The following is a 230686-nucleotide window of genomic DNA, read 5'->3' as shown; positions in this document are numbered from 1 at the left end:
CGCTGGTGTTCGCGGCGAAAAGCGACGGGCACATTGATGACCAGGAACGATCGGCGATTGAGCAGCAACTGCGCGAAGCCGGTGTCGAAGAAAAGGGCAGAGCGCTGGTGGCGCAGGCCATCGAACAGCCACTCGAACCGCAGCGTCTGGCGCAAAGCGTGAAAAATGAGGAAGAGGCGCTTGAGCTCTATTTTCTGAGCTGTGCCGCCATCGATATCGATCACTTTATGGAGCGCAGCTATCTCAATGCGCTGGGTGATGCCCTGAAGATCCCACAAGATGTCCGGGACGGGATCGAGAAGGATATTCAGGAGCAAAAACGGGCGTTACAGGGCTAACTGCCACCGTCGCAGCCATGTTTCGCTTGCATCATGCGTGGGTTTTGCCAACCTTATAGGGTGTAAAACTCAAAAGAATGATGACATGCCACCGAAAGCCCGACGTACTCCTTATGCGATCACCACGCATGGCGATACGCGTATAGACAATTATTACTGGCTGCGGGACGACTCCCGTTCCCGGCCAGAAGTGCTCGACTACCTGCACGAGGAAAACGACTATGGCCGCAAGGTCATGTCCAGCCAGCAGGCGTTGCAGGACCAGCTGTTAAATGAAATGGTGCAGCGTATCCCCCAGCGCGATATTTCCGCGCCCTGGACCAAAAATGGCTATCGATATCGCCATATCTACGAACCTGGCAACGAGTATCCCATCTACCAGCGACAGTCGGTGTTATGCGCCGAATGGGATGAGTGGGACATCCTGCTGGATGCCAACCAGCGCGCCGCCCACAGCGAGTTTTATACCCTCGGCGGCATGTCCATCTCCCCCGATAACACCATTATGGCGCTGGCGGAGGATTACCTCTCCCGTCGTCAGTACGGTTTGCGTTTTCGCAACCTGGAAACCGGTAACTGGTATCCGGAAATGCTGGATAACGTTTCGCCGGACTTTGTCTGGGCGAATGATTCCGAAACGGTCTACTACGTCAAAAAGCATGCCTCCACGTTGCTGCCTTACCAGGTGTGGCGCCATACCGTTGGGACGGATTCTGCTGACGACGAACTGGTTTACGAAGAGAAAGACGAAACGTTTTATGTCAGCCTGCACAAAACCTCGTCCCGCCACTATGTGATTATCTTCCTGGCCAGCGCCACAACCTCTGAAGTTCTGCTTCTGGACGCCGAACTACCCGATGCGCAGCCGCTATGCTTCCTGCCGCGGCGCAAAGATCATGAATACAGCCTCGATCACTTCCAGCACAGCTTTTACCTGCGCTCTAATCGGGAGGGTAAAAACTTTGGCCTCTACAAAACCAAAGTACGCGATGAACGTAAGTGGGAAGTGTTAATCCCCGCCCGGGAGCAGGTGATGCTCGAAGGGTTTACGCTGTTCACCGACTGGCTGGTGGTTGAGGAGCGCCAGCGGGGGCTGACCAGCCTGCGGCAAATTAACCGCAAAACGCGGGAAGTGATCGGGATTGCGTTTGACGACCCGGCCTATGTTACGTGGATAGGGTTTAATCCTGAGCCGGAATCGTCGCGTCTGCGCTACGGCTACTCGTCTATGACCACGCCCGATACGCTCTTTGAGCTGGATATGGACACCGGGCAACGTCAGGTGCTTAAACAGTCCGAAGTTAAAGGGTTCGATTCCGACAACTACCGAAGCGAACACCTGTGGGTTACCGCCCGCGATGGCGTCGAGGTGCCGGTCTCGCTTGTTTATCATCGGGCGCATTTCCAGAAAGGTAAGAATCCGATTCTGGTTTACGGCTACGGCTCCTACGGCTCAAGCATGGACGCTGATTTCAGCAGCAGCCGGTTAAGTCTGCTGGATCGCGGTTTTGTGTTCGCCATTGCGCATGTTCGCGGCGGCGGGGAGTTGGGACAGCACTGGTATGAAGACGGGAAATTCCTGAAAAAGAAAAATACTTTCAATGATTATCTCGACGTCTGCGATGCGTTGATTGAGCAGGGCTATGGCGATCCTGGGCTTTGCTTTGGTATGGGCGGCAGCGCGGGAGGATTATTGATGGGGGCCGTCATCAATCAGCGTCCCGAACGCTTTAAAGGGATTATTGCGCAGGTGCCGTTTGTCGATGTGGTAACGACCATGCTGGATGAATCCATCCCGCTGACGACCGGAGAGTTTGAAGAGTGGGGCAACCCGCAGGATGAGATCTACTATCGCTACATGAAAGAGTACAGCCCATACGACAATGTGGAAGCGAAAGCGTATCCGCACATGCTGGTGACCACCGGATTGCACGATTCACAGGTGCAATACTGGGAGCCTGCAAAATGGGTGGCGAAACTGCGGGAACTGAAAACCGACGACAACCTGCTGCTGCTGTGCACGGATATGGACTCCGGTCACGGCGGGAAATCGGGACGATTTAAATCTTACGAAGGCGTGGCACTGGAGTATGCGTTTTTGATTGGCCTGGCGCAGGAGACGCTGCCAGGCCGTGCGGAGCGTTAAGCTTCGCCAAGATAGTGCTTAAGCGTTAAACGCAGTTCCGGGCTCATCTTATCGAGGTTGTTATAGAGCCAGCGCAGATAGCCCGGATCTTTATCCGCAATATCGGAAACCGCCCGACCGCGGTATTTGCCAAAGGTGAAGGTAGTCAGCAACGCCGGACGCCCGGTAATGGTCGCCATATCATCAGGGGTCCAGCCGGAGTTATTCATAATATCAATGAGTAACGCGGCGGTGATGTAGCAGTCATACAGGGCGCGGTGATGGTGCAGACCCTCCGGCGTTCTGACGCTCAGCTTACGGGATTTGTACAACGCCATATTGCTGTACTTAATCCCAGGCCAGAGACGACGCGCCAATTTCATCGTGCAAATCCATTCTCCGGGCATGTCGGGGAGCACCCGGCGGTCAAAACTGGCGTTGTGCGCGACGTACCACGGGCTACCGTAATAGTGGGGTATCACCTCTTCTATCCACGGTTTGTCCGCCACCATCGATTCTGTAATGCGATGAATAGCCATTGCCTGCGGGCTGATCGGGCGATCGGGACGTACCAGATGGCTCATTGGGTTGACTATTTTTCCATCAATCACGTCGACAGAAGCCACTTCCACTATTCCGCCCTGAAGATCGCAGGTTTCGGTATCGATGACGCGCAGCATTGAACTCTCCTGAGCCTAAAACGCCTAGCCTAAAGGAATGATATCGCCTTGCCAACCCTGTCTGCCAAGAGATCCGGTCAATAGCAGTTCACCTTTGTCCGCGCGGACGATCAGCTGACCTTTTTCATCCCATAACGCGCTGCCGCCGCGTGCGTTCGCCATTAACACCGCAATGGCATATTTGTGTGCGAATCGCTGCAGGGTACTGATGGACTGCCGCCAGCGGCTATCTCCCACTGACTGGCAGCTGGTAAACAGCGTCGCCTGCGGGTCGAGATTTGGCGAATCAGCATGTGCATCGATGATCGTCAGCTGTTTATCACCCGGGATCAGGCTTGCACCGCGACCCTGAGGGTAGCGCAGGATGTTATGGCGAGAAGGGGTAAACAGGGCAAGGCCTTTCTGACGATGGCCATTCACGTCGAGCGGAAGCCCGGCAATAATAGTAATCCGGTATAATTTCGCGGCGTTTAGCAATGGGGCCAGCTGTTTATCATCGGGAGGGGCGGGGAGCGTCGTTGTCCCTGGGCCAGTTAATGAGAGCTCCGGGAATACCAGCAAATCGCACTGCTGGCGTGCCGCTTCGGCAATGAAACGGAGATGGTGCGCGACATGTTCATCTACACTGTGGTGCAGCCCGGCATACTGGGCCGCAGCAATATTCCATTGTGACATCGTGACTTCCTTTACACAGAGTCGCAGTGATTTAAGAATACACCTAATTTAATCAGGGTTTTCTTATCCTGCCATATTCCGCGTAAGGAAGTGTAACGACTCGTTAAGCTTATTTAACTTTAGGTTCGTACGGTAAACGAGAAAGGTTAACTGAGGCGAGACGATGCGCAATTAAGCGTTCGCGAAACCAGTCGCGCAGATGAGCAGGTTGCTCACGTTCAACCACTTCAGCCACGATGGGCATGTTGTAACGCTCTTTAAATGCGACGCCAGCGGCAGCGAGATCGACATTCACTTTATCCATCTCGTCCTGAGGAAGGGCGGCCAGATTGATCTTCATTACCTTCTCCTTTTTAGACGGCGGCAACGTTACCGCGATTGCTCGACGATGACAAGCAGAGGTGGGATGATCCTCGACTCGCTTATTATACAGAGTTATTCTTTGCCATACAGGCATAACAAAAAGGAATGATTGCGATGGGTTTATCCTCTTCCCGCGCGGCAGGCGCACTGGTCTTTTTGGCCTCTTGCGTGATGTCACCCTCCGTGCTGGCGCACGCTCACCTTAAACAACAGACTCCGGCAGCAGATAGCCTCGTGACGGCACCGCGCACGCTGACGCTGACGTTTTCAGAAGGTATTGAGCCCGGTTTTAGCGGTGTGGTGGTGACGGATGCACAAAAGCAGACCATCAGCACCGGTGCCGTTAAACGCGACGAGAAAGACAAGACGCAGCTGAATGTGCCGCTGGATCGCGAGTTGAAGCCCGGAACCTACCAGGTTGACTGGCATGTGGTGTCGGTAGACGGCCACAAGACAAAAGGCAGTTATCACTTTAGCGTGAAATAGCATGCTGGCGATGTGCTACGTAGGGCTGCGCTTTCTCCATTTCGGCGCGTTAATGCTTATTTTTGGCAATGCGCTGTATAGCGTCTGGTTTGCTCCTTCCTCTCTGCAACGGCTCATGTCCCGGCGTTTTCAGTCGCAGCAGAGAATGGCGGCGTTAATCAGCCTGGTGACAGCGCTCCTGATGTTTACGCTTCAGGGCGGGTTAATGGGGAATGGCTGGGGCGATGTCGTCAACCCCGACATCTGGCGTAGCGTGCTGGGCACGCAGTTTGGAAGCGTCTGGCTGTGGCAAATTATTCTCGCGGCCCTTACTGCCGGTACAGCATGGCTGGCTCCGCATAAAGGCTCACGGCTGTTACTGCTCGCCATGGGACAGTTCGTCCTGCTGGCGGGAGTAGGGCATGCGACAATGAACGAAGGCGCGGTGGGCGCATTGCAGCGTCTTAATCACGCTCTTCATGTGTTATGTGCCGCAACCTGGCTTGGCGGATTACTGCCGCTGCTGTTTTGCATGCGTCTGGCGAAAGGGCAGTGGCAGCCTGCCGCAATCTACACCATGATGCGCTTCTCACGCGTGGGGCATTACGCCGTAGCAGGCGTGGTGCTTACCGGCGTTTTCAATGCGCTGTTTATTCTGGGTATCGATATTCCCTGGCAGGCCCGTTACGTGCAATTTTTGTTGTTCAAATGTGCGCTGGTGGCTTTGATGGTGGTAATTGCGCTGGCAAATCGGTATTTTCTGGTGCCACGGTTTCGTGCGCAAAGCGGGCGAGAACAACAAATATTTATCAGAATGACACAAGCAGAAGTGGTGCTGGGTGCGCTGGTGCTGGCTACAGTCAGTCTGTTCGCGACCTGGGAACCCTTCTGACAAGGTTAACTATCCTATGAAAAAGACACTACTTTCTCTCATCTTGCTGGCCTGCACGGGGAGTGCCCTGGCCGCACCACAGGTCATTACCGTCAGCCGTTTTGAAGTGGGTAAGGACAAATGGGCGTTTAATCGTGAAGAGGTGATGCTGACCTGCCGTCCGGGGCACGCCTTGTATGCGATTAACCCAAGCACGCTGGTGCAATACCCTTTAAATGATGTCGCAGAGCAGCAGGTCGCCAGCGGCAAAAGCAGTGGACAGCCAATCAGCGTTATTCAGATTGATGATCCCGCGCATCCAGGGCAGAAGATGAGCCTGGCACCGTTTATCGAGCGTGCAGACACGCTTTGTTAATCTTCGGGTTTCCAATAAAAAACCGCAGATGCTTGCGAAAGCACTGCGGTTTTTCACTTTTAATGATGCTCATACGCTTTTTTTCCGGCCGCTTTAACTGAGGACTGGAAAACCTGGCGTCGTCATCTATTCTTAAAAGGCAAGGCGACTTAGCCTGCATTAATGCCAACTTTTAGCGCACGGCTCTCTCCCAAGAGCCATTTCCCTGGACCGAATACAGGAATCGTATTCGGTCTCTTTTTATCTATTATAAATTTCAGTCACTTACAGCGATCTGCCACCAAAGTACCCTAAAATTGTCCGAACTTGAATATTCGGTATTTCCCGTTATACCACACCGTTTTTAACATTCACAATTCATTTACACGCAAATTTAGGGATCATCACGCACTCTTTTATCCTGCATCCCATTGTGTCCATGCGACGACAATCAGTGCTGTTTGCCGCTTGAGTGTATGTCGGGACAGTGGCAATCATGGAAGAACGCTTGCAAATTTGCTTACAGGAACTGGGGTAACGGAGAGGTGTAGCACACATATGCGCGGCCATTAACCGTCAACTGTTGCGGTGCTATATTTTTTATCCGGGAAAGACTACGTTAAGGACAACCGGGAAAGGAGAGGGGGCATGGCATCAATGTTGATATAACCACAACACCCCGTTATGTTTGCTGGAAAGATATGACGTGATTAAAGGATAAAGTCTTTAAACTTATCTTTATTGTCAACGAGATAGGCTGGGAATACGGGTTTTTCTAGCGCCTGCCTAATTAGCTTCCTGTCTCTTCCCCAAATATCTTCTGCATTTTTGAGTACTTTCATAATGTGTTCTGGATTATTGAAATCAGGAGTGTTGTATTCCTGATGAGAAATAGTCGCCATCTTCTCAGAAATGCGTTCAGGGGACATTACCCACGAGAAATGCCAGCCACCATTATCGATAGTTTTATTCTTTAATTTAAAAAAGTTCCATTTAAACCACGACCAATTTTTATTTTTACGGGCATGCTTTATATTCCTGAAAGATTCAGGTTCACCATCAAAATAATTTAATAAATTTTTATATGTTGTTGCTCTCGGTAACGTGCATTTTCGGGGAGTACCATTAGTATTAAATACTTGCATATTGAACTGATAATTATAAAAATTTTGATGGATAGTCGTGCACAGATGGCGTGGGTTAATCCTGTCGATCACTGCGGGATCAAAAATTTCGTCTACATCAGAAACAAGAATGATATCGTCAGGCTGTGCGTTTACAAGCCCTTGCATAATGCTATTGCGGTGGTGCGATTCTACAGCCCAGGGATCAACTTCCTTATCAGTGGTATATTTTGCACCCGGGATTTTTGTTGGGTCCGTATCGTTTACAACATAAATGATTTTATCGGCGAAACACGTGAACTTCTCGATGTCGAAATTGAGTTTCTTTGGTTTCCCGGTAAAAGTATATGTTGATTCAACAATAACGAATTTGTCAACGACATCCGAGAGTGTGTGTAGACGGATGTCTAACAACATATCTTCATCATAATATAAAAAACAATCATAAATCATCATCAAGTCCTTAATCTTTTGCACCGATATCGCGCATTTTTCCTGTCACTTTATTTAATTCGTTTTCATTTAAAACTAAATGAGCGGCCAAAAAACATCATGTGCATCCCCATTACGCGAGGTAACTCACCACCGGTGTATTTTCGCCAGTGATTGCTTCCTGCAAGCCCGGCAAACTTTGCCATTTGGGTACCCGTAAGACCGAGCGATGACTTGAGTAGAGCAAGGTCTTCCGGCGTAGGTGAGGCATAGTTTTCAATCAGAGGCATAACACACCTGTAAAAGCCGAACGGACATAGTTGGTATCTAAATATAAGAAAATTAGGGTGGAGACAGCAATTGCATTCGTAAATCAGTATGCAATTATAATCGTATCCTAACGAAATATCAGCAAAGTTTAGACACCTCAGTAATGAATAGCAACAGCATCTCTGTGACGATGATTGTACTACCTTTCGGGAGGTGAGACCCCGTGGCAAGAGGGCACGCTTTTCATACAACGGTAGTCCCTTCAGGGTTTTTCATCAACGAACCAAAACAGAAACGGGCTTAATGTTCAGTCCGCTATTGCAAAATATCTTTGCAACAGCGGCAGAGTGGAGAGTAAATCACATTGAAAAGCGGGGCAAATGAACTGGGAGGAAGGTCAATTTTATCCCACAGATCGTCTTTTCTGGCCGGACGTAACCTCAAGGATCACTTTTTACCTATAAAAAAATACCCTTCGACCGAATAGACATCAATCGCCCGGCAAAACGGCATGCCTTTTTGCCGGTTTTGTTAAATTTTTATGCAGAGTTGAAGAAAGCTCTCAGCGCGCTTAAAAGCGTGATTTCACCTCAGCCTCAATGCAGTCAAGCAGTTCAAAGCGACGGCGATATTCCGCCCGTTTTTTACTGGCGATATCTTCCAGGGATTTACGCTCCATCTGTAACGGCAGTTGCCAGCAGAAGGGGGAGATTTTCTTACCGTCCAGACTTGCCCAGAATTCGTCATAGCTGGCGTGGAAATGACGGCCTTTGCTCAGGCGGTAACGCAGTGCGCGGAAAACGTGTCCCTCATCACCAACAGCAAAAATTGCCCGGACGGATGAATGTGCGGCCAACTGGAAAACCACTTCCATCAGCACGCGTTTTGGAAACAGGCCATGGCAGGCGCGGGTCGCCAGTTTAATGGCGTCATGCGAGACGTTGCGACGTGGCCCCTGAAGCCCACCAATCACCAGCACTCGCTGCCCGTTGCTGCGGGCGACGCTAAACGTCAGGCTTGCTAGCACGGTATTCTCGCTGTCGCGCAGCCACAGCGTGCTTTCACCTTCCCGCTCGGCTTTGCCGGCAGAGGAGGCACTCACGGTATACGTCGCGTCGTTTTTTGCCTGAAATTGCACTATCGTCTGCTCTTGCGGGCTGGTCAGCGCGTTGGCGAGGGTGATATTTTTCAGGCTATCGACCCAGTGATAATGGCTGATGATAGCGTCAGCCCGATCGCCGGCCGTCAGGCCACGCATCAGATACTGCCGATGGGTTTTACTCGGTAAGGTAATTTGAGAGGCCAGCAGACGGTCAAAATCATCACGTCCTGAGAGCGTTTCCAGCACGCGATGGGTGGAAGACCAGAACAGGAGCGAGCGCAGCAGGAACTTCAGACGATACTCGCGCTTCTGCCAGATTGGACCCGGAACGCGTTTTCCTTTCACCAGCTCGGAAATGATATTTGTGCGATGCGGATAGAACACATCGTTGTGCAGGTGCATATTAGACACGTTAAGACCTCTCGTTTAATTCATGCCTTATTCTAAAGAGTCAGCAAAAAGGGATTAATAGCGCGCGGATCTTTATTTCCATTTGGTTTACCGTTCGTTTGGCTTTGTGAATGCTGCACGTGTCAGCTGCAATTTCTGCTGCGTCTATACTTAAGCAAGGAGGTTTTATGTATCAGCGAATCGATGGTGGGAAGTGGCGGCACGTCTGGGTTGTCAGCGACATACATGGTTGTTATCAGTGGCTCATGGATGAACTGAAACGCCGGCATTTTAATCCTTATGAGGATTTGCTTATTTCCGTAGGGGATGTAATTGACCGTGGCCCTGACAGTATTAAATGTTTACAGCTCATCAATGAAAAATGGTTTCGTGCAGTACGGGGCAACCATGAACAAATGGCTATCGACAGCCTTGATAATAATGATTTTGCACTCTGGACAATGAATGGTGGAATTTGGTTTACCCGCCTTGAGCACACACAGCAGCAGCTGGCGCTGACGTTACTTAATGCGTGTCGGGAACTGCCGCACATTATTGAGATAACCTGTGCAAACGGTTTGAATGTGATTGCTCACGCTGACTATCCCGCAGCGGAATACCGCTGGCAAAAACCCGTAAGCGCCCAGCACGTACTATGGGATCGCGACCGGCTGATGGGGTTTATGGTCGGGAAAGGGCAGGGGATCGGCGGTGCGGACCATTTCTGGTTCGGACATACGCCACTTGACCGGCGGTATGATTTTAATAACCTGCACTACATTGATACCGGCGCCGTTTTCGATGGTTACTTTACGCTGGCGCAGCTTCAGTAATAAATAACCCGCCTTCGGGCGGGTTCTCTTTAGGTCAGGCAAGACGCATGACCCAGGCATCGGATTGACTATCGTAATGCTCACGGTAAAGGACTGAGTGTTCTCCATCAAGTATTGCCGGTACGCTGGTATCGGCGTCCCAGGCATCCAGTTGCATGCACAAATCCGGATCGGATTTGCAGGGAATACTTAACGTTCGTTCGCCCTGTGCTTCGCCGCGCAATTCTGCGTCGTCGATTTCGAAAGCGCCAATACGCACGCTGGTTTTCGTCATATTGCTCTCCGGGTGTGTTATCAAAATCTGGTATGACCAGTATGGGCATCCATTTTTGATCGTAGACAAGGAGAGCAAAATCGCCAGTAAAAAAATGCGCTTTTTTCAGCCGGTGCGATCGTTACCGGTAAACAATCGCCCATCACGAACCAGCTCTCGCGGATAGCTGTTTTTCAGTCGTGAGCCTACCTTTTTCGCCAGCCCTAACGGATAACCCTGATAGGTCACTACCACTTCATCATGCGATGGCGTGTTGTCCGGATATACATCACGGCCCCGGTACCACTCTTCGGCTTCCTGGTGCGTCAGGGCGAACGTATTCTCGCTGCCGGCGAGGGCGATAACAGCCTCATGCTGCCAGCGATAGCCTTTATTGTGCACTTCCGCGAGGCGGATCCCGATGCGGGAAAAACGTACCTTGCCGATAAGCGGCTCAATATTTGCCGGGAAAAGCCAAATCTCTTTATCGCGAATCCAAAGATGGCATGTGTCATCCCAGGCAAGCCCGACCTTAGCGGCGGCGGTAGTGACTTGCTCCGCCTCACGCCTTTTCATGGGGGCGAAGGGGAAATTGCCGACCTTAAACGTCGGGGCTGGCAGTGGCTCAACCGCCTGCGTTTTACGCAACCGTGCGACAAAAAAACCTTCGCAGTCATAAATCTGGGGGAAAACGTGCAGAAATCCTTCAGGCGTGACGGCTTCATTGGCTGAAGCGAACAAGCCGTTTAACGGTAGGAACTCGACGGCATCAGGGTATTGCGCCTTGAGCCACAGACAGACGTCCTCGTTCTCGTCACGGTTTAAGGTGCAGGTCGAATAAACCAATGTGCCACCGGGACGCAGGGCATGGAAGGCGCTGTCGATCAGCTCGCGCTGGGTGGCGGCAATCTCAAGGTTACTCTCCACAGACCAGTTTTTTAACGCATCAGGATCTTTACGCACCACCCCTTCGCCGGAGCAGGGCGCGTCCAGCAGGATGGCATCAAACGCTTCTGGCAGGGCTGCGCCAAATACGCGGCCATCGAAGTGCGTCAGGGCAACGTTATGGATCCCGCAGCGGCTGATGTTAGCGTGCAGAACTTTAACGCGACTGGCTGAAAACTCGTTGGCGAGAATGGCCCCGCGATTCCCCATCCTGGCGGCAATCTGCGTGGTTTTGGAGCCCGGCGCGGCAGCGACATCCATGACGCGTTCTGGCGCATTTTCATCCGTAAACAGGGCGGCAACCGGCAGCATCGAGCTGGCTTCCTGGATATAAAACAGACCACTCAGATGTTCTGCGGTACTGCCCAATGGCAACGACGCTTCGTCATCCCGTTCAATCCAAAAACCCTCTGCACACCACGGTACTGGCGTCAGTTGCCAGTTATACGGCGAGACCAGCGCCAGAAAATCGGCGACGCTTATTTTCAGCGTGTTGACGCGAATACTCCGGCGCAACGGCCGCTGACATGCGGCTATAAAATCGTCTAACGAGAGGTGAGAAGGAAGCGCCTCGCGCATCTGCGCCAGGAATTGTTCAGGAAGACATACGGAGTTTTGAGCCACGTGCACACCACAGGGAAAAGTTCAGGGGCGCAGTGTAACATAAAGGCTCCGGTGCGTTGACACCGGAGCCCTGAGATTAACGCGGCAGGGCAGTGCCCCATTCACGCCACTCTTTCGGCTCGCTTTCGAGCAGCAGGAAGTGTTTGCCCGGTTGCGCTTTCGGCGCCAGCGGCGTCCCCGGTGGTGTAGCGAAAGCAATACCGCCACGAATGAACTGGTTGAAGGTGCCGGTTTTCACCACCCCGCCCGTCAGACCGAAGTCCAGTGAATAGCCGGAGGCCAGCCAGAACACCGAGTTATTACGCACCAGGTGCTGGTAACGATCGCTGATGCGTAATGCCACCATCACGCGGTCAGAGAGCGTACCGAGCGTCAGGCCCGTCACTGTACCCACCTCAATCCCACGGAACAGCACCGGTGTGCCGATGTTCAGCGAGCCTGCTTCCGGCACTTCCACCACAATGCTCAGGCCATCCAGATAGCGAGAGTCAGTGATCGTGGCTTCCTGCAGTTCAAAGTCACGGCGAGCATTCCCTTTACCGGGTTCGACGTTGATATAAGGCTGCAGGATAGTGTCGAGGTGCTCAACGCCAGCGGCCGAAATCTGTGGCGTCACCACCGAGAAGCGGGAGCCTGAGCGGGCGAAGGTTTGAACATATTCCGGGTAGAGCACGGCGGTGGCCTGCACCTCGTTACGCGCGGTGATAAGCGTCAGCTTCTGGATCTGTCCGATATCAATACCCAGATAACGGATGGGCATCCCTTCCGCCAGCTTCCCTGCATCAAAAGCATGCAGGGTAATCTGTCCGCCAACGGCACGGGCAGCGGTTTCAGACGGGAAGAGAATACGCTTATCGCCTTTACGCAGGTTTGCACCCGCACCGCTGAGGTTATCGAAGCTGATCGCTCCGCGCAGCGCACGTGAAAGCGGGGAGGCCTGCACGGTCAGCCCGTTCCCGTTAAGCTGCACTTTCGCACCACCTTCGGCCCAGAACACGCTATTCGGGGTCAGCAACTTGCGATACTCCGGTTTGATATGCAGTTCGATATCAAACGCGTCCGCATGAGGGCGTACGGCAATCACTTCCCCGACCTCAAACTTACGGTACAGCACGACGGAGCCAGCCTGGACATCAGGAAGCGTCTCGGCGCTTAGCGTCAGTGTCGTGGTTGGGAGATCGCTCATGCTGTTTTCAATCGCTTTGTCCAGGTTGGCATACAGCGGATAACTGTCGCGCACCGGGCCTTTATTGCCCGGTAAAATGCGGATCCCACCGTTAACCCATTCGCTGGCGCTGGCACCGAGGAACTCAACGCCGTCGAGGCCTACCTTCACGTCGACGCGGCTGTTCACCACGAATTTACTGTCGCCATGCACGAGGTCGCTGTATTGCGGATCGATAGCCACCGAGAAGCTCACGCCGTTTTCAGAGAGCGTACGCTCCAGCACCTGGCCCACCTGGACGCCATGCAGAATCAGCGGCTGGCCGGCTTCGATACCGTAACTTTCAGGCGCGGTCAGTTTTACCGTTACGACGCCCGGTTTTTGCAGCAGCGCTTTATCTGCCGGCGCAACAACGAAACTGTTGCTGGGTTGACCTTCACCGGGGATCAGTTCAAACGTATTGCCGGTCAGAAGATTGCTCAGGCTGGTATCGTTCAGAGACAGTTTTGGGCTGCGCATCTCGATACGCGTTTTTTCACGCAGGAGATCAACCACGCTCGGGTCGACGGTCATCTCACCGGTCACGGAACCGCCTGGATTGAGCGTCATTTTGGTGAGCTGCCCAACCTGCAATCCCTGATACATAAGCGGTGTGGAACCCGCTTTCAGCCCTTTAGCATCGGGCAGGGCGAGTTTGACGATCACGCCGCGCTGGCTGTGCGCCAGGTCAGCATACAATCCGAAGGTGTCATCTGCCGTGGCCGGGCTGGAGTTTTCCGGAGAGTCGAAGGCAACGGCACCGTTGACCAGTGCGGCCAGGCTCTCGAGCTTCACTTTGGCACCGCTCAGGCTGAGATCGGCATCCACGCCGGAGACGTTCCAGAAACGGCTGCCTTTTTTCACCAGGTTAGTGAAGCGGCGATCGATTAACACATCAATCGTCACGCCCTGTTTATTCGGGTTGATGGCGTAATCATAAACGCGACCTACCGGAATTTTACGGTAATAAACCAGTGAGCCACTGTTGAGGGAACCCAAATCCGGTGCCTGCAGATGGATCATCAGATCGCCGTTATTCAGTCGGTATTTTGGTTGGGTATCCAGCGCAACAAAGTGATCCTGCGGTTCACCTTTACCCGGCATCATGCCGATGTAGTTACCGCCAACCAGTGCATCCAGCCCTGAAACACCCGCCAGAGAGGCCTTAGGCGTTACCAGCCAGAACTGCGTTTCGCTGCGCAGCGCATCCTGCATATCGGACTTAATGCTGGCGCGAACCTGAATTTTATTCAGCCCTTTTCCAAGGCTGATGTCCTGAACGGTACCCACCTCAACCCCCTGGAAGCGGACAGGGGTTCGCCCGGCCACAATGCCGTCGGCAGACTGGAAGTCAATGGTGATGGTGCTTCCGCGATCTTCATAGCTCGTCCAGATAAGCCAGCCTGCAATCATCAGGGCGATGACAGGCAGCAACCAGAATGGAGAAATGCGGCGTTTTGTTTTAATTCTCGCTTCAGTCGGCGAAGCGGGCGTTTCCTGACTCATGTGCATCCCAAAGTAAGCGGCTATCCAGCCATTCCACAGCAAGAATAGTCAATATCACCGCGGAGCCGAAATAAAAAGCTGCGGGTCCCATTGTAAAAGCTAATAACTGGTCGCGATTGATCAGCGACATCATCAACGAAATCACGAACAGATCCAACATCGACCAGCGGCCAATCCAGGTGACGTATCGCAAAAGCAGAATTCGGGTACGTAAACCTTGCTCACATTTGAAGTGAATACTCAGGAGCAGGGTAAACATCACCACCACTTTGGTAAACGGCACCAGAATACTGGCGATAAACACAATTGCCGCCACCCCCACGTTGCTGTGGGCGAGGGAGATGATCCCGGAGAGGATGGTATCCTCCTGGCGCCCACCATTCACGTAAATGATGGAAATCGGCAGCATATTGGCCGGGATCAAAAAGACCAGTGAGGCAATCAGCGCGGCCCAGCATTTTTGCAGACTGTTGTTGCGCCGCAGTCTCAGGGGAATATGACACCGCGGGCAACGGCCACGTGGGTCGGGCAAGCCAGTATAGTGACACCCCAGACAGACCCGGAGACTTTCATCCGGTCGCGTGGCCGGGCGCTGAGGGTAAAAGCGCTCCCAGAGCTGTTCGACGTTCAGATGAATGAGTGTGAGGATGCTGAGCAAGACGAGGCAAATAAATGCAAAGAGTCCGACCCCGGGCTGCAAGAATGCATAGTCCTGCACTTTTATGGACGCCACGCCGACGCCCACCAGGTAGATATCCAGCATGACCCACTCTTTCAGTTTGTCCAGCATCAGCAACACGGGGCGGAGATTCATCCCCAGAATGTTACCAAACCAAAGATAGGCAATGGCAGCGACCAGCACCAGCGGCGCGCCGACCGTACAGAACAGCACCATGGCGGCGGTGAGCGGGTCACCCTGGCGCGTCATCTGCCAGATCCCCTGCAGTACGTTGGCATCAATACGCACACCAAGCAGGTACAGCTTCAGCAGCGGTTCGCCCCAGGCAAACGGCATAAGAAACAGCATGGTGATGGCCATCGCGGCGAGGCGGGTCAGCGACCAGTCGCGGCCGTCGCGAATTTTAGCGTCGCAGCGGGGGCAAAAAGCACTTTCATGCGATTTCATCTTCGGCAACATAAAAAGCGTATCGCACTGCGGGCAACGCTGATAATGTGCACGAGGCAAAGCTTCGCTTACCGTATGGACAGTTATCTTTTTTGTCGGCGTAATTTTGGTTGTTTTTAAGGCCATCAGCTGCGCACAAATAAGTATTGTTGAACGTTATATTAACTCATGAACGGATTCATCTTGAGCATGAGCGCATTTAATGCTTATTTTAATAGGCTATGCGGTAATTTTGTAAGACAACTAAGTGATTGAATAATGAACAAAACAGAATTCTACGCGGATCTTAACCGCGATTTTAAGGCATTGATGGCGGGTGAGACCAGCTTCTTAGCCACTCTGGCAAATACTAGCGCATTGCTGTTTGAACGGCTATCAGACGTTAACTGGGCCGGTTTTTACCTTCTGGAAGGTGAAACGCTGGTGCTTGGCCCGTTCCAGGGGAAAATTGCCTGCGTGCGTATTCCCGTAGGACGCGGCGTTTGTGGTACAGCGGTCGCGACTAATCAGGTACAGCGCGTCGAAGACGTCCATGCGTTTGACGGACACATTGCCTGTGACGCAGCCAGCAATTCTGAAATCGTTCTGCCTCTGGTGGTAAAAAATCAGATTATTGGCGTTCTGGATATCGACAGCACGGTCTTCAGTCGCTTCACAACCGAGGACGAACAAGGGCTGCGCGAGCTGGTGGCGAACCTCGAAAACGTTCTCGCCGCAACCGATTATCAAAAATTCTTTGCGAGCGTAGCAGGATAATCAACGGATAACGTAGCATTTACTGATAGCGTCATTATAATGACGCCTGTTCATGCCTGCGCTTGTTGGCAACGTCCGTTGTAATCAGGAAATTTCATGGAAAATCAACCTAAGTTGAATAGCAGTAAAGAAGTTATCGCATTTCTGGCCGAGCGTTTCCCACAGTGCTTCAGTGCTGAAGGTGAAGCTCGTCCCCTGAAAGTCGGTATTTTTCAGGATCTGGTGGCACGCGTTGAGGGGGAAATGAACCTCAGCAAAACTCAGCTTCGTTCCGCCTTACGTCTTTATACTTCGAGCTGGCGTTACTTGTACGGTATCAAAGCGGGCGCGACGCGTGTTGATCTTGACGGCAACCCTTGTGGTGAGCTGGACGAGCAGCACGTTGAGCACGCACGTAAACAGCTGGAAGAAGCCAAAGCACGCGTTCAGGCACAACGTGCAGAACAGCAAGCGAAAAAACGCGAAGCCGCAGCGGCAAACGGCCAGGAAGAAGCGCCTCGTCGTGAGCGTAAACCACGCCCAGCGCCGCGTCGTAACGATAATAACGATCGCAAACCGCGTGCTGACAAACCAGCAGCTAAAGCCACGCGCGCCCCTCGTGAAGAGCCGCGCCATACGCCGGTTTCTGACATTAACGCCCTGAGCGTGGGTCAGGCACTGAAGGTGAAAGCGGGTAACAACGCAATGGACGCCACCGTACTGGAAATCACCAAAGATGGCGTTCGTGTACAGCTGACTTCTGGTATGTCAATGATTGTACGCGCAGAACACTTGTTGTTCTGAAACGGAGGCCAAGCCTGGCATGAACACTTTTTTTAAGCTCACCGCGTTGGCGGGCCTGTTTGCTATAACAGGCCATGCTTTCGCAGTGGACGATATCACGCGTGTTGATCAAATTCCGGTCCTCAAGGAAGAGACGCAGCACGCGACGGTGAGCGAGCGTGTGACCTCACGCTTCACTCGTTCGCACTATCGTCAGTTCGATCTCGATCAGGCCTTTTCGGCCAAAATCTTTGACCGCTATCTGAACTTGCTGGATTACAGCCATAACGTACTGCTCGCCAGCGATGTCGAGCAGTTCGCTAAGCGTAAATCCGGGGTGGGTGACGAGTTGCGTTCAGGCAAGCTGGATCTGTTCTACGATCTCTATAACCTGTCGCAAAAGCGCCGCTTTGAACGCTATCAGTATGCGCTGAAAGTGCTGGAACGTCCGATGGACTTCACCGGCAACGACACCTTTAATCTGGACCGCAGCAAAGCGCCCTGGCCGAAAGACGAAGCCGAGCTGAATGCGCTGTGGGATGGAAAAGTAAAATACGACGAGCTGAGCCTTAAGCTGACCGGCAAAGATGAAAAAGAGATCCGTGACACGCTGACGCGTCGTTACAAATTCGCTATTCGTCGTCTGGCTCAGACCAACAGTGAAGATGTTTTCTCACTGGCAATGACCGCTTTCGCTCACGAAATCGATCCGCATACCAATTATCTCTCGCCTCGCAATACCGAACAGTTTAATACCGAAATGAGCCTGTCTCTGGAAGGTATCGGTGCGGTGCTGCAGATGGACGATGATTACACCGTGATCAACTCAATGGTGGCCGGTGGCCCGGCGTCGAAAAGCAAAGCGATAAGCGTAGGCGATCGCATTGTTGGTGTGGGTCAAACCGGACAGAACATGGTCGATGTGATCGGCTGGCGTCTGGATGATGTGGTTGCGCTGATCAAAGGCCCGAAAGGCAGCAAAGTTCGCCTTGAAATTCTGCCAGCCGGTAAAGGCACCAAAACCCGTATCGTTACCCTGACGCGTGAGCGTATCCGCCTGGAAGACCGCGCGGTGAAAATGTCGGTGAAGACCGTGGGTAAAGAGAAGGTGGGTGTTCTGGATATCCCGGGCTTCTACGTCGGGCTGACTGATGATGTAAAAGTCCAGCTGCAGAAGCTTGAAAAGCAGAACGTGAGCAGCGTCATCATCGACTTGCGCAGCAACGGTGGTGGGGCGCTGACCGAAGCGGTTTCACTGTCCGGGCTGTTTATCCCGTCTGGTCCGGTGGTTCAGGTGCGCGATAACAACGGTAAAGTACGTGAAGATGCCGACAACGATGGTGTGGTCTATTACAAAGGCCCGCTGGTGGTCTTAGTCGATCGCTTCAGTGCTTCCGCGTCTGAAATCTTTGCCGCCGCTATGCAGGACTATGGCCGTGCGCTGATTGTCGGTGAGCCGACATTTGGTAAAGGTACCGTACAGCAGTATCGTTCTCTGAATCGTATCTACGATCAGATGCTGCGTCCGGAATGGCCTGCACTGGGTTCGGTTCAGTACACCATTCAGAAATTCTATCGTGTGAACGGTGGCAGTACGCAGCGTAAAGGCGTGACGCCGGATATCATGATGCCGACAGGCACGGAAGAGACTGAAACCGGCGAGAAGTTTGAAGATAACGCATTGCCGTGGGATAGCATTAACGCCGCGACCTACGTGAAAGCGGGTGATATGACGCAGTTTGGTCCTGAACTGCTGAAAGCGCACAACGATCGCATCGCCAAAGATCCGGAATTCCAGTACATCATGAAGGACATTGCTCGTTTCAATGCCCTGAAAGATAAGCGGAATATTGTTTCTCTCAACTACGCTCAGCGTGAGAAAGAGAACAACGAAGATGATGCAACGCGTCTGGCGCGTATCAACGATCGCTTCAAGCGAGAAGGTAAGCCTCTGCTTAAGAAACTGGACGATCTGCCAAAAGATTACCAGGAGCCGGATCCTTACCTCGACGAGACGGTGCATATCGCTCTTGACCTGGCGAATCAGGAAAAGGCGAAGCCCGCCGTGCAACCTGCACCGGCAAAATAATCCCCCAACAGGCACAAGAAATTGTGCCTGTTTCTTTTTGTTCCGCATTCTCCCGTCAGGCAAATTTCCAATTGTGTAAAGTTGTGTCTTTCTGGTGACTTACGCCCGATGGATGCTTGAAAATAGCCGTAATACCCATACGATGTGGGTAATCGCATAGTGCGCTTTGTTAAACTGAGGTTAAAAGAAAATTATGATGCGAATCGCGCTCTTCCTGCTCACCAACCTTGCGGTGATGGTGGTTTTCGGGCTCGTGCTAAGCCTGACAGGAATTCAGTCGAGCAGCGTTCAGGGTCTGTTGATTATGGCGCTGCTGTTTGGTTTTGGTGGCTCATTCGTTTCACTCCTGATGTCGAAATGGATGGCACTGAAATCGGTAGGTGGTGAAGTCATTGAGCAACCGCGTAACGATATGGAACAGTGGCTGATGAATACCGTGGCTCAGCAATCGCAGCAGGCGGGTATCGCCATGCCGCAGGTGGCCATTTACCACGCGCCAGATATTAACGCCTTTGCCACAGGTGCCCGTCGTGATGCGTCGCTGGTTGCCGTCAGCACCGGGTTGTTGCAGAACATGAGCCGTGACGAAGCCGAAGCGGTTATCGCTCACGAAATCAGCCATATCGCGAACGGCGACATGGTCACCATGACCCTGATCCAGGGCGTAGTGAACACCTTTGTTATCTTCATCTCCCGTATTCTGGCGCAGATCGCGGCAGGCTTTATGGGCGGGAACCGCGATGAAGGGGAAGAGAGCAACGGCAACCCGCTGATCTATTTCGCGGTTGCGACGGTACTGGAGCTGGTATTCGGTATTCTCGCCAGCATCATCACCATGTGGTTCTCCCGTCATCGTGAGTTCCACGCGGATGCTGGCTCGGCGAAACTGGTTGGCCGTGAGAAGATGATTGCCGCGCTACAGCGTCTGAAAACCAGCTATGAACCGCAGGAAGCGACCAGCATTATGGCATTCTGCATTAACGGTAAATCAAAATCGCTGAGCGAACTGTTTATGAGTCACCCGCCGCTGGATAAACGTATTGAAGCGCTGCGCAGTGGTGAATACCTGAAGTAACGCTAAGAAGAGCAATGAGCCGGGCTGGAGATATCCGCCCGGCTTTTTTTATGCCTGTACTCTGGGCTGGGTAATGCGCAGCCCGCTGATGATGGCGGCGAGGGTGGCAAGGGCGCCTGCGGTGAAAAGTGCAACGTGGTTGCCATTTTGCCCGGCAAGATTAAACATCAGCGCGACCAGGGCCGCGCCGGTGCTTTGTCCCAGCAAACGTGCGGTGCCCAACATACCGCTGGCACCACCGCTGCGATGGCGCGGCGCTGAGGTGATGATGGTGTGGTTGTTAGGCGACTGGAACAGACCGAATCCTGCACCGCACAGGATCATGCGCCAGATGATATCCAGATCGGTGGGTGATGAGGGGAGTAGTGCGAGTGCGAAGAGCCCCGTGGCCATGACGGCGAGCCCCAGCGCGCCAAGCAATCCGGCGTGGACGCGCTCAATCAAATACCCTGCCAGCGGCGCCATTACCATCGTCGCCAGTGGCCATGGCGTTAACAGCAGTCCGGTCTCGACTTCAGTACGTCCCACCACACTTTGCAGGAAGAAGGGCAGAGAGACCAGGGCCAGCATCTGAGCGCAGAATGAGCAAACAGAAGTACAAATCGAGAGAGAAAAAAGAGGAGTACGCAGCAGGTCGACAGGCAGTAAAGGGACAGGGAGCGCGAGCTGACGGCGTACAAAGAAGAAGCCAATCACCAGCAGCGCAATGAGCTCCGCGGCGGTAAGTATAAGGGACTGACCTTGTGCAAAGCCGCTCAGGGCAGTAATCAGCAGGCCAAAGGTCAGGGCATTCATCACTGCGCTGATAAGGTCAAAGCGTGGCATCGTGCTTTTGGGACCGTTCGCGGGAAGATAGCGCAGAGCAAAGAAGAGGGCCACAATACCCAGCGGTACGTTAATGGCGAATAACCACTGCCAGGACGCGACAGAGAGTATGGCCGCCGCAAGGGTTGGCCCGGCCGCAGACGAGACGGCGACAATAAACGAGTTTATCCCCATACCGCGTCCCAGATGACGCTGCGGATAGATTAAGCGGATCAACGCCGTGTTGACGCTCATCAGTGCCGCCCCCCCAAAACCCTGCGCTACGCGCGCAAGCGTCAGAGTATGCAGCGAATCAGAAAGGGCACAGAAAAGTGAAGTAAAGGTGAATACCAGCAGGCCGCATTGATACACCCGTCGGTAACCGAACATATCGCCCAGGAAAGAGAACGAGAGCAGTGAAACCACGATCGCTATCTGGTAGGCATTGACTATCCATATAGAACTGGCAGGGGAGGCATGCAGGTCGCTGGCAATGGTTGGCAGGGCAACGTTAGCGATTGCACCGTCTAGGACGGCCATTGAAATACCGATAACAATCGTGGCGATAGCGCCATACCGCTGGGGCAAAGGCAGGCCATCGGACAAGTTTTTTTCCATTAGGGATGAAAAGCTCAGTGTGAAATTATTCTCAGGGTAACTATTTTAGCATCGTTATTTCAGTTTTATGTCGCAGATTTGTAACGAAGTAAACGAGGATCGATTGCAGGTAACATGACGGGAATTTATAATAAAAACCGGTTCTGATTTTTATAAAACACTCTCTATGAGGTGGTAAATGGCAATTGCAGATTTGGATAAACAGCCAGATTCTGTTTCTTCCGTGCTGAAGGTGTTTGGCATCTTACAGGCGCTCGGAGAAGAGCGTGAAATTGGTATTACAGAGTTGTCGCAGCGTGTGATGATGTCGAAAAGCACCGTTTATCGCTTTTTGCAAACCATGAAGTCACTGGGTTACGTCGCACAGGAAGGCGAGTCTGAAAAGTATTCTCTGACGCTGAAACTGTTCGAGCTCGGGGCCCGTGCGCTGCAAAACGTGGATTTGATCCGCAGCGCAGATATCCAGATGCGTGAGATCTCTCGCCTGACCAAAGAGACTATCCACCTGGGGGCACTGGATGAAGACAGCATTGTCTACATCCATAAAATCGACTCCATGTACAACCTGCGCATGTATTCACGCATCGGTCGTCGTAATCCGCTTTACAGTACCGCGATTGGCAAAGTGTTGCTGGCGTGGCGCGATCGCGAAGAAGTGAAGCAGATCCTCGAAGGCGTGGAATATAAGCGCAGTACTGAACGCACTATTACTAGCACTGACGAGTTATTGGCCGTGCTCGACAAAGTACGTGAGCAGGGGTATGGCGAAGATAACGAAGAGCAGGAGGAAGGGCTGCGCTGTATCGGTGTGCCGGTATTTGACCGCTTTGGCGTTGTCATTGCCGGGCTGAGTATCTCTTTCCCGACCCTGCGCTTTTCTGAAGAACGTCTGCATGAGTATGTGGCGATTCTCCATACAGCCGCACGCAAGATTTCAGAACAAATGGGCTATAACGACTACCCGTTCTGATCCTTACGGGCACAAAAAACGCCGCACACAGTGCGGCGTTTTTTATCAGTATCAATCGGGGTGATTAGCCGTTATCAATGACGACGGATGTTTTACGCAGAACCGGGCAGTTGGTTAAACCAATGATCCCGCTGTCTGAATGAATATATTGTGCCGTGCTCATGCCCTGCGCGGTCATGTATTTGCATTGAATACCTAATCCAGCGGCGTTTTCGGTGCTTCCCACAAGCACGCCATAGCCGGTTAACAGAAGGCCAACCCATACTACGGCCAGTGCAATAATTGTACGAATAATTAAATGCATCATTGCCTCTTTATCTTTGTTGTCATGCAGTAAGCCTAAACGGTTTACTCTATGAAACAAGTGCATGATTCTGAAAACGACCAGATGGCGGTACAGTTAGTCCTTGTTTAAGATAGCCGTGATAATCTGGTTATATCGGGCCTTTAGACGGAGTGTGGAGTGAAAAAAATACGCTGGGTGATTCTGATTATTGTGCTGGTAGCCTGTGTGGTGTTGTGGACGCAGACTATCAATGTGATGTGCGATCAGGATGTACAGTTTTTTAGCGGCGTCTGCGCAATCAATAAGTTTATTCCGTGGTAACACGCATTTTTTCTCAAGGTGATTTCCTTCCTTCGCACCAGTGGTAAGATAGACGTTTTTATTGAGGTGGTGAAATGGGTGAGTTACTGAATTCAGGGCTGCTAAATATGGCATCCCTGATGATCTCGTTGGTTGTTCTGCTGGTGGGGCTTGTCATTTGGTTTTTCGTAAACCGTGCCAGTTCCCGTACAAACGAGCAGATCGAACTGCTGGAAGCGCTGCTTGACCAACAAAAACGTCAGAATGCGCTGTTACGTCGTCTGTGTGAGGCTAACGAACCAGAAGAGAAAGCGTCGGCGAAAGACGCGGTTGCTGAAGACAACACTGAGCAGGATGACTTTATCCGCCTGGTGGCTGAGCGTTAATTTGTCTTATCCGGGAGGTGGCTGTGGTCTGGAAAAATCCCTGGTATGACCCCTCCCTGAAACATCACACACCGAACGGTTTTCGTAATACTGACCCCGTCGGGCATCAGCCCGGTGACCTTGATCGCTGGCGAAAAGCGCGCAAAGAAGCTGGCTTACCCCGCCCCCCGGCAAACGGATATGAGGACTTTATCCGCCAGTGGTGGCAGCCGGCAACGCTTAAGCAGCCGCAGGGAAATGGGGTATGGTGGCTCGGACACGCAAGCCTGTTGTTGCACATTGATGGTAACACCCTGCTGACCGACCCCGTTTTTTCTCGCCGCGCCTCTCCCTTACCTTTCCTCGGATCACAACGTAAAACGCCTCCCGCTCTGTCTGTCGAACAGCTCCAGCAACTCGATGCAGTGGTTATCTCCCATAATCATTACGATCATCTGGATGACGCGACCATTCGCCGGATCCTTAAACGCTTCCCCGACGTCACTCTGTTTGTTCCCTTAGGTCTGGCAGACTGGTTTCGCCGCCGGGGGGCAAGACGCATTGTTGAGCTCGACTGGTGGCAGAGTTTCACCTGGCAGGGGATAACGCTGTCCGCCGTACCGGCGCAGCACTGGAGTATGCGCACGCTCTGGAACCGCAATCGCTCCCTGTGGTGTGGCTGGGTGTTTGAAGGGCGGCATCATCGTTTCTGGTTTAGCGGCGACACGGGCTATTCACCTGAACTGCTCCGAATACCGGAAAGGCTGGGTAAAATTGACGCCGCGGCGTTGCCCGTTGGCGCTTATGCACCACGGTGGTTCATGGCCGTACATCATATGGATCCGCAATCTGCCGCTGCGTTGTGGCAACAGTTGGGATGCCCACTGGCGTTTCCCATTCACTGGGGCGTGTTTGAACTGGCTGATGAATCGCTTGATGACCCCGTGCGAGAGTTAACTGCAGTCCTCGATAATTTAGCACTGGTTAATAATTCCTTCAGGATACTGAAAATTGGTGAATATTTATCCTTATAAACGAAGCGCTGGATTGTTGCATATATTCTGTATGTCTAAGGTCTAAAGAATGTTTTATTTTTATCGAAACGTTTTGCTTGCCTTGTTTTGATGCAGAGTCATAAAAATTTCATTATTTTGGTGCATAACATTCTTTATTAGCTGGTGCTTTTTAATACAGTTTAGCGTGAAGGATTAACATTGTATTTCCACTGTAACAATACAGGGGCGTTACAATGATTTAAGCATAAGTTTTCACAAATTGTTCTAACTCAATCAATGTAGGGGTTTTTTCTTAGCGGGTTGCTGGACGCACTGGAATGATTGAGCTATGTTAAAAAAGTCTTAGATAACAGCGGTTGTGAAAGCAACGGCGAGTCTGTGTAAGTGAGCAGGGCTGTCCATATGTCATGCGCATAATTGTGCAAAAGCATACCGGCACAGTTCGAATTTGTGCGGCGGATCGAGACATGTTTAAAAATGGCTTGCCATATTAAACATAGTGTGTGATAACACGTTTTGGGTCAAACGAGGTACAGTTCTGTTTATGTGTGGCATTTTCAGTAAAGAAGTCCTGAGTAAACACGTTGTCGTTGAATACCGCTTCTCTGCCGAACCTTATATTAGTGCCTCATGCAGTAATGTCTCAGTTTTATCTCAGTAATGCCTGCGGGCTAAGAAAACACTCTAAGGAATTTTGCAAATGGCAAAGATTAAAGGTCAAGTTAAGTGGTTCAACGAGTCTAAAGGTTTTGGTTTCATTACTCCTGCTGACGGCAGCAAAGACGTGTTCGTACACTTCTCTGCAATCCAGGGTAACGGCTTCAAAACTCTGGCTGAAGGCCAGAACGTTGAGTTCGAAATTCAGGACGGCCAGAAAGGCCCAGCTGCAGTTAACGTAACTGCTATCTGATCGAACCACTGCTGACTGAAGCACGTTGTACTTCACTCTCAGACATAAAGCCTCGCATATAGCGGGGCTTTTTTATGTGCCTTATCTTTCAAAATATTACCATCCCCGCTCTTGTTAGTAACTTGTTGCAAAGCTACGAGGTTAGTAGCACTGTTTTCCCTCCCTCTGGCCGTCTTTTCCCGTTAAATCAGGGCGTTGTTTAACAGTCCTGGGGTTCAGGTGAAGAAGAAAATGATAACGACCGCCGGCAATTTCACGCCGGCGCGTTTTGCGCTGCTCTGTTTAGCCATTTTTTGCAGTCTGGCGTTTTTGCTGGGCCGCGTTGCCTGGCTGCAAATTATTAAACCTGACAACCTGGTCAAGCAGGAGGATATGCGATCGCTGCGCGAACTGCCGATTGATGCTCCCCGCGGAATGATCATGGATCGTGAGGGCCGGCCGCTGGCGGTCAGTGTCCCGGTCAGGGCCGTGTGGGCCGACCCAAAAACGGTGCTGGCAAAAGGGGGCGTGGGCTTTGACGATCGCTGGCAGGCGCTAGCGAATGCGTTACATCTCTCCCTGAACACCCTGTCATCACGGATTAACGCGAATCCACTGGGGAGGTTCATCTACCTTGCCCGGCAGGTGGATCCTGCTCAGGCAAAATGGATCGATAAGCTGAATTTGCCGGGTATCAATTTACGCGATGAATCACGCCGTTTTTATCCTGCCGGGCATGTGGCGGCAAACCTGATTGGTTTCACCAATATTGACGGTCAGGGTATTGAGGGGGTGGAGAAAAGTTTCAACACCCAGTTAACAGGCAAGCCGGGCGTCCGGCAGGTCAGGGAAGACCGTTACGGTCGTGTGGTGGAAAATCTGACGGAAGTCGCGCCGGTGCCTGCGCACAATATTCAGCTCAGTATTGATGAGCGCCTGCAAACCATCACCGAAGATGCGCTTGATAACGCAGTGGCCTGGAACAAGGCGGAGTCGGGGGCATCAGTGCTCATTAATATCCCCACCGGTGAAATCCTCGCGATGGCGAGCTATCCGGATTTCAACCCCAATAACCGCCAGGGCGCGACAATAGACGATTTTCGTAACCGTGCCATCAGCGATACGTTCGAGCCAGGTTCAACCGTGAAGCCGCTTGTGCTGATGACGGCATTGCAACAGGGGCTGGTGCAGCCTGACAGCGTCATTGACACCCATCCGTATATGCTTGACGGACACCGTATTCGGGACGTGGGTTACTACCCTGAACTCTCGATGACCGGGATCCTGCAAAAATCGAGCGACACTGGCGTATCTCGCCTCTCGCTGGCGATGCCTGTTCAGCATCTGATTGATACCTACCGGAACTTTGGTTTTGGTACAAACACCGGGCTTGGCTTAACCGGCGAGAGCGCCGGTCTGTTACCCCAGCGTAAATACTGGAGCCAGCTCGACAGGGCGACCTTCGCCTTTGGCTATGGTCTGATGGTCACCCCCCTCCAGCTGGCGCACGTCTATGCCACCATCGGCGGCTTCGGGCTGGAACGGCCCCTCTCAATTACCCGTATCGATCCACCCGTTATCGGGCACAGAGTCATGCCGGAAGAGATTGCTCATCAGGTCGAGCATATGATGGAGAGCGTTGCGCTGCCGGGCGGGGGCGGCGTTAAGGCTGCGGTACGTGATTACCGTGTGGCGGTGAAAACCGGTACGGCGAAGAAAATCGATGATAGCGGCAAATATGTCGATAAATACGTTGCCTATACCGCGGGCGTCGCGCCTGCCAGCGATCCGCGTTTTGCGCTGGTGGTCGTGATTAACGATCCTCAAAACGGGGCGTACTATGGCGGCGCCGTCTCCGCACCGGTATTCAGCGAGATTATGGGTAACGTATTGCGTCTTGAGAACGTCAAACCCGATGGTCTGGCGCCTGATTCCTCGCACCTTATCGTCATGCGTTAACCCAGGCGTTTTATACCGGGGCGAATAGCGGTACACTTCGCCCTTTGATTTACGCCCCGGAGCTGCCATGTCCTTCAGTTGTCCCCTTTGCCACGCGCGTCTGACGCGATCAGAAAAAAGTTATGCCTGTCCGCAGGGACATCAGTTTGATATGGCGAAAGAAGGCTACGTGAATCTTCTGCCGGTGCAGCATAAGCGCTCGCGCGATCCGGGTGACAGTGCTGAGATGATGCAGGCACGTCGGGCATTTCTCGACGCCGGGCACTATCAGCCACTCAGAGAGGCCGTCGCGCAATTGCTGGAAGATAATCTGACTGACAGTGCAGCAGGCGTGCTGGATATTGGCTGCGGGGAAGGGTATTACACCGCGCGGTTTGCTGAGGTTGCACAAGAGAAGGGCGCGCAGACATTTGGTCTGGATGTTTCCAAAGTGGCTATCCGCGCGGCGGCAAAACGCTACTCCGGCGTGACGTTCTGCGTGGCATCGAGCCACCGACTGCCGTTTGACGATGCCAGCATGGATGCGGTTATCCGCATCTATGCGCCCTGTAAGGCGCAGGAGTTGGCACGCGTTATCAAACCGGGCGGATGGGTCATTACCGTCACGCCAGGTCCCCGACATCTGATGGAGCTTAAAGGGCTTATCTATGATGATGTTCGGCTGCATGCGCCACATTCTGAGCAACTGGCGGGCTTTACGCTGAAGCAGGAGCAGACGCTGGCCTACGAGATGAACCTGGCAGGGGAAGAAGCCGTAGCGTTGTTGCAGATGACGCCATTTGCATGGCGGGCGAAACCGAACGTGTGGGAAACCTTAGCGGAGCAAACAACGTTTCGCTGCCAGACGGATTTCAGTATCCACTGCTGGCAGTGCGAAGATTAACCGGCGAAGTGTGCCCAGAGGATCTGGGCACCAATGCCAATCAGCACGATACCGCCCAGGATCTCGGCGCGTTTGCCCAGCAGAGGGCCAATAAACCGGCCAACCATCATTCCCAGCGTCGACATAATCAGCGTGGCACAACCAATGGCCAGCGCGGTCGCAATAATATTGACCTGCAGGAATGCCAGGCCCACACCGACGGCCATGGCGTCGAGACTGGTGGCGATGGCGGTGGTCACCAGCAGCCAGAAACCGTGGCGGTGCTGCGGCTCGTCTTCCTCATCGCCATTGCCGCGAAAACCTTCAATCACCATTCGCCCCCCCAGAAATACGAGCAGCACGAAAGCGATCCAGTGGTTCCACTCCAGTATGAACTGGCTTGCCAGCATACCAAGACCCCAGCCGATGAGCGGTGTCAGCGTTTCGATAGCACCAAAGATAAGGCCTGTGCGTAGCGCTTCAGAGAATTTGGGTTTGTGCAGCGAGGCACCTTTACCGATGGAAGCGGCAAAAGCGTCCATGGACATACCGAAAGCAAGAAGAAGGGTTGCGGAGATATTCATTAAAGCGTCCAGACCGGGAGATATCCATATGACACATCACTGCCCCCAGTAAACAGCAGTTGATGTATCTATGGTCTCGCCTGACCGCCTTGCACAAATCTGTGCGGCAAACGGTCCGTACGTGCCACGTTTTTCAACGAGTATGTTGACACGTACATTTCCTGCGAACAGGAAATCAGCTACTCCCCAACGACGGGCGCAACCTTAACATATTTTGAGAATATAAAACAACAATGAAGCGGCATTATTTCGTCAAGGTGTTGATAACGATTTTCATTTAGATTTATGCGTGAAAATAACGTTAATAAATATAAGAGAAATGACAGAATGGAATATAGCTTTGGCTATATCAGGTGCGCAAAATAAACGCAGAATATAGCCAAAGCTATGTGGTTAACTTACTGAGTTTTAAGCATAAGTTTGTATATTCTTTCCAGGTCGTCAATATTCTTGACCCGAATAAGCAGCCGGCGTTGCTCTAATTGCATCACCAGTACACCATCTTCCGATAAATTCATCTCTTTAATACGGTTATATTCTATCCATACATTGGCGAAGAAAAACCCGCGGCTTTTAAAAATGATTTTCGGAACACGGATCCAGAACAGATAAATCGCCATTAATGCCAGCGCACATAATAACCATGTGGTTAATATTGCACCATGACCGGTCACGTTGTTGTAAATTAGAATGACGATGAGACCGGCGAAGATAAACGCATCCACGCGGCCGCGTCGCAGAAGGGGCAGGGAGAGCAGCGTTTCGCCGTGGCGGCGGGGCATGATGAACTCGTCATAGATCGCATATGCCAGAAGGGCCACAATAAACAAAACCAGTACGATGTCCGTGACAGTCATTCATCCTCCAGATAAAAAAACCGGGGGCAAGCCCCCGGCGTATTACGTGATGTCTTACAGGCCCAGCAGACCGACAGCGTAGCCCGCGATACCGATGACGAAGAAGCCAACAATGATCCACAGCGGGTTAACTTTCTTACGCAGCAGCCACATACAGGCGAAGGTCAGCAGCAGCGGTACCAGACCCGGCATCAGCTGGTCCAGAATCGTCTGCACGGTGGTAACACGGGTCTGACCATCCTGACCGGTGATGGTGGACACCACCAGCGGGATGTTCACGTGCGTCCACTTGTTAACCAGTGCCCCCATGACAAACAGGCCGAGGATTGACGCCCCCTCAGTCAGTTTCTGCAGGAAGCCGCCGCCCATATCCTTAACGATGTCCACCCCTTTACGGTAACCGTAAGCCACACCGTAGTAACGGGTCAGCAGACGCACCGCATTGAACAGGATGAAGAACAGCAGTGGCCCAAGCAGGCTTCCGCTCATGGCGATACCGGCACCCAGCGCCGCGAAGACCGGACGCACGGTACCCCAGAAGATTGGGTCACCGACGCCTGCCAGCGGACCCATCAGACCGACTTTGATACCGTTGATGGCACCATCGTCAATCTCTGCGCCGTTTGCACGCTGCTCTTCCATCGCCAACGTCACGCCCAGAACCGGAGCCGCCACATAAGGATGGGTGTTAAAGAATTCCAGGTGACGCTTAATCGCCTGACGGCGCGCTTCGTTGTTTTCCGGATACAGGCGTTTGATAGCCGGTACCATGGAGAAACAGAAGCCCAGCGCCTGCATACGTTCGAAGTTCCATGAACCCTGAAACAGGTTAGAACGGATGAACACGCCACGAATATCACCCGGAGTGAGTTTTTTCTCGGTGGTAGTTTTTGTCATATCAACCATTTCGCTCACCTGCTAGTCCAGTTCGTTATCGAGATCGTTATTACCAGCAGCCTGCGCTGGGGCACCCGCAACGCGGTTATATTTCGGGCTGAGCTGGATGTAGAGAATCGCCATCACTGCACCAATCACACCCAGCGCAACCAGGTTGAAGTTGGTGAACGCAGCAGTAACGAAGCCGAGGTAGAAGAACGGCATCAGGTAGCCTGCGCGCATCATATTGATAACCATCGCATAACCAACCACCACAATCATACCGCCTGCGATGTTCAGACCGCCGGTGACCACTTCTGGAATGGCGTTCAGCATGCTCTGTACTTCGCTGGTACCGACGGAGATCGCAACGATAACGGCCGGGATCGCGATACGCATCGCCTGCAGGAACAGGGACGAGACGTGGATCCAGGAGAGCGCCGTCAGGTTGCCATTTTCGGCCGCCTTATCCGCCGCGTGCTGGAAGGCCACGGTGATAGTACGCACGATGATGGTCAGTACCTGACCTGCTGCTGCCAGCGGGATTGCCAGGGCAATACCTGCACCGATACTCTGGTGACCGGCAATAACCAGAACCGTAGAAATGATGGATGCCAGCGCGGCATCAGGCGCAACTGCCGCACCGATGTTCATCCAGCCCAGGGCAATCATTTCCAGGGTACCACCGATGATGATCCCGGTTTTCATATCACCCAAAACGGCACCAATCAACGTACAGGCCACCAGAGGGCGGTGGAACTGAAATTCATCAAGTACGGATTCCATACCCGCAATACACGCGACGATGAACACCAGCACAATCTGAAGAGTGGTAATCTCCATTGTACTTCTCCTATTACATAAGCTTTATGTGAAAAACCGGCGCGGGCTTATTTCCCAACTTTACCGATCAGATCCATCATTTTCAGTTTCTGATCCGTGGAAACCTTACGGGCTTCCAGTTCGATACCGCGTGCATTCAGCTTGTTGAATGCCTCGATATCTTTCGCATCGACTGAAATGGCGTTGTTGACCTGCGTTTTGCCCTGACGGAATGCCATACCACCAATGTTTACGGAGGTAATTTTCACGCCGCCTTCAACCAGGCGTTCAACGTCTGTCGGGTTTGTGAACAGCAGCATCACGCGCTCGCCCGCATATTTCGGGTTGTTATAAACGCGGATCATTTTGGCGACATCCACCACGTGCGCGGTAACGCCAGGAGGAGCAACCTGTGTCAGAAGGGTTTTACGTACGGTATCAGCAGCAACTTCATCGCTGACGACAATAATGCGTCGAACGTTGGTCTCTTTGGTCCAGCGCGTTGCCACCTGGCCGTGGATTAAACGGTCATCAATACGGGCAAGGCCGATCACCATGTAATCATTCGGGCCCATGGGCTTCGCCGGGGCTTCGGCTTTTGGCACCGCGGCCACTGGAGCAGGCTTCTCAACCGGTTGTGCTTTCAGCGCTTTCACGCCTTCGCGACCGGTTTCAACAGCCAGAGCGACCAGTTCATCGAAACTCGGATTGTCGTCGCGTGCCATGAAGGTTTCCACCAACATGGGGATATTCACCCCGGCGACAACTTCATAATGCTCTTTATCGACGACAATGCGGCTGGCAGCATTGAACGGACTGCCTCCCCATGTATCAACGAGAAACAGCACGCCTTTGCTGGTATCCAGTTTCTGCAGTTGAGCAGTGTACTTCTCAATCAGCGTTTCAGCGTTTTCACCGGGAACGAAATCGATCCAGCCGACGTTTTCCTGCTCACCCAACAGCATCTCTGCTGTTTTGAGTAACTGCTCTGCAGCCCAACCATGTGTGCCTATGACAATAGCAATGGTCACTTGCTACCTCCTTTTATTATCATTAATACGCCTGCCAGGCAGTCGCACTGTGAATCGTATCTGGCCAACCGAATCGATTCAGAAAAGGGTTAGAGTTAAAAAACTAAGACTTCCGCGAATTATTTTAGATAGTGAAAAAATAATTTATGTGATGAAGATCCGTAATTTAGCTATGGGTTACAGAATTATCTGTAAGGTAAAGCAGCTGTGTTACAGATCTTTGCAAAGGAACGTAAATCTTTGCTAAAAACGCATTGTCTCTGATATGTTTAGCCTCCGTTTAATTGTTCAGGAGTATAGGGCTACAGCCCACTATATGGACCGTCACCGACGTCAGTCATCCTCCAGGCCATTCCGCGCCTGTTTCACCGGCGATCCTCGCCACGTATCGACTCTGTCTGCCTCTGTTTTGCCCACGTTGAGTGGGGCACCGTTTGGTCATTCCGTTAGCAGGAGCGTTTCATGGAATTCTTAATGGACCCGTCAATCTGGGTGGGATTGCTCACGCTGGTCGTGCTTGAGATTGTTCTCGGCATTGATAACCTGGTGTTTATTGCCATCCTTGCGGACAAACTGCCGCCAAAACAACGTGATAAAGCGCGTCTGATCGGCCTCTCTCTGGCATTGGTCATGCGTCTGGCACTGCTGTCCGTGATCTCGTGGATGGTTACGCTGACGAAGCCGCTTTTTTCCGTCATGGATTTCACTTTCTCCGGCCGTGATTTGATCATGCTGCTCGGGGGGATATTCCTGCTTTTCAAAGCGACGACAGAGCTTCACGAGCGGCTGGAAAATCGCCAGCACGATGATGGACACGGTAAAGGCTATGCCAGCTTTTGGGTCGTGGTACTGCAGATCGTGGTGCTTGATGCGGTCTTCTCGCTGGATGCGGTGATCACGGCTGTCGGCATGGTGAACCACCTCCCGGTGATGATGGCTGCGGTGGTTATCGCGATGGCGGTGATGCTGCTGGCGTCTAAGCCACTGACGCGCTTTGTGAATCAGCATCCGACGGTCGTGGTGCTCTGCCTTAGCTTCCTGCTGATGATTGGTCTGAGCCTGGTGGCGGAAGGTTTTGGCTTCCATATACCAAAAGGCTACCTGTACGCAGCCATTGGCTTCTCGATCCTCATCGAGTTGTTTAACCAGATTGCACGACATAACTTTATCAAGCAGCAGTCTACCCAGCCGCTGCGTGCGCGTACGGCTGATGCGATTCTGCGTCTGATGGGCGGTCGCCGTCAGGTCAACGTGCAGAACGACAATGAAAGCCGTAACCCGGTTCCCGTCCCGGAAGGGGCATTTGTGGAAGAAGAGCGCTATATGATTAACGGCGTGCTCTCCCTGGCCTCCCGCTCGCTGCGCGGCATCATGACCCCGCGCGGTGAAATCAGCTGGGTCGATTCCCGCCTGAGCGTTGATGAGATTCGCCAGCAGTTGCTCTCTTCACCGCATAGCCTGTTCCCGGTATGCCGGGGTGAACTGGACGAGATCATCGGCGTGGTGCGTGCGAAAGAGATGCTGGTGGCGCTGGAAGAAGGGATTAACGTCGAAGCCGTCGCCGCCGCATCACCGGCGATTGTGGTGCCGGAAACGCTGGATCCTATCAACCTGCTTGGCGTCCTGCGCCGCGCACGCGGTAGCTTTGTTATCGTCACCAATGAATTTGGTGTGGTGCAGGGTCTGGTGACGCCGCTCGACGTGCTTGAAGCCATTGCCGGTGAATTCCCGGATGCGGATGAAACCCCGGAAATTGTCTCCGACGGTGACGGCTGGCTGGTGAAAGGCACCACCGATCTGCACGCGCTGCAGCACACGCTGGGTCTGGAAAACATCATCAACGATGAAGAGGACATTGCGACCGTGGCTGGGCTGGTTATTGCCGTTAACGGACAAATCCCGCGGACCGGCGATATCATTGAACTGCCTCCGCTGCAGATCACGATAATCGAAGCGAATGACTATCGCGTCGATATGGTGCGCATTGTTAAAGAGCAGTCGGCCCACGACGAAGAAGAGTAACTGAGCCTAGCGTAACGGCATCAGCGGAACGATATGCCCGTTACGCGGTGCTGGCGGAGACGAACTCTCCGCCAGCCATTGCGGAAATTCCCTCAGCGGCATAGGCTGCGCAAACAAAAATCCCTGCAGTACCTCTACCCCGTGATGACGCAAATACCGCGCCTGCTCGGGCGTTTCTACCCCTTCAGCCACCAGCTCAATGCTAAGCCGTTGTCCGAGCGCAATGATGATGTCCGTCACCGTGGAGTTCACAGCATCAGTGCCGATAGCGCTGGTAAAGGACTTATCAATTTTCAGCACGTCCGGATGCAGCTTTTCCAGCCACGAGAGAGAGCTATTGCCGGTGCCAAAATCATCAATGGCCAGCTTCACGCCCTGACGGTGTAACTCTCTTACAATGCGATAATCCACGTCCTGCAGCGCGTCACGCTCCGTCAGCTCCACAATTAGCTGCTGGGTGGGATGCGCGCTGAACCAGTAGCGGTTCAGGTCCTGAATGAGCGTTCCGTGTCGGAAATGGCTGGCGGCGGCGTTGATGCCAATGTGGAAGCCGGGCGTTGACGGAAAATAGCCAATCTGACTCACCGTTTCGTTAATGACGTAACGTGTGAGGGGGATAATCAGGTTGTGCTCTTCGGCGAGCGGAATAAAAACGTCCGGGGAGATCCATCCCTGACGGGGGTTGTTCCAGCGCAGCAGGATCTCCACCCCCACGCATTTCTGCGTGCGGGCATTCAGCAGCGGCTGGCAAAACAGCTCGAATTCACGTGCGGCCAGGCCAAGGTTAATTTCCCAGGTAAAGCTCATGCGGTTCGCGGTCGCAAGCCAGGCGACGTAACCCATCAGGAGACTGAGCATCAGCGCCAGCGGCAGCTGAGAGGGCAAATATATCAACGCCAGCTCGCTGGCTCCCGGGCCACTGACGGTAATGGTGAACGGGAAATGGCTGGATTGCTGGCGCAGAACCCTCTCATCATCGTTTATTGTCAGCGAGTCGGAGACATTTTCACCGTAGCGCAGGTATTTATCCCCCACGGTCAGGGCCACGTCGGTGATAAGCGGGCGCTGTGGCTCCAGCATCAGGCGAGTGATGAGATCGATATTCACAATCTGCATCACACCATCTTCTCCGCTATCAGAAACCGGATACCACTGGATCAGGATCGGGCTTCCCTTAAGCAAGGATTTGTCGGTGGAGAGCACCAGCTTTGTTTCGGCGGACGGCAGGGCAGGCTGAATCTCTCGCAACGGGACGTCGCGATTGCCGAAAATACTTGAACAGTAAAGGATACCGTCTTTGACCAGTGCAATTGAGCGCACCGTTTGCAGTGAGGCTGCCTGTTTTCGTAACACTAAATGCGCCTGAGAGCAGGGCGCTCCGACCAGTGCCAGCAGCGGACTGCGCCCTTTTTCCAGCGGCAATAAGACGTCATCCAGCACGTTGACGGAGTGCGCCGCAAAGTTCAGGGTGTTTTGCTGATTTACGTTACGCTGTGAAATAAAGCGTATACCCAGCGTAATGATGAGCGTAAAAAGCGCAACCATCACGCAGACGATGACGCGTTTTCGGCGATACTTTTTTATGATCCTCTGTGCTGTTTGCATGGGAGGCCGCCCAATACGCCTTCAGCACCAAAAGCCGAGGCAACACAGCAAGTGTAGTGGGGAAATATTAAGTCGACGAGAAAGGGATAAAAATTCGCCCATCCGTGGAAGATGGGCGAGAGAGGCGTTGAGGCGAAACGGTTAGTCGCACTGCACCTTTATCGCCAGACCGCCGCGGGAGGTCTCACGATATTTGGCGTTCATGTCTTTACCGGTTTCGTACATGGTCTCGATAACCTTGTCCAGCGAAACGCGTGGCTCGCTGGTACGGCGCATGGCCATACGCGTGGCGTTGATCGCTTTTACCGACGCGATAGCGTTACGTTCAATGCACGGTACCTGCACCTGACCCGCAACCGGATCACAGGTGAGACCGAGGTTATGTTCCATACCGATTTCAGCCGCCACACAGACCTGCTCCGGGCTGGCACCCAGCAGCTCTGCAAGACCGGCCGCGGCCATAGAACAGGCCACGCCCACTTCACCCTGACAGCCCACTTCAGCGCCAGAGATAGACGCATTCATCTTGTACAGCGCACCAATCGCCCCTGCTGCCAGGAAGTAGCGAATGTAGATATCAGGCGTTACGGGTTCAATAAAGTGATCGTAGTAGGCCAGTACCGCCGGAACGATACCGCACGCGCCGTTCGTTGGTGCAGTCACCACCCTGCCACCCGCGGCGTTTTCTTCGTTCACCGCCAGCGCAAACATGTTCACCCAGTCGACCACGTTCATCGGGTCGTTAGAGAATTTGTCTGTGGTGACCAGCATACGGCGCAGCGCAGAGGCGCGACGCGGTACGCGCAGTGGCCCAGGCAGTACGCCTTCGGTGTTCATGCCGCGATCGATACAGGCCTGCATGGTTTGCCACACGTTCGCAAAATAGTCTTCAATCTCTTTTTTGCTGTGCAGCGCCAGTTCGTTCTGCATCACCATGCCGGAAAGTGACAGACCGGTTTCATGGCAGTAGTCCAGCATCTCTTTGGCGGACTTGAACGGGTAAGGTACGTTCACATCACCCGTTGTATCTTTGCCGAAGTGTTCCTCATCAACGATAAAACCACCGCCAATGGAGTAATAGGTTTTGCTGTAGATCACTTTGTCGCCGCTAAAGGCGTGGATCTGCATACCGTTTTCATGCAGGGACAGGTTATCGCTACGAAAACGCATGCCGTCATCATGCGGGAAATCCACTTCATGTTGACCGTTTGCCAGCAGCAGGCGGCCGCGCGTTTCCACGTCGCGGATAAATGCCGGAATGGCATCAATATCTACGGTATCCGGCATATTGCCCGCCAGACCCATAATAATGGCGATATCGGTGTGGTGGCCTTTACCCGTTAATGACAGTGAGCCGTAAACATCCACGGCGACACGGGTAACGCTTTCCAGTAATCCTTTTTCGACCAGATCATCGACGAACTGTTTACCGGCCTTCATCGGGCCAACAGTATGGGAAGACGAAGGGCCAATTCCCACTTTGAACATGTCGAATATACTAATCACTTTCACACTCCTGACAGGGTTACCGGGGTTCCAGTAACGATGTTATAACTGCGCATAGTGTAAGAGGGAAGACCGACCTCGGCTTAACTATTCACATGAATTAAACTAATGGTTAACGATGGTTTTGCTAATAGCGCGACGCCGATCGCAAACCTGGCAGAAGAGGGTGGAATGTAAAGTATAGTCAAGGCTTCAGGCCGATTTGCAGCGCCAGTTCACGAATGATGCCCGCCGTCATGCCCCAGACAAAATAATGCTGATACCAGGACAACCACACCCGGTGCGCATGACCCCGACGCTGGATATCCAGCGGATGATAACGCCCGAGCCGAAGAGCCTCTTCCAGCGGCATCTCAAACACCGCAGACACTTCATCGACGCTGGCGTGATATTGCAGATCCGGTGGGATAATGCCGACCACCGGTGTGACCTGAAAACCGGTCACGCTGTCGACCGGCGGCAGCACGCCAATGATCTCAACCGCTTCAGGCGGAATGGCGACCTCTTCCTGGGCTTCACGCAGCGCGGCGGCAATCAGCGAGGCGTCAGAACTGTCCACGGCACCGCCCGGAAAGGCGACCTGACCGGCGTGCTTACGTAAATGTGGCGAACGCTGGGTGAGCAGCAGACCCGGCTGCTCACGACGGACCACCGGGATCAACACCGCTGCCTGACGTTGATTCAGGGCTTCGCGGCTCACGTTGGGCCGTAAAAGTTGAAAGCGCGACAGAAAATCATCCAGCGTCAGGTTCTCTTTTTCCACCCGTCATTACTCCAGTTGTTTCAGGATACGGTTAACTTTATCAAAGGTTTCCTGATATTCCGCATCGACCTGGCTATCAGCCACAATTCCGCCCCCTGCGGAACAGTACAGATTCCCGTTACAGGCGGTCAGCGTTCGAATGGTGATGCTGGTATCCAGCGTACCGCAGAGACTGATATAGCCAATGCTGCCGCACCAGGCGTTTCGACGATGCGGTTCCAGCTCATCGATTATTTCCATTGCCCGCACTTTAGGCGCGCCGGTTATCGAGCCCCCCGGGAACGCGGCGCGAAGCAAATCGCAGGCCGTGCGCGAGGCGGGCAGTTGCGCGGTAACGGTGCTGACCAGGTGATGCACCGCGGGGAACGGCTCGACGACAAACAGTTCAGGGACACGCACGCTTCCCGGCACGGCGACCCGGCCAATGTCGTTACGCATGAGGTCGACAATCATCAGGTTTTCAGCGCGATCTTTTAACGAGGCCGCCAGTTTTTCCGCCTGCTGGCGGTCGGCAACAGGATCGGCCAGTCGGGGAAGCGTGCCTTTAATCGGTCGTGTCTGAATAGTGCCATCGGCAAGATGAATAAAACGCTCGGGCGAGAGGCTCAGGATAGCGCCCTGTTCCAGGCGCAGAAATGCACTGAAGGGTGCCCGGTTACTGGCGTTGAGGCGGGTAAATGCCTGCCACTCATCGCCTTCACAGGTTGCCTGAAAACGCTGGGCAAGGTTGACCTGATAGCAATCACCGCTCTGCAGATAGCCCTGAACCCGCTCAAACTTCGCGGCGTACTCCTGCGCGGTCATGTTGGCGCGCCACGCAGAGGTCAGGTGGAAATCCGCTGTCGCGACGGGGACCTGTGCCTCAAGCCAGGCAAGCCGGGCGGACACATCCTGATGGCTGAGCAGAGAGACCGCCTGTTTGTGGTGATCGACGATTATTGCCCAGTCGTAAAGCCCCACCGCCATATCCGGCAGCGGAATGTCGTCCTGTGCAGTCTCCGGCAAGGTTTCGAAGCGGCGACCTAAATCATAGCCGAACAAGCCCAGCGCACCTCCCTGGAAGGGAAGGTCGGGATTTTGCGGAACGGTTAAGCCCAGCGCGTCCAGCGCCTGCTGAAGTAATGACAGCGGATCGTCCGTTGACTGCGTTTCGCCCGTCGTAGTCACATTCCCTTGTGTTATCAGGGTCTGCAGAGGGTCGGCGACCAGAATATCAAAGCGGCTATAGGGATGATCCGCATAACCGGAGTGCAGCAACATCGCAAAAGGAAGATGGCTGAGACGGGCAAACCAGAATTCCGCGGCGTCTGAACGCCAGGGTAATGAAATGACTGTAGGGGGTAACGGGTTCATGTGTGGCATACTACCGGGCAGCGTGAAATAATTAGCGCGGATAATTTAGCAGGAGTTGACAATGTTTGCAGGTTTACCTTCTCTGAGCCATGACCAGCAGCAGAAAGCGGTTGAGCGTATTCAGGAACTGATGTCCCAGGGGATGAGCAGCGGACAGGCGATCACGCAAGTTGCTAATGAACTTCGCGCCACCCACACCGGCGAGCGGATCGTGGCGCGTTTTGAGGATGATGAAGAGGAGTAATCCGGCTTAAACCGCCGCGATAATCTTAATTTCGACTTTGTATTCCGGCTTCATCAGCGTCGCCTGTACGGTACACCGTACGGGCGCATGTCCCGCCACAACCCAGGCATCCCAGGCTTTATTCATCGCCGCAAAATCGTCTTTACTGGCAAGAAAAATGGTCGCATCCAGAATGCGTGATTTGTCGCTGCCTTGCTTTTCCAGCACGGCGTCAATCTGCGCCAGCGTATTCGCCGTCTGTTCGAAGGCATCTGCGTCGAGATTTTCCGGTACACCGGTGTAGTAGAGCGTCTGGTTATGGATGACCACATCAGACCAGCGTGCTTCGGCATCAATGCGCACAATTGTCATAAACGTTTCCTCGTTATTTTCATGTCAGTCGGCAAGACTGCCATATTGTGTTCCCCTCGTCACTATTTGGGGTGGCACTGGAGAGGATGGGCTGACATAATCCCTGTGCAAAAATACAGTGAGAGAGCAACGTGGCAGACGATTTTTCCCCAGAAGGTCAGTTAGCACAGGCGATTCCCGGTTTTAAACCGCGTGAACCCCAGCGGCAGATGGCGCATGCCGTGGCCCGCGCAATCGACACCGCGCAGCCGCTGGTGGTGGAAGCCGGTACCGGCACGGGCAAAACCTATGCCTACCTGGCGCCAGCGCTGCGGGCTAAAAAGAAAGTGATCATCTCCACCGGGTCTAAAGCGCTGCAGGACCAGCTTTACAGCCGCGATCTGCCCACGGTCGCCAACGCCCTGAAGTATAAAGGTCGCCTGGCGTTGTTGAAAGGCCGCTCCAACTACCTCTGCCTTGAACGGCTTGAGCAGCAGGCGCTGGCGGGAGGTGATCTGCCGGTGCAGACGCTCAGCGATGTCATTATTCTTCGCGCCTGGGCCAATCAGACAGAGGAGGGGGATATCAGCACCTGCGCGAGCGTGCCGGAAGACTCTCCCGCCTGGCCGCTGGTCACCAGTACCAACGACAACTGCCTGGGGAGCGACTGCCCGCTGTATAAAGATTGTTTTGTGGTGAAAGCGCGTAAAACCGCCATGGATGCGGATGTCGTGGTGGTCAACCACCATCTCTTCCTTGCCGATATGGTGGTTAAAGATAGCGGCTTTGGCGAACTGATCCCGGAAGCGGACGTGATGATCTTCGATGAAGCTCACCAGCTTCCTGACATCGCCAGCCAGTATTTTGGCCAGTCGCTCTCCAGCCGCCAGCTGCAGGACTTAGCGAAAGATTTCACCATTGCCTACCGCACCGAGTTAAAAGATACCCAACAGCTGCAGAAGTGTGCTGACCGCCTGGCGCAAAGTGCGCAGGATTTTCGCCTGCAACTGGGTGAGCCGGGCTATCGCGGTAATCTGCGTGAGCTGCTGGCAGACAAAAATATCCAGCGCGCGCTGTTGCTGCTCGATGATGCCCTTGAGCTTTGTTACGACGTGGCGAAACTATCGCTCGGCCGTTCCGCACTGCTGGATGCCGCCTTCGAGCGCGCCACGCTCTATCGGGCACGCCTCAAACGGCTGAAAGAGATAAACCAGCCGGGGTTCAGCTACTGGTATGAATGCACCTCCCGCCATTTCACGCTGGCCCTGACGCCGCTGACGGTAGCGGATAAATTCAAAGAGGTGATGGCGCAAAAACCGGGAAGCTGGATCTTCACGTCGGCAACCCTTTCGGTGAATGACGATCTACACCACTTTACCGGGCGTCTGGGGATTGAGCAGGCGGAGTCGCTGCTGCTGCCCAGCCCGTTTGATTATGAAACACAGGCGTTGCTCTGCGTTCCGCGTAATCTGCCTCTGCCTAACCAGCCCGGCGCGGCGCGCCTGCTGGCGGCAATGCTCAGGCCGATGATCGAGGCCAACAACGGCCGCTGTTTTATGCTCTGCACCTCCCACGCGATGATGCGCGATCTGGCGGAGCAGTTCCGCGCCACCATGACTTTGCCGGTTCTGCTTCAGGGCGAGACCAGCAAAGGGCAACTGTTACAGCAGTTTGTCAGTGCCGGTAACGCCCTGCTGGTAGCCACCAGCAGCTTCTGGGAAGGGGTGGACGTGCGGGGAGATACCCTGTCGCTGGTGATCATCGATAAACTGCCGTTTACCTCACCGGACGATCCGCTGCTGAAGGCACGTATGGAAGACTGCCGTTTGCGCGGCGGCGATCCTTTTGATGAGGTCCAGCTACCGGACGCGGTGATCACCCTTAAACAAGGGGTAGGGCGCCTGATTCGCGACACAGACGACCGCGGCGTGCTGGTCATATGCGATAACCGGCTGGTGATGCGCCCTTACGGTGCGACCTTCCTTGCCAGCTTGCCGCCCGCGCCGCGCACGCGGGACATTAAACGCGCGGTTCGCTTCCTTGCAAACCCAACGGCGGAGTAATTTGCCCGTGAGTATGCTAAGATGCGCGCCATTTTGTGACTGACCATTGCGAGAGCGCGACGACTGATGCGAATTCTGGCTATTGATACCGCGACAGAGGCCTGTTCTGTGGCTCTGTTGAACGACGGTGCTATCTCTGCTCATTTCGAAGAGTGCCCACGAGAACACACCCAACGCATTCTGCCTCTGGTTAAAGAGATTTTAACCCGGGGCAACACCACCTTAACCAACCTCGACGCACTGGCCTTTGGCCGTGGCCCCGGCAGCTTTACGGGCGTACGCATTGGAATTGGCATTGCGCAGGGGCTGGCGCTGGGCGCAGAACTGCCGATGATCGGTGTTTCCACGCTGGCAACCATGGCGCAGGGCGCATGGCGCATGACCGGGGCAACGCGCGTTCTGGCGGCCATTGACGCCCGAATGGGTGAAGTTTACTGGGCAGAATACACCCGCGATGAAAACGGCATCTGGCACGGTGAAGAGACCGAGGCTGTCCTCAAGCCGGAAGCGGTGACCGAGCGGCTGAAACAGCTATCCGGTGAGTGGGCGACAGTAGGCACCGGCTGGCCGGCATGGCCAGAGATGGCTAACGGCACCGGGATCACGCTGACAGACGGCAACATGCTTCTGCCCGCCGCAGAGGATATGCTTCCCATCGCCTGCCAACTGCTTGAGGCGGGCAAAACCGTGGCCGTTGAGCATGCGGAGCCGGTTTATTTGCGAAACACCGTCGCGTGGAAGAAACTTCCAGGCCGGGAATGAATCTCAGTAACAGGAACTGAGAAAAAGGAGTCGCATCATGGCGGTTCAGACTAACGTTGTACGCCTTTTTATGGCAGGCGCAGTGGCCATAGCACTGAGCGGATGCGTTTCCGTTCCTGATGCGATTAAGGGCAGCAGCCCCACGCCACAGCAGGATCTGGTTCGCGTGATGAATGCGCCTGAGCTTTACGTCGGTCAGGAAGCGCGCTTTGGCGGCAAGGTTATCGAGGTGCAAAACCAGCAGGGGAAAACCCGTCTGGAGATTGCCACCGTTCCGCTGGATAGCGGTGCGCGGCCGATCCTTGGCGAACCTTCCCGCGGGCGTATTTATGCCGACGTTGGCGGTTTTCTCGACCCGGTCGATTTTCGCGGACAGCTGGTCACCGTCGTCGGCCCGATTACCGGTTCGGTAGAGGGCAAAGTCGGCAACACGCCGTATAAATTTATGACCATGCAGGTCAACGGGTATAAGCGCTGGCGGCTGACACAGCAGGTCATCATGCCACCTCAGCCGATGGATCCGTGGATGTGGGGTCCACATCCTTATCGGTATGGCTACCCGGGCTGGGGCTGGTATAACCCGGGGCCTGCACAGGTTCAGACAATCGTTACTGAGTAACTCCCTGTAATTGTTAGAAAAGAGACAGCGGCTCAGCCGCTGTCTCTGTTTTTTACGAATAAAACGAAAAAAAAGAGTGACGCGCTTCGCAACCTTAAATCTGAACAATTAATAAACTGGTACGCTGAGTTAATATAATGTTAACAAACTGTTTATTATCGGGGTTGTGATGACGACGAACACTCATTTCAGAGGTGATGCATTGAAGAAGGTTTGGCTTAACCGTTATCCCGCAGATGTTCCTGCCGAGATCAATCCTGACCGTTATCAATCCCTGGTTGAATTGTTTGAACACTCGGTGAGGCGTTACGCAGACCAGCCTGCTTTTGTGAATATGGGCGAGGTCATGACGTTCCGTAAACTTGAGGAGCGTAGTCGGGCGTTCGCCGCCTATCTGCAGGAAGGGCTGGGGCTGCAAAAAGGGGACCGCGTCGCGCTGATGATGCCGAACCTGCTGCAATACCCGGTGGCGCTGTTCGGTGTCCTGCGTGCCGGGATGATTGTTGTCAACGTTAACCCGCTGTATACGCCGCGGGAGCTGGAGCATCAGCTAAACGACAGCGGTGCCGCCGCCATTGTGATTGTCTCTAACTTTGCCCACACGCTGGAAAAAGTGGTCGACAAAACCCAGGTCAAACACGTTATCCTGACGCGTATGGGGGATCAACTCTCTACCGCCAAAGGGACACTGGTTAACTTTGTCGTCAAATACATCAAACGTCTGGTGCCGAAATACCACCTGCCGGACGCGATCTCCTTCCGCAGTGCGCTGCAGGCGGGCTACCGTATGCAATACGTTAAACCGGAAGTGGTATCAGAAGACCTCGCGTTTCTGCAGTACACCGGCGGCACAACGGGTGTGGCTAAAGGCGCCATGCTGACCCACCGTAACATGCTGGCAAACCTTGAGCAGGTGAATGCCACCTACGGACCGTTGCTGCACCACGGAAAAGAGCTGGTGATCACCGCGCTTCCGCTTTATCACATCTTCGCGCTGACCATGAACTGTCTGCTGTTTATTGAGCTGGGCGGTCAAAACGTATTGATCACAAACCCGCGCGATATTCCGGGGCTGGTGAAAGAGCTGGCGAAATATCCGTTCACCGCCATGACCGGGGTGAATACGCTGTTTAACGCGCTGCTCAACAACAAAGAGTTCCAGAAGCTCGATTTCTCCACGCTGCACCTCTCTGCGGGTGGCGGTATGCCGGTTCAACAGGCCGTTGCCGAACGCTGGATGAAACTGACGGGTCAGTATTTACTGGAAGGCTATGGCCTGACGGAGTGCGCCCCGCTGGTCAGTGTGAACCCGCACGATATCGACTATCACAGCGGAAGCATTGGCCTGCCGGTTCCGTCGACCGAAGCCAAACTGGTTGATGATGACGATAACGAAGTGGCGCCAGGTGAACCGGGCGAACTCTGTGTCAAAGGGCCGCAGGTGATGCTGGGCTACTGGCAACGTCCCGATGCGACCGATGAAATTATCAAAGACGGCTGGCTGCACACCGGTGATATCGCCGTGATGGATGAAGAGGGCTTCCTGCGTATCGTCGATCGTAAGAAAGACATGATCCTGGTTTCCGGTTTCAACGTCTACCCGAATGAAATCGAAGATGTGGTGATGCAGCACAGCGGCGTGCTCGAAGTGGCTGCCGTAGGCGTCCCTTCCGGGAGCAGCGGCGAGGCGGTGAAGATTTTTGTGGTCAAAAAAGATCCTTCTCTTACGGAGGAGGCGCTGATCACCTTCTGTCGTCGTCAGCTGACCGGCTACAAGGTGCCGAAGCTGGTTGAGTTTCGCGAGGAACTGCCGAAATCGAATGTCGGAAAGATATTACGACGAGAATTACGTGACGAAGCCCGTGGCAAAGTAGACAATAAGGCCTGAGCTTCACGCTAATCGCCCAGACGCCGGTTAAGCCGGCGTTTTTTATGGGCGCAAACAAAAGAGAATCCGTTTTGAATTACCAGATGATCACGACCAACGACGAGCTGGCTTCGCTGTGCGAAGTGACGCGCGACTTTCCTGCCATTGCCCTGGATACCGAGTTTGTCCGCACCCGGACCTACTATCCGCAGCTGGGGTTGATTCAGATGTACGACGGTAAACACGTGTCGCTGATCGACCCGCTCGGCATTACCGACTGGACGCCGATGCGTGACCTGCTGCTCGATACTGCGGTAACGAAATACCTGCACGCAGGCAGTGAAGATCTGGAAGTCTTTCTGAATACTTTTGGCGTCATGCCACAACCGTTGATTGATACGCAGATCCTCGCGGCCTTCAGTAATCGACCGCTCTCATGGGGCTTTGCCGCCATGGTTGAGGAGTATACGGGCCTGACGTTGGATAAAAGCGAATCCCGCACCGACTGGCTGGCACGCCCATTAACCGAGCGTCAACTGGAATACGCGGCGGCAGACGTGTTTTACCTCCTGCCGATTGCCGGCCAACTGATGAAAGAGGCGGAAGCGTCAGGCTGGTTGCCCGCCGCGCTGGATGAGTGCCGAATGACGCAGCAGCGTCGTCAGGAAGTGGTTGATCCGAAAGAGGCCTGGCGCGATATCAGTAACGCCTGGCAGCTGCGTACGCGTCAGCTGGCGTGTCTGCAGCTGTTAGCGGACTGGCGTTTGCGTAAAGCACGCGAGCGCGATCTGGCCGTTAACTTTGTGGTACGCGAAGAACACCTCTGGGCGGTCGCGCGGTATATGCCGGGCAGCATGGGCGAACTGGACAGCATCGGGCTTTCCGGCAGCGAGATCCGTTTCCACGGTAAAACCCTGCTTGCGCTGGTGGCAAAAGCGCAGGAAATGCCGGACGAAGCACTGCCGGAGCCACTGCTGAATCTGATGGATATGCCGGGCTATCGCAAGGCGTTCAAGGATATCAAAGCGCTGGTGCAGGACGTCGCGACGCAAAGCAAACTGGGCGCGGAACTGCTGGCGTCACGCCGTCAGATTAACCAGCTGCTGAACTGGCACTGGAAGCTGAAACCTCAGAATGGTTTGCCGGAAATGATGGCGGGCTGGCGCGGGGAATTGATGGCCGATCGCCTGAATACGGTGCTGGAAGGTTATCCGCGATAATGAAAATGCCGGGTCATGCTGACATGCCCGGCACATTTCCCCGGCGGCATACGCTTACCGGGGATACACAATCCCGAACTACGGACGTGACTCTTCGGCTTCCGGGAGCGTAACGTTCAGCTCCAGAATCGAGATATCCCCGTCTTTTTGCTCCAGCTGCACCGTGACCATCTCCGGGTCAATCTGCACATACTTACAGATCACTTCCAGGATGTCCTTACGCAGCTGCGGCAGGTAGTGTGGCTCGGCGTCACTACGACGACGCTCCGCAACGATGATTTGCAGTCGTTCTTTTGCGATGTTGGCGGTGTTCTTTTTCCGCGAGAGAAAAAAGTCCAGTAATGCCATAACTTATCCTCCGAACAGGCGTTTGAGGAAACCTTTCTTCTCTTCTTCAATGAAGCGGAAAGGACGTTCTTCTCCCAGCAGACGGTCAACGGTATCCGCGTACGCTTTACCTGCATCTGCCATTGTATCCAGGATCACTGGCTCGCCCTGGTTAGAGGCGCGCAATACGGATTGATCTTCCGGGATCACGCCGACCAGTTTGATGCGCAGGATCTCCAGCACGTCTTCCATGCTAAGCATGTCACCTTTGTTCACGCGACCCGGGTTATAGCGGGTCAGCAGCAGGTGCTCTTTAATGGGTTCTTCGCCATTTTCCGCACGACGCGATTTGGAGGCGAGGATTCCCAGAATACGGTCCGAGTCACGCACGGATGAGACTTCAGGGTTGGTGGTGATGATGGCTTCATCAGCGAAGTAGAGTGCCATCAGGGCGCCCGTTTCGATGCCGGCAGGGGAGTCACAGACAACGAAGTCAAACTCCATTTTTTTCAGCTCGTCGAGCACCTTTTCCACGCCTTCGCGGGTCAGGGCGTCTTTATCACGCGTCTGAGAAGCCGGAAGGATGTAGAGGTTTTCGGTGCGCTTGTCTTTAATCAGCGCCTGGTTCAGTGTGGCGTCGCCCTGAATGACGTTCACGAAGTCATAGACCACGCGACGCTCACATCCCATGATCAGGTCGAGGTTACGCAGACCGATATCGAAATCGATAACGACGGTTTTCTTTCCCTTCTGGGCCAAACCAGTAGCGATGGCCGCGCTGGAGGTGGTCTTGCCAACGCCTCCTTTACCCGAAGTAACAACAATAATGCGTGCCATAGAAATTCCTTGTTAAAAAGGGATCAATTCAACGGTTGAACGGTCAACGCGTCGTCTGCCAGTCGCAGACGAGCCGCTTTGCCATAAAATTCGGCTGGGATCTTGTCACTCAGCCAATATTCACCTGCGATGGACACCAGTTCCGCCGTCAGATGAGTACAAAATATTTGCGCATCCCTGTCACCACTTGCACCCGCGAGCGCACGCCCACGCATCATACCGTATACGTGAATATTGCCATCTGCAATCAGCTCTGCGCCAGCGCTGACGTGGCTTGTAACAATCAGATCACAGTTTGGTGCATAAATGCGCTGACCGGAACGAACCGGCACATCAATCAATCGCGTTTTTGTGACAGGTGTAACGTTTTGCACCGGAGGAGGGGGCGTTTGGACTGCCGCAGGGGCAGGACGCGCGGCTTTTTCTTTGCCTTCGGTCAGAATGGGCAGACCTGCCCGGTCAATTTCTGCTTTCAGCTCAGCATCTTTGCAGCCGCTGATACCGACGATACGCAGCCCGGTCGCGGCCACGGCTTGCTGGAGAAGTTTCCAGTTAACCGGTGTATCCAGACCACTGACATTCACGACGACGGGGGCATGTTTCAGAAAAGCGGGAGCCTGCGCAATTTTGTCTTCTAACGCCTGACGAATAACCTCGGGTTTTGCATCATGCAAATGTACCACTGATAAGGTGAAGCTACTGCCTTTAAGCTCGATTGGCGTGTTTGACATCCTGGCCTTACTCAATTTGCTATTAACCGCAACACCGCCGTTGCGATATTCCGAAGAGTATCAGGCATGTTATAGTCAGGAGTATATTGAGGCAAGCAACCACCCATTAATTCAGAGTAAAAACATGTTTTGTGTGATCTACAGAAGTACAAGTCGTGACCAGACCTATCTTTATGTCGAAAAGAAAGACGATTTTTCGCGCGTACCTGAAGAATTAATGAAGAACTTTGGCCGACCTCAGCTGGCGATGCTGCTGCCGCTGGATGGCCGTAAGAAACTGGTCAACGCCGATCTGGAAAAAGTGAAAACCGCATTAGCGGAGCAAGGCTATTATTTACAACTCCCGCCACCACCCGAGAATTTATTAAAACAGCATCTTGAGGTGAACGGGAAAAAATAGTCCCGGCTGTTTTCGGGGTTAACACATCAACCGTTTAGGGGTCGTACATGTATCAACATCATAACTGGCAAGGTGCATTACTGGATTATCCCGTCAGCAAAGTGGTCTGCGTAGGCAGTAACTATGCCAAACATATTCAGGAGATGGGCAGCGCGACGCCAGACGAGCCGGTTCTGTTCATCAAACCAGAAACCGCGCTGTGCGACATTCGCCAGCCGCTGGCGCTGCCGCAGGGGTTGGGGTCGGTGCATCATGAAGTGGAGCTGGCCGTGCTGATTGGCGCGACGCTGCGTCAGGCCTCCGAAGAGCATGTGCAAAAGGCGATTGTCGGATACGGTGTCGCGCTCGACCTGACCCTGCGTGATGTTCAGGGCAAAATGAAGAAAGCGGGGCAGCCGTGGGAAAAGGCCAAAGGGTTTGATAACGCTTGCCCGATCTCCGGTTTTATTCCGGTAAGTGAATTTACCGACGATCCGCAGAACACCCCGCTCAGCCTGAAGGTTAACGGCGAGATCCGCCAGCAGGGCACCACGGCAGATATGATCCATAAAATTGTGCCGCTGATTGCCTACATGAGCCGCTTCTTTACCCTGAAACCGGGCGATGTGATCCTCACCGGTACGCCAGAAGGTGTCGGCCCGCTGCAGGCCGGTGACGAACTGGACGTCAGTTTTAACGGCCTGTCACTGAAAACTCGCGTGCTGTAAAAGCATCTTGCCGCCTGAAGAGGGCGGCAAAACTTGCAACAACGTGCCAGACTCGTTATAAGGTGCGCTCTCTTTTGACGTGTGGACATCCTGATGAACAACATTCCTTTCTGGCAAAGCAAAACTCTCGACCAAATGACAGACGTGGAGTGGGAATCGTTGTGTGACGGTTGCGGGCAGTGCTGCCTGCATAAACTGATGGATGAAGATTCGGACGAAATCTATTTCACCAACGTTGCCTGCAAGCAGCTGAACATCAAAACCTGCCAGTGTCGCAACTATGAGCGTCGCTTCGAGTACGAGCCGGATTGCATCAAGCTAACCCGTGAGAACCTGCCCACCTTCGAATGGCTGCCGCATACCTGCGCCTATCGTCTGCTGGCGGAAGGCAAAGACCTGCCAAAATGGCACCCGCTGCTGACGGGCTCCAAAGCGGCGATGCACGGTGAACGAATCTCTGTGCGTCATATTGCGGTGAAAGAGTCAGAGGTGCAGGACTGGGAAGATCACATCATGAATCATCCCAACCGTGGATAAGAAAAAACCCGCCGAGGCGGGTTTTTTTTACCTGCCAAACAGGTCGCGTTTCTTGGGTTTGAACGGTTGTGCGATGAGCACCAGCAGCGCCACAATGAAGTAGGCCACAAAAATCCCCACCAGCCACTGCGGCATCTCAAGGCTCAGGAATTCCCACTGGCGCACAGAGCAGTCACCGGAAGCAACAAACACCTGCGGCAGCCATTTATCAAGCGGCAGCCAGCTCGGGAAGCGGGCGGCGAAATCACAGGTCATAAAAGGTGACGGATGCAGTTGCATCATGGTGTGCTGCCAGGAGAGCTCAATACCTTTCCAGGCGCTGTACAGCCAGATGGCAATTGCGGCATAGCGTAACGGCGATTTAGGGGCAATCGCACCCACCAGACCCGCACCCATAATGCCGAACAATGCACAGCGTTCGTAAATACAGAGTACGCAAGGCTGAAGTCCCATCACATGCTGGAACCACAGCGCGACCATTTCCAGCGCAAAGGCGGTCAGGGCCATTAACAACCACGCTCCGCGACCGCGAGAGCACTGGTTTAAAAATCTCAACATAATCATTTCCCTGGAACATGCTTAGAAAGCGCAGTGTAAACGAATTCGTTTTTCGCGCCACCTGTACCTGACGAAATAAAACGTAATTGGATGTTTATCGTGCGAAAAGGTAAACGGGCAGCAAGCTGCCCGATATATCAGGTTTACTGCGCGGCAAGTATACCCGCTTGTATCAACCATTGCGTACAGGGAATAAGGGTAATTTTGACGCAAAGCAATCCTACAAGCGTGAGCACCAGCGTATAGGGAAGCGCCATCCAGACCATTCGCCCATAAGAAAGACGTATGAGTGGAGCCAGCGCAGAGGTCAGCAGGAACAGGAACGCCGCCTGACCGTTGGGCGTCGCCACCGACGGCAGGTTGGTCCCGGTGTTAATTGCCACCGCCAGCAGTTCGAACTGTCCGGCGCTGATGACGCCTTGCTCCATGGCCGTTTTGGCCTCGTTGATATAGACCGTGCCAACAAACACGTTATCCGAGATAGACGACAGCAGCCCGTTAAACAGATAAAACAGCGAAAGCTGAGCATCCGGTGCCGCCTGCAAGACAAAGGTAATGATCGGCGCGAAAAGTTTCTGGTCGATGATCACCGCGACGACCGCAAAAAAGACGGCCAGCAGGGCGGTAAAGGGCAGGGCTTCCGTAAACGCTTTGCCAATCGCATGCTCATCCGTCACGCCGGTAAAACTGGTGGCGAGAATAATCACCGACAGGCCAATTAAACCGACTTCGGCAAGATGAAACGCCAGCGCGGCGATAAGCCAGACGCCAATGACGCCCTGTGCAATAAGACGTAGCGTCTCCTGACGCGTCCGCTGGCTACGGCTTTGCTGGTCGAATTTCTGCAGCTCCTGACGCACGGGCGCCGGAATATGCGCACCATAGCCAAAGAGGCTGAATTTCTCCACGACTACACAGGTCGCCAGACCGCACACCAGAACCGGTATGCTCACCGGTGCCATTCGCAGGAAGAAATCACCGAAATGCCAGCCCGCAGCTTTAGCAATAATCAGGTTTTGCGGTTCACCCACCATCGTCATCACGCCGCCCAGGGCGGTCCCGACGCCGGCATGCATCATCAGGCTGCGCAGGAAGGCGCGGAACTGTTCCAGCACCTCGCGGTGGTCATTATCGACCTGGCTGTCATCAAGCAGGTCATCGCCGGGACGTGAAGAGGCCACCCGGTGATAAATACCATAAAACCCGACCGCGACGCTTATCACCACGGCGACCACCGTCAGCGCATCCAGGAAGGCTGAAAGAAATGCTGCAGCCACGCAGAAAGCCAGCGACAAAAGCGTTTTTGAAGGAATGCTCAGCAGCAGGCGGGTAAAAATAAACAGCAGCAGCTGTTTCATAAAGTAGATGCCGGCCACCATAAACATCAGCAGCAGAAGCACTTCAAGGTTTGAGGCCAGTTCTGCTTTTACATGCTCGGCGCTGGTCATGCCAATGACAACCGCTTCAATGGCCAGCAAACCGCCAGGCAGCAGGGGATAGCACTTCAGCGCCATGGCCAGGGTGAAGATAAACTCCGCGACCAGCAGCCACCCGGCAATAAACGGGTGCACAATAAAGATGAGAGGATTAACAACCAGGAACACCAGAAGTATCAGCTTGTACCAGTCGGGAGACTGGCCTAAAAAATTGCGCCACAACGCGCGCCCAAAAGAAATTTCCACGACAGACGTTCTTCCCCGTGAAGTAAAACAAAACATCAGTATACGCAAAAATCACGGCCTGGAGGGGGATTCGGCTGCAATGTAAATTTCATAAAAATGAAACGGCGATCCCTCTTTTCTCTCACTGCTGCGCTATCTGCCTCTGCGAGCCTCTGGTATGATGAGTGCAATTTGCTAAAGCTGTGTAATGGAAATCTCACTATGGTCATTAAGGCGCAGAGCCCGGCGGGTTTCGCGGAAGAGTACATCATTGAAAGCATCTGGAATAATCGTTTCCCTGCAGGGTCCATTCTTCCGGCTGAACGCGAACTCTCTGAACTGATTGGCGTCACTCGCACCACGCTTCGGGAAGTGCTCCAGCGACTGGCGCGTGATGGGTGGTTGACGATTCAGCATGGCAAGCCAACAAAAGTAAACAATTTCTGGGAAACCTCCGGGCTGAATATTCTTGAAACGCTGGCGCGCCTCGATCATGAAAGCGTGCCGCAGCTGATTGATAATCTGCTCTCCGTGCGTACCAATATCGCGACCATCTTTATTCGTACGGCTTTCCGTCAGCACCCGGAAGATGCGCTCCAGGTTCTGGCCAGTGCCAACCAGGTGGAAGATCATGCGGATGCGTTTGCCACCCTTGATTACAACATCTTCCGCGGCCTGGCGTTTGCCTCCGGTAACCCGATTTACGGCCTCATCCTTAACGGCATGAAAGGGCTCTATACCCGTATCGGTCGTCACTACTTTGCCAATCCGGAAGCCCGCAGTCTGGCGCTTGGCTTTTACCACAAGTTGAGCGAGCTCTGTTCCACCGGTCAGCACGATCAGGTGTATGAAACCGTGCGCCGCTACGGCCGCGACTCCGGTGAAATCTGGCACCGGATGCAAAAAACGCTGCCGGGTGATCTGGCCATCCAGACCCGCTAAAAGAAAAAACCTCTCAGCTGAGAGGTTTTTTTTCGCCCTGACGCGGGCGTTTCGGTTCAGGCCGGCACTACAGCGTATTCATCCGCGTCGGGCAGCGCTCCAGCAGCTCCACGCTACCGTCTTCATTCTGCTGCTCCAGCAGCACGTCAAAGCCCCACAGGCGATGCACATGCTTCAGCACCTCTTTACGCCCTTTATCCAGCGGGGCACGGTTGTGCGGGATGTAGCGCAGCGTCAGAGAGCGGTCACCGCGGAGATCCACGTTCCATACCTGAATATTGGGTTCAAGATTGCTCAGGTTGTACTGGGAAGAGAGGCGAGAGCGAATCTCCCGGTATCCCTCTTCGTTATGAATCGCTGAAATTTCCAGGAAGTTGTTACGGTCATCATCCAGCACGGTGAAGAAGCGGAAATCGCGCATGATCTTCGGCGACATAAACTGGCTAATAAAGCTCTCATCCTTGAAATCGCGCATCGCAAAATGCAGCGTTTCCAGCCAGTCCGAACCGGCAATATCCGGGAACCAGTATTTGTCCTCTTCCGTTGGCGACTGGCAGATACGCTTGATGTCCTGGAACATCGCAAAGCCGAGGGCATACGGGTTGATGCCGCTGTACCACGGGCTGTTGTAAGGCGGCTGGAACACCACGTTGGTATGGCTGTGGAGGAATTCCATCATAAACCGCTCGGTGACTTTCCCCTCGTCATACAGATGGTTGAGGATGGTGTAATGCCAGAATGTCGCCCAGCCTTCGTTCATCACCTGCGTCTGTTTTTGCGGATAGAAGTACTGGCTGACCTTACGCACAATGCGCAAGATCTCACGCTGCCATGACTCCAGCAGCGGCGCGTTCTTCTCCATAAAGTAGAGCAGGTTTTCCTGTGGCTCAGACGGGTAGCGGCGCGCCTCAGCGACAGCTTTCTCTTCTTCGCGCTTAGGCAGGGTGCGCCACAGCATATTCACCTGGCTTTGCAGATACTCCTCGCGGCTTTTCTGCCGGGCTTTCTCCTCCTGCAGGGAAATTTTCTGCGGCCGTTTGTAGCGGTCTACGCCGTAGTTCATCAGCGCATGGCAGGAGTCGAGCAGTTTCTCCACTTCATCGACGCCGTAGCGCTCTTCGCAGTCGGTAATGTATTTACGGGCGAAGATCAGGTAATCGACGATCGAACTGGCGTCCGTCCAGCTGCGGAAAAGATAGTTATTCTTGAAGAAAGAGTTGTGCCCGTAGCAGGCATGCGCCATCACCAGCGCCTGCATGGTAATGGTGTTCTCTTCCATCAGGTAAGCGATACACGGGTTGGAGTTGATGACGATTTCATACGCCAGCCCCTGCTGGCCGTGTTTATACAGCCGTTCCGTTTCAATAAATTTCTTACCAAACGACCAGTGCGGATAATTGATCGGCATCCCGACGCTGGAATAGGCATCCATCATCTGTTCGGAGGTTATGACTTCAATCTGGTGAGGATAGGTATCCAGGCGATAGAGTTTTGCTACCCGGTCGATTTCAGCGAGGTAGACATCCAGCAACTCAAAGGTCCAGTCGGGTCCATCGCTGAGACGTGTGTTGTCCTTGTTCAGGGAATCAATAGTAGCCATTAGCGCGCCCTCGTTGTGGGTGCTCTCTCTGTCTGGAGAGCCTCCTTTCAAGCATAGATCAACGTGTTAAAAAGCGTGCTGGAGCAGAAATTTTTTCTTTACGATTTCCCGTTTTCAATACGGTAAAAAAAGCGGTTCACGCAGAGTTTTATGCTGGTTAAAAATAACGCGCAGCAGGAGATCCCAAATAAGTCCTTTCCCCGCCAGTAGGGGAAGATGTGAGATAAGTCACCATAAAAAAGTCGTATGTTGAATAATATTTTCAACTAGGTTATCAATCTGTAATTAGAAGATTGTTCTTTTGCACATTATGGAGTGGCTATGCGTGTTGTCATACTGGGAAGTGGTGTGGTTGGCGTAACCAGCGCCTGGTATTTAAGTCAGGCGGGGCATGACGTAACCGTTATCGATCGTGAGCCAGGCCCTGCGCTGGAAACCAGCGCGGCGAATGCCGGGCAAATCTCTCCGGGCTATGCGGCACCGTGGGCGGCTCCCGGCGTGCCACTGAAGGCGATTAAATGGATGTTCCAGCGCCATGCACCGCTGGCCATTAGCCTCGACGGCACGCAGTTCCAGCTTAAGTGGATGTGGCAGATGCTGCGCAACTGCGACACCCGCCATTACATGGAAAACAAAGGGCGTATGGTGCGTCTGGCGGAATATAGCCGTGACTGCCTGAAAACCTTGCGCGCCACCACCGGCATTGAGTACGAAGGCCGTCAGGGCGGTACGCTGCAGCTGTTCCGCACGGCGCAACAGTACGAAAACGCCACCCGCGATATCGCCGTGCTGGAAGATGCCGGTGTTCCGTATCAACTCCTCGAGGCCAGTCAGCTGGGACAGGTTGAACCGGCGCTGGCGGAGGTGTCCCACAAACTGACGGGCGGCCTGCGTTTACCCAACGATGAAACCGGCGACTGTCAGCTCTTTACCCAGCGTCTGGCGCAGATGTGCGAGCAGGCAGGGGTAACATTCCGCTTTAACACGCCCGTCGATAAATTGCTGTCGGAAGGCGGTAATATTTACGGCGTGAAGTGCGGCGAAGAGGTGATCAAAGCGGATGCCTACGTCATGGCCTTTGGCTCTTACTCCACCGCCATGCTGAAGGGCATTCTGGACATTCCGGTCTATCCGCTGAAGGGGTACTCCCTGACCATCCCGGTGAAAGAGGACAGCGGCGCCCCCGTCTCCACCATTCTGGATGAAACCTATAAAATCGCCATTACCCGCTTCGATAACCGTATCCGCGTAGGCGGCATGGCGGAGATTGTCGGCTTCAACACCGAGCTGCTGCAGCCGCGTCGTGAAACGCTGGAGATGGTCGTGGGCGATCTCTTCCCGCGCGGCGGTTTTGTCGAGCAGGCCACGTTCTGGACCGGTCTGCGTCCAATGACGCCAGACGGCACGCCGATTGTGGGCCGCACCCCGTTCAAAAACCTGTGGACGAATACCGGACACGGCACCCTCGGCTGGACAATGGCCTGTGGCTCAGGTCAGCTGTTGAGCGACTTGATTTCCGGGCGCACCCCGGCAATTCCGTTTGACGATTTAAGTGCCGCGCGCTATCAATCTGGGTTCACCCCCTCGCGTCCACAGCACCTGCACGGCGCGCATAACTAAGGAGTTGTCATGTCCCGTCCTGTTCTGGCTCAGCTGGACTTGCAGGCCCTGAAGGATAACCTGCAGATTGTTCGCCGTGCTGCGCCAGGTTCACGCGTCTGGTCGGTGGTGAAAGCGAACGCCTACGGCCACGGTATTGACCGCATCTGGAGCGCGCTCAGCGCGACCGACGGTTTTGCGTTACTGAATCTGGAAGAGGCCATTTTGCTGCGCGAGCGCGGCTGGAAAGGCCCTATCTTATTGCTGGAAGGGTTCTTCCATGCCGACGATCTGCCGTTGCTGGATAAGTACCGGCTGACCACCAGCATTCACAGCAACTGGCAGGTTAAAGCCCTGCAGGACGCCAGACTGCATGCCCCGCTCGACATTTATCTCAAGGTGAACAGCGGCATGAACCGCCTGGGCTTCCAGCCCGAGCGGGTACATACGGTATGGCAACAGCTGCGCGGCATCAGGAATGTGGGCGAAATGACGCTGATGGCGCACTTTGCCGACGCGGAAAAACCCGATGGCATCGCCGAGGCGATGGTGCGGATTGAGCAGGCGGCTGAAGGTCTGGCGTGTTCGCGCTCGCTCTCTAACTCGGCGGCCACGCTGTGGCACCCGGAGGCGCACTACAGCTGGGTACGTCCGGGGATCATTCTGTACGGCGCGTCACCGTCAGGGCAGTGGCAGGATATTGCTAACAGCGGCCTGAAACCGGTGATGACCCTGCGCAGCGAAATCATCGGCGTACAAACGCTGAAGGCCGGTTCCACGGTGGGCTACGGCAGCCGTTACCGGGCGACAGGCGAACAGCGAATTGGCATTGTGGCGGGAGGCTATGCCGACGGCTATCCGCGTATCGCTCCGACCGGCACGCCGGTGTGGGTGGATGGCGTGCGTACGGGTACCGTGGGGACGGTCTCAATGGATATGCTGGCGGTAGACCTCACGCCGTGCCCGCAGGCGGGGATTGGTTCACCGGTTGAGCTGTGGGGAAATGAAATTAAAATTGACGATGTGGCCGCTGCTGCAGGGACCGTTGGCTATGAGCTGATGTGCGCTCTGGCGCCGCGCGTACCGGTTGTGACGGTGTAACTCTGCGATGTGCCGGGGGGGCGATAACGCCTTCCCCGGCCAGTAAGACACGAAACCTAAACTACTCTGACTCTTCTTCCATCGGCCTTACGCCGACTTTGCGTACCGCGTTATCTTCTTTCTCGGCCACCGTCCAGATCATCCCGGCAAACTCGACCTGGTCACCGACAACGGGTGCTGCGCCAAGCAGTTGCTGGATAATTTCCCCCAGCGTTTGCTGCTTATCGCGATACTCCAGCCCTTCATCCAGACCGTAAATCAAGGCAACATCTGCAAATTTGGCGCTCGCTTCCAGAATAAAATCGCCGAAGAAACGCTGATCCAGCGCCACCGGTGGCGACTGGCTGAACAATTTACCCAGCGCGGGCAGGTCGCGCTCGCGGCCAATCACGCACAAAATATCCCCTTCACGCAGACGGGTGCTGCCGGTAGGGTGAAGCAGAACATTGTCGCGGAACAACGCGGCAATCCGCGTTTCGGCGGGCATATGCAGATCGCGCAGCGACGCGCCCACGCACCATTTGTCTTCGCTAAGCTGATACACAAACTGTTCCCACGGGTTTTCCGGATGAATATCCAGCCCGACGCGGGAGACGGGCCAGCCAACGGGGGGGATCACCACTTTTGCCTTTTTCGCCGCCCAGCCGAGTGACGTGCCCTGGAACAGGAGTGAAATCAAAACAACGAAGAATGCGACGTTGAAGAACAGTCGGGCATTATCCAGACCCGCCATCATCGGGAACACGGCAAGGATAATTGGCACCGCGCCGCGCAGACCCACCCAACTGATAAAGATACGCTCGCGCAGGTTAAAGCCGCGAAACGGCAGCAGGCCTGCAAACACCGACAGTGGACGGGCGAAGAAGATCATCCACGCCGACAGCATCAGCGCCGGCACGGCGATAGGCAGCAGGTCTGAAGGGGTAACCAGCAGGCCAAGCACCAGGAACATGCCAATCTGCGCCAGCCAGGCCAGTCCGTCGAAGTTCTGCAAAATGGCGTGACGGTTGCGAATAGGGCGATTACCCATCAGGAAGCCACAGAGGTAAACGGCAAGAATGCCGCTGCCATCCAGCGCGGTGGTGACGGCAAAAATCAGAATGCCGCCGCTCAGCGCCAGCAGAGGGTAAAGCCCGGCGGGAAGTGAAATCCGGTTGATCATCTGCTGCAGCAGATAGCCGCCGCCGAGGCCAAGAATAATCCCCAGACCAAACTGCTGCAGGATATGCCAGGCAAACATCCAGCTCAGCCCGCTTTCGTGCTGCTGGATCATCTCAATCAGCGTGATGGTGAGAAACACCGCCATGGGATCGTTACTGCCGGATTCAATCTCAAGCGTGGAGCCAACACGTTCGTTAAGCCCTTTACCGCCAAGCAGGGAAAAGACCGCCGCCGCATCGGTTGAACCGACAATAGCGCCAATCAGCAAGCCTTCCATGATATTGAGATGGAACAGCCAGGCGGCCATCATCCCGGTCAGGCCGGATGTGATTAATACGCCTACGGTCGCGAGCGACAGCGCCGGCCCTAAGGCGACGCGGAACGAGCTCGCCTGAGTGCGCATCCCGCCGTCCAGCAGGATCACTGCCAGCGCGAGGTTACTCACCATGTAGGCGAAAGGGTAGTTATCGAAAGGGATACCGCCGATGCCATCGATGCCAGCCAGCATGCCGATAGCAAGGAAAATAACGAGAATAGGTATGCCGAGACGCGATGAAAATGAACTTAATAATATACTACAGGTTACAAGCACAGAACCCAGAATGAAAAGGCTGATTATCGCTGCGGCATCCAATGTTGTCTTACTCCCACCTCAATGTTAACGCTGTTACTAAAACCCTAACATATTAACCACGGCAACAGCGTTTTATTAAGGGGTTTAACGGCTTTTTTATGCCTTCATGACCGGATGACCGCTTATTGTTAACCGACTGCCTGAATCATCATGTATCAGGGACGCATGTGCCCCCAGCGCAAGGGTTACGGTTTGTTGCTCATGGCCAAAATCCAGACCAGTGATAACCGGGATATCGAGACGGGAACGGATGAAATCTACCATCGTTTCAAGGGAGTAACCGGCGTCGTAATCATTGGGTGCCGCACCGCTAAAACTGCCCAGCACAATTGCTGACTGACGTTCAAGGATCCCGGCATGATAAAGCTGCAATAACATGCGCTCGACGCGGAACGGATGTTCGTTAATATCTTCCAGCACCAGAATGCCGTCTTCGATGTCCGGCAGCCACGGCGTACCGATGAGCGAGACCAGCATTGCCAGGTTACCGCCCCAGAGTTGGCCTTCACAGGCCCAGTGCGGTCCCTGGCCTTGCCACGTAATGCTGTAGGTTGGGTTTCGCAGTGCGCGCCAGAAATGCTCAAGGGTAAACGCATCGAGCGCCGGCGCACCAAAATTTCCAGCCAGCATCGGGCCGCTGAAGGTAATGACGTTATGCAGCGCCAGTAGCCCAAGCTGGATCACCGTGAAGTCGCTGTGGCCGCATATCAGCAGCGGGTTCTGCTGTTGACGCTGTGCCAGACCTTGCCAGTCAATGCTCTCCAGTAACCGGCTCGCGCCGTAGCCCCCCCGCACCGCAAGCACGATCCGATCCTCACCCTTCAGGTTCACCAGGCTGTTGATATCATTCAGTCTCTGGGCCTCGGTTCCGGCAAAACGCTGCTGGCGGCGAGGGATAATCGTCTGATTTTCTACCTGGTGGCCGAAGCCCAGTAAGCGCTGAACGCCCCGTTGTGCCGCGTCCTGATTGATGCAGTAGCCCGACGGTGCGATAAGATGAAACTGAGACATGGCAATTCCTTGCTGAATGAGAAACTAATTGTCTATATCATGCCGCTTATACGCTGCCCGCTTCAAGGGGCGGCGCACTGCGATGACCGGCTATAAGGATAGATGACGTGAAATTGAGATGGTTTGCTTTTTTGATTGTGTTGCTTGCGGGCTGTAGTTCCAGACATGACTATCAAAATCCGCCCTGGAACCCGGAAGTGCCGGTGAAACGGGCCATGCAGTGGATGCCGATCAGCGAGCAAGCCGGGAAGGCATGGGGCGTCAGTCCGCGTCTTATCACCGCGATCATTGCCGTTGAATCCGGCGGTAATCCCACGCTTGTCAGCAAATCAAACGCAGTGGGGCTGATGCAGCTTAAAGCGTCTACCGCAGGTAAAGAGGTCTACCGCTACATGGGCTGGAGCGGTCAGCCGTCGACCAGCGAGCTGAAGAACCCGGAGCGTAATATCTCCATGGGGACAGCCTATCTCAGCATTCTGGAGCATGGCGTACTGAAGGGCATCGACGACCCGGAAGTGATGCAATACGCGCTGGTGGTCTCTTACGTCAACGGGGCCGGGGCGCTGTTGCGAACCTTCTCCTCTGACCGTAAAGAGGCGATAGAAGAGATTAACGGCATGGACAAAGATGAATTCGTTGAACATGTGGCGAAAAATCATCCGGCACCACAGGCTCCGCGTTACATCTGGAAAGTACAGAAAGCGATGGATGCCATGTAATGCCGCAGGCGGGCGGCGGTCACGCTGCCCGTTTTCCTCACAGAACTTTATTCGCACGTTCCCGTGCTTCGCGCTCCAGTGCAAAGATAATGCGCTGCAGTTCGCGCTCTGAACCGGGTCCGACGTTCAGGAAGCGGAAACTCAAACGTGGCGTGGTAATCGTTTCGTTTTTGCTGTCCACCACCTTACGCTCGCTGATGGCAATCAACTGGGCATCAAAATAAAACCGTCCCCAGCCGGCCATATCCAGTTCAATTTGCGAGAATCGCATGCCTTCGACCAGTCCGTCAGGTTTCGGCGTATCCATCAGCGCGCCCATACCGCCCAGCGACAGGTCGAAGAGGCGGAAGCGGAGTTCTTTTTTGTCCGGCATTTTAGCCTTACAAAAATAGGCAGGGTGAAGGGGGGCGCTGATGCGGAAATATTCCCGGCGCTGCACAAACCACAGGTTGGCAGGCAGTGGTGTGACAAACGCGGGAAGACCCTGGTATTCGCTCATTTCGAGGCGCGGGAGCACAAATTCCACTTTTGCACCGTGGGTCTCTGCCATCACCGCGAGTTTCTCTGCTTTCAGTGCGGCGCGGTTTTCATACTCCTGACTGCCCAGATCGATAACCAGTCGCTCCTGCGAGACGTCGAGGATCTTGCTGATGAACTGATTGTTTGACCAGCTGATGCGCAGCGGCACTTCACCTTTTTGCAGGTCACGCAATACCCCTAATACAGCCAGCGGATTTTGCTTGAGGAACTGCTCACTGTAATTACTCACGCCGGATGGCTCCTTGATAGATGACAGACTGTCTTTGCGTTATCGGCACTGCACAATGAAACTTAATACAAACCGATGAGTTTTTTTTCAGATTGCAGAGAAGATAAGTCGGTGAGATGAAATTAGTTTTCCAGGGATGACCTATACTTAAGTTACCTGCGCAGAAGGTTTTCTGCGCATGCATTAAACCTGCAAGAGGGCATCGCTATGGGTATTATCGCCTGGATTATCTTTGGTCTAATTGCTGGCGCTATCGCTAAACTTATCATGCCGGGAAATGATGGCGGCGGCTTCATACTGACGTGTGTGCTCGGTGTCGTGGGGGCGGTTGTAGGCGGCTGGCTGGCGACGATGTTTGGCTTTGGTGGCAGCATCAGCGGTTTTGACCTGCACAGTTTCCTGGTGGCTGTCGTGGGTGCCATTGTGGTGCTGGGCATTTTCAGGTTACTGCGACGGGCATAACTTCACTAAAACGGCTCTCAAGGAGGGCCGTTTTTTTACGTGCATATTGATTTGCTAATCGAAATGATAATAATTGTCGTTCCTGATTACATTTAATCACAAGACGACTTTATGAACCCCTCTCGTTTCACGTTATGCGCGTTGGCAGGAGCCGTGACGCTGGCATTGCAGGTACAGGCGTTTGCCGAAGAATCAACCATCGTAGTCACGGGCTCAGAGCAGGGCAGCGTACTGCCCGACTGGACGAACAGCGCAACCAAATCAGCCGTTGCCGAGAGTAAAACCCCGCAGGTGATCAATACCCTGTCGGCACAGGAAATCGATAAACGTCACGCGAACTCCGTGAATGAGATCCTGCGCTATGCACCGGGTGTGTCGACCGAGGTGCGCGGAAACACCTCCTACATGAGCGAATATAAAATTCGCGGATTTACCGTCGATCAGGAGTTCTACAACGGGCTGCAGTTGCCCTATAACGTTACCGGCAATACCAAAGCCCGCATCGATCCGCTGTTGGTTGAAAGCGTTGATATCCTCAAAGGTCCCTCATCGGTACTGTACGGCGGTGCCTCGCCGGGTGGGCTGGTGAATATTCAGAGTAAAAAACCGCAACAAGCCGCCCGGACCGAACTGGGCTTTCACACCGGCAACCGTAACCTGAAAGAGGGGTATCTGGATTCGACCGGGCAAATTGCCGATAGCGACTGGAACTACCGTCTGCTGGGGAAAGCGACGGAGAGTGACGATCAGCCGCACACCTCCCGGTATGAAAACTACCTGGTTGCGCCGTCTGTCACCTGGCAACCGGACAACAAAACGCGCCTCACCCTTGATGCGCTGGCGCAAAACTCCCCAAGCCTGACGCCGTCTAACCCGCTGCCGCTCGCCTGGCTGCGTTCGAAATATGCGGGCAAGCGAGATTATGCCGGCGACGAATGGAGCGGGTTTAAACAGCGCCAGTGGATGCTGGGTTACAGCTTTGAACATGAATTTGACAGCGGCTGGGGCTTTAACCAGAAGGCACGCTATTTTGACATCGATACCCACCAGCGCAGTATTTATGCAACCGGGCCGGGCAGTGAAGTCAACCAGCTTAACCGCTTTGCCTACACCACGGATGAAGATCTCCGGAGCTTCAACATTGATAATCAGGTGACCAAAACCGTTGCGCTGGGTGAGTGGAAACACCATCTGCTGGCCGGGTTTGATTACCAAAAGCTGAATTCCCACTTCCACTACCGCTATGCCTCGACAACACCGGGGATTGATATGCGCAATCCGGACTATTCACAGGTCCATGAGGATGCGCTGGGGCTGTATACCGCGCAGAAAAACCGTCTGAGCTATCAGCAGAATGGGTATTACCTGCAGGATCAGGTGGAGTTTGGCGGCTTAAATCTGTTGGGCAGCCTGCGCTATGATGATTATCGCTCCGTCACCACCGATTATCTGCATAACGGCGACAAGGCGTGGGTATCGCAGGATCGCGTTACCAAACGACTGGGCGCGCTCTACGCCTTCGACAACGGTCTCTCTCCGTTTATCAGCTATTCAGAAGGGTTTGCCCCGGTCTCGCCGCAGGGAACCCTGACGGCGAAAGAAGTCAAGCCGACCACCAGCAAGCAGGTGGAGGGCGGGGTGAAATATCTGCTGGCAGAGTACGCCACCACCTTTACCGCCTCGGTGTTTAGTATTCGCCAGAAGAATGTCGTCACCTCCGATCCCGGTTTCCTGAACTATCGTCAGACCGGCGAAGTGGAGTCTAAAGGGGCGGAGTTGTCTGTGATTGGCCGTCCGACAGACAATCTGAACCTGATTGCCAACTACGCATACACTCACGCCATCAATACGCAGGACGATAAGTATCAGGGCAAACGCCCTACGCAGGTGCCGGAAAATGCATTCAACCTGTGGGGGGATTACACCTTTGAGAATACGCCACTGAAAGGATTGATGCTGGGGGCCGGGGCGCGCTACACCGGGCCGATGGAGATTTCACCGGCGAACGACGCGGGTAAACTCGGTGGCACCACGCAGTACGATCTGGCGGCATCCTATCGGATGGGCGAAATTCTGCCTTCGCTTGAAGGGCTGACCCTGAAAGCGAGCGCGCAGAACATCACCAATAAAGAGACGTTGACCTGTTACGATGCGACCAACTGCTGGATTGGACGTGACCGAACCTATCAGTTAGGCGCGAGCTACAGCTTCTGATGCCCTGTTAAACCCCGTAAGACGGCCCATTCACCCTCTCCTGGCGGGAGAGGGTGAGGGAATGCGGCCGCTTTATTGCGCCGTACTTTTCGCCGGTGCGACAGCATCGTTTGCCGCCGGCTGATTCTCCGGCACGCTGTCGCACGGTTTCTCTTTCGGACAGACCAGATCCAGCATTTTCAGCGTCACGCCGTTGCTCCAGCCGAAGCCATCCTGCAGCGGATATTCACCGCCACCGCCCCCTGTACCGGTACTCGAAACGTCATACTTCTCTACCAGCTTCTGTTCGCGGTCATAGGTATGCTGAACATTTTTCAGGAAGCGCCAGGTCACATCCATTGCCACCTTATCCTGTCCGTAATTCTGCAACCCTTCCGTCGCCACCCATTGCAGCGGTGCCCAGCCGTTAGGTGCATCCCACTGCTGGCCGCTGTTGATGGTGGTGGTGGAAATGCCGCCCGGTTTGAGCAGGCGTGACGATGCCGCTGCAGCGACCTTATCAGCGCGATCCTGCGAAGCCGCCTTCACATAGAGCGGATAAAGTGCGGCTGCCGTAAGCTGATTACGCACCTTTTTGCTCTTAAGATCGTAATCCGCGTACCAGCCCTCTTTATCATTCCACAGATGGCTCTCGATCGCTTTCTGACGCGCGGTCGCCAGCGCGTCATACTTGCTGGCAGCGGAGGTATCGCCGGATGCCTGGCTTGCCCTGGCCAGCAGTTTTTCCATCTTAAACATCAGGGCGTTAAGATCGACAGGCACAATGCTGGTGGTGCGGATCGTGCCCAGTTTTTGCGGATCGTCCATCCAGCGGGAGCTAAAGTCCCACCCCGAGGCGGCCGCTGAGCGTAAATCGCGGTAGATCTCCGTGGCCGGTCGGTTAGGATTGCTTTTAGCGGTGGTTATATCGTCGAGCCAGGATTCAGGACGCGGCGTATCGCGGTCATCCCAGTAGCGGTTGAGTACTGAGCCATCGTCCAGCTTCACTACACGTTTGTTGGCTTGTCCGGCCTGCAGCGTGTCGGCCCCCTCCATCCAGTAGGCGTACTCTTTCTCCATTTGCGGACGGTATTTTTTCAGCGCATCGCTGTCATGGGTCGCCAGTAACTCGACCATCAGCGCGAAGAACGGAGGCTGGGAGCGGCTCAGGTAGTAGCTGCGGTTGCCGTTCGGGATATGTCCCCAGCTGTCCAGCTCGTAAGCGAAGTTGTCCACCATATCGCTGATTTTGTCCCAGTGGCCACTCTCAGCCAGACCTAACATGGTGAAATAACTGTCCCAGTAGTAGACCTCGCGAAAACGTCCACCAGGTACGACATAGGGTTTAGGCAGCGGCAGAAGGGAATCCCACTTATTACTCGCTTTATCGGTGGTGCGGGTCAGCACGGGCCAGAGGTCATCAATGTGCGCGCGTAAACTTTGCCCGGCAGGCGGGACGTATTTTTCACCCTCCGCTGGCAGCGTAAAGTTCATTTCCACAAAGTGCTTCAGATCGAAGCCAGACTGGGTGCGCTGCATACGATAATCCGCCAGAATCATCAGCGGATCGCTTTTCGGCACGGCGTCAGCAAAGGTCTTTTGATCGGGAAACAGTTTGGCACTTTGCACATCATTAAAGAGAGGACCAAGTAAAATATCGGGGGAGCTTGTCTGGGTGGTAAGTTGTTCTTCCGCATAACCCCATGTTGTCACACCGAGTAACGCGCCGCCCAAAGCCAGGTGCAAAAGAGCAGGGCGTAGTGTACGAGGTCTTATCATCGGTTCATCTCCTGTATTCGCTGAGCAGCGTTGCCGCTGTTATCAATCACCTGAAAACCTTAGACGAATATTGGCCGCTTCGCGTGTCGAATATCCCATTTTGCGCATAACCAGACAATTTACCGTCTGGTTATGCGCCGGAAGGGATTGGGAGAATTTGCTATCTCGATGAAAGATAATTCTTTTTTATGATAAATAATTATATTGCTTTTAATTTAATCAATGGGCGCAAATCATGGCGCGATAATAATATGCGCGGAATGCTCTTTTATTCCGTAATAGCGCAAGGTGCTCCCTTAGCACGCCCCATAATTAAATCGCGAAAGGCGACTGGCAAAAAATACGCAGCGATAACGCCTGGCTCAGACCTCTTCCGGGGTCTGGTTGGTCTCGCGCAACGTGCCCGGCGCATGCCCAATAATGCGCTTAAATGCCCGACTGAACGCGGCCAGTGAACCGTACCCCAGACGCAACGCGACGGTTTCAATGGGCTGATTTTCGTGGCGGATGTACTGAATGGCCAGCCGCATCCTCAGTTCGCTGAGATATTTTGCCGGTGTGGTTCCCGTGGCCGCCAGAAAACGTTCAGCAAACACGGAGCGGGAAGTGCCCGCTTCTTTCGCCAGATCCGCCACGCTCCAGTTCAGGCCTGGCTGCTGATGCATGGCGTAAATGGCCCGGCTCAAACGCGGGTCGCGCAATACCTGCACCCAGCCGGTAGCTTTGCCGCAGCCTCCTTCAACCCAGCCACGCACGATCAACGCGGCCACCACGTCGGCAAGTCGCGCGAGGATCCCGGCGAATCCGGCCTGGCGGGTCATTGATTCCCGCTCCATCGCTGCCAGCAGCGGATGAATTTCCGGCCATGTGGACATCAGCCGGCTCACCATCATCACTTCCGGCATCGCCTTGATCAGCGGCTGCATCCCACCCAGTTCAAAATCCATGCATCCACTGAAGATGATGGTGTTCTCGCTTTCCGGACACGGCTCACAGGTGATCGCGCAGACCGAACCGCAGATAGGCTCGCTGGGGAATGCACTGACCGGGGTAATGCTGGCGTGCTCGTCAGAGAGCAGGGCATGGGCGTTGCCGTTCGGGATAAAAAGGGCGTCGCCGCCATTCAGCGTGAAGGTGGCGCCACTCTCCATACGCAACAGGGCGCTGCCGTGGCTGACAAAATGGAACTGGGCTTTGCCGGGCGCCTGGTGAAACGCCACGCCAAACGGCGCGCTGGCCTCAATCCGACGGTATTTCACGCCCGACAGGCGCATGCCGCGCAAAAGTTCGCTGATCAAATCGGGTGACTGAACGGTCATGACGCAACTCCGGACGAATAATCAATAAGTGGAGATTATATGTCATAGATCGTCCAGGGTGAACCCACTATGCTTTTGCGACAGTTGTCACATTTTTATAACGGGAGAACAACAGATGAATTCATGTGTCGTGGCGAGAGAGGCGGTCACGCCTGCAAAACCCGCCTGGCGAGCCGTCTACTCACTGGGGCTCGGCGTATTCGGCCTGATCACAGCAGAATTCCTGCCCGCCAGTTTGCTGACGCCGATGGCCGCGAGCCTGGGGGTGTCCGAGGGGATGGCCGGACAAGCGGTGACGGCCACTGCGCTGGTGGCGCTGGTCACCGGGTTGCTCATCACGCCGGCCACCAAAAATATCGACCGTCGCTGGGTATTGATGTTCTTCTCGGTGCTGCAGATCATCTCCAGCCTGCTGGTGGCTTTTGCGCCCACGCTGCACGTCCTGCTGATGGGCCGGCTGTTGCTGGGTGTGGCGATCGGGGGATTCTGGGCGATGTCGACCGCCACGGCGATGCGCCTGGTGCCCGCCGATAAAGTGCCGAAAGCGCTGGCGGTGATCTTCTCCAGCGTCTCGATTGCGACGGTGGTGGCGGCGCCGCTGGGAAGCTATCTGGGTAGCCTGATTGGCTGGCGTAACGTCTTTATTCTCTGCATTCTGCCGAGCATGCTGGCGCTGCTGTGGCAGCTCTGGGTACTGCCGTCCATGAAGCCAGAAAGCAGCGGCAGCCTGAGTACGCTGTTCCGCGTGCTGCGTCGTCCGGGGATGATTGGCGGCATGCTGGCGACCATTCTTATCTTCAGCGGCCACTTTGCCTTCTTTACCTACCTGCGTCCGTTCCTTGAAACGGTGGGGCAGGCGAGCGTGGAGAGCATCTCGCTGATCCTGCTGGGCTTTGGGATTGCCAACTTCATCGGCACCTCCGTCGCCGGGCATCTGCTGGCGCGTAACCTGCGCCTGACGCTGGCACTGGTACCGTTCGCGATGGGCGTGCTTGCTCTCACCATGGTGGCGTTTGGTCATCTGGCGATGCTGGACGGGTTACTGGTTGCGCTGTGGGGCTTTGCGTTTGGTCTGGTACCGGTGGGCTGGTCAACGTGGCTTGCCACCACCGTGCCGGATGAAGCCGAAAGTGCGGGTGGTCTGCTGGTGGCCTCTATCCAGCTGGCGATAAGCGCCGGTGCGGCAGTGGGCGGGGCGGTATTCGACCTCAACGGTGCCAGCGGCGTCTTCGCGGGCAGCGGTTTCCTGCTGGTGACGGCCATGGTAATTGTGTTTATGGCCGTGAAAGTCAAAGCAGAGTGACGAACGCGTGCCCGGTCAGCGAAAGGCTACCGGGCAGCGACACCCATTCAGAGTGGGAACGGGGGGAAGGTTACAACCCTTTCTTATCCATCAGCACCGCCAGATCCACCAGACGGTTTGAGAATCCCCATTCGTTGTCATACCACGCCAGGATCTTCACCATTTTGCCGCCAATCACGAGGGTGGAGAGCCCGTCGATAATTGACGAGCGCGGGTCGCCCTGATAATCACTGGAAACCAGCGGTTCATCGCTGTAACCCAGAATGCCTTTCAGGGGGCCACTGGCAGCGGCTTTCCGGAAGGCGTCATTCACCTCCTCGACGGTAACGTCACGGCTCAGGGTTACCGTCAAATCCACAATCGACACCACCGGAACCGGCACGCGCAGGGAATACCCGGTCAGTTTACCGTCAAGTGAGGGGATCACTTTCCCCAGCGCTTTCGCCGCACCGCTGGAGTAAGGCACAATCGACAGCGCTGCCGCACGTGCACCGCGCAGATCCTTCTCTGGCTGATCGTGCAGTGCCTGACTGTTGGTATAGGCGTGCGTGGTGTTCATCAGGCCATGTTCAATCCCGAACTGCTGATGCAAAACCTGAGCGGCGGGGGCCAGACCATTGGTCGTACAACTGCCATTACTCACTACGTAATGCTGAGCCGGATCGTACTGTTCATGGTTGACGCCCATGACCACCGTCAGGTCATCGTTTTTGCCGGGGGCGGAGATGATGACGCGCTTAGCCCCACCGTGCGTGATATGCACGGCTGCTTTTTCCCGCTCCGTAAAGAAGCCAGTGGCTTCAATAACCACGTCAACGCCGGCGTCACGCCACGCGATATTCGCCGGATCGCGTTCGCTAAAGACGACGACCCGCTGGCCATCGACCTGCAGTGCCCCGTCCGCGGCTTCAACGGGAGCCGGCAGCATGCCGAGAAGGGAATCATGTTTGAGCAGATGGGCGAGGGTTTTGCTGTCCGTCAGATCGTTAATTGCCACAATCTGCACATCCGGGTTACCCAGCGCCGCGCGCAGGAAATTACGTCCGATACGGCCGAAACCGTTAATGCCGACCTTAACCATAGTGCACTCCTTATCTCTGTTGTCTGGAGTCACTGTAGGCGTCAGGCCGGATGGCGTAAACGACAAAAAAGGATCACATTATGCCATTTTGCGACAGTGGAAGCGCTGACGATACTCGCCAGGCGTGAGGTGGAGTTGTTTCTCAAAGACGCGACGCAAATTGATGCTGCTGCCAAACCCGCTCTGCTCAGCAATGCGTTCGAGAGGGTAGCTGGTCTGTTCAAGCAGTTGCCGGGCGGCGGCAAGGCGTGCTTCGGTGACATAACGCGCCGGAGAGGCGCCCGTTTCACGGGTGAACACGCGGGTGAAATTGCGCGGGCTCATCGCCGCTTTTTGCGCCAGATTTTCCACGCACAGGTCAGCGGTCAGGTTCTCCAGGATCCAGGTTTGCAGGTCGCTTATCGGGCCGGAGGTGCCGGGCTGCTGAAGATTATAGCGACTGAACTGCAGCTGCCCGCCGGGGCGGCGCAGATACATCACCATATCCTGCGCCACCTCGCGAGCGAGGGTAAAACCGTAATCGTCTTCCACCAGCGCCAGGGTCAAATCAAACCCGGAGCTAACCCCACCGGAGGTCCAGATGGGACCGTCCTGAATATACAGCGGGCCACCTTCCACATGGATGGCCGGGTACTGGGTTTGCAGGGTCTCCAGCAGCCGCCAGTGGGTGGTCGCCCGGCGTCCATCAAGCAGGCCGGTCTGGGCCAGCAGCATCGCGCCGCCGCAAATGGAGGCTATCCGCCGCGCGTGTGGCGCAGCGAGATGCAGCCAGTCCACCACCGCCGTGCTCTCCTGCTCGTTCATTCCGCGGCCGGTGATAATAATCGTATCAAGCGGTTCACGCGGATCCAGCTCCGGCAGGCGATAATCCGCCAGCAGATTGAGGCCGGACTGGCCGTGGATCACCTGGTGAGGCTGGGTGGTGGCGATGATAATGCGGTAACAGGGATGGGCTAGGCCTTCCGGATGCAGCCGGTTCGCCTGCATCAGAATGTCTGCGATACCGGCGGCTTCAAACAGCATGCCGCCGTCAGGGACGATAATCAGGATCTTCTTCATGTCCTGAAAAGTACCTTTATTGCAAAATAAGTCAAGCTGCGAACGAGAGGGAGATCTCGCGCTGCCCGCGTTTCTGGCAAAGCAAAGCGATATAAGTTCTTTGTTATTTCAGGCGTTTTCCCCGATCGTCAGGGCATTCTCTCTGGCGAAACGGCGTCTGAAGGCATGGGTAAACGAAGCTCCCTCTATTTACATCAGCAACAACGCGATCAAATTCACCACCTCGCCTCGGGGTTTTTGTGGCGAAGCGAACTGCCCACGTGGATCGTCATCATCACCCTTTACAGTGGCTGGTTTGCCACGCTGGCGTACTGGAAAACGCTGGGATTGCTGCCCGCCACGCTGCTGCTCATCGGATTTACCGCCTGGTATATGTCACTCCAGCATGAACTGATCCACGGCCATCCCACGCGGTTTGCCTGGCTTAACGCGCTGTTTGGCACGCTTCCGCTGGCGGTGTGGTATCCGTATGGTCTGTACCGGGACTCTCATCTTGCCCATCACCGCCACGATAGCCTGACGATCCCGGTGGATGACCCGGAGTCGTACTATTTTACCGAGGAGAGCTGGGCACGCTTTTCGCCCTGGCACAAGCGCGTGATCCATGCACGAAATACCTTCTGCGGCCGGCTGTTGCTGGCACCGCTGCTGGATATCCTGCAGACGCTGGCCAGCGCCGTGACGGCGTTTCGCCATTTTCACCTGCGCGCAATGGCAATGTGGCTCGTCCACGCGCTGCTGCTGGCAGCGCTGTTTGCCTGGATGATGCACAACGGTTTCTCGCCCGTCTGGTTTGTGCTGGCGGTAAGTTATCCGGCGCTGGCGCTGACTAAAGTGCGCTCCTTTTATGAACATCGCGCGGCGGATGATCCGCTGGCGCGTTCTGTCATCAACGAAGCAGGGCTGTTCTGGCGGGTGCTGTTTTTAAATCTTAACTACCATTCAGTCCATCACGATTTACCGGGTGTTCCGTGGTATGGGCTAAAAAGCGTCTATCTGCAAAACCGGGCGGCGTACCAGAAGCGTAACCATGGTTTTGTGGTCAGGGGTTATAGTGAATGGATGCGACAGTTTTGGGGGCGGGCGGTCAACGTCACCGCTCACCCTGGGCGTCAACACGAGGGAAGTCATGAGTAACCCGCTGGCGTTTCCGATGTATGCCATCAATCGCGCCGACACCGATGCCCTCTGGCGAGCGGTACAGCACCTGCTTGCCGAACGCGGCGTGCCGGTGAGCGAGGGCGTACCCGATGATTCTCTGCTGGCCCACTGGCAGCAGCCCGGGCTTGTCCTCAGCCAGACCTGCGGCTACCCGCTGATGACGCAATTGCCGGACGTACAGGTCGTGGGCTGTTTTCACTACCAGGCGCCGGGCTGCGAAGCGTTTTATTACCGTAGCCTTCTGGTGACGCGCGCCCAGAAGCGCACCCGGACACTGGCTGATTTTCGCGGCCGATGGGCGGTATGCAATTCTGCGGATTCGCAGTCCGGTTATCACGCCCTGCGAAAAAAAGTGGCGCCACTTGCACCCGATGGCCATTATTTTGCCCGGACGACCTTTAGCGGCAGCCATCGCCAGTCGCTGATTGATCTAAAAGAGGGTAAGGGCGATATCGCCGCTATCGACTGCGTGACGTACGCGCTACTGCAGCGTCATGAACCGGCGTTGCTCGACGGGCTGGCGGCGATCGACAGTACTCCCCTGACACCCGGGTTACCGCTGATTACCGCGCACAACACATCCCCTGAAACGCTTAACGCTCTCCGTGATGCGCTGAACACGCTGGTGAATGCCCCGCAATACCGGGACGTTTGCAAGGCGGTGCTGATCGGCGGGTTCAGTGTGGTGACGCGTCAGTCTTATTCGGTATTGCTCGACTGACGCGTTATCACATGACCTCACTCAATGCCGTTGTTCTCCGCAAGATAAAGCGCCTGCGCGTCGGTGAAACAGCGCAGTGCCAGTGAGGAGACGGGAGCCTGTCGACGCATGATCAGGCCGATCGGGGCTTCGATGTTCGAGTCGGTTATGGGGGTTATCCGGAAGTGGCTGTTCAGGTTCTCCAGCCCGTTGTTCAGCGGCATCACGGCACAGCAGACGCCGCTTTGTACCGCCTGAATGATCTGGAAAGTGGAATCGCTTTCGAAGACAGACTCGGGATTAATGCCGGCAGATTTAAAGCTCACCTCCATATGCTCGCGATAATGCATCCCCTTGGTCAGAAACCCCAGCGGAAATGCCATCAGTTCCTGCCAGGTCAGCGTCTCCTGATCCAGCTGGAAATGGCGGATATCGTGCAGCAAACCCATTTCGGTTTTTGGCAGCTGGATAATGTCAAACGGACGGGTGTCGATGCTGTTCAGGTAGCAAATCCCCAGTTCAAGCTGATTCCGGCTGACGCCGTCGGCAATTTGTTGCGAGGACATTGAGTAGAGGCTGTAGGTCAGCTCCGGGTATTTTTGCGTCAGCTGGCGGATGAAGATCATCGGATCCACGCTGGCCAGCGGCACCATTCCCAGACGCAATTCACCCACCACTTGCCCTTTGCACAGCGAGGCTTCGGCCTGCAGGCCGTCGTGAGCGGCCAGTACCGCGCGCGCCCATGCCAGAATGCGTTCACCTTCGGGCGTAAAGCCTTCAAAACGTTGCCCGCGAGTAATCAGCACCAGCCCCAGCTCCTCTTCCAGGCTGCGAATACGCATGGAGAGGGTCGGCTGGGTGATGTTGCACTGCGAGGCTGCTTTACCAAAATGCCGGGTCTGATCGAGTGCGATTAAGTACTTTAACTGTTTTATATCCATCGTATTTCTCTGCGTTGAAAGCCTTACAGCATGCGGATCTCTTTCGAACGCAGGATGAGGCGGACCGGAACCGATTTATAAGACGGCGTACCGCTGTCCTTATCCAGATAATCAAGCGGAACCAGTACGTTGGCCTCCGGGTAGTAAGCTCCGACGGAACCCGGCGCAATGCTGTAGGCCACAACGGTAATGTCTTCCAGACGCTGAACGCTCCCCGGCAGGGCGGTTTCGATATCCACGCGATCGCCATGCTCCAGGCCTGACTGCGCCATATCGTCTTCATTCATAAACAGCACATCGCGACGGCCAAAGACGCCGCGGTAGCGGTCATCAAGGGCGTAAATGGTGGTGTTGTACTGGTCGTGGCTGCGCAGCGTGATCAGGCGCAGCACATTATCGCCTTCACCACTGGCGTTCTCATTGACGCCGTCGAAAACCGAAAACATCGCTTTGCCCGTCGCCGTTGGCCAGATACGTTCTGTGGGCGGCAGCGGCATGCGAAAACCACCGGGAATGCGGATCCGTTCATTGTAATTCTCGAAGCCCGGAATGGTCTGCTCAATCAGGTTGCGGATACGGTCATAATTCTCAACCAGCGTCATCCAGTCCACGCGGGTCTCCCGCAGGGTGGCTTGCGCCATTCCGGCGACAATGGCCGGCTCAGCGCGCAGGCGCGGAGAGGCGGGTTTCAGCTTGCCGGAAGAGGCATGCACCATCGACATCGAGTCTTCCACGGTAATGGACTGGCGTCCGGTGGCCTGGACATCCAGCTCGGTACGACCGAGGCACGGTAAAATAAAGGTCTCTTTCCCCACCAGCAAATGGGTGCGGTTGAGCTTGGTACCGATGTGCACGCTCAAATCCAGCGTATTCATTGCCGGAAAACCGTTCTCGTGATCGGGCATCGCCACCGCAAAATTTCCCCCCAGACAGATCAGCGCTTTTGCACGTCCGTCGATCATGGCCTGCGTTGCCTGCACCGCATCATGGCCGTGGTGGGCAGGGGGCTCAAAACCGAATACCTCCTTCAGGCGGTTGAGAAATGCCGGTGTCGGTTTCTCGCTTATACCCACGGTGCGGTTACCCTGAACGTTCGAGTGGCCGCGCAGAGGGCATATCCCCGCGCCGGGTTTGCCAATGTTACCGCGCAGCAGCAACAGATCAGCGATCAGGCGGACATTCGCGGTGCCTTTATTATGCTGGGTGATGCCCATCCCGTAGGTGATGATGGTGGCATTCGATTTTGCGTAGGCCTCGGCCACGGATTTGAGCGCTGCCCGGCTCAACCCGGACTCACGCTCAATGGCCTCCCAGTCGGTTTGCGCAATATCCGCAGTAAACGCCTCAACGCCCTGGGTGTGTTCAGCAATAAAGGCGCGATCGAGCACGTTTCCGCGTTCGTTCTCCATCTCCAGCAGGTGTTTTGCGATCCCTTTTAACGCAGCGGCATCGCCCCCGGCTTTCACCTGGAAATAGGTGGAGGCGATATCGGTAGAGCTGTAGGTTGCCATCTCAATAACGCTTTGCGGATCCGCGAAACGTTCCAGCGCGCGCTCGCGCAGGGGATTAAAAACGATAATCGGTACGTTGCGGCGAGCCAGCTCATGCAGCGTGCCCATCATCCGCGGATGGTTGGTCCCAGGGTTATGACCAATGGAGATAACCAGCTCCGTTTTATCGAAGTCATCAAGTGAGACGGTCCCTTTCCCGATACCAATGGAACGGGGTAAACCGACGCTGGTGGCTTCATGGCACATATTCGAGCAGTCGGGGAAGTTATTGGTACCGTACTCGCGGGCGAACAGCTGGAACAGATACGCTGCTTCGTTCGAGGCTCTGCCGGAGGTATAAAATTCGACCTGGTCAGGCTCAAGACCGCGCAGCACCTCACCGATACGCTGGAAAGCGTCGTCCCATTCCACTGGCTGGAAGGTATCACTTGCCCGGTCATAGCGTAGAGGATGGGTGAGACGACCGTAACCTTCCAGCTCAAAGTCAGATTTAGCCAGCAGCGAGGACACGCTGTTTTTGGCGAGAAAATCCGTGGTGACGCGTTTATTGGTGGCTTCCCAGGTGACGGCTTTCGCCCCGTTCTCACAGAACTGGAACGTGGATTTGTGTTCTTTATCGGGCCACGCACAGCCAGGGCAGTCAAAACCGTCAGGCTGGTTTGTGCGCAGCAGAGTTGCGGGGGCATCCAGCGTATCCATTTGGGTACGTACCGCAATGGCCGTCGCCTTTAACGCCCCCCAGCCACCGGCTGGGCCGTCATAGTGCCTGATACCGGGAACTGAGCGTCTTTTCTTATTCATACCAACTCCTGACTTGTGCGGTCATGACATCACCTGCGCCCATAAACCACCGGGTTTGCCAATAAGCGAAAACAATGATGGCGTCTGTTACCAGAGGCCAGAGCAAAGTTAAATGCATTGAATTGAATGGCTATATTTTACAGTGGTTTACAAGCTAATCGGCGTAAACATTTAAAGAAATTATAACGAAATTTTATCATTTTTATAATAAATCTTATCTATCACCTGTTCACTCTGCGCTATGGCGAAAGCGAAGCGATGATGAAGTCAGCGTTAAATTTCAGATGAAGGTGGCTGAAGGGCAGGGCGACGAAGACCCCTGCAGGCAGGAGGAATCGGTGCAAATTAATCGTCGCTTTAACCAGGAATATGTAGCTGTGCTTAATTGTTAATAGCGGAAAATTACCAGATTAAATCCGAAAGGGAGATTAAAAGACAAACTTATTTTGAGGTGTAAAATTAACTTTTCTCAGTTTCCCTGAAACAATTTCATATATTGAGACAGGTCTGGCTGAAATTGAAAGTTATCTCGATAATGCAACAAATAATTCATATTGGATATATTTTCTTCGCCCCGCATAAAGCCAGATTCTACTAATTATGGTAGTAGCAGTAATAGGGTTATTGCGTTAATGAAAGTGATTCTCTTTTGTGGAATTTCATTTTAAATCAGATGGATATGTGATTTTGGCTTGAGGGGAATAGACGATTTTAGCTAAATCGTATTTTTTTCTCAGATTAATCCTATAATGTCTCGAGTGCTTCATTAACCATCAGTTATGAAGCGGTAAATATTGAATTGGTGGCAAGCTCATGTAAACTTGCTTACCGTTTGTCAAAATATGTCAGGAAGACGCTGGGCCTTATTCTGAAGGGCTCGTGCGGTAGCTATGCCCTTAAATAGTAACGCCCCGAAAATATACTGACTATTTTAACAATAGCACCTAAGTCAAACTTCATCCCCTTTATCTCCATCATCGAAATATCGCTACGGAAAAGCATATGAAAATGCGCGTACTGTTTTCACTTCTGTTTGTAATGGCGGTGGCGGGCTGTAAAGCGCCGCAGAAACCTGTGATCAACGACGACACGATCGTGACCAGCCAGGTCAATGGCGTCACGTTAACTCACCGTCATGCTGTTTTACCTCCAGCAGAGTTTACTCAGCTCAATGAGCCGTATCGTGCCATGTATCCGGCCTCGCTGATGAGCCGTCCTGACTTCGGCGGAAAGGTTATCCGTACCCTGGAAACCGGTAAAACGTATGTGGTCCTGGGTCAGGTTGAGCACTACTGGATGGCGCTTGCCGATGAGGGAAATGATCAACTGATTGGCTACGTCCCGATGCGTGCAGTGATCAAAGCCGATCAGTACGAAGCGACCGTCCGTAAGCAGGCCCAGCGTGCGAAAGTGCGTAAGAAGGCAACCTGTGTTGATGTGGACGGTAACAGCAAAGCCTGCAAAGACAGCGCTAACGGTACCTGGATCCTGAACTAAACCGCGTCCCTGAGCGTATTTTTATGAATAATAAAAATTTTCATTGGTTGTGGTCCGTCTTTTACGCGGCGATTTTCGCCCTTGTCAGTGGTTGTACGTCGTCTTCACACAGCGACCCTTCCCGCTACAATCTGCAGTTTCAGGCTCATCCACAAATCAATGAATCTGCGCCGCTAAAAGTCAGAGTGCTGTTGCTGAAATCCGATGCGGATTTCATGTCCAGCGACTTCTATTCCCTGCAGAACAACGCGTCAGCCACGCTTGGCGCGAATCTGCTGAACAGCGATGTTTTCTTCCTGATGCCGGGTCAGCTCTCGAAAACCCTGAGTGGACAGAGCTCTCCCGACGCCCGCTACATTGGTGTGATGGCGGAATATCAGATGCTGGATGGCAAAAAATGGCGCGTTTCACTCCCTCTGCCTGTGCCAGGCGAAAACCATATCTACCAGTTCTGGAAATGGTCAGCGGATGAACTCCAGGCCAACGTTTTTCTCGACGTGAATGGCATCCGGGTCATCAGCCAGTAACGTGCTTCATAACAGGAATTACATCATCATGACGAAAGCAGAAAAGGTCGTCTGGACCGAAGGCATGTTCCTGCGCCCACACCATTTTCAGCGGACTGAAAGCTATCTGCTCAACCACGTTCGTGAATGGGGTGCGCTGCAGCGTTCATACCTTTGGGGCTTTCTCGACGTTGAGCTGGACGAAGCGATGCTGCGCCAGGGATGCATTGCCCTGAGCTACTGCAGTGGACTGCTGCCTGACGGAACCTTTTTCCAGGTGCGCAACGGCCGCAATGGTCCGGTGCCGCTGAAAATCCCTGACAATCTCACCAATGAAAAGGTGGTGCTCGCACTGCCGGTTCGCCGTGGAGAGAGAGAAGAGGTGATCTTCAGTGAAGAGCCGGCCTCGCTGGCGCGCTTCATCGCCTTTGAGCAAGAGGTGGAAGACGACAACGCCATGTCGGTAGGCGATGCCACCGTACAGTTTGGCCGCCTGCGTCTGACCCTGATGCTGGAAAAAGATGTAACGGCAGAGTGGACCGCTATCGGTGTGGCGTTTGTGACCGAGAAACGCAACGATAACCACGTGCGTCTCGATAGCAGCTACATTCCGCCGATGCTGAATGCCAATAACAGCCCGCAGATCTACAGCATGATTAACGATCTGCACGGCTTACTGGTGCAGCGCAGCCAGCAAATTGGCGGTCGTCTGCGCCAGCCTGGCCGCTTTAATACCTCGGAACTGATTGAATTCACGCTGCTCTCACTGGTGAACCGCCATCTGGGAGAGGTTTCGCATTTAAAAACGCTTCCGCTGCTGCATCCGGAAACGCTCTGGCGCAGCTGGCTGCCGTTTGCGACCGAGCTCGCCACCTGGGCGTCTCAGCGTACCGCTGAAAGCGTGCTGCCAATTTACGATCACGACGACCTCGCGGGTTGCTTCAGCAAACTGATGATGCTGCTGCGTCAGGGGCTGTCTCTGGTGATGGAAGACCATGCCATTCAGCTGCCGCTTAACGAGCGTTCCCACGGTCTGAACATCGCGACCGTGCCGGAAACCAGCATGGTGCGTGAGTTCGGTTTCGTGCTGGCGGTCAAAGCCAACGTGCCGGGCGAACACCTGCAAACCCATTTCCCTGCCCAGATGAAAGTGGCGCCAGTCTCGAAAATTCGCGATCTGGTTCAGCTGCAACTGCCTGGCATTATGCTGCGCGCCATGCCGGTCGCACCGCCGCAGATCCCCTGGCATGCAGGCTACAGCTACTTCGAACTGGAGAAGGGGAGCGAGCTGTGGCACGAGATGGATAAGTCCGGCGCTTTCGCCCTGCATCTCGCAGGCGAGTTCCCGGGACTTGATATGGAGTTTTGGGCCATCCGTAGCCCGACTGAATAATAAAGCGAGCGCTTAATATGCAGGAACGACAGGATACCGGCAGTGATGCCGCGTTTACCGGAGCCAGTAGCAACAATCAGCTGGTGGCGGCCGCCAATCCGCTGCTCAATGCGATTCCGCAAATCCGTCATTCGGTATCACATGACGATCAGGTGGCGTTGCGCCAGCGCCTGATCGATGAGATCCGCCGGTTCGAAGTGCGCTGTCAGCAGGCCGGTCTGGCCTATGAGGTGATCGTCGGGGCACGTTACTGCCTGTGTACGGCACTTGATGAGGCCGCCGCGCTCACCCCCTGGGGCAGCAGCGGCGTCTGGTCCAGCAATGGTCTGCTGGTGACGTTTCATAACGAAACCTGGGGCGGCGAAAAGTTCTTCCAGCTGCTGGCGCGTCTGTCGCAAAACCCGCGCGAACATATTCTGCTACTGGAGATGATCAACTACTGCCTGCTGCTCGGCTTCGAGGGACGCTATCGGGTGCTGGATAATGGCCGCACCCAGCTTGAAACCATCAAGCAACGGCTGTGGCAGATGATTCGCGGCGTGCGTGGCAGTTACCCGCCACAGCTCTCTCCGCATCCGGAAGATCGTCCGGTACTGCGCAAGCTATGGCGACCCATGGTACCTCTGTGGGCCTGCGTGGCGCTGGCCGGGTTTATCGCCTGCCTGTTCTATATCGTGCTTAACTGGCGGCTTGGCGATAGCACCAACCCGGTATTAGCAAAAATTTATCAGTCACAGCTTCCCGAAACGACTATCCAGCAACCTGCCCGCCAGCTGCCTGCGGTGCTGAACCTGCGTGGTTTCCTGAAGCCGGAAATTGAAGCCGGTCTGGTTGCGGTAAAAGATGAAGCGGACCGTAGCGTGGTGATCCTGAAAGGGGACGGCCTGTTTGCTTCCGCCTCAACCGTGGTACGTGACCGTTATGAGCCGGTGATAAACCGTATTGCACAGGCCATGAATAACGTCAGCGGTAAAATTCTGGTGGTGGGCTACAGCGACAACGTGCCAATTCGCAGTGCGCGCTTTGCCTCTAACTATGAACTGTCGCTGGAACGTGCCCGGTCAGTTCAGAAAATGCTGCAGGGAAGCCTCTCTCAACCTGAACGTGTGAAAGCGGAAGGCCGCGGCGAGATTAATCCAGTGGCACCTAACAATACGCCGGAAAACCGTGCCCGTAACCGCCGGGTGGAAATTACTCTGCTGGTGTCGCCTGAAAATACCCAGGCTGAGCTGAACGGATTGCCGCAAGGAAACTAAGGATGCTGACTACTCTTCTTTCCATTTTGACCAATCGCATTCTGTGGAGCTTCCTGGGCGTCACTGCGCTTGCGGCGGTTATCTGGATGATTGGCCCATTGTTGTCAATCGTGGACACCCGACCGCTCGAATCTGAACAGAACCGCATCATCAGTATTGCAGTGGTTTATCTGCTCTGGGCGCAGGGCCACATTCTGCCGCGGCTGTACAATGCCTGGCTGAACCGCAAGCTGATGGACAAACTCAATGAGAACACCACCAGCCCGGAAGCAGCGGATCCGCAGAAGCGACTGAACAACGAGGAGCAGATCCTCGCCAGCCGTTTTGACGAAGCCGCACAGATGCTGAAAAAAGCGCACTTCAGCAAAGCGGGACAGGGTGCCCAGTGGACGCAGCGCTTTAGCACGCAATATCTGTATCAACTGCCGTGGTACGTCATCATCGGCGCGCCGGGCAGCGGTAAAACCACGGCGCTGGTCAACTCCGGACTGCAATTCCCGCTGGCCGACCGCTTCGGTAAGACCGCGCTGCGCGGGATCGGCGGCACGCGTAACTGCGACTGGTGGTTCACCAACGAAGCCGTACTGCTGGACACCGCGGGTCGCTATACCACCCAGGAGAGCGAACAGGTTCAGGACGCCGGTGAATGGCTTGAGTTTATGGGGTTACTGCGTAAGTATCGCCGTCGCCAGCCGATCAACGGTGTGATTATTACCATCAGCATTTCTGATCTGCTGACGCTCTCGCCTGAAGCGTCACGCCAGCAGGCGGTCAACCTGCGCCAGCGTCTCTCTGAGCTGCATGAGCAACTGGGTATTCGCTTCCCGGTGTATGTCATGGTGACCAAAGCTGACCTGCTTAAAGGCTTCCGTGCCTGGTTTGCCGATTACGACAAAGCGCAGCGCGACCAGATCTGGGGCTTCACGCTGCCGTGGGAGCAAACCAAACACGCTGATTACGACCTGATGGGTAACTTCCAGCAGGAATTTTCCCTCTTACAGCAGCGCCTGGATGCCGGACTGCCGGAAACCCTGCTGCAGGAGCATGACGCAAAAGCGCGCGCGGAAGCGTATCTCTTCCCGCAGGAGTTTGCCGCACTGCGTCCGCTGCTGGCTGACTACCTGAGCACGGTCTTTGCCCGCTCTAACTTTGAAACCGAATTCTCCCCGCGCGGGATCTATTTCGCCAGTGGTACCCAGGAAGGCATGCCGTTTGACCGGGTGATGGGCGAACTTAACCGTGCGCTCTCCTTGCCGGAAGGTGAAGAGGGAAATCGCTGGGATTCCGTAAGCAAAGAGGCTCCGATTCCGGGGGCGAAAGGGCAGAGCTTCTTCATCAAGAACCTGCTGCAAAACGTCATTTTCCAGGAAGCCGGCATCGCCGGGGAAAACCGCTGGTGGGAACTGCGTAACCGCGCCGTCATTTGGTCTGGCTATGCGGCGCTGCTGGCCCTGCTGGTGATCCTCGGTGGACTGTGGCTGACCAGCTATGCCAGGAACAAGGCTTATCTGGAAGAGGTGGACGCAAAGGTGCCGCTGCTGGATCAGCAGAGCAAGGCGCTGCAGAATCAGCCTCAGCGCGATCTGTTTGACCTTCTGCCCTTGCTGAATGGCCTGGTCGATCTGCCGAAAAGTGACGCGTTTGATGTTAACGATCCGCCAGTCTCACGCCGTATGGGGCTCTATCGTGGGGATGACGTCAGCGATGCATCGCAGTCTCTGTACCAGAAAGCGCTGGACCAGATGCTGCTCCCTGCCGTGGCGATGCATATCACCACCTGGCTGCGCAACGATAACGGCAGCGATGTGGAATACAGCTATGAAGCGCTGAAGGCCTACCAGATGCTCTATCAGCCGAAGCACTATGACGGCAAATTCCTGCACTCCTGGGTAATGCTCAATCTGCAGCGCAACCTGCCGCAGAACGTGACTCAGGCGCAGCTTCAGCAGCTTGAGTGGCACCTGACTCAGCTGCTTGAACCGAAAATTCAGGCCTCGCCGTACGCGCAGGATGAATCCCTGGTCGCGCGCGAAAGGGCGCTAATCAACCAGCAGCCGCTTTCCACCCGGGTGTATGGTCGTCTGAAGCGTCTGCTGGAGCATGATGAAAACCTGAAACCGGTGTCGCTCTCCGACCTGGGCGGTCCGCAGAGCGAGCTGGTGTTTTCACGCAAAAGCGGCAAGCCGGTGAGTGAAGGCGTACCGGGTCTTTATACCCCGGACGGTTACTGGAAAAGCTTCAACGGCCAGATTGACAGCGTCACCACTGCCCTGCATGAAGACGATGCGTGGGTGCTGGGGGCGACCTCAGCCCAGGAAGATAAACAGCAGATCGATAACGCCGTGCGCCAGCTCTACATGCGCGACTTTATCGCCAACTGGGATCGCTTCCTCGCCGACATTCAGCTTAATAACAGCGCCGATCTCTCCCAGCGCATCAATACCGCGCGTCTGCTCTCCGGGGCAAACTCGCCGCTGCGCCGTCTGGTGCTGAACCTGAGCCAGGTCCTGACGCTTTCACGTAATGCGCCAGCCCCGGACGATGCCGGTAAAGCGCAAGCGCAAAGCAACCGTGCCACCCGCACGCTCGAAGCGTTATTCAGTAATAATGACAATGCCCCGACGCAGGCCGCGGTGGTCACTCAGGCACCTGAACAGCTGGTAACCGATCACTATGCTCCAATGATTGAGCTGGCGCAGCCGCTGGAGAAGGGCGGGAAGACCATCGTCTTTGATGATTTTCTCAAGCAGGTCGATGAACTTTACCGCTACCTGACTGCCGTTCAGGACGCGGCCAACAGCGGCATGCCTGCTCCGGGAGGCGAGGCGATTAGCCGTCTGCAGGCCAGTGCCGGTCGTCTGCCGGGCGGTCTGCAAACCATGTTCAGCAATATGGCGGTGGGGGCCAGCAGTGATACCCAGCGTCGCGACCTCGAAAACGTGCGTAAGCGGATTAACGTCGAAGTCGGCGGTTTCTGCCGTCAGGCAATCGCTGGCCGTTACCCGCTGGTGCGCAGCGCCAGTACGGAGGTCACGCCGGACGATCTCGCGCGCATGTTTGCGCCAGGCACCGGGCTGATGGACACCTTCTTTCGTGACAACCTGACCAATAAAGTCGATACCACGCAGGCGAACTGGCGCTTTATGCCGGGCATTGATGGAAAAACGCTGCCGGGAAGTGAAGGGCTCCTGAGACCGTTCCAGCAGGCGCAGTCCATTCGCGATGCTTTCTTTGCTAACGGTGCCACCACGCCATCTTACAAAGTGACGGTGCGCACCGTCAGAATGGATAACACGATCCTTAACCTGACGCTGGATGTTGACGGTCAACTGCTGCGCTACAGCCATGGTCCACAGGCTGTGCAGATCATGAACTGGCCGGGGCCGGGCGGGACCAACCAGGTGCGTATGCAGCTGGGTCTGGCTAATGGCAGCACGGCTACGCTGGTGACGAACGGTTCCTGGGCGCTGAACCGCTTTTTCGATAAAGCGCGTACCAGCCCGGGGGCGGGAAGTCTGAGTCGCCAGGCGACCTTCAACGTAGACGGACATCAGGTTACGCTGGAATTTGCGCCAAACAGTATTCGTAACCCGTTCCAGCTTCCCCGTTTCTCATGCCCATAACCGCAAGGACAGCCGTATGACGAATACCCCTGCGATGAACCGCTACAGCTGGTATGGCAAACTGCCCAGCGCCGGAGATTTTTTGCAGCGTCGCTTTCCTGACACCCTGCAACGCCAGTGGTCACACTGGTTCCAGGTCGGCCTGCTGGCCTGGCAGCAGGAAGAGCAGCGCAGCGGTGAGCGCCCGTTTAACAAAGCGCCGGTCTGGAATTTTGTCGTACCGCCGATGCTGGGCAGCCAGATGATTCAGATGGGCTGCCTGCTGCCGGGACGTGACAGCGTTGGTCGACAATATCCGGTCTGCATTCAGCTCAGCTTTGCCCCCGCGGACTGGTCGTCACGCCTGCTCAGTCAGGCTGAAAGCTGGTATCAGCAGATTGGCCGCCTGGGCCTGCATGCGGTACGTAACAGTTTTTCTGCCTCACAGCTCGATGACATGCTGATGTCCATTCCGGCACCGCAGCCCGTCGAGCCGCAAAAGCGCTCAGATATTCTCGACGTGATTGGTTATGACGAAGACGGCCAGAGCACGCTGGGCTGGCCTCAGGCAGCAGAGTGCTTTGACCCGCTTCGCCAGACCAGCTACTGGTGGACCAACCGCTGCGACGGCTACCCGCTCTACACCCATGTTCACAGCGGGAACTTCACCGGGCAGCTCTTTACGCTGCTGTTCGACCCGGCAGGTGGCGCCCGCCCGGGCCGTCACGGTCTCTATCCGCCCATGTTTGAATAAGCAGGGATCTTATGAATATCGAAGAATTTCTCGCGCCAATAAGCCCCGACAAGCCCTGTGGCGAAAACCTGGAGTATGACGCTGATTTCCAGCTCATGAATCAGGCCAGCCAGGGCAAAGCAGAGCAGCAGTTTGGCGACACCATCATTCCGGCAGAACCTGCTGACTGGAATACGGTGGAAAAATTCGCCACCAGCCTGCTGAGCCGCACCAAAGATCTGCGCGTCATGCTGGCGTTAACGCATGCATGGACACGTCGCCGCGGCCTTGCGGGCTACGCCGACGGGCTGTTACTGGTGCAGGAGGCGATCACGCGTTACTGGGAGCCGCTCTATCCGCTGCTGGAAGAGTATGGCGAAACCGACCCGTTTTACCGCATTAACGCCCTGGCCGGGCTGAGTGATAAGTCTGACCTGACCGTCGCCGTGCGTAACGCCTCGCTGCTGCGATCAAATGGCGATGAAATTTCACTTCGCGACGCTCAGGCACTGCTGGATGGCAGTAAAACCGAATGTCCGGATTACCCCGGTGGCCGTCCAAGACTGATTGACGAGCTGGCCCGCGGCGATCAGCCGGGCACGTCGGCGGTGATAGTGATTAACGAACGGCTGCTGGCCATTCGTGAGTTGCTCACCGGCCATCTTGGTGAAAGCGGCGTTCCGGAGATGGAACAGCTGCTGAAAACCGTCGGGCTGGTCGCCAGCGCCTGTCAGGTGACCGACATCAGCAAGCTGCTGCCCAACCGGGAGGCACAGGCTGAGCTCAGCGCTGAACCTCAACCGGCGGTCGCACAACCCGTTCAGCAGGTTACAGACTGGCGCAGCGTGCAGGTCACCAGCCGCGCCGATGCACAGCTGATGCTGGAGAAAGCCAAACAGTATTTTGCGCAGTACGAACCGAGCCACCCCGCACCGTTGATGATTGAACGGGTGCAGCGGCTGTCAGAACTTAACTTTATGGACATTATTCGCGACCTGGCGCCAGACGGCGTTAACCAACTGGAAAACATCTTTGGACGCCGCGAATAACGCGTCCTGGCATTATGACGACAGGCATGGAGCCTGCCGTTTCACCTTCACCGCGCATCTTTGATGGAGAACATCATGGCAATGAGTAACAGTGGGCAGAAATTTATCGCACGTAACCGTGCCCCCCGCGTGCAGATCGAGTACGACGTAGAGATCTACGGTGCAGAACGTAAAATTCAGCTGCCGTTTGTGATGGGCGTCATGGCCGATCTGGTCGGTAAACCGGTGGAAAACCTGCCGGCAGTCGACGAGCGTAAATTCCTCGAAATCGACATTGATAACTTTGACGAGCGCATGAAAGCGCTGAAACCTCGCGTGGCGTTCCAGGTGGATAACACGCTGACCGGCGAAGGTAAGCTCAACGTTGATCTGACCTTCGACAGCATGGACGACTTCCTGCCGGACGCGGTAGCCCGCAAGGTTGAGCCGTTGAACAAGCTGCTGGAAGCACGTACTCAGCTCTCCAACCTGCTGACCTATATGGATGGCAAAAACGGCGCGGAAGAGCTGATCGCTAAAATTCTGCAGGATCCGACGCTGCTCAAATCTCTGAGCCAGTTGCCGAAAAATGACGAAAGCGCGAAAGGTAGCGAGGAATAATCGATGAGCAACCAGACTCAACAACACGAGCAGCAGAGTGGTCAGGCGTTCAGCCAGGATGAATTCAGCGCGCTGCTGAACAAAGAGTTCCGCCCGAAAACCGATCAGGCGCGCTCCGCGGTGGAAAGTGCGGTAAAAACGCTGGCGCAGCAGGCGCTGGAAAATACCGTTACCTTCTCCAGTGACACCTACCGCACCATTCAGAACCTGATTGCCGGTATCGACGAGCAGCTGTCTCAGCAGGTGAACCAGATTATTCACCATGAAGAGTTCCAGAAGCTGGAGAGCGCCTGGCGCGGTCTGAGCTACCTGGTGAACAACACTGAAACCGACGAGATGCTGAAGATCCGCTTTATGAGCATCTCCAAGCAGGAGCTGGGTCGTACCCTGAAACGCTTTAAGGGCGTGGGCTGGGACCAGAGCCCAATCTTCAAGAAAATCTACGAGCAGGAGTACGGTCAGTTTGGTGGCGAGCCGTTTGGCTGCATCGTCGGCGACTACTACTTCGACCACAGTCCGCAGGACGTTGAACTGCTGGGCGAGATGGCGCGTATCGGCTCGGCGGCCCACTGTCCGTTTATCACCGGTACCGCACCGGGCGTAATGCAGATGGAGTCCTGGCAGGAACTCGCGAACCCGCGCGACCTGACCAAAATCTTCCAGAACACCGAGTATGCCGCGTGGCGTTCACTGCGTGAATCCGAAGATGCACGCTACCTTGGCCTGGTGATGCCGCGCTTCCTGTCGCGCCTGCCGTACGGTATTCGCACTAACCCGGTCGACAGCTTCGATTTCGAAGAGCAGACCGATGGCGCGAACCACAACAGCTACTCCTGGGCGAACGCCGCGTATGCCATGGCTGCCAACATCAACCGCTCCTTTAAAGAGTACGGCTGGTGCACTTCAATCCGCGGCGTGGAGTCCGGCGGGGCGGTTGAAAACCTGCCATGTCACACCTTCCCGAGCGACGACGGCGGCGTGGACATGAAATGCCCGACCGAGATCGCCATCAGCGATCGTCGTGAAGCCGAGCTGGCGAAGAACGGCTTTATGCCGCTGGTTCATCGCAAAAACTCTGACTTTGCCGCCTTCATCGGCGCGCAGTCTCTGCAGAAACCGGCTGAGTACCACGACCCGGATGCGACCGCTAACGCGCGTCTGGCATCCCGTCTGCCGTACCTGTTCGCCTGCTGCCGCTTTGCCCACTACCTGAAGTGCATCGTGCGCGACAAAATTGGCTCCTTCCGTGAACGTGAAGAGATGGAACGCTGGCTGAACGACTGGGTGATGAACTATGTGGACGGCGACCCGGCTAACTCCTCACAGGAGACCAAGTCCCGTAAACCGCTGGCGGCTGCCGAAGTGCAGGTGCAGGAAATTGAAGATAACCCGGGCTATTACGCCGCGAAATTCTTCCTGCGTCCACACTACCAGCTGGAAGGTCTGACCGTTTCTCTGCGTCTGGTTTCTAAACTTCCGTCACTGAAGACGAAAGATGCGTGATGATGATTGCCGCCGGGAGGCCTTACCCGGCGCCTGCTTTATAGCATGGAAATGTGAGAGGAAATATGACCGCGAGACCTTCGTTTGTTGCTGCCTGGGCGGCGGCAACACGTATTTACGATGCAAATGATTCTATCGGCAAAGTTAAGCAAATTATCGGCGGCAAGGTTAAGCACAACTTCGAAATACCGCAAGATCAGGGTGGGTGGTCAAATAGTTGTGCCGTACGCATGAGTTATGTTCTGAACTATACCGGGCATCCCGTCCCGCGTATTGCAAATCTCACGGTATCCGGTGCTGATAATAAATGGTACTTCTATCGGGTAAAGGATGTTATTGCCTGGTTGACGCGTCAGTGGGGTAAACCTGACATGGTCGTGAGTTTTCCTTCCTTACCCGTTCAACAATTAGCCAACAAAAAGGGCGTAATTCTGTTTGAGGTACAGGGCTGGAGTGACGCCGCAGGTCATGCCACATTCTGGAATGGTTTAACCTGTTCGGATCATTGTTATTTCAATGCACCGGAGACGAATTACACGACGACCAAAGCCAATTTTTGGGAGTTGCCATGAAAAAAATAATTGCCAGTCTACTGTTGCTCACCAGTTCCGCCTCTGTTTATGCAACTGACGATCCGGTGATGTTTGTCAAAAAAATGCCTTATAAGCAAGTTGTTAAAGACGTTGTTTTTTCTCGCTGTCTGGCTCAAGTTTCAGATGATAAAAGCCAGTTTTCTCTGGATGCAGCCCGTAGCAGTAGTGCATTACTGGAATGGGTGCCTTTCGATATTGAAAATGGCAATGATAAAATTAATGCCCTTATTGATAAATATAAAGGCGCAACCAATGCCTTTCATTCTGAGATAAAACCCGATGTCAAAGGCGTAACGTTAAACTGTCTACGTCTTTATCATAGTGACGAACTTAATAAACTTGTACCTCAATTAATTATCGGTAATCCTGACCGTACCTGGCTTCAGGATAATCCGCAGTAGTAAAGACTTCACATTCTTTCCTTTCATTCAGGGGGAATGTCAAGACTGTCAAATGACACGGGTCATTTGATATGAGGCAGAGGTAAAATATGGACGGTTTTATTCAGCCCCATGCTTTCCTGTTTGCCATATAAGTGCTTTTTCGAAAGCAATATTGTTCATCCACGAAGAGTAGATATTATGGCTATTGATATGTTTCTGAAGGTCGAGGGTGTTACGGGCGAATCTAAAGATTCTAACCACACCGGCTGGACTGATATTACCTCCTTCTCCTGGGGCGCTTCCCAGCCAGGTAATATGAGTGTTGGTGGCGGCGGCGGTGCCGGTAAAGTTAACTTTAACGATCTGCACGTTAACGCTCTGATCGACAAATCCACTACAGCAATTCTCAAACACTGCGCAAGCGGTAAGCACCTGACTAAAGTTGAACTGTCCGTGTGCAAAGCGGGTGGTCAGCAAGTTGAATATACCCGCATCACGCTCGAAGATGTGCTGGTAACTTCTGTTCAGTACACCGGTGCAGACAACGGCGACACCGTTGGTGTGACCTATGCATTCCAGGCTGCGAAAGTGAAACAGCAGTACTGGGAGCAGACCACTGCTGGTGGTAAAGGTGCTGAAAGCAGCGCTGGCTGGAACATCAAAGAAAACAAAGAAGCGTAATTGCGTACGTGGCCAGGGGAGTTTTTCCCTGGCCCTACGTATTAGTCAAAACTTTGCAAAGAGATCGAGTAATGAGCGTAAAATCAATGGTTGCACCTGGGTATTGTATTGTTCAGCAGCCCGGGACGTTGGATTTTCAGGCGAGGCTTCTGTTTAATAATCCTAATAGCGATGCAGCGCGTCATTTTATGCAAATTAATAGCGATACTCAATGGTCCAAACCTGGTCAAATGTTAATTGTCAATGATCCAGGAAACAATAATGCAGTGCAACTTAAACAACTGCAAATCGCAAAACAGAAAGTTAATAGTTCTCTGGCGGATCTTAATACAGGTGAGGCTAATTTCCTCTCTCAGCACTATGGCACAATTGCCGCAGTCACAAACTTTATGGATAAGTCCCTTGGTGTGGTTTCTGATGCGGGTGACAAATACTTCAGTGAAATCGAAAAAAAATTAAAATCCATTGAGTTGGCCTATCAAAATCAGTACAGAACGCAAGGGACATTAATAGGACAACAGTTTTTTGTTGAGCGTCAACGATTGTTCTCTGAGTTAGATGTTTTGTTAAATAAACTTTCCAGATTAATTCTTAAAATGAAACCTTATAATGAACTCAGACATGCATTAGGTTTATCGAGCAGATCAATTGTGCATGAATGGAGCACTGCCGGTGTTGGTTCTATTCGGGGTTATTCAACATACATTGATAATGCTTCAAAGGCCGCTCGTTTTCTTAAAATGGGGGGATGGCTTGCAATAGGCTTTGCAGGTGCAAATACGACCAATGAAGTTTACAATGCGTGTACCGTTGGACGAGAGCAGAGTTGCTCAAAAGTTGCTGTAAAAAAATACAGTAGCTTTGGTGCAGGTCTTGCTGGTGGCATTTACGGTGGCAAATATGGTGCCATAGCCGGGGCGGGAGTTTGCGTTGCGCTGGGAGTTGCAACTGGCGGTGTAGGATTGCTCGCATGCTCTATTGTCGGTGCGGCTGCGGGTGGATACGCTGGTAGCGAAATAGCAGGTGGAGCAACAGAGTATATGATGGATAAATTATGGTAAATCTCGAGAATTTACTTTTATTGCTTACTGTGGGTTTGTTTCTCGTTGTTGTAATTATGGATCTGTTTAGTTCTCGTTATTTTAAAAAACACGAGGCTGACTATAATCAGCTCCTTTCTGACTACAGACGCAAAGGTTATGATCTCGATCTGGTAACAAATTACGCTTCTTTTTTTGGATCACTGGCAAACTATCAAAAAATAATCTGGTTTATTCGTCTTCATAAGGGCGTGAAGATGAAGTTTACTCGCGACAGGCTGGTGCAGGAAGAAGCTTATAAATATATTCAATCATTACCAGATGAAAAAATTGCCTGGATGCTAAAACTGCATCGTCGTTATAAAGTGCAGGCATTAATATTCACTCTATGGCTCATTGTTGGATTATTTTTTGTAAATTTCATTAAATAGTTTTGTTGATATTCTCTTCCTCAAACGCCGCCGTTCTCGCCCCGAGAGCGGCAGCGTTTGAGCGCTAATCATACCAGCAGGAATACGCCATGCGATTCACGATTATTTCTACAAAACCCGGTCATCAGCCGCCGCAGAGCAGCTGTGATTTTTATGCCCCGGGCGGCACCATTGGGCGCGGTACGGATAACAATCTGGTATTGCCGGACAATGACCGCACCATCTCGCGTTTGCAGGCCATTGTTCACGTTGACGCCCAGGGCGAATGCCGCGTCACTAACCGTGGCAGCGTCACCCGCGTGGTATTGAATGACATTCCGCTTGAGCGCGGGCGTCAGGTTGAGCTGCAGGATGGGGACATTCTCGGTATTGATGATTACCGTATCGAAGTGACCGAACTGATTCATGATACGCAGCCAGTCAGCCGCATGGCGGCGACCATGCAGCAGCAGGCGCGTCCAGCCGCGGCCCCTGCGGCAGCCCCGCAGCCGAAGCCTGCGAGCGCCGCCCCGCGCGGGAAGGCGGAACCGACTGCTGTGCCGTCGGAAATCTGGGATAGCCTGATGCAGGAGTTCTCTATCTCCGACAGCATTTCCAGTTCTCGGGCGAAGCCGCAGCCGGCAGCGTCGCATGATCCGTTCTCCCAGCCTGTCGCACCTGAGCGTAACGCTGAAGATCCGCTGGCGATGTTCAATGACAGCGATCCAAAGCTTGAGCGTAAGAACGTGGATCCGGATACGCTGTTCAGTGACGAAGCATTGTTCAAAAAAGAGAGCATTTTTGACGACGTCACCCCGTCTACGCTGGTGCCGCCCAATGAAGCTAAACCTGCGCAGCCTCAAGAAGAGCAGACGGATGAACTCGATCCGCTGGCACTGTTTGGCGGTAGTGCCAGCGCACCTGCTGCACGAAATGATGACCCCCTCGGGTTGATGGGCGGGGCACCGTTAACCCATCCGGATGAGATTGTCGGCGATAAGCCAGAGGCCGTCGTTGAGCCAGAACTGACGCCAGAGCCGCAAGCAGAACAGGAAGAGGACGTCCTTGCCGCTTCTCCGCTGTTTGCTCCTGAGCCGCAGGTGCCGCCGCGCGCGGAAGAAGAAGAGCCGGCGCGACCGGATTATGCCGGCTTCACCATGCCAACCCCGCAGGCCGTGGCGCGCAGTAATGCCCAGGCACCTAAAGGGCGTTTGCGTATTGACCCGGTCAAAAACGCGGCGTCGCCAGCAGCCCATAATGGCGAAAAGGGTGAAGTACTGCAGGGCGAATTACTTGAGGCACTGCTGGAAGGGATGGGGCTCAGCGAAATGCAGCCCGTCCCGCAGTTTGACCGCGAAAATATGCGTCAGCTGGGGCAAATTCTGGGCATGTTCTCTCAGGGCACCGTGGCGCTGCTTTCTTCGCGCTCCATTCTCAAGCGCGGCGTAAAAGCCGATATGACCATGGTACTTGATGATGCCAACAACCCGTTCAAACTGTTGCCGACCGGGAAAACCGTTCTGATCCAGATGTTCGGTACGCCAATGCCGGGCTTTATGCCGCCGACAAAATCTGTGCGTGACGCGCTGATCGATCTGCAGGCGCATCAGCTGGGTATGATCTCCGGTATCCGCGCCATCATTGCCGCCATGCTGCAATCCTTCAACCCGGAACAGCTGGAAGAGCAGGCGAAGCAGAACGGGATGACCTCCCGACTGGCGTTGCCGGGCAGCCGCAAAGCCGCACTGTGGGACTACTTTGTCCGCAGCTATGGTGAAACGGCAGGCGAGATTGAGGATGACTTCCACACCCTGTTTGGCGAAGCCTTCCTTCATGCTTATGACATGGAGGTAAATCAGTACAAAGACTCACAGAGCGGATCGGAAGAAAAATGAATATCGCAACGGCTTCTCTCTCCCGCCAGGGGACGCGCGCCAGCAACCAGGATCAGACGGGAGAAACCATAGGGGAACGTTCAGCCTGCTTTGTCGTCTGTGATGGTATCGCTGGTCTGCCGGGCGGTGAGGTGGCCGCTGAACTGGCTCGCAACAGTATTATCTCCCGCTTCGATGGCGACAAGCACCTGAACGCGCAGCATATTCGCGACTATGTGCAAACGGCGAATCGCACCATTCTCAGCGAACAGCAGGCGGTTCAGGATTATCGCCGGATGGGCACCACGCTGGTCAGTCTGTTTATCGACAGAGATTACCGGCTGGCCTACTGGGCACATGCCGGGGACAGCCGCCTGTATCTGTTTCGCCGGGGCTGGCTGTGGCATGTCACCACCGATCACAGCCTGGTTCAGCAGATGAAAGATGCAGGGCACGACACCGATAACCTCAACAGCAATCTGCTCTATCTGGCGCTGGGTATTGAAAACGGTGGGCCAGAAGCGAGCTACAGCGATGTGGTGCAGGTCGAAGACGGAGATGCATTTCTACTCTGTACGGACGGTTTCTGGCACGGCGTCAGCGAAGAACAGATGAAACAGTCGCTGCACATGGTTAACACGCCACAAGAGTGGCTGACCTTAATGAACCAAATCATCCAAAAGAATGGCGAACAGGAGGGGAATGCTCAGGATAACTATACCGCCCTGGCGGTATGGATGGGCAACCCTCAGGACACCACTTTGCTGCATACGCTTTCTGACGCAGCACAATTTCTTCCCTGCGGAACTGATTAGACACACAAGGAACGATATGAAACTTTGGCTATCGGGTTTAGCACTTCTGGCGGTGGCGTCCACCGCGCAGGCTGAGAATTTCCGCATCGTGCAGTCTCCTGCGCAGAAGCTGGATATCTGGATTGATAACATCAAAGACAACACCCCACAGAGCTGGTGTAAGTCAGAGATTGCGCTGCGTATCGTGGCGAATGGCAACAAAGACGTTTCGGTTCTGGAGAACTTTGTCCCGCGTCTGGGCTCGCTGCTGGAACACCAGTGCAGCAAAGTCAGTAAACTGAGCTGGACGCTGAACGATCCGTCCGGGACGACGCTGGCGCAGGGGACAGCAGGCAAAGCGCAGGACTGGGCGCTGGTGGTAAAACAGCAGCAGACTGCGCCAGTGAGTACTCCGGCCAGCGGTGCGTTGCTGCCGCCGGACCAGAACGCGGAAACCCACACGGTTGCTGCCGATCGCACGCCGTGGCAGGAATTTACCCTTCAGGACGGCTGCCATCTGCGTACCTTCTGGGAAGGGGGCTCGTCTGCTCCGGCGCTCTTTATTCCGGATTCAGACACCACCCGCTGCGGAAACGGGAGCTGGCTGAGTGGTCACACGGTTATCTCCCAGTCCCGTACTGGTGGACAAAAAGAGATACCGGTGACCTACATTCACGGCTTCCCGGTCATGGGACTGAATCAAAGTGCCGACCCGGAAAACGCGCTGATCACCTCCGTCAACAAAGAGCGCATGGTTTTCAGCACCTCCAACAGCGACCAGAGCTGGATGATCCTGCCTTACGACAGCAGCCTCAACGGCTGGAAAAGCAACGGCACGGTGGCCGTGGAGATTTCACGTGAGACCGCCAGCGACGATGCAAAACTGCAGGCGCGTATCGCCGCGGTGAAAAAAATCTGGGGCGCCTGGGTTACCCCTGGCACAACGCTCAATATCGTTCTGATTGACACCCTGCGCCCTCAGCTGCGCGATCCGGCAGTCGGCGCCTGGCGCGCGGCAAACTAAGGAATGGCTATGAATACGCTCTATCAACACCTGGCGGGTGAATCGCTGAGTGACGCGCTGGTGCGTCTTGAAGCTGAGATCAAAGCCCGTCCGGCCGATGCCGATCTCCGTGCCGCGTTTGTGCAGTTTTTGACCCTCAGTGGTAACTGGACGCGTGCCCTGACTCAGCTGAAAAGCTGGCTGGCACTTAAGCCCCAGGCTAAACCAACCGTTACCCTGCTGGAGCAGTCCATCCAGGGCGAGCTGCAGCGCGCGCAGGTGATGGCGGGGCAGGCTCGTCCTGCCATGCCTGAAACGCAGTGGCCATGGCTTACCACGCTTGCCGCCGCGCTTAATGACGCGGGAGAGCGTGCTCAGGCGCTGCGTCTGGAAGCCCTTGAGCAGGCGCAGGCAACGGCGGGTCAAATCACACTTGAGAATGACGAGACGCAGGCATTCGCATGGCTGATGGACGGCGATGCTCGTCTGGGGCCCGTGTGTGAAACCATCGTCAACGGCCGTTATTTCTGGCTGCCGTTTAACGCCATCGCCGAGATCCGTTTCCAGGCGCCTGCCAGCGTGACTGACCTGGTGTGGCGTCATGCGCTGGTGCGCCTGACGGACGGTACCGAACAGGTTTGCCAGATCCCGGCGCGCTATCCTTTCGCACCGGATGCGTCTGACGCGGTTAAGCTCGCGCGCACCACCGAATGGCTGCCGCTCGACAATGACGGCACGCTGTATGAAGGCATGGGGCAGAAAGCCTGGCTTAGCGAGCAAAGCGAAAGCCCATTGCTGTCGTTGAACCTGGTGACGTTTGCTGCGGATGGAGCCCATGAGTAATCCCGCTGGCGAAGGCGATCTGCTGCGCAGCGGCTGGCAAGCCCGCAGCAAGCAGGAGAAGGTGGGGGCGCGCGATAAAATGCAGCCCTCGCTGCTGGATCGCCTCACCGATAACGATCCGGAAAAAAAACGCGAGTCCGCCAACAGTAATCTGATTACCCACGCCGCCCTGCGCCGCAACGTCCTGCGGGATCTGCAGTGGTTGTTTAACACCATCAACCATGACGCATCCGGTGACCTGAGCGCGTTGCCGCATGTGAACCGCTCGGTGGTTAATTTTGGCGTCGCGCCGCTGGCCGGGAAAAGAATGTCAGACATTGAATGGCACGACATTCAGCGCAAGCTTACCGAGGCCATCATTAACTTTGAACCGCGTATTTTGCCGCAGGGACTGCAGGTCCGCTGCGTGTCAGACACCTCGTCACTGGATCTGCACAACGTGTTGTCCATTGAGATAAAAGGGCGTCTGTGGTGTGTGCCGTACCCGCTGGAGTTTCTGTTTCGCACCGATGTCGATCTGGAAAACGGCCATTTTGAACTGAAAGATGCGGGGTGATCATGGAAAGTAAACTGCTCGAATATTACAACCGTGAACTGGCCTATCTGCGTGAAATGGGCGCTGAATTTGCCGAGCGCTATCCCAAAGTCGCGGGTCGACTGGGCATGCGCGGCATCGAAGTGGCGGATCCGTATACAGAACGCCTGATGGAGGGGTTCGCGTTCCTGACCTCCCGCGTGCAAATGAAAATGGATGCGGAGTTCCCGCGCTTCTCCCAGCGTTTGCTGGAAATGATTGCGCCAAACTATCTCGCGCCAACCCCCTCAATGGCGATTGCTGAAATCCAGCCCGACAGCACGCGTGGCGATCTGAGCAACGGTTTTAAGGTGCCGCGCGGCACCATGATGGACAGCCTGGCGCTGAAAAAGACCGGGGTCACCTGCAGCTACACCACGGCGCATGAAGTTAATCTACTGCCGCTGAAAATCGATAAGGTCGAGCTGGGCGGTGTGCCTGCCGATCTGCCGCTGGCGCAGCTGGGCCTGAGCCAGCGGGGGATCAACAGCGCGTTACGGATCCGCATTGCCTGCGATGGCCCGCAGCATCTTGGGCATCTGGATTTTGACCGTCTGGAGTTTTTCCTTAGCGGCCCGGATATTGAAGCGCTCAAGCTGCTTGAGCTGGTCATGGAGCACCACGCCGGGATTGTCTGCCAGACCGTCAGCAAGCACCCGCAGCGACAGCTGCTCTCTGCGGATGCCTTGCGACAGGAAGGGTTTGAGCCGGACCAGGCGCTGCTTCCGGACGACCTGCGCAACTTTGACGGCTATCGTCTGCTGCAGGAATACTTTGCGTTTCCGGCACGGTTCCGCTTTATCAGCCTCAGCGGTCTGGGCAAGCTTATCCAGCGCTGTGAAAATGAAAAAGCGTTCGATATTTTCATCCTGCTGGATAAAAGCGATGAGCAGCTGGAGCGGGTGGTTGATGCCAGCCATCTGGCGATGCATTGCACGCCGGTGATCAACCTTTTCCCGAAAGTGGCGGCGCGGCAGAAGCTGAGCGAGAGCCAGCATGAATATCATCTGGTGGTGGATAACATCCGTCCCCTGGATTATGAAATTTATGCGGTAAACAAAATCTTCGGCAGTGCCGACGGCCAGCGTGACGACCAGACGTTTCGTCCTTTCTGGAGCACCTGGAGCGGTGATGCGGGCAACTATGGCGCCTATTTTTCCCTGCGCCGCGAGCAGCGAGTGCTCTCTGAACATGCCCTGCGCTACGGCACCCGCACCGGTTATATCGGCTCCGAAGTCTTTGTTTCGCTGGTGGATGAACAGCATGCACCCTGGCAGGAAAATCTGCGCTATATCTCCGCGGAAGTATTGTGCACCAGCCGCGACCTGCCGCTGATGCTTCAGCAGGAACTCGGACAGTTCATCATGGCCGATTCCATGCCGGTGAAATCCCTGACCCTGCGAAAAGGCCCAACGCCGCCACGCCCGGCTCTGGCCGAAGGGTTTAGCACCTGGCGATTGATCAGCCAACTGCAGATGAACTATCTCAGCCTGATGGACAGCGAAAACGAAGAGGGCGCCGCCGCCCTGCGTCAGCTGTTAGGGCTGTATGCTAACCTGGCGGAGACGCCGGTTGCGCGTCAGGTTGAGGGCGTTCGCCACTGCGTGCTGGAGCCGGTTCACCGTCGCGTCCCGGAGCCGGGGCCGGTGGTCTTTGCGCGCGGGATCGGCATTACTCTGACGGTGGATGAGCGTGCGTTTTCCGGCGCCAGCCCCTGGCTTTTCGGCAGCGTGCTGGAACGCCTGTTTGCCCGTCTGGTGTCCATCAACAGCTTTACTGAATTCACGCTGAAGAGTCAGCAGCGCGGTGAGATTGGCTATTGGGCACCGCGCATGGGGAAAAGGGCACTACTATGAGCGAAGTCGCCTCCGCGCCGCTGCGTGTCCATTGCCTGACGCCGTTGCCGGACGATTTCTGGCGCGGCGTTCGTGAGACGCCGTGGCGCTACGATCTGTTCCAGCTATTAAGACGCATTGATGCCCAGGGCGGTGAACGTTATCCGCTGGGGCGCGCGCCGCTGCCGAAATTTGAACCGTTACGTATCGGTCAGCAGCCATCGATGAGCTTTGCGCCGTCGACCCTCGCGCAGGTGCGCCAGCGTGAAGAGAACGGGCTGCACGAGGTGTCTATCCTCAGCTTCGGTCTGTTTGGTCCAAATGGCCCGCTGCCCGTCCATATGACAGAGTACGCCCGCGAGCGTATTCATCATCATCAGGACACCAGCCTGAGCGCGTTTGCCGATCTGTTCCATCATCGCCTGACGCTGTTGTTTTACCGTGCCTGGGCTGATGCGCAGCCCGCCGTCTCTCTTGACCGCGCGGACAACAAACGCTTTGAGGGGTACCTGGCATCCTTGATCGGCATGGGCCAGCCGGGGCAGATGACCAAAGGCAGCCTGAGCGCACATGCCCGTTTTACTCACGCGGGGCACCTGACCCGTCACGCACGGGATCCGGAAGGGCTGGAGAAGATCCTGCGCAACTATTTTCACGCCCCGGTAAAACTGGTCACGAACGTGGCGCAGTGGATGCCGCTTTCGCCGCGGGAACAGGCACAGTTGGGTGAAGGGCGTCGTCTGCCGCGGATGGGAGAATCCGCTTTTCTCGGCGTTGCGGTGCGCGACGTGCAGCACAAGTTTCGTGTCGAAATCGGCCCACTGAGCGCGGAAGAGTACAACCGCTTCCTGCCCGGCGAAGCGTGGGTCATTGAACTGCGCGACTGGGTACGCCAGTACGCAGGGGTAGAATTTGAATGGGAAACTCGGGTTATTCTGCGCGCCGACGCGGTGCAGGGTGCCTCGCTCGGTAGCGCCGGGCGGTTAGGTTACAACACCTGGCTGGGCCTTCAGCCTCAGCCTGTCCCACGTGGCGATCTGGTGTATCGCGCAGAGCGATAATTTTTCTAACGCATTGTTATCAACGGAACCGAACATGTCAGAAATCAGCCGTGCCGTGCTTTTCGGCAAACTGGATACGCTGTTATTTACCTCACTGGAAAGCGCCACCGCGTTCTGCAAGCTGCGCGGCAACCCCTATGTTGAGCTGGTGCACTGGCTGCATCAGCTGATGCAGCAGCAGGATGGCGATCTGCAACAGGTGATTCGTCATTTTGCCCTCGATGAACAGCAGCTGACGCGCGATATCGTGGCCGCACTGGATGCGCTGCCACGTGGCGCGAGTTCTGTTTCCGATCTGTCAGAACATATCGACAGCGCCGTGGAGCGCGCGTGGGTGTTTGGCTCGCTGAAGTATGGCGTCAGCCGTATTCGCGGCGGACATTTACTGATTGGCATCCTGAAAACCTGGAATCTGGCTAACGTGCTGAAAAGCATCTCGGCGCAGTTCACCCGCCTTAACGTCGACGTGCTGATCGAGCAGTTTGATGCGATTTGCGCTCAGAGCAAAGAGACGCAGCAGGCGGCCGCTGCCGCGGATACGCCAGCCGGTACGGTGCCAGCCGCACAAGGGACGCTGGCCCAGTATGGTCAGGACCTGACCGCGCGCGCCCGTGAAGGGAAGATTGACCCGGTTGTCGGGCGCGATGAAGAGATCCGCCAGATGGTCGATATTCTGATGCGCCGTCGCCAGAATAACCCGCTGCTGACCGGGGAAGCTGGCGTTGGCAAAACGGCGGTGGTGGAAGGGCTGGCGCTGCGTATCGCCGAAGGCGACGTGCCGGCACCGCTGCAGAATATTCAGCTTTGGCTGCTGGATATCGGCATGCTGCAGGCCGGCGCAGGCATGAAAGGCGAGTTCGAAGCGCGTCTGCAGGCCCTGATTAATGAAGTGCAGTCCAGCGCTACGCCAGTCATTCTGTTTATCGATGAGATCCACACCCTGATTGGCGCAGGCGGTCAGCAGGGTACCGGTGATGCCGCTAACCTGCTCAAGCCGGCTCTGGCGCGCGGGCAACTGCGCACCATCGGTGCCACCACCTGGGCGGAATACAAAAAATACATTGAGAAAGACCCGGCGCTGACCCGTCGTTTCCAGACGGTACAGGTTCACGAGCCGGACGAAGCCAAAGCGATTCTGATGCTGCGCAGCACCGTGTCACCGCTGGAGTCGCATCACCAGGTACTGCTTCTCGACGAAGCGGTCAGCGCAGCGGTCAAGCTGTCACATCGTTATATTCCGGCGCGTCAGTTGCCGGATAAAGCCGTTGCGCTGCTTGATACTGCCTGTGCCCGCGTGGCGGTCAGCCAGAGCGCGCCACCGGCACAGCTGGAAGATTGCCTGCGCCACCTCGCGGCCCTGGATGTGGAGATCGAGATTGCCGGACGCGAAGCGCGCGTGGGTGCCGGCGATCCGGAGCGCGTCGCAGCCTTGACCGCCGAGCGCGATACATACGAAACAAAGCGCGAAGCCCTGACCCAGCGCTGGGAAGAGGAACGTGCTCTTGTGACTGAAATCATCCGCCTGCGTGCCGCGCTGTTTGCCGCGGGTGATGACGAGACCGGCGAACTGCGCAGCGAGCTTAACGCGCAGCAGCAGGCGCTCAACGCTTTACAGGGCGACGAGCCGCTGCTGTTTGCGGCGGTGGATGAAAACGTGGTGGCGGCGGTGGTCTCTGACTGGACCGGTATCCCGCTGGGCCGGATGGTGAAAAACGAGATTGATGCGGTGCTCAACCTGGCTGATACCCTCAACCAGCGCGTCATCGGCCAGCGTCACGGCCTGGATCTGATTGCCCGCCGCGTGAAAACCTCGCGGGCAAAACTCGACGATCCGAACAAACCTGTTGGCGTATTTATGCTCTGTGGACCGTCCGGCGTGGGGAAAACGGAAACCGCACTGGCGTTGGCGGAGTCGCTTTATGGTGGTGAGCAGAACGTTATCACCATCAACATGAGTGAATTCCAGGAAGCCCACACCGTTTCGACCTTAAAAGGTGCGCCTCCAGGATACGTGGGTTATGGTGAAGGCGGGGTATTAACCGAGGCCGTTCGCCGTCGCCCGTACAGCGTGGTCTTGCTGGACGAAATTGAAAAAGCGCACCCTGATGTACATGAAATCTTCTTCCAGGTCTTCGATAAAGGCTGGATGGAAGATGGCGAGGGCCGCCATATTGATTTCCGTAACACCATCATTATTCTGACGTCCAACGTCGGCACCGATTTGATCAGCGCCATGTGTGCCGATCCGGAACTGATGCCTGAGCCTGAGGCGTTAAGCGGCGCGTTGCGTCAGCCGCTGCTGGAGGTCTTCCCGCCGGCGCTGCTGGGCCGTCTGCTGGTGGTGCCGTATTATCCACTGAGCGACGAGATGCTGGGGCAGATTGTCCGCCTGCAGCTCAAACGCATTCAGCGTCGTCTGCAAGAGAATCACAATATTATTTCCGAGTTTGATGACAGCGTGGTGGAACAAATTGTTCAGCGCTGTACCGAGGTGGAGTCTGGCGGCCGCATGGTGGACGCTATTCTGACAAACACCTTGCTGCCTCAGATGAGCCAGATATTACTTACCGCCAGCCGCAGCGATGAGCAGTACCGACGTCTGCACGTCACCTGTGAGCAGGGCGAGTTTCACTGTCAGTTTGCCGCGTAATAATCATCAAGAGAACTGTAAAAGATGACGGATAATGATAACAATCGGACTGTCCCAAACGCGCTCCCGGTCGGGTATCGCTTCAACGAGTTTGAAATTAAAGAGGTGATCGGCGGCGGCGGGTTCGGCATCGTCTATCGCGCGTGGGATCATCAGCTCGAACGCACTATCGCTATCAAAGAATTTATGCCTGCCTCGCTCGCCGTGCGCGGCGACGATATGACGCTGGTACTGCGCAGCGAACGTTTTGGCAAAGCGTTTTCCGCCGGTCTGAACAGCTTCATTCAGGAAGCCCGCCTGCTGGCGCGCTTCAACCACCCGAACCTGCTTCACGTGCTGCGTTTCTGGGTGCAAAACGATACGGCCTATATGGGAACGCTGTTCTATAGCGGTACCACGCTCTCCCGCCTGCGCGAACAAAAACCGGAGCTGATTAACGAAGCCTGGATCCGTCGTATGCTGCCCATGCTGTTCGGTGCCATTAAGACAATTCATGACGAAGGCTATCTGCACCGCGACATCTCTCTGGATAACATCCAGATTCAGGACAACGGCCTGCCGGTTCTGCTCGATTTCGGCTCAGCGCGCCGCACCATTGGTAATCTCTCTGATGAGACGGAAACCATGCTGCGCCCGGGCTTTGCGCCAATCGAGCAGTACACTGACGACAACGAAAGCGAGCAGGGCCCGTGGACGGATATTTATGCCCTCGGCGCCGTGCTGCGTACCCTGATTGTTGGCTCACCGCCGCCGGTCAGCGTGGTGCGCTCAATTCAGGACACCTGCAAACCGCTGGTGGAACTGCAGCCACAGGGCTATTCCCTCTCGCTATTGCAGGCCATCGACCGGGCGCTGGCGTTGCACATGGAAGACCGACCGCAGTCCATCGATGAATTCGCGGCGCTGATTGAGATGCCGGTAGCGGGTATCGACGATGTACTGAGCGCGAAAAAACCGGGCACGATGCTGGTACCGGTAGAGGAAGAAGCACCGGCTTCTGCACTGGACTGGCACCGGTATAAAATCCCGGCAATGGTTGCTGCGGGCGTGCTGGTTGGCGTCGTCGCCGGAGCGATGCTGTTTAGCGGTGGCGACCATGATGCGCCAGAGCAGGCGGCGCAGGCCCCCGCTGAGACGCGCCCCGTTGAAACCGCATCGAACGCGCCGGAAGTGAAACCGGAAACGGCGAAAGCCAGTGAACAGACTGCACCGACTGCGACAGCGCAACCGGCCACCCCACCGGTGGATGCCAGCCCGGTTGCACTGGTCTATATCCGTATTCTTGACGGTGAGACCCTGAAAGTGAACGGTGAGCCAAAAACACTGCGTCCGGCAAATAACGGTTATGCATCGCTCAAGCTACCTGCGGGCGAGGCCAGAATTGAACTGCAGGGCAACGGGAAAACGCGTACCCAGACGCTGGATATCGCGAAGCCTGGCACCTGGCTGGTGAATCCGTAAGTAAGGTAAGCAGGGACTGGTAACAGGACGGAGCGAATGTATAACCTCAAGTTTGTCTATCTTTTCAGCGAGAATGTCTCGCCAGCGCTTTTCGCGAAAATTATCCGCCCGTCCGTAGCCGGGCAGTGGATAATGTCAGTTCCCGACAATTCGCTGCGCTCGCTGTTTACGCGTTACGATTTGCTGCATTCCATCACCGGGGCGAATCCCTATCAGTCAGGACGCGATACCCGTAAGCTGATCGTGCAGGATCTCGATATCGGCAGGATCGTTGCCATCGACGAGAGTTTCCGTAACTGGTCATCGGTAACGGAGATATTTTATATCAATGCCGATGGCCGACTGCAGGCGGCCTCGCTTACCGGTCTGGGCTGGTATCCGGTAAGCACAATCGTCGATCGCTACGAAACCATGGTGCGAACCTACGGTGCCCGTCCTGCGCCGACGGTACTGCCGAAGCAGGTGGTGAAATCCAAAGCGGCACAGGTGCCGGATGAGGCCACGCCGGGCAAAGACGGTAAAACCTATGCTTCGCAGCTACAGCAGATGACCAAGGCGGAACGCTGGCAGGCGCGTAAGGATCTGATCGCGAAGGGCAGCAACAGCCTTTACCCGGATGCGCAGATCGCCGCTAAACGACTGGCGGCGAATAATATTGCGGTGGAGAAAGCGAAGCTTGCTGAGAATGTTTATAAGACAGTGAATCCGCTGGAGACAACGCCGGGGGTGCCAGAGGGCTGGAAGGATATAAGCAACGATGCATCGGTGCTAAAGAAGTTAGGTCTTAAAAGTAAAACACTTTATGACAAGAGTGAGGATCCTGATTTTCTGGCACGCGTCTATCAGCCTGACCCTGACGTTTTTGGTGGCGATATGAACCCTACGCTGGTGTTCAGAGGGTCGAGGCAACCAGAGTTTTTCCCCATGAAGAACATGACTGACTGGAAAAATAACGGTGCGCAGGGGCTTGGGTTGGAGTCGGATTATTACCGAAGAGCCGTAAGTATGGGCGAGCAGCTCGCCAAATCAGGTCAAAAAATAGACATTGCGGGGCACTCTCTTGGGGGAGGTTTAGCATCAGCCACCTCTATGGCAAGTGGTATGGCGGGATGGACGTTTAATGCTTCTGGCCTAAATTCCGGTACCGTCGAGAAATATGGCGGAAGCATATTGGGCAGCACGGATAACATTCAGGCTTACCGCGTCGAGGGTGAACTGCTGACCAGGACTCAGGAAGTAAATGTTTGGGAAGATTTTAAAATGGTAAAAGGGCACGTGCCAGCACTTATAACGAAAGAAGAGATTTCTGCCATTATGCCCAATGCTGCCGGAATAGCTCACGACCTTCCTGGTGGAATGGGGAGTGCATTTGACCGACATGGAATAGATCAAGCGATAAACTGTATTGAACAACAGAAGGATGAGGATATCTCTATTATCAGGAGCCGCGCGTGAAATCACTAATTTTTGGCTGGGTAGCGCTTTGTTTAATGTTTATGGTTCAGGGGTGCAAGCAAAATATGGATTTACAACCAGATAATTACTTTAATGGTGACCAGCTCACATTAGCGCGCGCAATTGAGAATGGTGACGGCGATGAGGTGAAAAAGTTAGCTTCGAAAACTGATTTAAACAAACCTGGTAAAGAGGACATGACCCTGTTGTTTTGGGCGGTGATGAATTCACTTAACGATAAAAAAACGCCTGAACATTTAAAAATTATCACTACTCTGATTAAGGCTGGCGCAGATCCGCTGCAGCCGAGGCCGCAGGGAAAAAGTTCGCCTGCAGAATTAGTATTAAAAGCGGACAGCGACGTGTGGATAAAGGCGATGCTGGACGGCGGATTATCTCCAGATGCAAAAGACAAAACGTTTGGTGAGCCTATAATATTCGAAAGTATCGAAGCGAAAAATACCGAGACACTCAAGGCGATGCTTGACGGCGGAGCGGATATTAATATTACCGACTCACTGGGTAGTACATTGTTAGTAGCCGCGCTGGATTACCACGCTTACGATCACGTGCTCCTTTTGCTGAAACGCGGTACTGACCCTGAAATTAGGACTATCAATGGCTGGACGATGGGTAATCAACTTCAACGTTATCTGAACAGAACAGAAGAAGGCAGTGAAGAATATAAAAAACTAACTGAAATCAAAGAGACGCTTATTCAACATGGTGGTAAATGGCCGCCAGCACCAGTCAAGTAAAGGTTAGGGCGAACATGACCGCGAAAAATAAAATTTTCTATTTCTGGGGTGTTATGGATGTCATCGGGATTGTGTTTTATTCGATTGGTCCATACCATTTACTTGAGTCATGGTGGGTTTCCACCGGAGGAAATCCGGGTGTAATTATCTTTATGCTGATAGCAGGTGGCGTAAACGGAATAGTGACAGGTGCTTTTTACCTTGTTTATCTCCTCATGCCAGTTTCCTTGCTTTTTTCTGCCTGGTTTTTTTTCACAAAACATCGATATGCGGTCGGTTTTGCTCTTATACAAGAAGTGCTGCGCGTTATCATCTTCAGTTGCTCAGTGACACTTTTCCCTATGGCGATCGCTGGTTTAGGATTGAGCGTTATTTCCATTAATATTGCTTTATTTATATTATCGGAAATATTAAAGATTGGCTCTCTCATATATATAATCAAAACAGTTCGCGCTAAATAACCAATCTGACACTGCATAGTATTACCATGACACATTTAGTGCCGTGAGTCTTTGCATCGCATAAGCCATATGGAATAAAGTTATGCTCAACCGAATTACCGTTCAGCTCCCGGTGGAGGGGCTTCTGTTCTGGAAACTGACGGGTCGCGAGGCGATGTCCGAGTCGTTCGCCCAGACGCTGACCCTGCTTGGCACGGATGCGCGCATTGACCGCAGCAAACTGCTGGGTCAGCCGGTCACGGTGACCATCCCGATGCAGAGCCTGCTGACGCCCCGCTATATCAATGGAAAAATCACCCGCGTGGCGGTGAGTGCCGTCGAGCTGACGGGCACCCGCTATGCGGTGTACCAGCTGACGGTGGAGCCGGACCTGTGGCCGATGAAGCGCGACCGTAACCTGCGTATCTTCCAGGGCCAGACGGTACCGCAGATTGTGAAAACCCTGCTGGGTGAACATCAGGTCAACGTGGAGGATAAGCTCACCGGCAGCTACCGGGTGTGGGACTACTGCGTGCAGTATCAGGAGTCGAGCCTGGACTTTATCAGCCGTCTGATGGAGCTGGAGGGGATTGCGTATCACTTCAGCCACGAGGCGGACAAGCACACGCTGGTGCTCACCGACGCCGCGACGCAGCATCAGCCGTTCAGCGGCTATGAGGTCATTCCTTACCACCAGACGCCGTCAGGCGGCAGTACGGACGAAGAGGGTATCAGCCAGTGGGCGCTGGAGGACAGCGTCACCCCGGGGATTTACAGCCTCGATGACTACGACTTCCGCAAGCCGAACGCGTGGCTGTTCCAGGCGCAGCAGAACCCGGCGTCACCGAAACCGGGCAGTATCGACGTGTACGACTGGCCGGGACGGTTTGTTGAGACCGGGCATGCGGAGTTCTACGCCCGTATCCGTCAGGAGCGCTGGCAGGTGGAGCACCAGCAGATTCAGGCGACGGCCACGGCCGCGGGTATTGCACCGGGACACACCTTCACCCTGACTAACGCCCCGTTCTTCAGTGATAACGGTGACTATCTGGTCACGGCGGCGGGTTACCACTTCGAGGAGAACCGCTACGCGAGCGGCGAGGGGGAAACCCTTCACCGCACTGATTTCGCGGTCATCCCGGCGTCGGTGTCATACCGTCCGGCGCAGAGCACGGCGTGGCCGCGCACCTACGGCCCGCAGACGGCAAAGGTTGTGGGACCAAATGGGGAGAGTATCTGGACGGACAAATATGGCCGCGTGAAGGTGAAATTCCACTGGGACCGTCTGGCGAAGGGGGATGACACCAGTTCCTGCTGGGTGCGTGTGTCGAGCGCCTGGGCGGGTCAGGGGTATGGCGGGGTGCAAATTCCGCGGGTCGGCGATGAGGTGGTGGTGGACTTTATCAACGGTGACCCGGACCGTCCGATTATTACCGGGCGGGTGTATAACGAAGCAAGCATGCCGCCGTGGGCGCTGCCGGCGGCGGCCACGCAGATGGGCTTTATGAGCCGCACGAAGGATGGCTCCGTGGATAATGCCAATGCCCTGCGCTTTGAGGACAAGGCGGGCGCAGAGCAGGTGTGGATCCAGGCTGAGCGGAATCTGGATATTAACGTCAAAAATGACGAGTCTCACTCTACCGAAAAAAATCGTACCCAGTTTGTTGGTGAAGATGAAACCTTACGGGTAGCGAAAAACCAGAAATCAGGGATTAAAGGCGATGTGGTATGCCTGACGGGGAACAGTCGAAACGATAAGGTCGTTAATAATTTTATACTTTCCGCAGGTAATACGCTGAGACTGGAATGTGGTGAAAGCGCCATCGAGCTATCAAAAGACGGTAGCGTTCATATCATTGGTAACAACTTTAACTTTACTGCAAAACAGAACGCACAAATTAATACGCTTTCCGGCGAATTGCACTTGAACCCTGATGACGGACGAAATGTCATCGATCCGCCTGGTGCATCCCATCAGGGTGAAATCCAGCAGGAAGTGGATAGTTTTTTTGTTATTAATGGCAACAAGTAAGAGTAACCCGAATGGCTGATTATATTCTTCAGGAAGCAACACTCGCCTTACCCGATGTATTTAAAGACAGAACCATGAATTTATTCACCATGAGTGATAACGGAGCTAGCGAGTTTACTTTTGTTGTTTCTCGTGCGACGGCAAAAAACGAAGATAAAGTCCATGATGCGGCCACCCGACTGGCGCGTGAACTGGAAATTACGGTGCCCGACTTTCGTCTTGAATCCTCTCAGATGACTTCTGTTGATGGTCATCCGGCGGTAGAGCTTTTTTATCAGTTTAAAAATGATAACTCGGTCATTTTTCAGAAGCAGACGGTGATTTTACTCGCTGACCATCCTGGCGGGCAAAAGATGGTGTGTTACATCGGTACATGCCCGGGCGAATTTAGCGATTATTATCATAATCAATACCAGGAAATTATCCGTAGTATTAAGTTTCACAAACCTGCTCAAACGGATCCCAAAGTAATGCTCGCTGCCGACAGCCAGGGGCCTTTTTTTGCGCTTGATAGTGAGAGTAAAGTTCTCCGTGTCTTTGAAAACATTCAGGAACTTTATGGACATCTTTCGCTTCAGCGGGCGAAAGAGGGTCAATATTTGCTTTATGAAAAAAAAGGTAAACCACTCAGTATTGCACCCGTTCCGGACAGCCAACCCCTTCGTTATGCGCTCTGGACGACTTCCTCAGACAAATCACATCACTTGCTTTCACAACTTTCCGTATGCCGCCAGGTCTCTGGTTCTGACCAACTTAATACACCCGATCGGATACGTGGGTATCTGATGGCACTGCGAGCCGAATAGTTATGTCAGAATGTCTGGCCGCACGCGTAGATGATGAGATTGCTCATACAGCCTCAAAAGGCTGGATGATCGCAGGATTGGTGGGTGGGGCAATTCTGGGCGCTGCTGCCGTTGTCGTCACCGGAGGGACCGCGCTGGTTGCTGTTTCTGCCGTTGCGGCTGGGGCATGTGCTGCGGGTGGGCTGGGTGAACTCCTCGGCAGTATGTCATGGGCACCGCGTCACACGACAGGTACGCTGAAAGAAGGTTCACCCAATGTCTTTATCAACAGCCGAAAGGCGATCCGCGCACATCTATCAGCCGGAGAGTGTGATGAGCACAGCGGCAGCCTGCAACGGGTCGCGGAAGGTTCGATAAAAGTTTACATCAACAACTTCCCCGCCTCTCGCACAGGCGATAAATTGACATGCAGCGCTGAGATTAGTCAGGGATCGCGTAATGTTATTATCGGCGGAAGCAAGGTCCAGACCGATGAAATAAGTCCTGAAATCCCGGAATGGGTGAACTGGACGATGCTCGCCGTTGGTGCCGGAGCCATGGCGGTGCTCGCCAGTCCTGCTATCGCACTTCTGAGTACCCTCGGGGCGATGGGTGGTGGAACGGTTGGTAGCTACGCAGGTGGGATGCTGTTTGGCGAAGGTAGCGACGGTCAGAAATGGGGGATGCTGATCGGCTCGGTTATCGGCGGCGGGGCTGGCATGAAAGGCGGGGCGCGGTTTGATGCGTGGCGAGCTGGTAAAATACCGGTAGTTAAACCTGTTGAAGCAAATCCGTTAGGTGCTACAGCTTTAAATAAACCGAAAATGAGTTTATCCGAGGCTGTAGGTAAAAACCTCGCTAATACTTGGGTAACAAAGGGAAGACTACTTGCTGAACAAGGGGATAAGCGACTCTCCTCCCTGCTAACCGATGATGAAGTAGGGGCTCTTTACGGTTATACTACGAATGAAGGTTATCCAATGGTTAACAATGCTCTTAGAGGCCAAACTGAACTGACACCAGAAATTCAGGCTTTTGCGGATCATGCTACTAACGCTCTTGATAAGCTTCCTTCCTATGAGGGGATAACATACCGAGGGGCGACATTACCTGAAAACGTACTAATGGAAAACCAAGTTGGTCGTGTTGTTTCTGATCCTGCATTTATGAGCACCGATCAGAAAGTTCCTTTTTCCGGAGATACCACAATCAAGATTAATGGGAAGACGGGTAAGCCTATTGATTTTCTCTCCGAATACAAAGGAACGGAAACGGAAGTGCTTTTCAAGCCAGGCACCAAATTTGAAGTTATTGAGCGCGTTGATTCGGGTGGCAAAACCGCGCTTACGTATAAGGAATTATAATGATCGATCTGCACTCTGATTTAAATACGTTACTAAAGTATGTGGATAAATATCGACAGTACTTACCCGTTAGCAGTCCTTCAGTCCAGAGGAGGATGCAATATACGTATGATGATAAACCCTTAGAATCATCCTCAACTACTGATGAACAAAAACAATGGGATTTAACACCATCGTGTAGTCTCTCACTAGCGGAATCAAGGGATCGCGCGATTGGTGCCCTTATTGGCCTCGCTGTTGGAGATGCCGTAGGCACTACGCTCGAATTTTTACCGCGTGACAGAGCATACGTCAAAGATATGACAGGAGGTGGGCCATTTCGACTTCGCGCAGGCGAATGGACGGATGACACATCCATGGCATTATGTCTTGCGGAAACGCTTCTTGAGAAAGGTGATGCTGATACTATATGCTTCAGGAATAAGCTTCTGGAATGGTATCAGCATGGTTATAACAGTTCAAATGGCATCTGTTTTGATATAGGTAATACAACTCGCTTTGCTTTAGAACAATATTTAACTGTTGGTCCTGGGTGGAGCGGTAATACTTCGCCAGAAACTGCAGGTAATGCTTCTATTATCAGACAAGCCCCTGTCTCAATTTTTTTTAGAAAGTCATTAAGCAAAGCGTTTTATGAAGCTAAAAAACAGAGCATCGCCACGCACGGTGCCGCGGAAGCAATAAATAGCACACAGTATTTAAGTTATTTACTTGTACATATGATTAATGGCAGCAATAAAGATTTTGTTTTTGCTCCACACGTCATGCCGCTTCAGCCACGTGTAATGATTATCAACGCGGGTGAATATAAGCAAAAAACTCGCGATCAGATTCGTTCAAGTGGTTATGTCATCGATACGCTTGAGGCCGCGATGTGGTCCGTATGGAATACGGATAATTTCAGAGATGCTATTCTGTTGGCCGCCAATCTTGCCGATGATGCTGACAGCGTTGCGGCGACGGCGGGGCAAATCGCGGGTGCGCTGTATGGTTATTCCGGTATCCCACAGGAGTGGAAAGACAAATTGGTACAACACGAACGTATCGCCAGAATGGCAGGTGAATTATTCGACAGGGCTCCTGAAGATACTTTCTTGTAATTGTTTTCATATTTGGATAGTGAGGGTTTGAGCTGGCCGTAATTTCCGCTCAGGCAGATGGCGGGATTAATGGTTATTGCTGAGTGTGTTGCCCTTTTGACAAAAGATTAAAGAGGATAAATGGGAAATATTGTAATGCATTGGTTTTTCTTTATTTTCTTTATGATTTGGACACTAGCGCTTATCTGGAATGGAAAAGATTTTTTTAACAAGAAAAAGTGGCTCCTGGCGGGGATGATGTTGGTTCTGGTGTTAGTAGCCACAGTTGTCATTGGCTTTACGTTTAAATGGCTTTCTCAGTCGATGTCATTGTTTTCCATCGCAACGGCCAAACAATATTCGATCATTTTTTCTATGTCTTTTCTGTGCGTATGGGGTTTAAAGGTCACAGTTGTGCTGCTCTGTACTGTTTTCTCGGGGATTTTGAGGGGGCACAAAAGCTACAATGTGGAAAATTATGAAAAAATATCGTCTATATCACGCATCGTCGCGCCTGGCTTACTTATCGTTGCTAAAAGCTTAATTTCCCTCGGAAGCGTCCTTATGTTTTCGGGTCTTTGGCTAAAGTAAGCACAATGATTAAGGTTGCATAACGGATACCGTTGTTTCTACTGTTACCGCAACCACGTCTCCGCTTTGCGTCATGCCCTTGACCCGACCCGGATGCGTGCATCGACCGCAGCAGGCAGCTCGGTCAACTGGTTGCGGTGATCATCCTCACGCAACCCGCCATGCGCCAATTGTTAATACTGGGGGTGTGACTGTCATAGTCGGGCGAACGAATAAGGAGCAGCGGATTCAATGAAGTTTCTCGGGTTTATTATTTTTTCATTGGTCGCTCTTGCCTATATCTGGAATGGCAAAGATAATTTTAACAAAAAAGAATGGGTGGTTTTTTTCGTAAAATTATCTTTTATATTAGTCGGCACTTTTATTCTGGTTTTCGTGTTGATCGGATTGCGGGAAATTTTCCCCTCGATGACAAAAGAAGATGGTGAGTTGGTGCTAATCGTTATTCCGCCTTCGTTTGTTACACTGTTATTGGCTAAGTTTTTCGTCATTATGCTTTGCACAATATTTGAAACTATAATGCGTTTTCATCAGCGATATAACACGGTGAAAAATTATTCGATTTTGTCATCGCTGGCAAATAGATATGGCCCCAGGTTGCTTTTGCTGGCGAAATGCCTGGCATCATTTGGATGCATTCTTATATTCTATGGTATCTGGCTAGCCTCCGCGGCCTAAGTGAAGAGACATTATAAACACTTAGAACAACTATCCGTTTCCCATAGCCTCCGCTACCAGTAACGAAGACCTTGAGGCGAACGATTGGAAATGGCTGTACACCTCAACTGACAAGGAAATACTTCATTACCAGGTGATATTGCCCATGCGTGTTAAGCCAGCAGGTTTGACTCCACCACACATTACTGAAGTCGGCTTGACGAATGAGAGGGGGTATCCATCTCCGGGAGTAACACTGTGGACGTGCTGGGAAAATTTCATCGCTGCGGAAGAGATGTGTGCTTTATACCAATGCTTTGTTTTTAGCATGGGGAAAGTATGGTGCCATGCGTAGAGTGTATTTTTAATTTGTTAATTAAGTGTTATATATTAAATGATAGGTTCCTCGACGATTTCCCCCCCAGGTGATTTTTCATCTGTCTGGTTACATGTAATAGTAAATGACTTTTTTCATTTATCCGTTTTTTTATTATCTTCTCCAGCATAAAACCATTACGGAATAAAGATTATGCTCAACCGAATTACCGTTCAGCTCCCGGTGGAGGGGCTTCTGTTCTGGAAACTCACAGGTCGCGAGGCGATGTCCGAGTCGTTCGCCCTGACGCTGACCCTGCTTGGCACGGATGCGCGCATTGACCGCAGCAAACTGCTGGGTCAGCCGGTCACGGTGACCATCCCGATGCAGAGCCTGCTGACGCCCCGCTATATCAATGGAAAAATCACCCGCGTGGCGGTGAGTGCCGTCGAGCTGACGGGCACCCGCTATGCGGTGTACCAGCTGACGGTGGAGCCGGACCTGTGGCCGATGAAGCGCGACCGTAACCTGCGTATCTTCCAGGGCCAGACGGTACCGCAGATTGTGAAAACCCTGCTGGGTGAACATCAGGTCAACGTGGAGGATAAGCTCACCGGCAGCTACCGGGTGTGGGACTACTGCGTGCAGTATCAGGAGTCGAGCCTGGACTTTATCAGCCGTCTGATGGAGCTGGAGGGGATTGCGTATCACTTCAGCCACGAGGCGGACAAGCACACGCTGGTGCTCACCGACGCCGCGACGCAGCATCAGCCGTTCAGCGGCTATGAGGTCATTCCTTACCACCAGACGCCGTCAGGCGGCAGTACGGACGAAGAGGGTATCAGCCAGTGGGCGCTGGAGGACAGCGTCACCCCGGGGATTTACAGCCTCGATGACTACGACTTCCGCAAGCCGAACGCGTGGCTGTTCCAGGCGCAGCAGAACCCGGCGTCACCGAAACCGGGCAGTATCGACGTGTACGACTGGCCGGGACGGTTTGTTGAGACCGGGCATGCGGAGTTCTACGCCCGTATCCGTCAGGAGCGCTGGCAGGTGGAGCACCAGCAGATTCAGGCGACGGCCACGGCCGCGGGTATTGCACCGGGACACACCTTCACCCTGACTAACGCCCCGTTCTTCAGTGATAACGGTGACTATCTGGTCACGGCGGCGGGTTACCACTTCGAGGAGAACCGCTACGCGAGCGGCGAGGGGGAAACCCTTCACCGCACTGATTTCGCGGTCATCCCGGCGTCGGTGTCATACCGTCCGGCGCAGAGCACGGCGTGGCCGCGCACCTACGGCCCGCAGACGGCAAAGGTTGTGGGACCAAATGGGGAGAGTATCTGGACGGACAAATATGGCCGCGTGAAGGTGAAATTCCACTGGGACCGTCTGGCGAAGGGGGATGACACCAGCTCCTGCTGGGTGCGCGTGTCGAGCGCCTGGGCGGGTCAGGGGTACGGCGGAGTGCAAATTCCGCGGGTCGGCGATGAGGTGGTGGTGGACTTTATCAACGGTGACCCGGACCGTCCGATTATCACCGGGCGGGTGTATAACGAAGCAAGCATGCCGCCGTGGGCGCTGCCGGCGGCGGCCACGCAGATGGGTTTTATGAGCCGCACGAAGGATGGCTCCGTGGATAATGCCAATGCCCTGCGCTTTGAGGACAAGGCGGGCGCAGAGCAGGTGTGGATCCAGGCTGAGCGCAACATGGACACCAGCATTAAGAACGATGAAACGCACAGCGTCGGTGGCGAGCGCAGCCATTATGTGAAGAAAAATGAACTGCATCGGGTGGAAGCGAATCAGATCCAGGCGGTGAAAGGCGGAACAGAGATCCTGACGGGCAAAGGCAAGCTGGATGCGGCGGTGGAGCAATATGTCATTGCTTCCGGTACGAAGCTACGGCTGGTCTCTGGTGAAAGCGCAATTGAGCTGAACGCTAACGGCAAGATTAACCTCATCGGCAAAGAGTTTAATTTCTTCGTTGAAGGGGATGGTCATATCACCACCGGCGGTAAGCTGCACCTGAATACGTCTGGCACACAACCGGGCACCACGGCGCCGGGTTCCGGGCATAAAGGGGATATTGATGCGGCAGTTCAGGAGAAATTTACGACTAAAGGTGAGTAAGGTCGTAGCAGTGCTTATTGCATTATTAACGACGGGAATGGCTGAGGGAAATTCAGAGAAAAAGGATCTCTGGGCGTTCATTTCACAAATGAGCGCCTCACTCAAAACGTTATCCGTTACGAGTCTAAATGACATGCCGTTGCATTTTAACTACATGAAAAATAATGCTTATATGAACTTCTACCATGCTGATGATTTCAAGCTTTTGGAGGGTACGAGCATTACTACCATTGATTTACGAGTAAGCAAAGAAAATGATGGCATGGCTCCATTACTGAATTTTTCACCATCAGGCCAGTGCATCACACTTCAAACCGTTAAAAAGCATTACCCACAACTGACGTTAACTGATTATCCCCGAGGCCGCTCGGAGAATGAAGTGACCAGTTATACAGCACCAAAAGATATGAATGGACAAAAAGTGAGTTTCAGTTTCACCGTAAAAAAACCTGACTGTCTGAGCTCTGTTGTTATTAGCGCTGACTAAGAAAACAGCTTCCATGACTCGCGGTTTCCCACATCGGTGAGAAGCGTAATTTAGATTGAGAAAATGACGATTAACGTGAAAAAACAGACTCCGACATATCTTTTTTTTGTTCTGATGCTTACCTGTCTGTGCAGCAGTGCGGTATTGGCTCAAGTTATACCGCCCGTTCTGACAAATCACGATTTTTCTGTGCAGATAAAAAGCCAGCCTGTCGAATTGGGTGAAAGATGGACTCCTGACGTTGCGCGCAGAATTGACGTGCCAGTGGAAGGCAGTTTTACCGGTGAGGTTCCTTTTGACGGAGCTAACTATAAATTCTTCCAGCATCAAAAGTCTGGGTTAGACATTTTCAGTTCCAATCTCTGGTGGGATAAAGCGGAACGAAGCGTTGATGATTATATCGTGTCGCAGATCACGCTGACTGCTACAGATGTCGCAACGCCGCGTGGTGTCCATGTTGGTTCAACGAAAACGGACTTGAACACAGCATACGGTGACGGTCAGGTCGCAAAGGATGCCGGAGAACAATGGATTACCTATGAGTTGGGTAAAAAGGTCCTCTCTTTTGAGATCAAAGACAGTAAAATTGTTAAGATAACAATGAATTACGACAATGGAAATCCAGAGTAATTTATGAAAAGGAAATATCTGGCAGCCGTATTGCTCACCGCTTTCTTGGCAGATGCAGCTGAAACTGCAACTGCGCTAGAGTTATCACAATACAATAAGCTCAATACGGTCAGTCGCATCGTTAACGATAGCGAAGTGACAGACCTCCTCAGAAAGGCCCTGGGAAGCGATTACCAGACGTTTATCAACAATTTTGATGTATTTGGTGAACCGCATTCCACGGCTGACGGAGGATTGTTGATTGAAGGCTGGCTAAAAGATCTTTATCTGGAAAACGCCTCTGCTTTGGTTATCGAACCAGATGGCAAAATCTACGCTGCCTGGGTCATACCCGAGTCTGACGTTATTCATTATCAGTCTTCTGAACATCGCCAGGATATTAACGGCGATATTAAAAAATGGGCTGCAAGATTTGGCACACTGCATTTTGAAACGATAAGCCAATCTGGTCCCGCATTTGGCGGAGTATGGTCAGGCGAGTATGCGAACGACTCGACGTTAACTCTGCGGTTAGCTGAATCAGGTGGCCGTATCTCCGGATCTTATTGCTATATTTCTCAAAGAGGAAACCGCATTGATTGCCCGGAAGATGATGAGCGTAATCTTAGCGGTATGATCGCGGGCAATCGTGCCAATGTTGAGTTCAACTCATCGTTTGGCGGTATAGGCGGACGGGCTGTTCTGGAAATTAATGGGAGTGAAATGGAATGGCGTTTAGTTACTCCTCCTCAAAAAGGAAATTATTATGCTCCGCAGCGTTATACGTTACAGAAAGCTGCTTCGGCTCAGACAGTTGAAACCCGAAAACTCAATACTGAAAAGTTCGCTATTTCTCTGGTCAATAAATGCGGGCGTTTTACTAGTGAATGTGATCAGATGTATTATCTCGGCGTGCGCAAAAGTGATAATAGTACGATCTCCCTTAAGGGGAAAACGTTGCACGATCCTGCAGGTAAAATAATTGGCTCTACCTATAAGAATGGCGAGATCGCTTACACCGTGACTTACTCACCCGTGAAATTGGTCGTGAGCAAAGGCAGCCATGTGTTAGTTGAACAGTCAGGTCAGTGGCTTAAATAATGCATTCGCCAGCCCAAAGGCCAGCATGGATTGGCCCCTTTTATTTCTCACACTATTAATCATCCCGAGTTCACTTATGAAATATACCCTCCAGGAAGGTTCCTTCTCCCTTTTTCCTGCCGCGTGGCAGGATAACAGTATGAACATTATTCGCGACGACGAAAGCGGGTTGTCCGTGGTGGTCAGTCGCGGCGTTATTCCGGATGGCAGCGACTATGAGAAAGAGTTTCACCGCCAGTGGGAACTACTACGTCCGCAGATGGGCGAGATTGCCCAAAGTGCATTCCAGAGCGTAAAGGTCGGGCCTGACGGAAAAATTAACGCGCTGGAAGTCGAGACGACCTTTGACAGTAACGGACAGCGCATTTGGCAAAAACAGCTGGCCGTACAAACGCCGGGCAAGCCGAAGCCGGTGTTGATGATTTTTACCCTCTCGGCGCTCAGAGCATTCACCGCAGAGGATGAGGTGCGCTGGAGCGCGCTTAAGCAGAGTTTGACGCTAAACGACAACCGGAATGTGTAAGGCATGAGCGATAACAACGCGGCCCGTCAGGGCGACGAGATCATCCACTCCAGCATTTTTGCGGATATCACCAGTATTGTGGCGGAAGGTGCGGCCTATGCCGTTATCGGCGCTGCCGTAGGCGCGGCGGCAACCGTTGCTGCTCCGCTGCTGGGGGCGGGTGCCGCCGCCGCGGGCGTGGCGGCGATTGGATCCAGCTGTCTGTTAAGTGGGATCATTGGCGGCGTACTGGCAAACGTGGCAGGTATAACTGACGATATCAGCAACGCCGCCGAAGGCTTAGGCAACGCGCTGTTCCCGCCATCACCAGCGGGCAAAATTACCACCGGGTCTGATAACGTTCTGACGAACGCGATTCCCGCGGCACGAGCGGCCGGGACGCTGACGCCCGGCGACACACCGTCACCTGAACCACAGTCTCCGGGCAGCTTTGCCGATTACGCCGGCATGCTGCTTTCCGCCGCTGGACAGTTTGGCAGCGAGATGTGGCAGCCGAGCGTGGCTTCTGCCGCCGCGGGAACCTCGCCGCTGGAAGAAGACAAGGTGGCGTGCGAAAAGCACTCCGGGCCGCAATACCTCGCGGAGGGCTCTAAGAGCGTCTTCATTAACGGGCAGCCCGCGGTACGTGCAAAAGATCGCACCACCTGTGAAGGCACTGTCTCTGATGATGTGTCCCCGAATGTGATCATCGGCGGGGACACGCTCACGGTCCGCGATATCAAAAGCGGTAAAACGCCGGGTCTGGCGCTGGGGATGATTGCGCTCTCCCTGCTGCGCGGACGTCCGGGTAAAATCCTGAAAAATATGCCCTGTGCACTGGCGGCAGCCGGCGGTGGCATGCTGGCCGATATGGCCGTTAATGCTGTGTTTGGCTCCTCGCACCCGGTACATGCTGCAACCGGCGTGAAGGTGCTGAATGATGACGATGAACTCGATTTCTCGCTGCCGGGGCGCTTCCCGCTGCGCTGGCAGCGCAGCTACAACAGCCTGACCACCCGTGAAGGGCTGTTTGGTCTGGGTTGGGCGACAACCTTTGACAGCTATCTGACGCTCGAAGAGAACAACGCGACCTGGTTCGACGAAACCGGCCGTGAGCTGAGCTTTGAGCTGCCGCCCGTCGATCGCGCGTTTTACAGCATCAGCGAAGGCATCATCATCCGCCGCAATGAGAGCGGCGACGTGGCGATTGCCGACGATGACGGCGCGGTATGGCGTCTGTATAAACCGACCCGGGCGAATCCCACCATCCTGCGTCTGGCCTCCCTCAGCGACGAATACGGTAACGCGCTGCTGACGGAGTGGGATGAACACGGCAGGCTGGTCAATCTTCACGATGAGCCACGGGCGATTGATGTCACCCTGCGCTATGAAGATGAGCGTTTCCCACAGCGCGCCACCTCTGCCAGCCATTTTGACGGCAACCGTACCTGGCCGCTGATGCAGTGGGGTTACGATGCGCGTGGCCAGCTGGCGAGTGTGACGGATGCCTCTGGCGTAGTAACGCGTGAATACCGCTATAACGACCACGGCCTGATGGTCTGGCACCGCCTGTCAGGCGGGCTGGAGAGCGAATACCGCTGGCAAAAATTCGACCACTGGCGCGTGGTGGAAAACCGCACCAGCACCGGCGACGGCTGCCGCTTCACCTACGATTTAGCCGCCGGGCTGACGACCGTCGAGCACTACGATGGCCAGACGCGTAAGCACTACTGGAACGCGCAAAATCTGATTGTCCGCTACGTTGACGAGCGCGGTGAAAACTGGTGCTACGAGTGGGATGAAAACGAACTTCTGACCCGTCGCGTCGATCCCCTCGGGAACGCCGTCACCTTCGTCTACGACGAAATGGGCAACCGGGTGCAGGAAATCGACGCCGACGGCAATACCCGCACCACCACCTGGCTGGAGCACCGCGCGCTGCCGTCAGCCATCATTGAAGCCGACGGCAGTGCGACCCGTTTCTGGTACGACGAACATCACGGGCTGAAGCGTGTGGTAGACCCGATGGGGCAGACAACACTGCTGCGCCGGGACGAGTTTGGTCAGGTCGTTGAAGAAGTTGATGCCGCGGGAAACAGTCGCTACCAGGAGTACAACGAGGCCGGGCAGGTCATTCGAGCCACAGACTGTTCAGGACGAATAACCCGCTATACCTATCATCCGCTGGGCTGGTTAACGACTGAGATCGGCGCTGACGGCGAAGAGACGCGCTATCGCTACGATGCCGCAGGGCGTCCGGTGCAACTCGATCGACCGGAAGGCTGGACAGAGTCGCTCGCATGGAACGAACGCGGCCTGCCGGTGACGCATGCGGGCGCTGATGGCAAAGAAAGTGAGTTTAAATATGACGAGGCAGGACGATTAACCGCTACGCGTAATACTCAGGGTGAAGAGGTCCGCCGCCGCTGGGACAGCCGCGGGCGACTGATTGCCCTGGAAAATGAAAACGGCGAAGCGTACCAGTTCCGCTGGGGCGCGGACTCGCTGCTGCTGGAAGAGGTGGGGCTCGATGGCGTGGCCTCACAGTATCGCTATGACGCCTGCGGGCGTACGATAGCGCGCACGTTTGCCGCCGGTCATCCGGAAGCCATCACCCATGCCTTCGCCTGGAGCGCCAGTGGCCAGCTGGTTGCCCGCACCACGCCGGAAGGGCAGACCCGTTATCACTACACACCGTCAGGTTTGCTGAGTCGTATTGGACTTCATCCGGCACTTTCCGTTGACGCCTGGAGTGCAGAGGCAGAACAGGAACTTGCCTTTGACTATGACGCCCTGGGGCGTGTCACGCGTGAAGTGGGCGAGCACGGTGAGCTGACATGGGAGTATGATGCTCTCGGCAACCGCACCTCCGTCACGCTGCCCGATGGCCGCGAGCTGAAGCAGTTTTACTACGGCAGCGGGCATCTGCTCAGCATTGCTCTCGATAAGCTGTCGGTCTCCGATTTTACCCGCGATGAACTCCACCGGGAGACCAGCCGCACTCAGGGGCTGCTGACCACCCGTAGCGAATACGATCGTCTTGGGCGACTGCATCGCCGGGACGTCTTTACCGGCAATGCCCAGCGCCCGTCGCCGCGCCGCTGGTCCCGCCGCTGGGATTACGACTACCGCAATAACCTGGTGCGGGAAGAGCGGGACGATAACCCGTTCAGCTGGTACCGCTGGCAGTACGACAGCGCCGGGCGTCTGCTCGTTCAGGACGGCACGCTGCCCGGCCAGGAGCAGTGGCGCTGGGACGCTGCCGGTAACCCGCTCGAAGGATCTGCTGAGAAGGTCACGCACAACCGCCTGACGCAGCTGAACGGCATTCGCTGGCGTTATGACATCCATGGCCGTACCGTGGAGAAAGATAACGGCCAGACCCGCTGGCACTACCGCTACGACGGTGAGCACCGTCTGACGGAAGTCATCAGCCAGCCGCGGGACCGCAACAAACCGCAGACGCAGGTCAGCTTCCGCTACGATCCGCTCGGGCGACGCATCAGCAAAATACGACGCCAGATGCTGGGCGGACAGCCAACCGGCAAGCCGATCACCACCCGGTTTGTCTGGGAAGGGTTCCGTCTGCTGCAGGAAGTGCACGGGGACGTGCCGCTGACCTACGTCTACAGCGATCAGGACAGCTACGACCCGCTGGCGCGTATTGACGGCGTAGATGCCCCGGAGATCTTCTGGTTCCACTGTCAGCCGAACGGCACGCCCGAGCGGGTGACGGATATCGAAGGGCAGGTGCGCTGGGAAGGGGTGAACAGCGCCTGGGGCAAGCTGCTACGGGAAAGCGAGACGCAGGTATCAGGATATTCTCAGAACCTGCGCATGCAGGGGCAATACCTGGACCGTGAGACAGGGCTGCACTACAATCTGTTCCGGTATTACGACCCGGACTGCGGTAGGTTTACGCAGCAGGACCCGATAGGGCTGGCGGGGGGGATAAACCTTTACCAGTATGGTGCAAATAGTTTAACCCGAATAGACCCTCTGGGATTAAAACAAGAGGAAGTTATACGCTATATGAGTAAAGATGAAGCGATTGCATCAGCTTCTGAACGCGATGGTAAAGGCGGATTGGTTCCTAATAATCGTGGTGAAAAAGCCATATGGGTTAATCATGATAGCCGACCAGGGTTTAACCCTGGAAATGAAAAGTATCGTGCCGTTATGACCGTAAATGACTCTGGGGTTGAGCTTCTTAATCAACATAGTGATATATCAAAAGTTGATTACAAAGAAACCGGGCTGAAAGATGGAGTTCTATCAAAGAGAAATGAACCTGGAGCTAGGGGCATCGGTAAAAATATCCTTTCTCGTTTTAATGATAAAATCACTTCATTCCAGATTGAAAAGAAAGATGCTAAAGGTAATTGGAAGAAATGTGGTAAGAGGATTACTTAATGATTTTTGAAATGTATCTACATAAAATTGAACACTTCACTAATGCGAGAGCAGAGATTGAAAGTTTTGGAAATTATGTCTATGTTCAAGATGAACCAGACCTTTTTCCCGTTTATTTTAAAAAAGAAAATGGGAAGTATGCAGAGTTGAGTCGTTGGCAAACTTGCTTTCCTAAGGTTATGTTACAGCGTGCATTAAAGAAGCTAGGCCTAAGTGAAGAAGGGAAATATGCATTTGAAGTTTTTCTTTCTCGATTAGGTTATCTGTTTCAAATAGATAATCGACAGCGTATAGATAAAGATATCGTTATATTATTTTATATACATCAACTTCTTTCCTTAAAAAACAGCAAAGAAGATTACGCAATAAAAGCAAAAGACTTTTTTTTAAGGTTGTTGTGTTTTGAAATGGGCATGGATGATGACTCTTATAATTTGCTATGCATTACTAATGACGGGCTCTGTATAAATACTGTTCAGCATGGCAATGTAACTGTATTATCATTGCTTGAGCAATTTTATGCACAATTTGAAAAAAAGAAAAACTTTGAAGATATTAAGGCTATAAAATACTATCAATCATCGGTATTAAATTTTTTGTTTGTTGCGAATAACGAAGATAATCACCTGTTGTTTAATGATAAAAATTGCTACCTTATCGATCCTGGCAATTTTATTAATGCATATAAAAAATCTAAAAAAATAATATATAAAGCTTTGGAGCAGTGTTTTGATAAGTATCAATCTACAAAAAATTTATTAATATCCAACTTCATTCTAATGAATTACGCTTATTATATTCTTAGAGATAATTTAGCAGATCTTAAAACATTGAGAAGACACGTTTCTTCAGATATATTTGGAAGGATAATTTCCGCTATAGTATACAGAGGTTTCTTTGTAGATGAAGAAAAAATACTGAGGTTAGTTGGTGATGAATATAAATTCGGACCTGAAGGTGAAGATCGGAAATTATTTAATTTAATATATTCGATTTAAAATGTTAATGTTCGACCACAATCGAGGGTGTTAGGATTTGAATAATGAATCCGATGTGGAACCCTCGATTCTAAAAAGCCAGGTTATGGACTGTTAATAACTTTACGGTACGCATGTTGTCAATAGAACAATATGTATACCTCTTACAGTGCATTAGTGTACGCTGCTATAAAGATTACAGATTATTTTCTTAACAAAAAGTATCATATGAATTTTATTGATGTTCGGTATTTAAGGTTATGCTAACAAACCACTGACGACTTTGTGGCATTCGCTGGCGCTATGACTCAATAAACTTACCGAATGTGTTGAAAGATAACGTCCAGATTTCCTCTCAACCTCATATTCATGGTAATGAATACTGGAATGTTTATCGCGAAGTTGATGGTGCTAATGTGGTAAGTGGCAAGGACCTCATAATAAAGATTATAAAGGTATTGATAGTTACTCGAACAGAACGCTTAAAAAAGAACGATCCTCTATGCATTGCATTCAAATGGTGATCAGTTACCTGCATATACCATAACTCATACTACAGTTAGGCAATCTAAAGGTGATTCATTAGGATATCATGAGGTGTCACAAGTGACACTTAACTCAGATTTCCCTATAGGAACCAAAGTTAGGGAATATTATGTATCTAAGGATATATTTGTTTCTAGTGGTTGTGCAACGGCGAATCCTCAATCCGGAAAGGGGGGGGCAGTTTTACATACCTGAAGAAGCAAGAGGTAAATTAATTCCTGGTAAGATTATAGATATATGAAGAAGATGACATTTAATGTTAAAAATGGGAATGTTAAAATTGATGGTTATCCTATTGAACTTAGCTCTTTTGAAACATTCACTTCATCTGAATTTTACAAAACCCATCCGCAATTCACTAAGATAGGTAAATTTTATTTTTCGAAAAATGATATTGAATGGGAAGGGCAGAACTTTATCGTAGAGTTCAGACCAGCAATTTTCTCATTTAATCCATCTCTTTTTCTTACAAATAAAGACGGAGATTTTTATCAATCACTCAAAGATTGGGATAAGAGGGCATCGTTAAAAAATCTAGAAAAGGAAGAAAGACGATTGACAGAATGGGTTCAAAATAAATTTTCCAGAAAGAATATGGGAAAGATAAATAAGCCTCCATATGGAACAAAATGGACTTATGAATGGGGAGAGATAACAGTGCAATCAAATGAAAGATCCTTTGATTGTGGGATATATATTGAATGGGATCTTAATCTCTGATGGTAATAAATCGTACATTACATATATGAGTTATCCATTCATGAAACGGAAGTCATATTGTCCAATAGTGATATTTAAATTTATTATAGATGACTGCCTTATTTGGTATACGAGATAAAAAGTCGGATTAATCCCTTTTTTTAAATGAAATAATAATCTTCTTTGTACATCTTTTATAAGTGAGTCTAAAAAAGAGAAATGTATAATGAAATGCATAAAGAATAGTTAGGTAATAATTTTGTAAAAATTGGATTTATGGCGAGATGAATTACTCACTTTCAGGATTCACTATATACACCTTAGTTGATCTTTCAATAAAAAATCAAGATATGGCGTTGGTTATTAGTAAATGCCATAAGGTAAAGAGAGTCTCAAGACACAACTGAAACTATTTAAACTTTACTCAGGAAGTTTAGTATGTCGCCATCTTTAACAGTGCAATTTTTCCATTCTGTACGCAGGGGGCGCTGACCACCCGCAACGAGTACGACTATTTTGGTCGACTGCATCGCCGGAACGTCTTTACCGGCAATGCCCAGCGTCCGGCACCGCGATGCGAGTCCCGCCACTGGGATTACGACTACCGCAATAACCTGGTACGGGAAGATCGGGATGATAACCCGTTCAGCTGGTACCGCTGGCAATACGAAAGCGTCGGGCGTTTGCTTGTTCAGGACGGCACGCTACCCGGGCAGGAGCAGTGGCGCTGGGATGCTGCCGGTAAACCGCTTGAAGGTTCTGCTGAGAAGGTTACGCACAACCGCCTGACGCAGCTGAATGGTATTCGCTGGCATAATAATATCCATGCTCGCACCGTAGAGAAGGATAACGGCCAAACCCGAGGAACCGCAACAAACCGCAGACGCAGGTCAGCTTCCGCTACGATCCGCTCGGTCGCCGCATCAGCAAAACGCGACGCCAGATGATGGGCGGACAGCCAACCGTCAAGCCGGTCACTACCCGGTTTGTCTGGGAAGGGGTCCGCCTGCTGCAGGAGGTGCACGGGGACGTGCCGCTGACCTGTGTCTAAAGCGATCAGGACAGCTACGACCCGCTGGCGCGCATTGATGGCGTGGATGCCCCGGAGATCTTCTGGTTCCACTATCAGCCGAACGGCACGCCGGAGCGGATGACGGATATTGAAGGGCAGGTGCGCTGGGAAGGGGTGAACAGCGCCTGGGGCAAGCTGCTGCGGGAAAGTGAAACGCAGGTATCAGGATATTCCCAGAACCTGCGGATGCAGGGGCAATACCTGGATCGTGAGACAGGGCTGCACTACAAACTGTTCCTGTATTACGGCCCGGGCTGCGGACGGTTTACGCATCAGGACCCGATAGGGCTGGCGGGGGGATAGACCTTTACCAGTATGCGCCGAATGCGCTGGGATGGGTGGATCCGTGGGGGGTTATTTAATAGCGGTATATTAGTTAAAGATAAGTCTGGCAAAGTTGGAGATCGACTCTCTGCTTACCATGTTATACCCGCTGAGGTGTGGAAAGAGAACCGATCATTCTTCAATAATATTGGCATCGGTAAAGACATGGACTTTGCATTTAATGGTATTTATTTGCCAGGCAGCGCAACAGCAATGAAACAAGATGCAGGAAAGGAATGGATGTTTTCCATAGCAGTAATCATCATAACTATAGTGGTATTGTCCGCCAGCGAATTGCTCGTGTTGAGCAACGATATAATTCTGGGATATTAGATGCTAAAGGGACGAGGATAGCTATAAGGCGGACCCAGATTGATATGAAGAATTAAATTTGGATGGGTCATATTCCCACAACAAAATGCAGGGGAATGAATTAATGTCCTATCATGTGATCATGAATGACTTTGAATCATCACTCATGCCAAGAAATTTACAGGGCACGGTTGATGAAAGATTACAGATCGATGAAAACTGGAAAATAGAAGGCTCTTCATTTTCCTTCCCTTATCGAATAACAGACGATGCATGTCCAGAACGTATTTATTTGTTGTGCAATAAAAATGTTGGGGCTTTGAAATTTGACTATTATAAAAAAGACTTTGGGCACTTGATGGACAAGTCTTTATTTTCAATTTTAGAAAATTATAAGCACAATGTTATTTTTGACCGAGATATAACACCAGTTTCGATTGGGAATGGACAAGTTCTTCGAGATGATTTTAAATATGTATATTTTCCCGGCGTGGATGTTATAGATGAAGAAAAATCTATTCTTGAAGATGATAAATTCGGAGATATCATACCTTTTAAAATTGAATTAAAGAATGATGCGATTGAATATGATATTTTTTCGTTTAGCGGCACATTATTAGGAGGGTTTATTATTATTAAAAAAAAGGTTAAGGAAGTTATTGAAAGTAAAGGCTTTCGGGGTTTGAAGCTTGTTCAACTGGAAAATGCTTTAGACGTTTTCTGTGAAGATTATTTTTACGAAATAGACTCAAATCGTAAGAGAAAGGGCAATAAACTACCTTAATATTGAATGGTGTCGTGCCATCACTGATTCTTTATTTTTCTTTTTTAATGGTGCGAAAAACTTCTTTGGATGATGAGTCCATTTTTCAACTATAGATCATAGTAGTTTTACGAGTAATCAATAATGTTAACTCTTAAAGAGGAATGATGTATATAAAAAATACTATTCAAGACTTTGTTATCAAATTCAAAACGAATGATTTAAATATGGGAGAGATAGACTTTACAGCAGAAGAAAATGAAAGTTCTCTCCCTGCGAATTTAAATGGCGAAATTCGATTTTTTTATAGCCATTTGATTTTAAATGACCATCCAACATTTTATGGTACTTTCTTTATACAAATTGTTGAGTCTCAAGATCTCAATGAAATATTATCAGGTTGGCGAGTTCAAAATGATACGGCCTGGCACGATGAGTATATAATCTTTGCTGAAAGAAATGGAGACGTTCTTTTTTGTGACACCCGAAATATAACATCTCCTGTTTATGGTAGTATTCAAAAACGAAACTTTATCATTTCCGGTTCCTTAGCTGACTTTTTGGATGTTTTTTGTTCTGCCATTGAGATAGAGCAAAGTAAATATGATGGTGATGGTACAGATGATGATTTTAATTTCAGAGAGGATTTTCTGGAAGATATCGATTTTATGCTTAAAGGCAAACTAAAGGATGTTGAGGCAAAAGGGTTTAAGCAATTCTTTTTTGGTTAACTTTTTATTTTTTAATATTAAAAATAACATTTTTTAGAGAACTTCTTTATTCAAAAGTATTTATGGCTCATGTCAGCTTTTATATTGGTTAGGAGGTTTCTTTGCGATTCACCATCAATAAACACATGAAAATCGGTTACGATAAATTTGATGAAAAAAGAGTTACATCTTTTATAGAAAAAGGAAATGAGTTTCATGATGATAAAAAATATACTGAGGCGTTAGAGCAATACCACAAAGCCTGGCAAGCTCTTCCTGAGCCGAAGCTCGAATGGGAAATTGCCAACTGGATCTGTGCATGCATATACAGCGCATATTTTGATCTGGCGGATTATGCTGAGGCAAAGAAATGGGGAGAGACGACATTACGGACATGTGGATCGGATATAGACACTGCACCCTTAATCGATCTCGGCATGGTCTGTTATGAGTTGAATCAATTTGAGGAAGCGTATAAATATTTTAACGATGCTTATAACTACGGCAAAGAGCGTGCATTTCAGGATAGACCTAGAAAATACCTTGAATTTTTTTTGCGCAAAAGAACATGAATACATCGTTATTTACCTTTTAAAGGTGGCTTGAATAAATATGTTCCATGTAATTGCTTACGGAGTGTAATTACTACGTCATAATCTGATGAATAACTTCAAAAAATGTGAAAAAAAGATTGGACGTGCAGATATTTATAAAACGGAAAGTAAATTATCTATTACCCTTCCGGATGATTTCGTATCACATTATCTGCAATTTAATGGTGGCATTCCTGAGAAAAGTTGGTGGGACGGTGATGAAGGTTTTGAGCCAGTAGAGGTAGCAGGATTTAAACCGTTTGTTTATAATACTCAGACAAATGATGATCCTAGGTCTTTAATTGACGGTTGCTATATTAGCATGTTGGATAGGGAAGTGATTCCTAGGAACCTACTTCCTTTCGCAAATGATTGGGGAGGGAATTTCTTTTGTCTGAATTTAGATAATTATTCAATTGTATATTTTGCTACAGATTCTTTTGATGAAGATTTGACTATGCAAGAGAATCATATAAAACTTCAAAGATATCTGACAAATTCATTTTCCAACTTTGTTGATGGATTGGTAACAGAAGAGAGTCTTCCTTAAAGAATAATTAATAAGTTTGCGACTTATTTAATTCTGCTGCTGTGAAGTCTATTTTTATGAAACTCTGTAGCAAGCCATAAATTTCTAGTTAAAAACTAAAAATGCAACGTATTTTTCCCTTTAATTAACAATTACCATCTTTGGTCATGAATTTGTTATTTCTCAGAAATAGTAACTATCCTTTAGGACCAGTTACTGTTCAAACGAAAAATAGGTTGAGAATGAAATAATCTCAAACCCTAAGCTTGAAATTAACAATCCTCAATATGGAATTCAATGGGATCATGAATGGGGAAGAATTGTTGTACAGTCTAATGAAAAAAACTTCGACTGTGGAATTTATATCGAATGGAATGTTTGACTAAATGAAATTATCAATTAATAAAATCCCCCCATTTGCTTATCACCTAACCTGTCTATTAATGGAGCTAAAGGTTTAGATAAAGTGAAAATAACAAATCGACTGAAAAAGAAGTTATTAGTCCTAGATGGCAATGACAATGATTTCATAGAGTATGGAAAGGAACTAGCATGCCCTGAATGCGAAGGTGTAATAATATATTCCATAGTAAATTCATATGGTTTTGACTCGCTCACCGAAGAGGTAAAATGCTTTCTTGTTAAGAAAATGAGAGGTGTGAAGTATCTTAGTGAAGATAATAAATATAGCTATGATGAAAGCCAATTGTATGTTTCGAAAAATACATGTCAAAACTGTTTAAAAGACTTTTCAACTGTCTTTACGTATAAAGAAGTTCAGCCAGCCCGGTACCGTGTATATCTTGTGGGGTTTTTTGAAGGTGACTTGAAACAGATCAAATATTGTAATTTTAGATTTACCTATGATTGAAAATCTCAATTGTATTAAAGAAAATGATCTGCTTGAATGGACGCATGGTGAAAGTAACGTACTGATTACTATGCCATTTTTAGACTGTGCAATGATAGATTCAACACGCCAATTAGTCTTTGCGTTAAGCGAACCAAAGCCATTACCAACCGTTTTGACAATTTTCAATGCTCGGGGCGAAACACTGTTGTCGTCTGCACCTCCTGAAGGCGCTATTTTCTATTACTTAACATTCAATCTATCAAAGGAAGTGGTTGTCGTCTGTAGTTATGCAGTACAAGAGAATGGCTGGTATGATTGGTTTTATTCCTTTGATATGAAGCGTAATGCGTTAACTCGAACTGGCTCAGCGTATTAAGATCAAATGCCCTTAGAAATGATAAGGCAAGCTGTTTCTGTGTGCTTTGAAAAGATGTTCGGCTCAGCTCCTGATCTAAGTAAGTAAAATGCTGATCATCTGTTCATTTAATTGTTGAAGATTTGCCTGTACAAAGAGTATAAATGCTGAATGAAACAATTAATAAAAGTGTCGGTAGTTCTTGGAAAATACAGGTAGAAAGGCGGGATTTCCGCTGGGGATGTCATCAGGGAAATAATATTTCAATAGGGGGGGTAAAATGAATAAATCCATTTATGTCCAGACGGATACTGCCACATTAGTTATTTATGATTTGATGTCATTAAAACATAGAATTGATAATGATGCAGATTGGTGGAGTCTTCCAGAAGATGAAATTGAAGAAATAAATAAAGGGAATGTATTATTTCTCAATCTTGGAGAGGATGGTGCCTATAAAATTCATATAAGAAATAATGTTGACGAATATGTTGGGGCACTATTTTTAAACGTACCTTCTGGAAAGGTTTTCATTGGAGCGGGAGAGGATGTCACGGGCGGAGATCTTGAGCCTGATGACTCAGATGCTATTTCTGGTGAGTTTATTATTTTAGAACCTGGTAGTTACAAAGTTAAATTTAAAAAGCAAGGTTCAGATGTTCTAATTTCCTTTACAAAAGCAACGTTTATTGAAAACTCATTAGAAGAGGGAGTTTATCTCTGAATGAAAATCCACGCCTTGGTGTGGATTTTTTGATTCAAAAAAACAAATGTTAAACAATTAGTTCATCACGTAGTCATTTTTGACAATATCATTTTTTTCCTTTTGCATGTATCTTGCTTGTTTTTTGCGCCTCGCTTACCCTTTCCCTCAATAAATTGTCAGTATACCCGCGACGAACGACTCCACCTTGAGAATCGCCGCCCCCGGGTACTGCTTACAACCCGCAGCGAGTACGACCGTCTTGGTCGACTGCATCGCCGGGATGTATTCACTGGCAATGCGCAGCGTCCGTCGCCGCGCCGCTGGGATTATGACTACCGTAATAACCTGGTACGGGAAGAGCGGGACGATAACCCGTTCAGCTGGTACCGCTGGCAGTACGACAGCGCCCGGCGTTTGCTTGTACAGGACAGCACGTTGCCTGGCCAGGAGCAGTGGCGCTGGGATGCTGCCGGTAACCCGCTGGAAGGTTCTGCTGAGAAGGTCACGGACAACCGCCTGACGCAGCTGAACGGCATTCGCTGGCGCTATGATATCCACGGCCGCACTGTGGAGAAGGATAACGGCCAGACCCGCTGGCACTACCGCTACGACGGTGAAGATCGCCTGACGGAAGTGATTAGCCAGCCGCGGGACCGCAACAAACCGCAGACGCAGGTCAGCTTCCGCTACGATCCGCTCGGTCGCCGCATCAGCAAAACGCGACGCCAGATGCTGGGCGGACAGCCAACCGGCAAGCCGGTCACTACCCGGTTTGTCTGGGAAGGGGTCCGCCTGCTGCAGGAGGTGCACGGGGACGTGCCGCTGACCTGTGTCTAAAGCGATCAGGACAGCTACGACCCGCTGGCGCGCATTGATGGCGTGGATGCCCCGGAGATCTTCTGGTTCCACTATCAGCCGAACGGCACGCCGGAGCGGATGACGGATATTGAAGGGCAGGTGCGCTGGGAAGGGATGAACAGCGCCTGGGGCAAGCTGCTGCGGGAAAGTGAAACGCAGGTATCAGGATATTCCCAGAACCTGCGGATGCAGGGGCAATACCTGGATCGTGAGACAGGGCTGCACTACAAACTGTTCCTGTATTACGGCCCGGGCTGCGGACGGTTTACGCAGCAGGATCTGATAGGGCTATATGGCGGGTTAAATCTTTACAGCTATGCTCCTAATCCATTAGGTTGAATAGCTCCGCTGGGTTTATGCAAGAGAGGGGATCCCAATGCAAATGAGTATATATTTAGGATTCAAGCGGGAATTCCACCAAATGCAAGTCGGGTCAGAATCAAATTAGATTCTGCTAATAACCCCAAAATTCAGCGTGGACCCTTAAATAGTGGAACCTTAAATATCAGTATTGGAGATAGCTCGCATGCTCAGCATTTCCTTGATATTAGAGGTGGTAATGCAGAAATTGTCTCCTTTCAACTTCCTAAGTGGATGGCGGATTTCATAGAAGAAAGTGCAATACCTCAGGCCGTTTATCGTACTAATCCGTTAAATCAAGGTTGGTTAGCTCCTAAGCGTGTCGATCCGACAACGCCAGGTAGATCGTATGAATTACCATCAATATGGGCAGAATGGCTTGAAGAAGTAGCGATTCCAGGCACGGGGAATGTAAAATAGGTTACTATATGAATGTTAATAAAGATGATGAACTCCTTGTAATAGTAAAGAACGAAGGAAGATTTTACTGGTTCGTTGCCTTTAAAGAAATGTGGGTTTTGGACAGAGTTAAATGGGTAGACGATTTTGTGAAAAACGGGGTGGAAATTAACTTACAGGATATCCATAAAGAAAGATATGACATACCAGTAGTAAATGAAGAAAACGTACAAATATTCATTGATAACTTAATTAAAGAGGGTTATTTATACGATAAGGATGATATGTCTGTGGCGTTTTACAATAGGCTTTCAGAAAAAACAACCTGGTGGGATATATATGATATAATGCCGGATTTATTTATAGACTTTGATAGTAAGCGACTATATTCTGAATATGTTGAGAATATGCATTATCACAAATATGTTCCTGATGGATGGTTAGGTAAACTTGTTGATTTCTGCAGTGATGGAACGTTACCTCAAGATGAAATATTCTGGATAAAAAATGAAACAGATTATAGAAGCATTGTGATCGTTAAACGGTAAAAATATACTTTCGGCGTATCATTATTAGACTATGCAATGTTAGATTCAACACGTTAATTAGTCTTTGTATTAAATGAACAAAAGCTGTTACCAGCCGTTTTGACAAACTTCAATGCACTGTGTGAGAAAGTATATTTGTCTGCACTTCCCCAAGGGACTTTTTTATTGCTTAACATTCACTCTTCCAAGGGAAGTTGTCATTGTCTGTAGCTTTGCGGTAAAAAAAACGGCTGGTATGATTGGTTTTTTCCTATGAAGCATAACGTGTTGTCCCAATCCGGACCCGCTTATTAAGATTAAAATACACATAAACGTTATAACAATACTGGGTGGCAACAGAGGAGCTGCATAAACAGTTCCAACAATCGGCGTAAAAACCTAACTGAGAGGCAAAGGATGAGCACGGTTTACATTGTCATTTTGACCTATATAAAACCACTCGATGAAATCGACGCAGCGATACCTGCTCATGTTGAGTGGCTAAAAAAGGGGTATGCAGAGGGGATTTTTCTGGCGTCCGGTAGACGGATCCCAAGAAACGGTGGTGTCATTCTCGCTAAGTGTGAGAGTCTTGCCTCTCTTGAAGAGCGCTTGCGCGAAGATCCTTTTCAGAAGTTAAAGCTTGCGACTGTTGAAATCATTCCCTTTGAACCCAGCATGAAAACAGAACTCCTGGAAAATGTGTTTTAACCCCGTAAGAAAATCAAACGTTAAACAAGAGTTCATGACATCGCCATATTTAACGATGTAATCTTTGCCTTACGCACGCATCTTGCCTGCTTCTTCGCCCCTTGTTCACCCTGCTCTCAATAAGCTGTCGGTCTCAGATTTTAGCCGCGACGAACTTCACCGTGAGACCAGCCGCACCCAAGGGCTGCTGACCACCCGCAGTGAGTACGACCGTCTTGGTCGACTGCATCGCCGGGATGTATTCACTGGCAATGCCCAACGTCCGTCGCCGCGCCGCTGGTCTCGCCGCTGGGATTATCACTACCGCAATAACCTGGTACGGGAAGAGCGGGACGATAACCCGTTCAGCTGGTACCGCTGGCAATACGACAGCGCCGGACGCTTGCTTGTTCAGGACGGAACGTTGCCTGGCCAGGAGCAGTGGTGCTGGGATGCTGCCGGTAACACGCTGGAAGGTTCTGCTGAAAAGGTCACGCACAACCGCCTGACGCAGGTCAGCTTCCGCTACGATCCACTCGGTCGCCGCATCAGCAAAACGCGACGCCAGATGCTGGGCGGACAGCCAACCGGCAAGCCGGTCACTACCCGGTTCGTCTGGGAGGGGGTCCGCCTGCTGCAGGAGGTGAACGGGGACGTGCCGCTGACCTGTGTCTACATCGATCAGGACAGCTACGACCCGCTGGCGCGCATTGATGGCGTGGATGCCACTGAGATTTTCTGGTTCCACTGTCAGCCGAACGGCACGCCGGAGCGGATGACGGATAGCGAAGGGCAGGTGCGCTGGGAAGGGGTGAACAGCGTCTGGGGCAAGCTGCTGCGGGAATGCGAGACGCAGTTATCAGGATATTCCCAGAACCTGCGGATGCAGGGGCAATACCTGGACCGTGAGACAGGGCTACACTACAATCTGTTCCGGTATTACGACCCGGACTGCTGGCGGTTTACGCAGCAGGACACATAGGGCTAGTGGGAGGATAAACCTTTACCCGTAGGCGCCGAATGCGATTGGGTGGGGTTGACTTCTTAGACATTGATTCATGATACAGCCGAAGAAGAGATGAAAGATATCACGAAGAGTGGTGTAATAAGAGCTTCAACAGGAGATATACTTGTCCGCTTCGAGGATGGACAATACTTCATTAATATCATACCTGAAATGATTGGCGGACGAACACTTCAAAGATATTGATGCAATTGTGAAAATGTTACTAGGCCAATTAGAAGTTGATAGATATGGTAATGCAAGAAAATTAAAAGGAATAAGCCATTTTGCCGAAATAGCTGCTATTGGCTTAGATGGTAATTGAATCACGAGAAAATACACTTTTGATCTTGTATATAAAGGATTTTGATGATTCTAAAAGAATTATTAAAAGAGGGAGGGATTGTAGTTGGAGAAAAAATATTTTAAAGGAAATGTTGATTTTATCTCTGGGCAAGGGTGCATTCTTAGTGAATTTATAGGAGATGTCGCGACACGTCAAATAAATATTGTTGATGGTGAGTATTATGCTTCTTCCTCTTTGTTAGATAAAAACGAACAAGTAGGTTTCCTGCTTTATGATGGTAAGAAAAGCGACTTAGACTTAAGTGACTCTGAAGAGATTTCAAATGAAGAATTTGAAAGTGTCTGGATGGATTCACTCGATTCATTTAAAGAAAAAAACCGAATAAAGTATTTATCCGGAGATGCTGTAAAGTGTTTGAACAAATCCACAATCATTGCTCACATTGTAAATAACAAAGGCAAATGGGGGAAGGGATTTGTTTTGTCTCTTTCTAAAAAATATCCTGCTTCGAAGAAAAACTATCACAACAATTTTAAAGATAATGGCGTTCCAGAATTAGGCACGGTAGATTTTGTTATGGTTGATGATCAAAAAAGGATATTTGTTGCTAATATGTTTGCACAGGATGGGATCAAGAAAAATAACAATGATGATAATCAATATGTATGCTATGAATTCTTAGATGTATGTCTCGCAAAATTGTCTGACTTTGCGTTGATGAATCGTCTTTCAGTACAAATGCCAAGAATAGGATCTGGCCTTGGTGGTGGTGATTGGAGTATTATAGAGTCATTAATATTAAAAAATATTTGTTATAAGATGATTGATTGTACTGTATTGACTTTATAATTTTAAGTTAAATTTAGATACGGTTTTTTAGTAAGGCTTATTTGCTGCTCTAAAATAAATGCATTATTGACATAGGCAAGGACTTTAGTATGCAAATATCTATAATAAATACTATTGAAAAGGAAACGAGTTACACGATAACAAGAACTACATCGAGGCTTTGAGCAATAACAACAAGTCCAGAAAGCGCTATCTTAGCTGAAGGGTGCATTGGAACTTGCCAACTGGATATTTGTATGCTTGTACAGCCCTTACTTCGATCTCGCGGAGTATGATAAGGCGAAGAAATGGGGAGAGACCACATTACGCACACGTCGAACGAATATAGGCACTGCGCCATTGAGCGACCTCGGTACGGTCCGTTACGAGTGGAATTATTCGAGGAAGCGAATAAATATTTTAACGATGCTTATGTTTATGGAAAACAGCGTGCTTTTCAGGATCGGCCTAAAAATACCTTAAGTTCTCTATGCGCAAGAGGGCATAAGATAGTTAACTTATAAAATTTACAATTTAAACAATAGGTTAACACGATGCCATCTTTAAAAATATAGTCTTTCCCTTCCGCACGAACCTCGTCTGCTTCTTTTGCACCTTGCTCTCGATTAGCGGTTAGTATACTCGCGACGTACTCCACCGTGAGACCAGCCTTACGCAGGGCTGCTGACCATCCGTAGCGAGTAAGATTGGCTGACACAGCTGAATGGTATTCGCTGGCGTAAAGCTAACCGGTAAGCCCATCACCACCCGGTTTGCTTGAGAGGGGGTCCGCCTGCTGCAGGAAGTGCGGGGAATGTGCCGTTGACCTATGTCTACAGCGATCAGGAGAGCTACGATCCGCTGGCGCGTATTGATGGCGTTGCTGACCTGAGATTTCCTGGTTCTACTGCCATCCTAACGGCATGCCGGAGCGAATGATGGATAGTGAAGGGCAGGTGCGCTGGAGAGGGGTAGACAACGCCTGGTGCAAGTTGCTGCGAAAAGGCGAGACGCAGATATCATGTTATTCCCAGGATCTGCGTATGCAGGGGCAATACCTGGACTGTGAGACCGGGCTGCATACAATCTGTTCCGGTATTACGATCCGGACAGCGGGCGGTTTACGCAGCAGGGGCCGATAGGGCTGGTGGGGCGATAAACCTTTACCCGTATGCGCCGAATGCGCTGGGGTGGGTGGATCCTGTTTGCAAAAACTGATGCCCTAAACGATCAATGAGAAACATGTCTTTTGCTGAGTGGATTAAAAGAAAAAAGTGGAAATAATACCCATGTGTATTTAAGATATAAAGATGTCAGACCTATCTATGTAGGGATCACTAAGGATGTAGATATCCGTGCTGTACAGCTTGGTGACTTGGTGACTTGGTGACTTGGTGAAATGTTCGACAAAATAGTTAGAATTACTGAAGAACTGTTAAATTGCGGTCATGCGTGGATCAGAGAACCAGAAATTATTCACAATAATCCCCACTTTTAAAATTCTATCAATAGCATAAGTCCGACAAGAAAGTTATACTCGGATGCTATTATGTGTGGCGGAAATTGGCTTAAATAATAGGGTTAATGGAAAATGGCCGATAGACTTACTATAGTGCCAGCAAAAGAAAATCAAAAAAAATGGCCTAAAGAAGGCGATGTTTTTTACTTTCAGTTAAATGATGGTCGGTTAGGCTATGGCATGGTCTCTTTGGGTAAAATAGATGTCGGCCCGTTCAAGAATGCCATAGTTATATATATATATAACCATTTTACATCTTCGCTTCAAGAAGATGCTGTATTGGCAAAAGATAATTTGCTGCTGTCGCCAATTATTACTGATAATTCATGTTGGAAAAACGGTTATTTCGTAACGTTTAAAGCTATCGACATGCGCGAAGTGGATATCTTACCTCAACATTATTTTAAAAACCCTGTTAGAAATAAAATATATGATCATCATGGCGTGGCAGTAAACTCGCCGATTGAGAATATACTAATCGGTGAAGAGTCGATTCAATTCTATAAAAGCGTTGTAAAATCTATAGAAAGTATAATCAACTAATATGCAGGTCGGTGGGTAGTTTGTGTTTTTCGGTCTTTTATTTTTACCGCAGCATGTTATGATGATTAGCTTATAAAAAAACATATTGTAAGATTTTTGAGTGCCAGGTGGGCTTATACCTATTTTTAACCTAATCCCTTCATTTATTACTTGATAATTTATAACTATAGAAACCGATACTGCCGTATTAGTTATTTATGATTTGATGCTATTAAAGCATAGAATTAATGAGGATGAAGATTGGTGCAGTCAACCAAAAGATGAAGAAATAAAAATGCAATTTGTTATCTCCAATCTTGGTGGTGACGGAATCTATAATGTCAATATTAGATACGATGTTGGTAAGTATACAGTTGCATAATTCTTAAGCGTATCTTCTGGGAAAGTTTTCATCGGGGCGGGGGAGAATGTTACGGGCGGCGCCCTTGATCCTGATGACTCCGAAGCTATGTCAAATGAGTTTATTACTTTAGAACCTGGTAATTATGAAGTTAAATATACAAAACAAGGTGCGGATGTTCTCTTTTCCTTTACAAAAGCAGCGTTTACTGAAAATGCATTAGAAGAGGGTATTTATCTCTAAATACTGATAAATCACTGGCTATTAAATGGGCAGAATTGAGAACTGAATAAACTAAATATAAAAGTATTTGAGTCTGCTGATAATGAATGGGCTAAATTTGTAACTCAGGATAGAGGCAATACACTTGCACATAGTTATGATGCCAATGTTAGCAAACCCTGGTGCTGTAAAAAAAAGGAGGAAAGGCTAAGCCCATAGGTTCACAGCTTGCTATTTTCTTAAATAAAGCTGCAACCGTGTTTGATCGTTACAAAGTAAAACAAAGGTGTAAAGGGCAATGAATATTATCAATGGTATCCAATTTAATGATTCAAATGAAAGTGTTGTTTTTAATTACTATAGTTGGGTTGAGTTAATTAAAGCGATCATTGTTAAATATGCGAATAAAACAGAGAGTGAGGCTGAACGAATAGTATTAGCCTCTCCACTTGTTCGTTTTACGGAAAATGATTACATGTCTATTGCTTTGCGCAGTCATGAAAATGAATATCATTGGGCAATGTTAATTGCTTATGGTGATCAATATTGGACAACAGGAGTTTCTCCAAATGAACCTGACGGATACTTCGAGTGGGAAAAGGAATACAAGGAAAAAAATAAACTGGCAGAAGAAAACTTTATTTTTAGTGATCAAGTGAAATAAAAAACTTAAAAATAAAGAGCTTACCAGTTTGTATCGTATGTTATGGAATTATTATGGTGAAGCGCAAAATAATATCTCATAGTGATCCCTTTTAAGATTAAAATTTCCGCTAAAAATTATAACGTGATCTTATGGCATAAGAGGAACTGTTTCTGTAGGTCCAACGAACGACTTAATTATTACTTAGAGAAAAACCTAACGGAAAGGCAAAGGATGAGCACGGTTTACATAGTTATTTTGACCTTTATAAAACCACTCGAAGAGATTGACGCAGCGATACCTGCTCATGTTGAGTAGCTTAAAAAGGGATACGCAGAAGGAATTTTCCTGACGTCCGGTAGACGGATCCCAAGAAACGATGGTGTCATTCTCGCTAAGTGTGAGAGTCTTGCCTCTCTTGAAGAGCGCTTGCGCGAAGATCCTTTTCAGAGGTTAAAGCTTGCGACTGCTGATCCCATTCCTTTTGAACCCAGCATGAAAACAGAACTCCTGGAAAATGTATTTTGACCCTGCAATAAAAAATAAATCAAACGTTAAACAAGAAGTTCATCACATCGCCATCTTTAACAATGTAATCTTTCCCTTCCGCACGCATCTTGCCTGCTTCTTCGCGCCTTGTTCATCCTGCTCTCAATAAGCTGTCGGTCTCAGATTTTAGCCGCGACGAACTTCACCGTGAGATCAGCCGCACCCAAGGGTTGCTGACCACCTGTCCGTCTTAGCCGACTGCATCGCCGCTGGGATTACGACTACCGCAATAATCTGGTGCGGGAAGAGCATGACGATAACCCGTTCAGCTGGTACCGCTGGCAATACGACAGCGCCGGGCGTTTGCTGGTTCAGGACGGTACGCTGCCTGGGCAGGTGCGCAGGGAAGCGGTGAACAGCGCCGGGGCAAGCTGCTGTGGGAAAGCGAGACGCAGGTATCAGGATATTCTCAGAACCTGCGCATGCAGGGGCAATACCTGGATCGTGAGACAGGGCTACACTACAATCTGTTCCGGTATTACGACCCGGACTGCGGGCGGTTTACGCAGCAGGACCCGATAGGGTTAAATGGCGGGTTAAATCTTTACAGCTATGCTCCTAATCCTATAATCTGGACTGATCCTTTAGGTCTAACACCTTGTAAGGTTTTACCTTCTACACGTAGGGGTGGGGGGGCAGGTAAACATTATGATCCTGTAAATGGACAAGGGTTGTATGTGCTACACGATGGAAAGAATATTATCTATGTAGGACGTGGGGATGCACCAACGCGTTTGAATAGCCATGCGAATACACAGGGTAAATCTCATTTGGAACAGTTGACCATAGCTGAAGCTAAATACTTGGAACAAAGAATTATGGATCTTAATGGTGGAGCTAAGTCAACGAATTCTTTAACAAATCTCCTCAATGAAATCAGATCGTATAGTCCTAATAACCCAAAGGCTGGCACATGTGATATTGTGGGTCAAAACAGTGATTGGGGTGGAAAAGTATTGAATGATGCGTTATCAATACTGAAAGGTAATGGCTTATGAAAGTAAAATACAAAGAGGGTGACATCTTTGTCATTCCATTGAGCAATGGGAAATATGCGATTTGTCATATTTTTTTTGCTCCAAGCAAAAAATTTAAGCAAGCAATAGGGTTCTGCATATTATCAATACAGCAGGCTGAAGAACTTATTGATGGCGGTTCATTAACACCGCTAAGTTTTGAAAGGTTTGGTAAAGAGACGAAAGTTATCTTTACCGGCAACCAAAATATCAGCAAGGGCTTTTGGAAAATTATTGGTCACACTGATCTTACAGAAGAAAAAAAACAATTGAAAATATTTAATTATGCTGGTGGTTTATATAATGGAGAGGACGAAATCAGGCGGTTATCTGTTGCCGAATACCCTAATTACACAACAATGGGGGTTTCAGGGTTTGAGCTTGCCGATAATATCCTGACCAATATTTGAGCATCAGGGGTAGGGTGCTTCCCCTGTCAGATTTCGTATTACCGCCACTCATTAACACCTTAAAAATATCACAGGTATTTTATTTTTGATGGCCTGGGCTCACATTATTGATAGAACGATAATAAAAATCGAGGTAATGTAATGAATGATAAAAAAATACAAATAGTTGATCTACTGATTTCACATAGTCAAATAGTGTTACGATCCCGAGACTATGACGAAAAGCTGAGTCAGTGGGGAAAGGGTAATGTTTCTCAAGGTGCTGTTCTTCACAAGGATTATGTTATATTCGATCCATTACCAGAGGACGCGTTTGGAGCAAACGTCAATATCAAAATAGAGAATGCTTTCAAATTGGATGAAAATGCTCAGCGCTGTATTGTTGTACCATTTTTCATTACGGATAAACATAAGCTGCAAATCGCTTCTGCAACTGAGAAGTTTTATTTGAATTTAGAGTTGCACGATGAACTTTATTCGCTCTTTTATGAGGTTTGTGAAGGAGATGAAATTTACTATAATTTCACCCTTGTACCTACAAAAGAAGCTATTGCTGCTAAGTTTTTGTTAGACGACCCTTGGGGGGGGATTAAGGAACATCCTCTCAAAGATGGTATTTTTTAAGGTTAATAGTAATTAAATTAAAACTTAAGAAATATAAAAACCACGCTTTGACGTGGATTTTTTCATTCAAATCAAATGCTAAACAAGAAGTTCATCACATCGTCATGTATAACGATAATCTTTCCCTTCCGCACGCGTTTTGGCTGCCTCTTACGCTCCTTGCTTATCCTTATTCACAACAAGTGTCAGCATACCCGTGAGGTCCCACCGGGAGGCCAGCCGCACCCAGGGGTTGCTGACCACCCTCAGCGAGTACGAACTTCTTGGTCGACTGCATCGTCGGGATGTATTCACTGACGATGCCCAGCGCCGCTGGGATTACGACTAGCGCAATAACTGGTGCGGGAAGAGCGTGACGATAACCCGTTCAGCTGGCAGTACGACAGCGCCGGGCGTTTGCTGGTTCAGAACGGTACGCTGCCGGTAACCCGCAGGAAGACTCTGCTGAGAAGGTCACGCACAACCGCCTGACGCAGCTGAACGACATTCGCTGGAGTTGTAACATACACGCCCGCACCATGGAGAAGGATAACAGCCAGACCCGCTGGCATTACCGCTACGACGGCGAGCACCGTCTGACGGAAGTCATCAGCCAGCCACGGGACCGCAACAAAACGCAGACGCAGGTCAGCTTCCGCTACGATCCGCTCGGCCGCCGCATCAATAAAACGCGACGCCAGATGATGGGCGGACAGCCAACAGGCAAGCCGGGTCAGCATCCGGTTTTTCTGGGAAGGGTTCCGTCTGCTGCAGGAAAGTGAAACGTAGGTATCAGGATATTCTCAGAACCTGCGGATGCAGGGGCAATACCTGGACCGTGAGACAGGGCTGCACTAGAATCTGTTCCGGTATTACGACCCGGACTGCGGGCGGTTTACGCAGCAGGACCCGATAGGGCTGGCGGGGGGGATAAACCTTTACCAGTATGCGCCGAATGCGCTGGGATGGGTGGATCTGTGGGGGGGGGAGTCGTGAGTGTAGCGGTATAACAAAACCTGATTTCTATGTTGGGCCTGCTGGTCCAGGCGCTACAATGCCTTCAACTGCTTATCGTTATGTCCGATATTTGAATGACGATGGCAGTTTAGATAAATGGGTTCCTGGTCTTCTCGAAACTAAAAAAGCGCCTGTAACGTATTTTGGATTCGAAAAATTTTATATGGGTAAAGCGACTCGTGATGCGTTTCAGATAAAAGGTCCTGATAAAGTTGATCCGACTTTACCAGCGGATGTTTCTTGGAGTGATGCAAGAATTAGAGGAACATTTGATACATTGCAACTTTATGAAAATGGTACTCCTCAAGTGAGGCATCCAAGAATGTTTGGGGATGAAGTTGGTGCACCATTAGAACAATTTACAAATGCTTATCCGCAGTATGGGAAAGGGGGCGTAGAACAAATGCACGCAGAAAAACGGGAAATTACTTTCGACAAAATTGATATTCTTCCGGAGGAATAATGAATTACGATTCATACAATGAGGTGCTCGACTATCTCAAGGAGTTTTTTAAGTCAAGAGTAGAGTCCGCACGTTATTTAGAAAAGCTAATAACTTTGATTGAAGCTTCTCGCTCTGAAAAAACTGTGACAATAAGAGGTATTTATGAAACGTACATGCAGTATGTAAAAGAAAATAGAGAAAATATAAAAGTCATCGCTGGAGAAAAAGAAATGTGGATTAATTTATTGAACCATTGGCAATAAGGTTTTATTGTCACAAAGATTCCATTGGAAATGGTTCTTACATACCAGCATGAATAAATTGATGTAAGTGAATTTTGGTGCCATGGTGAAAATTCCAGCATGCGCCTTGCGTTTAAAGTATGTGATTTGCACGCATGGAAAATGCTTTTCATATAAGTGCTATGAGAAGGTAATTATATTGCCATTATCTGTGGGTTACTCAAAATTGGAGCAAGGCAATATGCTTGAATTAAATTTAAACCCGATTACCGGTGAGCTAAACCTGGATGGTCTAAGTTTAGAGATAGATAGTGAAGAAGGATTTTGTAATTGTGACTTTTACCACAAATCAATAAAGCACAAAGCTATAAAAAACATTATGCCTCATCACTATCATATTGACTCAACAGTATTTTTCGAAAAAGAATTTCAAGCTATTATACGTCCAATATGTTTGGTTTTCCTTTTATGGTTCATCTTGTCGATAAAGATAGTGAATATTATAAATCCCTAAAGGACTGGGATGCGAGAACTAATATTAACATGCTAAATAACTCAGTGAAAAGCTTGTCTGCTTGGCTAAGCCTTTCTCTGAATTTAGGGGTTCCTGATGTTACGAAAACAGAAATGATTAGATGGGATTATGAACGGGGTCGAATTTCTGTCTCGTATGAGACAAAGTCATTCAACCATGGTATATATATAGTTTGGAATTCAATATAATCAATAACCAAGGCTTTCCTAAATTAATTTATTGACTAATAACATCATTCATTTACTTTTAATCTTACTTGTTATTATTGGAGTTAAAGGTTATAGAGGAAATGAAAATAACTAATCGACTTAAAAAGAAGTTATTAGTCCTCGATGGCATTGACAATGATTTCATAGAGTATGGAAAGGAAATATCATGCCCTGAATGTGACGGGGTAATAGTCTACTCTATCGTCAACTCATATGAGTTTGACACGCTTACTGAAGAGGTAAAAAGCTTTTTGGTTAAGAAAATGAGAGGTGTGAAGCTTGTTAGTGAACATAAGAAATATAGCTACGACGATAGCCAATTAGATGTTTCGAAAAATACATGTTCAAAGTGTTTGAAAGATTTTTCTAGTGTATTAACGTATAAAGAAGTGCAACCAGCACGATACCGGGTATATCTTGTGGGGCTTTTTGAAGGTTATTTGAAAAAGATCAAACTTTAAAAGTTGAGGTTTACGAAGGATTGAAAATCTCATTTATTTTAAAGAAAATAACCTGCTTCATTGGGCTAGTGGTGAAAGTAACAGAGTGGTTAGTATGCCATTTTTAGACCATGCAATGGTCGACTCAACACGCCAGTTAGTCTTTGCGTTAAGCGAGTCTAAGCCATTACCAACCGTTTTGACCATCTTCGATGCTCAGGGCGAAAAATTATTTTGATCTGCACCTCCTGAAGGTGCGACTTTCTATTACTTAACATTCAATCTGTCAAAGGAAGTGGTCGTTTTCTGTAGCTATCCAGCAAAACAAAATGGTTGGCATGATTGGTTTTATTCCTGGGATATGAAGCGTAACGCGTTGTCTCAATCGGGCCCTGCATATTAAGATCAAAAGCGCTAAAAAAAATGATAACTATAACCGGTGGCAAAACAGGGACTGTATCAGCAGTTCCAACAAGCGATTTAAAAAAACAGAGTTAAGAGGCAAAGGATGAGCACGGTTTACATTGTCATTTTGACCTATATAAAACCACTCGATGAAATCGACGCAGCGATACCTGCTCATGTTGAGTGGCTAAAAAAGGGGTATGCAGAGGGGATTTTTCTGGCGTCCGGTAGACGGATCCCAAGAAACGGTGGTGTCATTCTCGCTAAGTGCGAGAGTCTTGCCTCTCTTGAAGAGCGCTTACGCGAGGATCCTTTTCAGAAGTTAAAGCTTGCGACTGTTGAAATCATTCCCTTTGAACCCAGCATGAAAACAGAACTCCTGGAAAATGTGTTTTAACCCCGGAATAAAAAAATCCACGCCAAAGCGTGGATTTTTTTCATTCAAAACAAATCAAACGTTAAACAGGAAGTTCATCACATCGCCATCTTTAACAATGTAATCTTTCCCTTCCGCACGCATCTTGCCTGCTTCTTTCGCGCCTTGCTCACCCTTGTAGGTGATAAAGTCTTCAAACGCGATAGTCTGCGCACGAATGAAGCCTTTCTCGAAGTCGGTGTGGATCTTACCGGCCGCCTGAGGCGCAGTCGCACCGACAGGAATCGTCCACGCACGCACTTCTTTCACGCCAGCGGTGAAGTAGGTCTGCAGGTTCAGCAGCTCATAGCCTGCGCGGATCACGCGGTTCAGGCCTGGCTCTTCCAGACCCAGCTCGGCCATGAATTCGTCACGGTCAGCGTCGTCCAGCTCTGCAATGTCGGATTCAACGGCAGCGCAAACCGCTACAACCACTGAACCTTCAGCCGCCGCGATTTCACGCACTTTGTCCAGGTACGGGTTGTTCTCGAAACCGTCTTCGTTAACGTTGGCAATGTACATAGTTGGCTTCAGAGTCAGGAAGCTCAGGTATTTGATCGCCGCCTTGTCTTCTTCTGTCAGGTTTTTCAGCGCGCGCAGCATGCCCGCGTTTTCCAGCTGTGGCAGACATTTTTCCAGCGCAGCCAGTTCTGCTTTCGCGTCTTTGTCGCCACCTTTGGCTTTCTTCTGCACGCGGTGAATAGCGCGTTCACAGGTGTCGAGGTCAGACAGTGCCAGCTCGGTGTTGATCACCTCGATGTCGTCAGCCGGGTCCACTTTGTTGTTAACGTGAATAATGTTGTCGTTCTCGAAACAACGGACAACGTGACCAATTGCTTCCGTTTCACGGATGTTGGTCAGGAACTGGTTACCGAGGCCTTCGCCTTTGGATGCACCTTTCACCAGGCCCGCGATGTCCACGAACTCCATGGTGGTCGGCAGAATGCGCTGCGGCTTCACGATTTCCGCGAGCTGGTCCAGACGCGGATCGGGCATTGGCACAACGCCGGTGTTCGGTTCGATGGTACAGAACGGGAAGTTCGCCGCTTCAATACCTGCTTTGGTGAGCGCGTTGAACAGGGTGGATTTGCCCACGTTTGGCAGACCGACGATACCGCATTTGAATCCCATTTCTAAATCACCTTAATATCTTGATAATCAATCCGTTAACGATAACCGATTGATGAAAAGTAAATAACTACGCCTATTATACACGTAACCCGCATCACGCGCGGTAAAAAAGCCGTATCGGGCGGATTATTGCGCTTTGAAAGCGTGTAAGCGGTTTGTCGCTTTGGTTAGGCCATCTTGCAGCCAGATTTCGGTGCAGCGCACCGCTTCGTCGACCGCTTCGTCAATCAGTTTCTGCTCAGAAACCGGTGGCTTACCCAGTACGAAACCGACAACTTTGTTTTTATCGCCCGGATGGCCGATTCCCACGCGCAAACGGTGGAAATTGGGGTTATTGCCCAGCTTGCTGATAATGTCTTTCAGACCATTGTGACCGCCATGACCACCGCCCAGTTTGAATTTTGCCACACCGGGGGGCAGGTCCAGTTCATCGTGGGCCACCAGAATTTCATCCGGGTTAATGCGATAAAACGTCGCCATGGCTGCAACAGCTTTGCCGCTCAGGTTCATAAAGGTGGTGGGCACCAGCAGACGGACATCTGCGCCAGCAAGATTGATACGTGAGGTATACCCGTAGAATTTTGGTTCTTCACGCAGGGGAGCACGTAACCGTTCGGCCAGCAGATCAACGTACCAGGCGCCGGCATTGTGGCGGGTCGCCGCGTACTCTGCGCCTGGGTTCGCGAGGCCGACAATCAGTTTAATCGTCACGATTCAATTCCTAATGGGTTCCAGATCTGGCGCGTAGTTTACTGTCTGACGCGCCGCTTGACAAAATTCTGCTACCCGAACCGCGAGATATGAATAATTACTTATCTGAACAATTAGAATTTCAAGCTGTTCAATGTCTTATTTGTAAACTTTTGTCTGGGAGTTATCTGTAAATGTGATCATTCACGCAACTCATAAAAGAGCCGTTGTCTATACTTTACACACAAGGATCAGGGGCTTTTCCCCTTACAACCCAAAGTTCCGGAGGTGACATATGAAACGCAAAAACGCTTCGATACTCGGTAATGTGCTGATGGGGTTGGGACTGTTTGTGATGGTCGCTGGCGTGGGTTATTCAATTTTAAACCAATTGCCGCAACTTGACCTTCCGCAATACTTCGCACATGGCGCGGTATTGAGTATCTTCCTTGGTGCAGTGCTATGGCTTGCCGGTGCACGCGTGAGTGGTCATGAAGAAGTCTGCGATAAATACTGGTGGGTGCGCCATTACGATAAGCGCTGTCGCAGGGACCAGCACAAACACAGCTAACGTGCTACGACGAAAGAACACCGAAACGGCTCCTCATGGAGTCGTTTTTTTTTGCATGAAAGGTTGACCCTCACGTAACGTAAGGCTTCAGAGTGGTGCCACTGGCAAAGTAAAAGGAGCAGTTATGTTGATTCAGGTGGGTGAACTCGCGAAACGTGCCGGGATCACCGTGCGAACATTGCATCACTATGAGCAAACAGGGTTGTTACTGCCTTCTGCCAGAAGTGCGGCAGGTTACCGGCTGTATAATCTGGCGGATGTGCAACGTCTGCATATGATTCAGGTGCTGGCAAAAGCCGGGCTGGAACTTGCTGAAATCAGGGATTTTCTGAAACAGGAGTCGCTGTCGTTAACCGAATTACTCGATGCGCAAATCAGTTTGCTGGATAAGCAACTGCGCAGCATGCTGACGCTGCGCGAGAGACTGGTGGAATTGCGTACCGGGCTTACCAACGATGCGGCACCCAATCTGGAATCCTGGCTACAGACTCTGGAGTTAATGAATATGTACGAACGCTGGTTTAGCAAAGAGGAGTTACAGCAGTTGCCGTTTGCCGTACAGAAGGAGGCACTTGCGGATATCTGGTCAGGTCTGGTTGCTGAGGCAAATAACCTGCTGAAGCATAATATCGACGTTTCGGATCCCCGTGCCAGGGATCTGGCGACGCGCTGGATGTCACGCCTGGAGCAGGATACGGCAGGTAAGCCGGAATTTCTCACCCGGCTGAACGAGATGCACAGCGTCGAGCCGCAGATGCGTGAGCAGACGGGTATTACGGCGGAAATGACTGACTATATTACGCGGGCGTTTGCCGAATCGAAGCTTGCCATCTGGGAAAAGTATCTCTCTGCAGAAGAGATGGCCTTTACCCGCGCACACTATTTTGATCGCATGATGGAGTGGCCGCCACTGGTAGCGAAATTGCATCAGGCGCAGCGGGAAAACCTTGACCCGTCTTCCGGCGAGGCGCAAATGCTCGCTGAACACTGGCGGGTATTGTTCCAGTCATACGCGGGAACGAATCCTGAAACCCAGCAAAAGTTTCGCGTTGCCATGCAGCAGGAACCGCATCTGATGAAAGGAACATGGATGACGCCTGCCGTGCTTGCATGGCTCCAGCAGGCGATAGCCGTGATGATGCAGAGACGTTTCTCTGCATCAGGGCATTCACAGATCCGCTAACGCGGCTTCACGGTTGGAATAAAAGGCCAGGCGGCCAGGGATCGGCTGCACGCCAGCGCGCGCCATGGTGCGCAGCGGCTGGAATTCGAGATTACTCACCCGCAGTTCGCAGCCTTCCGGCAGACGCGAAACGAAGCGCTGAAAGGCATCCAGACCACCCGCATCCAGCACCGGCACGGCATCCCATTTCAGCACCACAATGCGTTTGCCCACGATACGGGTTTCCAGTTCGCTGAACAGACCTTCCGCGGCAGCAAAGAACAACGGGCCAATCACACGCAGCACCAGCACATCGTCAGGTACCTCTACGTTAACCGGGGAAAGGCGCGTCATCTGCGCTATACGGCGCATAAACAGCAGGGAGGCCAGCACGATCCCGACGCTGATGGCGATAACCATATCGAACAGCACGGTCAGCGACATACAAATCAGCATCACGATGATGTCGTCTTTCGGTGCGCGACGCAGCAGATTGACCACCTTATGTGCTTCGCTCATGTTCCACGCCACCATCAGCAGCAGGGCTGCCATGGCTGAAAGCGGCAGCCAGGAGAGCAGCGGGGCGAGGACCAGCAGGGCGAGGATCACCAGCACTGAGTGGATAACTGCCGATACCGGCGACGTCGCCCCGGCACGTACGTTTGCCGCAGAGCGGGCGATGGCTGCTGTTGCCGTAATACCGCCAAAGAACGGGGCGATGATGTTGCCCAGACCCTGCCCAACCAGTTCGCTGTTGGCTTTATGCTTGGTGCCGGTCATGCCGTCCAGCACGACGGCACAGAGCAGGGATTCAATGGCCCCCAGCATCGCCATTGAGAAGGCCGCGGGCAGAAGGGCGCGCAGGGAGTCCCAGCTTAAGGTGAAGCTGGAACCCGGCATATCCCATGGCAGTACCAGTTGCGGTAGCAGTTGAGGAATACCGCTTCCCTGTGAACCGTCAGCCAGAACATAGTGGAACTGAGATCCAATGGTCGCGACGTGGCCACCAAAGAGATTAACGATGGCCATCACCGCACAGCCCAGCAGCAGGGCGGGCAGGTGGCCAGGCAGACGAATGCCTAAACGAGGCCAGATAATCAGTGTGCCCAGGGTAACAATCCCGATGGCGGCATCGCCCGAGTTGGCGGTGGGGAGTGCCATAAACAGCGCCCCGACTTTTTGCAGGTAATGTTCAGGGACGTGGGCTATCTGCAGGCCGAGGAAGTCCTTGATCTGCATTGTCCCGATGGTAATGCCAATCCCGGAGGTGAACCCCAGCGTCACGGAAAGGGGAATGTATTCAATCAGCCGGCCAAAACGGGCCAGACCAAACAGGATCAAAAAGACGCCGGACATCAGGGTGGCGACCAGCAGGCCTGCCAGGCCAAACTGCTGAGAAACGGGATAGAGGATCACCACAAATGCGGCTGTCGGGCCGGAAACGCTGAAGCGAGACCCGCCCGTTAGCGCAATCACAATCCCGGCGACGGCCGCCGTGTAAAGCCCATACTGCGGTGCTACGCCGCTGCCAATTGCCAGTGCCATGGCGAGCGGAATGGCAATAATCCCGACGGTGATACCGGCAATAAGGTCACGCATAAAACGTGAAGCGGTGTATTTCTCTTTCCAGCAAGCGTCGATGAGGGCGCGAAAGGGAAGAACATGTGAGGAGGTTACGTGTTTCACAATTATCTCTCATCCGTGTGCGCATCATCTGTCATGTAAATGGCAGGTGAAGGAGGCATTGATCATACAAATAAATATCAGAGACAAAAAAACCCGCCGCAGCGGGTTTTTCGGCCGTGTTCGATTAGTGTTCGAACATTGCTGAGATAGATTCTTCGTTGCTGATACGACGAATCGCTTCGGCCAGCATCCCGGACAGGGTCAAGGTGCGCACGTTTGGCAGCGCTTTGATCTCGTCACTCAGTGGGATGGTATCGCACACCACTACTTCGTCGATAACGGAGTTGCGGAGGTTGTTTACTGCATTGCCGGAGAAGATCGGGTGAGTCGCGTAGGCGAATACGCGCTTGGCACCACGCTCTTTCAGCGCTTCTGCTGCTTTACACAGCGTACCGCCGGTATCGATCATGTCGTCAACCAGCACGCAGTCACGGCCAGCAACGTCACCGATGATGTGCATCACCTGAGAAACGTTAGCGCGTGGACGGCGTTTGTCGATGATTGCCATGTCGGTATCGTTCAGCAGCTTAGCGATAGCACGAGCACGTACCACGCCGCCGATGTCCGGAGAAACCACGATTGGGTTATCCAGATTCAGCTGCAGCATGTCTTCCAGCAGGATTGGGCTACCGAATACGTTATCAACCGGAACGTCGAAGAAGCCCTGGATCTGTTCTGCATGCAGGTCAACGGTCAGAACACGGTCAACGCCAACGCTGGAGAGGAAATCAGCGACAACTTTGGCAGTGATTGGCACACGCGCGGAACGGACACGACGGTCCTGACGGGCATAGCCGAAGTAAGGAATAACAGCAGTGATACGGCCTGCTGAAGCGCGACGCAGGGCGTCGACCATAACAACCAGTTCCATCAGGTTGTCATTTGTTGGAGCACAGGTGGACTGGATGATGAAAATATCACCACCGCGTACATTTTCATTGATTTGTACGCTGACTTCGCCGTCGCTAAAGCGACCTACAGCGGCGTCGCCGAGGGAAGTGTACAGGCGGTTGGCAATACGTTGTGCTAGTTCCGGGGTGGCGTTACCAGCAAAAAGCTTCATATCAGGCACGAGAAGAACCTCAGGCATGCGTCCAGTGGTGGATAGCGTTCGCCGCAAACTGTGCGGGCCAGGCGAAATGCTATCCAGGCGGTGTATTAAAGAGCGCGATGCAACGTCTGGAACAGGGTGACGTTGTCACCGAAACTCAGTCTGCGCCAGAATGGCTTGCTGTAGGGGGGAGGTGTTCATCCCACGTGCTACAAAACCATGCAGCCAAACCGGCGCTTGCTCAAGCACCTGACGAGCGGCGGATTCGGTGTCAAATTCAGCAAAGACACAGGCCCCTGTGCCAGTCAGGCGCGACGGCGCGTATTCTAACAGCCAGGAAAGCACCGCATCAACCTCGCGAAAACGTTTTCTTGCGATAACCTCGCAATCGTTGCTGAATTCACAATTTAATAACGTTTCTATTGACCGCACCGGGGTATTCCGTGGCAGGTCAGGATCGTTGAAGATGACCGGGGTCGGAATGCTGACGCCCGGGTGGGCCACCAGGTACCATTTTTCCGGCGGCTCGACCGGGGAAAGTATTTCGCCCACCCCTTCAGCAAACGCCGCATGACCGCGCACGAAGACCGGGACATCCGCCCCCAGCGTTAAGCCTAACGCTGCCAGCTCATCCTGAGATAATCTGCAGCCCCAGAGGTGATTCAGGGCAACCAACACGGTGGCGGCATTTGATGAGCCACCGCCCAGTCCACCGCCCATCGGCAGACGCTTCTCAATACGGATATCCGCGCCGCTTCCTGCCGGCAGACGACCGGTGTCCGACGCCGTTTTCATCAGCAGACGTGCAGCGCGCACGATCAGGTTATCTTCATGCGCCACGCCATCAACCGGCGTCAGCAGGCAAACCTCGCCGTCCTGACGCGGGCCAATCGCGATCGTGTCGCCGTAATCAAGGAACTGAAACAGCGTCTGCAGGGTATGGTACCCGTCAGCACGCTGTCCGGTGATGTATAAAAACAGGTTCAGTTTTGCCGGAGAAGGCCAGTGGGTCATCATTTAACGATCCAGTTGTCCATTTTCAGCTTGATGCGCTGGCTGCCCTGGGTCAGTTCCATGTTGGATGGCAGGGAAGGCCTGGTGTTGCTGTCATAGGCGCTGTACACCACTTTCCAGGTTTTGCCGTTCTGGGTGTAGTTCACCTGGCTCAGACGGTACTGGTCGTCAAGCTGGTAGTCGGTCGCGTCACCCGGCAGGCCCAGGATCCACTGGCGCAGGCTGTTCAGCGGAATAGGCATTCCGGTCAGCTTGCCGATCATCTCTTCGGCGTCGGTGGCGGTATAGTGCTTGCCTTTGTTATCGGTGATCTGCGCTTCACCCGGTTTGGCAATAAGCTCCAGTTCGGTGCTGCCCAGCGGGTTTAACAGCAGCAGGCGATAGTTGTCCTGCCCGGTTTGCTGCCAGAAGAAACGCGCATACACTTTTTGTTCATCAGAGAGATAAGCGAAGGCACCACGGGTCTGGTACTGGCTCAAATTGCGGACGTCCTGCTGGTGCTGACGCCACTGCGGTGAATCAGGGCTTTTGCCCGGGCCTTTAGGTTGGGTGACGGTACATGCGGTCAGAACCAGTGCCGCCAGGGGCAGCAGGCGAATCAGTCGGGTCATAATGAGGACAAATCCTTGAGATACGTTGCAGTTATAACTGTTAATGCTAGCGTCGAAGGGTGCCACCGTCTACGTTCAAATTATCTCAAAGCATTGTATAAGCTATTACTCCGAAAGGGGGCAGTCTCTTTTATTGATCTCGCGCATCCTGTATGATGCGTTCTGCTAACCTTATTAACGCTGGTACTACTCCCGCTCAACATGACCCTATTAGCACTCGGTATTAACCACAAAACAGCCCCGGTTTCGCTGCGAGAACGCGTCACGTTTTCGCCGGATACGCTTGACCTGGCGCTGGACAGCCTGCTTGCACAGCCGATGGTGCAGGGTGGCGTGGTGCTCTCGACGTGCAACCGTACTGAACTCTACCTAAGCGTTGAAGAGCAGGACAACCTGCATGAAGCGCTGATCCGCTGGTTATGTGATTACCACAACCTCAACGAAGAAGAGCTGCGTAATAGCCTCTACTGGCATCAGGATAACGATGCAGTCAGCCATCTGATGCGTGTGGCCAGTGGCCTGGACTCGCTGGTGCTCGGCGAGCCGCAAATTCTCGGTCAGGTGAAAAAGGCGTTTGCCGATTCGCAAAAAGGGCATCTGAAAGCCAGTGAACTGGAGCGTATGTTCCAGAAGTCATTCTCCGTGGCGAAGCGTGTGCGAACAGAAACCGACATTGGTGCCAGTGCGGTTTCTGTTGCTTTCGCGGCCTGTACCCTGGCCCGTCAAATCTTTGAATCCCTGTCGACCGTCACTGTGATGTTGGTCGGGGCGGGCGAAACCATCGAACTTGTGGCGCGCCATCTGCGCGAACATAAAGTTAAAAAGATGATTATCGCTAACCGTACCCGCGAACGTGCTCAGGTGCTGGCGGACGAGGTGGGGGCCGAGGTGGTTGCGCTGAGCGACATCGATGAGCGCCTGAAAGAGGCAGATATTATCATCAGCTCTACCGCCAGCCCGCTGCCGATTATCGGTAAAGGGATGGTCGAGCGAGCGCTGAAATCCCGCCGTAATCAACCGATGCTGCTGGTGGATATTGCCGTCCCGCGCGATGTCGAACCGGAAGTCGGTAAACTGGCGAACGCCTACCTTTACAGCGTGGACGACCTGCAAAGCATCATTTCGCATAACCTTGCCCAGCGTAAAGCGGCGGCGGTTCAGGCGGAAACCATTGTAGAGCAGGAAACAAGTGAGTTTATGGCCTGGCTGCGCGCGCAAAGCGTCAGCGAGACTATCCGCGAGTACCGCGGTCAGGCGGAGCAGGTGCGTGATGACCTGACCGCCAAAGCGCTGGCCGCCCTTCAGCAGGGTGGCGACGCAGAAGCCATTATGCAGGATCTGGCCTGGAAACTGACCAACCGCCTGATCCATGCACCAACCAAATCTCTTCAGCAGGCCGCCCGTGACGGGGATGATGAACGCCTGACTATTCTGCGCAACAGCCTCGGGCTGGAATAGCGCCCTATACCCATTTTCTATTACAAGGTGCATTTACGCCTATGAAGCCTTCTATCGTCGCTAAACTGGAAGCTCTGCACGAGCGCCATGAAGAAGTACAGGCGCTGCTCGGCGATGCCGGGACCATTGCTGACCAGGAACGTTTTCGCGCGCTCTCGCGTGAATACGCGCAGTTGAGTGATGTATCAAAATGCTTTACCGACTGGCGACAGGTCCAGGAAGATATTGAAACCGCGCAGATGATGCTCGACGACCCTGAAATGCGCGAGATGGCGCAGGAAGAGTTGCTGGATGCAAAAGCGCGTGCTGAAGAGATGGAGCAACAGTTGCAGGTGCTTCTGCTGCCAAAAGATCCGGACGATGAGCGTAACGCCTTTGTCGAAGTCCGCGCCGGGACCGGCGGTGACGAAGCGGCACTGTTTGCCGGCGATCTGTTCCGTATGTACAGCCGCTACGCCGAAGCGCGTCGCTGGCGCGTTGAGATCATGAGCGCCAACGACGGTGAACATGGCGGCTACAAAGAGGTTATCGCTAAAATCAGCGGTGACGGCGTGTACGGTCGTCTGAAGTTTGAATCCGGCGGTCATCGCGTGCAGCGCGTACCTGCCACCGAATCTCAGGGGCGAATTCACACTTCTGCCTGTACGGTTGCGGTGATGCCAGAGCTGCCTGAAGCAGAATTGCCGGACATCAACCCGGCGGACCTGCGTATCGATACCTTCCGCTCCTCCGGGGCAGGTGGTCAGCACGTTAACACCACCGATTCCGCTATCCGTATTACCCACCTGCCGACCGGCATCGTGGTGGAGTGCCAGGACGAACGTTCACAGCACAAGAACAAAGCTAAAGCCTTATCTGTGCTGGGCGCGCGTATCCACGCGGCTGAAATGGCAAAACGTCAGCAGGCGGAAGCCTCCACGCGTCGTAACCTGCTGGGCAGCGGCGATCGCAGCGACCGTAACCGTACCTATAACTTCCCGCAGGGCCGTGTTACCGACCACCGCATCAACCTGACCCTGTACCGTCTGGACGAAGTGATGGAAGGAAAGCTGGATATGCTGATTGAGCCTATCGTGCAGGAATACCAGGCCGACCAGTTGGCAGCACTGTCCGAGCAGGAATAATGGAGTTTCAGCACTGGTTACGGCAGGCCGCCAGTGAGCTTTCCGCGAGCGAAAGCCCTAAACGTGACGCCGAAATTTTGCTTGAGTTTGTGACAGGGAAAGCCCGCACTTACCTGCTGGCTTTCGGCGAGACCCAGCTGAGCGCTGAGCAGGAAGCGCAGCTCGCTACGCTGCTTGCCCGACGCAAAACCGGTGAGCCGGTGGCGCATCTGGTCGGGGAGCGTGAGTTCTGGTCACTGCCGTTGTACGTCTCCCCAGCGACCCTGATCCCACGTCCGGACACCGAGTGTCTGGTGGAGCAGGCGCTGTCGCGTTTACCCGCACAAGCCTGCCGAATTCTCGATCTTGGTACCGGCACTGGTGCAATTGCCCTGGCGCTGGCCAGCGAGCGCCCGGACTGCGAGGTGACGGCGGTTGACGTGATGCCCGAGGCGGTAGCGCTGGCGCAGCGTAACGTGGCGCGTCTGGGCTTCCCGAACGTCACCGTTCTGCAAAGCAGCTGGTTTAGCGCGCTGGATAACCGCACGTTCGGGATGATTGTCAGCAACCCTCCCTATATCGACGAGCATGACCCGCACCTGACGCAGGGGGACGTGCGTTTCGAACCGCTGACGGCGCTGGTCGCTGCCAACGAAGGGCTGGCGGATATTGTGCATATTGTGACAACGTCACGACAGCATTTGCTCCCCGGCGGCTGGCTGCTGGTCGAGCACGGCTGGACGCAAGGGGACGCGGTGCGTGACGTGTTCATCGCTGCAGGTTATCGAGCGGTGGAAACTTGTCGCGACTATGGCGGCAACGACCGTCTGACGCTGGGACAATGTGCATGAGTCTCTTTACTGTGCTGATCACGGCCCACCTGATAGCCGTTGTCCTGACCATCAGCTTTTTCATCGTCCGTTATTGGTGGCGTTACAGCAATAATCCGCTGATTGACGCCCGCTGGGTGCGTATTGCGCCGCACTGTATTGACACGGTGCTGTTTCTCTCAGGGGCCGGATTAATGTGGAAGACCGGCTATCTGCCATTTACTGATAAAGGCGCATGGCTGACTGAAAAGCTGTTTGGCGTTATCATCTACATCGTTTTGGGTTTTATCGCGCTTGGGCGTCGTCGTCCGCGCAGCCAGCAGACCGGTTTTATCGCCTTTCTGCTGGGGCTGGTGGTGCTGTACATCATCATTAAACTCGCCACCACAAGAATACCGTTACTGGGGTAAGTCATGAAGTCCTTAGCCGATTTCGAATTTAATAAAGTGCCGCTTTGCGATGGCATGATCCTGATTTCGGAGATGATCCGCGACGATTTTACGTCGCAGTACGTCTACGAAGAGCTGGAGAATCTGGTCAGCCTGGCGCGTGAAGAGATCAATCAGGCGCGCCCGCAGGACTGGCAATTAGAGAAGCTGCTTGAGCTTTTCTACGGCGAATGGGGTTTCTGCGACACGCGTGGCGTGTATCGTCTGTCTGACGCACTATGGCTGGATCAGGTCTTGAAAAATCGTCAGGGCAGCGCGGTTGCGCTGGGTTCCATTTTGCTGTGGGTCGCGCATCGTCTGGATATTCCACTGGTGCCGGTCATTTTCCCGACGCAGATGATCCTGCGAGCGGAGTGGCTGGACGGTGAGATGTGGCTCATCAATCCGTTTAACGGCGATACGCTGGATGAGCATACGCTGGACGTCTGGTTAAAAGGCAATATTAGCCCGGTTGCCGAGCTCTTTAATGAAGATCTCGACGAGGCGGATAACGCTGAGGTGATCCGTAAACTGCTGGATACGCTGAAATCTGCGCTGATGGAAGAGCGTCAGATGGAGCTGGCATTACGTGCCAGTGAAGTGCTGCTGCAGTTTAATCCGGAAGATCCGTACGAAATCCGCGATCGCGGGCTGATTTATGCCCAGCTTGATTGCGAGCATGTGGCGCTGAACGATCTGAATTATTTCGTTGAGCAATGCCCGGAAGACCCGATCAGCGAAATGATTCGTGCGCAGATCAACGCGATCTCGCACAAACAAATTACACTGCATTAATCTTAATTCCGATTCACACCTGAATAAGGCGATCCTATGAAACAAAAAGTGGTTAGCATTGGTGATATCAACGTGGCAAACGACCTGCCGTTCGTGCTGTTTGGCGGTATGAACGTGCTGGAATCCCGTGATCTCGCGATGCGTATCTGCGAGCACTACGTGACCGTGACCCAGAAACTGGGTATCCCGTACGTGTTTAAGGCCTCTTTTGACAAAGCCAACCGTTCCTCCATTCACTCTTACCGTGGCCCGGGCCTGGAAGAGGGGATGAAAATTTTCCAGGAACTGAAACAGACCTTTGGCGTGAAAGTGATCACCGACGTGCACGAAGCTTCTCAGGCGCAGCCTGTTGCGGACGTTGTCGACGTTATCCAGCTGCCGGCGTTCCTGGCGCGTCAGACGGACCTGGTGGAAGCGATGGCGAAAACCGGCGCGGTCATCAACGTGAAGAAACCTCAGTTCGTGAGCCCTGGCCAGATGGGTAACATCGTCGATAAATTTATCGAAGGCGGCAACGATAAAGTGATCCTGTGTGACCGTGGCGCAAACTTCGGTTATGACAACCTGGTCGTTGATATGCTCGGCTTCAGCGTGATGAAGAACGTGTCCAACCAGTCTCCGGTTATCTTCGATGTGACCCATGCGCTGCAGTGCCGCGACCCGTTTGGTGCAGCTTCTGGCGGCCGCCGTGCGCAGGTCACCGAGCTGGCGCGCGCCGGTATGGCGACTGGCCTGGCCGGTCTGTTCATTGAAGCGCACCCGGACCCGGACAACGCGAAGTGCGACGGCCCATCCGCATTGCCGCTGGCTAAACTGGAGCCGTTCCTGAAACAGATCAAAGCGATTGACGATCTGGTGAAGAGTTTCGACGAGCTGGATACCAGCCACTAATAAAAAAACCCGCTTCGGCGGGTTTTTTTTTGGTTATTCCTCTTCCGATGGAAGGGGGGGCGGGTGTGGCCTCAGAGCCTCACCGAACAACGCTTAGGCAAATATCGTCATCAGATAGGCCACAAACAGCGCCATGTGCGCCGCGCCGTTCAGCACGTTGGTGCGCCCGGTCGAGAAGGATATCTGACACAGCAGCAGTGAAGCCACCATCACAATCATCTCTGGCGCACCCAGCGCGAACTGCAGCTCGTTACCGGTCATAAAGGCAATCAGCGTCACTACCGGCACGGTGAGTGAGATAGTCGCCAGGACCGAGCCAAAGAACAGATTCATTGCGCGTTGCACCTGATTGTTCAGCACCGCCCTCAACGCCCCCAGACCCTCAGGCGACAGGATAAGCAGCGCCACCAGGAAACCGGTAAACGCGACCGGGGCATTCAGCTCGGTTAACAGCGTCTCCAGCGGGTTGGCGTTCATTTTGGTCACGGCGATAACCGCAATCAGATGTACGATCAGCCAAACCGTATGCCACGCGCTGCTGTGAGCCGATGGCTTACCGTGATGCGGGTCGTCGCCGTCATCTTCATGTTCATAGACGAACAGGCTCTGGTGCGTTTTGGTCTGAATCAGCAGGAACACGCCGTACATGGCTGCGGAAATCAGCGCAACCAGCAGCGCCTGACCGGTTGAGAAGTTGGCCCCCGGCAATGCCATCGGGAAGACCAGCACAATAATTGCCAGCGGGAAAAGGGCAATCAGATACTGTTTTATGCCGAACAGATTCATGTACTGGGTCGCAAATTTGCGGCCGCCCAGTAACAGTGAAAAGCCCACCAGACCACCTGTCACAATCATAATGATGGAGTAGAGGGTGTCACGCATCAGGGTCGGTGCGGCGTCACCGGTCGCCATCAGCGCGGAAATCAGGCTGACTTCGAGGATAACCACCGAAAGGCTGAGAATTAGCGAGCCGTAAGGCTCACCCAGGCGATGGGCTAATACGTCCGCATGGCGAACGACGCTAAAGGCGCTGGTTAAGATACCCACCAGAGCAAGAATATTGATACCAACTACCACTGGCAGTGACTGACTGCTTCCCCAGAAGAGCAGCACAGCCAGTGCCAGGACCGGGAAAATGAGTGATGTCTCCTTGTGGCGGGTCTTTACCGCCTCGTGTGCTGCTGTCATGTGCTTCTCCATCAATGCAGGTGCTTGTAATTATAGATAGAATTTTCAGTCATTAAATTAACAGATCTCTGTTAAATACCCTTGATTTTTTACTCAATTTTACTGTTTGTAATGTTTTGGCTTCGTGGTGTTGATAATGTGGTGTGTTCTGTAATTAATTCTTTAATAACATAATATTAAAATTATCATTTACGCATAATTCTTAATTGACTGGCACCATGCCGTATCGTCGTCCACACTTATCTTTTTAACCAAAAGAGGGGTTAGCGATGCCATATAAAACGAAACGCGAATTACCAGACAGCGTGCAACACGTATTGCCCGCGCACGCGCAGGATATCTACAAAGAGGCCTTTAACAGCGCCTGGGATCAGTACAAAGATAAAGAAGATCGACGTGATGATGCCAGCCGTGAAGAGACCGCGCACAAAGTCGCCTGGGCCGCAGTAAAACATGAATATGAGAAAGGAGACGACGATAAATGGCATAAAAAGAAATAGCCGTGAAATCATTCGCTGCCTTCGTTTTGACTTTTCAGGCGGTTGAACTTCCGTTGTATTGCAACTGGCCCGTGAATTGCTTATCGTTACTCAACTGCTGGCAAAATGACCAGCACACAATGCCGGGAAGGCGGATTACAGATGTCGCAAGGAAGCATGCAGTGGCGGAGGTGGAAAGTGTTAACGCGTGATTTCTTAATGAAGGCAGATTGTAAGACGGCATTTGGTGCTATTGAGGAATCGCTTCTCTGGTCAGCTGAACAACGTGCGGCGTCGCTCGCTGCCACGCTGGCGTGCCGCCCGGATGATGGCCCGGTATGGATTTTTGGCTACGGTTCGCTGATGTGGAACCCGGCTCTCGAATTTGTCGAATCGGCAACAGGCACACTTCCTGGCTGGCATCGCGCATTTTGTTTGCGCCTGACGGCCGGTCGAGGTAGCGCGTGTCAGCCTGGACGCATGCTTGCACTAAAAGAAGGCGGACGCACCACGGGGGTGGCCTACCGTCTGCCGGATGCAACGCTGGAAGACGAACTGACGCTGCTGTGGAAGCGCGAGATGATCACCGGCTGCTATATGCCGAGCTGGTGCAAGCTGGAACTCGATGACGGACGTACCGTTAACGCGCTGGTGTTTATTATGGATCCGCGCCATCCGCTGTATGAAGCGGATACCCGCACGCAGGTCATTGCCCCGTTGATCGCTGCCGCCAGTGGACCGCTGGGCACCAACGCGCAGTATCTCTTTTCGCTCGACCAGGAGCTGACGCGCCTCGGCATGAAGGACGATTGTCTGAATGAGCTGGTGGTGAAGGTGAAAGCGCTGCTGGAAGGGAACCCGCTGAATAATACGCTGCGTCCCGGTTTTGCCTGAGAATGCGCCCGGCTGCGTGAGCAGACCGGGCGTTTGTGACTTATGCAGCAACGTAGCTTACGGAATGCTCCAGTGACTGGCTATGGCTGTCAATCAGGACATCCCACGTGCCGGTGTACGGCACGGTAAGCCATGCCTTGTCATCCTGCACGGTCAGGATATCCGCCTGCGAGTGTTGTTGTGCTTTCGAACTCATCAAATGAATGCGGCAGCGCTCAGAACACCGCACCACGACCGTATCCCCGCCAAACAATTTCAAACTTGTTTTTACCAGTGCCATTTTTTACCCCGTAGTCTTAAACAACGCTCTCCCTGCTGCCATATCCGAGCGTGATATTGTTCACAATTCACTCATGGCATCACACCAAAGGGGGAGGGTGAGGATGCTGACTTTGATCAAAAAATGGCGTAACGATTAAACAAAAATGACAAAATTCCTGAAAATTTACTCTGGCGCGCGTTTTGCCCGGTGAACGCGCGCCACCCTAATATTAAATGCGGAAATGCCCGGCAGTTTCAGCAAGGTCGCCCGCCTGGCTCTGCAGCGCGCCGGCTGCAGCGGCAGATTGCACCACCAGTTCGGCGTTCTGCTGAACCATTCTGTCCAGGTGGGTCACCGCATGGTTAATCTCCTGGATGCCTTTCATCTGCTCGCTGGTGGCGATGGAGATTTCACGCATGATGCCCGACACGCTACCGATGCTGGAGCGGATTTCGTTCATGCTTTCCCCGGCCAGATGAACGTAGCGGGAGCCGGTGGCCACGCTGTTGGTGGTGGAATCGATAAGCGTTTTAATCTCTTTCGCCGCCTGTGCGCTGCGGCTGGCCAGATTACGCACTTCGCCGGCCACCACGGCAAACCCACGGCCTTGCTCTCCGGCGCGTGCGGCTTCCACCGAGGCATTCAGCGCCAGGATATTGGTCTGGAAGGCAATCCCGTCAATCACGCTGGTGATGTCGCCAATCTTCGCGGAAGCCACTTCAATGGACTGCATGGTGCTGATGGCCTGCGATACCACCTCACCGCCGCGAGCCGCCGCCGCAGAGGCCTTACTCGCCTGGTCATTGGCTTCAGCCGCAGACTCGTTCGACTGGGTTACCGACGCGGTGATCTCTTCCACGGCGCTGGCCGTTTCGCGAAGGCTGGAGGCGGCCTGCTCGGTACGCCCTGAGAGGTCCTGGTTACCTGCCGCAATTTCCCGCGCGGCGTTTTTCACCGATGCGCTGGCATCCCGCAGTTGTACCATCACCACCGAGAGCTTGTCGCTGAAGGCGTTAAACGCCTGCGCTATTTGCGCCACTTCGTCATCGCCGCTCTCCGGCAGGCGTTGCGACAGATCGTTAGTGCCGTTCGCAATGTTATGCATCGCATCGCGAATGTCAGACAGGCGCTTCAACAGACGCGCAATCAGGAAGTGAACAATGGCGCCGCTGAGTAAGGCCAGGATCACCAGCGAGATGGCCGAGGCTTTCAGCAGCGAGCGCATTCCGGAGGTGGCATCGCCTGTGTCCAGGGCAACAACCAGCATCCAGTTCGTGCCCGGCACGGCGGTTGCCACGAAGGTTTTTTCGGCGCCATTGAAGGTCCCGTTTACCGGGTTTCCGCTTTTCAGCGCCGCAAAGTCGATGCCTTTGAGGGGTTCGGCGAACGGTTTAAGCGTCAGGGCAGGGTCGCTGGCGGCAATGACGGTGCCATCGCTATTCAGCAGCAGCCCGCTGCTTGCCGGGGTTGGGTGGATCCCGCGCACGTTAGCAACCACGCTGTCCATCGCCACATCGCCAGCCACCACGGCTTTCAGAGTACCGTTTTCTTTCACCGGCACGGCAAACGTCACCACCAGTTTTCCGCTACCGGCGTCAACGTAAGGCGCGGTCACGACCGGGCTATCCTGGCTTACGACCTGCTGATACCAGGGACGGATCGTGGGGTCATAATCCGCCGGTACGCCCGCTGGTTCAGAGAATTTCGCCGTTTTGCTGGCATAGCCAACGTATACGTTAGTGAACCCACCCGCCTGGGCAAGCTGTTTAAAGACCGGAACCGGATCGTCACTGAGCGCAACGGTTTGTGCGGAGGCGATAACCGTCATTTTGCTCTTCACCCAGTCGGCAATCGCCATGTTATGGCTGGCGCTGGTGCTGGTCAGGATGTCGCGCTGTGACTGCTGGTTATCCTGGCGTGTGACCTGAAAATTGATGACAGTATTAAGAAGAAGGGCGACGACCAGACAACCTGTCGTCGCGGCAATGATGCGTGCACGAATGGATCTGAACATAAGTGAAATACCTGCTGTGTTGTTTCCATGCCTATCGGCAACCCTGCAGGTAAACTTGATGCTGAAACCGCGTCCATAAGAAAATAATATTTTTACGGGTTTATTATTAAAAAGTTAATACTTTATCGGCGCGCAGAGTCCACTCGGCCAGTTCAACGAGCGTGCCGATTTCCACACCTTCAATCAGCGGCAATCCGGTGATGCCGCGCCCGTCGGTGCAGGTCTTGCACAGTTTGACCGGAACGTTTTGCGCGGTCAGGATCTCCAGCATCTGCTGGATGTTGTAACCCTCTGCCGGTTTTTGTCCCTTCAGCCCGGCGGTGACCGCATCCGACATTAAAAAGAGCCGTAACTCCAGTTCACTCTCTTTATCACGTAGCGCAATCGCCAGGCGCAGGCTGTTAAAAAGGGATTCGCTGCCGTAAGCCGCACCGTTGGCGACGATAACAATCTTTTGCATGTTGACTCCTGTTCTTTTAAAGGCACGAATATTGCTTAGCTATCCAGGGTTTCGCTGTCCGGGAGAGTAAGCATGACATTAATGGCTGGCATTTCGCCAGGTGCGACCGAATGGCTCCAGCGTGCAAGGTCGATGCGCCGGGAGCAACTGAGCAGGCTGGCACAGCTTGGCGTGCTGGTTAACGCCATCAGCCTGCTGGTGCATATGCTGCAGTGCGAGCGTGGAGCCTCTAACGTCTGGCTCTGCTCACAGGGTAAGCTGTACGCTGCCGAATGCAAAGCGAGCCGGGCGCTGGTGAATGAGAACCTCACTGCGCTTTATGACGTTCTGGATAATCACTCCCCGTTCCAGGGCAGCGGCGTGTGCGAACGTATAGCCGGCGCGCTGCTCAGTCTGGATAACCTGTCAGCCCTTCGTGACGGTGTTATTCAGCAAACCATTACGGCCCCGCAGGCGATGGATCACTATTGTCGCATCCTGCGTCATCTGCTCAGTATCGTACCGCAGCTTAATGACAGCATTGACGATCCGCAAATCGCAGGCCGTTTTGTCGCGCTTTATAGCCTGATGCAGGGTAAAGAGCTGGCGGGACAAGAGCGGGCGCTGGGCGCCATTGGCTTCACGCAGGGCTATTTTGACGATGGCATCCGTCAGCGGCTGGTGGACCGGATTGACGGACAGCAGGCCTGCTTCGAGATTTTCATGACCCACAGCACGGCGGATGTGCAAACCACCTTTTCCCAGAATTGCCAGCCTGACCGTGAGACGGAACAACTGAGGCGCGTGGCCTGTACCCGCCAGCCAGCCGCTGACAATGGCCATACCGCACTGGCCTGGTTTGCTCTGCAAACGGCACGCCTTGAGCATCTGCGCACCCTGGAGGAGATGGTTATCGCCGATCTGATGATCGCGGTGGACGAGCGTATCCATCGCCAGGAGGAGTACACGCTACCGGCTGAGGAGCAGGACGATCCGCTGGCCTCTTATCCGGATAAGCCCTTGTTAACCCTGGTTCGCCAGCAGGCGCGCGAGATAGAACAGCTTTCCCGTCAGCTCGCGTCACTGCGCGATACGCTCGAAGAGCGCAAAACCATCGATAAAGCGAAAAGCGTACTGATGACCCATCAAAAGATGAGTGAGGAACAGGCATGGACGGCGCTGCGTAAAATGGCGATGGACAAAAACCAGCGCATGGTAGATATCGCCCGCGCGCTGCTCACCGTGAAGAGCTTGTGGCAGGTAACCCCTAAGGAGTAGCTGCACAATCAGTGGGCATTTAGTGCCTGATTGAGGTGCGCGGTCGTGGAGATTTCCCGGTAAACGCCCGGAAAACAGGGCAGTAAAACCTGGCATTCCCTTTGCATTATCTGATTAACCATTTTTGACGGTGCGCCAACGGCGGTGCATCTGTCTTCGGGATAAAGGCGTCCAGCGGTGCTTCGGCACGGGTGGGCGCTTTTTTTTGTCTTTTTTTCAGGAGTGGTCATGGCGGATTTGTCGAGACGGCGGTTTTTACAGGCCAGCATGCTGGCGAGCGGCGCCATGTTGTTACCGGGTGTCATGCAGGCCGCGTGGGCGGCAGGCTCGGATAAACCGGAGCAGGAGACGGTGCGCATCGGGTTTATACCGTTAACCGACTGCGCGCCGGTGGTTATCGCGGCGCTGAAGGGGTTTGATAAAAAATATGGCATCACCATGGTGCCAACCAAAGAGGCAAGCTGGGCAGCCGTGCGCGATAAGCTGGTGGCCGGCGAACTGGACGCCGCCCACATTCTTTACGGCCTGCTGTACGGGCTGGAGCTGGGGCTTGCCGGTAAGCCACAGCAGATGGCAAACCTGATGACCCTGAACCAGAACGGTCAGGCCATCACGCTCTCCAGCGATCTGGCCGAGAAGGGCGTTCGCGATCTTGACGGGCTGAAAACGCTGATTGGGCAGCAGGCACCCGGCACTTACACCTTCGCACACACTTTCCCGACCGGTACGCATGCGATGTGGCTGTACTACTGGCTGGCCAGCGCGGGCATTAATCCGTTCGATGACGTCCGGACCGTGGTTGTGCCGCCGCCGCAAATGGTGATGAACATGCGGATTGGCAACATGGTCGGCTTTTGCGTTGGTGAGCCGTGGAATGCGCGCGCCATTAACGACCGCATCGGGTTTACCGCCGCAACTTCCCAGTCGATCTGGGCCGATCATCCGGAAAAAATTCTTGGCACACGTCGCGACTGGGTGGAGAAAAACCCGAACACCGCGCGGGCGCTGGTGAGTGCGGTACTGGAAGCCGCACGCTGGATCGATGCATCACCAGACAACAAACGTGAGACCGCCCAAATCCTCTCTCGCCGGGCGTGGCTGAACACCAAAGAGCAGTATCTCACCGGACGGATGCTGGGAGAGTACGACAACGGGCTTGGCCAGCGCTGGCAGGATGCGCATCCGATCCGTTTCTTCAACGAGGGTGCCGTCAGCTATCCGTACCTCTCCGACGGGATGTGGTTTTTAACCCAGTTCCGCCGCTGGGGCTTGCTCAAATCGGCGCCGGATTATGCCGCCATCGCGCAGCGCATTAACCAGACCTCGGTCTGGCAGGATGCCGCCACGGCGGTGGGAGGCATATCCACCCCGTCATCACCGTATCGCAGCAGCACCCTGATGGACGGTACCGTCTGGAACGGTACCGATCCGGACGGTTACGCCAACCGCTTCGCTATTCACCGTAAAGGGGCCTGATTATGCAGCATCTGCACAGCACGAAATCGAAAGACGAGACGCCGGCGAGCGGGGAAGTGATTACCCTCCCTCCGGTACAGGTTCGCCGCCGCGCACCGACGTTCACGCGACGGATGAATGACCTTCTGCAGCGCGTGATCCCGGCGCTGCTGGGGCTCGGGTTACTGGTGTTGCTCTGGCAGCTGGCCGCGATCAACAGCAAAGGGTTCCCGACGCCGCTCAGCACGCTGGATTCCGCATTAACGCTCTTCGCTGACCCGTTTTACCGCGACGGGCCAAACGATATGGGTATCGGCTGGAACGTGCTCGCTTCGCTGCAGCGCGTGGCGGTGGGCTTTGGTCTGGCGGCGCTCGCGGGGATCCCGCTCGGTTTCTTGATCGGTCGCTTCACCTTTTGCTCGCGCATGTTCAGCCCGTTGATCGCACTGTTACGCCCGGTCAGTCCTTTAGCCTGGCTGCCTATCGGCCTGCTGCTGTTCCAGAAAGCGGAGCCCGCCTCCAGCTGGACCATTTTTATCTGCTCAATATGGCCAATGGTGATTAACACCGCCGAAGGGGTACGTCGTATTCCGCAGGATTACCTTAACGTTGCCCGCGTGCTGCAGCTCTCCGAGTGGACCATCATGCGGCGGATCCTCTTCCCGGCCGTGCTGCCCGCGGTGCTGACCGGGGTTCGCCTCTCGATTGGCATCGCCTGGCTGGTCATTGTCGCCGCCGAGATGCTCACCGGTGGGCTGGGGATCGGCTTCTGGATCTGGAATGAGTGGAACAACCTCAACGTCGAAAACATTCTCATCGCCATCGTCATCATTGGCGTGGTCGGGTTGCTGCTGGAGCAGGGGCTGATGCTGATCGCCCGTCGCTTTAGCTGGCAGGAAAAATAAGGAGCGAAGATGAAACCATTAATTCAGGTCCAGGCCGTGAGCCAGCGTTTTTCTACCGCCAGCGGCGAGTTTCTGGCGCTGCAGAACGTCTCTTTTGATATTGACGAAGGCGAAACCGTGAGCCTGATTGGCCACTCCGGGTGCGGCAAATCGACGTTGCTCAACCTGATTGCCGGGATCACCCTGCCGACCGAAGGTGGGCTGATTTGCGATAACCGCGAAATCGCCGGGCCAGGACCGGAGCGTGCGGTGGTGTTTCAGAACCATTCTCTGCTGCCGTGGCTCACCTGCTTCGACAACGTTGCGCTGGCGGTGGATCAGGTCTTTCGCCGCACCATGAGCAAGGCGGAGCGCAAGGAGTGGATTGAACACAACCTCGATCGCGTCCAGATGGGGCATGCCCTGCATAAACGGCCTTCGGAAATCTCCGGCGGCATGAAACAGCGCGTTGGCATTGCCCGTGCGCTGGCGATGAAGCCTAAGGTCCTGCTGATGGATGAACCGTTTGGCGCGCTGGATGCGCTCACGCGCGCGCATCTGCAGGACTCGGTGATGCAAATCCAGCAGGCGCTGAACACCACCATCGTGCTTATCACCCACGATGTGGACGAGGCCGTGCTGCTTTCTGACCGGGTGCTGATGATGACTAACGGCCCGGCGGCCACCGTCGGCGAGGTGCTGCACGTTGACCTGCCTCGCCCGCGCAATCGGGTTCAGCTGGCGGACGATAGCCGCTATCACCATATGCGTCAGCAGATCCTCCATTTCCTCTATGAAAAACAGCCTAAAGCGGCGTAACGGAGGCGGTGATGCGACTGATCGTTATCGGTAATGGGATGGCCGCAACACGGCTGATTGCCTCGCTGACCGAGCGTGCGCCCGGTCGCTTCACGATCACCGTGTTTGGCGAGGAGTCGGAACACGCTTACAACCGCATCATGCTCTCGCCGGTACTGGGCGGGGAAAAACAGGCGCAGCAGATCCGCCTGCAGGATGACGCCTGGTATCACGCACGGGGTGTGACGGTACGACGGGGGGAAAAGGTGCTCTCCGTGGATGTTGAGAAACGCGAGGTCCATACCACAGCAACCACGCTGACCTGGGACGAACTGGTCTTTGCCACCGGGGCGACGCCTTTTGTACCCCCCATTCCGGGCGGTGACGCTCCGCATGTGTTCACCTTTCGTACGCTGGCCGATATCCGCGCGATTCAGGAGAACCCGGGGCCAGCTGTAGTGCTGGGCGGTGGGGTGCTCGGCGTCGAGGTCGCTGCGGCACTGGCCCGGTCTTGTGACAATGTCACGCTGGTGCATCGTGGTGCCTGGCTGATGGAACAGCAGCTCGATCGGCAGGCAGGCGTTCTGCTTGAAGAGGCGCTGGCGGAGCGCGGCGTTCGCTGCGAACTGTCATCGGGAATGACCGCCATTGCGGCGGATGCCGTGACGTTACAAAACGGACGCAAGATTAACGCCTCTCGCGTGGTGCTGGCGACCGGCGTGCAGCCCAATGTCGCACTGGCAAAAGCCAGCGGCATTCACTGTGCCCGCGGCATTGTGGTTAACCACCAGATGCAGACCTCAGTCCCGGCGATCAGCGCCATTGGTGAGTGCTGCGAAATCGACGGCCAGACGTTCGGCCTGGTCGCACCTTGCCTGGCGCAGGCGGATATCCTCGCCGCCCGGCTGGCTGGGGAGGCTAGCACGCCATTTGCCCTGACCGACAGCGGCATGCGCCTCAAAGTACCCGGTGTGGAGCTGTTCAGCGCCGGGCGAGTAGAGGTTCTGCCAGACGATGTGGTCTGGAGCGCCTGGGATCCGCTGACCCGTCACTATCGCCGTTTGTTACTGCATCGCGGTGCGCTTGCTGGCGTGCTGCTGATGGGGGATTGCCGCAACGCGGCAACATTCACCGATTTACTGGCAACGGCTGCGCCCGCCCACGCGGACTGGCTGTTCAATCGATTCACTACGCAACCGCAGGTTGCAGGACAAAACGCTATGACAAAACCTACGCTGGTGGTGGTTGGACACGGTATGGTCGGCCATCATTTTCTCGAAGACTGTGTGAAGCGCAATTTGCACCGGCAGTACCAGATTATCGTTTTTGGCGAAGAGCGCTATGCCGCCTACGATCGTGTGCATTTGTCAGAGTATTTTGGCGGACGAAGCGCAGAATCGCTCTCACTGGTGGACGGTGATTTCTTTGCTGAACACGGCATTGAGCTTCGCCTCTCGCAGCAAATTGTGAGTATCGATCGCGACGCACACGTCGTGCGTACCGCCAGTGGGCATGAAACCCACTGGGACAAACTGGTGCTGGCGACCGGCTCGTACCCGTTTGTGCCTCCGGTACCGGGCAGCACGCTGCCGGGCTGCTTTGTTTACCGTACGCTGGACGACCTGGATAACATCGCCGCGCAGGCAAAGCAATCCCGTCGCGGGGTGGTCATTGGCGGTGGCCTGCTGGGACTGGAAGCCGCGAATGCCCTGAAACAGCTGGGCCTGGAAACGCACGTCGTGGAGTTTGCGCCACACCTGATGGCGGTACAACTCGACAACGACGGCGCGGCCATGCTGCGCAAAAAGATCGAAGCGCTTGGCGTGGGCGTTCACACCAGCAAAGCCACCACCGACATCGTCTCTGCGAACGGCGGGCTGGTGATGCGCTTTGCGGACGGCGAACAGCTGGAAACTGACATCGTGGTCTTCTCTGCAGGTATTCGCCCGCAGGATGCACTGGGGCGCAGCAGTGGCCTGGTGACCGGAGAGCGCGGCGGGATTTGCATTGATAACCAGTGCCAGACTTCCGATAAAGACGTGTTCGCTATCGGCGAATGTGCGCTGTGGGAGGGTAAAATTTTTGGCCTGGTCGCCCCGGGTTATCAGATGGCGCGGGTGGCATCGGCCACGCTGGCGGGAGAGGCGAGCGCCTTTACCGGGGCTGACATGAGCACCAAACTGAAGCTGCTGGGGGTAGATGTGGCCTCGTTTGGCGATGCCCATGGAAGAACACCCGGCGCGCTTAGCTATCAATGGACGCATGGTCCGCAGCAAATCTATAAAAAGATCGTGGTCAGTGAGGACAATAAAACCCTGTTGGGCGGCGTACTGGTGGGGGATGCCAGCGAATATGCGACCCTGGTGCAGATGATGCTCAACGGCATAGCGTTGCCCAAAGAGCCTGAAACGCTGATTTTACCTTCCTTCGCCGGGAGCGCGCCAAAAGCCCTCGGCGTGGCGGCACTGCCTGACAGTGCGCAGATCTGCTCCTGCCATAACGTCAGCAAAGGTGATATCTGTCAGGCGGTAAGTGCCGGTGCCGCGGATATTGGAGCCATAAAACAGTGCACCAAAGCCGCGACCGGTTGCGGAGGATGCAGCGCGCTGGTGAAACAGGTGATGGAGTACCAGCTTGCGGAGCAGGGCGTGGAGGTAAAAAAGGACATCTGCGAACACTTCCCGTGGTCGCGTCAGGAAATCTATCACCTGGTGCGCGTCAATCATATTCGTACCTTCGACCAGCTTATCAGCCGTTACGGGCAGGGGCACGGTTGCGAAATCTGTAAACCGCTGGTGGGGTCAGTGCTCGCCTCCTGCTGGAATGAGTACCTGCTGAAACCGGCACATCTGCCGCTGCAGGACACCAACGACCGTTATTTTGCCAATATTCAGAAAGACGGGACGTACTCCATCGTGCCCCGGATGCCTGCAGGGGAAGTGTCGGCCGACGGCTTGATAGCTATCGGCCAGATCGCCAAACGCTACCAGCTGTACAGCAAAATCACGGGCGGACAGCGTATCGACCTCTTTGGCGCCACGCTCGACCAGCTGCCGGCGATCTGGCAGGCGCTGGTGGAGGCCGGATTTGAGACCGGTCACGCATACGGTAAATCCCTGCGCACGGTGAAATCCTGCGTTGGGTCGACCTGGTGCCGCTATGGCGTGCAAGATTCCACGCGTCTCGCGGTCACGCTTGAGCACCGCTATAAAGGCTTACGCGCGCCGCACAAAATTAAAATGGCCGTGTCCGGTTGTACCCGTGAATGTGCGGAGGCTCAGAGCAAGGACGTGGGCGTCATTGCGACCGACAAAGGCTGGAACCTTTATCTCTGCGGTAACGGCGGCATGAAACCGCGCCATGCGGATCTCTTTGCCAGCGATCTGGATGACGAGACGCTGATCCGTACCGTCGACCGTTTCCTGATGTTCTACATCCGCACGGCGGATCGCCTGCAGCGTACCAGTACGTGGATGGACAATCTGGAAGGGGGGATCGATTACCTGCGCGAGGTGATTCTTCACGACAGCCTGGGCATTGCGCACGAGCTGGAACAGGAGATGGTTCGCGTGGTGGAAACCTACCAGTGTGAATGGCAGACCACGCTTAACGATCCGAGCCGTCTGGCGCTGTTCCGTACCGAAGTGAACCGTCAGCCGGTGGAGGAGAATAAACGCTGGCAAGCGGTCTGCGCTATCGATGAGATCCCTGAGCAGGCGGGGATCGGCGCCCGGCTGGGGCGAAAACCGATTGCGCTTTTCCGCTTTGGTCAATCTGTCTATGCCCTCGACGACCTCGAGCCGGGCAGCACAGCAAACGTGCTTTCACGCGGTATTCTCGGCGATGCTGCCGGCGAGCCGGTGGTCATCTCTCCGATCTATAAGCAGCGTATCCGTCTGCGCGACGGCTGTCAGGCCGATAACGGGGAACCTGCGGTGCGCGCCTGGCCGGTGAAAATAGAAAACGGTCAGGTGTGGGTCGGGAACGACGCGCAGATCTTGCGTGCGGAGGCGTCATGAATGAAACCCGAACGACGTGCCCTTACTGCGGGGTGGGTTGCGGCGTGATCGCAACGGTAGAGGGTGAGAAGGTTACCGTGCGCGGAGATGAACGCCATCCCGCCAGTTTTGGACGCCTGTGCGTTAAAGGCTCGGCATTAGGCGAAACGACCGGTCTGCAGGGGCGACTGCTGCACCCGGTGGTCGACGGGCAGGAGGTGGAATGGCCCCGGGCGCTGGCGGCGGCAGGTGAACGGCTGCAGACCATCATCGACACCTGGGGACCGCAGGCGGTGGCATTTTACGCCTCCGGCCAGCTGTTGACTGAGGACTATTACGCCGCCAATAAGCTGATGAAAGGGTTTATCGGTGCGGCAAACATTGATACCAACTCGCGGCTCTGTATGTCGTCCGCGGTGACGGGCTACAAGCGCGCGTTTGGTGAAGATGTGGTGCCGTGTAGCTATGAGGATGTGGAAAACAGCGATCTGGTGGTGCTGGTCGGGTCGAATGCGGCATGGACCCATCCGGTGCTGTATCAGCGGCTGGTACAGGCGCGCCAGAACAATCCTGCGATGAAAGTTGTGGTTATCGACCCACGCAAAACGGCCACCTGCGATATTGCTGACCTGCATCTGGCGCTTACGCCCGGCAGTGACGCCGGGCTGTTTGTCGGTTTACTCAATCTGATTCAGGGAACCGACGCGTGGCCCATCGCCCGGGTGGCTGAGTTTTGTGGACTCTCAACCGAGGACGTGGGGACCTTCTACGACTGGTTTGTGACTGCGCCGCGGGCCATCACGCTCTACACCATGGGCATTAATCAGTCCTCAAGCGGCAGCGACAAGTGTAATGCCATCATCAACGTTCATCTGGCCAGCGGAAAATTCGCCCGTCAGGGTTGCGGACCGTTTTCGCTGACCGGACAGCCTAACGCGATGGGGGGGCGGGAGGTGGGTGGGCTGGCGAACCAGCTTGCCGCTCACATGAATTTCGAGCCGGAGTCTCTTTCGCGGGTGGCGCGTTTTTGGGGTACGGAAAGACTGGCCCAGACGCCGGGCCTGATGGCGGTGGAGTTGTTTGATGCGATCGCCCGCGGCGAAGTGAAAGCGGTGTGGATCATGGGCACCAATCCTGCCGTCTCGCTGCCGGACAGCCACGCAGTGTGTCAGGCGCTGGAACATTGCCCGCTGGTGATTGTCTCCGAGGTGATGCAGGAGACCGACACCAGCCGCTATGCCCATATCCGCTTCCCGGTGCAGGCGTGGGGGGAGAAAGACGGTACGGTAACCAATTCCGAGCGGCGTATTTCGCGCCAGCGCGCCTTTCTGCCGGCGCCAGGTGAGACCAAACCGGACTGGTGGGTCATCGCCCGGGTGGCACAGGCGCTGGGCTATGGTGAAGCCTTCGCCTGGGAACATCCGCAGCAAATTTTTTGTGAGCATGCAGCGCTCTCGGCCTTTGAAAATGACGGTGCGCGGGCGTTTAACCTTCATGAACTGGCGTCACTTACCCGTGAGGAATGGAACCGGCTTGAGCCTTATCAGTGGCCAGCGGGGGCCTTTGCGCGCCGGGAAATTGTGCCGGTAGAGCCTCAGCCACACGGTGCGGCAATAAACGCGCTATACCCGCTGATTCTCAATACCGGGCGTATCCGCGATCAGTGGCACACCATGACCCGGACGGGGTATGTCCCGAAACTGATGCAGCATAGTGCTGAGCCGTGTGTTGAGATCGGCGCCGCCGATGCCATGCGCTTCTCACTGTGCGACGGACAGCTGGCGCGCATCAGTTCTCCGCGTGGGGTGATGCTGGCAAGAGTGCGTATCACTGACGGGCAGCGAGAAGGTGAGCTGTTTGTGCCAATGCACTGGAATGCCCTGTTTGCCCGCCAGGGGAAGGTGAATGCGCTGGTGGAAGGGCGCTGTGACCCGCTGTCCGGTCAGCCCGAGAGTAAACAGACGGCCGTCAGGATTATGCCCTGGCAGCCGGGCTGGCAGGGTGAGCTTTATGCCCGTGAACTGCCGGAGCTTCCCCCCTCTGTCTGCTGGTGGCGTAAAGTCTCACGTCTGACGGTGGCGGGGGATAAGCCGTTGCTGGCGTGGGTTATGCAGTACGCCAGTGAACGGGGCTGGCAGCTGCAGGTCGCGCAGACCAGCGAGCGCAGCAGCGTGCTGGCCTGGCATGACGGACAACTGATGCTCGGGTTCTGGGAAGGCACTGCGTTACCGACACTGGCGCACGCGGTAATTGAAGCCGCGTTTCGTTCACCTCCCGTGACGCTTGCTGAGCGCCACGCGTTGTTGAATGGACAGGGAACCGGGGACAGTGTCGATCCGGGCCGGATCATCTGCAGCTGTTTCAGCGTGGGGGAAAACGTCATACGCGAGGCGATTGGGGGAGGGTGTGATTCCGTCGCGGCGCTGGGTGCCAGGCTGCGCTGCGGAACGAACTGCGGCTCCTGTGTGCCTGAACTAAAAACAATGTTTCAGGATATTCCGGAAAATTCCTCTTAAGGCTGCAAAACGTGAGGAATAACGGTAAGGTACCCGGTGTTCTCACGTAAGCATCGGGTATTTCTTACGACGTTAATGGCTGTTTCATCTCATCTTCGTTTGCTTGCTTTACTCCCCCTCATTCCGGTCGGAGCCGTTCACGGTGCGCCGAATTCCTTTGTGCAACAGGCACAGAACCCCTTTGATAACAACGGGGATAATCTGCCCGATCTCGGCATGGCGGCGCCCACGACCGAGGGCGAAAAACATCTGGCAGAAATGGCGAAAGCGTTTGGCGAAGCCAGTATGACCGATAACGGCCTGACGACAGGCGAGCAGGCGCGTCAGTTTGCCTTTGGCAAGGTGCGTGACGCGGTGAGCGGCGAAGTGAACCAGCATATTGAATCCTGGCTTTCACCGTGGGGGAACGCCAGCGTGAACTTGCTGGTGGATGACGACGGCAAATTTAACGGCAGCAGCGGCAGCTGGTTTATTCCGTGGAACGATAACAACCGTTATCTGAGCTGGAGCCAGCTTGGCCTGACGCAGCAGACTGACGGTCTGGTGAGCAATGCCGGCATTGGGCAGCGCTGGGTTGCCGGAAAATGGTTGCTCGGCTACAACACCTTTTACGACAACCTGCTGGATGAAAACCTGCAGCGTGCCGGGTTAGGTGCGGAAGTGTGGGGCGAGAACCTGCGTCTGTCTGCGAACTATTATCAGCCCTTTGCCGGCTGGCGCGATCGCTCGGACATTCAGGAGCAGCGCATGGCCCGGGGGTACGACGTGACCGCTAAAGCGTGGCTTCCGTGGTTCCATCACCTGAATACCAGCGTCAGCTTTGAGCAATATTTTGGTGATAACGTTGACCTGTTCAACAGCGGTACCGGTTATCACAACCCGGTGGCGGTCAATCTGGGGCTGAATTATACCCCCGTTCCGCTGGTGACCCTCACCGCCGGGCATAAGCAAGGGGAGAGTGGGGTGAGCCAGAATAATCTTGGGCTCAAGCTCAACTACCGCTTTGGCGTGCCGCTGGTGAAGCAACTTTCTGCCAGTGAAGTCGCCGCCACCCGTTCTCTGCGCGGCAGTCGCTATGATTCGCCAGAGCGGGATAACCTGCCGGTGATGGAGTTCCGCCAGAGCAAAACGTTGTCTGTCTACCTGGCGACACCGCCGTGGGATCTTAAAGGGGGCGAAACCGTGATGCTTAAGCTGCAGATCCGCAGTAAGCACGGGATTCGCCAGCTTCACTGGCAGGGAGATACGCAGGCGCTGAGTCTGACATCGCCGGCCAACAATACCAGCGAAGACGGCTGGAGCGTGATTATGCCTGCCTGGGATGACAGTGAAGGCGCGAGCAACCGCTGGCGGCTTTCGGTGGTGGTCGAAGATAATGATGGCAAGCGCGTCTCGTCCAATGAGATCACGCTGGCTGTGGCGCAACCGCTTGTGGCATTACCCGCCGACGATCCGCGCTGGAAGCTGCTGCCGGATGAGTAATGCTTAAAAAATACGTTCCTGGTGTACCCATACCGCGGCTTCAACCCGCGATTTTAACTTCATTTTCTTCAGCATATGTTTCACATGCACTTTGACCGTGCTTTCGGTGATATCCAGGCGACGCGCAATCATTTTATTCGGCAGGCCCTGGGCAATCAGCTTTAGAATATCGCGCTCACGCGGCGTTAACTGACTGACATCGCGATCCGAGGTGGCGCGGTTTGCCCGCAGGCTGGCGGCCAGCACCGGGGTTAAGGCTTCGCTCAGTACCATCTCACCCGCGGCGGCCTGTTGCAGGGCCTTGAGCAGATCTTCCGGCTCCATATCTTTCAGCAGGTAGCCGTCCGCGCCACGCTTGAGCGCCGTCACCACATCCTCTTCATGGTTCGAGACGCTAAAGACCACTACGCGTCCGGAGAGCGATTTTTCCCGCAGCTTGTCGAGCGTTTCCAGACCGTTCATGCCCGGCATGTTGAGATCGAGCAGGATCAGATCGGGATCAAGCGATTCAGCAAGCTCAATGCCCTGTTCGCCATTGCTGGCTTCGCCAACGACGGTGATATCGGGTGCCATGCTGACCAGCTGTTTAACGCCAGTACGCAGCATCGGATGGTCGTCGATCAACAGGATGGATGCCGGTTCCTGATTAGTCATGGGTTTCTCCTTGAGCAGTTGTGAGCGGTTTTTCGGGAATAAAGGTGACCACGACTTCCGTGCCACCTGTCTCTCGCCGGCGAACCTGGCAATCACCGCGCAGGCTTTGGGCGCGGTCTCGCATGATAATTAAACCATAATGGTTAGTTCTTTCGGCATTTTCCGGCACGCCGCAGCCGTTGTCATGAACCGTGAGCCTGACCTGATTATCGTGCTGGCTGACGGTAACGGTGACCGCCGTCGCGTCAGCGTGTTTGAGCACGTTGCTCAGGGCTTCACGGGCGATCTGCAGTAGATGAATCGCCTGATGGGAGGGGACAAACCGCGGCGGCAGCTGATAATCAAGCTTCACCGGGAACCCCAGTCGGGCGCTAAATTCATGGCAGCTGGACTCCAGCGCGGGGCGCAGGCCAGGCTCGGTCAGCTGCAGGCGGAAGGTGGTTAATAGCTCGCGAAGCTGAATCCATGAGGTATTGAGTTCGTTGCGGATCTGGCTCAGCAGCTGTTTGTTGCTTTCCGGCATCTCCGCATCCTGCATCTGCAGACAGCTGACCTGCATTTTCATACAGGAGAGCGACTGGGCGATGGAGTCATGCAGTTCGCGCGCGATAGTCGCACGCTCTTCCATGACGATCAGCTGCTGTTGCTTTTCCTGATGGCGGTCGAGCGCCAGCGTAGCGGTCAGCTGCTCGACCAGCGTATCGACCAGCTGCTGCTGATCGTGGCTCAGATGCCGCCCGGCGGGCAGCGTGGCCAGCAGGATACCGTACTGGGTATGGCTGTCCGTCAGTCGCCACTTCAGCGTCGTACCGCCGGAGGTCAGGGGCGGCAAGCCTCGCGGGCAAAGATGACAGCCTTTGTCATCGCAGGACATGTCGGACTGACAGGTAAATTCCTGATGATTATCTTCATCTTCCACATCGTAGACCCGCAGCTCCAGGTCATGCAGCAAGGTCAGATTTTGCAGGCCATTCAGTACCGGCGAGAGGCGTTCACATAACGGCACCTGCATATGCAGACGACGATTGGCCTGCCACAGGAAGGAGAGGATTTCATTTTTCTGCTCCAGCCCTGCCGTTTTCTCCTGCACGCGTTTTTCCAGCACGGCGTAGCTTTCGGAGAGTTCTTCCGACATGGTATTGAGCGCCTGGCCCAGCATCGCCATTTCATTACGCCCGCTGATATGCGTGCGCTGAGTAAAATCGCGTGCGGTTACCGCGCGGGCCATCGCCAGCAGCTGTTTCCAGGGATTCAACAGCCGGGCGCGCAGCCAGAGGATGGTGAAAATCAGCAGCAGCCCCATAAACAACGCCATGGCGCGGTGAACCATCAGCACCCGGTCGATACGCAATTCGGTGGTCTGATCGAAAGAGGAGACCAGCGCGTCAATGCGCGACACAAAGCCCGCGACGTCCCGTGCCACGGTCTCAGTATTGCGCGCCTGTTTCAGACCAGGCTGAAGCTGGGTGTGCCAGTAGTTTTGCAGGGATTTAAGCTGTGATTCCTGCCCGTCACGGATGGCGGCGCGTTCCAGCTCCGGGCTGAACGCGGTACGCTCCATTTCGTCGATCAAAGGCTGATCGTCTTCCGTCAGCGGTACCGACGCCAGCAGGCGATAACTCTGCATGCGTAGAGAGCCTGCCTCGTTGATGGCATGCGCATTACCCTGTACGCCCTGTACCAGCCAGCCAGAAATCGCCATACCGGTCACACCGAGGGCGGTGGACAGCATAACGATCAGTGCCAACTGGTTAACCAGTGTTAGCGGAGATAAACATCTTTTTAACATAGAGTTGCCGGGCTCCTGACGTGGCCTGCTTGCAGGAATGGCGCTATTCTGGTGCATACCCAGGAGTATACCCATACCAATAAAGGATTACCCCTAAATTGCCAATGGAGTAAGCGGCAGGAGGAGGCGGTATCGGGGACGCTTCAGTGCCGTGAAAAACCACGTCTTTTTTACTGAAATAGCCTACTCACTAAGGATAAGGGCTTTTTTCGCGCTGTAAAACCTCCCACTTTTCCTTTGATTTATATCAACTTACCGCCGCCCTAAAACCCTAATGTTTGCAGCATCATTCGAGAATCAGAGGTGTCTATGAGTCACTCATCCGCTCCCGAAAGGGAAAATGGTGCCGTTATTACTGAATGGCGTCCAGAGGATCCGGCGTTCTGGCAACAGCGCGGCCATCGTATAGCCAGCCGGAATCTGTGGATTTCCGTTCCGTGTTTGCTGTTAGCGTTTTGCGTATGGATGTTGTTTAGTGCAGTGGCAGTCAATCTGCCAAAAGTGGGTTTTACCTTTACGACCGATCAGCTGTTTATGCTGACCGCGTTGCCGTCGCTGTCCGGTGCGCTGCTGCGCGTCCCTTACGCGTTTATGGTGCCGGTGTTTGGTGGTCGTCGCTGGACGGCGTTCAGTACGGGCATCATGATCGTACCTTGCGTGTGGCTGGGTTTTGCGGTGCAGGATACCTCCACGCCTTTCAGCGTGTTCGTGATTATCTCCCTGCTGTGCGGTTTTGCTGGCGCTAACTTCGCCTCCAGTATGGCGAACATCAGCTTCTTCTTCCCGAAAGCGAAGCAGGGCGGTGCGCTGGGTATTAACGGCGGTCTGGGAAACATGGGCGTAAGCGTGATGCAGTTAATTGCACCGCTGGCAATCTCTGTCTCCATTTTTGCAGCCTTTGGTGGCGGTGGCGTCGAGCAGGCGGATGGTTCTTCCCTGTACCTGCAGAATGCGGCGTGGATTTGGGTTCCGTTCCTGGTGGTCTTCACCCTGGCGGCATGGTTCTTTATGAACGATCTGTCGGCATCTAAGGCTTCGCTGAGCGAGCAGTTGCCGGTGCTGAAACGCGGCCACCTGTGGGTCATGGCGCTGCTTTATCTGGCAACCTTCGGGTCGTTTATCGGTTTCTCCGCAGGCTTTGCCATGCTGTCCAAAACACAGTTCCCGGAAGTGCAGATCCTGCAGTTTGCCTTCTTTGGTCCGTTCATCGGTGCCCTGGCGCGTTCACTGGGCGGGATGGTGTCTGACCGTCTGGGCGGAACACGCGTGACGCTGGTGAACTTTGTGATCATGGCTATTTTCTGTGCGCTGCTGTTCCTGACGCTGCCAGCCAATGGCCAGGGTGGCAACTTTACCGCCTTCTTCGGCGTGTTTATGGTGCTGTTCCTGACGGCCGGTCTGGGTAGCGCATCGACCTTCCAGATGATTTCCGTTATCTTCCGCAAACTGACGATGGATCGCGTTAAAGCGCAGGGCGGAAGCGAAGAGCAGGCCATGCGTGAAGCCGCGACGGATACGGCTGCTGCACTGGGCTTTATCTCTGCCATCGGCGCAATTGGCGGCTTCTTTATTCCGAAAGCGTTCGGTATCTCTCTGGACCTGACCGGCTCTCCGGCAGGGGCAATGAAAGTCTTCCTCGTTTTCTATATCGCCTGCGTAGTGATTACGTGGCTGGTATATGGCCGTAATACCAAAAAAAATAAGTAAGTGTGATTATCCGTTTGCGCGGCCTTCGGGCCGCGTTTTTTTATTACTACAGTAGTTACAACATACTGATGGCGTTTAAGGAACAATGCCTGCGGGTAACACTGTGATCGCCATCGCTTTACAGGGCGGTCTACCCCTTAATACCTGAGATGTTAAATTTAGCCCTGCTTTTTGTACGATAAATTATAAATATCATTATAAATTAATGGCTTATAAAAATTAAAAATCTACCGCTTTGGTGGTATCCGATCTAATACCCCACCTGAAACTCCCTCTCCGCCTTGATCGTTATCAATTCTCGCCATCTATCAGAGCGTTACCTTCGCTGCAAATCAGCAATGTCGATTTAGAGAGCCACAGGCTCCACACAGGAGATACCCGATGAGCAAATTTTTGGACCGGTTTCGCTACTTCAAACAGAAGGGTGAAACTTTTGCCGATGGGCACGGCCAGGTTCTGGAGACCAACCGGGACTGGGAAGACGGTTACCGTCAGCGCTGGCAGCATGACAAAGTCGTCCGTTCGACCCACGGCGTGAACTGCACTGGCTCATGTAGCTGGAAGATTTTCGTTAAAAACGGCCTGGTGACATGGGAAATGCAGCAGACCGACTATCCGCGTACCCGTCCGGATATGCCAAACCACGAACCTCGTGGCTGCCCGCGTGGTGCAAGCTACTCCTGGTATCTGTACAGCGCCAACCGTCTGAAATACCCTCTGATGCGCAAACGCCTGATGAAAATGTGGCGTGAAGCGAAAGTGCTGCACAGCGATCCGGTTGATGCCTGGGCATCCATTATCGAAGATGCCGACAAAGCAAAAAGCTTTAAGCAGGCGCGTGGGCGCGGTGGTTTTGTTCGTTCTTCCTGGAAAGAGGTCAACGAACTGATTGCTGCCTCTAACGTTTATACCGTCAAAACCTACGGACCGGACCGCGTCGCGGGCTTCTCGCCTATTCCGGCGATGTCGATGGTCTCTTACGCCTCAGGTGCTCGCTATCTGTCGCTTATCGGCGGAACCTGTCTGAGCTTCTACGACTGGTACTGCGACCTGCCGCCAGCCTCTCCGCAGACCTGGGGCGAGCAGACCGACGTGCCGGAATCCGCTGACTGGTACAACTCCAGCTACATTATTGCCTGGGGCTCTAACGTTCCACAGACCCGTACGCCGGATGCCCACTTCTTCACGGAAGTGCGTTACAAAGGCACCAAAACCGTTGCGGTAACCCCGGACTATGCGGAAATTGCCAAGCTGTGCGACCTGTGGCTGGCCCCTAAACAGGGTACCGACTCCGCGATGGCGCTGGCGATGGGCCACGTGATGCTGCGTGAGTTCCACCTCGATAAACCCAGCCAGTACTTTACTGACTATGTCCGTCGTTATACCGACATGCCGATGCTGGTCATGCTGGAAGAGCGTGATGGCTATTATGCAGCGGGCCGCACGCTGCGTGCCGCCGATCTGGTGGATGCGCTGGGTCAGGAAAACAATCCTGAGTGGAAAACGGTCGCCTATAACAATAACGGCGAGCTGGTGGCACCCAACGGCTCTATCGGTTTCCGCTGGGGCGAGAAGGGCAAGTGGAACCTCGAGCAGCGTAACGGTACCACCGGTGAAGAGACTGAATTGCGTCTGAGCATGTTGGGTAGCCAGGACGAAATTGCTGATGTGGGCTTCCCGTACTTCGGCGGCGAAGGGTCCGAGCATTTCAACAAAGTTGAGCTGCAGAACATCCTGATGCATAAGCTGCCGGTCAAACGTCTGCAGCTGGCGGATGGGTCGACGGCGCTGGTGACCACCGTGTATGACCTGACGCTGGCCAACTACGGCCTGGAGCGCGGCCTGAATGATGAAAACTGCGCAACCAGCTACGACGACATCAAAGCGTATACTCCGGCCTGGGCAGAGCAGATTACCGGCGTGCCGCGTGGACACATCACCCGTATCGCCCGTGAATTCGCTGAAAATGCTGACAAGACGCATGGCCGTTCAATGATCATTGTTGGTGCCGGTCTGAACCACTGGTATCACCTTGATATGAACTATCGTGGCCTGATCAACATGCTGATCTTCTGCGGTTGTGTGGGTCAAAGCGGCGGCGGCTGGGCGCACTATGTCGGCCAGGAAAAACTGCGTCCGCAGACGGGCTGGCAGCCACTGGCGTTTGCCCTCGACTGGCAGCGTCCGGCGCGTCATATGAACAGTACGTCTTACTTCTACAACCACTCCAGCCAGTGGCGCTACGAGACGGTAACGGCCCAGGAACTGCTGTCGCCAATGGCGGATAAATCCCGGTACAGCGGCCACCTGATCGACTTCAACGTCCGCGCTGAACGCATGGGCTGGCTGCCGTCTGCACCTCAGTTAGGGACTAACCCGCTGCGCATTGCCGACGAGGCGAAGAAAGCGGGCATGACCCCGGCGGATTACACCGTCAAGGCACTGAAAGACGGCACCATTCGCTTTGCGGCCGAGCAGCCTGAAAACGGCAAAAACCATCCGCGTAACCTGTTTATCTGGCGCTCTAACCTGCTGGGCTCCTCCGGTAAAGGCCACGAGTACATGCTGAAATATCTGCTGGGTACTGAAAACGGTATTCAGGGGAAAGATCTTGGCAAGCAGGGCGGCGTGAAACCAGAAGAAGTGGAGTGGAAAGACAACGGACTGGACGGCAAGCTGGATCTGGTGGTGACGCTGGACTTCCGTCTGTCCAGCACCTGCCTGTATTCCGATATCGTGCTGCCAACCGCCACCTGGTATGAAAAAGACGACATGAATACCTCGGATATGCATCCGTTTATTCATCCGCTGTCTGCAGCCGTTGACCCGGCGTGGGAATCCAAAAGCGACTGGGATATCTACAAAGATATCGCGAAGAAATTCTCCGAAGTGTGCGTAGGACATCTGGGCAAAGAGACCGATGTGGTGACCCTGCCGATTCAGCACGACTCTGCAGCCGAACTGGCGCAACCGCTGGACGTGAAGGACTGGAAAAAAGGCGAGTGTGACCTGATCCCGGGGGTGACAGCGCCGCACATTATTCCCGTTGAACGTGACTACCCGGCAACGTACGAACGCTTTACCTCTATCGGCCCGCTGATGGAAAAAATCGGTAACGGGGGTAAAGGGATTGCGTGGAATACCCAGAGCGAAATGGACCTGCTGCGTAAGCTCAATTACACCAAAGCAGACGGCCCGGCCAAAGGCCAGCCAATGCTGAACACGGCCATTGATGCTGCAGAAATGATCCTGACTCTGGCACCGGAAACCAACGGTCACGTGGCGGTGAAAGCATGGGCGGCACTGAGTGAGTTTACCGGTCGCGATCATACCCATCTGGCGACGAATAAAGAGGAAGAGAAGATCCGCTTCCGCGATATTCAGGCTCAGCCGCGCAAAATTATCTCCAGCCCGACCTGGTCAGGCCTGGAAGATGAACACGTCTCCTACAACGCTGGCTACACCAACGTTCACGAGCTGATCCCATGGCGTACCCTGTCCGGTCGTCAGTCCCTGTATCAGGATCACCAGTGGATGCGCGACTTCGGTGAGAGCCTGCTGGTTTATCGTCCGCCAATCGATACCCGCTCCGTGAAAGCGGTAATGGGTACGAAATCGAACGGTAACCCGGAGAAGGCGCTGAACTTCCTGACGCCGCACCAGAAGTGGGGCATTCACTCCACCTACAGCGACAACCTGCTGATGCTGACGTTGTCCCGCGGTGGCCCGATTGTGTGGATGAGCGAGACGGACGCCAAAGATCTGGGCATTGAAGATAACGACTGGATCGAAGTGTTCAACAGCAACGGTGCGCTGACGGCGCGTGCGGTTGTCAGCCAGCGTGTCCCGGCCGGGATGACCATGATGTATCACGCGCAGGAACGTATCGTTAACCTGCCGGGTTCTGAAATCACCGAGCAGCGCGGCGGCATTCACAACTCCGTGACCCGTATTACGCCAAAACCGACGCACATGATCGGCGGCTATGCGCAGCTGGCCTACGGCTTTAACTACTACGGCACGGTAGGATCTAACCGCGATGAGTTCGTGGTGGTACGTAAGATGAAGAATATTAACTGGTTAGACGGCGAAGGTAATGACCAGGTACAGGAGAGCGTAAAATGAAAATTCGTTCACAAGTCGGCATGGTGCTGAATCTGGATAAATGCATCGGCTGTCATACCTGCTCAGTCACCTGTAAAAACGTCTGGACCAGCCGCGAAGGGATGGAGTACGCGTGGTTCAATAACGTGGAAAGTAAACCCGGCACCGGCTTCCCAACCGACTGGGAAAACCAGGAGAAATGGAAGGGCGGCTGGATCCGTAAAATCAACGGTAAACTGCAGCCGCGCATGGGTAACCGTGCGATGCTGCTCGGTAAAATCTTCGCCAACCCGCATCTGCCGGGCATCGATGATTACTACGAGCCGTTTGATTACGACTACCAGAACCTGCACAACGCGCCGGAAAGCAAACATCAGCCGATCGCACGTCCACGCTCGCTCATTACCGGACAGCGTATGGATAAGATCACCAGCGGTCCAAACTGGGAAGAGATTCTGGGTGGCGAGTTCGAAAAACGCGCCAAAGACCAGAACTTCGAGAACATGCAGAAGGCGATGTACGGCCAGTTCGAAAACACCTTCATGATGTATCTGCCGCGTCTGTGCGAGCACTGCCTTAACCCGGCGTGCGTGGCGACCTGTCCGAGCGGAGCCATCTATAAGCGTGAAGAAGATGGCATTGTGCTGATCGACCAGGACAAGTGCCGCGGCTGGCGTATGTGTATTACCGGTTGCCCGTACAAAAAAATCTACTTCAACTGGAAGAGCGGCAAGTCTGAGAAGTGCATCTTCTGCTATCCACGTATTGAAGCCGGTATGCCAACCGTCTGCTCTGAGAGCTGCGTGGGCCGTATTCGTTACCTCGGCGTGCTGCTGTACGACGCGGACGCGATTGAAAATGCAGCCAGCACCGAGAACGAGAAAGATCTCTATCAGCGTCAGCTGGACGTCTTTCTCGATCCTAACGATCCGAAAGTGATTGAGCAGGCGCTGAAAGACGGCATTCCGCAGAGCGTGATTGACGCGGCGCAGCAGTCTCCGGTGTACAAAATGGCGATGGACTGGAAGCTGGCGCTGCCGCTGCATCCGGAATACCGCACGCTGCCGATGGTCTGGTACGTGCCGCCGCTGTCTCCGATCCAGTCTGCTGCGGATGCGGGTGAGCTGGGCAGCAATGGCATTCTGCCAGACGTGGAAAGCCTGCGTATCCCGGTTCAGTATCTGGCAAACCTGTTAACCGCAGGGGATACCCAGCCGGTCCTGCTGGCGCTGAAACGTATGCTGGCGATGCGCCACTTCAAACGCGCTGAAACCGTTAACGGTGTTAACGATACCCGTGCACTGGAAGCGGTAGGTCTGACCGAAGCCCAGGCGCAGGAGATGTACCGTTACCTGGCGATTGCCAATTACGAAGACCGTTTCGTGGTGCCGAGCAGCCACCGTGAACTGGCTCGCGAAGCCTTCCCGGAGAAAAATGGCTGTGGCTTTACCTTTGGCGACGGTTGCCACGGTTCAGACACGAAATTCAATCTCTTCAACAGCCGCCGCATCGATGCCCTGGATGTGACGAGCAAAACGGAGCCGCACCAATGATTGAACTTGTCATTGTTTCGCGTCTGCTCGAGTACCCGGATGCTGCGCTTGCGCAGCATCAGCAGGAGCTCTTTGATGCACTCGCGTCATCTGAAAATCTTGAGAAAGAGGATGCCCAGACACTGGCCGTTTTCCTCCGGGACCTGTTAGCGCGCGATTTACTGGATGCGCAGGCGGATTACAGCCAGCTGTTTGACCGCGGACGCGCGACGTCGCTGCTGCTGTTCGAACATGTTCACGGTGAGTCACGTGACCGCGGTCAGGCGATGGTTGACCTGATGGGACAGTACGAGCAACACGGCCTGCAGCTCGACAGCCGCGAGCTGCCGGACCACCTGCCGCTCTATCTTGAGTATCTGGCGCAGTTGCCTAAAGAGGAGGCGCTGGGTGGTCTGCAGGACATCGCGCCGATCCTGGCGCTGCTCGGCGCACGACTTCAGCAGCGCGAGAGCCGTTACGCGGTGCTGTTCGACCTGCTGGTGAAACTCGCCAACGCATCGGTCGACAGTGAAAAAGTTGCGGAGAAGATCGCCGATGAAGCCCGCGATGATACGCCACAGGCGCTGGATGCGGTCTGGGAGGAGGAGCAGGTGAAATTCATGGCTGACCAGAACTGCGGTGAGTCTGAAATCTCCGCTCACCAACGTCGTTTTGCCGGAGCCGTTGCCCCGCAATATTTGAATATCTCTAACGGAGGACAGCAATAATGCACTTCCTGAATATGTTCTTCTTTGACATTTACCCGTATATCGCGGGCACCGTGTTCCTGGTGGGAAGCTGGCTGCGTTATGACTACGGCCAGTACACCTGGCGTGCTGCCTCCAGCCAGATGCTCGATCGCAAAGGGATGAACCTGGCTTCTAACCTGTTCCACATCGGGATCCTGGGGATTTTTGCGGGTCACTTCCTCGGAATGCTGACGCCGCACTGGATGTATGAGTCATTCCTGCCGATTGAGGTGAAGCAGAAAATGGCGATGATTGCCGGCGGTGCCTGCGGCGTGATGACGCTGGTGGGCGGTTTACTGCTGCTTAAACGCCGTCTGTTCAGCCCGCGCGTTCGCGCGACCACCACCGGCGCGGACATTCTGATTTTGTCCCTGCTGATGGTGCAGTGTGCGCTGGGTCTGCTGACCATTCCGTTCTCGGCTCAGCATATGGATGGCAGCGAAATGATGAAGCTGGTCGGCTGGGCGCAGTCTGTGGTGACTTTCCACGGTGGTGCGTCTGAGCACCTTGACGGTGTGGCGTTTATCTTCCGCGTGCACCTGGTGCTCGGGATGACGCTGTTTGTGCTGTTCCCGTTCTCTCGTCTGGTGCATATCTGGAGCGCACCGGTGGAGTATCTGACGCGCAAATATCAGATTGTTCGCGCCCGTCGCTAATTCACTGAAAACTGACACGGGAGCAGGACGCTCCCGTTAATTTCAGATTGTGTAAAGAAGGGGCTCCTATATTATTAGCGGTTGGATTAGCTAGTGAAGGGAGCACTGGTGTGGGTCAATCAACAGAGCCGGAAATTTCGGCCGCAATAAAAATTATCTCAACAGGCATTGCCTTGCCTGCTGAAAGACTGACATCCAGCGATCTGGATTCATGGTTAGGAAAACCGCCTGGCTACGTTGAAAAACGGTCCGGTATACTTACCCGCTACCACGCTTCTCACACCGCCAGCCAGGCCGGGCTGGCCGCACAGGCGCTACATAACGCGCTACATGCCGGAACGATATCACCTGCTTCCATAGACCTGTTAATTTGTGCATCGGCTATTGCCATACAAGCGCTTCCCTGCAGTGCGGTTCATATTATCAAGGCGGCAGGTATGCCCGCGGGTATGGCGGGGTTTGATATTAACAGCAGCTGTGTCAGCTTTATTTCCGCCTTAGAAGTTGCTGCCGGTTTATTGAATACAGGCGCATATCGTCGCATCGCCATTGTTTCAGCTGATTTAGCATCGCGCGGCATTGACTGGAGCCACGAAGAGTCTTCGTTGATTTTCGGTGATGGTGCGGCGTGTGCGATCGTGGAGCGTGGTGACGGCAACAGCGGGATTATAACAAGCCTAATCGAGATGTACCCGGATGGCAGCGAACTCTGTGAAATCCGTGCGGGAGGAACGCGTCGCAACCCCAGAGCGGGCATGAGCGACAGTGATTTTATGTTCCATATGCAGGGTAAGGCGCTGTTCCGGTATGCCTCTTCGCTGATTGATGACTACTTCGCGCGGCTGCTGGGAAAATGCGGTCTGCAACTGTCGGATATCGGTACCGTCATTCCGCATCAGGCCAGCCATCTTTCTCTTGAACACATGCGTAAGCGGCTGGGTGTCCCTGAATCCATCTTAATTGATGTTTACCGTCACTACGGCAACCAGGTGGCCGCCTCCATCCCTACGGCGCTGCATGAAGCGGTAACCCATGGTCGTTTCACGCCGGGAAAACCCGCGATGCTTATTGGTACTGCAGCAGGCCTGACGCTGGCTGGCATGGTACTTATGCCATGAAGATCCTGGTGACAGGGGCAACCAGCGGGCTGGGGCGTAACGCTGTCCACTATTTGCTGGAACGTGGCTTTAGCGTAGTGGCGACGGGCCGTAATCCGGTCGAAGGTGCACATTTAAAGCATGTGGGCGCGACGTTTATCCCACTCGACTTGTCCCTGGCGTCTCTGGACCAATGCGCCAGGCTCATGGAGGGGTGCGATGCCGTGTGGCACTGCGCAGCGAAATCTTCTCCCTGGGGAGGGAGGGACGCTTTCTGGCAGGCAAACGTCATTGCAACACAAAAACTGGCGATGGCTGCGGGCACCGCGGGCATTCCGCGTTTTGTCCACATTTCTACCCCTGCGGTCTACTTCGATTTTCAGCATCACTACGATCTTCCGGAAACCTACCTGGCGAACACATTTTCCAGCCACTACGCCAGCAGCAAACGGGCAGCCGAACGCATCATTGAAGATGCGGTGGCAAGCTTCAGCGCGACTACGTTCATCATTTTGCGCCCGCGTGGGCTTTTCGGTCCCCATGATAAGGTGATCGTTCCTCGCCTGCTGCGTCAGCTCCATCAGGACGGAGGGATACTGCGTCTGCCCAGGGGAGGAGAAGCGCTTCTGGATTTGACCTTCGTACAAAACGTGGTCTTTGCTATGGAACGTGCAACCTTGGGCCAGCCTCTTTATTCCGGCAGCATCTATAACGTGACCAATCACCAGCCGCAGCGGCTGGTTGATATGCTTGACGCGTTGCTGCGTCAGCAGCTGGGGTTACGCTACCAGATCCGGTCAATTCCCTGGCCGGTGGTGTCACTGGCCGCGCGTGGCATGGAATTAGTCGGAAAGTGCATCAATAAGGAACCTCCCGTCACCCGTTACAGTGCGGGAACGGTTTGTTTCGATATGACGCTGAGCGCTAAAAAAGCCGTAGAGGAGTTGGGCTATACCCCGTGTTTCTCTATGGAAGAAGGCATCGCGTTAACGGGAGAATGGCTGAGGACGAATGGCAAAGATTACCGCGTTTGAAACAGGATATTGCACCCATATCGGCTGCATGGCTCTAAAAGGCGCTGGTCTCAGGGTGTGCAAATTTCCCTCTCGAGCCTGGCTCCTGGAAGTCGGTTCACACCGATGGCTATGGGATACCGGCTATTCCTCCTGGTTTGAACACTACACGCGCTCGGGCATTTTTCGCATTTACCGGCAAGTCACGCCGGTTTATTTCGACCCCAAACAGTCCCTGGCTCAACAGCTTTACGCACAAGGCCTGGTCGGGGGCGATATCGATGCGATTATCTTGTCGCACTTCCATGCCGATCACGTCGCAGGGCTGCGTGATTTCCCCGATGTTAGCTGTATTTGTTCTGGTGAGGGCTGGCAGCAGGTGAGAGCGCTGAGAGGATTTGCCGCCCTGCGTCAGGCATTTGTGCCAGGACTTTTCCCCTCCGGGTTTGAGTCGTCATTGCGCTTCATTGAAGGTTTCGAAACCCTGAGGCTGCCCGAGGCGCTTGCTCCGTTTGAGCGGGGCTATGTTTTGCCGGACAGTCAGGGCGAAATTATTTTGATCCCGCTTGCAGGCCATGCGGCCGGACACTTCGGGGCATTCGTCCTGACAGAGGACGGCTGGACACTTTTGGCCGCAGATGCGGCCTGGTCTCCTGACAATTACCGGGAGATGCGCGGTCCTTCACGGCTTGCCAGTCTGGTGATGTCCGATCCCTCTGCTTATTACCAGACGCTCCGGCAACTCAATCAACTCTGGAAAAACGGTAAAGTGGATATTCGTCTGTGCCATGAGGGCGATTTGTGAACCTCATTATGTTGATGTGGCGCTATTTCTGCACCCGCAGACGGCGTTTTACCGAACGTGAAAAACTGGAGAGATGGCAGGAAAAAAAACTGCATCGCTTCAGGCGGAACGTGTTATCGAAAAGCCCATGGTTTCAGCGATTTCGCGCGGTGCCGTTCGGACAGTGGCCGCTGATGGACAAGGCGCTGATGATGACGCATTTCGATGAGATGAACACTGAAGGTCTTAAGCGTGACGCGCTGATGGCCTGCGCGCTGAAAAGTGAACAGAGCCGGGACTTCAGTCCGAAAGTAGGCCGATTTAGCGTGGGCCTGTCATCAGGTACTTCCGGCAGACGCGGGTTATTTGTTGTCAGTCCGAAGGAGCAGCAAATTTGGGCTGCAGGGATGCTTGCCAGGGCCTTACCGGACGGTCTTTTTGCCCGGGAACGAGTTGCACTGTTTTTGAGAGCAAATAATAACCTTTACCAGAGTGTGAGCAGCCGCTGGTTGAGCCTGGAATTTTACGATTTACTGGCGCCGTTTCAGCCGCAATTGCGCCATGTAGAACAGTTTTCCCCGACGATCATTGTTGCCCCCGCACAGGTATTACGTGCGCTGGCGCTGGCGGTACTGGACGGAACGCTGCAGTTGAATGTCAAAAAGGTGATTTCTGTCGCCGAAGTTCTGGAGGAACAGGACAGGGCACTTATCCACCAGGTATTTGGTAGCGTGGGTGAAATCTACCAGGCAACAGAGGGTTTTTTAGCTTCAACCTGTTCTTTTGGGACGTTACATCTGAACGAGGAGTTTATTCACGTTGAGCCCCACTGGCTGGATGGAAAGCGCTTTACGCCTGTTATCACCGATTTCACCCGCAGCACGCAGCCCATCGTCCGTTACCGCCTTGATGACATACTGGTTGCCCGCGAGGCGCGGTGCCCGTGTGGAAGTGCGGCGCGCGCGATTGAGCGTATTGAGGGTCGACAGGACGATCAACTCCTTCTCCCGGATAGCATGGGCAAACCGCAGGTTATTTTTGCCGACCCCTGCAGCCGCGTGCTGGCCGTCACGCTCCCACTTACCGCAGACTATCGCCTGGTACAAACAGAAGCAGAGAGACTGTGTCTTACCGCGGATTGTGACGCAGCAATACTTCCTCACTGCCGCGACGCGCTGAATGAGCTGTTTACGTTACAGGGAATAGACACTTCCCGGCTGGTATGGGTGCTGCAGTACCGAAGCGTATCATCGAACTTTGACGCAAAACGACGGCGCATAGTCCGTGAATGGGGAAAGGAATGAGTGAGTTTCTGCAACGCCTCAAGCAGATGCTAGTGGGGTGGGGGTCGGTCGGGGTCGTTTATTCGCTTTGCGACAGGTTACAGGGTGAAGGTTATCGTTTAACCCCACTACGGGTTGACGCGTTAATTCCCTTTTCGCCTGATGCGGTGTGGCTCTACTTGTCCTTTTTCTTAATTGTCCCGTTGGGATATTTATTAACGCCGTATGACCGAGTGCGGTGGCTTGCCCGGTCCATGCAATTTTCGGCGCTGGGGGCGGGCATCATATATCTGTTATGGCCGACCACCATGGTGTATCCCACGCTGGCAGGAGAGGGTGTTTCTTCCAGAGTCTTGGGGTGGCTGGTCTCTGTCGACTCCCGTCAAAATTGCTTTCCCTCTTTGCACGCTGCGCTGACGGCACTCGCCGTCTGGGCGATAGCGGCAGGGCGTTTACGCTGGATGGCGGTTGCAAGCGTCATCTGGGCGTGTGCTATTGCCTACTCTATCCTTCAGCTGAGAAGACATCTGTTTATTGATTTAATGGCGGGTGTTTTGCTGGCAGGGGCCAGTGTATGGCTGGCAGGGCATCTGGACGTGCGCAGACAAAAATATAAAGGAATACCCGGTGAGTGAACTCCTGTTTCCCGTTCTTTTTATGCTGTTTTTCGTGTGTGCTGAGGCCTGTATTCTTCAGTTCACACGGCGGCAGAATATTGACTGGCTCGATATCATTTTCAATCTCAATTCCGGGCACATTATGCTGTGGTTTTTCCGGTGCCTGGAGGTGCTTTGCTACGGATTTGTGCTGGAACACTTTAGCCTGAATCTTTTTGAGGGATGGTCTGCCGTCGGGGTATGGCTCTTTACATTGTTAGCATGGGACGTTGGTTTCTACTGGCTTCATCGTCTCCATCACCAGCTTCGGCTACTGTGGGCTGTTCACGTTGTTCACCATCAGGGGGAGAACTATAACCTGTCGCTGGGGGTGCGAAATTCCTGGTACTCGTCATTAACGTCAATCCCTTTCTTTTTGGTGTTAGCGCTGGCTGGCGTACCGCTGAGTGTCTTTCTGACGGTTTCCATCGTGCATTACAGCATTCAGTTTTTTAACCATAACGCATTAACGCCAACGCTGGGGTGGCTAGAAAAGGTATTTGTTACCCCGACACATCATCGCGTTCATCACCTTAATAATAAGCGCTATGCCGACACCAACTACGGTGGCACCTTTATTTTCTGGGATAAATTATTCGGTACGTTCTGCGAGATGCCCTCGCAGGAGAAGTCGACCTATGGGGTAAAAGGCAGGAAGCCATCGTTAAACCCGATGCAGGAAAGTAATCTTCCTTTTTTGCAAATGGCAGGTATTTTGAAAACGGTTCGCCTCCGACATCGCCAGTTTGACTGTTCGATATTAATGACAGGTGTCGGGGCTATTCTGTTGTTTGCGCTCGTTCTGGGCTACATCCAGCGCTACGGATACAGCATAGATAACGTGGGCGCTGCGCAGTCCCTGTTGTTTATATTGCTGGCAGCTGGCTCTGTCGCATTGGGTGGGATCAGCGAGGGTCAGCGCTGGGGAGTGATGATGTGGTGTCTGGTCACGCTCTCTTTACCGCTGCTTTTCTTGGGTTATTGGGGCTGGAATCACGTCTATTGGGTTGCAGTTATGGCGGCACTGGCCGCACACGGTATTGCACTCACCTATGGTCTTGGGCGCAGATCAAAAAGGGGGATAAGTGAACCAGTTTAATCCTGACAAGCGGTTGACCTTTCCCGCCGATCCCCCCGGGCTGGTTGCAGCACTTCACAGCGAAACACGCGCGTTGTTAACAGAACGGGGCGATCATCGCTATGCAGATGGCCGAATGCTGGTTAAAACAGTGATGCTGGCTGGTGGCTGTATTGGAAGTTATGCGTTAGCGCTTCATCAGAGTGACCTGCCCCTGTATTTTTCATGGTATTTTGCCGCCATCGTTTTCGCGATGTTGCTGACCGTGAACGTCGTGCATGATGCGTCTCATAATGCCTTTCTGAAAAGTAAAAAAGCTAACGCGTGGTTAAACCGTATTGTCGCTATCCCTCTCGGCCTGGATCCCGATTGCTGGCGCGTTCGCCATGTCAGATTTCATCATGGATTCACCAACATAGAATGTTACGATCCGGACACCGCAGAAAATGGTCTTATGCGCCAGACGCCCTGGCAGCGCTGGCGCCCCTTTATGCGGGCGCAGCGCTACTACTGGCCGTTGGTCGCCGCATTAACCTTCCCCTGGTATATCTGGATTGTTGACTGGCTCGACAGAGGGGGATATACCCCGGTGACGCCTCATCTGGCGCAGCAGGGTATTATCGGCTGGACGTTTTTTTTGACGGGTAAAGCCTTGCACGCAGCGTTCAGCCTCGTGTTACCCATGTGGTTATTGGCCGACAGATTTAGCGCCGGTTCAATTTTGCTGACCTATATGCTCTGTCAGATGATCTCTTCTCTGATATTCGTCATGCTCGTCATCGGGACGCACTGGGCAAAGGGCAGCGCTCAGCTCCCCCCTGACGGGGGCAAAATGGCTCAAGGCAGGCTTTCCCATACCTTTGCAACGACCTTTGACTGGTCGACACGGCCCGCGTTCATGGGTTACTGGCTGGGTGGCCTCAATCTTCATCTGACTCACCATCTTTTCCCGCACTGGAGTCATCGCCATTATCCTCAGTTGAGCCGAATCATCGAGGATGTCGCCGCGCGAGAAGGGCTAGATTATCGACGGCTCACCCTCGCCGATTTAATGTCTCTCCAGCAGCGTTTTCTCAGGCGCATGGGTGAACGCCCTGAGCGACACGGAGAATGGTCGTGAAGATTATGGTCACCGGAGCATCGGGTTTCATCGGCGGGGCTTTTATGCGGCGTTTTGCCGATACTGACGGCGTTTCGCTGTGCGGCGTCGGGCGCCGTGAACATGTCGAGTTGCCCGCATCAGTTGAGTATTTCGCACTTGGGTTAGACCAGCTTCAAACGCTTGATGTCGTACCCGATGTGGTTATTCACGCGGCAGGAAGGACTTCGCCCTGGGGTAGTGAGCACGATTATTACCGGGATAACGTTGAGACGACCCGGCATGTTATCGATTTTTGCCGTCATCGTGGCTTTCCACGACTCATATTTATTTCAAGCGCGGCGGTTTATTACCGTTTTGCACACCAGCCAGGACTGCGTGAATGTGATGCTATCGGCCCCGAATTTAGCAGCCAATATGGGCGCACAAAACGTCAGGCAGAGTGCCTTGTTGAGACGTATCAGGGTGAGAAAACCATTTTTCGCCCTTGTGCCGTATTTGGTGAGGGCGATCGCTTGCTCTTACCGCCTCTGTTGGCTGCGGCTAAAAAAGGAAAGCTGCCCTCTATCCTTAGCCGCGGTGTAAAAGTGCAGGCCGACATTATGCACGTCGATGTGCTAGGGGATTACCTGATGCGTGCCGTGAAACGCAGTCATCTCCGCCCGTGTTATAACATCTCCGCCAGTCAATCTGTCGAAATCCATCGGCTGTTATGTGACGTCTTGCAGCAGTTGGGTTTGCCTCAACCGTATAAAACCGTGCGCCTGGGAACAGCGATGTGTTTTGCTGGCATACTTGAGAGGCTGTGGTGCTGGCTGCCGTTGCCGGGAGAACCGCCGATTACCCGTTTTGGCGTTGCCGTCTTTGGCTACACTAACACCCTGAATGTTACGCGTATGCTGGATGACTTTGGTCCACCTTCAATGGATTTTGACGTCAGCCTGCGTACATTTTTACAACAACTCAAGGAAGAGCGCCTGTGTTAATTATCGCAATAGCATGGCTGGCCATTCTGCTTTTCAAAGTCTGTATCACGCAGAAAATGCTTACAGCCACAAGGGATAACATCTCTCGCTCTTTCAGCGACATTACGGTCATGCAACCCATACTCAGCGGTGATCCTGCGTTAGAGACGGTGTTGGCCGCGAGTCTTCAAAATTTGCCTGGCGCAACGTTTCTTTGGCTGACTGACGTGGACGATGCGGAGGCCGCAAGGGTAACGCAGCGGTTGCAGACGCGTTACCCTCAGAGCGCTATTCATATCTGCGCATACCCTGAAGCGACGGAAGGGATAAATCCAAAGTTATATAAGCTTGAGCAAGGAAGAAAGCAGGTTAAGACCCTGACGGTCCTGATTTTAGATGACGATGCGGTACTGACGGCGACATCGCTGAACACGATGCTTGCCGCGCTTGATGATCATTCGCTTGTCACCGCGCTACCCTGGTATGTTGCTACCGACAACTTACCGTCGCGACTGCTGGCACAATTTGTAAATGATAACTCAGCGCTGACGTATCTGCCGTTGCTGCCTTTTGTCAGACCGTTAACGCTAAATGGCATGTGCTACCTGTTACCTTTACGTGTGCTGGAAAGCGTGGGGGGATTTTCGCCCATCCTTCGACATCTGACCGATGATCTCGCGCTGGCAACGCTTCTTACTCAGCAAGGGGTAAACATCGTACAGTCTGTCGCGCCAGTGAGCGTACAAACCAGCGTACCTGACGTCAGACGGTATTTTCGTCAGATGCACCGCTGGTTTTTGTTCGCCACATTGTTGATGCGTGAGAAGCCTGCCGGTACGAATCTGGCAATCTTTCTTCTTCAGGGTTTACATCCGTTACTGCTTTGGGCGATGGTGGTGCTCGCATTCAGTGGGGGGATAAATTGCGTGTTACTGGCGGTGGTCCTTCTCGTTCGCCACGTTGCCTTGCGCCGTATACAGCGCTTAGTGTCAGAGACTATTTCCGCAAGGCCGGTGATGTCGGTGTTATCAGAGCTGTTGCAGCCTGTGCATTTAATTCATGCCTTGTTCAACCGGAATATCCACTGGCGTTCACGTCGCTATCGCGTTTTCAGTAATGACCGCTTCAGCTCATTGTGACCGGCATGCGACTTAACATCGCTTTTATCACGGGAAGAAGCCGTCCCGGCAACCTTGCGCTCAGCCCGGTGCAGAGTTTGTTCCTCCAGTCTTTGCTGACGGAGGGGGCCATGCCTGTCACTGAAAATTTCCCCTGGATACCTCAAACCCAGCCATGGTGTGATACGGGTTTATTGCGTGCAAGTTGCAGCAATGCGCGGGACTACCTCACTTCTCGCAGGGCAGCGTTTGCCGAGCGCTATCGAAACATTGCGATCGCGTTGCTGGAATCGGCGGATCACACGCTGTTACTTTCCGGAAGCTGTGGATTGGAACTCTTTAATAATCTTCACCTGCCGTCCTCAGTCCTGTCTCGCGTGAGTATTTTTGCTTACGGCCCCGTGGCTCGTCAGCGTCCTGACTGCCATCATCTTTTGGTTCAGGGGCAGCAAGACTGGATTTCTCGCCTTTGGTTTCACCAGGCGGACGAGCGCATACCCTGCGGTCATATGGACTATCTCTCGCAGCCGGAGCTGGTCTGTTTATGTCAGCGATTTATAAATCAAATACGGAAATAGAGTCTGATATGCAACGCTTGTTTGATCTGATTCCTGACAACGTCACGCGAATTGATTTGTTGGCCCCGCCATTTTCCGGTCATTTGCATCCCGTGCTGGCAATGGGGAGGGCGCTTTCAGCGCATTATCAGGTCCGTATTATCAGTACTCGCGGTGCCAGCGCGCGGATTGCGGCGTCCGGACTGCAAGGACTCATTCTTGACGGCGATTTCGATACACCGTTAGTGTCGATTGCCAATCCAAAATATGCCGTAAAGACGCATCCTGTGAGGCTTTATCGTCAGTTTCGTTCAGTCGTGGGCCTGCTTAAGGGTTTTGCTGACGAACTTGAGAGGGCGTGGCATCGGGAAGGCGTGCCGGATTTGGCCATCGCCGACTTTACACTTCCCGTCGTGGGGCCTGTCTGTACCCGGATGAAGGTTCTCTGGTGGAGTAGCTTGCCGTCGCCGTGCGTTCTTGAAGCGCCGGACGGCCCACCCGCTTATTGTGGTGGGCTGATGCCGGCCATCACCGCGTGGGAACGGATAAGCCACCTGATCCACAGGAAAAAAGTCAGGATGTTCAAGAGTCTTGTTTTCTGGTTTTTTCGCGGTGTGATTCGTCAGACGGGCATAACCCGGCTATATCGGCCTGACGGCAGTGAAACGGCATATTCACCCTTGCGCATTCTTGCTCTGGGCGAAAAAGAGATGGAATTTGAGCGGACCTGGCCTGAATCGGTAGCCTTTATTGGACCTGCGCTGTACACACCGCCTGCAGATGGAGAGAAACCGACCTTCATTGAAGGAAAGCGGCATGTCCTGATTACGCTGGGTACACATCTGGACTGGCATAAAGATGACGTAGCGAAAGCGGCAACAGCTCTGGCGAAAACGATGCCAGACTGGGTGTTCCATTTCACGGATGGCAGCCTGGAAAGTGCGGAATGTGAGCGGGCAGGGAATTTCTTACGTCTGCATTGGGTTGATTATGATGCCTGGTTATCTCGTTACGATGCCGTGATACACCACGGCGGGGCGGGGATTATGTGGCACTGTATTCAAAAAGGGATCCCGGCCCTGGTGTACCCGGTTGACTACGATCAGTTCGATCATGCCGCCCGGGTCGAGTTTTTCAGAAAAGGTATCTGGCTGCGCGGCGGACTCAGGCAACTTGAACAGGCTCGCGAACAACTCCTCACGTTAATCCGCAAGGATTAGCCTGTTCGCCCCCGTCGCTAATGTGCTGATTTGATCCCAACCCCGCACTCGCGGGGTTTTTTCTCGCCCCAGCCCAGGTTATTACCTGCCGCCGCAAACAGTATCAATGCACCCCCTGCCAGTTGCGTGATATTCAGCGAGTGTCCGAACACCACGTTATCGACAATTATGGCCACCACGGGATAGATAAAAGACAGAGAACCGGTAACGGGCGTCGGGAGCTTCTGGATCGCGCTATACAGCAACTGATACATGATCCCGGTATGGACGACACCTAACGTCAGTAAAATCGGCCATGGGAAATCAGCTGATAATGCCGGCTGGTGGGCGAAGGGCAACAGCATGACCACGCCGGTCAGTACCTGAATAAAGGCGATATGCTGGGGCGCAACTGATTTAAGTCTGCGGGCGATTATGGCTGTCAGTGCGTAGAAGAAAGCGGCCCCCATCGCCAGACCGATTCCTGCGAGCCAGCCTTCGCCCTGTGCGCCATTCAGCTCACTGGAGAGCAGGATGACCACGCCGCCAAAGGCGAGAACGAGCCAACCCCATTTCACCAGGCTCACGCGTTCACCTAAAAACATCCCCATCAACACCAGCATAAACGGCTGAGTGTTATAGACCACGGTAGAAAGGCCGATTGAAATACGTTCATAAGCCGCGAACAGCAGCAACCAGTTCACCACTAATGCAACACCGCCAAGAATTGCCAGCAACAGCGTGACCCGGGTGAGCGGACTAAATGGTTTTCGACTTATTCGGATGAAAATAAAAAGGGCCATCGCCCCGATCAGGCATCGCCAGAAAACCACTTCCGTCACCGGCAGGCCGGAAAGCAGAACAAACGCGCCAATCGAGCCGGAAATTAACATCGCCAGGCTCATCTGCCAGACGCCTTTTTGTACATCACCCATTGTTCACCTCCTGATTAATGACGATATTGTCGAATACCGCTGTCGGGAATAACATGGCTGATATAAGGTGAAATACAGTGATGGCTTTTTTAAATTAGGTAAAAACGATGGAAAACCTTCTCGATGACATCGATCGCCAAATCCTGGCCTGTCTGGTTGAGGATGCGCGCATGTCGCTAAAGGTACTCAGCGGACGTATTGGACTGACATCTCCCAGTACAGCAGAGCGTCTGAAAAGACTGGAAGAGCGTGGGGTGATTGAAGGGTATGGTGCGCGCGTCAATCTGACGGCGTTGGGGTATACGTTGCAGGCGCTGGTGCGGGTTCGTCCTTTACCGGGGTTGCTGCAAAAGGTAGATAAGTACATTCAGGCCATGCCGGAATGTATTGAGAGCGATAAAGTCACCGGTGAAGACTGCTTTGTTATCAGGCTGGTCGTGCGGTCGATTGAGCAACTGGATGCGTTGCTTGATGGTCTGGCGGAACATGCTCAGTGTAATACGTCGATCGTAAAAAGTTCACCGGTGAAGCGCCGGTTGCCACCAATGTGATCGTCTGTTGCTATGCATGACACATCGTTTGAAATACATCACTGGATTAGCTTTGAGATGATGGTGGTGGGGGAAGGATTCGAACCTTCGAAGTCGATGACGGCAGATTTACAGTCTGCTCCCTTTGGCCGCTCGGGAACCCCACCAGGGGTAATTCAAATTTTGAGGTAATGCTGAGAGATGGTGGTGGGGGAAGGATTCGAACCTTCGAAGTCGATGACGGCAGATTTACAGTCTGCTCCCTTTGGCCGCTCGGGAACCCCACCACGGGGTAATGCTATTTACTGGCCTGCTTCCTGCTGGAAGCGGGGCGCATCATATCAAATGAGACGCCCCTGTAAAGCGTTACCACAATAAAAATAAACTGGTTGCCTGAATTTTACGCGTTAAGCTGTAAAGCTAACCAGTTCATTTTCTTGTCGATTAAAGAATAATCGTTCTGTTACCGTAAACGAACACACGTTGCGCCAGCACCTGATAAAGCGCACGACTGAGTACGTTCTTCTCTACGTCACGCCCGGCGCGCATCATATCTTCCGCGGTATAGGTGTGATCCACGTGAATCACGTCCTGCATAATGATTGGGCCTTCGTCCAGGTTGTCATTCACGTAGTGCGCGGTGGCGCCGATGATTTTCACACCGCGTTCGTACGCCTGGTGATAAGGACGTGCACCGATAAAGGCTGGCAGGAATGAGTGATGGATGTTGATGATCTTGTTCGGGAAACGCGCCACGAAAGATGGGGTCAGCACACGCATGTATTTCGCCAGTACCACGTAATCCGGGTTATGCGCTTCGATAGCATTGGCCATCAGGTTGTCATGTTCTTCACGGGTATGGCCTTCATGGCTGACCAGCTCAAACGGAATATCAAAACGTTCAACCAGCGTGCGCAGCGTCTCGTGGTTACCGATAACGGCAGCGATTTCAACATCGAGGCCACCGTAGTTTGCTTTCATCAACAGATCGCCAAGACAGTGGGCTTCTTTCGTCACAAGAATAACCACGCGACGACGGCCAGCGGGGGTCAGTTCACGCACGGAGCCTTCAGGCAGCGCGCTGTCGAGATCGGCAAGCAGGGTGGTGTCGTTGAAAATCCCTTCGAGTTCGGTACGCATAAAGAAGCGTCCGGTACGGTGGTCAACGAACTCGTTGTTCTGCACGATATTCAGTTCATGCTTATAACAAATGTTGGTAATTCGTGCGATCAGCCCTTTTTGATCGGGACAGATGGTGCGCAGAACTTTACGTTGTAGTGATTGCATCGCCGGGAAATCCTGTTTGAGTATTTGCGAAGTCTGGGTTGTCAGGCATTACTGCCCGCAACACTTTTTAAATTTTTTACCTGAACCACAAGGGCAGGGATCGTTACGACCAAACTGTGGGCGCGTTCCGTCAATATAATACCATTGCCCGCTTTCCTTTAAGAACCGGGAACGTTCGATAATGGCACCGGGCTTATTGCGTTCGATAAAGCGGGCAACGAAGCTGACATAACCTTCATCAGCATCACTTCCCGTTGACGATTCATAGACGGTAAGGCCGAGCCATTGGGTATTAGCAAATCCGGCTTCAATATCCTGTCTGAAATCGGCAGCGTGGCAGGACGGGTGCCAGGTTTTAATCAGGTAGTCTGCGTCTTTGATCACAAAAGCAGTATACCGTGAACGCATGAGGTGTGACGGGTCTGGTGCAACCTGATCGCCAGACAGATATCGCTGGCAACATAGGCTATACTCCAGAGCGCTACCACAAGGGCAGAGTTGAGACACGATTCTCTTCCTGGAACAAAAAATAAGGGCGTTAAACGCTTCGGGTAGCACCATGTTAACTGAGCAGTTGCGTTGATGCTATGTCAGGAATCCAGGGGACGTAAAACAGGGCTAATGAGAAAGGTTAAAATTGGACTGGCGCTGGGCTCAGGTGCAGCCCGGGGATGGTCGCACATCGGCGTGATAAATGCCTTAAAGCAGATGGGCATTGACGTTGATATTGTTGCAGGGTGTTCAATCGGATCGCTTGTGGGGTCCGCATACGCGTGTGGAAAGCTTCCGGAACTTGAAACCTGGGTACGCTCCTTCAGTTACTGGGACGTATTGCGCCTGATGGATCTCTCGTGGCAGCGCGGTGGGTTGCTGCGCGGTGAACGGGTCTTTAACCAGTTCCGTCAGATTATGCCTCTCGATGACTTCAGTCATTGTCAGTTACCCTTCGGTGCCGTTGCGACGAACCTCAGTACCGGCCGCGAACTCTGGCTTACCGAAGGGGATATCCATCTTGCCGTTCGCGCGTCCTGCAGCATGCCGGGCTTAATGGCCCCTGTTCCGCACAACGGTTACTGGCTTGTCGACGGAGGCGTTGTTAACCCGGTCCCCATTTCCCTGACCCGCGCTATGGGTGCCGATATCGTTATTGCTGTGGATTTACAGCACGACGCTCATCTGATGCAACAAGACCTGATGCCAGTCAATCTTCAGAGTGAAGATGCCGAGGGCGAAAAACTGGCCTGGCATGAGCGTCTGCGCGGACGTCTCGGGCGCATGGCCGCCCGGCGTGCGGTAACTGCACCCACGGCGATTGAAATTATGACGACCTCAATCCAGGTCCTGGAGAACCGCCTCAAGCGCAACCGCATGGCTGGCGACCCGCCGGATATTCTGCTTCAGCCGTATTGTCCGCAAATTTCTACCCTTGATTTCCATCGGGCTGAGGCCGCCATCGCAGCGGGCTCGTTAGCCGTCGAAAAGAAAATAGATGAGTTGCTGCCTTTTGTGCGAACAGCACGTTAAGCACCTTTTTTTGACTACTTCAGCAAAATCTGACAGGCGACAGTGCCGATAGCATGCCACTATGTAGTTACTGTCAGCCAGGGGAGGAACCATGACGAAGCCATTGGCCGGAAAACACATTTTGATTGTTGAAGACGAGCCCGTTTTCCGATCGCTACTGGATTCGTGGTTATCATCACTGGGGGCAAACACTTCACTGGCTGACGATGGCATCGACGCGCTGGAAAAAATGGTCAATATCACGCCTGATCTGATGATTTGTGACCTTGAAATGCCACGGATGAATGGACTGAAGCTGGTCGAACATCTGCGCAATGAAGCCAACCAGATGCCGATACTGGTGATTTCCGCCACAGAGAACATGGCGGATATAGCCAAAGCATTGCGTCTGGGGGTTCAGGATATTCTGCTTAAACCGGTTAAAGATCTTAACCGGCTTCGTGAAACCGTCTTAGCCTGTCTTTATCCAAATATGTTTAATTCCCGGGTTGAGGAAGAGGAACGCCTTTTCCAGGACTGGGACGCCTTAGTGAGTAATCCCCCTGCGGCGGCGAAACTGTTGCAAGAACTTCAACCGCCGGTACAACAAAATATTTCTCACTGTCGTGTGAATTATCGTCAGCTGGTGGCCGCTGACCAGCCAGGGCTGGTGCTCGATATTGCGCCATTATCGGATTCAGACCTTGCATTTTATTGTCTTGATGTCACCCGGGCAGGGGATAATGGTGTATTAGCCGCGTTATTACTTCGCGCGCTATTTAACGGGTTGCTGCAGGAACAACTCTCCCATCAGGGACAGCGGCTTCCCGAGTTAGGCAGTTTACTCAAACAGGTAAACCAGCTTTTTCGTCAGGCCAATTTACCCGGACAGTTTCCGCTGTTGGTAGGTTATTACCACAGCGGTTTGAAAAATCTTATCCTCGTTTCCGCGGGGCTTAATGCCTCGCTGAATACCGGGGAACATCATATTCAGGTCAGTAACGGTGTCCCGCTTGGAACATTGGGTACGGCTTATCTTAATCAAATTAGCCATCGCTGTTCCTCCTGGCAGTGCCAAATTTGGGGTGCTGGGGGACGGCTACGCTTAATGTTGTCCACGGAATAAGCAGTTGGATCTTAATTTTAAGATTGCTTTACCTGTGATTTACGGGGAGTGCTACTATCGCTGCCCGGAATCATGCGTATTTGTCCTAATTGATCGGCAACGCGTTCTTTTCAGACCCGGACTGCGGGATGAGGCTGATATACTTAACGCGTTATTTATTGCATAAAAGTTCAAAACTTGAACAGCTCAGGAGAATTTGAATGGCTGCCCTAAATTCGAAAGTCAGAAAGGCCGTCATCCCGGTAGCGGGATTGGGGACCAGGATGTTACCAGCAACTAAGGCGATTCCTAAAGAGATGCTACCTCTGGTTGATAAGCCATTAATTCAGTATGTCGTTAACGAATGTATCGCGGCCGGCATTACTGAAATTGTGCTGGTTACACATTCATCAAAAAACTCTATCGAAAACCATTTCGATACAAGTTTTGAACTCGAAGCCATGCTGGAAAAACGTGTTAAGCGCCAGCTACTGGAAGAAGTTCAGTCTATTTGCCCGCCACACGTCACCATTATGCAGGTGCGTCAGGGGCTGGCTAAAGGTCTGGGCCACGCAGTCATGTGTGCGCATCCCGTTGTAGGTGATGAGCCTGTTGCGGTGATCCTGCCTGACGTTATTCTGGACGAATATGAATCAGATCTTTCTCAGGACAATCTGGCTGAGATGATCAAACGCTTTGATGAAACAGGCAGCAGCCAGATCATGGTTGAACCTGTGGATGATGTTACCGCTTACGGTGTTGTTGACTGCAAAGGCGTTAACCTTGAACCGGGTGAGAGCGTGCCGATGATTGGCGTGGTTGAGAAGCCTAAGGCCGACGTAGCGCCTTCTAATCTGGCGGTTGTAGGTCGTTATGTCCTGAGTGCTGAAATCTGGCCTCTGCTGGCGAAAACGCCTCCAGGAGCGGGTGATGAAATCCAGCTTACCGATGCCATTGATATGCTGATCGAGAAAGAGACCGTTGAAGCTTACCATATGAAAGGTAAGAGCCATGACTGCGGTAATAAGCTCGGTTATATGCAGGCGTTTGTAGAATATGGCATTCGCCACAATACGCTCGGTGAAGAATTTAAAGCCTGGCTCAAAGAGAGCGCGGGTATTAAGAAATAACTCAGGCTTCATTTGATCTGAACCGGTGAGGCTCTGCCCACCGGTTTTTTTATGCCCATAACACACCGTCATCACGTCCGATTGTAAGGCAAGCTAAATAGCCAAATAACGCTTTATGACAGAGTGTAAGGGGATGTTTGCGGTAAATTGCGGGTAAAAAAAATCCCGCATTACGCGGGATTTTTCTGGAAGCGAGATGATTAATCCTTGATCAGGAAGTCATCCAGCTGTTTACCTTGCTCATCCATTGCTTTCTTGATAACAGCAGGAGTACGACCCTGGCCGGTCCAGGTTTTAGTTTCGCCGTTCTCGTCAACATAGCTATATTTAGCAGGACGAGCAGCGCGTTTTGCTTTGGTACCGGTTTTAGCTGCAGCCATGCTGTTCAGCAATTCATTTGGATCGATACCATCAGCAATCAGCATTTCACGATATTGCTGCAGTTTACGAGTACGCTCTTCGATTTCAGCAGCAGCAGCGCTTTCTTCTTCGCGACGTTCATTAACTACAACTTCTAATTTTTCCAGCATTTCTTCAAGCGTTTCGAGGGTACATTCTCTTGCCTGCGCACGAAGAGTACGGATGTTGTTCAGAATTTTAAGTGCTTCGCTCATTGTAGTAATCTCAAACTTATAATGGGGGGTGGTTTGTTGTCCTAATAATAGAGCGATAAATTCAGTTGTGCAATAGCTGGGAATGTAAGGAATTCAAAAAATAGTGAATATTGCCGCTATTATTAATTACGCTAACTTAAATTTCATAACCCGCCAGTCCCGCTTGTTATCACGTAAAGTGGCTTAACGCAGTCGATTGCATCTTTTTTTTGTGACATTTGCCTCAGGAATTATAGTTGCGGCGGATAAATATCAGCCTTTTGTATTAGTTTACACCGGGTATGTTAAGGCAGAAATAGTTAATAAATAGTGAATTTTAATGAACGATGATTCCACTATAAAATGAAGTGTTATGTTTGGCTGACCCTATAACATATTGGCTGGGGTGGATGCGTTTACTTCATGTTTTAACGGATTATTTTTGCAAAATGCCGGCGGTAAACCTCGCGCTGAACCGCATAGTCTGTGCGTCGTATCGCTGATAACCAGACAAAATATGGTACAATGAATCATCGGTAATATTACACATTGATTAGGGTTTTACGGCCAATGGCACAACTTTATTTCTACTATTCGGCAATGAATGCCGGGAAATCGACAGCGCTACTGCAATCCTCATACAATTACCAGGAACGTGGGATGCGTACCGTTGTTTATACGGCTGAAATTGACGACCGCTTTGGTGCAGGGAAGGTGAGTTCCAGAATAGGCCTCTCATCGCCTGCGAGGCTGTTTAACCCGCAAACTGACCTGCTGGAGGATATCCGCACAGCGCATGCTTCACAGCCCATCCATTGTGTTCTGGTTGATGAAAGCCAGTTTCTGACGCGTGAGCAAGTTCATGCGCTTTCAGAGGTTGTCGATGAGCTTGATATTCCCGTTCTGTGCTATGGGTTGCGCACTGACTTTCGTGGTGAGCTATTTGCCGGCAGCCAGTATTTACTTGCGTGGTCGGATAAACTCGTTGAACTTAAAACCATCTGTTTTTGCGGCCGTAAAGCCAGCATGGTGCTTCGCCTCGACCATGCCGGAAAACCCTATGCTGATGGCGAGCAGGTGGTCATAGGAGGCAATGAGCGCTACGTATCGGTGTGCCGTAAGCATTATAAGGAAGCGTTGATTGTCGGCTCACTGACGGCGCTTCAGCCTGACAACCGCAAATAATCCTTCACAGTAAAATGCAGACATAAAAAAACCCGCCAGAGGCGGGTTTTTTATCAGGCTGTCAGTTACGCGTTTTTCTTCGCTTTCTTGTCAGCTTTAATGACAGGTGCGTCTACTTTCACAGCAACAGTGTCATTTTCTTTGAACTCGCGGCCGTAGAAGGTATCCAGCAGGATCTGTTTCAGCTCAGAGATCAGCGGGTAGCGCGGGTTGGCACCGGTACACTGGTCATCGAATGCATCTTCAGACAGCTTATCAACATGCGCGAGGAAGTCAGCTTCCTGAACGCCCGCTTCACGGATAGATTTAGGAATACCCAGCTCAGCTTTAAGACTTTCCAGCCATGCCAGCAGTTTCTCAATCTTCGCCGCAGTACGGTCGCCCGGTGCGCTCAGACCCAGGTGGTCTGCGATTTCAGCGTAACGACGACGTGCCTGTGGACGGTCGTACTGGCTGAAAGCAGTCTGCTTGGTTGGGTTGTCGTTCGCGTTATAACGGATAACGTTGCTGATCAACAGGGCGTTCGCCAGACCGTGAGGAATGTGGAACTGTGAACCCAGTTTGTGTGCCATTGAGTGGCAAACACCCAGGAAGGCGTTAGCAAACGCGATACCGGCGATGGTTGCTGCACTGTGAACACGTTCACGGGCTACCGGGTTTTTAGACCCTTCATTATAAGACGCTGGCAGGTTTTCTTTCAGCAGTTTCAGAGCCTGCAGAGCCTGGCCGTCAGAGAACTCAGAAGCCAGTACGGAAACGTAAGCTTCCAGGGCGTGAGTCACGGCATCCAGACCACCGAACGCACAGAGTGATTTCGGCATTTCCATGACCAGGTTGGCATCAACGATAGCCATGTCTGGCGTCAGCGCGTAGTCAGCCAGTGGGTATTTCTGACCGGTTGCATCGTCGGTTACAACGGCAAACGGCGTGACTTCTGAACCTGTACCGGAAGTGGTAGTAACGGCGATCATTTTCGCTTTTACGCCCATTTTCGGGAACTTGTAGATACGTTTACGGATGTCCATAAAGCGCAGCGCCAGTTCTTCGAAGTGTGTTTCTGGGTGCTCGTACATAACCCACATGATTTTCGCGGCGTCCATTGGGGAACCACCACCCAGTGCGATGATCACATCGGGTTTGAAGGAGTTCGCCAGTTCAGCACCTTTACGTACTACGGTCAGGGTTGGGTCAGCTTCAACTTCAAAGAACACTTCAGTTTCAACGCCAGCCGCTTTCAGAACAGAAGTGATCTGATCTGCGTAGCCGTTGTTGAACAGGAAACGGTCAGTCACGATGAGCGCACGTTTGTGGCCATCAGTAATCACTTCATCCAGCGCGATTGGCAGAGAGCCACGGCGGAAGTAGATAGATTTCGGAAGTTTGTGCCACAACATGTTTTCAGCTCGCTTAGCAACGGTTTTCTTGTTGATCAGGTGTTTTGGACCAACGTTTTCAGAGATGGAGTTACCACCCCAGGAACCACAACCCAGAGTCAGGGAAGGTGCGAGTTTGAAGTTGTACAGGTCACCGATACCACCCTGAGAAGCCGGGGTGTTAATCAGGATGCGCGCAGTTTTCATCATCTGACCGAAGTGAGCAACGCGCTCTGGCTGGTTATCCTGGTCGGTGTACAGGCAAGAGGTATGACCGATACCCCCCATTGCAACCAGTTTCTCCGCTTTTACTACCGCGTCTTCGAAATCTTTCGCACGGTACATAGCAAGCGTAGGCGAGAGTTTTTCGTGAGCGAACGGTTCGCTTTCGTCGACAACTTTAACTTCGCCGATCAGAATCTTGGTGGTTGCCGGAACGGTAAAGCCGGCGAGTTCAGCGATTTTATAGGCTGGCTGACCAACGATGGCGGCGTTCAGCGCGCCGTTTTTCAGAATGATATCCTGAACGGCTTTCAGCTCTTTGCCCTGCAGCATGTAGCCGCCGTGGCTGGCGAAACGTTCGCGAACCGCATCATAGACGGAATCTACAACAACAACGGACTGTTCAGACGCACAGATAACACCGTTGTCGAAGGTTTTAGACATCAGTACAGATGCAACAGCACGTTTAATATCGGCCGTTTCGTCGATAACAACAGGCGTGTTACCCGCACCTACACCGATAGCCGGTTTACCGGAGCTGTATGCTGCTTTAACCATGCCAGGACCACCGGTTGCCAGGATCAGGTTAATGTCCGGGTGGTGCATCAGGGCGTTAGACAGTTCAACAGACGGTTGGTCGATCCAGCCGATCAGATCTTTTGGCGCACCCGCAGCGATAGCAGCCTGCAGCACGATATCCGCTGCTTTGTTGGTGGCATCTTTAGCACGTGGGTGAGGGGAGAAGATGATTGCGTTACGGGTCTTCAGGCTGATCAGCGATTTGAAGATGGCAGTAGACGTTGGGTTAGTCGTTGGAACGATACCGCAAATAATACCGATAGGTTCAGCAATGGTGATGGTACCGAAGGTATGATCTTCAGCCAGGACGCCGCAAGTCTTCTCATCTTTATAGGCGTTATAGATATACTCTGAAGCAAAGTGGTTTTTGATCACTTTATCTTCAACGATACCCATGCCGGATTCAGCAACGGCCATTTTAGCGAGAGGGATTCGAGCATCTGCAGCAGCCAGAGCGGCCGCGCGGAAGATTTTATCAACCTGTTCTTGGGTGAAATTGGCGTATTCACGCTGGGCTTTTTTCACGCGCTCGACGAGTGCGTTCAGTTCAGCGATATTAGTAACAGCCATAATGCTCTCCTGATAATGTTTAAACTCTTTTAGTAAACCAGCGCTCGATACGTCTGACAGTATAGACAGAGCCACTACGACTTGCGTTAGATAAAGTAAAACAAAGAGTTACTTTATGCTCTGGCGCGCTAACTTACTAAAAGAGCCTTACCTTAACATCATCCCTTTGTGACAGGTGACCTTCCTGGGGGGCGTAATCAAGATTACTCACTTCTGAGTACGAAAATCATGATCTGCGTCAATTTTTCCCCAAGCTGATACCTTTCAGCAGGGTTATTTATTGTAGATATTTCCAGTGTTAAATAATTAAGTAACTATTGGAAGTGATGCTATCACTGATTCTACATCTGTTTAACATCCTGAAAGGATAACGTTTAGGCACAGATTTCTGGTGAAGTATGCTCATAAAAAGCGTATCTTCAGCGCGATTTTTCATGACAAAGTGTCAGTCCCGGGCATGTGCATAAGCGGAGCAAAACGTGATCCAAACGCTCTTTGATTTTCCAACGTATTTTAAATTTTTTATTGGTCTGTTTGCCCTGGTCAACCCGGTAGGGATCATCCCTGTCTTCATTAGTATGACCAGTTACCAGACGGCGGCGGCCAGGAACAAAACCAACCTCACCGCTAACCTGTCAGTGGCCATTATCTTGCTCACCTCGCTTTTCCTGGGTGATGCCATTCTCCAGCTGTTCGGCATTTCAATTGATTCTTTCCGCATCGCGGGTGGCATCCTGGTGGTGACCATTGCCATGTCGATGATCAGCGGTAAGCTAGGTGAGGATAAGCAGAACAAACAGGAGAAATCAGAAACCGCCATTCGCGAAAGTATCGGCGTGGTCCCGCTTGCGTTGCCTTTAATGGCAGGGCCTGGTGCGATCAGTTCCACCATTGTCTGGGGGACACGTTACCATAGCCTGATGCACCTGATTGGCTTTTCTGTCGCCATCGCTATCTTCGCACTGTGTTGTTGGGGTGTTTTCCGCATGGCACCCTGGCTGGTGCGCTGGCTGGGGCAAACGGGCATCAACGTCATTACGCGTATCATGGGGCTGTTGTTGATGGCGTTAGGCATCGAATTTATTGTCACCGGTATTAAAAGCATTTTCCCCGGCTTACTGCACTAATATTTCAAATGAAAGAACGGGGCCTGCGGCTCCGTTTTTTTACGTGATTATCAGCAAATCATATAACTAAAGTTGAAATGCTCACATATCATAATAAATTCTACTAATAATCCGCTTTTCTTATATTTCAATAAGTTATCAATTTACCTCGTGCCTCTCTGCGCATAAAACCTTCAATCGACCTGTTATTTTACTCACATGATACTCTGGGGCTTGCTGAGTCATAACCGAAATGATATTAGTAATTTCAACGTTCCCCTAGAGGAATGTGCTAAATAATAATCAGTTGTTAAATTTTTGTACAAAACCACTTGATGATAGCGCAGCGACGCGCTTGTAGAGAATGTTTTCTCTATCATATTGAATACCAATGTTTTTATGCGGTATTTGATGTCAGGCAGGGCTGCCCCCCGAGATACGGTACTCACCGTAAAAGAGAATTGCTTAACAAATTTGCAAAATGTATTGGCGCGCGTTTACGCCATTTGATACTTTCCGGCCTAATATTTTGCAGCATAAAACAAGCAGATGAGAATTATTTTCATATAGTCCTCTTCTCACATATCCAGCGCAGGCCTCAGACAGGGGAGACCTGTGAAGAATCGACGCAAGACGGCCATACGAGCGGTCAGTAATAAAAAAGTCGGTGATAGCAAGAAGTAAAAAGAAGAACCTGACAGCAGCAAAAAAAACTCCTGCGCTGTACAGGCCCCAACAGGGGATTACACAGCTGGCGAAGGCCAGTAATTATAATGAGTGGAGTACCAACACAATGTCCATCATCACAAAAAAAAATCTGGTAGCGGCGGGGATTTTAACTGCGCTAATCGCGGGCAACGCTGCAATGGCTGCGGACGTTCCTGCAGGCGTTCAACTGGCTGAGAAACAGACGCTGGTTCGTAACAACGGTGCGGAAGTTCAGTCTCTTGACCCGCACAAAATTGAAGGTGTTCCGGAGTCTAACGTCAACCGCGACCTGTTCGAAGGCTTGCTGGTGACCGACGTAGACGGCCACCCGGCACCGGGTGTGGCGGAAAAATGGGAAAATAAAGATTTCAAAGTCTGGACCTTCCATCTTCGTAAAGATGCGAAATGGTCCGACGGTACGCCGGTTACCGCCGAAGATTTCGTATATAGCTGGCAGCGTCTGGCGAATCCAACCACCGCCTCTCCGTATGCGAGCTACCTGCAATATGGCCACATCGCCAATATTGATGACATCATCGCCGGTAAAAAACCGGTCACCGACCTGGGTGTGAAAGCGATTGATGCCAATACCTTTGAAGTGACGTTGAGCGAGCCTGTTCCGTACTTCTACAAATTACTGGTTCACCCGTCCGTTTCCCCGGTACCAAAATCTGCGGTGGAAAAATTTGGTGAAAAATGGACCCAGCCTGCCAATATCGTGACCAACGGTGCATATAAACTGAAAGACTGGGTGGTCAACGAACGTATGGTTCTGGAGCGTAACCCGCAGTACTGGGATAACGCGAAAACCGTCATCAATCAGGTAACCTACCTGCCAATCTCTTCGGAAGTCACTGACGTTAACCGTTACCGCAGCGGCGAAATCGACATGACCTATAACAACATGCCGATTGAACTGTTCCAGAAGCTGAAAAAAGAGATCCCGAAAGAAGTGCATGTTGATCCGTATCTCTGCACTTACTACTACGAAATCAACAACCAGAAAGCACCTTTCACCGATGTGCGCGTGCGTACAGCGCTGAAGCTGGCACTGGATCGCGATATTATCGTGAACAAAGTGAAAAACCAGGGCGACCTGCCGGCATACAGCTATACCCCTCCTTATACCGACGGTATGAAACTGGTTGAGCCTGAGTGGTTCAAGTGGTCACAGGAAAAACGTAACGAAGAAGCGAAAAAACTGCTGGCTGAAGCCGGTTATACCGCTGACAAGCCGCTGACGTTTAACCTGCTGTACAACACGTCTGACCTGCATAAAAAACTGGCTATCGCCGTCGCGTCTATCTGGAAGAAAAACCTGGGCGTGAACGTGAAGCTGGAAAACCAGGAGTGGAAAACCTTCCTGGATACCCGTCATCAGGGGACGTTCGACGTGGCGCGTGCCGGCTGGTGTGCGGACTATAACGAACCAACATCCTTCCTGAACACCATGCTGAGCGACAGTTCGAATAACACCGCGCACTATAAGAGCCCGGCATTCGATAAGATCATTACTGATACGCTGAAAGTCACAGACGATGCGCAGCGCGCTGATCTGTACGCGAAATCAGAAGAGCAGCTCGATAAAGACTCTGCAATCGTACCGGTCTATTACTACGTTAACGCCCGCCTGGTGAAACCGTGGGTAGGGGGTTATACCGGTAAAGACCCGTTGGATAATATTTCCGTTAAGAATCTTTATATTATCAAGCATTAATGGCAATACGTGGGGCAGGCCTGGCTTGCCCCACTGTGTCTACTTTGTAACATTCATCAGGCACACGCCAGAAGGTACGGGCAATGTTGAAATTTATCCTGCGTCGCTGCTTAGAAGCGATACCAACGTTATTTATTCTAATTACGATTTCCTTCTTTATGATGCGTCTCGCGCCGGGAAGTCCATTTACCGGTGAACGTACGCTGCCACCGGAAGTGATGGCCAATATCGAAGCGAAGTATCACTTAAACGATCCTATCTCCACGCAGTACTTCAACTATCTGAAGCAACTGGCGCACGGTGATTTTGGACCGTCATTCAAATACAAAGACTATTCCGTTAACGACCTGGTGGCGTCCAGCTTCCCTGTCTCCGCGAAACTGGGTGCTGCGGCATTCATCCTTGCCGTCGTTCTCGGTGTCACCGCGGGCGTTATTGCCGCGCTCAAACAAAATACCAAATGGGATTATACCGTAATGGGGGTGGCGATGACCGGGGTGGTTATACCCAGCTTCGTTGTCGCGCCATTACTGGTGATGATATTTGCCATTACGCTGAAATGGCTGCCCGGGGGCGGCTGGAACGGTGGGGCGCTGAAGTTCATGATTTTGCCAATGGTGGCTCTTTCCCTGGCTTATATCGCCAGTATCGCGCGTATCACCCGCGGTTCCATGATTGAAGTCCTGCACTCGAACTTCATCCGCACCGCGCGTGCGAAAGGGCTGCCGATGCGCCGGATTATATTCCGCCATGCACTCAAGCCTGCGCTCCTGCCCGTGCTCTCCTACCTGGGGCCGGCATTCGTTGGGATCATCACCGGCTCAATGGTTATCGAAACCATCTACGGTCTGCCGGGCATTGGTCAACTGTTCGTTAATGGCGCGCTGAACCGCGACTATTCACTGGTACTGAGCCTGACAATCCTCGTCGGCGCACTGACCATTTTGTTTAACGCTATCGTCGATGTGCTGTATGCCGTTATCGACCCGAAAATCCGTTACTGATACTGGAGCACGCCATGATGTTGAGTAAGAAAAACAGCGAGGCGCTGGAAAACTTCAGTGAAAAACTGGAAGTAGAAGGTCGTAGCCTCTGGCAAGACGCCCGTCGTCGCTTTATGCATAACCGCGCCGCGGTCGCCAGCCTGGTTGTTCTGGTGCTCATCGCGCTGTTTGTCACCCTGGCGCCGATTCTGTCGCAATTTACCTATTTCGACACCGACTGGGGCATGATGTCCAGCGCACCCGATATGACGTCCGGGCACTATTTTGGTACGGATTCCTCAGGGCGCGACCTGCTGGTGCGTGTCGCTATCGGTGGCCGCATTTCGCTGATGGTCGGTATTGCTGCCGCCCTGGTGGCGGTGATCGTGGGTACGCTTTACGGCTCACTCTCAGGCTACCTTGGCGGTAAAGTGGACTCCGTCATGATGCGTATGCTGGAAATCTTAAACTCCTTCCCGTTCATGTTCTTCGTTATCCTGCTGGTGACCTTCTTTGGCCAGAATATCCTGTTGATCTTCGTGGCAATCGGGATGGTGTCCTGGCTGGATATGGCGCGAATCGTTCGTGGTCAGACGCTGAGTCTTAAGCGTAAAGAGTTTATCGAAGCGGCGCAGGTGGGCGGTGTCACCACCGGTAATATTGTGGTTCGCCATATCGTTCCTAACGTGCTCGGCGTGGTGGTGGTATATGCCTCGCTGCTGGTACCAAGCATGATCCTGTTTGAATCTTTCCTGAGCTTCCTGGGTCTGGGTACACAAGAGCCACTGAGCAGCTGGGGCGCGCTTCTGAGTGATGGTGCAAACTCAATGGAAGTCTCACCGTGGTTGCTTCTGTACCCGGCGGGCTTCCTGGTCGTCACCCTGTTTTGTTTCAACTTTATCGGCGATGGCCTGCGTGATGCCCTCGACCCGAAAGACCGTTAAGGAGCGCCGTCATGACGATTATTGAAACGGCCACTGCGCCACAGGCGCAACAGCAGGGTAACCTCCTGCTGGACGTAAAAGACCTCCGCGTGACCTTTAAAACGCCGGATGGCGATGTGACCGCCGTGAACGATCTCAACTTCAACCTGCGTGCGGGTGAAACGCTGGGGATCGTGGGCGAGTCAGGTTCCGGAAAATCCCAAACTGCCTTTGCGTTGATGGGGCTGCTGGCGTCTAACGGTGTCATTGGCGGTTCCGCCAAATTCAACGGGCGTGAGATCCTCAACCTGCCGGAATACGAGCTGAACAAGCTGCGCGCTGAGCAGATTTCGATGATATTCCAGGACCCGATGACCTCGCTGAACCCGTATATGCGTGTCGGCGAGCAGCTGATGGAAGTGCTGATGCTGCACAAAGGCCTGGGCAAAGCGGAAGCCTTTGAGGAGTCCGTCAAAATGCTCGACGCGGTAAAAATGCCGGAAGCGCGCAAGCGCATGCGCATGTTCCCGCATGAGTTCTCCGGCGGTATGCGTCAGCGTGTCATGATTGCGATGGCGCTGATGTGCCGGCCAAAACTGCTGATTGCCGATGAACCAACCACCGCGCTTGATGTGACCGTCCAGGCACAGATCATGACGCTGCTGAACGAGCTTAAGCGTGAGTTCAACACCGCGATTATCATGATCACTCACGATCTGGGCGTAGTGGCCGGTATCTGTGACAAGGTACTGGTGATGTATGCCGGTCGCACCATGGAATATGGTAAGGCGCGCGACGTGTTCTACCAGCCTGCACACCCTTACTCCATTGGTCTGCTGAATGCGGTGCCGCGCCTCGATGCAGAAGGGGAATCCCTGCTGACCATCCCTGGCAACCCGCCAAACCTGCTGCGTCTGCCGAAAGGCTGTCCGTTCCAGCCACGCTGCCCGCACGCGATGGAAATCTGCAATACCGCGCCGCCGCTGGAAGAGTTTGCACCAGGCCGACTGCGCGCCTGCTTTAAGCCGCAGGAGGATCTGGTATGAACGCATTAGATGAAAAAAGAAATGTCCTGCTCGAAATTGCTGACCTTAAGGTGCATTTCGACATTAAAGACGGAAAACAGTGGTTCTGGCAGCCGCCGAAAACCCTGAAAGCGGTCGATGGCGTAACGCTTCGTCTGTATGAAGGGGAAACCCTGGGGGTGGTGGGTGAGTCCGGTTGCGGTAAATCCACGTTTGCGCGTGCCATCATAGGCCTCGTGAAAGCCACCGACGGCAAAGTTGCCTGGCTGGGTAAAGATCTGCTGGGCATGAAGCCAGACGAGTGGCGCGATGTGCGTAGCGACATCCAGATGATTTTCCAGGATCCGCTGGCCTCATTGAACCCGCGTATGACCATCGGGGAGATCATTGCTGAGCCACTGCGAACCTATCATCCGAAGATGCCGCGTCAGGAAGTACGCGACCGTGTGAAGGCAATGATGATGAAAGTGGGCTTGTTGCCTAACCTCGTCAACCGTTACCCGCACGAATTCTCCGGTGGTCAGTGCCAGCGTATCGGTATCGCCCGCGCCTTGATCCTTGAGCCGAAGCTGATTATCTGTGACGAGCCCGTCTCGGCGCTGGACGTCTCTATTCAGGCGCAGGTGGTTAACCTGCTGCAGAAACTGCAACGTGAAATGGGGCTGTCGCTGATTTTCATTGCGCATGATCTCGCGGTGGTGAAACACATTTCTGACCGCGTACTGGTGATGTATCTTGGCCATGCGGTGGAATTAGGGACTTACGATGAGGTGTACCATAACCCATTGCACCCATATACCCGGGCACTGATGTCTGCGGTACCGATTCCCGATCCGGATCTGGAAAAAAATAAAACCATCCAGCTTCTGGAAGGTGAATTACCGTCCCCGATTAACCCGCCGTCCGGTTGTGTATTCCGTACGCGATGCCCGATGGCCGGGCCGGAATGTGCAAAAACGCGTCCGGTTCTGGAGGGCAGTTTCCGACATGCGGTTTCCTGCCTGAAAGTAGACCCGTTATAATCGCAAGGGCTGACATGATGTCAGCCCTTATTATTTGCGAGGTTAACGTGTCGCGATTATTCACCTCCGTCCGTCGGCGGCTCTATCATCTTTTATTCGATCCTGAAACGGTAACCGGACGGCGTTTTGAAGCCCTCTGCGCCCTGTTTGCGCTGCTCAGCGTGGTGATCATTTTTATCGAATCGGGCGTCGGAACGCAGTATCACCTGACGCTGGAAGAATGGCATCTCTTTGTCTGGCTGGAGCTGGTCATTACGCTGGTCTTTACCGCTGAATATTTCCTGCGGGTATTCTGTTGGCCTAACCCGGCCAAATATGTCTTCAGCTTCTGGGGATTTATTGATTTAGCCACGATCCTGCCGCTCTATGTCATGTGGCTATGGCCAGAAATCAGTCTGAGCTATGTTTTTGCCTGGCGAGCGATGCGCGTTATTCGGGTGTTACGCATTCTTAAACTGCTGCGGTTTATGCCGTCATTGCGGATATTCTGGAGTGCCATCGTCAGCGCGCGGCATCAGCTGATCCTGTTTTATTCATTTATTGCCATCGTCATGGTGATATTCGGCGCGCTGATGTATTTGATAGAAGGGCCGAAGAATGGCTTCTCAACGCTGAATGCTTCTGTTTATTGGGCGATTGTGACCGTCACGACCGTTGGCTATGGTGATATAGCTCCTCACACTCCGCTGGGACGGATTGTCGCCTCGGTACTGATTCTGATTGGTTATTCGGTGATTGCGGTCCCGACAGGGCTCATTACTACGCACATGAGCAGTGCTTTTCAGAACCGTAAGGCGCAACGAAAATGCCCGAAATGTCACCAGGGTGAACATGAACACAGCGCGCGGTTTTGTAATCAGTGCGGAAGTGAGTTACCGGATTAAATAAAAAAGGCTGCAATCGCAGCCTTTTTTATTATTCGCGCCAGAGAATATGACACAGCTTGTGGTCTTTCTCGCGACACAGCAGGACGCGGGCGAAGATGTCGTTAATTTCACCGCCATCTTCATCGGCCAGGCCAATCACCACTTCGGCAAAGAAGTCAGGATTGAGGTCGAAATCCACATGTTCAGCCCAGTCTTCAGAAGGGTCGAACAACTCGGCGCCCCCGCGCTCTTCAAACTGGAGATTAAAGAGGATCACGTCTGCGGGATCGAGGTTATCAACCGCCAGTTCGAGAAAAATGTCATAGGCCTGTTCGAGCGTTTCGTCTTCGGTCAGGCGATTGTTCAGATCCATTTCCATGATGACTACCTGTTTAACATCGTTGGGCACGTTTTACAGCAACGGACTAAAGAAGTAAAACAGTCGTTCGGTAATTCTCTGCCACAGCGGGCGTTTAACCCACAGTCTGGCATCCAGCAGTCGCGAGCGGGAAATATAATCATCCTGGACCGCGGCCAGATCGCCGCCAAAGCCGGCATCATCGATCACCAGTGTGATTTCAAAGTTCAGCCACAGACTGCGCATATCCAGGTTAACCGTACCCACCAGACTTAACTCGCCGTCGACAAGCACGCTCTTGGTGTGGAGTAATCCGCCTTCAAACTGGTAGATTTTCACCCCCGCAGCCAGCAGTTCACTGAAGAATGCCCGGCTGGCCCAGCCCACCAGAAGCGAGTCATTTTTGCGTGGCAAGATGATACTCACATCGACACCGCGCTGTGCCGCGGTACAGATGGCGTGCAGCAGGTCATCGCTGGGAACAAAGTAGGGGGTGGTCATGATCAAATATTCACGCGCTGCGTAAGTGGCTGTCAGCAACGCCTGATGGATCAAGTCCTCCGGGAAGCCCGGTCCGGAAGCGATAGTATGGATGGTGTGCCCGCTGGCCTCTTCAAACGGCATGATATTGCCATCCGGTGGTGGCGGCAGGATACGTTTCCCGGTTTCTATCTCCCAGTCGCAGGAATAAACGATGCCCATCGAGGTGGCAATGGGCCCCTCCATTCTCGCCATCAGGTCTACCCATTGCCCGACACCCGAGTCCTGCTTGAAGAACCGCGGGTCAACCATGTTCATGCTGCCGGTATAGGCAATATAGTTGTCGATCATGATCATTTTACGGTGCTGGCGAAGGTCCATCCGGCGCAGAAACACACGCAAGAGATTGACCTTCAGCGCCTCAACCACTTCAATACCGGCATTACGCATCATGCCCGCCCAGGGGCTACGGAAGAAGGCGACGCTGCCAGCGGAGTCCAGCAACAGGCGGCAATGAATGCCCCGACGCGCAGCGGCCATCAGCGATTCAGCAACCTGATCGGCCATGCCGCCAGGCTGCCAGATATAGAACACCATCTCGATATTATGGCGAGCCAGTTGAATATCGCGGATGAGGGCCTGCATGACGTCATCCGAGGAGGTCAGCAACTGGAGCTGGTTGCCCTTAACGCCGCCAATACCCTGACGGAGTTCGCACAGCTTAAACAGCGAGGAGGCAACACTGCTGTTCTCCTCGGCAAAGATATGTTTGCAGGCTTTGAGATCGTTGAGCCATTTGGCGGTTGAAGGCCACATGGCGCGGGCACGCTCGGCACGGCGTTTACCCAGATGAAGCTCACCGAAAGAGAGATAGGCAATAATCCCCACCAGCGGCAGGATGTAGATTATCAGCAGCCAGGCCATGGCAGAGGGTACGGCTCTGCGCTTCATCAGGATGCGCAAAGTCACACCCGCGATTAACAGCCAGTATCCCAGAATGACCAGCCAACTCACCACGGTGTAGAAGGTTGTCATAGGTAAAAAAATCCTTTTGAAAGCGTATTGTTATGAGTGTACGCATCAGGAATCATCTGGCAAATAAAAACGCCAGTTAAAAGCGCTGGTTTGCTGCGGGGTTGGGTTTATAATGGGGTTTCTGTTAGAGAAAGAGTTGTAAACATGAAGCGCAGTAGAACAGAAGTAGGGCGCTGGCGCATGTTGCGACAGGTGAGTCGTCGCAAGGCTCGTTGGCTGGAAGCACAATCCCGCCGCAATATGCGTATACACGCCATCAGAAAATGTGGAATGACCAGACACCGTAACGCGTTGCTGTTCGCTACACAGGTTATCTGAGAACCATCAGGGCACCGTTAAGGTGCCCACTGATTTTCAGGCTATCATTTTTCGCAGTCTCTCCCCCGATTCATTCCGCGATATACTCCGCCCTCTTAATCTTATGCATTTCAAAGATGAATCCTTATCTCTGGGTATTTATTGTGCTGCTTGCGCTGGATGCGATCAGGGAAAACGCGGGATTATCGTCATTATCCGCGTTGATTAATTTACTGCTCAGCGGGATATCGCACTGGATAAACTAAAAAGGAAAAGAGATGAACGGAAAAGTGGTTGCTGCCCTTCTTGGGATTGCCGTGTTGAGCGGTTGTGCCAGCAGTAAAACGTCACCGGAAAGGCATGCTTATTATTTCGTGTCGCATAAAACCAATTTTACTGGCGGCAATTTTACGTCAAGTGTATCGCAAAATTATCGTCTGAATGTTCCTCAGTTCCGCGAGCTGTATGAGCAGGGGAAAACCGATCGCGCTGCAGGACGCACACTGTCTGAGGCTAACCAGTACGCCCAAAGCATTCGCGATCAACTGAAGAATCAGGCGAAAACGGAGCATGCTTTCGACGGTAATACCGCGGATAAATGGACGTCTCAAATGGAAGAGAAGGACGCCGTTTTATTTGGTAACGAACTGGCTACGACTTATCTTGATGGCTATAACGGCGTACAATAGCGTCTGATTTTGGGGATATCGTATTTGCAGCGATATTCCCGTCGTTTTTTAGCAAAAGGAGGGAGAGGTGTTTGCGGAGTTTGGTGTACTTAATTTCTGGACCTATGTTGTAGGGGCATTTTTTATCGTGCTGGTGCCTGGACCGAACACATTGTTTGTACTGAAAACCGGTATTGGGCACGGTGTTAAAAAAGGGTATCTCGCCGCCACTGGCGTATTTATCGGCGATGCAGTGCTGATGTTTCTGGCCTGGGCGGGCGTCGCAGCATTAATCCAGACGACCCCGGTTCTGTTTAATATTGTGCGCTACCTCGGTGCTTTCTATCTCCTGTGGCTCGGCGGCAAAATGCTCTGGTCAGTCATCACCCGTCAGAAGAATAGCCATGAGAGCGGAACCGAGCCTGCGAGCATGATCATGAAACGCTCGCTGGTGCTGAGCCTGACGAATCCGAAGGCTATTTTGTTCTATGTCTCGTTCTTTGTGCAATTCATCGATGTGAATGCGAAAAACACGGGCACGTCTTTCCTGATCCTCGCGACCACGCTGGAGCTGATTAGCTTTATGTATATGAGCTTCCTGATCTTCTCTGGTGCGTTTGTCACGCGTTATCTGAAAACCAAAAAGAAACTGGCAAAGCTGGGGAACGGGCTGATTGGGCTGCTGTTTGTCGGATTTGCGGCGCGCTTAGCGTCACTGCACTGAAGAGATGAGTGGCTCCTTTCGGAGCCACTTTTGCATCAAAACACTTTCTTGTACGGGCGAACCGTCACCTTCGCATAGACACCTGCGGCAACGTACGGGTCTGCATCAGCCCAGGCCTGAGCCGCTTCCAGGGATTCAAACTCGGCGATCACCGTGGAGCCCGCGAAACCGGCAGCGCCAGGGTCATTGCTGTCTACCGCAGGCATTGGACCCGCGGTCAGTAATCGACCTTCATCCTGGAGCAGTTGTAAACGCGCCAGATGGGCAGGGCGAACGGACTGGCGTTTTTCGAGGGAATCAGCGACATCTTCAGAGTAAATCACGTAAAGCACGGTGAAGCTCCTTAACCATTAAAAGTGTCAGTAACGTTATGTGAAAGGGCAACTCACTGCAATGTAAAGATAAAAACAATGTTAAAACCCTGATCTGAATGCGCCTTTTTTGGCCTCTCTTGCGCTTAAATTGCGCCAGGACAAAGTGTCTTATTGAATATGATTGCTATTTGCATTTAAAATCAGTGTTCGGTTTTTTAACGTTGATGATTATGACTTCGATGACCCTTGATTTACCTCGCCGCTTTCCCTGGCCGACGCTGCTTTCTGTCGTTATTCACGGTGCTGTCGTGGCGGGTTTGCTTTATACCTCGGTTCATCAGGTTGTTGAAATGCCAGCGCCCGCACAGCCTATTTCTGTGACGATGGTCTCGCCAGCGGATCTCGAACCGCCGCAGGTTGCGCCTCCGCCGCCACAGCCCGTCGCCGAACCGGAACCCGAACCTGAACCGGTGCCGGAACCGCCAAAAGAAGCTCCGGTGGTGATCCACAAACCCGAGCCGAAGCCGAAACCTAAGCCGAAGCCAAAACCGGTGAAGAAGGTAGAAGAACGTCCAAAACGCGAAACGCGTCCGGTTGAACCCCGCGCCACGCAGACGGTAGAAAACGCAGCACCTTCGCGTCCGGTGATGAATAACACCACGACGACAGCCAAACCGACAGTCACCGCACCTGCGGGACCGCGTGCGGTCAGCCGTAATCAGCCGCAGTATCCGGCTCGTGCTCAGGCATTACGTATTGAGGGCCGTGTACGGGTGAAATTCGATGTTACGCCGGAAGGGCGTGTTGAGAACGTGGAAATACTGTCCGCGCAGCCGTCTAATATGTTCGAGAGAGAAGTGAAAACGGCGATGCGCAGATGGCGTTATGAAGCCGGTAAACCGGGCAACGGACTGATCGTGAATATTGTATTCCGCCTGAATGGCGGGGCACAGATGGAATAAAAAAAAGCCTCCGCAAGGAGGCTTTTTTTACCGGGCAATCAGGCCTGAGGAAGCGGTCGGGGTTTACCTTCGTTGTCCACGGCCACATAAATAAACAGCGCTTCTGTCGCTTTATAACGCTGTCCAATGGGTTCGGACGAGACCTTTTTCACCCACACTTCGATGTTAATGGAGATGGAGGTATTGCCACGTTTTACGCAACGCGCGTAACAGCAAACCACATCACCCACTGCAACCGGGCGCAGGAAGGTCATGCCATCCACTCTCACCGTCACTACCCGGCCATGTGCAATCTCTTTTGCCAGAATAGCGCCGCCCATATCCATTTGCGACATCAGCCAGCCGCCAAAAATATCGCCATTGGCATTGGTGTCAGCGGGCATTGCCAGTGTGCGTAAAACCAGTTCGCCCTGAGGGGCGTTATTTGTTGTCATTGTTTTAACTCGTAACTGAAGACTTCAGGCGGGATGCTACTATGATTTCAGGCTGGAGAGAATAGACCAGAACGCCTGCTGCACACGTTCTGGTCGGTGAACGATCAGTGCTGGTCGTCCTGTGGCATGTGGCGATAGATATAAACGCCACTTAACAGCGTGAAGATGAGCGTCAGAGCCGTCAGGCCAAAGACCTTGAAGTTGACCCAGATATTCTGCGGCAGCCAGAAAGCAATATAGATATTGGCAAGACCACAGAGAATAAAGAAGATCGCCCAGGCGATATTCAGTCGGGACCACACTTCCTGAGGCAGCGTCAGCTCTTTGCCCAGCATGCGCTGGATCAGCGGCTTCTTCATCACCCACTGGCTAATCAGTAACGCCCCCGCAAACAGAGCGTAAATCACCGTGACTTTCCATTTGATGAATTCATCGTTGTGGAAGAACAGAGTGAGTCCACCAAACACCGCGACCAGGACGAAGGTCACCAGCGCCATTTTTTCAACTTTACGGTAGCGAACCCAGCTATAGATCAGCACAACCGCTGTGGCCACGATCAGTGCAGTCGTGGCGGCATAAATGTCATACAGCTTGTAGAAAGCGAAAAAGACCACGAGCGGTAAAAAATCAAGAAACTGCTTCATTCTGTGATTCCATCTTCTGTGTAGGGCCGGGCTGACGTTCCCGGCCACAGGATTACTGACGAATTAACATATACAGGCGGAACAGATAGACCAGCAGTACCGCTGAAATGAGGTTGCTCAGCGTATTTGCCACCACCGCGCCAACATTTGGCGTGAGTACCGCAAAATTCGGGGCAAACAGCAGCAGGAGCGTTTTCGCCAACAGCCAGCCGATCACAGCCGGTGCCACCAGGCGTATATTTGCCCAGGCGAGCCGGATGCTGCTGCGCATCGCGGTAAAGATCCCCAGTTTATCCTGCACGACCATTACCGGCGCGAAAGAGAGCACGATAGCCAGTAATACACCCGGCACGACGACCAGCATAATCCCCATCTGCACCAGCATGGTGGTTAAAAAGATGAGGATAAACAGCTTCGGTAATACCGGCGCGCTGGCACCAATCGCCCGCAGGGCGCTGACGCGCTGACCGGCGGAAACCAGCTGAATCATCAGCAGAACGCCACCTGCCAGAATCGCATTGCCGATAAGACCAGAGAATGTCGAAGCAGCGGAAGCCCGCAGCAGGATTTGTTGCTGCTCCGGCGTCATGTTTTGTACCAGTTCAAACAGCCCCACGCTATCTGCAAGGTTGTCGCCCTGGCTCAGGCTGGCAATCTGTTCGTCACTTGGCGAGAACGCATGGCCAAGCACCACTGTAATGAAGGCGCATAGCAACGCGATCAGTAAAAAGGTTAAGAACTGATTGCGGAAAAAGTTTCCCGTGTCACGGTAGACAGACTTCGCCGTGATAGACATGCACTCTCCTTGAGTATTGCAGGTGTTAATTAGCCGGCAATTGTACACCGGATAACACTGTCGTGGCAGCATCAAGGCTTGTATGGAAAAGCATATCTTTGTAAAGCGGCGGTAATCCAAAGCGCGCACGGGCACGATTACAGGCTTCATTGACCTGCCCATCCTCACCTGACATGGAAAATTCCCGGCACGGGCTGGGGCGGTGCTCGTAGATAGAGCACCGGGTGGACACCCCAGGTTCACCTTGAAGCGCAGCGCATCGGCACGGTTTTTGGTTGGTGCCGCTCATGCAGCGCAGAAAAGGCGTTAACGGTTCAGTGAGATGAACCGGAACGGTACCGCCGCCATCGCTGGCTTCGGCCCAGTAGAAAGAGACTCGAAAATACGCACAACAGGCTCCGCACGTCATGCACGGGTTAACATCACTCATGGCACACCTGCAAAAGAAGGACGCATCAAATCAACTTGTGAGAGCGCTAAATTATCCAGCCGCGAGAGGAAGAGCAAGAGGGTGAAAAGAGAAAATTTTGTAACGCCGAAATGCCAGAAATTGACCTGACGACAACTTATTGCTTTACGGTGTGTCACCAAAAATTAACCCAGATCAATGAATGTTAACTTACTGGTTTTAATGTGATCTGTAGCAGATCACTTATTACTCATTTGTGAGTATATTCTCCTCCGCGACTAAAACCACAACGATGGAGCGGATATGAAAAAATTAGCGGTGGCAGCCCTTGTATTAAGCAGTCTCTCTGGCGGCGCGTATGCGCATGAAGCAGGTGAATTCTTTATTCGTGCCGGTTCGGCAACGGTGCGTCCAACAGAAGGCTCTGATAGCGTTCTGGGTATGGGCGGTTTTAACGTCAGCAACAATACCCAACTCGGTTTGACCTTTACGTATATGGCGACGGAGAACATTGGTGTTGAGCTTCTGGCAGCAACGCCATTCCGTCATCGCGTCGGTTTAGGGCCAACCGGGGATATCGCGACGGTGCACCATTTACCGCCAACACTGATGGCGCAGTGGTACTTTGGTGATGCTAACAGTAAGGTGCGTCCGTATATTGGCGCAGGGGTGAACTACACAACCTTTTTCGACGAGAAATTTAACGATACCGGTAAAGAAGCCGGGCTTACCGATCTCAGCCTGAAAGACTCGTGGGGTGTTGCGGGGCAGGTGGGGCTGGATTATCTGATTAACCGTGACTGGTTAATTAACGCCTCGGTCTGGTACATGGACATTGATACCGACGTTCGCTTTAAAGCGGGCGGTGAACAGCAAAGTATCAGCACTCGCCTCGATCCGTGGGTGTTTATGTTCTCCGCGGGTTATCGTTTCTGATTTATCCCCTGAGACTGGCCTGGTTATGGCCAGTCTTGCTTCGGGGGGCGATTAAGGTTGCCCCTCCATATTCCAGCGCGCTGAACTCATCTCATCAAATACATGCTGAACCGTAAACGGCCGAAATACTGCACGTTTAGCCGCGTCAGCCAACGCCTGACCATAACCTATTCACACCATTCCTAAAGTCGAGGTGCAGATTGCATCGTTTACCGCTTCATGCGTGAGGATCGGTCAGGGCGGCGTCCAGTGATTGCTCAATGGCGCAGGCCTGTAGCCCGTGGATATTGTTATCCAAGACTTTACCGGAACGCTTATAAGTACAGGCATCGGGGGCACGTTGTTTGTGACAGCGTTTAGGGGGAAGGGGAACACATCCGGCAAGCACAGCAGTAATACACACTGACGGAAGAATTTGATTCATGAGAAAGTCCATTTATGAAAGTTATTCCGCAAGCAGGCTATCGGGGTTGGGAGGAGATTAATGCCAGATGCCGCAATATATTGTTCTCGAAAAGCGAGACGTTAAATTTTACAGGACATAATATTGAAAAGAATAATTATTGCGGCTGCGGTTACGCTCATTTCTGGCTGCCATCAACAGCCCATGCAACCTGAACCGGCGCAGAAACCGTGCAATGGAATAACGAATAAGCCTTTCCCTGCCATGCCCGTAAAGGCACAGGCGCTGGGCATTGAGGGTAACGTTGTTTTCTCTTTTTCTGTGGGCGACGATGGTCATCCACACGATATACGTATTGTCTCTGCACAGCCTGAAGGGGTGTTTGAACGCGAAACGCTGCGTGCCGTGCAAATATGGTGTTTATCACCGAATAAAAGCCGTCAAACAGAAACGGTCACTTTCACAGTAAATAAGCCCCGATAGTCCGGGGCTTATCTTTCCTCGCAGGCACGCTAACGCACCACCAGCACCGGGCATTTTGCGTGGCGCACGACGACCGCAGCGTTAGAGCCTAACAGATAGGTCGAAATATCAGGTCGATGAGACGCAATAATTATCAGGTCTGCATTGATACTCTCAGCCAGTTTCAGGATCTGATCTTTAGGCGTGCCAGAAATGGCGTGGGTCTGAATGCGGTCGGCCGGTAAATTGAACTGCGTAACGATCTCATTCAATTTCGCCAGCGCTTCCTGCTGCATTTCTTCCAGTTTTGGCATCTCAACGGAATAGGCCAGCCCAAGAGAGGAATAGTAGGGGAAAGAAGGAACGACAGTCAGAAAATGCACTTTGCCGTTACTGATTGCTGCGTTCGCCTGAACATAGGGAATTACCTGTTCGGTCAGGCGACGCTCTGAAATATCGACAGGAACGAGAATTGACGCAAACATGCCACACCTCCTGTTTGTTTTTTATCCACTTCAAGTGTAGTTCCGGGGGAGAACTGAGGGCTGCATTTACCGCCAAAGTGGGACGTAAGGCGGATTTTTGGGGCAGGAAAGACGCCCCGGTTAAGGAGCGTCTGTGGCGGGATTATTTCTGTATCAAATAACGAATGGTTGGCCCATCCTGTTGAATGTCCAGCACGGTGTAACCGTGGTTTTTAGCATCCAGAGGAATGTTGTTGATGGACTGCGGGCAGTCGCTCACCACCTCCAGAATTTCTCCTTTCCTGAGCTGAGGCAGGGCTTCCAGCGTGGCGACAGCGGGATAAGGGCAGGGTTCGCCCACCATATCCAGACGATAGTCAGGCACGATCTCTTTCATGCGGCATTCTCCTGCGTTTCATTTTTGACAGCAGCACGGCGGAAGAACCGTTTCTCCTGCGCAATCACCAGTAAAAAAGCGACCAGCAGCAGGGCGTACGTCACTAACAGGCCACCGAGCGGGCCGAACGTGCTGAGCAGGTTGACCTTATCCCAGTTCGTCGCGAGGACAGGAGAAAGGGAGTCCCAGTAGTACGCAAGGAGAGTTGACCCGAGCACGTTCCCCAGGCCAACCCACCAGTAATGCACCTGACCTTCAACGGCGCGGTACATCCAACCGGTTTCACAACCGCCAGCCAGCACAATCCCGAAGCCAAACAGCAGGCCGCCAATCACCGCATTCGGGCCGGCCCACATGATTTTCGGTTCAACACCTAACTGAACATAGCTGAAGATGCCGATAGCACTCACCGCCATCCCGGCAATAATCGCTTTTGCCATCATTGTTCGCCCGGTGATCCACATATCGCGAAACGCTGAAGTAAAGCAGATCTGCGCGCGTTCAATAAGCAAACCAAAGCCCACGCCAAACAGCATTGCCAGACCCAGTTTAGGTTGATTGAGCGCTGTACACAGTGCCCATGCCACCATGGCGAAAAAGACCAGCATCCCCAGGCGGAAACGACGGTGTGCCTGGGCCGGTTTTTGCGTCAGCGGCGATGCGGCGCTGACCTTAACCATCCTGACGGGAATACGGAACAGCGGCAAAAGGGTAAATTTTGCGCCAAAGTAAGAACCGATGGCGGTAGCGACGGCAAAGAACCAGGCATGTAGCGAAAACTGTGGGATACCGGTAAAGAAGGCGGCAAGGTTACAGCCCATCGCCAGACGCGCACCGAAACCGGCAATCATGCCGCCGATGACCGCCTGTACGATGCGAATCCGACTTTTTGGCATTCTCAGCTTAACGTTGTTTGCCCACAGCGCGGCGGCAAAACAACCGCCGAACATGCCGATGATCATCATCCCGTCGATGCGGGTCAGCGGAGTGCCTTCCAGATGAATGAGCTTAAAGTAACCCCACTCTTCAGCATGCACACCGGCAAGCTGCAGCAGCTGTCCACCCCAGCGGGTAAACTCGCCGGTTACAGCCCAGAACGTACCGGTAATGCCAAAGTAGTAAGTAGACAGGATCCCCGCTGCGATAACGGCGGGTACAGGTGACCAGAACTTAACCAGGTAAGTCTGTTTGAAGTATTGCCATGACATGAGTAAGCCTCTGAACTCAGAAGGTATATTTGGATTTAACGGGCTGGAATATATAACTTTTTTTCTTTCTCCAAAACCTCTCCAAAACTTTTCTCCAAAATACCTACCTTTTTTATGACCTCCATCATCAAATCTTCCTGATATCTCCTGGCAATCACTCACCCGGCTGCAAAATATTCACTCTTTTCGCGGCTCCTCACGCAGAATACGCGAGCGGCAGACATCCAGAATTTCGTCAGCGAGTGCAGAATTATCCGGGCAGGCACGGGACAACACCAGAGCCCCGACAAGATGTGCAAAGGTGTCTATCAGGTCAGCACGTGAGACATTTTCGTCGCTTAACGTTGCCAACTGGCGTTCAACCCCAGCCGCAAATGTCTCTTTGATGGACTCGGACTGACGGGCGGTGTCGGTGCCCAGGGCAGACATCACACAACCCCTGGCCATATCATCGCGATGCTGTCGGGAGAGGTAATATTCAATGAATTTTTCTCTGTCCACACCCGCCAGGCTTTCCGCGGCGTGTACAAAACCACAGTTCATGGCTTCTGACATCAGGTCAGCCTTTGAACCAAAGTGCTTATAAAACCCGCCGTGGGTTAAACCCGCCGCAGACATCAGCTCCGCCACGCCCACGCCGTCATAGCCGCGCTCACGAAAAAGTTCTGATGCCGTTTCAACAATGCGCATCCGGTTTTCCCGAACCTGCTCTTTTGACACTTTCATGCTTTCCCGCCCCACTTACAAAACAAGGCTCAATTATACATTGATGATGATCATAATCAAACCAGTTGACTTTATAGATTATGATCATCATCATTAAATCCATGTCCCCGACGGCGCTTCGCAGAGTTATGCGCGCTCCGTCAGTCTGACTGAGATCAGCAAAGAGAGCCGGACATATCCCCGGATTTACCTGCATCGAACAGTGCAGATTCTGTTCAACATTGAATAAAGAAGATCACATATGACGAAAACTTCAGTTCTCATTACAGGCGCATCGACGGGTATTGGTGCTGTTTATGCGCAAAGATTTGCGAGCCGTGGACATGACCTGGTTCTGGTTGCCCGCGATAAAACAAAATTAGACGCACTCGCCGAGCGTCTGCGACAGGAGAAGGGCGTTTCTGTAGATGTTCTGCCAGCCGATCTCACTCAGGCAGCGGATTTAGCGACGGTGGAAGCTCGTCTTCGTGAAGACGAAAAAATAGGGGTGCTGATTAACAACGCAGGCATGGCACAGTCGGGCAATTTTAACGGCCAGACGCCTGAGGCAATTGAGCGTCTTATCGCCCTGAACGTCACTGCGCTGACGAGGCTTGCCAGTGCCGCGGCGCCTCGGTTTGTCAAAACCGGAGAAGGCGCAATCGTCAATATCAGTTCCGTCGTTGGGCTCGCCCCGGAATTTGCCATGACGGTTTACGGTGCCACCAAAGCCTTTGTGCTTTTCCTGTCGCAGGGATTGCATATTGAGCTGTCCTCCGCGGGCGTTTACGTCCAGGCGGTACTTCCGGCCGGCACTTACACCGAAATCTGGGAGCGTGCAGGTATTGATATCAGTAAGGCGCCCGAGATGATGGAAGTGGGTCAGTTAG

At 52.9% G+C, this 230686-nt stretch carries 216 protein-coding genes, 2 tRNA genes, 9 pseudogenes and 1 riboswitch (2 of these 228 running past the window's edge); of the genes and pseudogenes, 158 read left to right on the top strand and 69 right to left on the bottom strand.

Annotation, left to right across the window (positions count from 1 at the left end):
- A protein-coding gene (locus tag ACMGG3_RS09310) for a tellurite resistance TerB family protein (protein WP_014170628.1) crosses the window boundary here: on the top strand, nt 1-338 show its 3' portion. Its footprint begins 313 nt before the window's first position; the window shows 338 of its 651 coding nt (coding positions 314-651); the start codon falls outside the window, past its left edge; its stop codon occupies nt 336-338.
- Nucleotides 339-423: 85 nt separating this feature from the next.
- A complete protein-coding gene (ptrB, locus tag ACMGG3_RS09305) occupies nt 424-2484 on the top strand; it encodes an oligopeptidase B (RefSeq protein WP_032678427.1) in 2061 nt (686 codons plus the stop codon).
- Here ptrB and exoX read toward each other — a convergent pair.
- The 3 genes from exoX to ACMGG3_RS09290 all read right to left on the bottom strand — a co-directional run bounded on the left by exoX (nt 2481) and on the right by ACMGG3_RS09290 (nt 4158).
- A complete protein-coding gene (exoX, locus tag ACMGG3_RS09300; protein WP_014170626.1) occupies nt 2481-3143 on the bottom strand; it encodes an exodeoxyribonuclease X in 663 nt (220 codons plus the stop codon). The two genes, ptrB and exoX, sit on opposite strands and share 4 nt — an antisense overlap.
- A 24-nt stretch (nt 3144-3167) precedes the next feature.
- The gene (locus tag ACMGG3_RS09295; protein ID WP_073396013.1) at nt 3168-3818 is read right to left on the bottom strand and encodes a carbon-nitrogen hydrolase family protein; all 651 of its coding nucleotides are present in this window, start codon (nt 3816-3818) and stop codon (nt 3168-3170) included.
- A gap of 109 nt (nt 3819-3927) precedes the next feature.
- Entirely contained in the window at nt 3928-4158 is a 231-nt protein-coding gene (locus tag ACMGG3_RS09290; RefSeq protein ID WP_013096102.1) for a DNA polymerase III subunit theta, read from the bottom strand.
- A 137-nt stretch (nt 4159-4295) separates the two neighbouring features.
- Between ACMGG3_RS09290 and yobA the strand changes: the two genes are divergently transcribed.
- Genes yobA through ACMGG3_RS09275 form a run of 3 tightly spaced genes read left to right on the top strand, consistent with a single transcriptional unit; the run spans nt 4296 to nt 5893 of the window.
- Nucleotides 4296-4667: a CopC domain-containing protein YobA gene (gene yobA / locus ACMGG3_RS09285; RefSeq protein ID WP_414149809.1), complete on the top strand. Its 372-nt coding sequence runs from the start codon at nt 4296-4298 to the stop codon at nt 4665-4667.
- Between the two features lies 1 nt (nt 4668).
- Nucleotides 4669-5538 carry a copper homeostasis membrane protein CopD gene (gene copD, locus ACMGG3_RS09280; RefSeq protein ID WP_032678425.1) on the top strand — a complete coding sequence of 290 codons (870 nt, stop codon included), beginning with the start codon at nt 4669-4671 and terminating at the stop codon, nt 5536-5538.
- A 16-nt stretch (nt 5539-5554) separates the two neighbouring features.
- The gene (locus ACMGG3_RS09275; protein WP_014170622.1) at nt 5555-5893 is read left to right on the top strand and encodes a YebY family protein; all 339 of its coding nucleotides are present in this window, start codon (nt 5555-5557) and stop codon (nt 5891-5893) included.
- Nucleotides 5894-6582: 689 nt separating this feature from the next.
- On the opposite strand, the gene ACMGG3_RS09270 is transcribed toward ACMGG3_RS09275, so the two are convergent.
- The 3 genes from ACMGG3_RS09270 to ACMGG3_RS09260 form a co-directional block, all read right to left on the bottom strand.
- Nucleotides 6583-7449: a benzoate transporter gene (locus ACMGG3_RS09270; RefSeq protein ID WP_041162981.1), complete on the bottom strand. Its 867-nt coding sequence runs from the start codon at nt 7447-7449 to the stop codon at nt 6583-6585.
- A gap of 65 nt (nt 7450-7514) precedes the next feature.
- Nucleotides 7515-7718 (bottom strand): hypothetical protein, encoded by a 204-nt coding sequence (locus ACMGG3_RS09265; RefSeq protein WP_237765318.1) that lies wholly within the window; start codon nt 7716-7718, stop codon nt 7515-7517.
- Between the two features lie 551 nt (nt 7719-8269).
- Nucleotides 8270-9211, bottom strand: a complete 942-nt coding sequence (locus ACMGG3_RS09260) for a VirK/YbjX family protein (RefSeq protein ID WP_014170619.1) — start codon at nt 9209-9211, stop codon at nt 8270-8272.
- Between the two features lie 167 nt (nt 9212-9378).
- Between ACMGG3_RS09260 and pphA the strand changes: the two genes are divergently transcribed.
- The gene (gene pphA, locus ACMGG3_RS09255) at nt 9379-10023 is read left to right on the top strand and encodes a protein-serine/threonine phosphatase (protein ID WP_181216027.1); all 645 of its coding nucleotides are present in this window, start codon (nt 9379-9381) and stop codon (nt 10021-10023) included.
- Between the two features lie 34 nt (nt 10024-10057).
- Here the strand turns inward: pphA and ACMGG3_RS09250 are convergent, their stop codons facing one another.
- The 4 genes from ACMGG3_RS09250 to yebS all read right to left on the bottom strand — a co-directional run bounded on the left by ACMGG3_RS09250 (nt 10058) and on the right by yebS (nt 15807).
- Complete coding sequence (locus ACMGG3_RS09250; RefSeq protein ID WP_020883412.1) at nt 10058-10297, bottom strand: YebV family protein; 240 nt, start codon at nt 10295-10297, stop codon at nt 10058-10060.
- Nucleotides 10298-10402: 105 nt separating this feature from the next.
- Nucleotides 10403-11845 (bottom strand): 16S rRNA (cytosine(1407)-C(5))-methyltransferase RsmF, encoded by a 1443-nt coding sequence (rsmF, locus tag ACMGG3_RS09245; RefSeq protein ID WP_414149808.1) that lies wholly within the window; start codon nt 11843-11845, stop codon nt 10403-10405.
- A 76-nt stretch (nt 11846-11921) separates the two neighbouring features.
- Nucleotides 11922-14555 carry a PqiB family protein gene (locus ACMGG3_RS09240; protein ID WP_020883414.1) on the bottom strand — a complete coding sequence of 878 codons (2634 nt, stop codon included), beginning with the start codon at nt 14553-14555 and terminating at the stop codon, nt 11922-11924.
- On the bottom strand, nt 14524-15807 hold the full coding sequence (yebS, locus tag ACMGG3_RS09235) for a membrane integrity lipid transport subunit YebS (protein WP_414149807.1): 1284 nt from the start codon (nt 15805-15807) through the stop codon (nt 14524-14526). Before yebS ends, ACMGG3_RS09240 begins: the two co-directional genes overlap by 32 nt.
- 132 nt (nt 15808-15939) lie before the next feature.
- On the opposite strand from yebS, the gene ACMGG3_RS09230 reads away from it, so the two are divergent.
- The 4 genes from ACMGG3_RS09230 to htpX all read left to right on the top strand — a co-directional run bounded on the left by ACMGG3_RS09230 (nt 15940) and on the right by htpX (nt 20363).
- Nucleotides 15940-16437 (top strand): GAF domain-containing protein, encoded by a 498-nt coding sequence (locus ACMGG3_RS09230; protein WP_014170613.1) that lies wholly within the window; start codon nt 15940-15942, stop codon nt 16435-16437.
- Between the two features lie 96 nt (nt 16438-16533).
- The gene (gene proQ, locus ACMGG3_RS09225; RefSeq protein WP_032680784.1) at nt 16534-17220 is read left to right on the top strand and encodes an RNA chaperone ProQ; all 687 of its coding nucleotides are present in this window, start codon (nt 16534-16536) and stop codon (nt 17218-17220) included.
- Between the two features lie 19 nt (nt 17221-17239).
- Nucleotides 17240-19288, top strand: coding sequence for a carboxy terminal-processing peptidase (gene prc / locus ACMGG3_RS09220; protein WP_020883416.1), 2049 nt, complete (start codon nt 17240-17242; stop codon nt 19286-19288).
- A gap of 193 nt (nt 19289-19481) precedes the next feature.
- Nucleotides 19482-20363: a protease HtpX gene (gene htpX / locus ACMGG3_RS09215; protein ID WP_014170610.1), complete on the top strand. Its 882-nt coding sequence runs from the start codon at nt 19482-19484 to the stop codon at nt 20361-20363.
- A gap of 48 nt (nt 20364-20411) precedes the next feature.
- On the opposite strand, the gene ACMGG3_RS09210 is transcribed toward htpX, so the two are convergent.
- Nucleotides 20412-21785, bottom strand: coding sequence for an MFS transporter (locus ACMGG3_RS09210; RefSeq protein ID WP_414149806.1), 1374 nt, complete (start codon nt 21783-21785; stop codon nt 20412-20414).
- 178 nt (nt 21786-21963) lie between these two features.
- Here ACMGG3_RS09210 and kdgR point away from each other — a divergent pair, with 178 nt between their 5' ends.
- A complete protein-coding gene (gene kdgR / locus ACMGG3_RS09205) occupies nt 21964-22755 on the top strand; it encodes a DNA-binding transcriptional regulator KdgR (RefSeq protein ID WP_014170608.1) in 792 nt (263 codons plus the stop codon).
- 64 nt (nt 22756-22819) lie between these two features.
- On the opposite strand, the gene ACMGG3_RS09200 is transcribed toward kdgR, so the two are convergent.
- On the bottom strand, nt 22820-23059 hold the full coding sequence (locus ACMGG3_RS09200; RefSeq protein WP_020883418.1) for a YobH family protein: 240 nt from the start codon (nt 23057-23059) through the stop codon (nt 22820-22822).
- 159 nt (nt 23060-23218) lie between these two features.
- Between ACMGG3_RS09200 and mgrB the strand changes: the two genes are divergently transcribed.
- From mgrB to rlmA, 7 genes are all read left to right on the top strand, one after another.
- Nucleotides 23219-23362, top strand: coding sequence for a PhoP/PhoQ regulator MgrB (gene mgrB / locus ACMGG3_RS09195; RefSeq protein WP_014170606.1), 144 nt, complete (start codon nt 23219-23221; stop codon nt 23360-23362).
- 74 nt (nt 23363-23436) lie between these two features.
- Nucleotides 23437-23727, top strand: a complete 291-nt coding sequence (locus tag ACMGG3_RS09190) for a YebO family protein (RefSeq protein WP_020883419.1) — start codon at nt 23437-23439, stop codon at nt 23725-23727.
- Nucleotides 23728-23750: 23 nt separating this feature from the next.
- Complete coding sequence (locus ACMGG3_RS09185) at nt 23751-24740, top strand: MBL fold metallo-hydrolase (protein ID WP_063156560.1); 990 nt, start codon at nt 23751-23753, stop codon at nt 24738-24740.
- A 526-nt stretch (nt 24741-25266) separates the two neighbouring features.
- A complete protein-coding gene (locus ACMGG3_RS09180) occupies nt 25267-25383 on the top strand; it encodes a DUF2627 domain-containing protein (RefSeq protein ID WP_032611517.1) in 117 nt (38 codons plus the stop codon).
- Between the two features lie 39 nt (nt 25384-25422).
- Nucleotides 25423-25632: a transcription antiterminator/RNA stability regulator CspE gene (gene cspE, locus ACMGG3_RS09175; protein WP_001062678.1), complete on the top strand. Its 210-nt coding sequence runs from the start codon at nt 25423-25425 to the stop codon at nt 25630-25632.
- A gap of 231 nt (nt 25633-25863) precedes the next feature.
- Entirely contained in the window at nt 25864-27570 is a 1707-nt protein-coding gene (gene ftsI, locus ACMGG3_RS09170) for a peptidoglycan glycosyltransferase FtsI (protein ID WP_074147038.1), read from the top strand.
- Between the two features lie 67 nt (nt 27571-27637).
- Complete coding sequence (rlmA, locus tag ACMGG3_RS09165) at nt 27638-28453, top strand: 23S rRNA (guanine(745)-N(1))-methyltransferase (protein WP_414149805.1); 816 nt, start codon at nt 27638-27640, stop codon at nt 28451-28453.
- On the opposite strand, the gene mntP is transcribed toward rlmA, so the two are convergent.
- The 5 genes from mntP to manX all read right to left on the bottom strand — a co-directional run bounded on the left by mntP (nt 28450) and on the right by manX (nt 32602).
- Entirely contained in the window at nt 28450-29016 is a 567-nt protein-coding gene (mntP, locus tag ACMGG3_RS09160) for a manganese efflux pump MntP (protein ID WP_014170601.1), read from the bottom strand. The genes rlmA and mntP overlap by 4 nt on opposite strands.
- 10 nt (nt 29017-29026) lie before the next feature.
- Nucleotides 29027-29216: riboswitch (yybP-ykoY riboswitch) on the bottom strand.
- A 198-nt stretch (nt 29217-29414) separates the two neighbouring features.
- Nucleotides 29415-29873: a DUF986 family protein gene (locus ACMGG3_RS09155; RefSeq protein WP_014170600.1), complete on the bottom strand. Its 459-nt coding sequence runs from the start codon at nt 29871-29873 to the stop codon at nt 29415-29417.
- Between the two features lie 54 nt (nt 29874-29927).
- Complete coding sequence (locus tag ACMGG3_RS09150) at nt 29928-30779, bottom strand: PTS mannose transporter subunit IID (protein WP_006810994.1); 852 nt, start codon at nt 30777-30779, stop codon at nt 29928-29930.
- A 12-nt stretch (nt 30780-30791) separates the two neighbouring features.
- Nucleotides 30792-31592 carry a PTS mannose transporter subunit IIC gene (gene manY, locus ACMGG3_RS09145; RefSeq protein ID WP_014170599.1) on the bottom strand — a complete coding sequence of 267 codons (801 nt, stop codon included), beginning with the start codon at nt 31590-31592 and terminating at the stop codon, nt 30792-30794.
- Between the two features lie 47 nt (nt 31593-31639).
- A complete protein-coding gene (manX, locus tag ACMGG3_RS09140) occupies nt 31640-32602 on the bottom strand; it encodes a PTS mannose transporter subunit IIAB (RefSeq protein WP_414149804.1) in 963 nt (320 codons plus the stop codon).
- Nucleotides 32603-32867: 265 nt separating this feature from the next.
- On the opposite strand from manX, the gene ACMGG3_RS09135 reads away from it, so the two are divergent.
- Together ACMGG3_RS09135 and yoaE are read left to right on the top strand one after the other, a co-directional pair.
- A complete protein-coding gene (locus ACMGG3_RS09135; RefSeq protein ID WP_071605456.1) occupies nt 32868-33077 on the top strand; it encodes a protein YoaL in 210 nt (69 codons plus the stop codon).
- Nucleotides 33065-34624, top strand: a complete 1560-nt coding sequence (gene yoaE, locus ACMGG3_RS09130; protein ID WP_014170597.1) for a CNNM family cation transport protein YoaE — start codon at nt 33065-33067, stop codon at nt 34622-34624. Before ACMGG3_RS09135 ends, yoaE begins: the two co-directional genes overlap by 13 nt.
- 6 nt (nt 34625-34630) lie before the next feature.
- Here the strand turns inward: yoaE and ACMGG3_RS09125 are convergent, their stop codons facing one another.
- The 4 genes from ACMGG3_RS09125 to pabB form a co-directional block, all read right to left on the bottom strand.
- A complete protein-coding gene (locus ACMGG3_RS09125) occupies nt 34631-36229 on the bottom strand; it encodes an EAL domain-containing protein (RefSeq protein ID WP_410375137.1) in 1599 nt (532 codons plus the stop codon).
- A 141-nt stretch (nt 36230-36370) separates the two neighbouring features.
- Nucleotides 36371-37735 carry an L-serine ammonia-lyase gene (gene sdaA / locus ACMGG3_RS09120; RefSeq protein WP_032680789.1) on the bottom strand — a complete coding sequence of 455 codons (1365 nt, stop codon included), beginning with the start codon at nt 37733-37735 and terminating at the stop codon, nt 36371-36373.
- A 184-nt stretch (nt 37736-37919) separates the two neighbouring features.
- A complete protein-coding gene (locus tag ACMGG3_RS09115; protein ID WP_014170594.1) occupies nt 37920-38498 on the bottom strand; it encodes a CoA pyrophosphatase in 579 nt (192 codons plus the stop codon).
- Between the two features lie 6 nt (nt 38499-38504).
- On the bottom strand, nt 38505-39851 hold the full coding sequence (gene pabB / locus ACMGG3_RS09110) for an aminodeoxychorismate synthase component 1 (protein ID WP_262104573.1): 1347 nt from the start codon (nt 39849-39851) through the stop codon (nt 38505-38507).
- A 61-nt stretch (nt 39852-39912) separates the two neighbouring features.
- On the opposite strand from pabB, the gene ACMGG3_RS09105 reads away from it, so the two are divergent.
- Nucleotides 39913-40095 (top strand): YoaH family protein, encoded by a 183-nt coding sequence (locus ACMGG3_RS09105; RefSeq protein ID WP_020883426.1) that lies wholly within the window; start codon nt 39913-39915, stop codon nt 40093-40095.
- 6 nt (nt 40096-40101) lie between these two features.
- On the opposite strand, the gene ACMGG3_RS09100 is transcribed toward ACMGG3_RS09105, so the two are convergent.
- Nucleotides 40102-40446 carry a RidA family protein gene (locus ACMGG3_RS09100; protein ID WP_014170591.1) on the bottom strand — a complete coding sequence of 115 codons (345 nt, stop codon included), beginning with the start codon at nt 40444-40446 and terminating at the stop codon, nt 40102-40104.
- A gap of 131 nt (nt 40447-40577) precedes the next feature.
- On the opposite strand from ACMGG3_RS09100, the gene ACMGG3_RS09095 reads away from it, so the two are divergent.
- From ACMGG3_RS09095 to rnd, 5 genes are all read left to right on the top strand, one after another.
- Complete coding sequence (locus ACMGG3_RS09095; RefSeq protein ID WP_020883428.1) at nt 40578-42488, top strand: ATP-dependent DNA helicase; 1911 nt, start codon at nt 40578-40580, stop codon at nt 42486-42488.
- A gap of 66 nt (nt 42489-42554) precedes the next feature.
- Nucleotides 42555-43250, top strand: coding sequence for a tRNA (adenosine(37)-N6)-threonylcarbamoyltransferase complex dimerization subunit type 1 TsaB (gene tsaB / locus ACMGG3_RS09090; protein WP_032678416.1), 696 nt, complete (start codon nt 42555-42557; stop codon nt 43248-43250).
- Nucleotides 43251-43287: 37 nt separating this feature from the next.
- Nucleotides 43288-43869, top strand: coding sequence for a Slp family lipoprotein (locus ACMGG3_RS09085; protein ID WP_014170588.1), 582 nt, complete (start codon nt 43288-43290; stop codon nt 43867-43869).
- 202 nt (nt 43870-44071) lie between these two features.
- Entirely contained in the window at nt 44072-45757 is a 1686-nt protein-coding gene (fadD, locus tag ACMGG3_RS09080) for a long-chain-fatty-acid--CoA ligase FadD (RefSeq protein ID WP_032669980.1), read from the top strand.
- Nucleotides 45758-45840: 83 nt separating this feature from the next.
- Nucleotides 45841-46956 (top strand): ribonuclease D, encoded by a 1116-nt coding sequence (rnd, locus tag ACMGG3_RS09075; RefSeq protein ID WP_123266851.1) that lies wholly within the window; start codon nt 45841-45843, stop codon nt 46954-46956.
- Between the two features lie 78 nt (nt 46957-47034).
- On the opposite strand, the gene minE is transcribed toward rnd, so the two are convergent.
- The 3 genes from minE to minC are packed head-to-tail and all read right to left on the bottom strand — an operon-like array spanning nt 47035 to nt 48851.
- Complete coding sequence (gene minE / locus ACMGG3_RS09070) at nt 47035-47304, bottom strand: cell division topological specificity factor MinE (protein WP_008500504.1); 270 nt, start codon at nt 47302-47304, stop codon at nt 47035-47037.
- Nucleotides 47305-47307: 3 nt separating this feature from the next.
- Complete coding sequence (minD, locus tag ACMGG3_RS09065) at nt 47308-48120, bottom strand: septum site-determining protein MinD (RefSeq protein ID WP_014170584.1); 813 nt, start codon at nt 48118-48120, stop codon at nt 47308-47310.
- A gap of 23 nt (nt 48121-48143) precedes the next feature.
- Nucleotides 48144-48851, bottom strand: a complete 708-nt coding sequence (gene minC, locus ACMGG3_RS09060; protein WP_193162334.1) for a septum site-determining protein MinC — start codon at nt 48849-48851, stop codon at nt 48144-48146.
- Between the two features lie 124 nt (nt 48852-48975).
- On the opposite strand from minC, the gene ACMGG3_RS09055 reads away from it, so the two are divergent.
- The 3 genes from ACMGG3_RS09055 (at nt 48976) to ACMGG3_RS09045 (ending at nt 50495) form a co-directional block, all read left to right on the top strand.
- Nucleotides 48976-49251, top strand: a complete 276-nt coding sequence (locus ACMGG3_RS09055) for a YcgL domain-containing protein (RefSeq protein ID WP_020883434.1) — start codon at nt 48976-48978, stop codon at nt 49249-49251.
- A gap of 47 nt (nt 49252-49298) precedes the next feature.
- Nucleotides 49299-49958: a fumarylacetoacetate hydrolase family protein gene (locus ACMGG3_RS09050; protein ID WP_277492030.1), complete on the top strand. Its 660-nt coding sequence runs from the start codon at nt 49299-49301 to the stop codon at nt 49956-49958.
- Between the two features lie 93 nt (nt 49959-50051).
- Complete coding sequence (locus ACMGG3_RS09045) at nt 50052-50495, top strand: YcgN family cysteine cluster protein (RefSeq protein WP_020883436.1); 444 nt, start codon at nt 50052-50054, stop codon at nt 50493-50495.
- Nucleotides 50496-50522: 27 nt separating this feature from the next.
- Here the strand turns inward: ACMGG3_RS09045 and dsbB are convergent, their stop codons facing one another.
- Nucleotides 50523-51053: a disulfide bond formation protein DsbB gene (dsbB, locus tag ACMGG3_RS09040; RefSeq protein ID WP_020883437.1), complete on the bottom strand. Its 531-nt coding sequence runs from the start codon at nt 51051-51053 to the stop codon at nt 50523-50525.
- 143 nt (nt 51054-51196) lie between these two features.
- Nucleotides 51197-52735: a Na(+)/H(+) antiporter NhaB gene (nhaB, locus tag ACMGG3_RS09035; protein WP_020883438.1), complete on the bottom strand. Its 1539-nt coding sequence runs from the start codon at nt 52733-52735 to the stop codon at nt 51197-51199.
- A gap of 201 nt (nt 52736-52936) precedes the next feature.
- Here nhaB and fadR point away from each other — a divergent pair, with 201 nt between their 5' ends.
- Nucleotides 52937-53656 carry a fatty acid metabolism transcriptional regulator FadR gene (gene fadR / locus ACMGG3_RS09030; RefSeq protein ID WP_025203875.1) on the top strand — a complete coding sequence of 240 codons (720 nt, stop codon included), beginning with the start codon at nt 52937-52939 and terminating at the stop codon, nt 53654-53656.
- A 67-nt stretch (nt 53657-53723) separates the two neighbouring features.
- Here the strand turns inward: fadR and ACMGG3_RS09025 are convergent, their stop codons facing one another.
- A complete protein-coding gene (locus ACMGG3_RS09025) occupies nt 53724-55256 on the bottom strand; it encodes a SpoVR family protein (protein ID WP_020883440.1) in 1533 nt (510 codons plus the stop codon).
- Nucleotides 55257-55577: 321 nt separating this feature from the next.
- Here ACMGG3_RS09025 and ACMGG3_RS09020 point away from each other — a divergent pair, with 321 nt between their 5' ends.
- Together ACMGG3_RS09020 and dadX are read left to right on the top strand one after the other, a co-directional pair.
- Complete coding sequence (locus tag ACMGG3_RS09020; RefSeq protein WP_020883441.1) at nt 55578-56876, top strand: D-amino acid dehydrogenase; 1299 nt, start codon at nt 55578-55580, stop codon at nt 56874-56876.
- A 9-nt stretch (nt 56877-56885) separates the two neighbouring features.
- The gene (gene dadX, locus ACMGG3_RS09015) at nt 56886-57956 is read left to right on the top strand and encodes a catabolic alanine racemase DadX (RefSeq protein ID WP_040017760.1); all 1071 of its coding nucleotides are present in this window, start codon (nt 56886-56888) and stop codon (nt 57954-57956) included.
- A 61-nt stretch (nt 57957-58017) separates the two neighbouring features.
- On the opposite strand, the gene ACMGG3_RS09010 is transcribed toward dadX, so the two are convergent.
- Together ACMGG3_RS09010 and ldcA are read right to left on the bottom strand one after the other, a co-directional pair.
- Complete coding sequence (locus ACMGG3_RS09010) at nt 58018-59751, bottom strand: potassium/proton antiporter (protein WP_014170573.1); 1734 nt, start codon at nt 59749-59751, stop codon at nt 58018-58020.
- A gap of 96 nt (nt 59752-59847) precedes the next feature.
- The gene (ldcA, locus tag ACMGG3_RS09005; RefSeq protein ID WP_414149803.1) at nt 59848-60762 is read right to left on the bottom strand and encodes a muramoyltetrapeptide carboxypeptidase; all 915 of its coding nucleotides are present in this window, start codon (nt 60760-60762) and stop codon (nt 59848-59850) included.
- A gap of 107 nt (nt 60763-60869) precedes the next feature.
- Here ldcA and emtA point away from each other — a divergent pair, with 107 nt between their 5' ends.
- Nucleotides 60870-61481, top strand: coding sequence for a membrane-bound lytic murein transglycosylase EmtA (emtA, locus tag ACMGG3_RS09000; protein WP_014170571.1), 612 nt, complete (start codon nt 60870-60872; stop codon nt 61479-61481).
- Between the two features lie 37 nt (nt 61482-61518).
- Here emtA and ycgR read toward each other — a convergent pair whose 3' ends face one another.
- Nucleotides 61519-62250, bottom strand: coding sequence for a flagellar brake protein YcgR (gene ycgR / locus ACMGG3_RS08995; RefSeq protein WP_020883443.1), 732 nt, complete (start codon nt 62248-62250; stop codon nt 61519-61521).
- Between the two features lie 207 nt (nt 62251-62457).
- Between ycgR and ACMGG3_RS08990 the strand changes: the two genes are divergently transcribed.
- Nucleotides 62458-62712 (top strand): GlsB/YeaQ/YmgE family stress response membrane protein, encoded by a 255-nt coding sequence (locus ACMGG3_RS08990; RefSeq protein ID WP_010432765.1) that lies wholly within the window; start codon nt 62458-62460, stop codon nt 62710-62712.
- 111 nt (nt 62713-62823) lie between these two features.
- Complete coding sequence (locus ACMGG3_RS08985; RefSeq protein WP_414149802.1) at nt 62824-64926, top strand: TonB-dependent siderophore receptor; 2103 nt, start codon at nt 62824-62826, stop codon at nt 64924-64926.
- 72 nt (nt 64927-64998) lie between these two features.
- Here the strand turns inward: ACMGG3_RS08985 and ACMGG3_RS08980 are convergent, their stop codons facing one another.
- Both ACMGG3_RS08980 and ACMGG3_RS08975 read right to left on the bottom strand, forming a co-directional pair.
- Nucleotides 64999-66684 (bottom strand): alpha,alpha-trehalase, encoded by a 1686-nt coding sequence (locus ACMGG3_RS08980; protein ID WP_050736973.1) that lies wholly within the window; start codon nt 66682-66684, stop codon nt 64999-65001.
- 362 nt (nt 66685-67046) lie between these two features.
- Nucleotides 67047-68003, bottom strand: a complete 957-nt coding sequence (locus ACMGG3_RS08975; protein ID WP_044858527.1) for an AraC family transcriptional regulator — start codon at nt 68001-68003, stop codon at nt 67047-67049.
- A gap of 115 nt (nt 68004-68118) precedes the next feature.
- On the opposite strand from ACMGG3_RS08975, the gene ACMGG3_RS08970 reads away from it, so the two are divergent.
- Nucleotides 68119-69306, top strand: coding sequence for an MFS transporter (locus tag ACMGG3_RS08970; RefSeq protein WP_414149801.1), 1188 nt, complete (start codon nt 68119-68121; stop codon nt 69304-69306).
- Between the two features lie 70 nt (nt 69307-69376).
- Here the strand turns inward: ACMGG3_RS08970 and gap are convergent, their stop codons facing one another.
- Together gap and ACMGG3_RS08960 are read right to left on the bottom strand one after the other, a co-directional pair.
- Nucleotides 69377-70387: a type I glyceraldehyde-3-phosphate dehydrogenase gene (gene gap / locus ACMGG3_RS08965; RefSeq protein ID WP_414149800.1), complete on the bottom strand. Its 1011-nt coding sequence runs from the start codon at nt 70385-70387 to the stop codon at nt 69377-69379.
- Between the two features lie 78 nt (nt 70388-70465).
- Entirely contained in the window at nt 70466-71446 is a 981-nt protein-coding gene (locus tag ACMGG3_RS08960; RefSeq protein WP_059305786.1) for a GlxA family transcriptional regulator, read from the bottom strand.
- Nucleotides 71447-71611: 165 nt separating this feature from the next.
- Between ACMGG3_RS08960 and ACMGG3_RS08955 the strand changes: the two genes are divergently transcribed.
- Together ACMGG3_RS08955 and ACMGG3_RS08950 are read left to right on the top strand one after the other, a co-directional pair.
- Nucleotides 71612-72583 (top strand): fatty acid desaturase, encoded by a 972-nt coding sequence (locus tag ACMGG3_RS08955; protein WP_414149799.1) that lies wholly within the window; start codon nt 71612-71614, stop codon nt 72581-72583.
- A complete protein-coding gene (locus ACMGG3_RS08950; RefSeq protein ID WP_063215232.1) occupies nt 72576-73328 on the top strand; it encodes a phosphate/phosphite/phosphonate ABC transporter substrate-binding protein in 753 nt (250 codons plus the stop codon). Before ACMGG3_RS08955 ends, ACMGG3_RS08950 begins: the two co-directional genes overlap by 8 nt.
- A gap of 17 nt (nt 73329-73345) precedes the next feature.
- On the opposite strand, the gene ACMGG3_RS08945 is transcribed toward ACMGG3_RS08950, so the two are convergent.
- Together ACMGG3_RS08945 and ACMGG3_RS08940 are read right to left on the bottom strand one after the other, a co-directional pair.
- Nucleotides 73346-74248, bottom strand: a complete 903-nt coding sequence (locus ACMGG3_RS08945; RefSeq protein WP_020883452.1) for a LysR family transcriptional regulator — start codon at nt 74246-74248, stop codon at nt 73346-73348.
- Nucleotides 74249-74271: 23 nt separating this feature from the next.
- Nucleotides 74272-76560, bottom strand: a complete 2289-nt coding sequence (locus ACMGG3_RS08940) for an FdhF/YdeP family oxidoreductase (protein WP_185791134.1) — start codon at nt 76558-76560, stop codon at nt 74272-74274.
- A 1002-nt stretch (nt 76561-77562) separates the two neighbouring features.
- Here ACMGG3_RS08940 and ACMGG3_RS08935 point away from each other — a divergent pair.
- The 59 genes and pseudogenes from ACMGG3_RS08935 to ACMGG3_RS08645 all read left to right on the top strand — a co-directional run bounded on the left by ACMGG3_RS08935 (nt 77563) and on the right by ACMGG3_RS08645 (nt 139832).
- A complete protein-coding gene (locus ACMGG3_RS08935) occupies nt 77563-78057 on the top strand; it encodes a hypothetical protein (protein WP_014170557.1) in 495 nt (164 codons plus the stop codon).
- A gap of 23 nt (nt 78058-78080) precedes the next feature.
- Nucleotides 78081-78584: a type VI secretion system lipoprotein TssJ gene (gene tssJ / locus ACMGG3_RS08930; RefSeq protein ID WP_014170556.1), complete on the top strand. Its 504-nt coding sequence runs from the start codon at nt 78081-78083 to the stop codon at nt 78582-78584.
- 28 nt (nt 78585-78612) lie between these two features.
- Complete coding sequence (tssK, locus tag ACMGG3_RS08925) at nt 78613-79956, top strand: type VI secretion system baseplate subunit TssK (RefSeq protein WP_020883454.1); 1344 nt, start codon at nt 78613-78615, stop codon at nt 79954-79956.
- Nucleotides 79957-79973: 17 nt separating this feature from the next.
- Entirely contained in the window at nt 79974-81212 is a 1239-nt protein-coding gene (locus ACMGG3_RS08920) for a DotU family type VI secretion system protein (protein WP_014170554.1), read from the top strand.
- Between the two features lie 2 nt (nt 81213-81214).
- Nucleotides 81215-84835: a type VI secretion system membrane subunit TssM gene (gene tssM / locus ACMGG3_RS08915; protein WP_014170553.1), complete on the top strand. Its 3621-nt coding sequence runs from the start codon at nt 81215-81217 to the stop codon at nt 84833-84835.
- A gap of 16 nt (nt 84836-84851) precedes the next feature.
- Nucleotides 84852-85568, top strand: coding sequence for a type VI secretion system-associated protein TagF (gene tagF, locus ACMGG3_RS08910; protein ID WP_020883457.1), 717 nt, complete (start codon nt 84852-84854; stop codon nt 85566-85568).
- 11 nt (nt 85569-85579) lie between these two features.
- Nucleotides 85580-86596 (top strand): type VI secretion system protein TssA, encoded by a 1017-nt coding sequence (gene tssA, locus ACMGG3_RS08905; protein ID WP_020883458.1) that lies wholly within the window; start codon nt 85580-85582, stop codon nt 86594-86596.
- 75 nt (nt 86597-86671) lie between these two features.
- On the top strand, nt 86672-87196 hold the full coding sequence (gene tssB / locus ACMGG3_RS08900; RefSeq protein WP_008502644.1) for a type VI secretion system contractile sheath small subunit: 525 nt from the start codon (nt 86672-86674) through the stop codon (nt 87194-87196).
- 3 nt (nt 87197-87199) lie between these two features.
- Complete coding sequence (tssC, locus tag ACMGG3_RS08895; protein ID WP_014170549.1) at nt 87200-88699, top strand: type VI secretion system contractile sheath large subunit; 1500 nt, start codon at nt 87200-87202, stop codon at nt 88697-88699.
- Nucleotides 88700-88764: 65 nt separating this feature from the next.
- Nucleotides 88765-89271, top strand: coding sequence for a type VI secretion system amidase effector protein Tae4 (locus ACMGG3_RS08890; RefSeq protein WP_063858476.1), 507 nt, complete (start codon nt 88765-88767; stop codon nt 89269-89271).
- Nucleotides 89268-89693, top strand: coding sequence for a T6SS amidase immunity protein Tai4 family protein (locus ACMGG3_RS08885; protein ID WP_044868590.1), 426 nt, complete (start codon nt 89268-89270; stop codon nt 89691-89693). The genes ACMGG3_RS08890 and ACMGG3_RS08885 overlap by 4 nt, the downstream gene beginning before the upstream one ends.
- Nucleotides 89694-89873: 180 nt before the next feature.
- Nucleotides 89874-90356 (top strand): Hcp family type VI secretion system effector, encoded by a 483-nt coding sequence (locus tag ACMGG3_RS08880; RefSeq protein WP_014884229.1) that lies wholly within the window; start codon nt 89874-89876, stop codon nt 90354-90356.
- 71 nt (nt 90357-90427) lie between these two features.
- On the top strand, nt 90428-91417 hold the full coding sequence (locus ACMGG3_RS08875) for a hypothetical protein (protein ID WP_414149798.1): 990 nt from the start codon (nt 90428-90430) through the stop codon (nt 91415-91417).
- Nucleotides 91411-91827, top strand: coding sequence for a hypothetical protein (locus ACMGG3_RS08870; protein ID WP_032680802.1), 417 nt, complete (start codon nt 91411-91413; stop codon nt 91825-91827). The genes ACMGG3_RS08875 and ACMGG3_RS08870 overlap by 7 nt, the downstream gene beginning before the upstream one ends.
- A gap of 89 nt (nt 91828-91916) precedes the next feature.
- The gene (tagH, locus tag ACMGG3_RS08865) at nt 91917-93701 is read left to right on the top strand and encodes a type VI secretion system-associated FHA domain protein TagH (protein WP_113655981.1); all 1785 of its coding nucleotides are present in this window, start codon (nt 91917-91919) and stop codon (nt 93699-93701) included.
- Complete coding sequence (locus ACMGG3_RS08860; protein ID WP_014170545.1) at nt 93698-94495, top strand: PP2C family protein-serine/threonine phosphatase; 798 nt, start codon at nt 93698-93700, stop codon at nt 94493-94495. The genes tagH and ACMGG3_RS08860 overlap by 4 nt, the downstream gene beginning before the upstream one ends.
- A 16-nt stretch (nt 94496-94511) precedes the next feature.
- Complete coding sequence (locus ACMGG3_RS08855) at nt 94512-95498, top strand: hypothetical protein (protein WP_049022650.1); 987 nt, start codon at nt 94512-94514, stop codon at nt 95496-95498.
- 9 nt (nt 95499-95507) lie between these two features.
- Nucleotides 95508-96320 carry a type VI secretion system accessory protein TagJ gene (locus tag ACMGG3_RS08850; protein WP_032680804.1) on the top strand — a complete coding sequence of 271 codons (813 nt, stop codon included), beginning with the start codon at nt 95508-95510 and terminating at the stop codon, nt 96318-96320.
- Complete coding sequence (gene tssE / locus ACMGG3_RS08845) at nt 96313-96876, top strand: type VI secretion system baseplate subunit TssE (RefSeq protein WP_010432861.1); 564 nt, start codon at nt 96313-96315, stop codon at nt 96874-96876. Before ACMGG3_RS08850 ends, tssE begins: the two co-directional genes overlap by 8 nt.
- A gap of 2 nt (nt 96877-96878) precedes the next feature.
- Entirely contained in the window at nt 96879-98750 is a 1872-nt protein-coding gene (tssF, locus tag ACMGG3_RS08840) for a type VI secretion system baseplate subunit TssF (RefSeq protein ID WP_040017737.1), read from the top strand.
- Nucleotides 98747-99790 (top strand): type VI secretion system baseplate subunit TssG, encoded by a 1044-nt coding sequence (gene tssG, locus ACMGG3_RS08835; RefSeq protein ID WP_414149797.1) that lies wholly within the window; start codon nt 98747-98749, stop codon nt 99788-99790. The genes tssF and tssG overlap by 4 nt, the downstream gene beginning before the upstream one ends.
- 34 nt (nt 99791-99824) lie before the next feature.
- Complete coding sequence (tssH, locus tag ACMGG3_RS08830) at nt 99825-102440, top strand: type VI secretion system ATPase TssH (RefSeq protein ID WP_414149796.1); 2616 nt, start codon at nt 99825-99827, stop codon at nt 102438-102440.
- 24 nt (nt 102441-102464) lie between these two features.
- A complete protein-coding gene (locus ACMGG3_RS08825) occupies nt 102465-103901 on the top strand; it encodes a serine/threonine protein kinase (protein ID WP_059305778.1) in 1437 nt (478 codons plus the stop codon).
- 36 nt (nt 103902-103937) lie between these two features.
- Nucleotides 103938-105356: a phospholipase gene (locus ACMGG3_RS08820; RefSeq protein WP_410397873.1), complete on the top strand. Its 1419-nt coding sequence runs from the start codon at nt 103938-103940 to the stop codon at nt 105354-105356.
- 35 nt (nt 105357-105391) lie between these two features.
- Entirely contained in the window at nt 105392-106114 is a 723-nt protein-coding gene (locus ACMGG3_RS08815; protein ID WP_198921950.1) for an ankyrin repeat domain-containing protein, read from the top strand.
- On the top strand, nt 106090-106575 hold the full coding sequence (locus ACMGG3_RS08810) for a hypothetical protein (protein ID WP_224212625.1): 486 nt from the start codon (nt 106090-106092) through the stop codon (nt 106573-106575). The genes ACMGG3_RS08815 and ACMGG3_RS08810 overlap by 25 nt, the downstream gene beginning before the upstream one ends.
- An 82-nt stretch (nt 106576-106657) precedes the next feature.
- Nucleotides 106658-108586 carry a type VI secretion system Vgr family protein gene (locus tag ACMGG3_RS08805; RefSeq protein WP_414149795.1) on the top strand — a complete coding sequence of 643 codons (1929 nt, stop codon included), beginning with the start codon at nt 106658-106660 and terminating at the stop codon, nt 108584-108586.
- 11 nt (nt 108587-108597) lie between these two features.
- Nucleotides 108598-109392, top strand: coding sequence for a DcrB-related protein (locus ACMGG3_RS08800; protein ID WP_014170533.1), 795 nt, complete (start codon nt 108598-108600; stop codon nt 109390-109392).
- A gap of 2 nt (nt 109393-109394) precedes the next feature.
- Nucleotides 109395-110735: a PAAR domain-containing protein gene (locus ACMGG3_RS08795; RefSeq protein WP_040017728.1), complete on the top strand. Its 1341-nt coding sequence runs from the start codon at nt 109395-109397 to the stop codon at nt 110733-110735.
- Nucleotides 110735-111835, top strand: a complete 1101-nt coding sequence (tri1, locus tag ACMGG3_RS08790) for an ADP-ribosylarginine hydrolase Tri1 (protein WP_014170531.1) — start codon at nt 110735-110737, stop codon at nt 111833-111835. The genes ACMGG3_RS08795 and tri1 overlap by 1 nt, the downstream gene beginning before the upstream one ends.
- Nucleotides 111836-111955: 120 nt before the next feature.
- On the top strand, nt 111956-112405 hold the full coding sequence (locus ACMGG3_RS08785) for a hypothetical protein (RefSeq protein ID WP_050816912.1): 450 nt from the start codon (nt 111956-111958) through the stop codon (nt 112403-112405).
- Between the two features lie 231 nt (nt 112406-112636).
- Nucleotides 112637-113083 (top strand): hypothetical protein, encoded by a 447-nt coding sequence (locus ACMGG3_RS08780; protein ID WP_032680809.1) that lies wholly within the window; start codon nt 112637-112639, stop codon nt 113081-113083.
- 508 nt (nt 113084-113591) lie between these two features.
- On the top strand, nt 113592-115514 hold the full coding sequence (locus ACMGG3_RS08775) for a type VI secretion system Vgr family protein (RefSeq protein WP_414149794.1): 1923 nt from the start codon (nt 113592-113594) through the stop codon (nt 115512-115514).
- A 10-nt stretch (nt 115515-115524) separates the two neighbouring features.
- Complete coding sequence (locus ACMGG3_RS08770; protein WP_223862605.1) at nt 115525-116001, top strand: hypothetical protein; 477 nt, start codon at nt 115525-115527, stop codon at nt 115999-116001.
- Between the two features lie 75 nt (nt 116002-116076).
- Nucleotides 116077-116631 carry a hypothetical protein gene (locus tag ACMGG3_RS08765; protein WP_223399080.1) on the top strand — a complete coding sequence of 185 codons (555 nt, stop codon included), beginning with the start codon at nt 116077-116079 and terminating at the stop codon, nt 116629-116631.
- A gap of 3 nt (nt 116632-116634) precedes the next feature.
- Nucleotides 116635-117711: a hypothetical protein gene (locus ACMGG3_RS08760; protein ID WP_414149793.1), complete on the top strand. Its 1077-nt coding sequence runs from the start codon at nt 116635-116637 to the stop codon at nt 117709-117711.
- A gap of 76 nt (nt 117712-117787) precedes the next feature.
- On the top strand, nt 117788-118234 hold the full coding sequence (locus ACMGG3_RS08755) for a DcrB-related protein (RefSeq protein WP_138614198.1): 447 nt from the start codon (nt 117788-117790) through the stop codon (nt 118232-118234).
- 3 nt (nt 118235-118237) lie between these two features.
- Nucleotides 118238-122626 carry an RHS repeat-associated core domain-containing protein gene (locus ACMGG3_RS08750; protein WP_414149792.1) on the top strand — a complete coding sequence of 1463 codons (4389 nt, stop codon included), beginning with the start codon at nt 118238-118240 and terminating at the stop codon, nt 122624-122626.
- Entirely contained in the window at nt 122626-123624 is a 999-nt protein-coding gene (locus ACMGG3_RS08745) for a hypothetical protein (protein ID WP_414149791.1), read from the top strand. Before ACMGG3_RS08750 ends, ACMGG3_RS08745 begins: the two co-directional genes overlap by 1 nt.
- Before the next feature lie 762 nt (nt 123625-124386).
- Nucleotides 124387-124869 carry a hypothetical protein gene (locus ACMGG3_RS08740; protein WP_414149790.1) on the top strand — a complete coding sequence of 161 codons (483 nt, stop codon included), beginning with the start codon at nt 124387-124389 and terminating at the stop codon, nt 124867-124869.
- A 455-nt stretch (nt 124870-125324) separates the two neighbouring features.
- A pseudogene (locus tag ACMGG3_RS08735) lies at nt 125325-126276 on the top strand (RHS repeat-associated core domain-containing protein); the annotation flags it as partial.
- Nucleotides 126245-126577, top strand: a complete 333-nt coding sequence (locus ACMGG3_RS08730) for a hypothetical protein (RefSeq protein ID WP_080010521.1) — start codon at nt 126245-126247, stop codon at nt 126575-126577. The pseudogene ACMGG3_RS08735 and the gene ACMGG3_RS08730, both read left to right, overlap by 32 nt.
- Nucleotides 126578-126680: 103 nt before the next feature.
- A complete protein-coding gene (locus ACMGG3_RS08725) occupies nt 126681-127340 on the top strand; it encodes an Imm43 family immunity protein (protein ID WP_414149789.1) in 660 nt (219 codons plus the stop codon).
- A 143-nt stretch (nt 127341-127483) separates the two neighbouring features.
- A complete protein-coding gene (locus ACMGG3_RS08720) occupies nt 127484-128050 on the top strand; it encodes a hypothetical protein (protein WP_414149788.1) in 567 nt (188 codons plus the stop codon).
- A 125-nt stretch (nt 128051-128175) separates the two neighbouring features.
- Entirely contained in the window at nt 128176-128601 is a 426-nt protein-coding gene (locus ACMGG3_RS08715) for a hypothetical protein (RefSeq protein ID WP_032669715.1), read from the top strand.
- Nucleotides 128602-128689: 88 nt separating this feature from the next.
- Nucleotides 128690-129172, top strand: a complete 483-nt coding sequence (locus tag ACMGG3_RS08710) for an SMI1/KNR4 family protein (RefSeq protein WP_080010520.1) — start codon at nt 128690-128692, stop codon at nt 129170-129172.
- A gap of 842 nt (nt 129173-130014) precedes the next feature.
- A complete protein-coding gene (locus ACMGG3_RS08705) occupies nt 130015-130380 on the top strand; it encodes a hypothetical protein (protein WP_071820438.1) in 366 nt (121 codons plus the stop codon).
- Nucleotides 130381-130639: 259 nt separating this feature from the next.
- Entirely contained in the window at nt 130640-131083 is a 444-nt protein-coding gene (locus tag ACMGG3_RS08700) for a DUF6386 family protein (protein WP_041162709.1), read from the top strand.
- A 162-nt stretch (nt 131084-131245) separates the two neighbouring features.
- A pseudogene (locus tag ACMGG3_RS08695) lies at nt 131246-132259 on the top strand (RHS repeat domain-containing protein); the annotation flags it as partial.
- A gap of 452 nt (nt 132260-132711) precedes the next feature.
- Nucleotides 132712-133230, top strand: coding sequence for a hypothetical protein (locus tag ACMGG3_RS08690; protein WP_414149787.1), 519 nt, complete (start codon nt 132712-132714; stop codon nt 133228-133230).
- Between the two features lie 396 nt (nt 133231-133626).
- Nucleotides 133627-133920, top strand: coding sequence for a YciI family protein (locus ACMGG3_RS08685; RefSeq protein WP_014170518.1), 294 nt, complete (start codon nt 133627-133629; stop codon nt 133918-133920).
- 91 nt (nt 133921-134011) lie between these two features.
- A pseudogene (locus ACMGG3_RS08680) lies at nt 134012-134909 on the top strand (RHS repeat domain-containing protein); the annotation flags it as partial.
- A gap of 41 nt (nt 134910-134950) precedes the next feature.
- Nucleotides 134951-135109 (top strand): HYD1 signature containing ADP-ribosyltransferase family protein, encoded by a 159-nt coding sequence (locus ACMGG3_RS08675; RefSeq protein WP_370385318.1) that lies wholly within the window; start codon nt 134951-134953, stop codon nt 135107-135109.
- Nucleotides 135110-135311: 202 nt separating this feature from the next.
- On the top strand, nt 135312-136058 hold the full coding sequence (locus ACMGG3_RS08670; protein WP_346589076.1) for an Appr-1-p processing protein: 747 nt from the start codon (nt 135312-135314) through the stop codon (nt 136056-136058).
- Nucleotides 136059-136785: 727 nt separating this feature from the next.
- Nucleotides 136786-137243: pseudogene (locus ACMGG3_RS08665) on the top strand (RHS repeat-associated core domain-containing protein); the annotation flags it as partial.
- Nucleotides 137244-137628: 385 nt separating this feature from the next.
- Nucleotides 137629-138099 (top strand): Imm26 family immunity protein, encoded by a 471-nt coding sequence (locus ACMGG3_RS08660; RefSeq protein WP_414149786.1) that lies wholly within the window; start codon nt 137629-137631, stop codon nt 138097-138099.
- 160 nt (nt 138100-138259) lie between these two features.
- Nucleotides 138260-138682, top strand: a pseudogene (locus ACMGG3_RS08655) (DUF6386 family protein).
- A gap of 277 nt (nt 138683-138959) precedes the next feature.
- Entirely contained in the window at nt 138960-139325 is a 366-nt protein-coding gene (locus tag ACMGG3_RS08650; protein WP_049023180.1) for a hypothetical protein, read from the top strand.
- Nucleotides 139326-139538: 213 nt separating this feature from the next.
- Nucleotides 139539-139832: pseudogene (locus ACMGG3_RS08645) on the top strand (YciI family protein).
- Nucleotides 139833-139851: 19 nt separating this feature from the next.
- Here the strand turns inward: ACMGG3_RS08645 and ACMGG3_RS08640 are convergent.
- Nucleotides 139852-139935 (bottom strand): annotated as a pseudogene (locus ACMGG3_RS08640) (DUF933 domain-containing protein); the annotation flags it as partial.
- On the opposite strand from ACMGG3_RS08640, the pseudogene ACMGG3_RS08635 reads away from it, so the two are divergent.
- The 8 genes and pseudogenes from ACMGG3_RS08635 to ACMGG3_RS08600 form a co-directional block, all read left to right on the top strand.
- Nucleotides 139931-140851: pseudogene (locus tag ACMGG3_RS08635) on the top strand (RHS repeat-associated core domain-containing protein); the annotation flags it as partial. The pseudogenes ACMGG3_RS08640 and ACMGG3_RS08635 overlap by 5 nt on opposite strands.
- Entirely contained in the window at nt 140848-141279 is a 432-nt protein-coding gene (locus ACMGG3_RS08630; RefSeq protein ID WP_414149785.1) for an immunity 26/phosphotriesterase HocA family protein, read from the top strand. The pseudogene ACMGG3_RS08635 and the gene ACMGG3_RS08630, both read left to right, overlap by 4 nt.
- A 141-nt stretch (nt 141280-141420) precedes the next feature.
- Nucleotides 141421-141903: a competence protein ComJ gene (gene comJ, locus ACMGG3_RS08625; RefSeq protein WP_041162703.1), complete on the top strand. Its 483-nt coding sequence runs from the start codon at nt 141421-141423 to the stop codon at nt 141901-141903.
- Between the two features lie 205 nt (nt 141904-142108).
- Nucleotides 142109-142866: pseudogene (locus ACMGG3_RS08620) on the top strand (RHS repeat-associated core domain-containing protein); the annotation flags it as partial.
- A 70-nt stretch (nt 142867-142936) separates the two neighbouring features.
- On the top strand, nt 142937-143362 hold the full coding sequence (locus ACMGG3_RS08615; protein WP_414149784.1) for a hypothetical protein: 426 nt from the start codon (nt 142937-142939) through the stop codon (nt 143360-143362).
- Nucleotides 143362-143607 (top strand): hypothetical protein, encoded by a 246-nt coding sequence (locus tag ACMGG3_RS08610; RefSeq protein ID WP_032678364.1) that lies wholly within the window; start codon nt 143362-143364, stop codon nt 143605-143607. The genes ACMGG3_RS08615 and ACMGG3_RS08610 overlap by 1 nt, the downstream gene beginning before the upstream one ends.
- A gap of 803 nt (nt 143608-144410) precedes the next feature.
- Nucleotides 144411-144791, top strand: coding sequence for a hypothetical protein (locus ACMGG3_RS08605; RefSeq protein WP_284942486.1), 381 nt, complete (start codon nt 144411-144413; stop codon nt 144789-144791).
- Between the two features lie 487 nt (nt 144792-145278).
- Nucleotides 145279-145572, top strand: a complete 294-nt coding sequence (locus ACMGG3_RS08600) for a YciI family protein (protein WP_014170518.1) — start codon at nt 145279-145281, stop codon at nt 145570-145572.
- A gap of 54 nt (nt 145573-145626) precedes the next feature.
- Here ACMGG3_RS08600 and ychF read toward each other — a convergent pair whose 3' ends face one another.
- Together ychF and pth are read right to left on the bottom strand one after the other, a co-directional pair.
- On the bottom strand, nt 145627-146721 hold the full coding sequence (gene ychF, locus ACMGG3_RS08595; protein WP_014170508.1) for a redox-regulated ATPase YchF: 1095 nt from the start codon (nt 146719-146721) through the stop codon (nt 145627-145629).
- A 126-nt stretch (nt 146722-146847) separates the two neighbouring features.
- Nucleotides 146848-147432, bottom strand: a complete 585-nt coding sequence (gene pth / locus ACMGG3_RS08590; protein WP_006175913.1) for an aminoacyl-tRNA hydrolase — start codon at nt 147430-147432, stop codon at nt 146848-146850.
- 274 nt (nt 147433-147706) lie between these two features.
- Here pth and ychH point away from each other — a divergent pair, with 274 nt between their 5' ends.
- Together ychH and ACMGG3_RS08580 are read left to right on the top strand one after the other, a co-directional pair.
- On the top strand, nt 147707-147982 hold the full coding sequence (gene ychH / locus ACMGG3_RS08585) for a stress-induced protein YchH (protein WP_014170506.1): 276 nt from the start codon (nt 147707-147709) through the stop codon (nt 147980-147982).
- A 124-nt stretch (nt 147983-148106) separates the two neighbouring features.
- Nucleotides 148107-149165, top strand: a complete 1059-nt coding sequence (locus ACMGG3_RS08580; protein ID WP_020882341.1) for a MerR family transcriptional regulator — start codon at nt 148107-148109, stop codon at nt 149163-149165.
- Here the strand turns inward: ACMGG3_RS08580 and dauA are convergent.
- The 4 genes from dauA to lolB all read right to left on the bottom strand — a co-directional run bounded on the left by dauA (nt 149151) and on the right by lolB (nt 153506).
- A complete protein-coding gene (gene dauA / locus ACMGG3_RS08575) occupies nt 149151-150830 on the bottom strand; it encodes a C4-dicarboxylic acid transporter DauA (RefSeq protein ID WP_333179276.1) in 1680 nt (559 codons plus the stop codon). The genes ACMGG3_RS08580 and dauA overlap by 15 nt on opposite strands.
- A 124-nt stretch (nt 150831-150954) precedes the next feature.
- Entirely contained in the window at nt 150955-151902 is a 948-nt protein-coding gene (prs, locus tag ACMGG3_RS08570; RefSeq protein ID WP_003856663.1) for a ribose-phosphate diphosphokinase, read from the bottom strand.
- A 126-nt stretch (nt 151903-152028) separates the two neighbouring features.
- A complete protein-coding gene (ispE, locus tag ACMGG3_RS08565; protein WP_014170502.1) occupies nt 152029-152898 on the bottom strand; it encodes a 4-(cytidine 5'-diphospho)-2-C-methyl-D-erythritol kinase in 870 nt (289 codons plus the stop codon).
- Nucleotides 152895-153506, bottom strand: coding sequence for a lipoprotein insertase outer membrane protein LolB (gene lolB / locus ACMGG3_RS08560; RefSeq protein ID WP_020882344.1), 612 nt, complete (start codon nt 153504-153506; stop codon nt 152895-152897). Before lolB ends, ispE begins: the two co-directional genes overlap by 4 nt.
- 201 nt (nt 153507-153707) lie before the next feature.
- Between lolB and hemA the strand changes: the two genes are divergently transcribed.
- Genes hemA through kdsA form a run of 6 tightly spaced genes read left to right on the top strand, consistent with a single transcriptional unit; the run spans nt 153708 to nt 159011 of the window.
- On the top strand, nt 153708-154964 hold the full coding sequence (gene hemA, locus ACMGG3_RS08555; RefSeq protein WP_014170500.1) for a glutamyl-tRNA reductase: 1257 nt from the start codon (nt 153708-153710) through the stop codon (nt 154962-154964).
- A gap of 41 nt (nt 154965-155005) precedes the next feature.
- Nucleotides 155006-156088, top strand: coding sequence for a peptide chain release factor 1 (gene prfA, locus ACMGG3_RS08550; RefSeq protein ID WP_020882346.1), 1083 nt, complete (start codon nt 155006-155008; stop codon nt 156086-156088).
- On the top strand, nt 156088-156918 hold the full coding sequence (gene prmC / locus ACMGG3_RS08545; protein ID WP_333098263.1) for a peptide chain release factor N(5)-glutamine methyltransferase: 831 nt from the start codon (nt 156088-156090) through the stop codon (nt 156916-156918). Before prfA ends, prmC begins: the two co-directional genes overlap by 1 nt.
- Nucleotides 156915-157307, top strand: a complete 393-nt coding sequence (gene sirB2, locus ACMGG3_RS08540; protein ID WP_252067966.1) for an invasion regulator SirB2 — start codon at nt 156915-156917, stop codon at nt 157305-157307. The genes prmC and sirB2 overlap by 4 nt, the downstream gene beginning before the upstream one ends.
- A gap of 3 nt (nt 157308-157310) precedes the next feature.
- Complete coding sequence (sirB1, locus tag ACMGG3_RS08535; RefSeq protein ID WP_414149783.1) at nt 157311-158120, top strand: invasion regulator SirB1; 810 nt, start codon at nt 157311-157313, stop codon at nt 158118-158120.
- A gap of 36 nt (nt 158121-158156) precedes the next feature.
- Entirely contained in the window at nt 158157-159011 is an 855-nt protein-coding gene (gene kdsA / locus ACMGG3_RS08530; RefSeq protein ID WP_014170494.1) for a 3-deoxy-8-phosphooctulonate synthase, read from the top strand.
- Between the two features lie 93 nt (nt 159012-159104).
- Here kdsA and chaA read toward each other — a convergent pair whose 3' ends face one another.
- A complete protein-coding gene (chaA, locus tag ACMGG3_RS08525; RefSeq protein ID WP_020882349.1) occupies nt 159105-160199 on the bottom strand; it encodes a sodium-potassium/proton antiporter ChaA in 1095 nt (364 codons plus the stop codon).
- A 269-nt stretch (nt 160200-160468) separates the two neighbouring features.
- Between chaA and chaB the strand changes: the two genes are divergently transcribed.
- Nucleotides 160469-160699 carry a putative cation transport regulator ChaB gene (chaB, locus tag ACMGG3_RS08520; RefSeq protein WP_032680829.1) on the top strand — a complete coding sequence of 77 codons (231 nt, stop codon included), beginning with the start codon at nt 160469-160471 and terminating at the stop codon, nt 160697-160699.
- A 177-nt stretch (nt 160700-160876) separates the two neighbouring features.
- Entirely contained in the window at nt 160877-161572 is a 696-nt protein-coding gene (locus ACMGG3_RS08515) for a gamma-glutamylcyclotransferase (protein WP_020882351.1), read from the top strand.
- A 40-nt stretch (nt 161573-161612) separates the two neighbouring features.
- Here ACMGG3_RS08515 and ACMGG3_RS08510 read toward each other — a convergent pair whose 3' ends face one another.
- From ACMGG3_RS08510 to ACMGG3_RS08500, 3 genes are all read right to left on the bottom strand, one after another.
- Nucleotides 161613-161852, bottom strand: a complete 240-nt coding sequence (locus tag ACMGG3_RS08510) for a DUF1883 domain-containing protein (RefSeq protein ID WP_014170489.1) — start codon at nt 161850-161852, stop codon at nt 161613-161615.
- A gap of 211 nt (nt 161853-162063) precedes the next feature.
- Nucleotides 162064-163848 (bottom strand): methyl-accepting chemotaxis protein, encoded by a 1785-nt coding sequence (locus ACMGG3_RS08505; RefSeq protein ID WP_086532407.1) that lies wholly within the window; start codon nt 163846-163848, stop codon nt 162064-162066.
- A 106-nt stretch (nt 163849-163954) separates the two neighbouring features.
- Nucleotides 163955-164308: a DsrE/DsrF/TusD sulfur relay family protein gene (locus tag ACMGG3_RS08500; protein WP_020882353.1), complete on the bottom strand. Its 354-nt coding sequence runs from the start codon at nt 164306-164308 to the stop codon at nt 163955-163957.
- Nucleotides 164309-164380: 72 nt separating this feature from the next.
- On the opposite strand from ACMGG3_RS08500, the gene nasR reads away from it, so the two are divergent.
- The 7 genes from nasR to ACMGG3_RS08465 all read left to right on the top strand — a co-directional run bounded on the left by nasR (nt 164381) and on the right by ACMGG3_RS08465 (nt 176698).
- A complete protein-coding gene (gene nasR / locus ACMGG3_RS08495; RefSeq protein ID WP_113656314.1) occupies nt 164381-165565 on the top strand; it encodes a nitrate regulatory protein NasR in 1185 nt (394 codons plus the stop codon).
- 228 nt (nt 165566-165793) lie between these two features.
- Entirely contained in the window at nt 165794-167041 is a 1248-nt protein-coding gene (locus tag ACMGG3_RS08490; protein WP_121339561.1) for a CmpA/NrtA family ABC transporter substrate-binding protein, read from the top strand.
- A gap of 2 nt (nt 167042-167043) precedes the next feature.
- On the top strand, nt 167044-167925 hold the full coding sequence (gene ntrB / locus ACMGG3_RS08485; protein WP_014170482.1) for a nitrate ABC transporter permease: 882 nt from the start codon (nt 167044-167046) through the stop codon (nt 167923-167925).
- A gap of 9 nt (nt 167926-167934) precedes the next feature.
- Nucleotides 167935-168723 (top strand): ABC transporter ATP-binding protein, encoded by a 789-nt coding sequence (locus ACMGG3_RS08480; RefSeq protein ID WP_414149782.1) that lies wholly within the window; start codon nt 167935-167937, stop codon nt 168721-168723.
- Nucleotides 168724-168734: 11 nt separating this feature from the next.
- The gene (gene nirB, locus ACMGG3_RS08475; protein WP_414149781.1) at nt 168735-172721 is read left to right on the top strand and encodes a nitrite reductase large subunit NirB; all 3987 of its coding nucleotides are present in this window, start codon (nt 168735-168737) and stop codon (nt 172719-172721) included.
- Nucleotides 172718-175216 (top strand): molybdopterin-dependent oxidoreductase, encoded by a 2499-nt coding sequence (locus ACMGG3_RS08470; protein WP_414149780.1) that lies wholly within the window; start codon nt 172718-172720, stop codon nt 175214-175216. The genes nirB and ACMGG3_RS08470 overlap by 4 nt, the downstream gene beginning before the upstream one ends.
- 75 nt (nt 175217-175291) lie before the next feature.
- On the top strand, nt 175292-176698 hold the full coding sequence (locus tag ACMGG3_RS08465; RefSeq protein ID WP_041162694.1) for a YchO/YchP family invasin: 1407 nt from the start codon (nt 175292-175294) through the stop codon (nt 176696-176698).
- Nucleotides 176699-176701: 3 nt separating this feature from the next.
- Here ACMGG3_RS08465 and narL read toward each other — a convergent pair whose 3' ends face one another.
- Complete coding sequence (narL, locus tag ACMGG3_RS08460; protein ID WP_003856701.1) at nt 176702-177352, bottom strand: two-component system response regulator NarL; 651 nt, start codon at nt 177350-177352, stop codon at nt 176702-176704.
- Entirely contained in the window at nt 177345-179141 is a 1797-nt protein-coding gene (narX, locus tag ACMGG3_RS08455; RefSeq protein ID WP_025203922.1) for a nitrate/nitrite two-component system sensor histidine kinase NarX, read from the bottom strand. Before narX ends, narL begins: the two co-directional genes overlap by 8 nt.
- Before the next feature lie 309 nt (nt 179142-179450).
- Here narX and ACMGG3_RS08450 point away from each other — a divergent pair, with 309 nt between their 5' ends.
- The 16 genes from ACMGG3_RS08450 to ACMGG3_RS08375 all read left to right on the top strand — a co-directional run bounded on the left by ACMGG3_RS08450 (nt 179451) and on the right by ACMGG3_RS08375 (nt 198759).
- Nucleotides 179451-180848 carry a NarK family nitrate/nitrite MFS transporter gene (locus ACMGG3_RS08450; RefSeq protein WP_063214300.1) on the top strand — a complete coding sequence of 466 codons (1398 nt, stop codon included), beginning with the start codon at nt 179451-179453 and terminating at the stop codon, nt 180846-180848.
- Between the two features lie 381 nt (nt 180849-181229).
- Nucleotides 181230-184973, top strand: a complete 3744-nt coding sequence (locus ACMGG3_RS08445; protein WP_041162693.1) for a nitrate reductase subunit alpha — start codon at nt 181230-181232, stop codon at nt 184971-184973.
- Entirely contained in the window at nt 184970-186505 is a 1536-nt protein-coding gene (gene narH / locus ACMGG3_RS08440) for a nitrate reductase subunit beta (protein WP_414149779.1), read from the top strand. The genes ACMGG3_RS08445 and narH overlap by 4 nt, the downstream gene beginning before the upstream one ends.
- Complete coding sequence (narJ, locus tag ACMGG3_RS08435) at nt 186502-187212, top strand: nitrate reductase molybdenum cofactor assembly chaperone (RefSeq protein ID WP_040017698.1); 711 nt, start codon at nt 186502-186504, stop codon at nt 187210-187212. Before narH ends, narJ begins: the two co-directional genes overlap by 4 nt.
- Complete coding sequence (gene narI / locus ACMGG3_RS08430) at nt 187212-187889, top strand: respiratory nitrate reductase subunit gamma (protein ID WP_014170469.1); 678 nt, start codon at nt 187212-187214, stop codon at nt 187887-187889. The genes narJ and narI overlap by 1 nt, the downstream gene beginning before the upstream one ends.
- A 110-nt stretch (nt 187890-187999) precedes the next feature.
- Nucleotides 188000-189007 (top strand): 3-oxoacyl-[acyl-carrier-protein] synthase III C-terminal domain-containing protein, encoded by a 1008-nt coding sequence (locus ACMGG3_RS08425; RefSeq protein ID WP_044857625.1) that lies wholly within the window; start codon nt 188000-188002, stop codon nt 189005-189007.
- Nucleotides 189004-190020: an NAD-dependent epimerase/dehydratase family protein gene (locus ACMGG3_RS08420; protein ID WP_148576762.1), complete on the top strand. Its 1017-nt coding sequence runs from the start codon at nt 189004-189006 to the stop codon at nt 190018-190020. Before ACMGG3_RS08425 ends, ACMGG3_RS08420 begins: the two co-directional genes overlap by 4 nt.
- Complete coding sequence (locus ACMGG3_RS08415; RefSeq protein WP_044867981.1) at nt 189998-190804, top strand: MBL fold metallo-hydrolase; 807 nt, start codon at nt 189998-190000, stop codon at nt 190802-190804. The genes ACMGG3_RS08420 and ACMGG3_RS08415 overlap by 23 nt, the downstream gene beginning before the upstream one ends.
- Before the next feature lie 8 nt (nt 190805-190812).
- Entirely contained in the window at nt 190813-192087 is a 1275-nt protein-coding gene (locus ACMGG3_RS08410; RefSeq protein WP_414149911.1) for a F390 synthetase-related protein, read from the top strand.
- On the top strand, nt 192084-192701 hold the full coding sequence (locus ACMGG3_RS08405) for a phosphatase PAP2 family protein (protein ID WP_047955734.1): 618 nt from the start codon (nt 192084-192086) through the stop codon (nt 192699-192701). The genes ACMGG3_RS08410 and ACMGG3_RS08405 overlap by 4 nt, the downstream gene beginning before the upstream one ends.
- Nucleotides 192694-193821, top strand: a complete 1128-nt coding sequence (locus ACMGG3_RS08400) for a sterol desaturase family protein (RefSeq protein ID WP_073397372.1) — start codon at nt 192694-192696, stop codon at nt 193819-193821. Before ACMGG3_RS08405 ends, ACMGG3_RS08400 begins: the two co-directional genes overlap by 8 nt.
- Entirely contained in the window at nt 193808-194920 is a 1113-nt protein-coding gene (locus tag ACMGG3_RS08395; RefSeq protein ID WP_073397369.1) for a fatty acid desaturase family protein, read from the top strand. Before ACMGG3_RS08400 ends, ACMGG3_RS08395 begins: the two co-directional genes overlap by 14 nt.
- On the top strand, nt 194911-195885 hold the full coding sequence (locus ACMGG3_RS08390) for an NAD-dependent epimerase/dehydratase family protein (protein ID WP_414149778.1): 975 nt from the start codon (nt 194911-194913) through the stop codon (nt 195883-195885). The genes ACMGG3_RS08395 and ACMGG3_RS08390 overlap by 10 nt, the downstream gene beginning before the upstream one ends.
- The gene (locus ACMGG3_RS08385) at nt 195879-197003 is read left to right on the top strand and encodes a glycosyltransferase (RefSeq protein WP_414149777.1); all 1125 of its coding nucleotides are present in this window, start codon (nt 195879-195881) and stop codon (nt 197001-197003) included. The genes ACMGG3_RS08390 and ACMGG3_RS08385 overlap by 7 nt, the downstream gene beginning before the upstream one ends.
- Nucleotides 197000-197560: a hypothetical protein gene (locus ACMGG3_RS08380; protein ID WP_104440056.1), complete on the top strand. Its 561-nt coding sequence runs from the start codon at nt 197000-197002 to the stop codon at nt 197558-197560. Before ACMGG3_RS08385 ends, ACMGG3_RS08380 begins: the two co-directional genes overlap by 4 nt.
- An 8-nt stretch (nt 197561-197568) precedes the next feature.
- Nucleotides 197569-198759, top strand: a complete 1191-nt coding sequence (locus ACMGG3_RS08375) for a nucleotide disphospho-sugar-binding domain-containing protein (RefSeq protein WP_414149910.1) — start codon at nt 197569-197571, stop codon at nt 198757-198759.
- Nucleotides 198760-198776: 17 nt separating this feature from the next.
- On the opposite strand, the gene ACMGG3_RS08370 is transcribed toward ACMGG3_RS08375, so the two are convergent.
- Nucleotides 198777-199673 (bottom strand): DMT family transporter, encoded by an 897-nt coding sequence (locus tag ACMGG3_RS08370; protein WP_063858465.1) that lies wholly within the window; start codon nt 199671-199673, stop codon nt 198777-198779.
- Nucleotides 199674-199780: 107 nt separating this feature from the next.
- Between ACMGG3_RS08370 and ACMGG3_RS08365 the strand changes: the two genes are divergently transcribed.
- Complete coding sequence (locus ACMGG3_RS08365; protein WP_014170457.1) at nt 199781-200224, top strand: Lrp/AsnC family transcriptional regulator; 444 nt, start codon at nt 199781-199783, stop codon at nt 200222-200224.
- Between the two features lie 61 nt (nt 200225-200285).
- Here ACMGG3_RS08365 and ACMGG3_RS08360 read toward each other — a convergent pair.
- The 4 genes from ACMGG3_RS08360 to ACMGG3_RS08345 all read right to left on the bottom strand — a co-directional run bounded on the left by ACMGG3_RS08360 (nt 200286) and on the right by ACMGG3_RS08345 (nt 201997).
- Nucleotides 200286-200370 (bottom strand) — tRNA-Tyr (locus tag ACMGG3_RS08360).
- A gap of 35 nt (nt 200371-200405) precedes the next feature.
- A tRNA-Tyr gene (locus ACMGG3_RS08355) sits at nt 200406-200490 on the bottom strand.
- A 157-nt stretch (nt 200491-200647) separates the two neighbouring features.
- Nucleotides 200648-201490, bottom strand: coding sequence for a formyltetrahydrofolate deformylase (purU, locus tag ACMGG3_RS08350; protein WP_014170456.1), 843 nt, complete (start codon nt 201488-201490; stop codon nt 200648-200650).
- A 48-nt stretch (nt 201491-201538) separates the two neighbouring features.
- Nucleotides 201539-201997: a YchJ family protein gene (locus ACMGG3_RS08345; protein WP_025203926.1), complete on the bottom strand. Its 459-nt coding sequence runs from the start codon at nt 201995-201997 to the stop codon at nt 201539-201541.
- A gap of 114 nt (nt 201998-202111) precedes the next feature.
- On the opposite strand from ACMGG3_RS08345, the gene rssA reads away from it, so the two are divergent.
- The 3 genes from rssA to galU all read left to right on the top strand — a co-directional run bounded on the left by rssA (nt 202112) and on the right by galU (nt 205228).
- Complete coding sequence (gene rssA / locus ACMGG3_RS08340) at nt 202112-203014, top strand: patatin-like phospholipase RssA (protein ID WP_032669742.1); 903 nt, start codon at nt 202112-202114, stop codon at nt 203012-203014.
- Nucleotides 203015-203105: 91 nt separating this feature from the next.
- Complete coding sequence (gene rssB / locus ACMGG3_RS08335) at nt 203106-204119, top strand: two-component system response regulator RssB (protein WP_014170453.1); 1014 nt, start codon at nt 203106-203108, stop codon at nt 204117-204119.
- A gap of 200 nt (nt 204120-204319) precedes the next feature.
- Nucleotides 204320-205228 (top strand): UTP--glucose-1-phosphate uridylyltransferase GalU, encoded by a 909-nt coding sequence (gene galU / locus ACMGG3_RS08330; RefSeq protein ID WP_014170452.1) that lies wholly within the window; start codon nt 204320-204322, stop codon nt 205226-205228.
- Nucleotides 205229-205428: 200 nt separating this feature from the next.
- On the opposite strand, the gene hns is transcribed toward galU, so the two are convergent.
- Entirely contained in the window at nt 205429-205842 is a 414-nt protein-coding gene (hns, locus tag ACMGG3_RS08325; protein ID WP_008502781.1) for a histone-like nucleoid-structuring protein H-NS, read from the bottom strand.
- Nucleotides 205843-206391: 549 nt separating this feature from the next.
- Between hns and tdk the strand changes: the two genes are divergently transcribed.
- On the top strand, nt 206392-207006 hold the full coding sequence (gene tdk / locus ACMGG3_RS08320; RefSeq protein WP_414149776.1) for a thymidine kinase: 615 nt from the start codon (nt 206392-206394) through the stop codon (nt 207004-207006).
- A gap of 65 nt (nt 207007-207071) precedes the next feature.
- Here tdk and adhE read toward each other — a convergent pair whose 3' ends face one another.
- Nucleotides 207072-209750: a bifunctional acetaldehyde-CoA/alcohol dehydrogenase gene (gene adhE / locus ACMGG3_RS08315; protein WP_025203929.1), complete on the bottom strand. Its 2679-nt coding sequence runs from the start codon at nt 209748-209750 to the stop codon at nt 207072-207074.
- A 479-nt stretch (nt 209751-210229) separates the two neighbouring features.
- Here adhE and ACMGG3_RS08310 point away from each other — a divergent pair, with 479 nt between their 5' ends.
- The 7 genes from ACMGG3_RS08310 (at nt 210230) to ACMGG3_RS08280 (ending at nt 218118) form a co-directional block, all read left to right on the top strand.
- A complete protein-coding gene (locus ACMGG3_RS08310; RefSeq protein ID WP_014170449.1) occupies nt 210230-210877 on the top strand; it encodes a YchE family NAAT transporter in 648 nt (215 codons plus the stop codon).
- A 772-nt stretch (nt 210878-211649) separates the two neighbouring features.
- Nucleotides 211650-213281 (top strand): oligopeptide ABC transporter substrate-binding protein OppA, encoded by a 1632-nt coding sequence (oppA, locus tag ACMGG3_RS08305; RefSeq protein ID WP_020882381.1) that lies wholly within the window; start codon nt 211650-211652, stop codon nt 213279-213281.
- A gap of 83 nt (nt 213282-213364) precedes the next feature.
- Nucleotides 213365-214285, top strand: a complete 921-nt coding sequence (gene oppB, locus ACMGG3_RS08300; RefSeq protein ID WP_014170447.1) for an oligopeptide ABC transporter permease OppB — start codon at nt 213365-213367, stop codon at nt 214283-214285.
- A gap of 14 nt (nt 214286-214299) precedes the next feature.
- A complete protein-coding gene (gene oppC / locus ACMGG3_RS08295; protein WP_044857337.1) occupies nt 214300-215208 on the top strand; it encodes an oligopeptide ABC transporter permease OppC in 909 nt (302 codons plus the stop codon).
- A gap of 11 nt (nt 215209-215219) precedes the next feature.
- Nucleotides 215220-216233 (top strand): ABC transporter ATP-binding protein, encoded by a 1014-nt coding sequence (locus ACMGG3_RS08290; protein WP_014170445.1) that lies wholly within the window; start codon nt 215220-215222, stop codon nt 216231-216233.
- Entirely contained in the window at nt 216230-217234 is a 1005-nt protein-coding gene (gene oppF / locus ACMGG3_RS08285) for a murein tripeptide/oligopeptide ABC transporter ATP-binding protein OppF (RefSeq protein ID WP_014170444.1), read from the top strand. The genes ACMGG3_RS08290 and oppF overlap by 4 nt, the downstream gene beginning before the upstream one ends.
- Before the next feature lie 14 nt (nt 217235-217248).
- Complete coding sequence (locus ACMGG3_RS08280; RefSeq protein ID WP_044866074.1) at nt 217249-218118, top strand: ion transporter; 870 nt, start codon at nt 217249-217251, stop codon at nt 218116-218118.
- A gap of 31 nt (nt 218119-218149) precedes the next feature.
- Here the strand turns inward: ACMGG3_RS08280 and ACMGG3_RS08275 are convergent, their stop codons facing one another.
- Nucleotides 218150-218479 carry an HI1450 family dsDNA-mimic protein gene (locus tag ACMGG3_RS08275; protein WP_006810881.1) on the bottom strand — a complete coding sequence of 110 codons (330 nt, stop codon included), beginning with the start codon at nt 218477-218479 and terminating at the stop codon, nt 218150-218152.
- Nucleotides 218480-218512: 33 nt separating this feature from the next.
- Entirely contained in the window at nt 218513-219973 is a 1461-nt protein-coding gene (gene cls, locus ACMGG3_RS08270) for a cardiolipin synthase (RefSeq protein ID WP_014170441.1), read from the bottom strand.
- Between the two features lie 144 nt (nt 219974-220117).
- On the opposite strand from cls, the gene ACMGG3_RS08265 reads away from it, so the two are divergent.
- The 4 genes from ACMGG3_RS08265 (at nt 220118) to leuE (ending at nt 221662) form a co-directional block, all read left to right on the top strand.
- The gene (locus ACMGG3_RS08265; protein WP_086463573.1) at nt 220118-220291 is read left to right on the top strand and encodes a YciY family protein; all 174 of its coding nucleotides are present in this window, start codon (nt 220118-220120) and stop codon (nt 220289-220291) included.
- Nucleotides 220292-220407: 116 nt separating this feature from the next.
- Nucleotides 220408-220536 (top strand): KPN_01571 family protein, encoded by a 129-nt coding sequence (locus ACMGG3_RS08260; RefSeq protein WP_014170440.1) that lies wholly within the window; start codon nt 220408-220410, stop codon nt 220534-220536.
- Between the two features lie 12 nt (nt 220537-220548).
- Nucleotides 220549-220959: an Exc2 family lipoprotein gene (locus ACMGG3_RS08255; RefSeq protein ID WP_032678335.1), complete on the top strand. Its 411-nt coding sequence runs from the start codon at nt 220549-220551 to the stop codon at nt 220957-220959.
- 67 nt (nt 220960-221026) lie between these two features.
- A complete protein-coding gene (gene leuE, locus ACMGG3_RS08250) occupies nt 221027-221662 on the top strand; it encodes a leucine efflux protein LeuE (RefSeq protein WP_014170438.1) in 636 nt (211 codons plus the stop codon).
- A gap of 35 nt (nt 221663-221697) precedes the next feature.
- Here leuE and ACMGG3_RS08245 read toward each other — a convergent pair whose 3' ends face one another.
- Complete coding sequence (locus ACMGG3_RS08245; protein WP_014170437.1) at nt 221698-221994, bottom strand: YciI family protein; 297 nt, start codon at nt 221992-221994, stop codon at nt 221698-221700.
- Nucleotides 221995-222215: 221 nt separating this feature from the next.
- Between ACMGG3_RS08245 and tonB the strand changes: the two genes are divergently transcribed.
- Nucleotides 222216-222938, top strand: coding sequence for a TonB system transport protein TonB (gene tonB / locus ACMGG3_RS08240; protein WP_025203933.1), 723 nt, complete (start codon nt 222216-222218; stop codon nt 222936-222938).
- A gap of 38 nt (nt 222939-222976) precedes the next feature.
- Here the strand turns inward: tonB and yciA are convergent, their stop codons facing one another.
- The 4 genes from yciA to ACMGG3_RS08220 all read right to left on the bottom strand — a co-directional run bounded on the left by yciA (nt 222977) and on the right by ACMGG3_RS08220 (nt 225242).
- Complete coding sequence (yciA, locus tag ACMGG3_RS08235) at nt 222977-223372, bottom strand: acyl-CoA thioester hydrolase YciA (protein WP_014170435.1); 396 nt, start codon at nt 223370-223372, stop codon at nt 222977-222979.
- Nucleotides 223373-223476: 104 nt separating this feature from the next.
- Nucleotides 223477-224016, bottom strand: coding sequence for a septation protein A (locus ACMGG3_RS08230; protein ID WP_020882387.1), 540 nt, complete (start codon nt 224014-224016; stop codon nt 223477-223479).
- 52 nt (nt 224017-224068) lie between these two features.
- On the bottom strand, nt 224069-224812 hold the full coding sequence (locus ACMGG3_RS08225; RefSeq protein ID WP_020882388.1) for a YciC family protein: 744 nt from the start codon (nt 224810-224812) through the stop codon (nt 224069-224071).
- 25 nt (nt 224813-224837) lie between these two features.
- Nucleotides 224838-225242 (bottom strand): YkgJ family cysteine cluster protein, encoded by a 405-nt coding sequence (locus ACMGG3_RS08220; RefSeq protein ID WP_032680849.1) that lies wholly within the window; start codon nt 225240-225242, stop codon nt 224838-224840.
- Between the two features lie 282 nt (nt 225243-225524).
- Between ACMGG3_RS08220 and ompW the strand changes: the two genes are divergently transcribed.
- Entirely contained in the window at nt 225525-226157 is a 633-nt protein-coding gene (gene ompW, locus ACMGG3_RS08215) for an outer membrane protein OmpW (RefSeq protein WP_014170432.1), read from the top strand.
- Nucleotides 226158-226374: 217 nt separating this feature from the next.
- Here the strand turns inward: ompW and ACMGG3_RS08210 are convergent, their stop codons facing one another.
- On the bottom strand, nt 226375-226581 hold the full coding sequence (locus ACMGG3_RS08210) for a hypothetical protein (RefSeq protein WP_305962069.1): 207 nt from the start codon (nt 226579-226581) through the stop codon (nt 226375-226377).
- A 123-nt stretch (nt 226582-226704) separates the two neighbouring features.
- Here ACMGG3_RS08210 and ACMGG3_RS08205 point away from each other — a divergent pair, with 123 nt between their 5' ends.
- Nucleotides 226705-227043, top strand: coding sequence for an energy transducer TonB (locus ACMGG3_RS08205; protein ID WP_078774438.1), 339 nt, complete (start codon nt 226705-226707; stop codon nt 227041-227043).
- A 29-nt stretch (nt 227044-227072) separates the two neighbouring features.
- Here ACMGG3_RS08205 and uspF read toward each other — a convergent pair whose 3' ends face one another.
- The 4 genes from uspF to ACMGG3_RS08185 all read right to left on the bottom strand — a co-directional run bounded on the left by uspF (nt 227073) and on the right by ACMGG3_RS08185 (nt 229817).
- Nucleotides 227073-227507, bottom strand: coding sequence for a universal stress protein UspF (uspF, locus tag ACMGG3_RS08200; protein WP_014170429.1), 435 nt, complete (start codon nt 227505-227507; stop codon nt 227073-227075).
- A gap of 142 nt (nt 227508-227649) precedes the next feature.
- Nucleotides 227650-227883 (bottom strand): sulfurtransferase-like selenium metabolism protein YedF, encoded by a 234-nt coding sequence (yedF, locus tag ACMGG3_RS08195; protein ID WP_014170428.1) that lies wholly within the window; start codon nt 227881-227883, stop codon nt 227650-227652.
- On the bottom strand, nt 227880-229091 hold the full coding sequence (yedE, locus tag ACMGG3_RS08190; RefSeq protein ID WP_014170427.1) for a selenium metabolism membrane protein YedE/FdhT: 1212 nt from the start codon (nt 229089-229091) through the stop codon (nt 227880-227882). The genes yedF and yedE overlap by 4 nt, the downstream gene beginning before the upstream one ends.
- Nucleotides 229092-229268: 177 nt before the next feature.
- A complete protein-coding gene (locus ACMGG3_RS08185) occupies nt 229269-229817 on the bottom strand; it encodes a TetR/AcrR family transcriptional regulator (RefSeq protein WP_414149775.1) in 549 nt (182 codons plus the stop codon).
- A gap of 241 nt (nt 229818-230058) precedes the next feature.
- On the opposite strand from ACMGG3_RS08185, the gene ACMGG3_RS08180 reads away from it, so the two are divergent.
- On the top strand, nt 230059-230686 hold the 5' portion of the coding sequence (locus ACMGG3_RS08180; protein WP_414149774.1) for an SDR family NAD(P)-dependent oxidoreductase. Its footprint extends 152 nt past the window's final position; 628 of the gene's 780 nt are visible here — the first part of the coding sequence; its start codon is at nt 230059-230061; its stop codon lies beyond the right edge, outside the window.

This window comes from Enterobacter sp. BNK-18, from assembly GCF_047456135.1.
Classification (GTDB): domain Bacteria; phylum Pseudomonadota; class Gammaproteobacteria; order Enterobacterales; family Enterobacteriaceae; genus Enterobacter; species Enterobacter ludwigii.
This window is presented reverse-complemented; position numbering and strand designations above follow the sequence as displayed.

Bases quoted from the DNA above. Each gene is read 5' to 3' on its own strand.
- ACMGG3_RS08885 (WP_044868590.1), top strand. From the start codon at position 89,268: ATGAAAAAAATAATTGCCAGTCTACTGTTGCTCACCAGTTCCGCCTCT.
- tri1 (WP_014170531.1), top strand. From the start codon at position 110,735: ATGATCGATCTGCACTCTGATTTAAATACGTTACTAAAGTATGTGGAT.
- rssA (WP_032669742.1), top strand. From the start codon at position 202,112: ATGAGAAAGGTTAAAATTGGACTGGCGCTGGGCTCAGGTGCAGCCCGG.
- ACMGG3_RS08415 (WP_044867981.1), top strand. From the start codon at position 189,998: ATGGCAAAGATTACCGCGTTTGAAACAGGATATTGCACCCATATCGGC.
- lolB (WP_020882344.1), bottom strand. From the start codon at position 153,506: ATGACCCGACTGATTCGCCTGCTGCCCCTGGCGGCACTGGTTCTGACC.
- tssH (WP_414149796.1), top strand. From the start codon at position 99,825: ATGTCAGAAATCAGCCGTGCCGTGCTTTTCGGCAAACTGGATACGCTG.
- tagH (WP_113655981.1), top strand. From the start codon at position 91,917: ATGCGATTCACGATTATTTCTACAAAACCCGGTCATCAGCCGCCGCAG.
- ACMGG3_RS08980 (WP_050736973.1), bottom strand. From the start codon at position 66,684: ATGATAAGACCTCGTACACTACGCCCTGCTCTTTTGCACCTGGCTTTG.
- ACMGG3_RS08870 (WP_032680802.1), top strand. From the start codon at position 91,411: ATGGTAAATCTCGAGAATTTACTTTTATTGCTTACTGTGGGTTTGTTT.
- minE (WP_008500504.1), bottom strand. From the start codon at position 47,304: ATGGCATTACTGGACTTTTTTCTCTCGCGGAAAAAGAACACCGCCAAC.
- ACMGG3_RS08375 (WP_414149910.1), top strand. From the start codon at position 197,569: ATGCAACGCTTGTTTGATCTGATTCCTGACAACGTCACGCGAATTGAT.
- ACMGG3_RS08465 (WP_041162694.1), top strand. From the start codon at position 175,292: ATGGCTGTTTCATCTCATCTTCGTTTGCTTGCTTTACTCCCCCTCATT.
- ACMGG3_RS08290 (WP_014170445.1), top strand. From the start codon at position 215,220: ATGACGATTATTGAAACGGCCACTGCGCCACAGGCGCAACAGCAGGGT.
- ACMGG3_RS09240 (WP_020883414.1), bottom strand. From the start codon at position 14,555: ATGAGTCAGGAAACGCCCGCTTCGCCGACTGAAGCGAGAATTAAAACA.
- ACMGG3_RS09275 (WP_014170622.1), top strand. From the start codon at position 5,555: ATGAAAAAGACACTACTTTCTCTCATCTTGCTGGCCTGCACGGGGAGT.
- ACMGG3_RS09270 (WP_041162981.1), bottom strand. From the start codon at position 7,449: ATGATTTATGATTGTTTTTTATATTATGATGAAGATATGTTGTTAGAC.
- ychF (WP_014170508.1), bottom strand. From the start codon at position 146,721: ATGGGATTCAAATGCGGTATCGTCGGTCTGCCAAACGTGGGCAAATCC.
- ACMGG3_RS08780 (WP_032680809.1), top strand. From the start codon at position 112,637: ATGAAGTTTCTCGGGTTTATTATTTTTTCATTGGTCGCTCTTGCCTAT.
- ACMGG3_RS08985 (WP_414149802.1), top strand. From the start codon at position 62,824: ATGAACCCCTCTCGTTTCACGTTATGCGCGTTGGCAGGAGCCGTGACG.
- ACMGG3_RS08740 (WP_414149790.1), top strand. From the start codon at position 124,387: ATGAAGAAGATGACATTTAATGTTAAAAATGGGAATGTTAAAATTGAT.
- exoX (WP_014170626.1), bottom strand. From the start codon at position 3,143: ATGCTGCGCGTCATCGATACCGAAACCTGCGATCTTCAGGGCGGAATA.
- copD (WP_032678425.1), top strand. From the start codon at position 4,669: ATGCTGGCGATGTGCTACGTAGGGCTGCGCTTTCTCCATTTCGGCGCG.
- ACMGG3_RS08815 (WP_198921950.1), top strand. From the start codon at position 105,392: ATGTTTATGGTTCAGGGGTGCAAGCAAAATATGGATTTACAACCAGAT.
- yebS (WP_414149807.1), bottom strand. From the start codon at position 15,807: ATGGCCTTAAAAACAACCAAAATTACGCCGACAAAAAAGATAACTGTC.
- yedE (WP_014170427.1), bottom strand. From the start codon at position 229,091: ATGTCATGGCAATACTTCAAACAGACTTACCTGGTTAAGTTCTGGTCA.
- tagF (WP_020883457.1), top strand. From the start codon at position 84,852: ATGACGAATACCCCTGCGATGAACCGCTACAGCTGGTATGGCAAACTG.
- oppB (WP_014170447.1), top strand. From the start codon at position 213,365: ATGTTGAAATTTATCCTGCGTCGCTGCTTAGAAGCGATACCAACGTTA.
- ACMGG3_RS08410 (WP_414149911.1), top strand. From the start codon at position 190,813: ATGTTGATGTGGCGCTATTTCTGCACCCGCAGACGGCGTTTTACCGAA.
- dadX (WP_040017760.1), top strand. From the start codon at position 56,886: ATGTCCCGTCCTGTTCTGGCTCAGCTGGACTTGCAGGCCCTGAAGGAT.
- ACMGG3_RS08225 (WP_020882388.1), bottom strand. From the start codon at position 224,812: ATGTCTATCACGGCGAAGTCTGTCTACCGTGACACGGGAAACTTTTTC.
- pphA (WP_181216027.1), top strand. From the start codon at position 9,379: ATGTATCAGCGAATCGATGGTGGGAAGTGGCGGCACGTCTGGGTTGTC.
- ispE (WP_014170502.1), bottom strand. From the start codon at position 152,898: ATGATGACCCACTGGCCTTCTCCGGCAAAACTGAACCTGTTTTTATAC.
- minC (WP_193162334.1), bottom strand. From the start codon at position 48,851: ATGTCAAACACGCCAATCGAGCTTAAAGGCAGTAGCTTCACCTTATCA.
- ACMGG3_RS09230 (WP_014170613.1), top strand. From the start codon at position 15,940: ATGAACAAAACAGAATTCTACGCGGATCTTAACCGCGATTTTAAGGCA.
- ACMGG3_RS08185 (WP_414149775.1), bottom strand. From the start codon at position 229,817: ATGAAAGTGTCAAAAGAGCAGGTTCGGGAAAACCGGATGCGCATTGTT.
- ACMGG3_RS08420 (WP_148576762.1), top strand. From the start codon at position 189,004: ATGAAGATCCTGGTGACAGGGGCAACCAGCGGGCTGGGGCGTAACGCT.
- ACMGG3_RS09125 (WP_410375137.1), bottom strand. From the start codon at position 36,229: ATGCAAACAGCACAGAGGATCATAAAAAAGTATCGCCGAAAACGCGTC.
- ACMGG3_RS09210 (WP_414149806.1), bottom strand. From the start codon at position 21,785: ATGGAAAAAAACTTGTCCGATGGCCTGCCTTTGCCCCAGCGGTATGGC.
- rlmA (WP_414149805.1), top strand. From the start codon at position 27,638: ATGTCCTTCAGTTGTCCCCTTTGCCACGCGCGTCTGACGCGATCAGAA.
- oppF (WP_014170444.1), top strand. From the start codon at position 216,230: ATGAACGCATTAGATGAAAAAAGAAATGTCCTGCTCGAAATTGCTGAC.
- ACMGG3_RS08855 (WP_049022650.1), top strand. From the start codon at position 94,512: ATGAAACTTTGGCTATCGGGTTTAGCACTTCTGGCGGTGGCGTCCACC.
- ACMGG3_RS09135 (WP_071605456.1), top strand. From the start codon at position 32,868: ATGTTTAGCCTCCGTTTAATTGTTCAGGAGTATAGGGCTACAGCCCAC.
- ACMGG3_RS09250 (WP_020883412.1), bottom strand. From the start codon at position 10,297: ATGACGAAAACCAGCGTGCGTATTGGCGCTTTCGAAATCGACGACGCA.
- rnd (WP_123266851.1), top strand. From the start codon at position 45,841: ATGATCACGACCAACGACGAGCTGGCTTCGCTGTGCGAAGTGACGCGC.
- ACMGG3_RS09085 (WP_014170588.1), top strand. From the start codon at position 43,288: ATGGCGGTTCAGACTAACGTTGTACGCCTTTTTATGGCAGGCGCAGTG.
- gap (WP_414149800.1), bottom strand. From the start codon at position 70,387: ATGGTTAAGGTCGGCATTAACGGTTTCGGCCGTATCGGACGTAATTTC.
- ACMGG3_RS08685 (WP_014170518.1), top strand. From the start codon at position 133,627: ATGAGCACGGTTTACATTGTCATTTTGACCTATATAAAACCACTCGAT.
- ACMGG3_RS08705 (WP_071820438.1), top strand. From the start codon at position 130,015: ATGATTGAAAATCTCAATTGTATTAAAGAAAATGATCTGCTTGAATGG.
- minD (WP_014170584.1), bottom strand. From the start codon at position 48,120: ATGGCACGCATTATTGTTGTTACTTCGGGTAAAGGAGGCGTTGGCAAG.
- ACMGG3_RS08750 (WP_414149792.1), top strand. From the start codon at position 118,238: ATGAGCGATAACAACGCGGCCCGTCAGGGCGACGAGATCATCCACTCC.
- tsaB (WP_032678416.1), top strand. From the start codon at position 42,555: ATGCGAATTCTGGCTATTGATACCGCGACAGAGGCCTGTTCTGTGGCT.
- ACMGG3_RS08760 (WP_414149793.1), top strand. From the start codon at position 116,635: ATGAAAAGGAAATATCTGGCAGCCGTATTGCTCACCGCTTTCTTGGCA.
- ACMGG3_RS08210 (WP_305962069.1), bottom strand. From the start codon at position 226,581: ATGAATCAAATTCTTCCGTCAGTGTGTATTACTGCTGTGCTTGCCGGA.
- pabB (WP_262104573.1), bottom strand. From the start codon at position 39,851: ATGAACCCGTTACCCCCTACAGTCATTTCATTACCCTGGCGTTCAGAC.
- ACMGG3_RS08610 (WP_032678364.1), top strand. From the start codon at position 143,362: ATGAATTACGATTCATACAATGAGGTGCTCGACTATCTCAAGGAGTTT.
- tssA (WP_020883458.1), top strand. From the start codon at position 85,580: ATGAATATCGAAGAATTTCTCGCGCCAATAAGCCCCGACAAGCCCTGT.
- ACMGG3_RS08960 (WP_059305786.1), bottom strand. From the start codon at position 71,446: ATGAAGAAGATCCTGATTATCGTCCCTGACGGCGGCATGCTGTTTGAA.
- yedF (WP_014170428.1), bottom strand. From the start codon at position 227,883: ATGAAAGAGATCGTGCCTGACTATCGTCTGGATATGGTGGGCGAACCC.
- ACMGG3_RS09100 (WP_014170591.1), bottom strand. From the start codon at position 40,446: ATGACAATTGTGCGCATTGATGCCGAAGCACGCTGGTCTGATGTGGTC.
- adhE (WP_025203929.1), bottom strand. From the start codon at position 209,750: ATGGCTGTTACTAATATCGCTGAACTGAACGCACTCGTCGAGCGCGTG.
- ACMGG3_RS08955 (WP_414149799.1), top strand. From the start codon at position 71,612: ATGGGTAAACGAAGCTCCCTCTATTTACATCAGCAACAACGCGATCAA.
- ACMGG3_RS09295 (WP_073396013.1), bottom strand. From the start codon at position 3,818: ATGTCACAATGGAATATTGCTGCGGCCCAGTATGCCGGGCTGCACCAC.
- fadR (WP_025203875.1), top strand. From the start codon at position 52,937: ATGGTCATTAAGGCGCAGAGCCCGGCGGGTTTCGCGGAAGAGTACATC.
- narH (WP_414149779.1), top strand. From the start codon at position 184,970: ATGAAAATTCGTTCACAAGTCGGCATGGTGCTGAATCTGGATAAATGC.
- tonB (WP_025203933.1), top strand. From the start codon at position 222,216: ATGACCCTTGATTTACCTCGCCGCTTTCCCTGGCCGACGCTGCTTTCT.
- ACMGG3_RS09150 (WP_006810994.1), bottom strand. From the start codon at position 30,779: ATGGTTGATATGACAAAAACTACCACCGAGAAAAAACTCACTCCGGGT.
- ldcA (WP_414149803.1), bottom strand. From the start codon at position 60,762: ATGTCTCAGTTTCATCTTATCGCACCGTCGGGCTACTGCATCAATCAG.
- chaB (WP_032680829.1), top strand. From the start codon at position 160,469: ATGCCATATAAAACGAAACGCGAATTACCAGACAGCGTGCAACACGTA.
- ACMGG3_RS08940 (WP_185791134.1), bottom strand. From the start codon at position 76,560: ATGAATAAGAAAAGACGCTCAGTTCCCGGTATCAGGCACTATGACGGC.
- comJ (WP_041162703.1), top strand. From the start codon at position 141,421: ATGAATGATAAAAAAATACAAATAGTTGATCTACTGATTTCACATAGT.
- ACMGG3_RS08615 (WP_414149784.1), top strand. From the start codon at position 142,937: ATGCCTTCAACTGCTTATCGTTATGTCCGATATTTGAATGACGATGGC.
- hemA (WP_014170500.1), top strand. From the start codon at position 153,708: ATGACCCTATTAGCACTCGGTATTAACCACAAAACAGCCCCGGTTTCG.
- narI (WP_014170469.1), top strand. From the start codon at position 187,212: ATGCACTTCCTGAATATGTTCTTCTTTGACATTTACCCGTATATCGCG.
- cspE (WP_001062678.1), top strand. From the start codon at position 25,423: ATGGCAAAGATTAAAGGTCAAGTTAAGTGGTTCAACGAGTCTAAAGGT.
- hns (WP_008502781.1), bottom strand. From the start codon at position 205,842: ATGAGCGAAGCACTTAAAATTCTGAACAACATCCGTACTCTTCGTGCG.
- ACMGG3_RS08265 (WP_086463573.1), top strand. From the start codon at position 220,118: ATGAAGCGCAGTAGAACAGAAGTAGGGCGCTGGCGCATGTTGCGACAG.
- cls (WP_014170441.1), bottom strand. From the start codon at position 219,973: ATGACAACCTTCTACACCGTGGTGAGTTGGCTGGTCATTCTGGGATAC.
- ACMGG3_RS08370 (WP_063858465.1), bottom strand. From the start codon at position 199,673: ATGGGTGATGTACAAAAAGGCGTCTGGCAGATGAGCCTGGCGATGTTA.
- ACMGG3_RS08860 (WP_014170545.1), top strand. From the start codon at position 93,698: ATGAATATCGCAACGGCTTCTCTCTCCCGCCAGGGGACGCGCGCCAGC.
- ACMGG3_RS08785 (WP_050816912.1), top strand. From the start codon at position 111,956: ATGGGAAATATTGTAATGCATTGGTTTTTCTTTATTTTCTTTATGATT.
- tssK (WP_020883454.1), top strand. From the start codon at position 78,613: ATGACGAAAGCAGAAAAGGTCGTCTGGACCGAAGGCATGTTCCTGCGC.
- ACMGG3_RS09105 (WP_020883426.1), top strand. From the start codon at position 39,913: ATGTTTGCAGGTTTACCTTCTCTGAGCCATGACCAGCAGCAGAAAGCG.
- ACMGG3_RS08600 (WP_014170518.1), top strand. From the start codon at position 145,279: ATGAGCACGGTTTACATTGTCATTTTGACCTATATAAAACCACTCGAT.
- kdsA (WP_014170494.1), top strand. From the start codon at position 158,157: ATGAAACAAAAAGTGGTTAGCATTGGTGATATCAACGTGGCAAACGAC.
- ACMGG3_RS08805 (WP_414149795.1), top strand. From the start codon at position 106,658: ATGCTCAACCGAATTACCGTTCAGCTCCCGGTGGAGGGGCTTCTGTTC.
- proQ (WP_032680784.1), top strand. From the start codon at position 16,534: ATGGAAAATCAACCTAAGTTGAATAGCAGTAAAGAAGTTATCGCATTT.
- tssB (WP_008502644.1), top strand. From the start codon at position 86,672: ATGGCAATGAGTAACAGTGGGCAGAAATTTATCGCACGTAACCGTGCC.
- tssG (WP_414149797.1), top strand. From the start codon at position 98,747: ATGAGCGAAGTCGCCTCCGCGCCGCTGCGTGTCCATTGCCTGACGCCG.
- ACMGG3_RS09290 (WP_013096102.1), bottom strand. From the start codon at position 4,158: ATGAAGATCAATCTGGCCGCCCTTCCTCAGGACGAGATGGATAAAGTG.
- ACMGG3_RS08880 (WP_014884229.1), top strand. From the start codon at position 89,874: ATGGCTATTGATATGTTTCTGAAGGTCGAGGGTGTTACGGGCGAATCT.
- kdgR (WP_014170608.1), top strand. From the start codon at position 21,964: ATGGCAATTGCAGATTTGGATAAACAGCCAGATTCTGTTTCTTCCGTG.
- dsbB (WP_020883437.1), bottom strand. From the start codon at position 51,053: ATGTTGAGATTTTTAAACCAGTGCTCTCGCGGTCGCGGAGCGTGGTTG.
- tssE (WP_010432861.1), top strand. From the start codon at position 96,313: ATGAGTAATCCCGCTGGCGAAGGCGATCTGCTGCGCAGCGGCTGGCAA.
- chaA (WP_020882349.1), bottom strand. From the start codon at position 160,199: ATGACAGCAGCACACGAGGCGGTAAAGACCCGCCACAAGGAGACATCA.
- oppC (WP_044857337.1), top strand. From the start codon at position 214,300: ATGATGTTGAGTAAGAAAAACAGCGAGGCGCTGGAAAACTTCAGTGAA.
- ACMGG3_RS08950 (WP_063215232.1), top strand. From the start codon at position 72,576: ATGAGTAACCCGCTGGCGTTTCCGATGTATGCCATCAATCGCGCCGAC.
- mntP (WP_014170601.1), bottom strand. From the start codon at position 29,016: ATGAATATCTCCGCAACCCTTCTTCTTGCTTTCGGTATGTCCATGGAC.
- ACMGG3_RS08255 (WP_032678335.1), top strand. From the start codon at position 220,549: ATGAACGGAAAAGTGGTTGCTGCCCTTCTTGGGATTGCCGTGTTGAGC.
- ychH (WP_014170506.1), top strand. From the start codon at position 147,707: ATGAAACGCAAAAACGCTTCGATACTCGGTAATGTGCTGATGGGGTTG.
- ACMGG3_RS08510 (WP_014170489.1), bottom strand. From the start codon at position 161,852: ATGGCACTGGTAAAAACAAGTTTGAAATTGTTTGGCGGGGATACGGTC.
- ACMGG3_RS08875 (WP_414149798.1), top strand. From the start codon at position 90,428: ATGAGCGTAAAATCAATGGTTGCACCTGGGTATTGTATTGTTCAGCAG.
- ACMGG3_RS08755 (WP_138614198.1), top strand. From the start codon at position 117,788: ATGAAATATACCCTCCAGGAAGGTTCCTTCTCCCTTTTTCCTGCCGCG.
- ACMGG3_RS08660 (WP_414149786.1), top strand. From the start codon at position 137,629: ATGGCCGATAGACTTACTATAGTGCCAGCAAAAGAAAATCAAAAAAAA.
- rssB (WP_014170453.1), top strand. From the start codon at position 203,106: ATGACGAAGCCATTGGCCGGAAAACACATTTTGATTGTTGAAGACGAG.
- ACMGG3_RS08630 (WP_414149785.1), top strand. From the start codon at position 140,848: ATGAAAGTAAAATACAAAGAGGGTGACATCTTTGTCATTCCATTGAGC.
- prc (WP_020883416.1), top strand. From the start codon at position 17,240: ATGAACACTTTTTTTAAGCTCACCGCGTTGGCGGGCCTGTTTGCTATA.
- ACMGG3_RS08800 (WP_014170533.1), top strand. From the start codon at position 108,598: ATGGCTGATTATATTCTTCAGGAAGCAACACTCGCCTTACCCGATGTA.
- ACMGG3_RS08715 (WP_032669715.1), top strand. From the start codon at position 128,176: ATGAAAATCGGTTACGATAAATTTGATGAAAAAAGAGTTACATCTTTT.
- ACMGG3_RS08975 (WP_044858527.1), bottom strand. From the start codon at position 68,003: ATGACCGTTCAGTCACCCGATTTGATCAGCGAACTTTTGCGCGGCATG.
- ACMGG3_RS08280 (WP_044866074.1), top strand. From the start codon at position 217,249: ATGATGTCAGCCCTTATTATTTGCGAGGTTAACGTGTCGCGATTATTC.
- ACMGG3_RS08820 (WP_410397873.1), top strand. From the start codon at position 103,938: ATGTATAACCTCAAGTTTGTCTATCTTTTCAGCGAGAATGTCTCGCCA.
- ACMGG3_RS08405 (WP_047955734.1), top strand. From the start codon at position 192,084: ATGAGTGAGTTTCTGCAACGCCTCAAGCAGATGCTAGTGGGGTGGGGG.
- narL (WP_003856701.1), bottom strand. From the start codon at position 177,352: ATGACTAATCAGGAACCGGCATCCATCCTGTTGATCGACGACCATCCG.
- ACMGG3_RS08260 (WP_014170440.1), top strand. From the start codon at position 220,408: ATGAATCCTTATCTCTGGGTATTTATTGTGCTGCTTGCGCTGGATGCG.
- ACMGG3_RS08935 (WP_014170557.1), top strand. From the start codon at position 77,563: ATGAAAATGCGCGTACTGTTTTCACTTCTGTTTGTAATGGCGGTGGCG.
- ACMGG3_RS08450 (WP_063214300.1), top strand. From the start codon at position 179,451: ATGAGTCACTCATCCGCTCCCGAAAGGGAAAATGGTGCCGTTATTACT.
- ACMGG3_RS08650 (WP_049023180.1), top strand. From the start codon at position 138,960: ATGAATATTATCAATGGTATCCAATTTAATGATTCAAATGAAAGTGTT.
- tssF (WP_040017737.1), top strand. From the start codon at position 96,879: ATGGAAAGTAAACTGCTCGAATATTACAACCGTGAACTGGCCTATCTG.
- tssC (WP_014170549.1), top strand. From the start codon at position 87,200: ATGAGCAACCAGACTCAACAACACGAGCAGCAGAGTGGTCAGGCGTTC.
- oppA (WP_020882381.1), top strand. From the start codon at position 211,650: ATGTCCATCATCACAAAAAAAAATCTGGTAGCGGCGGGGATTTTAACT.
- ACMGG3_RS09190 (WP_020883419.1), top strand. From the start codon at position 23,437: ATGGGTGAGTTACTGAATTCAGGGCTGCTAAATATGGCATCCCTGATG.
- ACMGG3_RS09200 (WP_020883418.1), bottom strand. From the start codon at position 23,059: ATGCATTTAATTATTCGTACAATTATTGCACTGGCCGTAGTATGGGTT.
- ACMGG3_RS08720 (WP_414149788.1), top strand. From the start codon at position 127,484: ATGATGTATATAAAAAATACTATTCAAGACTTTGTTATCAAATTCAAA.
- yoaE (WP_014170597.1), top strand. From the start codon at position 33,065: ATGGAATTCTTAATGGACCCGTCAATCTGGGTGGGATTGCTCACGCTG.
- ACMGG3_RS08745 (WP_414149791.1), top strand. From the start codon at position 122,626: ATGATTTTTGAAATGTATCTACATAAAATTGAACACTTCACTAATGCG.
- tssJ (WP_014170556.1), top strand. From the start codon at position 78,081: ATGAATAATAAAAATTTTCATTGGTTGTGGTCCGTCTTTTACGCGGCG.
- ACMGG3_RS08850 (WP_032680804.1), top strand. From the start codon at position 95,508: ATGAATACGCTCTATCAACACCTGGCGGGTGAATCGCTGAGTGACGCG.
- ACMGG3_RS08700 (WP_041162709.1), top strand. From the start codon at position 130,640: ATGAATAAATCCATTTATGTCCAGACGGATACTGCCACATTAGTTATT.
- yciA (WP_014170435.1), bottom strand. From the start codon at position 223,372: ATGACAACAAATAACGCCCCTCAGGGCGAACTGGTTTTACGCACACTG.
- tdk (WP_414149776.1), top strand. From the start codon at position 206,392: ATGGCACAACTTTATTTCTACTATTCGGCAATGAATGCCGGGAAATCG.
- ACMGG3_RS09045 (WP_020883436.1), top strand. From the start codon at position 50,052: ATGAACAACATTCCTTTCTGGCAAAGCAAAACTCTCGACCAAATGACA.
- ACMGG3_RS08725 (WP_414149789.1), top strand. From the start codon at position 126,681: ATGTCCTATCATGTGATCATGAATGACTTTGAATCATCACTCATGCCA.
- ACMGG3_RS08730 (WP_080010521.1), top strand. From the start codon at position 126,245: ATGCGCTGGGATGGGTGGATCCGTGGGGGGTTATTTAATAGCGGTATA.
- ACMGG3_RS09025 (WP_020883440.1), bottom strand. From the start codon at position 55,256: ATGGCTACTATTGATTCCCTGAACAAGGACAACACACGTCTCAGCGAT.
- uspF (WP_014170429.1), bottom strand. From the start codon at position 227,507: ATGTTTGCGTCAATTCTCGTTCCTGTCGATATTTCAGAGCGTCGCCTG.
- sirB1 (WP_414149783.1), top strand. From the start codon at position 157,311: ATGAAGTCCTTAGCCGATTTCGAATTTAATAAAGTGCCGCTTTGCGAT.
- ACMGG3_RS08945 (WP_020883452.1), bottom strand. From the start codon at position 74,248: ATGGATATAAAACAGTTAAAGTACTTAATCGCACTCGATCAGACCCGG.
- ACMGG3_RS08390 (WP_414149778.1), top strand. From the start codon at position 194,911: ATGGTCGTGAAGATTATGGTCACCGGAGCATCGGGTTTCATCGGCGGG.
- ACMGG3_RS08970 (WP_414149801.1), top strand. From the start codon at position 68,119: ATGAATTCATGTGTCGTGGCGAGAGAGGCGGTCACGCCTGCAAAACCC.
- ACMGG3_RS08890 (WP_063858476.1), top strand. From the start codon at position 88,765: ATGACCGCGAGACCTTCGTTTGTTGCTGCCTGGGCGGCGGCAACACGT.
- htpX (WP_014170610.1), top strand. From the start codon at position 19,482: ATGATGCGAATCGCGCTCTTCCTGCTCACCAACCTTGCGGTGATGGTG.
- ACMGG3_RS08490 (WP_121339561.1), top strand. From the start codon at position 165,794: ATGGCGGATTTGTCGAGACGGCGGTTTTTACAGGCCAGCATGCTGGCG.
- ompW (WP_014170432.1), top strand. From the start codon at position 225,525: ATGAAAAAATTAGCGGTGGCAGCCCTTGTATTAAGCAGTCTCTCTGGC.
- ACMGG3_RS08690 (WP_414149787.1), top strand. From the start codon at position 132,712: ATGAATGTTAATAAAGATGATGAACTCCTTGTAATAGTAAAGAACGAA.
- ACMGG3_RS08220 (WP_032680849.1), bottom strand. From the start codon at position 225,242: ATGAGTGATGTTAACCCGTGCATGACGTGCGGAGCCTGTTGTGCGTAT.
- ACMGG3_RS09155 (WP_014170600.1), bottom strand. From the start codon at position 29,873: ATGACTGTCACGGACATCGTACTGGTTTTGTTTATTGTGGCCCTTCTG.
- ACMGG3_RS08500 (WP_020882353.1), bottom strand. From the start codon at position 164,308: ATGCAAAAGATTGTTATCGTCGCCAACGGTGCGGCTTACGGCAGCGAA.
- ntrB (WP_014170482.1), top strand. From the start codon at position 167,044: ATGCAGCATCTGCACAGCACGAAATCGAAAGACGAGACGCCGGCGAGC.
- purU (WP_014170456.1), bottom strand. From the start codon at position 201,490: ATGCAATCACTACAACGTAAAGTTCTGCGCACCATCTGTCCCGATCAA.
- prfA (WP_020882346.1), top strand. From the start codon at position 155,006: ATGAAGCCTTCTATCGTCGCTAAACTGGAAGCTCTGCACGAGCGCCAT.
- ptrB (WP_032678427.1), top strand. From the start codon at position 424: ATGCCACCGAAAGCCCGACGTACTCCTTATGCGATCACCACGCATGGC.
- narX (WP_025203922.1), bottom strand. From the start codon at position 179,141: ATGTTAAAAAGATGTTTATCTCCGCTAACACTGGTTAACCAGTTGGCA.
- manY (WP_014170599.1), bottom strand. From the start codon at position 31,592: ATGGAGATTACCACTCTTCAGATTGTGCTGGTGTTCATCGTCGCGTGT.
- yobA (WP_414149809.1), top strand. From the start codon at position 4,296: ATGGGTTTATCCTCTTCCCGCGCGGCAGGCGCACTGGTCTTTTTGGCC.
- ACMGG3_RS08275 (WP_006810881.1), bottom strand. From the start codon at position 218,479: ATGGAAATGGATCTGAACAATCGCCTGACCGAAGACGAAACGCTCGAA.
- ACMGG3_RS09050 (WP_277492030.1), top strand. From the start codon at position 49,299: ATGTATCAACATCATAACTGGCAAGGTGCATTACTGGATTATCCCGTC.
- ACMGG3_RS09180 (WP_032611517.1), top strand. From the start codon at position 25,267: ATGTGTGGCATTTTCAGTAAAGAAGTCCTGAGTAAACACGTTGTCGTT.
- ACMGG3_RS08580 (WP_020882341.1), top strand. From the start codon at position 148,107: ATGTTGATTCAGGTGGGTGAACTCGCGAAACGTGCCGGGATCACCGTG.
- ACMGG3_RS08365 (WP_014170457.1), top strand. From the start codon at position 199,781: ATGGAAAACCTTCTCGATGACATCGATCGCCAAATCCTGGCCTGTCTG.
- galU (WP_014170452.1), top strand. From the start codon at position 204,320: ATGGCTGCCCTAAATTCGAAAGTCAGAAAGGCCGTCATCCCGGTAGCG.
- ftsI (WP_074147038.1), top strand. From the start codon at position 25,864: ATGATAACGACCGCCGGCAATTTCACGCCGGCGCGTTTTGCGCTGCTC.
- ACMGG3_RS09020 (WP_020883441.1), top strand. From the start codon at position 55,578: ATGCGTGTTGTCATACTGGGAAGTGGTGTGGTTGGCGTAACCAGCGCC.
- ACMGG3_RS08810 (WP_224212625.1), top strand. From the start codon at position 106,090: ATGGCCGCCAGCACCAGTCAAGTAAAGGTTAGGGCGAACATGACCGCG.
- ACMGG3_RS08445 (WP_041162693.1), top strand. From the start codon at position 181,230: ATGAGCAAATTTTTGGACCGGTTTCGCTACTTCAAACAGAAGGGTGAA.
- nirB (WP_414149781.1), top strand. From the start codon at position 168,735: ATGCGACTGATCGTTATCGGTAATGGGATGGCCGCAACACGGCTGATT.
- ACMGG3_RS08710 (WP_080010520.1), top strand. From the start codon at position 128,690: ATGAATAACTTCAAAAAATGTGAAAAAAAGATTGGACGTGCAGATATT.
- ACMGG3_RS08795 (WP_040017728.1), top strand. From the start codon at position 109,395: ATGTCAGAATGTCTGGCCGCACGCGTAGATGATGAGATTGCTCATACA.
- ACMGG3_RS08990 (WP_010432765.1), top strand. From the start codon at position 62,458: ATGGGTATTATCGCCTGGATTATCTTTGGTCTAATTGCTGGCGCTATC.
- sirB2 (WP_252067966.1), top strand. From the start codon at position 156,915: ATGAGTCTCTTTACTGTGCTGATCACGGCCCACCTGATAGCCGTTGTC.
- ACMGG3_RS08505 (WP_086532407.1), bottom strand. From the start codon at position 163,848: ATGTTCAGATCCATTCGTGCACGCATCATTGCCGCGACGACAGGTTGT.
- ACMGG3_RS09055 (WP_020883434.1), top strand. From the start codon at position 48,976: ATGTTTTGTGTGATCTACAGAAGTACAAGTCGTGACCAGACCTATCTT.
- ACMGG3_RS08480 (WP_414149782.1), top strand. From the start codon at position 167,935: ATGAAACCATTAATTCAGGTCCAGGCCGTGAGCCAGCGTTTTTCTACC.
- ACMGG3_RS08605 (WP_284942486.1), top strand. From the start codon at position 144,411: ATGAAAATAACTAATCGACTTAAAAAGAAGTTATTAGTCCTCGATGGC.
- ACMGG3_RS08230 (WP_020882387.1), bottom strand. From the start codon at position 224,016: ATGAAGCAGTTTCTTGATTTTTTACCGCTCGTGGTCTTTTTCGCTTTC.
- tssM (WP_014170553.1), top strand. From the start codon at position 81,215: ATGCTGACTACTCTTCTTTCCATTTTGACCAATCGCATTCTGTGGAGC.
- ACMGG3_RS08920 (WP_014170554.1), top strand. From the start codon at position 79,974: ATGCAGGAACGACAGGATACCGGCAGTGATGCCGCGTTTACCGGAGCC.
- ACMGG3_RS08775 (WP_414149794.1), top strand. From the start codon at position 113,592: ATGCTCAACCGAATTACCGTTCAGCTCCCGGTGGAGGGGCTTCTGTTC.
- ACMGG3_RS08825 (WP_059305778.1), top strand. From the start codon at position 102,465: ATGACGGATAATGATAACAATCGGACTGTCCCAAACGCGCTCCCGGTC.
- nasR (WP_113656314.1), top strand. From the start codon at position 164,381: ATGACATTAATGGCTGGCATTTCGCCAGGTGCGACCGAATGGCTCCAG.
- ACMGG3_RS08470 (WP_414149780.1), top strand. From the start codon at position 172,718: ATGAATGAAACCCGAACGACGTGCCCTTACTGCGGGGTGGGTTGCGGC.
- prmC (WP_333098263.1), top strand. From the start codon at position 156,088: ATGGAGTTTCAGCACTGGTTACGGCAGGCCGCCAGTGAGCTTTCCGCG.
- narJ (WP_040017698.1), top strand. From the start codon at position 186,502: ATGATTGAACTTGTCATTGTTTCGCGTCTGCTCGAGTACCCGGATGCT.
- ACMGG3_RS09265 (WP_237765318.1), bottom strand. From the start codon at position 7,718: ATGCCTCTGATTGAAAACTATGCCTCACCTACGCCGGAAGACCTTGCT.